This is a genomic window from Pseudoxanthomonas helianthi, assembly GCF_017939625.1.
Taxonomy (GTDB): domain Bacteria; phylum Pseudomonadota; class Gammaproteobacteria; order Xanthomonadales; family Xanthomonadaceae; genus Pseudoxanthomonas_A; species Pseudoxanthomonas_A helianthi.
Window position 1 is genome coordinate 662,293 of sequence record NZ_JAGKTC010000002.1, and the last position, 227,875, is coordinate 890,167.

Sequence of the window (227,875 nt, forward strand, 5' to 3'; positions counted from 1 at the left end):
TGCGCGCGACCAGCGACCTGCGCGGCCTGTTCAAGGGCGTTCTGGCCGGACACTTGCATGTGGCGGAAGCGGCGCTGGAAACCTCGGTGTTCCCGGAAAGCCGCGATGTTCCGGCGATGACCGGCTTGGTGGCCTGAGCCGGCTCAGTGGTCGCGTTCGACCGCCAACCGGCCCAGCGCGGCCAGCGGCTCCGCCCTGTCGCCGAAGCCGTGCAGCGCTTCGCGCATGGCCTCGGCGAGTTCGCCGAGCTTCGCCTTCGCCCCGGGCATGCCTAGCAGGGCGGGATAGGTCGACTTGGCCTGCGCTTCGTCCTTGCCGGCGGTCTTGCCGAGCTTCTCCGAACTGGATTCGACGTCGAGGATGTCGTCGCGTACCTGGAAGGCCAGACCCAGTGCGGTAGCGAACATATCGAGGGAGGCCAGTTCGTTTTCCGAAGCGCCGCCGCCCAGCGCGCCCAGGCGCACCGCGGCGCGGATCAGCGCACCGGTCTTCAGCGCGTGCATGCGTTGCAGTTCGTCCAGCGTCTGCAGCCGGCCGGTGGCATCGATGTCCAGCGCCTGGCCACCGCACATGCCGCCCGCGCCGCTGGCATCGGCCAAGGTGCGCAACCAGTCCACGCGCAATTGCGCTGGCGCGTCGGCGGCGGCGAGGATTTCGAATGCGCGCGTCTGCAATGCGTCGCCCGCAAGGATCGCGGTCGCTTCGTCGAAGGCGATGTGCACGGTCGGGCGGCCACGGCGCAGGTCGTCATCGTCCATCGCCGGCAGGTCGTCGTGGACCAGCGAGTAGGCGTGGATCAGTTCCACCGCGGCGGCGGGCGGATCCAGCAGGGCTTCGTCCGCGTCGAACAGCGTGCCCGAGGCGTACACCAGCAGCGGACGCATGCGCTTGCCGCCGCCGAGCGACGCGTGGCGCATCGCCGCGTGCAGGCGCTGCGGCGCGGTTTCCGCGGAAGGCAATGCGCGTTCGAGCGCGATTTCGACCCGCTGCGCCCAGCGGGCGAACAGGGCGTCAGTCGGCATCGGGCAGCGGCGCGAAGGTTTCGGCGTTATCCGGTTGCTCCGGATCGCTGAGGAGGCGGACGCGCAGCTCGGCCTGTTCCAGCGCGGACTGGCATTGCCGGTACAGGCCGACGCCGCGCTCGTACGCGGCCAGCGAATCCTCCAGGCTCATCTCGCCGTGTTCCATCTTCTCGACCAGTTGCTCGAGTTCTTCCAGCGACTGCTCGAAAAGGGCGACCGGCGAGGCTTCGGGGGCGTTTTTCTTGGCCATGCAGCGAGTTTACTCGAATGGAAACGACACCGTTTTTTGTGGGGGCGGTGCCCAAACCAGGCGGGCCCCGTGTTCGCGCAGCCAAGCGTCGAAGCCGGCCGAATACGCCAGGTCGCCCGCGGCCAGCAGTTCGCCCGCGGGCGTGGACAGCAGCGGCAGGACATCGCGCGTCCATGGCGGCACGCCGAGATCGAGCAGCACGTTCTTCAGCGTGGTCGAATGCCTGCGGCCGGGCAGGACGATGCGCTCGCCGCCCGCACGCGCATGCGCCTGAACGGGCGAAGGCAGGGCATTGGCGCCTTCGAGCGACAAGGTACTGCCTTCGGGCAACACCAACGGCAGGCGGCCGTCCCAGTCCTGCCGCCACGCGGCTGGCAATGCGGGATGCAGGACCGAGGCGTGCAACAGGTCGCGCCAGCGCCGGATCGTGGCGCCATGCCAATCGAAACGCGCTTCGGCGTCCGCGCGCGCCGGCAGCAATTCTGTTTCGATCCGGGCCAGGCCTTCGGCCGGCAACGGCGGCAGGCCGAGCCGGCGGATCCAGCGTCGCAACACGCGCGAGCGACGTGGCGCCGGCAAGGCGAGCAATGCGGAAACAGACAGCGTGCGTGCATCGAGCGTTGCCGCCGTGGCCAACGCGTGCGCGTCTTCTTCAGCCAATAATCCGGAGGCTTCGGCGCTGAGCTCCGCGCTCCGGGCGAAGGCGGCATCGGCGTGCGGCCAGCGTTCGCGCAGCAGCGGCAGCACGCGCTGGCGCAGGAAATTGCGGTCGAAGTCGGCGTCCGCATTGCTCGGGTCTTCGATCCAGTCGAGGTCGTGCCGTTCCGCATAGGCGAGCAGCGCCGAACGCGGCGTTCGCAACAAGGGCCGCCAGTGCCAGCCGTGCGCGAACGCTCGCCAGTCGCGCATCGCCGCGAGCCCGTCAGGGCCGGAAGCGCGCAAGGCACGCAGCAGGAAGGTTTCGGCCTGGTCGTCGCGATGGTGCGCGGTGACCAGGACTTCGCCAGGCGCCAGCATGTCGCGGATCGCGGCGTAGCGCGCCTGCCGCGCGGCGGCTTCGAGGCCCTCGCCGCTGTCGCGGGCCACGTCGACGCGGACCACGTGCAATGTCACGCCCAGCGTGTCGCAGAAACGCTGGCAATGCGTGGCCCATGCATCCGCCTGCGCGTGCAGCCCGTGATGGACGTGCACCGCGTGCAGGTTGTTGCCGTGGAACGAAGGATCGCTCGCCAGCCGATGCAGCAATGCCGTCGAATCCAAGCCCCCGCTGAAGGCGAGCAGCAACGGGGCGTGGTGGTGTTCGGCCGGCAGGGGCAGGAGCATGCGGAAAGTCTAGCCGGTCAGCGAACGACGCCAAAATGGACGAATCCGGCATCCGTCCGGCATGCTATCGGGGATAGAGCGAAGGGGGACGCGATGTCGAATTTCCGGCGATGGATGGTCAGGTCATTGGTCGCGCTGATGGTGGGGATTCCGCTGACGGTGGTCAGTCTCTATGTCGTCAATCCGTTCGGCGCGCAGTCGAAAGATCCGCGACAGCGGATTGTCGGATACGCGCCATACCGTATCGTTTCGGAATCCATGCTACCCACGTTGAGACCAGGGCAGATCGTGATCATGCGTGCGGGCTACTACCGGAAGCATCCGGTGCTACGAGGCGATGTGGTCGTCTATTTGAATCCCGAGAATCGGGACCCATGGATCCATCGCATCGTCGGAATGCCGGGGGAAACGATCGCCATCGTGGATGGCGAGTTGAAGGTGAATGGTCGCCTGTTGCTTGAGCATTATGTGGAGCCGGCATACACGACCAGTGACTATTCATGGGAAATGCCGATGGTGCGCATTCCGGAGGGTCACTACTTCTTGCTGGGCGACAACCGGGACAACAGCATGGATAGCCGCATGCTGGGTGCAATACCCCTTGCGGACCTAAATGGGAAGGTCACGAAAGTACTGAAGTAGGCCCATACGGCCTTCAGGCTACGCCCTGCCCATCAACGCCGGGATCAAAGCCTCGCCAGTTCCTGACGCGCTGTCTCGATCCAGTCGCGTTGCTCGCGCTGGTAGTACTTGGGCGAAGCCGCAGAGCGGGTCAGGATTTCCCGGAAGATCTCCGCTGCCTTGCGCGAATCGCCGGTGCGCTTGAGCAACAGGCCGTAGCGCACGCGCGCTTCCTCGCCGGGATAGCCCTGGACGACGGCTTCGTACTCGTGCAGCGCCGCTGCGGCATCGCCGATGTCCTCGACGGTCCTCGCGTAGAGCAGGTGGCCTTCCTTGGAGCGGAAGTCCGGGTTCGCGGCAATCAACGCATCCAGCGTGTTCCGCGCCTGTTGCGGCTGGCCCATGCCGAACTGGGCCTTGGCCAAACCCAGCATCAGGTTGGGGTCGGTGGCATACAGGCCCTTCAGCGATCCTTGGTACAACTCGGCAGCACGCTGGTAATCGCCGTGGCGCAGGCTTTCGGCAGCCAGCTCGCGGCGGTTCGCCTGCGTGTCCGACAACTGCAGGTTGATCTCGGCGCGGCGTTTGTCGCGGCTCGGGTCGATCACGTCGCGCACCTTGCGCGCGACCTTGCGCGAGCCGGGGCCGTTGCGCAGGTCGGGCAGGACTTCGGCGATGAAATAGATCAGCACCGCGATGTAGGAGAAGAACAGCAGGATGAACAGCCAGTAGATCGGCCGGCCGCTGCGGACGACGTGCACGCCGCAGGCGATCTGCAAGGCGATCGAGAGAAGGATGATCGGGCTCATCGGTCGTCCTTGCCTGAGCGGGGTTTACGCGGTTTCGTAAGCGCCGTAGCCACGCAGGCGCCGATAACGTCCCGCCAGCAGTTCGTCCACGGACAATTTGTCCAGCTCGTCGAGCTGGTTCAGCAGCACCGCCTTCAGGCGCGTGGCCATCTGTTTCGGATTGCGGTGCGCGCCGCCGATGGGTTCGCGCACGACCTTGTCGACCAGGCCCAGGCCCTTCAGGCGCGAAGCGGTCAGTCCCAGCTGTTCGGCCGCGTCCTTGGCCTTGCCGGCGTCCTTCCACAGGATCGACGCGCAGCCTTCCGGCGAGATGACCGAGTAGGTGCTGTATTCCAGCATGACCGTGCGGTCGCCGACCCCGATCGCCAGCGCGCCGCCGCTGCCGCCTTCGCCGATCACCGTGCAGATCACCGGCACCTTCAGCTCGGCCATTTCCATCAGGTTGCGGGCGATGGCCTCCGACTGGCCGCGTTCCTCGGCATCGATGCCCGGCCATGCGCCGGCGGTGTCGATGAAGGTCAGCAGCGGCAGTTTGAAGCGCTCGGCCATCTTCATCAGGCGCAACGCCTTGCGATAGCCTTCGGGGCGCGGCATGCCGAAGTTGCGCTGGATCTTTTCCTTGGTGGAACGGCCCTTCTGGTGCCCGATCACAACGACCGGGCGGCCGTCGATGCGGGCCAGGCCACCGACGATGGCCTGGTCATTGGCGAAGGCACGGTCGCCGGCCAGTTCCTGGAACTCGTCGCAGATCGCCTGCAGGTAGTCCAGCGTGTACGGCCGCATCGGGTGGCGGGCCAGTTGCGACACCTGCCACGGGCTAAGGTCGCGGAAGATGTGCGCGGTGCGCACCCGCAGCTTGTCCTGCAAGGCGTGGATTTCCTTGTCCACGTCCAGCGCCGGACCGGCGCTGGCGCTGCGCAATTCCTGGATCTTGGCTTCCAGGTCGGCGATGGGTTGTTCGAAATCCAGGTAATTCGGGTTCATTCGGCAAGTACTTGGCCGCAAAGCAGGCAGTTTAGCCGATGCAGGCGCTGGAACCCGTACGCGTGGGTAGGGCGAGTGAGGGAGCGGCTTTTTGTGGGAGCGGCCTTGGCCGCGAATGCTTTCTGAAGGCCCAACCGAAGAGCATTCGCGGCCAAGGCCGCTCCCACAGGCGGCTACCGCAAGATCACTTGCGCGCCGTGAAGATCGGGGTCAGGTAGTCCGGCTTGCCCTCGATGCGCTCCAGGTGCGGATAGCGCAGGCCGCCGTGGTAGTCGATCGGGATGCGGCGGTAACGGTCGAATTCCTTGACCATCAGCACGATCGGCTGCTTGCCGGTCTTCGCGGCCTTGACCGCCTCTTCCAGCGCTTCCTTGTCGTACTCCACGTCGTCGACCGCGACGATCTGGGTGCCGCTGCCGATGCCTGCATTGAACGCCGGGCTGTCCCAGCGTACGTCCGAGACCTTGCCGTCCTTGCCGATGCTCAGGCCCAGCGAATAGACGAAATCGGCCGTGCCGGCGCCGCGGCCGCCCTTGGACTGCGCCTTGGCATAGGCGTTGGGTTCGTCCTTGTAGACCAGCTTCCAGCCGCTGGCCTCGACGCCGCCGGTCAAGCCGGTCTTGCCGTCGAGGCGATCGCGCAGGAAGATGGCCCAGTCGTTCGCGACGACGCCGTTGAGGGTGGCGACCACGTCCTCGAAGGTGTAGGTGTTCGGCGATTCCCACTTGCCGTCGTCGACGCCGAAGAAGGCCTTGGCGAAGTCGTCGAGCGATTTCTTGCCGCCGGTCTTCGCGCGGATCAGCGCGTCGGCTTCCAGCCAGATCATCTGGCCGGCGCTGTAGTAGTCCTCGCTCATCTGGTAGTTGCGGTACGCGCGCGGCGCGCGGCTGGCGATGATCGGGTCGTTGGTGGTGTCCTGCACGTTGCGCCAGGTCAGTCCGGGGCGGTTGTCGGCGTAGGTTGCGGCGACCAGCGCCAGCGCGTCGCGCGACGCGTCCAGCGGGCGCATGCCGCTGCGCGCGGCCAGCACGTTGCCCCAGTACTGGGTCTGGCCTTCGTAGACCCACAACAGGCTGTCCTGCATCGGCACGTTGAGGTTCGGCGTCCACAGGTCCTTGCCGCGGCGGTACTTGCCGTTCCACGAGTGGGTGTATTCGTGCGCGAGCAGGTCGGAGAAGCCGGCCTTCTCGTTCCAGCCGGTGAAATAGTCGGTGCCCACGCCGTTTTCGCTGCTGCGCTGGTGCTCCAGGCCGTTGCCGCTCATCTGGTCGGACAGCGAGAACAGGAACTGGTAGTGGTCGTAGTGCTGCGCGCCGTACAGCTTCAGCGCCTGCTCGACCATGGTCTTGTGGATCTTGATCTGTTCGGGCTTGGCTTCGAGGTACTTGGGCGCGTCGGCGACCACGCCCAGCTTCACCGGCACCTTGCTGCCGGCCGGGGTCAGGTCGATCTGCTTGGCGTAGCGGCCGGCGAAGATCGGCGAGTCGACGTAGGTGTCGAAGGACACGTCCTGGTAGTCGACGGTATCGCCGTTGCGGCCCTGTTCGTGCATCGCGGTGAACGCGGTCCAGCCGGCGGGATAGGTGATGCGCGGGTCGAACATGATCCTGCTGCCGTAATGCCCCGCCGGGTACAGCACGGCGGCGATGGTCTTCAGGTTCAGCATGTTCGGAGCCATCGCCACGCCGCCCTGCGAACTGTCGGTGGGCGTCAGGTAATCGAACTCGGCGGTGATTTCGTTCACGCCCTGCGGCACGACGAGGTGGAAGGCGTTGACGTCGAGGGTGTCGCGCTTCCATTCCAGCTTCTGGCCGCCGGCCTTGGACGTTCCTGTGTAAAACCGGATGCCGGCGATCTTGTCGATCGGGTTGCGCGGCGTGTGGCCGCCCGGGACCCACTTGGGATACAGCAGGGTCAGCTCGCCCGGCGCGACCGGGATGGTTTCCTTCACCCGGAAGATGCGCTGCGACAGGTTGGTGGCGTCGATCTCGATCCGGATCGTGCCCGGCGCGTACGGCACGTCCTGCGGCGCCGGTATTTCGGCCTGGGCGGCGAATGGCAGGGACAGGGCGGCGAACAGTGCGCAGGCGAGGCGGGACGGGGTCATCGGCGGCTCCGGGACGGTAATGCGGAATTCAGCAGTTTCGGCCGCAGGGGCATCGGCCTGCCTGTGCCGATGGTCATTGGCCGGTCAGTTGGCCCACGGCCGCGAGATGGCGACCTTGACCGTGCGGATGCCCGGCTGCGCGCGCAGGGCGTCGATCAGGCCGCTGTCGACCCGTACCGACTTGGGGCCGTTGAGGTCGAGCAGGCCGCCGACGCGGCGTTCGCGGCCCTGCAGCAGCAGGTCGAGGCGCAGCGGCGTGGCACCGGGGCGATGCGTCGCCAGCAACGCGTCGAGGCGCTCCATCAGGCCCGGTTCGCGCAGGTCCAGTCGCAGCGACAGCCGCTGCGCGTGCTGTGCGCACAACTGGTCGTAATCCCAGCACTGGCGGATGCGCAGGCTGTAGCCGCCGTTGAATTCGTCCTCGCGCAGGCCGCCGCGCACCACCAGCAGGCGGTCGCGGGTCAGCAGGTGGCCGAACTCGGCCATGGCGTCGGAGAACACGCTGCATTCGACCCGGCCGCGTCCGTCTTCCAGTTGCACGAACACCTGGCTGTCGCCCTTGCGGCGCACGCCGACGACCTGGCCGGCCAGCACCACGTTGACCTCGGCGCGCCAGCCCTTCTTTTCGCCGGACGACTGGCTGGCGCAGAGCCTGTCGAGGTCGCCCAGGTCGTGGCCGACCAGCGCCTTCAGGTCGTCGCGGTAAGGGTCGACCGGATGCCCGCTGAGATAATGGCCGAGGGTTTCGCGTTCGCCGTTGAGTTTCTGCGACAGCGGCCAGTCGTCGGCTTCGGGCAGTTCGACATGGATGTCTTCGCCGCTGGGCGAGCTCGATCCGAACATGTCGACGATGCCGGCATTGCGGTTCTTGTTGATCTGGTCGATGGCCTTCAACACTTCCGGCAACTGCAAGGCCAGCGAAGCGCGATTGCGGCCCAGCGCATCGAGCGCGCCGGCGTTGATCAGCGCTTCCAGCGCGCGCTTGTTGAGCTTGGACGAATCGACGCGCTTGCAGAAATCCAGCAGGTCGCGGAACGTTCCGCCTTCATTGCGCGCTTCGACGATGGCTTCGCAAACGCCCTGGCCGACGCCTTTCACCGCGCCCAGGCCGTAGCGCACCGTATCCGCGTCGGTGGCGACGAACATGTAGTCGGAGTGGTTGACGTCCGGTGGCAGCACCTGCAGGTCCAGCCCGCGCGCTTCGTCGAGGAAACCGACCACCTTGTCGGTCTTGTCCATGTCCGACGACAGCGTCGCGGCCATGAACTCGGCCGGGTAGTGCTTCTTCAGCCACGCGGTCTGGTAGGCGACCAGCGAATACGCGGCGGCATGCGACTTGTTGAAGCCGTAGCCCGCGAACTTCTCCATCAGGTCGAAGATCTCGTCGGCCTTGGCCGTGCCCACGCCGCCGCGCGCCGCGCCCTCGCGGAAGACCTCGCGCTGCTTGGCCATTTCCGCCGGCACTTTCTTGCCCATCGCGCGGCGCAGCAGGTCGGCGCCGCCGAGCGAGTAGCCGCCGACGATCTGCGCCATCTGCATGACCTGCTCCTGGTAGACCATGATGCCGTAGGTCTCCTGCAGCATGGCTTCGGTGCGCGGATCGGGATACTCGAACTGTTCGGTGCCGTGCTTGCGCGCGACGAACGACGGGATCATCTCCATCGGGCCGGGGCGGTACAGCGCGTTCAGCGCGATCAGGTCCTCGAAGCGGTCGGGCTTGGCTTCCTTCAAGGCGCGGCGCATGCCCGAGGATTCGAACTGGAATACCGAGCCGGTGTTGCCGTTGGCGAACACGTCGCGATAGACGCTCGCGTCGTCCAGCGGAATCGCGGTGATGTCGACCGGCTCCTTGCCTTCCTTGGCGCGCCGCGCGTTGATCGCCTTCACCGCCCAGTCGATGATGGTCAGCGTGCGCAGGCCGAGGAAGTCGAACTTGACCAGGCCCACCGCTTCGACGTCGTCCTTGTCGAACTGGGTCACCGGGTTGCGGCCGAGCGTGCCGTGGTCGTGTTCGGCGAACAGCGGGCAGAAGTCGGACAGCGGCGACGGCGAGATCACCACGCCGCCGGCGTGCTTGCCGGCGTTGCGGGTCAGGTCTTCCAGCTGCAGCGCCAGGTCGACCAGGTCGCGAACGTCGTCTTCGCTCTCGTAGCGCTGCTTGAACTCGGCGACGACGCGGTCGGGTTCCTTCTGCGAACGCTTGCTGCGGCCGATGGCGTCTTCCAGCGTCAGCGGGTCGGCCGGCTGCAACGGGATCAGCTTGGTCAGGCTGTCGACGAAGCCGTAGGGGAAGCCGAGCACGCGGCCGGCGTCGCGCAGCACCGCCTTCGCCGCCATCGTGCCGTAGGTGATGATCTGCGACACGCGGTCGCGGCCGTACTTGCGGGCGACATAGTCGATCACCTCGTCGCGCCGGTCCATGCAGAAGTCGATGTCGAAGTCGGGCATCGACACGCGTTCCGGATTGAGGAAGCGTTCGAACAGCAGGTTGTACGGCAGCGGGTCGAGGTCGGTGATCTGCAGCGCCCACGCGACCAGCGAGCCGGCACCAGAACCGCGGCCCGGACCGATCGGAATGCCCTGGTGCTTGCCCCACTGGATGAAGTCGGCCACGATCAGGAAGTAGCCGGGGAAACCCATCTTGATGATGGTGTCCAGCTCGAACTCGAGGCGGGCGAAGTAGTCCTCGCGGGTCTTGCCCGGCGCCAGCGGGTTCTTCTGCAGGCGCGCTTCCAGGCCGCTGCGCGCTTCGCTGCGGATCCAGCTGTCCAGGGTTTCGTCGTCGGGCACCGGATAGGCGGGCAGGAAGTACGTGCCCAGGTTCATCTCGAGGTTGCAGCGCTGGGCCAGCGCGACGGTGTTGTCCAAGGCGTCGGGAACGTCGGCGAACAGCGCGGCCATTTCCTCGGCCGACTTCAGGTATTGCTCGGCGTTGTACTCGCGCGGGCGTTTCGGATCGTCGAGCACGCGGCCCGAGGCGATGCACACGCGCGCCTCGTGCGCCTCGAAGCCATCGCGGTCGAGGAAACGCACGTCGTTGCTGGCGATCACCGGCAGGCCACGCGATACCGATGCGTGCAATGCGAATTGATTGAACGCATCCTCGCCGTCGCGGCCGGTGCGGGTCAGCTCGAGGTGCACGTCTTCGCCGAACGCACGCTGCCAGTCGGCGAGTTGCAGTTCGGCCAGGTCGTGGCGACCGCCGGCGGCGAGACGTCCGGCCAGGCTGTGGCGGCCCAGGATCGCGAACAGGCCCTCATGGTCTTCGCGCAGCCACTCCGGATCGATCGCCACGCCGTCGGCGCGATGGCCCTGCAGCCATGCGCGGGTCAGCAGGCGCGACAACGACAGGTAGCCTGTGCGGTCGCGGCACAACAGGGTGACCATCGAAGGCGCATCGCCGCCATCGGCGATGCTGACGTCGGCGCCGGCGATGGGCTTGATCCCGACGCTCTCGGCGGCCTTGAAGAACTTGACCAGCGCGAACAGGTTGTTGCGGTCGGTCAGCGCCAGCGAAGGCAGCTGCAGCTCCACCGCGCGACTGAGGATGTTCGGCCGCTTGGCCTTGTCCGGGCGCGCTTCATCCGGCTTCTCGGGCACTCGGATGATCGAATCCGCCATCGAGAATTCGGTGTGGACGTGCAGGTGGATGAAGCGCGGGGACATGCGGAAGCCAGCCTACCGGCAGGGGGGTGGGGCGACAAGGCTTGACAGCCGAAAGCTCGGAAAACCCGCGCTTCAGTCCTGCCCCGTGGCACGTACCGGGGCGAAACTGCGCCGGTGCTGCGGGCAGGGGCCGTGTTCGGCCAGCGCGGCCAGGTGCATCGGAGTGGGATAGCCCTTGTGCAGGTCGAAGCCGTATTGCGGCCATTGCGCGTGCAACCCGCACATGTGCCGGTCGCGGGCGACCTTGGCCAGGATCGATGCGGCCATGATCGCCGGCTCGATGGCGTCGCCGCCGATCAGCGCCTCGGCCGGGCACGGCATGTCCTTCGGCACCTTGTTGCCGTCGATGCGCGCGAACACGGCGGCAGGCTGCAGCGCCATCACGGCACGGCGCATGCCGACCAGGGTGGCCTGCAGGATGTTCAGGCGGTCGATCTCGTCGGCTTCGACGAATTCGATGCGCCACGCCAGCGCACATTCGACGATCTGCGGGTACAGGGCTTCGCGCCGCGCTTCGCTCAGCTTCTTCGAATCGTCCAACCCGGCGATCGGACGCGCGGGATCGAGGATGACCGCGGCCACCGCGACCGGACCAGCCAGCGGCCCGCGGCCGGCTTCGTCCACGCCCGCGACCAGGACGGAATCCGCAACAGGAAACAGCGGCAGCGACGTGAGCTTGGTCATGGCCTGGAGGCGTCCAGCAATTCCGCGACGGCGTCCGCCGCACGCGCGGAAGCATCTTGGCGCAGCTGTTCGTGCAGGCGCAGGTATTCCGGCTGCAGCGCGGCGACGGCGGCCGGGTCGCGCAACCAGTGCAGTACGGCTGCGGCGAGTTGCTCCGGCGTGCAGTCATCCTGCATCAATTCGGGTGCGAGGTCGTGGCCGGCGAGAACGTTGGGCAGCGCATAGCGTTCGGTCTTCAGCATGCCGAACGACTTGACGATGCGGTAGGTCAACGGGGCGATGCGGTACCCGACCACCATCGGCTGCTTGGCCAGCATCGCTTCCAATGCCGCGGTGCCGGAGGCGAGCAGGGTCGCATCGGCGGCGTACAGGCATTCGCGCGCCTGCCCATCGAGCAAGCGCACGTTCGGCAGCTGGAACTTCGCGAGTTGCGCTTCCAGCGCCTGCCGACACGCGGCATTGGCGGCGGGAACGACGATGTGCAGTTCCGCGACGGCGTCCGCGACGAGTTTCGCCGCCGCGAGGAACGGTTCGGCCAGTCGCGCGATTTCGCCGAGGCGCGAGCCGGGCAACACGGCCAGCACCGGGGCGTCGGCAGGCAGCCCGAGCCGTTCCCGGGCAGTGGCGCGGTCGGGATGCAGCGGGATTTCGTCGGCCATCGGATGGCCGACGAAACGCGCATCGACGCCGTGCCTGGCGTAGATCGGCGGCTCCATCGGGAACAGGCACAACACGCGATCGGCACTGAGCCCGATCTTCCGCGCGCGTTCCTCGCGCCATGCCCACACCGACGGGCTGACGTAATGCACGGTGCGCACGCCACGCTGCTTCAGCCACCGCTCGACGCCCAGGTTGAAGTCCGGGGCGTCGATGCCGACGAACACGTCCGGTTTCCACGACAGCACGCGTTGGCGGAATTGCCTGCGCAGCTTCAGCAGGCGCGGCAGGTGGCGCAGCACCTCGGCCAGGCCCATCACGGCCAGTTCGCCGCAGTCGTACCAGGTGTCGCAAGCGGCCGCGCGCATCGCATCGCCGCCGATGCCGGCGAACTCCGCATCGGGATAACGCTTGCGCAATTCCGCGATCAGCCCCGCGCCGAGACCGTCGCCGGAAGCCTCGCCGGCCACCAGCGCGATGCGCCTGGTGGGGGCAGTAGGCATCAGCGTTGCAGCGGCCGTTCGCCGCTTTCGATGAAGTCGAGCAGGTCGCGCACGTCGGCGCTGCCGGCGGCCTGTTCGGCGAGCTGTTGCTTGGCTTCGGCCAATGGCAGGCCCGCGACGTACAGCGTGCGGTAGGCGCGCTTGATCGCCGCGATGCGCTCGGCGTCGAAACCGCGGCGCTTCAGGCCTTCGCTGTTGATGCCGCGCGGGCGGCCATTGGCTTCGCCGGCCACCATGGTGAACGGCGGCACGTCGCCGGTCAGCAGCACGCCCATGCCGATGAAGGCGTGGGCGCCGATCCGGCAGAACTGGTGCGCGCCGGCGAAGCCGCTCATGATCACCCAGTCACCGACGCCGACGTGCCCGGCCAAGGTGGCGTTGTTGGAGAACACGCAGTGGTTGCCGACGATGCAGTCGTGGGCGACGTGGGTGTAGGCGAGCAGCAGGTTGTCGTTGCCGATGCGGGTGACGCCGCCGCCGTCGCCGGTGCCGCGGTTCAAGGTGACGAACTCGCGGACGATGTTGCGGTCGCCGATCACCAGCTCGGTGCGTTCGCCGCGGAACTTCTTGTCCTGCGGATCGCCGCCGATGGCGGCATGGCCGACGAAGTGGTTGTCGCGGCCGATGCGGGCCGGCCCGGTGATGCTGCAATGCGCGCCGACGACGCTGCCGTCGCCGATCTCGACCTCGGCGCCGACGTGGACGAACGGGCCGATGCGGACGTTCTCGCCCAGCTTCGCCCCGGGCTCGACCACCGCGCTGGGATGGATGACGACGCCGGCCATCAGGGCCTGCCCATGCCATCTGGACTGGCCACGTTATCGTGTCCGGCTGTCAGGCGGCCGCGCGCGGCGCAGCGGCAGGCTGGCCGCCTGTCCAAGCCGCGCGCGGCCGCCTGACAGCCGGACACGGCAACCCGGAGGGCCGCGCTTGGGTGCGCGCGGTGCAGCGTCATCACTCGGTCACTTATCGACATAAGTTCTCTCGTTCTTCCTTGCCCCGCACGCACCCAAGCGCGGCGTGGCCAGTCCAGATGGCATGGGCAGGCCCTAGCCCTGGGCCTCGGCGCAAAGCACCTCCGCGCTGGCGGCGACTTCGCCGCCAACGCGGGCCTCGCACGAGTACAGCGACATGTTGCGGATGTTGCGCTTCAGTTCGACATGCAGTTCCAGCACGTCGCCCGGCACGACCATGCGCGCGAAGCGCGCGTTGTCGATCTTCACCAGGTAGAACAGCTTGTCGCCGGCGACGCGGCCGTTGGAGAGTTGGCTCAGCAGGCCGCCGGCCTGGGCCAGCGCCTCGATCACCAGCACGCCGGGCATCACCGGATGTCCCGGGAAATGCCCCTGGAAGAAAGGTTCGTTGATGGTGACGTTCTTGTGGGCGACGATGCGCTTGTGCGGTTCCAGCGCGACTACGCGATCCACCAGAAGGAACGGGTAGCGATGCGGGATCAGGGTATGGATGCGGGTCACATCCACCGGCAGGGTCACGGTGTCGTTCATTCGGTTTCCTTGCTGCTTGCGCCTACGCGGCGCGCGAGGGCGTCGAGTTGCTTGAAGCGGGCGGCGTTCTTGCGCCAGGTGCGATTGTCGGTGAGCGGCGTGCCCGAGGAATATTCGCCCGGCTCGCGGATCGAGCTGGTCACCAGCGACATCGCGGTGATGGTGACCTTGTCGCAGATCTCCAGGTGGCCGAGCACGCCCGCCGCGCCGCCGATCAGGCAGTAGCGGCCGATCTTCGCGCTGCCCGCGGCGGCGCTGCATCCGGCCATCGCGGTATGCGCGCCGATGCGCACGTTGTGGCCGATCTGCACCAGGTTGTCGAGGCGCACGTCCTCTTCCAGCACGGTATCGTCGAGCGCGCCGCGGTCGATGCAGGTGTTCGCGCCGATCTCGCAATCGTCGCCGACGACCACGCCGCCGAGTTGCGGCACGTTGAGCCACTTGCCGGCTTCCATCGCCAAGCCGAAGCCGGCCGCGCCCAGCACGGCCCCCGGCAGGATGCGCACGCGCTTGCCCAGGCGCACGCGAGCCACCAGGGTGACCCGCGCCTGCAACTCGCAATCGGCGTCCAGCGAACAGTCTTCGCCGATGCTGCAGTTCGGGCCGATCACGCAACCCGGACCGATCTTCGAACGCGCCCCGATGCTGACGAACGGGCCGATGTGCGCCTCCGGCGAAACTTCGGCGCTGTCGTCGATCGCCGCGCTGGGATGGATGCCGGCCGGGCGCGGCGGCCGTGGCTCGAACAGCGCGGCGATCTTCGCGAACGCGCTGTACGGATCGCGTGCGACCAAGGCCGTGTGCGGCGCCAGTTCCGCGTCTTCGGCGCGCAACACGACGATGCCGGCATGGCTGCCGGGCAACTGGTTGCGATATTTCGAATTGGCGAGGAAGGCGAGCTGGTGCGGCCTTGCGGCGGCCAGGGTCGCCACGCCGCTCACAACGGCCCCGGCGTCGCCGTGCACGGATAGGGCGAAGCGCTCGGCGAGCTCGGCGGCGGTGATCTGGAAGGCGTCCACGTCGCCACAGTTTAACGGGTGGGCCCCTGCCCGCGAAAGGAAAGCCCGGCAGCCGCAGTACCAAAAGAAGGCCCGGACGAGCCGGGCCTTGTCGATACCATGGCGAATGGCGTCAGAAGCCGCCGCCGAAGGTGAACTGCAGGCGCTCGATTTCGTCGCCTTCTTCCTTGCGCAGCGGGAAGGCGTAGCTGATCGAAATCGGGCCCACCGGCGCGCGCCACAGCAGGGCCACGCCAGCCGATGCGCGCAGTTCGTTGGCATCGAAGTTCTTGGTGCCGTCGAATACGTTGCCGAAATCGAGGAACGCGGACACGCGCGCGGCGCGGCTGTCGAACAGCTTGGGGAAGATCAGTTCGATCGAGCCGGTGGTCTTCACCGAGCCGCCGAGCGGCTGGCCGTTCGTGTAGTAGGTGTCGTAAGCGCGTGGGCCGAGGGTGTTGTCGCGGAAGCCACGCACCGAACGAGTACCGCCGGCGTAGAAGTTCTCGAAGAACGGCAAACCGGAGGCGGTGACCGTACGGCGGTTGGCCGTTGGGTTGCTGCCGCAATCCACCGATTTGTTGTAGGCCAAAGTGGTAGATGTGGCGGGAACGGTGATCCAGCACAGGTCGCGCGTGGTGTCGCTGCCATAGCTGTCGCCGTAACCGAGCTCCGCGCCAGTGCGCAACACCAGGGCCGGGCTCAGCGACCAGTACTTGGAAAATTCGTAGTTCAGCTTGTAGTACTCGACGGTTGAGCCGGGCAAGGTGATTTCCGCCGACAGGCGCTGGTAGGTACCGCGGGTCGGCATGAAATAATCGTTGCGGGTGTCGCGCGCCCAGCCCAGTTCGGTGCGCCAGGCATGGAAGGTCCGGTTGCCGATTGCGTCGATGTAGTCGACGATCGACTGCGGAGTTCCTCCTGAAGTCAGGATCTCGTTCGAATCGATGCCAAACATCAGGCTGACGCTGTCGAATTCCGTCAGCGGTATGCCCAGCACCGCCTGGGCGGCCGCATTGGTGGTCGAGTACGACGCCGTGTTGAAGTCGGAATAATCGAACTCGCGCCACGACAGGTTGTAGCCCAGCGACATGCCTTCGTCGGTGAAGTACGGGTTGCGGAACGAGAACGCATAGCGCTGCAGGTAGTTGCTGCGCGAGGCTTCGACCGAAACCTGGTTACCACGGCCGAGGAAGTTGTTCTGCGACAGCTGCACCGAGGTGGTCAGGCCGGACAGCTGCGAATAGCCCAGGCCGAAGGTGAAGCTGCCGGAAGTGGTTTCCTTGACCGTGTAGACCACGTCGACCTGGTCGCTGGTGCCGGGTACGGCCGGGGTTTCGACGTCGACGGTTTCGAAGTAACCCAGCTGCTGCAGGCGCACCTTGGAACGGTCGATCGCGGCCTGCGAGTACCAGGTGCCTTCGAACTGGCGCATTTCACGCCGCAGGACTTCGTCGGAAGTACGGCTGTTGCCCTTGAACACGATCTGGCGCACGTTGACGCGCGGGCCGGGTACGACCTGCAGGTTGATCGCGACGGTACGACCCGTCCGGTCGACGGTGGGGATCGGGTTGACCTTGGCGAAGGCGTAGCCGATGTTCGACAGCGTCATCGTGATGCCGTCCGAAGTGGCTTCGAGCAGGCGGCGGGAGAAGATCTGCCCCTTCTTCACGAAGACCAAGCGTTCGATGTTCTCGCGCGGAAGCACGGTGTCGCCGCTGATGTTGACATCGGAAATCTTGTAGATCTCGCCTTCGGTGATGCCGGCGGTCAGGAACATGTCGCGCTTGTCGGGACTGATCGACACCTGGGTCGAATCGACGCTGAAATCGACGTAGCCGCGGTCGAGGTAGTAGTTATTGAGCTTTTCCAGGTCGCCGGACAGCTTTTCGCGCGAGTACTGGTCGTCGCGGCGGTACCACGACAGCCAGTTGTGCTCCTTCGATTCCCAGCTGTCGGTGATGTCCTTCTCGGTGTAGGTCTCGTTGCCGATCAGGTTGACGTGGCGGATCTTCGCGGCCTTGCCTTCCTTGATCGCGATGGTCACGTCGACGCGGTTGCGGTCGAGCTGGGTCACCGTCGGGTTGATCTCGGCGTTGTACTTGCCGCGGTTGTTGTAGGCGCGCTTCAGTTCCTGGGTGACGCGGTCCAGGCTGAGGCGGTCGAAGGTCTCGCCCTCGGCGATGCCGATGTCCTTCAGGTTCTTGGTCAGGTCTTCGGTCTTCAGGTCCTTGTTGCCGGTCAGGGTCAGCTTGTTGATGGCCGGACGCTCGGACACGGTGACCACGAGGATGTCGCCCTGGCGGTCGAGGCGGACGTCTTCGAAGAAGCCGGTCTTGTACAGGGCACGGATGGCGTCGCCGACCTTGGCCGAATCGACGGTATCGCCGCGCTCGATCGGCAGGTAGGTCAGCACGGTGCCGGCGGAGACGCGCTGCGCGCCGTCGATGCGGATGTCGCTGACCACGAAGCTGCCCGGGCTGGGCGCGGTCGGCGTTCCGAAGGCCGGCACGGCCAGCGGCGGCTCCTGGGCCGTCTGTGCCCAGGCCGGCGCCGCAATGGCCGAGGCCAGGGCGAGGGCGAGCAGGCGGCGGGAGGGGAGGCGCATCGTCGGTGCCGTCATTGGAACTTCCGGTTGGGGATCGCGGGTGGGGGGCAAGGGAGGCTGGAGCAGGGATTGGAGGGCCGTGGCGGCATTAGGTTCCGCAATCATCAGAATGGCAGCCGCAGGATGTCGTTGTACAAGGCCAGGCCCATCAAGCCGGCCAGCGCCGCCAGACCGGCGTATTGCCCGGCAGCCATGGCGCGCTCGCTGAGCGGGCTGCCCTTGACCAACTCGATAAGGTAATACAGCAGGTGGCCGCCATCCAAGACAGGGATCGGCAGCAGGTTGATGATGGCCAGGCTCAGCGATACCGCGCCCAGGAACCACAGGAACCAGCCCAGGCCGCGTTCGGCGCTGGCGTTGGCGGCGCGGGCAATGGTGATGGTGCCCGACAGGTTCTTCACCGAGGCCTGGCCGACCAGCATGCGCCGCATCATGCCCAGCGAGTCGGAAGCGATCTTGCCGGTCTCGCGGAACGCGGCAGGGATGGCGGCCAGCGGATTGAGGCGCTGCAGCGCGTCGTACGGGGGCATCTCGGTGGCTTTCGCTTCGATGCCCAGGCCCCAGTATTCGACGCCATCCGGCGTCTTCATCCGGCGCGGGGCCATCGGGAAGGCCAGGCGCTCGCCTTCGCGGTCGACCTCGACCATTGCTTCGCCACCGCGCTGGCCGAGCACGGCGACCTTGGCCTGGAGGTCGGCGAGGTCGTGGATCGGCGCCCCGTCGATGGCGGTGATCTGGTCGTCGGGCTGCAGGCTGGCCGCGGCCGGCGAACCCGGCGCGATCTTGCCGATCACGGCCGGAGGTAACTGGAACTGCCAAGCCATTCCGGCCAAACCCAGGACGTTTTCCTGGTCGAACCCGGCCGGCAGTTGCGACAGCTTCAGGGTATGCGTGGAAACGTCGCCGTCCGCGCTTTCGGCTTCGATCCTGGCGTCCTGTCCGTCGATCGCGGCGATGGTCAGCGCAGTCGCCGCGTCGCTCCACGTGGCCACCTCGCGGTCGCCGACTTTGACGATGCGCTCGCCGCGCTGCAGGCCGGCCTGCGCGGCCAGCCCCTGCACGTGGCCGACAGTGGCCGAATAGTCCTGCTTGCCGACCACGAACATCGCCCACAGCAAGGCCACGCACAGCACCAGGTTGGCGATCGGGCCGGCCGCCACGATGGCGATGCGCTGGGCCACCGGCTTGCGGTTGAAGGCCTGCGCGCGGTCGCTGGCTGCGACCGGCGCGTCGCCTTCGTCCAGGGTGTTCTCGTCCAGCATCTTCACGTAGCCGCCGAGGGGAATGGCGGCGATGCAGAACTCGGTACCGTGGCGGTCGCGGCGCGACCACAGCGGCTTGCCGAAGCCGACCGAGAAGCGCAGCACCTTGACCCCGCAGCGGCGCGCGACCCAGTAGTGGCCGAATTCGTGGAAGGTCACCAGCACGCCCAGCGCGACCAACATCCACCAGATTGAGCCGACCAATTCACTCATTGTGTTCACTCATGGGGCGAACTGGGCGATCCGTTGGGAAGCGAAAGCGCGGGCCTGCGCATCGGCCGCCAGCAGCGCCTCCAGCGAATCGGCCGGGGTGGCGGGCAGGGCGGCAAGGGTGTCCTCGACCAGCGCAGGAATGGCTAGGAAACCGATTGCGCCCTGAAGAAAGGCTGAAACGGCCACTTCATTCGCCGCGTTGAGAACGGCCGGCGCGGTGCCGCCCGCCACCAGCGATTGCCGGGCGAGACGCAGGCAGGGGAAAGCGTCCAGGTCCGGCGCTTCGAATTCCAGCTTGCCGTGCGCCAGCAGGTCCAGTCCAGCCACGCCGGATTCGATGCGTTCGGGCCAACCCAGGCCGACCGCCAAGGCGGTGCGCATGTCCGGCAGGCCGAGTTGCGCCAGCGTGGACCCGTCGCTGAACTCGACCAGCGCGTGCACCAGGCTCTGCGGATGCACCAGCACGCCGAGTTGTTCGTCGGGCAGGCCGAACAGATGGTGGGCTTCGATGACTTCCAGGCCCTTGTTCATCAACGTGGCCGAATCGACCGAGATCTTCGGCCCCATCGACCATTTCGGGTGGGCCACGGCCTGCGCGGGGGTTACTTCGCCCAGTTCGGCGCGGCGGCGGCCACGGAACGGGCCGCCCGAGGCGGTGAGCACGACCCGCCGCACATCGCCCTGAGCGCGGCATGAACGCAGGCATTGGAAGACCGCGTTGTGTTCGCTGTCGATCGGCACGATTTCAGCGCCGGCGCTGGTCGCTGCGCGCATCAGCAGTTCGCCGGCCAGCACCAGGGATTCCTTGTTCGCCAGCAGCAGGCGCTTGCCCGCCCGCGCCGAGGCGAGGGTGGACGGCAGGCCGGCCGCGCCGACAATCGCCGCGACCACGCTGTCGCATGCGTCGCCGGCGACCAGCGCGTCGAGCGCTTCCATGCCGGCGTGCGCCTCGGTGGGCAGGCCGGCGGCGCGCAGGCCATCGCGCAGCGCGACATGGCCGGCGGGGTCGGCGATCACCGCGTGGTCCGGACGGTGTTTCCGGCACAACTCGAGCAGTGCCTCGACCTTGCTGCCTGCGGCCAGCACGCTGGCGCGGAAACGGTCGGGGTGGCGCGCGATCACGTCCAGCGCGGACGCGCCGATCGAGCCGGTTGCGCCGAGAACCGCGATCCGACGAATGGAGGAATGGCCCGCCGCGCTCATCTCACAATCCCAGCAGGTCCTTGCCCAGTGCGAATACCGGCAACGCGGCGAACACGCCGTCGAGGCGGTCGAGCACGCCGCCGTGGCCCGGGATCAGGTTGCTGGAGTCCTTGGCGCCCACGTGACGCTTGAGCAGGCTTTCGAACAGATCGCCGACGACCGACGCCAACACGGTGACGGCCGCCAATCCGGCCATCGCCGGCACCTGCGCCACGGTCAGCCCGGCGAACGATGCCAGCAACAGGCCGACGCCGACGCCGGCGAACAGGCCGCCCAGCACGCCTTCCCAGGTCTTGTTCGGGCTGATGTTCGGGGCCAGCTTGCGCCGGACCAGCTTGCCGCCGAAATGGCGGCCGGCGAAATACGCGCCGCTGTCGGCGGCCCAGACGATGGCGAGCGCGGCCAGCAGCCAGACATGGCCTTGGCGGATGTCGGCCACACCGGTCGGGTCGGCGTCCTGCACGTGGATCAGGCCCAGCGCGCACCAGGCGGGCACCACCGACAGCGTGCCGGCGGCCAGCTTGAACATCCGCGCCCAGGTCTCGTGGTCGGATGCGAAGCGGGGAAAACGCAGCCACAGCAGGGCGAACAGCCACCACACCGTGCCGACCAGGATCACCAGCTGGAACAGCACCGGCGAAAACCCGCTGCTGTCGCGCGAGGCCCACACCAGCAGCACCATCAGCAGCAGGTTGGCCACCAGCAGCACGGTGCGGGCCAGCGTGTCGTCGACTTCGGCCAGCTTGAACCACTCCCACAGTGCGACCAGGAACACCAGCGCCGCGGCGACCAGCAGCCATTGCGTGGGTAGCAACAGGATGCCGGCGATGGCGAACGGGATCATCACCAGGGCGGCGAGCACGCGGGTCTTGGTCATGCTTCGGCCCCTGGGAACGGTTCGCGATTTTGGTCGAAAGCATTTTCGACACGGATCAACGCGGATGAACGCGGGTACGGCCCGGAACAGTGGCGATTTTTCTGCTTGTGCACGTGGATATGCGCGTCATCCGCGCCCATCCGCGTTGATCCGTGTCGAAAAGTGTTGTTCATGCGGCCCCCCCAGCCTGCGCGACCTGCTCGCCGGTCAGGCCGAAACGGCGCTCGCGCTGGGCGAAATCGTCCAGTGCGCGCTGCAGCAGGGTTTCGTCCAGGTCGGGCCACAGGGTTTCGGTGAACCACAATTCGGTATAGGCCAGCTGCCACAACAGGAAGTTGCTGACCCGATGGTCGCCGCCGGTGCGGATGAACAGGTCCGGCGGCGGCAGGTCGGCCAATGCCACGTGCGCGGCCACGGCGGCTTCGTCGATGTCTTCGGGACGCAGGCGGCCGGCGGCGACTTCAACGGCGAGCGCGCGTGCGGCGCGGGCGATATCCTGGCGGCCGCCATAGCTGGCGGCGATGCTCAGGTCCAGCGCCTGGTTGGCGGCGGTCAGCGCTTCGGCGGCCTGCATCCGGTCGCGGATCGCGGGCGCGAAGCGCTCGCGATCGCCGATGAAGCGCACGCGCACGCCGCGCCGGTGCAGTTCGTCGACCTCGCGTTCCAGCGCGTTGAGGAACAGCTTCATCAGCGCGCCGACTTCCTCTTCCGGCCGGCCCCAGTTCTCGCTGGAGAAGGCGAACAGGGTCAATGCGCCGATGCCGCGGCGCAGGCAGAAGTCGATGCACACGTTGACCGCGCGCGCGCCGGCGCGGTGGCCGATCATGCGCGGCCGGCGGCGGCGCTGCGCCCAGCGGCCGTTGCCGTCCATGATCACGGCAAGGTGGCGGGGAACCGTCGTTTCGCGGCTCACGGGCGGGTTCGTCCAGGCGTCGTCTGCACGCGCGGCAACCCGTCAGACCGCCATCAATTCCTGTTCCTTGGCCTTGACCACCTCGTCGACGTCCTTGATCGCCTGGTCGGTCAGCTTCTGGATTTCCGCTTCGCTGCGGCGCTCATCGTCCTCGGTGATGGCCTTGTCCTTCAGCAGGTCCTTGACCTGCTGGTTGGCGTCGCGGCGGATGTTGCGGATGGCGATCTTGGTTTCCTCGCCGTTGCCGTGCACGACCTTGCTCAGCTCCTTGCGGCGCTCCTCGGTCAGGGCAGGCAGGTTGATGCGGATCGTGGTGCCAGCGGTGTTCGGGGTCAGGCCCAGGTCGGAAGCCAGGATCGCCTTCTCCACCGGCCCGACCATGTTCTTTTCCCACGGAGTGATGGTCAGCGAACGCGCGTCGCTGACCACGACGCTGGCGACCTGGGTCAGCGGCATGTCGGAACCGTAGTAGTTGACCTTCAGGTGGTCGACCAGCGCGGTGGTCGCGCGGCCGGTACGCAGCTTGGTCAGGTCGTGGCGCAGGGCTTCGACGCTCTTGGCCATGCGCGCCTGCGCGTCTTTCTTGATTTCGTTGATCATTGGGTTTCCGCGCCGAAGGTTGGCTTAATCGCCGGATTATAGGCGAAGGCGGGACAACCCGGCTTGCTGCTCTGCGGCGGGCCGAGGCCTCAGTGCGCGTGCGGCGCCGCGTCATGCAGGTCGTGGCCGCAGCGGCCGCGTTCGATCTGCAAGGTGGCGTGGTTGATGCCGAAGCGGTCGTCCAGCGCATGCGCGGTGGCGTCGATGAAGGCGTCGTGCTCGCTGTCGTCGGGGCGCACCAGATGCGCGGTCAGGGCGATTTCGCCCGCCCCCAGCGGCCAGATGTGCAGGTGGTGGACCGCGGCGACGCCGGGCCGGGCGGACAGGAAGGCGGCGACCTCGGCCTGGTCGATGTTCGCCGGCACCGCATCCATCGCGGCGTTGAAACTGTCGCGCAGCAGGCCGAAGGTGCCGATCGCAATGACCACGCCGATCAGCAAGGCGGTCAGCGGGTCCAGCCAGGCCCAGCCGAACGCCAGCATGCCCAGGCCAGCCAACACCGCGGCCAGCGATACCGCCGCATCGGCCACCAGGTGCAGGAACGCGCCGCGCTTGTTCAGGTCGTGGGCATGGCCGTCACGGACGAACCAGGCCGCGCCCAGGTTGATCGCGATGCCGATGGCGGCGACGACCACGACCGGCATGGCCGGGATCTGCGGCGGGGCGGAGAAGCGGCGCACCGCTTCCCACGCCAACGCACCGGAGAACGCCATCAGCAGCAGCGAATTGGCCAGCGGCGAGAGCAGGGTGGCGCGACGCCAGCCGTAGGTATGGCTGGCGGTGGTCGGCCGCTTGGCCAGCGCGGCGGCGGCCCAGGCCAGCCCGAGTCCGAGCACGTCGCCCAGGTTGTGCACGGCGTCGGAGAGCAGGGCCAGCGAGTCGGTGTAGAAACCGTAGCCGGCTTCCAGCGCCGTGTAGGCGAGGTTGATCAGGGTGACCGCGGCGAAGGCGCGGGTGGCGGAGCCGTGGCTGTGGTCGTGGCCGTGATGCGAGTGTCCCATGCGGTCAGGATGCCGGCTCTGAGAGTGCGGACACTATTACAGCGAATCGGGGCGAATGTATCCGGTGTGGGAGTGGTTGCGGCATGCCGTAACCACTTCCACACCGGCTTGAACCGCATTGGTAGAGTCGAGCTTGCTCGACTGCTCTTGCGTATGTCTGATTGGAACGAAAAGCAGTCGAGCAAGCTCGACTCTACATGGAGCACTGGCCGCTCACCCGCGTCCTTTCACCAACGTACCGACGTTCTCCCCGCGCAGGATCCTCATCAGGTTGCCCGGCACCGACAGGTCGTAGATGCGCAGCGGCACGTCGCTGTCGCGGCACAGGGCGAAGGCAGCGGTGTCCATCACCTGCAGGTCGCGGGCGATGACTTCGTCGTAGGTCAGCCGGTCGTACTTGACCGCGTCCTTGTGCTTGTTCGGATCCTTGTCGTACACACCGTCCACCTTGGTCGCCTTCAGCAACAGGTCGGCGTTGATCTCGATCGCGCGCAGCGCGGCGCCCGAGTCGGTGGTGAAGAACGGATTGCCGGTGCCGGCGGCGAAGATCGCGATGCGGCCCTTTTCCAGGTGGCGCACGGCGCGGCGGCGGATGTAGTCCTCGCACACGTCGTTGATCTTCAGCGCGCTCATCACCCGGACCTTGGCGCCGAGTTTCTCCAGCGCATCCTGCATCGCCAGGGCGTTGATCACCGTGGCCAGCATGCCCATCTGGTCGCCGGTCACCCGGTCCATGCCGCCGGCGGCCAGGCCGGCGCCGCGGAAGATGTTGCCGCCGCCGATCACCAGGCCGATCTCGGCGCCGGCGTCGTGCGCTTCGATCACTTCCTTGGCGATGCGGCCGATCACCGCCGGGTCGATGCCGTAATCCTCGCTTCCCATCAGCGCTTCGCCGGACAGCTTGAGCAGGATGCGGCGGTAGGCGAGGGACTGGGACATGGAGATTCTCGGCGGCGGGGGCGCGGGAATTCTAGCCGAGGCGCCGGAATACGTCAGGACGAGGTCGCCGAATGGCCGAATGTCGTCGTGAACCGGCCATGCGGTCCGGCTAAGATCGACCGCTGTACCTATCCATCACATCAAGGAACAGATATGAGCGTGCGCACCCTGCAGGAATTCCTGGCGTCTTCGAAGGAGAAGGACGTCAGTGCCGACGCGTTCGAACTGGAAAGCCCGCACCTGCTCGAGGTGCGCGTAAACGGGCTGGTCTGGGCCAAGGCCGGTTCGATGGTCGCGCGCAAGGGCGGGGTCAAGTTCACCCGGCAGGGCGTGCTGGAGCAAGGTCTCGGCAACTTGCTGAAGAAGACGATCAGCGGCGAGGGCATGCAGCTGATGAAGGTGGAGGGGCAGGGCCGCGTGTACCTGGCCGACGCCGGCAAGAAGATCACCCTGCTGCGCCTAGCCGGCGAGGCGATCTTCGTCAACGGCAACGACGTGCTGGCGCTGGAATCCGGCATCGACAGCAAGATCACCATGATGCGCAAGGTGGCCGGCATGCTGTCGGGCGGGCTGTTCAACGTGCGCCTGAGCGGCCATGGCATCGTCGCGATCACCTCGCATTACGAACCGCTGACCCTGCCGGTGAACGCGCAGACCGGGCCGGTGTTCACCGACCCCAACGCCACCGTGGCGTGGTCGGGCGGGCTGAGCCCGGAAATCATCACCGACATCTCGCTGGGCACGCTGTTCGGTCGCGGCTCGGGCGAAAGCATCCAGCTGCGGTTCGCAGGCGAAGGCTGGGTGGTGGTGCAGCCGTACGAGGAAGTCGCCTTCCAGGCCAAGGGCTGAGGAGCCAACAAAAAAGCCGCGGATTCCGCGGCTTTTCTGCTTGAAGCGATGGCGCTGGAACTCAGACCTGCATCGCCTTCGCCACTTCGGCGGCGTAGTCCTCGACCACCTTCTCGATGCCTTCGCCCACCGCCAGGCGGGTGAAGCGGACCACGTCGGCGCCGGCGGCCTTGGCGGCCTGCTCGACGGTCTGGTCGGTGTTCAGCACGTACGGCTGGCCGTACAGGCTGACTTCGTTGACGATCTTGGCGATCTTGCCGCCGATGATCTTCTCGAGGATCTCGGCCGGCTTCTGCTTGTCCTTCTCGGACATCTTGGCCAGTTCGATTTCCTTTTCCTTCGCCACGAAGTCGGCCGGCACGTCGGCGGCCTTGTTGTACGGCGGGTTCATCGCGGCCACGTGCATGGCCACGCCGCGCGCGAACTCGGCGTCGCCGCCGGCCACTTCCACCAGCACGCCGATCTTGCCGCCGTGCGAATAGGCGGCGACGTTGTTGCTGCTGTCGATCGCGGCGATGCGGCGCACCTGGATGTTCTCGCCGAGCTTGGCGATCGCGGCGGCGCGGGCTTCCTCGACGGTTTCGCCGGAAGCGAGCTTGGCGGCCTTCAGCGCTTCCACGTCGGCGGCGCCGGAGGCCAGCGCGGCCTGGGCGACGGCGTCGGTGAAGGCGACGAAGTTGGCGTCCTTGGCGACGAAGTCGGTTTCGGAATTGACCTCGACCAGCACGGCCTTGCCGCCGGCCTGGGCGACCGCGATGCGGCCTTCGGCGGTGACGCGGCTGGCCTTCTTGTCGGCCTTGGCGGCGCCGGACTTGCGCAGCGCCTCGGCGGCGGCGTCGATGTCGCCGTTGGTTTCGCTGAGTGCCTTCTTGCACTCCATCATGCCGGCGCCGGTGCGCTCGCGCAGTTCCTTGACCAGGGAAGCGGTGATTTCAGCCATGGGTAAACCTCAGCAATAAGAAAAGTTTGGGCGGGCTGTCGCCCGCCGCGGGAATCCGTCCGCGGCCATGCCGCGGAGAAGCAGCCGCGCAGGATGGCGCGGCTGCGTTGCGCGCCGGTTACTCGGCGGCGGCTTCGTCGGCCTTCTTGGCCGGGGCCTTCTTGGCCGGGGCGCGGCGGGCCGGCTTGGCGTCGCCTTCGGCGAAGTCTTCCTCGCGCACCGTCGCCGCGTTCGGCGAAGCGGCCTTGCCTTCCAGCACCGCGTCGGCGGCGGCACGGGCGTACAGCTGCACGGCACGGATGGCGTCGTCGTTGCCCGGGATGGCGTAGTCGACCAGGGCCGGGTCGTAGTTCGAGTCGACCACCGCGACCACCGGGATGCCGAGCTTCTTGGCTTCCTTGATGGCGATGTCTTCATGGCCGATGTCGATGACGAACAGGGCGTCCGGCAGGCGGTTCATTTCCTTGATGCCGCCCAGCGAGGCCAGCAGCTTCTCGCGCTCGCGGCGCAGGCCCAGCACTTCGTGCTTGACCAGCTTCTCGAAGGTGCCGTCGGTTTCGGCGGCTTCCAGCTCCTTCAGGCGGGCGACCGACTTCTTCACGGTGGCGAAGTTGGTCAGCGAGCCGCCCAGCCAGCGCTGGGTCATGTACGGCATGCCGCAACGCTCGGCTTCTTCCTTCACCGCGTCGCGCGCGCTGCGCTTGGTGCCGACGAACAGGATGGTGCCGCGCTTCTGCGCCACGCCCGAGATGAAGTTCATCGCGTCGTTGAACAGCGGAACGGTCTTCTCGAGGTTGATGATGTGGATCTTGCCGCGCGCGCCGAAGATGTACGGGGCCATCTTCGGGTTCCAGTAACGGGTCTGGTGGCCGAAATGCACGCCGGCTTCCAGCATCTGGCGCATGGTGACTTGGGGCATGGTAGAAACTCCGATGTAGTGGAACCGGCCGCGGAAGTGGTGCGGCTTGAGGGTTCCAGGGTTGGGCCTCCCCGACGCTTCCGTGGCCGAACCCGTTGATTCCAAAGGAAATCTTCGGGCACCCCGGCACGGAGGATGGCGGCAGGTGTGGATTTGCCGATGACGCACGGCATGGGCGGCTGGGCGGGAACGCCCCGCAAAGCCGCGGAAGTATAACGGGAACAATGAGTTGCGCGCAAACCGCGGCTCCGGAGGGCGCCGGGCCAAGGGAAATCGGCAATAATTGCCGTCCTATGGGCATCCAACTGAAAACCCCCGCCGAAATCGAGCAGATGCGCGTGGCCGGCCGCCTCGCCGCCGAGGTCCTGCAGGTCGTCGCCCCCTTCGTGAAGCCGGGCGTCACCACCGAGGAACTGGACCGCATCTGCCACGACCATATCGTCAACGTGCAGAAGGCGATCCCCGCCAACGTCGGCTACCGCGGCTTCCCCAAGACCGTCTGCACCTCGGTCAACAACGTCATCTGCCACGGCATCCCCAGCGAAGGCAAGGTGCTGAAGGACGGCGACATCGTCAACATCGACGTCACCGTGATCAAGGACGGCTGGCATGGCGACACCAGCCGCATGTACTACGTCGGCACCCCGTCGGTGATGGCCAAGCGCCTGGTCGAGACCACCCGCGAGGCGATGTTCCGCGGCATCCGCGCGGTGAAGCCGGGCGCGACGCTCGGCGACGTCGGCCATGCGATCCAGCAGTTCGCCGAAGCCGAGCGCTTCAGCGTGGTCCGCGAGTATTGCGGCCACGGCATCGGCAAGGTCTACCACGACGAGCCGCAGGTGCTGCATTACGGGCGGCCGGGCGAAGGCGTGGTGCTGAAGCCGGGCATGACCTTCACCATCGAACCGATGATCAACGAAGGCACCCGCTACACCAAGGTATTGCCGGACGGCTGGACCGTGGTCACCAAGGACCGCAAGCTGTCGGCGCAATGGGAACACACCGTCGCGGTGACCGAGGACGGCGTCGAAATCCTGACCCGGGTGCCGGGCGACGACAACGACCTGTGACCGAGCCCGCCGCCGCGCCTGAAGCCGCCACGCGGCTCCGGATCGGGTCCGGGGCAGGCTCTGCCGGCAACGACGCAGGCAGCGACGACGACGGCGCATGGGCGGCGCAGGCCAGGGCGTCCTTCGGCCAGGTCGAGGCGCGCCTGGCGCGGCGTTTCGAACAGAACGACGCCACCGACCGCATCGTCGCGCTGCGCGCGCGCGCGGCCGACCACGTGTTGAAGGAAGCGTGGGCGCGCTGCATCCCCGCCGATGCGCCGCTGGCCCTGTTCGCGGTCGGCGGCTACGGGCGCGGCGAACTGTTCCCGCAATCCGACGTCGACGTGCTGGTGCTGGGCGAACCGGAAGCGCAGCAAACGCAGCACGAAGCATTGGCGAGGTTCTTCGCGCTGCTCTGGAATGCGGGGCTGGCGATCAGCCACGCGGTGCGTTCGCCGGCCGAATGCACGCAGGCCGCGGCCGACGACCAGACGGTACTGACCGCGCTGATCGAATTCCGCCCGTTGTGCGCGGACGCGTCGGCGGAAGCCGCGCTGGCCGGGGCGATCGGCACGCAGCGGGTGTGGTCGCCGCGCGAATTCTTCGCCGCCAAGCGCGAGGAGCTGCGCGCCCGCCACGCGCGCTTCGGCGACACATCCGACAACCTCGAACCGAACATCAAGGAAGGCCCCGGCGGCCTGCGCGACCTGCATACGCTGGGCTGGATGGCGCTGCGCACCTTCGGCGTGCGCGACCTGGAGCAGCTGGTCGGCCTGGGCCACCTCGGCCACGACGAAGCCAAGGCGCTGATCCGAGAACGCAACGCGCTGGGTCGCCTGCGCTACGGCCTGCACCTGGTCGCAGGGCGGCCGGAAGAACGCCTGCGTTTCGATTACCAGAAGACCCTGGCCGCCCGGCTGGGTTTCGCCGACGACGCCGAAAGCCTGGCCGTCGAGAAGATGATGCAGGGCTTCTATCGCAGTGCGGCCATCGTGCGCCGGATCAGCGACCGCCTGCTGCAGCGTTTCGAGGAACAATTCGACGGCGAAACCGCACCGGTGCCGCTCGACGCGACCTTCGCCTTGCGCAACGGCTACCTGGCCGCGCGCGATCCGGCCTGGCCGCGCGACGACGTCGGCGAAGTGTTCGCGCTGTTCGCGATGTGGGCAGCGCAACCCCAGGCCCGCGGCCTGCATTCACGCACTGCGCGCGCGCTGGCCGAAGCCTTGCCGAAACTGCCGGATTACTTCGCCGCGACGGCCGAGCAGCGCGCCGCGTTCATCGAGCTGCTGCGCGGCCCGCGCGCGGTCGACACCTTGACCCGGATGGCGCGACTGGGCGTGCTCGGGCAGTGGATCCCGGCGTTCGCACGCGTGTCGGGACGGATGCAGTTCGACCTGTTCCACGTCTATACCGTCGACCAGCACACGCTGATGGTGTTGCGCAACCTGGCCGCGTTCGCTTCCGGCCGCGCCGACGAGCGTTTCTCCATCGCCCACGAGGTATGGCCGCGCCTGCGCAAGCCGGAGTTGCTGCTGCTGGCCGGCCTGTTCCACGACATCGCCAAGGGCCGCGGCGGCGACCATTCCGAACTCGGCGCGGTCGACGCGCGCGAGTTCTGCATCGCCCACGGGCTGAGCGAGGCGGATACCGAACTGGTCGCGTGGCTGGTCGAACAGCACCTGCGCATGTCCACCACCGCGCAGAAGCAGGACATCGCCGACGCCGAGGTGATCCATCGCTTCGCCATGCTGATCGGCGAACGCGAGCGCCTCGACTACCTGTACCTGCTGACCTGCGCCGACATCGCCGGCACCAGTCCGAAGCTGTGGAACGCGTGGAAGGATCGCCTGCTCGCCGATTTGTACTTCGCCACGCGCCGGGTATTGCGCGAAGGCCTGGAACAGCCGGTCGAGCTGGCCGCGCGGCTGGCCGAAGCGCGCGCTTCGGTGCGCCGCCTGCTGACGATGTCCGGGGTTTCGGCCACCGCGGCCGACGTCCTGTTCGCGGCGATGCCGCGCGAGAGCTTCCTGCGCTTCCGCCCCGAACAGCTGGCGTGGCAGGCGCAGGCGATCCGCGGCGTCGCGCCCGGCGAAACCCGCGTGCGTGCGCGGCTGATCGCCGACGACGCCGGGGCGATGGAGATCTTCGTGCACTCGCCCGATCGCGACGGCCTGTTCGCTGCGATCCTGGCCACGCTCGACCGCATGGGCTTCGCCATCCACCAGGCACGCGTGCTGATGGGGCCGAACAACGCGGTGTTCGACATCTTCGAAGTGTTGCCGGCCGACAGCTACGCCAGCCGCGATCCGGAGGAGGTCGCGCAGGGCCTGCAGCAGGCATTGAGCGGACCGCTCGACGGCGTGCGCCCGGCGCGCCGCGCGGTGTCGCGCCTGCTCAAGCATTTCCGCTTCGCGCCGAGGGTCGAGTTCAGCGCCACGCCGGATGGCCGGCGCACGCTGCTGAGCCTGGTCGCGCCCGACCGCCCCGGCCTGCTGGCCGACGTGGCGCAGGTGCTGCGCGCGCAACGCCTGCGCGTGCACGACGCGCGCATCGCCACCTTCGGCGAGCGCGCGGAAGACCTGCTGCAGATCACCGACGAATCCGACCATCCATTGGCCACGACGGCGCAGGAAGCGCTGCGCGAGGCCCTTTATGCCGGCCTGAAGACCGAAACCTGAGCAAGACCACCCCCAAAGGAACCCCATGTCCGTTGCCACCCCCGCCGACGAACTCAAGTCCACCATCGAAAGCGCGTTCGAACGCCGCGCCGAACTGACTCCCGCCGAAATCGAAGGTTCGACCCGCGAAGCGGTCGAGCGCGCGATCTCCGGCCTCGAAGCCGGCGCGCTGCGCGTCGCCGAACCGGACGGGCAGGGCGGCTGGAAGGTCAACGAATGGCTGAAGAAGGCGGTGCTGCTGTATTTCCGCGTCAACGAAATGCAACTGGTCGATGCGCAGCCCGCGCCGTTCTGGGACAAGGTCGAGGCGCGTTTCGCCGGTTTCGACGAGGCGAAGTTCCGTGCCGCCGGCGTGCGCGTGGTGCCGGGCGCGGTCGCGCGCCGCGGCAGCTACCTCGGTCGCGACGTGGTGCTGATGCCGAGCTTCGTCAACATCGGCGCACACGTGGGCGAAGGCACGATGGTCGACACCTGGGCCACGGTCGGCAGCTGCGCGCAGATCGGCAAGCATTGCCACCTGTCCGGCGGTGTCGGCATCGGCGGCGTGCTCGAGCCGCTGCAGGCGTCGCCGACGATCATCGAAGACCATTGCTTCATCGGCGCGCGTTCGGAAGTGGTCGAGGGCGTCGTCGTCGGCCATCACAGCGTGATCGGCATGGGCGTGTTCCTCGGCCAGAGCACGCGCATCTACAACCGTGCCACCGGCGAGGTTTCCTATGGCTACGTGCCGCCCGGCAGCGTGGTCGTGTCGGGCCAGTTGCCTTCGGCCGATGGCAAGTATTCGCTGTACTGCGCGGTCATCGTCAAGCAGGTCGACGAGAAGACCCGCAGCAAGACCTCGGTCAACGATCTGTTGCGCGGGCTGGCGGACTGAGGCCGTTCGTTTGTCCCGGAACTTCACGGTGCGATCGCGCGAGTCGATCTTCTGGCTGGCGATGCTGCTGGCGCCGATATCGGTGCAGGCAGGGGAAGGGACGCGCGAGCGTGCAGGAAACCCGGTGCTGCCGGGTTGGTACGCCGACCCCGAGGCGACCATATTCGGCAAGCAGTACTGGATATTCCCGACCACCTCGGCGCGTTACGAAGAGCAGACCGGGTTCGACGCGTTTTCTTCGCCGGACCTGGTGCACTGGACCCGGCACGCGCGGGTCTTGTCGACCGGTTCCGTCGCGTGGGCCCGCAAGGCGATGTGGGCGCCGTCCGTCGTGGAGAAGGGCGGGAAATATTATTTCTTCTTTTCCGCCAACGACATCCAGAACGACGGCGAACTCGGCGGCATCGGCGTGGCGGTGGCGGACCATCCGCAAGGGCCTTACCGCGACCTGCTGGGCAAGCCGCTGGTCGGCAAGTTCCACAACGGCGCGCAACCGATCGACCAGTTCGTGTTCCGGGACGATGACGGCGCCTGGTACCTGATCTACGGAGGCTGGAAGCACGCCAACATCGCAAGGCTCAAGGACGACTTCACCGGCATCGAACCCATGGACGACGGAACCTCGTTCAAGGAAATCACCCCCGCGCCGGAGTACGTGGAAGGTCCGGTGATGTTCAAGCGCGAGGGCCGGTACTACTTCATGTGGTCGGAAGGCGGTTGGGGTGGCCCGGATTACTCGGTGGCCTACGCCATCGGCGACCGGCCGACTGGACCTTTCCGAAGGATTGGCAAGGTATTGCAGCAGGATCCGCGGATCGCAACCGGAGCGGGCCATCATTCGGTCGTCCGCGCGCCCGACGACGGCAGTTGGTACATCGTCTACCATCGGCGCCCGCTGGGCGACTCGGATCGCAACCATCGCGTCACGTCGATCGAGCGCATGTATTTCGATGCGCAGGGCCGTATCCTGCCGGTAAAACTCACCCATGAGGGCGTACCGGCCCATCCGCTGCGCTGACTTCTCCTGGTTTTCATCACGGAATTCGCATGACCGCGACCTTGTACGGACTGAAGAACTGCGACACCTGCAAGAAGGCGATGAAGTGGCTCGACCGGTTCGGCGTGCCGTACGTCTTCGTAGATTACCGCGACGACCGGCAGTCGCCGGAAACGCTGGAAAACTGGGCGGAAAAAGCCGGCGGCTGGGACGCGTTGATCAACAAGTCCTCGACCACCTGGCGGCAGTTGCCGGAAACGCGCAAGTCGCCGGGTTCCGGGGCCGAATGGAAGCTGTTGCTGAAGGAATATCCGCAGCTGATCCGCCGGCCGGTGGTGGTCCTGGACGACAACGGCTTTTCACAAGGCTTCAGTGACAATGGCTTCAAGAAGTTGTTCGGAGTCGGCAAATGAGCGACGTCGTCGAGCTGTCCAGTGAATTGATCCGCCGCCACTCGGTGACGCCGGACGATGCCGGTTGCCAGCAGGTGCTGGCGACGCGACTGGCTTCCGCGGGCTTCCATTGCGAACACCTGCGCTACGGCGAGGTGGACAACCTCTGGGCCACGCACGGCAGCGGCGCACCGGTGCTGGTCCTGCTCGGGCATACCGACGTGGTGCCGCCGGGCCCGCTGGACGCATGGAGCAGCGATCCGTTCATCCCGACCGTGCGCGACGGCGTGCTGTACGGCCGCGGCGCCGCCGACATGAAATGCAGCGTCGCCGCGTGCACGATCGCGCTGGAGCGCTTCGTCGACGCGCACCCCGACCATCCTGGCACCGTGGCCCTGTTGGTCACGTCCGACGAAGAGGGCGACGCGCTCGACGGGGTGAAGCTGGTCGCCGATACCTTCCGCCAGCGCGGCCAGCGCATCGACTGGTGTATCACCGGCGAACCCTCGTCGAAGGAAAAACTCGGCGACCTGTTGCGCGTCGGCCGCCGCGGCACCCTGACCGGCACCCTGCGCGTGCGCGGCGTGCAGGGCCATGTCGCCTATCCGCACAAGGCGCTGAACCCGATCCACAAGTCGTTGCCGGCGCTGACCGAGCTGGCGGCGCGCAAGTGGGACGACGGCTACGAGACTTTCCCGCCGACCAGCCTGCAGATTTCCAACATCCATGCCGGGACCGGCGCCAGCAACGTGATCCCCGGCGAGCTGTCGCTGGTGTTCAACCTGCGTTTCAACCCGAGCTGGACCGCGGAAAAACTGGAACAGGAAATCGAAGGCATCCTCGGCAGGCACGGCCTCGACTACGACCTGCATTGGCACCGCGGCGGCGAGCCGTTCTACACGCCGGAGGGGCACCTGCGCGCCACCGCGCGGCAGGTGCTGGGCGGATTCGCCGGCGCCCCGCCGGAGGAAAGCACCGCCGGCGGGACCTCGGACGCGCGGTTCATCGCGCCGCTGGGCGCGCAGTGCATCGAGATCGGTCCGGTCAACGCCAGCATCCACAAGGTCGACGAGCACATCGCCCTGGCCGAACTGGAAGCGCTGCCGGGCCTGTACCAAACCTTGGTCGAGCGCCTGCTCCTATAGCCGCTCCCACAAGCACGCTTGCGAAGGTTGCCGGCGAAACGGTTGCGCCGGAACCGAGGTCTGGGTTAGCTTTGCCCGCATGAAGTCGTTCCCCGCCATCGCGAACACCAATAACCGCAATAACCTGCGCGCGAACCATCGTGCGCGGCCGATGCGGGGCCGCGACTAGGCGAGAAACACCAGCCGAACACCCAAAACCCGCATCGCGAGATGCGGGTTTTTTGTTTTCCAACCGCGGATCCCTGGCCGGGATTCAACAAAAGCACGAACCCCACAAACCAGGAGCTTCCCCCATGTGTTCCATCTTCGGCATCTTCGGCCTGCAACCCGGCGACGACCTGCAGGCCCTGCGCCAGCAATCGCTGGAACATTCGCAGCGCCAGCGCCACCGCGGCCCCGACTGGAGCGGCGTGCATCTCGACGAGGGCGCAATCCTGGTCCATGAGCGCCTGGCCATCGTCGACCCGGCTGGCGGCTCGCAGCCGCTGTTGTCCGAAGACGGGCAACTGGTGCTCGCGGTCAACGGCGAGATCTACAACCACGTCGCGCTGAAGGCCGAACTGAAGCAGCCGTACGCGTTCCAGACCGGCTCGGACTGCGAAGTGATCAACGCCCTGTATCGCGAAGACGAACCGGCTTCGTTGCTCAACCGGCTCAACGGCATCTTCGCCTTCGCCCTGTGGGACAAGGCGAAGGGCCGCGCGATCATCGCCCGCGATCCGATCGGCGTGTGCCCGCTGTACTGGGGCCACGATCGCGAGGGCCGCCTGCGCGTGGCGTCGGAAATGAAATCGCTGGCCGATACCTGCGCCGACGTGGCCCAGTTCCCGCCGGGCCACTGGTACGACACGGCCACCGGCGAGCTGAACAAGTATTACGAACGCCCCTGGCGCGATTACGACGCGGTAGAAGGCGTCGAAGTGCCGCTGCAGGAACTGCGCGAAGCCTTCGAAGCCGCGGTGCACCGGCAGCTGATGACCGACGTGCCCTATGGCGTGCTGCTGTCGGGCGGCCTGGATTCGTCGCTGGTCGCCGCGGTCGCGGCGCGCTATGCGCGGCATCGCGTCGAGGACAACGACAAGTCCGAAGCCTGGTGGCCACGCCTGCACTCCTTCGCCATCGGCTTGAAAGGTTCGCCCGACCTGGCCGCGGCCAAGGTCGCCGCCGAAATGCTGGGCACGGTGCACCACGGCTTCGAATACACCTTCGAGGAAGGCCTCGACGCGTTGCCGGAAGTGATCCGCCACATCGAGACCTACGACGTCACCACGATCCGTGCCTCCACGCCGATGTTCCTGCTCGCGCGGCGGATCAAGGCGATGGGCGTGAAGATGGTGCTGTCGGGCGAGGGCAGCGACGAGATCTTCGGCGGCTACCTGTACTTCCACAAGGCGCCGAACGCGCGCGAATTCCATGAAGAGCTGATCCGCAAGCTCGACGCGCTGTACAACTACGATTGCCTGCGCGCCAACAAATCGATGATGGCCTGGGGCGTGGAGCCGCGGGTGCCGTTCCTCGATCGCGAATTCCTCGACGTGGCGATGCGCATGGACGCGAAGTTCAAAATGATCGACAAGAGCCGGGTCGGCCAGTCGCGCGGCGACGCGCAACGCATGGAGAAGGGCGTGCTGCGCGCGGCGTTCGACGGCTACCTGCCGGATTCGATCCTGTGGCGGCAGAAGGAGCAGTTCAGCGACGGCGTCGGCTACGGCTGGATCGACGGGCTGAAGGCGCACGCCGAGAAGCAGGTCAGCGACCGCGAACTCGCCGCCGCCGACAAGCGCTTCCCGGTCAACCCGCCGCAGACCAAGGAGGCCTACTACTACCGCAGCCTGTTCGAACGCTTCTACCCGTCGCCGGCGGCGGCGGAAACGGTGCCCGGTGGCAAGTCCATCGCCTGTTCGTCGCCGGCGGCCATCGCCTGGGACGCCAGCTTCGCGAAGATGGCCGATCCATCCGGGCGCGCGGTGGCGGGGGTGCACGCGGCGGCGTTGTAGCAGCGCCATCCCCGGCAGTAGCGCTACCATGGCCGCGACCTCCGACGGCGCGAGCCCATGGTCCAGCGCACCCACATCGCCACCACGGCCGACGGCGTCCAGCTGGCCTGGACACGCAGTGGCCGCGGGCCGACGCTGGTGAAGGCATCGAACTGGATGACCCATCTGCGCGACGACGTGGACAGCCCGGTCTGGGGTCACTGGATCGATTTCCTGTCGTCGCACTTTGACTTCGTGCGTTTCGACGAACGCGGCTGCGGCCTGTCGGACCGGCAGGTGGAAGACGTATCCGCGCGTCATTGGCTGGGCGACCTGGAGACCGTCGTGGATGCCGCGGCCATCGCCGGGCCGATGATCCAGCTCGGCATTTCGCAAGGCTCGGCGGCGACGATCCAGTACGCGATCAAGCATCCCGAGCGCGTATCCCACCTGATCCTGTACGGTGGCTACGCCCGCGGCGGCCTGGTGCGCGGCGGCCGTCATGCCGAGCACTACCGTGCCGTGATGGAAATGGCGCGGTTGGGCTGGGGCAGCGACAACGCCCTGTTCCGCCAGACCTTCACCGCGCGTTTCGTGCCCGGCGGCAGCCACGAGCAACTCGACTGGTTCAACGACCTATGCCGGCGTACGGTCGCGCCCGCGATGGCCTATCGCCTGATCGAAGCGCGCGCCAACACCGACATCGCCCACCTGCTGCCACAGGTGCGTGTGCCGACCCTGGTGCTGCACGCGCGCCAGGACGAGGTGATCCCGGTCGCCGAGGGCCGGCGGTTGGCGGCGGAGATCCCGAACGCCGAGTTCGTCGAACTGGATTCGCGCAACCACGTGCTGCTGGCCCACGAGCCGGCTTGGCGCGACTTCCAGCGTGCGGTACGCGAGTTCACCGGCGTGGCCCGCAACGAGGCCAGGCCGGAAGGCGAGGCGCCCTTGACGGCGCGCGAGCGCCGGCTGCTCGACTTGCTGCGCCAGGGCAAGACCAATGCCCAGATCGCCGCCGAGGCTTTCATCAGCGAGAAGACCGTGCGCAACCACCTGTCCAGCGTCTATCGCAAGCTGGGCGTGGCCAACCGGGCGCAGGCCATCGTCAAGGCGGGTGTGCAGGCAGCAAACGGGATCGCTTCTCTTCCCCCTTCGCAGAAGGTGGATTGAGGGGGATGTGCCTTTTGGCCACGCCGCGGGTAAAAGCAAAAATCCCCCGTGGCCCCCTTTGAAAAGGGGGCGAAGCAAGGGCGGAGCTTTCCGCACACGGGGAGAAATCAACGGCTGAATCGGGACATTTGTCCCGGGTCCCGACGCGGGAAGGTCGCAGATCGGGTCACGCGTCCCATGGGCCGGCAAGAAGCGCGGCGGAAAGATAGGCAAGGCGGCCGCACAATCTGGGCAAGCCTGCCGAGGTCCGGTCGCGATGGGCTTCCTAGCATGTGCTCCGCTTCCATCCCTCCCGGAGTCCTGCCATGAAACGCGTGTCCATCCTGTTGTTCGGCGTGGTCGTCTACGCCGTGTTCTTCGCCACTTTCCTCTACCTGATCGCCTTCGTCGGCAACCTGCAGGTCGCGCTGGGTCCATGGCTGCCGTCATTGCCGGCGCTGGTGCCGCACTCCGTCGACATCGGCGGCGCGCAATCGGCGCCCGTCGTTGCCGCGATCATCGACCTGGCGCTGATCCTTTGCTTCGGCCTGCAGCACAGCGTCATGGCGCGGACCGGTTTCAAGGCATGGCTGAAGCGACACTTGCCGGAATCGGCCGAGCGCAGCGTCTACGTGTTGCTGGCCAGCCTGGTGCTGATGCTGATGTTCTGGCAGTGGCGCCCGATCGCCGGCAATGTCTGGATCGCGGATTCAGTGGCCGGCCAGGCCATCGGTTGGGCGGTGTTCGCCACGGGTTTTGGCTTGGTGCTGCTGTCCACGTTCCTGATCGATCACTTCGACCTGTTCGGACTGAAGCAGGTGTTGCGGCAGTTCCTCGGCCAGCCGGCGGCGAAGGCGAACTTCGTGACGCCCTTCCTGTACAAGCTGGTGCGGCACCCGCTCTACCTGGGCTTCATCCTCGCTTTCTGGGGCGGTCCGGTCATGAGTGCCGGCCACCTGTTGTTCGCTGCATCGATGAGCGCCTACATCCTGATCGCGATCCGTTTCGAGGAACGCGACCTGGTGCGCCAGCTGGGCGAGCGTTACGTCGCCTATCGCGAGCGGGTACCGATGCTGGTGCCGGGGACTTCACCGCGCGGCGGGGCGAAGTCCGATGCGGGTGAATTGACCTGAGCTGAAACCCGCCGAATGGGCGCCACCCATTCGGCTTCCGGCTCAGCCCTTGCGCGTCAACCGATAAACCGTCGTGTGCAGCCGGGTCACGCCTTCGGCGACGAAGCCCGGCTGTTCGTCGAGGATGTCGCGGCGCTCCAGCGCTTCGATGGTCCAGTCGCGAGCGTAGGTCGCGTGCACGTCGTCCTCGCCCGTCGAAAACGGCGGCCCCGACTTTTGCTCCTGCGGGTATTCCAGGGTGATCAGCAAGTCCTGGCATCCAGCGGGAAGCCGGGCGTGCAGGTCGGCGTAGCGCGGGCGCATCTCCGGCGGCAGGGCGATCAGCGCGGCGCGGTCGTAGACGCCATGCACGTCGGCCAGCAGTTCGGCATCCAGGCCGAAGGCGTCGCCGAGGATGATTTCGATGGGGCCGGCGGTGAAATGCTCGCCGTAGCGGCTTTCATGCCGCACGGGTTCCAGTCCGGCTTCGGCGAAGAATTGCTGGACGGCCAGGGGCGACAGCTCGACACCCAATACCCGGTGCCCTTGTGCGGCCAGCCAGTGCATGTCCAGCGACTTGCCGCACAGGGGAACGAACACCCGGCTGCCGGCGGGCAGTTGCAATGCAGGCCAGTGTTTCTGCAGCAACGGCATCACCGTATCGCGATGGAAGCCGATCTGTCCGTCCTGCCAGCGTTGTAGCCAGAACTCGGGCTGCATGCTCCCTCCGGGTCATCCCATCTGTCGTTGATGCGAGATACAGGGGTGTAGGAGCGACGTCAGTCGCGACGCTTTTTGCTTGAAACAAACAAAGAAAAGAGCATCGCGACTAACGTCGCTCCCACATCGAATACCTATTCCACCGACAGGCCGTCGACCTTCTGCCAGCCTCTCGGCAACAGTCCGCCACGCGAAGCGCGTGCGCCGACGTATTCGTCGAGGTCCTTGAACGACAGGCCCATCGTGCGCTGGCCGCTCTTCACCTGAAGCGTCTGTCCCGGCGCGACGCTGGCGATGGCGACGACGCGTTCGGTGCCGAGCTTGGCCTTGGGGATTTCGACGATCTTGTTGCCCTTGCCCTTGTCGAGTTCCGGCAATTCGCTCATCGGGAATGCGAGCAGGTGACCCGCGCTGGTCACCGCGACCACGCGATCGGTTTCGACGCTGCCGACCTGCGCCGGCTGCAGCACTTTCGCCCCGGTGGTCAGGTTGAGCATCGCCTTGCCGGCCTTCTGCCGGCCGGTCAGGTTTTCGAAACGGGTGACGAAGCCATAGCCGTGCGACGAGGCCAACACGAAGCGCGCATCGTTGTCGGCGCTGGCCACGGCCTGGAACGATGCGCCGGGCGCCGGCGAGAAGCGTCCGGTCAGCGGTTCGCCGTTGCCGCGGGCCGAGGGCAGGGTATGCACCGCGGTCGAATAGCTGCGGCCTTCCGAATCCAGGAACGCCGCCTGCTGCGTGCTGCGCGATTTCACCGCTGCGAGCAGGCCGTCGCCCTCCCGGTACGACAGCGTTGCCGCGTCGACATCGTGGCCCTTGGCCGCGCGTACCCAGCCCTTTTCGCTGAGCACCACGGTCATCGGTTCGCTGGCGACCAGTTCGGTTTCGTCCAGCGCCTGCGCGGCTTCGCGCTGCACCAGCGGCGACATGCGCGCGTCGCCGAACTTCTTCGCGTCGGCCGCCAGTTCATCCTTGACCAGCTTCTTCAGCTTGGCTTTCGAATCCAGCGTGGCGATCAGGCGGTCGCGCTCGGCGTCCAGTTCGTCCTGTTCGCCGCGGATCTTCATTTCCTCCAGCCGCGCCAGCTGCTTCAGCTTGGTCTCGAGAATGTAGTCGGCCTGTTCTTCGCTGAGGCCGAACCGGGCGATCAGGGCTGCCTTCGGTTCGTCTTCGGTGCGGATGATGCGGATGACTTCGTCGAGGTTGAGGAAGGCGACCAGCAGGCCTTCCAACAGGTGCAGGCGCCGCTCGACCTTTTCCAGCCGGTGTTTCAGCCGGCGGGTCACGGTGTCGTAGCGGAACGCCAGCCACTCGGTCAGCAGCATCTTCAGGTTCTTGACCTGCGGGCGCCCATCCAGGCCGATCACGTTGAGGTTGACCCGGTAGCTTTTCTCCAGGTCGGTGGTCGCGAACAGATGGCCCATCAGCTGTTCGGCGTCGACGCGGCTGCTGCGCGGGATCAGGGCGATGCGCACCGGGTTGGCGTGATCGGATTCGTCGCGCACGTCTTCCAGCCAGGGCAGCTTCTTCGCGCGCATCTGCGCGGCGATCTGCTCGATCACCTTCGACGGCGAGACCTGGTAGGGCAGCGCGTTGATGATGAAGTTGCCGTTTTCCTTCACGAAGGTGGCGCGGGCGCGCACGCTGCCGTTGCCGGTTTCGTAGATCGCGCGCAGGTCGGCCGGGGCGGTGATGATCTCGGCCGTGGTCGGATAGTCGGGGCCGCGCACGTGCTCGCACAGGTCGGCGACGCTGGCTTCCGGATCGTCGATCAGGCGGATGCAGGCGCTGACCACTTCGTTGAGGTTGTGCGGCGGCACGTCGGTGGCCATGCCGACGGCGATGCCGGTGGTGCCGTTGAGCAACAGGTGCGGCAGGCGCGCCGGCAGCCAGGTCGGTTCTTCCAGGGTGCCGTCGAAGTTCGGATCCCAGTCCACCGTACCCTGGCCGAGTTCGCCGAGCAGCACTTCGGCGATCGGCGTGAGCTTGGATTCGGTGTAGCGCATCGCCGCGAACGACTTCGGATCGTCGCTGGAACCGAAGTTGCCCTGGCCGTCGATCAGCGGATAGCGGTACGAGAACGGCTGCGCCATCAGCACCAAAGCCTCGTAACAGGCGCTGTCGCCATGCGGGTGGTACTTGCCGATCACGTCGCCGACGGTGCGCGCCGACTTCTTCGGCTTGGCCCCGGCGCCGAGGCCCAGTTCGCTCATCGCGTAGACGATGCGTCGCTGCACCGGCTTCAGCCCGTCGCCGATGAAGGGCAGGGCGCGGTCGAGCACCACGTACATCGAATAGTCGAGATAGGCGCGCTCGGCGTACTCGCGCAGCGGGATCTGTTCGAAGCCGTGGAAGGTGGGGCGGATGGTTTCGGTCATCGTTTGCGACGTGCGTGGATCGTGACGTCGATTCTAACCGCGCGCCCGAACATCGCGTTCCGTGGCGATGCGCATCGCCGGAAACGAAAAACCCCCGCTTGCGCGAGGGTCTTCATGCCGAACCTTGGTGCCCAGGAGAGGACTCGAACCTCCACGGTTTTACCCGCTAGTACCTGAAACTAGTGCGTCTACCAATTCCGCCACCTGGGCGTTCGGAGCCGCGCATTTTGGGCAAGTCGGCCGGGCTTGTCAACGCGCCGCAACGCGGGCCGGGTCGGGTCCGGGCGGGGTGTACCATGCGGGCATGAGCAAACGAAGCGGAAAGGACGGCGGCAAATCGGTTTCCACGGGTAAACGTGGCGGCACTTCCGGGGCGAAGAAGGGTGCGGCGAAGCGGCCCGCCCAGCCGGCGATGCCGGGCTGGATGCCCGCATCGACGCGCTCGGCTTCCGCCGGCAAGGCTTCGACCCGCCCGGCGCGAACCGAGCCGGTGAACCGGGCCCGTCCTGCGCCGAAGCTGCCGTTCGAGCCGCAGCGCGTCGATGCGCCCCCATCGGGGTTCCACGACCCCCACGCCGAGCGCGAGGCGCGGCGCTACGCCGATCCCATCGCCAGTCGCGAAGCGATCCTCGGCGTGTTGGCCAGGTCGGAAGGCCCTCTGACCGCCGAGGTATTGGCCGAGCAACTCGGCCTGGCCGGGCCGGAACGCCTCGAAGCGCTGAACAAGCGTCTCGCGGCGATGGTTCGCGATGGCCAGTTGCTGCAGAACCGCCGCGGGGGCTACGTGCCGGCGGCGCGCGCGGACCTGGTTTCGGGCACCGTGATCGCCAATCCGGACGGTTTCGGTTTCCTGCGCCCCGAGCAGGGCGGCGACGACCTGTTCCTGCCGCCCTACGAAATGCGCAAGGTCTCGCACGGCGACCGCGTGCTGGCGTCGATCACCGGCATGGACCGGCGCGGACGCGGCGAAGCGGTCATCGTCGAGGTGCTGGAACGCCGGCTGACCCGGCTGCTCGGGCGCTATACCGAAGAAGCGGGCATCGCCTACGTGGTCCCCGACGACAAGCGCATCCAGCGCAACGTCCTGATCCCGCAGGACGCCCGCAACGGCGCGAAGGCGGGGCAGCTGGTCGTCGCCGAGATCACCACGCCGCAGGATGCGCATCGTCCGCCGATCGGCAAGGTGCTGGCGGTGCTGGGCGACAAGCTGACCGCTTCGCAAGCGGTGGAAGCGGCGATCCACGGCCACGACATCCCCCACGTGTTTTCGCCGGAAGTGCTGGCACAGGCCACGGCGGTGCCGCTGGAGGTGCAGCCGGCCGACATCGCCGGGCGCGTCGACCTGCGCCAGGTGCCGCTGGTGACCATCGACGGCGAGGACGCCAAGGACTTCGACGACGCGGTCTGGTGCGAGCCGAACAAGGACGGTTTCCGCCTGATCGTGGCGATCGCCGACGTCTCGCATTACGTGCGTCCCGGCACGCCGCTGGACGACGAGGCGCAACTGCGCGCGACTTCGGTGTACTTCCCGGGTTTCGTGGTGCCGATGCTGCCGGAGACGCTGAGCAACGGCATCTGCTCGCTGAACCCGAAAGTGGACCGGCTGTGCTTCTGCTGCGACATGCAGGTGGGGCGCGACGGCGTCGTGCGCGACTCGCGCTTCTACGAAGCGGTGATGCATTCGCACGCGCGGCTGACCTACACCGACGTGTGGAACGCGGTCGGCGAAGGCATCCCGGAGGACGAGCACGACGCGGCGCTCGCCAAGATCGGCCCGCTGCTGCCGCAAATCCAGCGCCTGCACCAGCTTTACCGGCTGTTCGACAAGGCGCGCGCCAAGCGCGGCGCGATCGAGTTCGAAAGCGGCGAAGTGCGTTTCGTGCTGGACGCCAAGGGCGAGGTCACCCAGGCCGGCATGCTCCAGCGCAACGACGCGCACAAGCTGATCGAGGAATGCATGATCGCGGCCAACGTGCAGGCCGCGTTGTTCCTGCTGGCCGCGCGCGTGCCAGCGCCGTACCGCGACCACGACAAACCGCCGGAATCCAAGTACGCGGACCTGGAGGAATTCCTCAAGGAATTCGCCCTGCGCCTGCCGCCCTGGGCCAAGGTCAGGCCGAAGGATTTCCGCGTGCTGCTGGAGAAGATCCGCGAACGGCCGGATGCGACCTTGCTGGAATCGGTGATCCTGCGCAGCCAATCGCTGGCGGTGTACGCGCCGGACAACATCGGCCATTTCGGCCTGGCGCTGGAAGCCTACGCGCACTTCACCTCGCCGATCCGCCGTTATCCCGACCTGCTGGTGCATCGCGCGATCAAGCACGCGCTGGCCGGCGGCAAGCCGGAGGCCTACGCCTATTCGCCGCATGCGATGGCCAGCCTGTCGCTGCAATGCTCCGAGCGCTCGCGCCGCGCCGACGAGGCCCAGCGCGAGGTGGACGAACGCTACCGCGCGGCGTGGATGCAAGACCACGTCGGCAAGGAATTCGACGGCACCATCAGCGGCGTGACCAGCTTCGGCCTGTTCATCGAACTGGACGAATCCAAGGTCAACGGGCTGGTGCACGTGACCCAGTTGCCGCGCGATTTCTACCACTTCGACGCGGTGCGCAAGACGCTGACCGGCGAGCGCCGCGGCCACGAATACCGCCTCGGCGACCGCGTGCGCATCGTCGTTCTCAAGGCCAGCGTGGAGGAACGCAAGATCGACTTCCGTCTGGTCGAGGATGCGGGCCGGTTCGAGGCGAACGCGGCGAAGCCCTTGCCGGCGCGCGGCAAGCCGGCGAAGCGGACCAAGCAGAAGTATTGATCCGGCCGGCAGGCGATAATTCCCTCCAACCCGTTTCCCCGATTCCCGAATGAGCAAGCAGAACCAGTGGGTCGTCGGCCTGAATGCCGTCGCGTCGTCCATCGAGCACGATGCCGAGCACGTGCGCGAAGTGCTGGTCGAAGCCGGCGGCAAGAATGCGCGCGTGACCGAAATCGAGGAGAACGCGCGGCGCAAGGGCATCGACGTGCGCCGGGTCAGCACGCAGGCGCTGGACGGCGTCGCCGGCGGCGTGCGCCACCAGGGCGTCGCGGCGCGTTATGCGGCGGCGAAGACCTGGGACGAGAACGAACTGGCCGGCCTGGTCGAAGCGGCCGAAGGCAAGGCGCTGTTGCTGGTGCTGGACGGCGTGCAGGATCCGCACAACCTCGGCGCCTGCCTGCGCAGCGCGGCGGCGGCGGGTGCGACCGCGGTGGTGATCCCGAAGGACAAGTCGGCCACGGTCAATGCCACGGTGCGCAAGACTTCGGCCGGCGCCGCCGACCGCCTGCCGGTGGTCGCGGTGACCAACCTGTCGCGCTGCCTGCGCGACCTGCAGAAACTCGGCGTGTGGATCTACGGGTTGGCCGGCGAGGCCGACACCTCGCTGTATGCGCAGGACCTGCGCGGCAATGTGGCGCTGGTATTGGGCGGCGAAGCCGATGGCCTGCGTCGCCTGACCCGCGAGCATTGTGATGGATTGGTGAAGATCCCGATGCCGGGCGACATCGAAAGCCTCAACGTTTCCGTCGCCGCCGGCGTCACCCTGTTCGAAGCGGTTCGCCAGCGCCAATAATCTGGAGTTTCCATGTCCCCCATGCCGTACGCGAGCTTGTCCCGCCGGGTCGGCGTGCTGTTGCTGGGCCTGTTGCTGCCGGTCGCTTCGATGGCCCAGGACGGGACGCGTGCACGGGCGCGCGAACTCGGCGTCGCCCCGGGCATTTTCGCGCCTGGGAGGTTCAACGCCATCACCGACGTGGCCGGGGTCGAGGTCGGGCAGGTCACGCTGGTCGAAGGCGACAATATCCGTACCGGGGTCACTGCGATCCTGCCGCATGGCGGCAACGTCTATCGCTCGCGGGTGCCTGCCGCCGCGCATGTCGGCAACGGTTTCGGCAAGTTCATCGGCACGACCCAGGTCAACGAACTGGGCGAGCTGGAAACCCCGATCCTGCTGACCTGCACGCTGTGCGTGTGGAAGGCCGCCGATGCGATGGCAGCGTGGTTGCTGGAGCAACCCGACATGCAGTCCGTGCGTTCGCTCAACGTGGTGGTCGGCGAGACCAACGACGGCGGCCTCAACGACATCCGCGCACGCCCGGTGACGGCCGACGCGGTGCGGCGTGCGTTGTCCACCGCGAAAAGCGGGCCGGTGCAGGAAGGCAGCGTCGGCGCGGGCACGGGCACGGTGGCCTTCGGCTGGAAGGGCGGCATCGGCACCTCTTCCCGCGTCTTGCCGCAGAAGCTCGGCGGATGGACGGTGGGCGTCCTGGTGCAGAGCAATTTCGGCGGCGTGCTGCAGGTGTCGGGCGCGCCCGTGGGGCGCGAACTAGATCGCTACGCTTTCCAGCAGGATGTGGCCGCACGCACCGGAGCGGGCAAGCTGGCGGACGACCGGGGCGATGGTTCGATCATCATCGTCATCGCCACGGATGCGCCCCTCGGCGACCGCAACCTGCGGCGATTGGCCTCGCGCGGAATGATGGGGCTGGGCCGTACCGGCAGTTCGGCTTCCAATGGCAGCGGCGACTACGTGCTCGCGTTCTCCACCGCCGAATCGGTGCGCCGCGCCTTCGATGCGCCGCGCCTGGAAACGACCGAACTGGCCAACGACCAGATGGGCGCGGTGTTCCAGGCCGGGGTCGAGGCGGTGGAAGAAGCCATCTACAACTCGTTGTTCATGGCCACGACCGTCAGCGGCAACGGCCAGACCGTCGAAGCGATTCCACTGGATCGCGTGCGCGAAGTGCTGCGCCGGCACGGCATCGCCCCGGCGGTGAAATGACATGAACGCATCGATGGCGGCAAATGCGGCTTGGCACGGCAGTTCGCAGCAAGGGCGAATGGCATGAGCGCGAGTGGAAACGCGCGCGGCGGCATGGCGTGGCCGGTCTTGGCCGTGCTGGTGTCCATCGTTTCGGTACAGGCCGGTGCCAGCCTGGCCAAGCAGTTGTTCCCGGTGATCGGGCCCACCGGCACCACCACGGTGCGCCTGGTGATGGGTACGTTGATCCTGTGGGCGGTGTTGCGCCCGTGGCGGGTGCGCGGCACGTTGCCGTGGAAGTGGTTGCTGGCCTATGGCGTGACCCTGGGCACGATGAACACGGTTTTCTACCTGGCCCTGCAGCGCATTCCGCTGGGCATCGCCGTCGCCGTCGAATTCCTCGGGCCGCTGGCCGTGGCGGTGATCGGTTCGCGGCGCGCGATCGATTTCGTCTGGGTGGCGTTGGCCGCCGCAGGCCTGTTGCTGTTCGTGCCCTGGGATCAGGCGCAGCAATCGCTGGACATCATCGGGCTGTTGCTGGCCTTGCTGGCCGGTGCGTGCTGGGGCATGTACATCGTGTTCGGCCAGCGGTTGGGCGCCGACCACGGAACGAGCATGGTCGCCTACGGTTCGCTGGTGGCGATGGTGGTTGCCGCACCGTGGGGCATCGCCTCCGCGGGCACCGCCTTGCTGGCACCCGCGCTGTTGCCCGCGGCGCTGGGCCTGGGCGTGCTGTCGATGGCCTTGCCCTACGCGCTGGAAATGGCCGCGTTGGCGCGCATTCCGACGCGCACGTTCGGCCTGCTGATGAGCCTGGAACCGGCAGTCGCCGCGCTATGCGGCTTGCTGTTCCTGCACGAACGGCTGGGCGTGCTGCAATGGCTGGCCATCGCCGCGATCATGGCCGCCTCGGCCGGCGCGACGCTGGGCGCGCGAACCAGCGCGCGCGACGCTTGAGCTGCATCGTGGGAGTGGTTGTGGCATGCCACAACCACTCCCACACCAAGCAGCTCGGCAAGTGTGAAAACGGATCTACGGCTTGGGCCAGGCGTTGACGATCTTGCAGAACAGCCGCGCGGTCTGCTCGGCGTCGTACACGGCCGAATGCGCATCGTCGGCGTTCCAGTCCAGTCCCGCGGCCGCCGCCGCACGCGCCAGCACGGTCTGGCCGTAGGCGACGCCGGCCAGGGTCACCGTGTCGAACACGCTGAAGGGATGGAACGGATTGCGCTTGTGTTCGGTGCGCGCGACCGCGGCATTGAGGAAGTTCAGGTCGAAGTGCGCGTTGTGGCCGACCAGGATCGCGCGCTGGCAACCGTGCTTCTTCATCGCCGCGCGCACTTTCGCGAACACATGGTCCAGCGCTTCCTTTTCCGGTTTGGCCAGGCGGAACGGGTGGTCCAGGCGGATGCCGGTGACTTCCAGCGACTTGGGGTCGATCTCGGTGCCGGGCGCGGGAACCAGGTGCGCGGCGGCGGTTTCGCCGAGCACGAAGGCGCCGTTTTCATCGAGGTCGACCGGCACCGCGGCGATTTCCAGCAACGCATGGCGGTTCCAGTCGAAACCGCCGGTTTCCACGTCGACGACCACGGGCAGGAAGCCGCGGAAGCGCTTCGACATCGGGGAAACGGGTGGGTTCGCGTCGCTTTCGGTCATCCCGAAAGGTTAGCAGACGCGCCCCCTAAGGGGATGGGCGCGTGCCGAGGATCGTGCCTTCCTCGCGCATCCGTTGCAGCATTGCCGCGCCTTGCTCGACGAAGCCGGACGGATCGGCAATGCCGGCCTCCGCGGCCAGTGTTTCCAGCGCTTGTCGCCCGGTCGCAGCGCCTGCATCGAGGATCTGCAGCAGCCGGTAAACCAGCGGTGAAATCTCGGCGAAACGCACTTCGCCCAGCGGGTCGCGGCGGACCAGCAGCAGGGTCGGCGCATCCGGCGGCGCATCCGGCCGGTAATCGGGGCCGATGCGCGGCACCGGCCAGCGATACGCCAGCGCCCAGGCCTGCGGTGATGGCACGGGAACGCCGTCGAGCAAGTCGCCGTCGGCATCGCAGTCGGGTCGCGGTTCGTCGGAAATCTGCAGCGCCAGCTCGACCCATTCGTAATGCGCCAGTTCCGACAGCCAGGGCGGATCGCCGGCGTCCTGTTCCGCGCGGGTTTCGAGGAAGCGGATGAATTCGCGGCCGATTTCGGCGAACAGCGGCGTGCGGCTGCGGTGCCTCGCGTAGAACGCGCGCACCAGGGTGCGCCAGGCGTCGTCGTCGAGGGTCTTGCGGATCACCGGGAAGTTGCCGGCCAGCAGGCCTTCGATGTTGTTGAAGAACAGGTCGCGATAGATCGCCAGGCGGCGATCCTCGATGCCGGGGGGCGCGGGATGCGCGGAGGGGTCGCGCAGGTGCGCGGCGAAGGCGAACTGTTGCCGGCGCAGGGTTTCAGGCATGGGCGGAACGCGGAGCTTGGTCGGCCGCGGCGCGCTGCAGGGCGCGGATGCGTTCGACTTCGGCCAGCAGCGCCGGCAGCGGCGGGAAATTGAAATCGCGCTCCAGCAGGGTGGGGCGCACGCCGTGCATGCGGTAGGCGCTTTCCAGCAACTGCCAGACCGCGTCCTTGACCGCGGCACCGTGGGTGTCGACCTTCAAATCGTCGGCTTCGTCGTAATGGCCGGCGACATGGTACGAGGCGATCCGGGCCGAGGGCATGCGGCGCAGGAAATCCCCGGCGTCGTAGCCGTGGTTGATGGCGTTGACGTAGACGTTGTTGACGTCGAGCAGCAGATCGCAGTCGGCTTCCTCAAGCACGGCGGCGACGAAATCGACTTCGTCCATTGCCCGATAAGGCGCGGCGTAGTAGGAGACGTTTTCCACCGCGATGCGCCGGCCCAGCCGATCCTGCACATGGCGGATGCGCGCGGCGACGTGGTGGACGGCTTCGTCGGTGAACGGGATCGGCATCAGGTCGTAAAGATGCCCATCGTCGGTGCAATAGCTCAGGTGCTCGCTGTACAGCGCGACGCGATGCTGGTCGAGGAAGCGGCGGGTGCGGGCAAGGAAGGTTTCGTCCAGCGGTTCGATCCCGCCCAGCGACAGCGACAGGCCGTGGCAGCTGATCGGATGGCGCATGGCCAGTTCGGCGAAGGCATCGCCGAAGCGACCGCCGACGCCGATCCAGTTGTCCGGCGCGCATTCGAGGAAGTCGAACGCATCCGCGGGCGCTTCGCGCAAGGCCGCGAGCAGGGCGCGGCGCAGGCCGAGGCCGGCGGAGGCGGGAGGAAGGGAGGCGTACATGCGCAGCCAAACGGGCCCTCGTTCCGGACCTCTCCCGCGAACGGGAGAGGTGGCATCGGAATCCCGGCCGGGCGGATTACATCATGCCGCCTCCGCACTTGCCTTCGCCGCACTTGCCTTCCATGTCGGCCTTGGCGCCGGTCTTCTTGTCGGCGCCGCACTTGCCTTCGCCACACTTGCCTTCCTTGTGGGCCTTCATTTCAGTGGCGTCGATGAAGCCGTCGCCGTTGGGGTCGTGCGCGGCGAACTTGTCGTCCTTGCCGCCGTGCGCAGCGGCGAACTCGGCCTTGGAGACCTTGCCGTCCTTGTCGGTGTCCATCTTGTCCATGCCGCACTTGCCTTCGCCGCATTTGCCTTCCGCGGTCTTCTTGCCGGCGCCGCAGCTACCCTCGGCCTTCTTCGCGCCGCAACTGCCTTCGGTCTTCTTCGCGTCCGTGGCCTTGGCGTCGGCGGCCTTTTCCGCGGTCTGCGCCTGCTGCGCGCCGAGCATGTAGCCCTGCGACATCGAGGTCATCGAAAACGCCGAACCGGCCAGGGCCACGCCGCCGACCAGGGCGGTGCAAACGGCGACGACGACGGGTTTCTGGGACTTGGACATGGTGATGCTCCGTGTTGGGTGCGGACGGGCCGCACGGTTGGGGTCAGTGTAACGGGGTGGACTCGGGTCGAAGTCAAGACATCAGGTACTCGCGGGCCAGCACGCGGGCGCGGTGTAGCCGCGATTTCGCCGCCTGCGGATTCAGGCCAAGCTGTTCGGCGATTTCCTCGATGGTCAGGCCCTCCAGGTCGCGCAGCAGGATGACTTCGCGGTAGTGCGCCGGCAGCGATTCCAGCGCGGCGGCCACGTCCTGGCGCAGCTCCACCGGTTCGAACGCGCAGATCGGCAGGATGTCCTCGGTGATCATGTCGCCGGTCAGCAGCCGCAGGCCGCGCTTGAGCCGGTTGCACTCGCGCTTGACGATGCGGAACAGCCACGACGCGAAGCATTCGACCACGCGCAGGTCGCCGATGCGGCGGGCCACCTGCAGCAGGCTTTCCTGCACGGCGTCCTCGGCGTCGTTGACCACGCAATGGTATTCGGCGTAGCGGCGCAGGTCTTGGCGCGAACTGGCCAATACGCGTTGCAATGCAGCATGGTCGCCGTCGCGTGCGGCGAGGATGTCGTCGGTGCTGGCCAGCGCGTAACCCATTGCTTCCTCCGGTTCCGAGCATGGCGCATCGCGCCTTGCCCTTGCAGTGACGAAAGAAGGGGGCGGAAGCGGAAAGGATTCGCGGGAGCGGGTTTTGCTTAGCTGGAATTCAGTTTCGGCGGGTGGGAGTGGTTGTGGCAATGCCGCAACCGGTCGAAGGCTCGTCGGGCGGATCGCCGCAACCCGTTCGCGACTTACATCGCTCCCACGTCGAGGATCGTGGCGACCGGGCGGCCGCGCTCAGGCCGCGCCGGTGGTACTGGTTTCGTCGCGCTTGTCGCGCGGCGGCAGGACCTCCTCGCCCTTGACCAGGAACCACACGTTCTCGGCGATGTTGGTGGCGTGGTCGCCGATCCGTTCCAGGTTCTTGGCCATGAACAGCAGGTGCGTGCTCGGGGTGATGTTGCGCGCGTCTTCCATCATGTAGGTCAGCAGCTCGCGGAACAGCGCGGTATAGGTGGCATCGAGTTCGGCGTCGCGCGCGCGGACCTGCAAGGCCTTGTCGGCGTCGTTGTCGCGGTAGGCGGCCATGGCGTCGCGGACCTGGCGCACGGCCAGCTGGCCCAGCGGGCGCAGGCCGGTGGCGTGCGGCACCGGCGGCGCGGTGTTCAGCGCGATCGAGCGCTTGGCCACGTTCGCGGCATAGTCGCCGATGCGTTCCAGGTCGATCGGGATGCGCAGCGAGGACAGGATCACCCGCAGGTCGCGCGCCATCGGTCCGCGCAGGGCCAGGTGCATCACGTCGTGGCTGGTCTGGCTTTCCAGTGCGTCGATCGCTTCGTCGTTGGCGATGATGCGGCGCGCGGCCTGGTCGTCGCGGCGTTCGACCACGTCCAGCGCGGCTTCAAGCTGGGCGACGGCGATCTCCCCCATGCGCAGGATCTCCTCGGAGACGGCGCGCTGTTCTTCGTCGTAGCTCTTGACGATGTGCTCGTGCGGTTGGGTGGTGCTCATGGGTGTGTGTCCTGGGATTCGCTTCGTGGAGGATTGATGCCGCCATCCATGGCGCCAAGTTGTCGGCTTCGGGTCGTCCGGCCCGGCCATCCATGGCCGGGCGTTCGCGATCGCAGCCGATGCCGATAGGGCATCGGCTGCGATCGCTCACCCAAACCGACCGGTGATGTAATCCTCGGTCTGCTGCTTGCTGGGGTTGGAGAAGATCGTCGCGGTGGCGTCGTGTTCGATCAGGTCGCCCAGGTACATGAAGGCGGTGTAGTCGGACACGCGCGCGGCCTGCTGCATGTTGTGAGTGACGATGGCGATGGTGTAGTCGTTCTTCAGCTCTTCCACCAGTTGCTCGATGCGGCTGGTGGAGATCGGGTCCAGCGCCGAGGTCGGTTCGTCGAGCAGCAGGACGTCGGGCTTCAGCGCCACTGCGCGGGCGATGCACAGGCGCTGCTGCTGGCCGCCGGACAGGCCCAGCGCGCTTTGGCCCAGTTTGTCCTTCACTTCGTCCCACAACGCGCCTTGGCGCAGCGCGTGTTCGACGCGGTCGTTCATGTCGGCCTTGGACAGCTTCTCGTGGTGGCGGATGCCATAGGCCACGTTCTCGAAGATGGTCATCGGGAACGGCACCGGCTTCTGGAACACCATGCCGACCTTGCTGCGCAGGCGGTTCATCGGGTATTTCGGCGACAGGATGTTCTCGCCGTCCAGCAGCACCTCGCCGCGCGCCTCCAGCTTCGGGTACAGCGCATAGATGCGGTTGAAGATGCGCAGCAGCGTGGACTTGCCGCAACCCGACGGACCGATCAGCGCGGTCACGCGCTTCTCGGGGATCTGCAGGTTGATGTTCTTCAGCGCGTGGAACTTGTCGTAGTAGAAGTCCAGGCCGCGCGCTTCCAGCTTCACGGGCGTGGGCGGCAACGCGCCGCGGTCGGCGGTGACCGTGCTGATGCGCTGGGCGGGCGCGCTGTACTGGGCGTCGTTCATGGAAGGATCCGGGGAAAGATTGGTCATGGCGGGAATGGGACTTCGCGATCGGCGACGTCAGTCGTGGGCGACCTTGTTGCGCAGGATGATCCAGCGCGCGAACAGGCTGACCAGGAGCACGAACAGGGTCAGCACCAGCGCACCGGCCCAGGCCAGGGTCTGCCAGGTTTCGTAGGGGCTGCCGGCGAACTGGTTCATCACTACCGGCACGCTGGACATCGGCTGGGCCAGGTTGGCGTTCCAGAACTGGTTGCCGAAGGCGGTGAACAGCAACGGCGCGGTTTCGCCGCTGATGCGCGCCAGCGCCAGCAGGATGCCGGTGACGATGCCGGCCGAGGCGCTGCGGTACAGCACCTGCATGATCACCTTCCACTGCGGGATGCCCAGCGACAGCGCGGCTTCGCGCATTTGCGCCGGCACCAGCCGCAGCATTTCGTCGGTGGTGCGCACCACCACCGGCAGCACGATGAAGGCCAGCGACAGCGCGCCGGCCAGCGCGGAGAAGCCGGTCACCGATACCACCATCGCGTAGACGAACAGGCCCAGCACGATCGACGGCGCCGACAGCAGGATGTCGTTGACGAAACGCACCACCGTGCCGGCCTTGCGCGCGTTGCCGTACTCGGCCAGCCAGGTGCCGGCGAGGATGCCCAGCGGCGTGCCGATCAGCACCGCCAGCGCGCACATCACCGCACTGCCGAAGAACGCGTTGGCTAGCCCGCCGGCTTCCATCGGCGCGGGGGTCATCTTGGTGAACAGGTCGAGATTGATGCCGCCAAGGCCCTTCGCCGCCAGCGTCCACAGGATCCAGGCGAGGAAGAACAGGCCGAACAGCGCGGTGGCGCAGGACAGGCCGATGGCGATGACGTTGACGATGCGGCGGCGCGCATACAGGCCGGAGGCGGCGGCGTTCATCAGTTGCCCTCCTTGCGGGCCAGGCGCAGCAGCATGAAGCGGGCGATCGCCAGCACCACGAAGGTCACCACGAACAGCACGAAGCCCAGCAACAGCAGCGCCGAACGATAGGTCTCGGTGGCTTCGCCGAAATCGTTGGCGATCAGCGCGGCGATGGTGGTGCCGGGTTCCAGCAGCGAAGCGGAAAGGTTCACGCTGTTGCCGACCACGAAGGCCACCGCCATGGTTTCGCCCAGCGCGCGGCCCAGGCCGAGGAAGATGCCGCCGATGACCGCGCTGCGCGTGTACGGCAGTACGATGTCCCAGCTGACTTCCCACTTGGTCGAACCCAGCGCGTAGGCCGATTCCTTCAGTCGCGTGGGCACGGTCAGGAACACTTCGCGCATCACCGAGGAAATGAACGGGATGACCATGATCGCCAGCACGAAGCCGGCGGTGAGGATGCCGATGCCCAGCGGCGGGCCCTGGAACAGCGGACCGACCAGCGGCAGGGTGCCGAGATGGTCGTTGAGCCACGGGGTGACGTATTCGGTCATCACCGGCACCAGCACGAACAGGCCCCACATGCCGTAGATGATCGAGGGGATGCCGGCGAGCAGTTCGATCGCAGTACCGATCGGCCCGCGCAACCAGCGCGGCGCGACTTCGGTCAGGAAGAAGGCGATGCCGAAGCTGACCGGCACTGCGATCAGCATGGCGATGATCGCGGTGACCAGGGTGCCGTAGATCGGCGCCAGCGCGCCGTACTTGTTCTCGACCGGGTTCCACTCGCTGGAGATGAAGAAGTGGATGCCCTGGTCGGCGAGCACGTGGCGGCCGCCCCACAGCATCGACAGCGCGGCGCTGGCCAGCGCGACCAGCACGAACGCGACCGTGCCGACCAGCAGCCAGCGGAACCAGCGGTCGTTGCGCGCATCGAGGGCGTCGCGGGAGGGTGTGGCGGCAGCGGGCAGGGCGGTGGCGTTCATTCTTTTGCTCGTCATCCCAGCGAAAGCCGGGATCCATTTTTGCTTCTGGTTTGATTCGCGGAAGGAACTTCAACAGCAAAACCAAGATGGATCCCGGCTTGCGCCGGGATGACGGCTCGGCAAAGGCGTTCGCGCATTTGCGCGAACGCGCCGAGTCGTCACTTCAACTGTTCGTTCCAATAGGCCTCGATCTGCGTCACCAGCTCAGCCGGCAGCGGCACGTAATGCAGGTCTTCGGCCTGCTTGCGTCCGTTCTCGAACGCCCACTTGAAGAACGCGCGCACGTCGGGGTTGTGCTTGCCGTCCTTGCGCACCAGCATGAAGTTGGTCGCGGTGATCGGCCATGCCTGCGCGCCCGGCGCGTTGGTGATGACCAGGTTGAAATCCTTGGCGCTGGCCCAGTCGGCGCTGGACGCCGCGGCGGCGAAACTTTCCGCGCTGGGTTGCACGAAGTTGCCGGCGGCGTTCTGCAGCGACGCGTACGGCATCTTGTTCTGCAACGCGTAGGCCAGTTCGACGTAGCCGATGCCGCCCTTGATCTGCTGCACGTAGGAGGCCACGCCTTCGTTGCCCTTGCCGCCGACGCCGCCCGGCCACTGCACCGAGGTGCCTTCGCCGACCTTGTCCTTCCACTCCGGGCTGACCTTGGACAGGTAGTTGGTGAAGTTGAAACTGGTGCCCGAACCGTCGGAGCGATGCACCAGGCTGATCTTCGCGTCGGGCAAGGCCACGCCCGGGTTCACGGCGGCGATGGCCGCATCGTTCCACTTGCTCACCTTGCCGAGGAAGATATCGGCCAGCAGCGCGCCGGTCAGGCGCAGCTTGCCGGCTTCGATGCCCTCCAGGTTGACCACCGGCACCACGCCGCCGATGGCCGAAGGGAATTGCGCCAGGCCGGCCTGGGCCAGTTCCTCGGACGACAGCGGCTTGTCGGACGAACCGAAATCGACCGTGCCGGCCTTGATCTGGGCGATGCCGCCGCCGGAGCCGATCGACTGGTAATTGATCTGGTTGCCGGTGGCGGCGGCGTAGTCGGCCGACCACTTCGACACCAGCGGATAGATGAAGGAAGCGCCGGCGCCGGAGATCTGCGCGGCGTTGGGATTCTGCGCGGCCGGGGCCGCAGCGCCGCCGGCGTCGGGGCCACCCGCGGTCGGCGCCGAAGGCTTGCACGCGGCGACGGCGAGAGCGGCGGACAGGGACAGCAGGGCGAGGCGTACCGGTTTCAGGTTCATGGCGAACTCCAGGGTTCCGGCTGCGGCCGGTCGGGGTTCGCCTATGAAATGATGTTTTTGTTACAGCCGAATGACACGGGTTTTCCTTCTCCCTCCGGGGAAGGTGCCGCGAAGGGGCGGATGAGGGCGGGAGCCGTCATGAGCTTGGACCCTGCGTGAGCGCTTGAGGGCTTCTTCCTCAGCCGCTAGAAACGGCTTCGATATCCGGCGCTACGCGCCATCTTCTCCCGGTGGGAGAAGGAAAACAAAAAAGCGCGGACCTTTCGGCCCGCGCCCGGTTGAACAGCGAGGGGAGAGAGAAGCCCGCCGTTCAGTACGCCATGTTGCTGGACCAGTAGGCCTCGATCTGCTGCACCAGCGCCGGCGGCAACGGCACGTAGTCCAGCGACTTGGCCTGCTCGTCGCCGTTCGCGTAGACCCAGCGGAAGAATTCCTTGGCGTTCTTGGCGCCCGCGGCGTTCTTCGGCTGCTTGTACATCAGGATGAAGTTGGTCGCGGTGATCGGCCACGACTGCTCGCCCGGCGCATTGGTCATCACCAGGTAGAAATCCTTGGCGTTGGCCCAGTCGGCAGCCGCAGCGGCGGCCGAGAAGCTGTCGTCGCGCGGCTGCACGAAGTTGCCGGCGGCGTTCTTCATGCGCGAGAAGGTCAGCTTGTTCTGCAGCGCGTAGGAGAACTCGACGTAACCGATCGCGCCCTTGATCTGCTTCACGTAGGCGGCGACGCCTTCGTTGCCCTTGCCGCCGATGCCCACCGGCCACTTGACCGAGGTGCCTTCGCCGACCTTGGTCTTCCATTCCGGGCTGACCTTGGACAGGTAGTTGGTGTAGTTGAAGCTGGTGCCCGAGCCGTCCGAACGGTGCACGACGGTGATCTTGGCGTTCGGCAGCTGCACGCCGCCGTTCAGGGCGACGATGGCCGGGTCGTTCCACTGGGTGACCTTGCCGAGGAAGATGTTGGCGAGGGTTTCGCCATCGAGCTTCAGCGCGCCCGACTGCACGCCCGGCACGTTGATCACCGGCACCACGCCGCCGATCACCGACGGGAACTGGGCCAGGCCGAACTTGGCCAGCTCTTCCGGCTTCAGCGGGGCGTCGGACGAACCGAAATCGACCGTGCCGGCCTTGATCTGGGCGATGCCGCCGCCCGAACCGATCGACTGGTAGTTGACCTGCTTGCCGGTCGCGGTCTTGTAGCTGGCCGACCACTTGGTCATGACCGGGAACACGAACGAGGCGCCGGCACCGGTGACGTCGGCGGCCTGCGCGCCGAAGGCGAAGGAGGCGGCCATCACGGCGACGAGGGCGCTGGTTTTGAATTTGCGGATCACGGAAGGCTCCTGAGGGGAAAACCGGGCCAAGCCCGGATGCGCACATTGCATAACGGTTGTGTGACAGGAATATGTCGGCCAGCCGTTTTCCTGACACTTTCGCGACGGGACCTGTGCCGGCGCAAAAAGAAAAGCGCGGCCGGAGCCGCGCTTTTCGTGTCCGTGCGACGGACGGTCCGCTTACCAGTAGAACTGGGCGCGGGCTTCGATGACGTTCGGATTGTCTTCGGGGATGGTGACGTTGGCGAGCTTGAAGCCGCTGGCGCGCTTCTGCTTGACCGCGACGTAGTTCAGCATGAACTTGAAGTTGGAGCGCCAGTACCAGTTCACGCCGGCGGTGATGCTGTCCATCTTGCCGCCGACCACGGCGCCATCGGTCAGGTCGATGGTGTCGTAGCGCAGGCCCAGCTGCCACAGGCCCTTGTCCGGATTGTCCGGCAGGTTGGTGACCGGCACGCCGGCCTTGTAGCCCCAGGTCTCGCCGGTGAGGTTCCACAGGCCGGACACGTAGTAGCCGTCGCCGCTGAAGTCGTCCGCGCCGCCGTAGCGCTTGACGTCGGTCTTCATGTACTCGCCCTGCAGCTTGACCGGGCCATGCACCCACAAGGCTTCCACGCCGACGAAGCTCGCGCGGTCGGTGCGGTTGAGGTTGGCGTCGACGTAGCGGGTCGGCACCATGTCGGCCATCGGGCGGGCGCGCAGGCGCAGGGCGTCCGCGTCGGTGTCCTTGTCCAGGTACGAAGCGCCGATGTGGAAGATGTTGCCGGCTTCGTTGACCGGGGCCCAGTAGCCGCGCAGGGCGTAGCCGCTGCCGTGTTCGCGGTTGCGGGTCAGTTCGCGGCCGAAGTAGCTGGCGGTCAGGCCCCAGTTCACGTCGCCGTAGTTGTACTGCACGCCGACGCGGCGCGGAGTGCCCAGGGTGTTGGTGATCGACGACTTGCTGACGAAGTCGTTGTTCTTGGTCGACGACAGTTCTTCCAGCGTCGCGCCCGGCTGCTTGAACTGGCCGACCTGGATGAAGTGGTTGCCGTTGCCGCCGATCTTGTACTTGACGTTGACGTCGAGGAACTTGTCGTCCTTGGCGTCGTAGCCCAGCACCCATTCGATGTTGCCCGGACCCTTGCCCTTCAGCACCAGCTCGGCGCGGCGCAGTTCCTGCAGGTAATCCTTGCCGTCGCAATCCGTCGAGGTGGAGCAGGCGGAATTGCCGCCGGCGGAATCGGCGCCATAGTCGATGTGGTCGGTGTCGAACTTGTAGAAATCGGCCTGGACCAGGCCTTCGAAGCTGACTTCGGAACCGCCGATCACGTCGATGGCGATTTCGGCGTGGGCCGCGGGTGCGGCGATGGCCGCCAACAGGGCGGCGGCGAGGGTGCAGCGGGTGAGTTTCATGACTAATGGCCCTTGGGCAGGAGGAGAACGCCGCGCAGGCTAGTCCGTGAACTTTGCGTTATTGTGACAGTGCTGTCTTATTTCGCCGGGATGACCGCGCGGTGACAGCGAAACCATCGAAAACCTTTCCAGGCGCGACATGAACCGCCGCGCCAGGCCGGATTTTTGACCAACGGGGGTAATGAATGAAGGCGATGCGAGGAATGGCGGGCGCCCTGGCGCTCTACCTGGCCTGCGGCCAGTTCGGCGTGGCCAGGGCGGCGGAGCAGGTCGACCTGGACGTGGTGGCGAAGATCCGCCAGGAAGCTTTCAGCCGCTCGCAAGCCGCGGCCAGCCTGAAGGAACTGACCGAAACCGTCGGCCCCCGGCTGACCAATTCTCCTTCCTATGTCCGTGCCACCGAATGGGCGCAGGACAAGTTGCGCGGCTGGGGCCTGTCCAACGTGCACGACGAGGTTTACGACCCCGCCTTCGGCCGTGGCTGGGAATTCGGTTCGGCCAAGGTCGAACTGCTTTCGCCGCGCCGCCTGCCGATCCATGCGTTGCCGAAGGCGTGGACGCGCGGCACCAATGGCCCGGTCGAGGGCGAACTGGCCATCGCCACCTTCAAGGAACTGGGCGACATCGACAAGCAGAAGGGCAAGCTGCGCGGCAAGATCGTGCTGGTCGACGACGCGCGCGCGTACAAGGCCGCCGAAAAGGCCGATTTCCGCCGCTACAGCGATACCGAGCTGGGTGAGCTGCAGACCTTTCCCGTCGCCGCCGACGCCGAACCCGGCGCGCAGGACAAGCGCCTGGAGGAATTCCGCAAGCGCCAGGCCTTGAGCAAGGCGCTGAACAAGTTCCTGGCCGAGGAAGGCGTGCTGGCGACCCTGTCGATCAGCAGCTGGGACAACGGCATCGTCCGCGTGATGGGCGGCGGCGCGCGCAAGGCCGCCGATCCGGTCGGCGTCACCGAACTGGTCGTGTCGGCCGAGCACTACAACCAGCTGGTGCGCGCGGTGCAGGCCAAGAAGGACGTGCGCATGCGTATCGACGTGGATTCGCGCTTCACCAGCGACAACGACCTGCCGGCGACCAACGTGTTCGCCGAATTGCCGGGCGGTTCGAAGGCCGGCGAAGTGGTGATGATCGGCGCGCACCTGGATTCGTGGCACGGGGGCACCGGCGCGGCCGACAACGGCGCGGGCGTGATCGTGATGATGGAGGCGATGCGCATCCTCAAGGCGATCGGCGTGAAGCCGAAGCGCACCATCCGCCTGGGCCTGTGGGGCGGCGAGGAGCAGGGCTTGAACGGCTCGGCCGGTTACGTCGCCAAGCACCTGGCCGATTACCCGGAACCGACCGATCCGGAGCAGAAAGCGTTGCCGCGCGCGTTCCAGCGCGGCACCGGACCGCTGCAGCGCCGCGCCGACTACGGCCGCTTCTCGACCTATTTCAACTTCGACAACGGCACCGGCAAGATCCGCGGCATCTATGCGCAGGAGAATTTCGCCGCGGTGCCGATCTTCAAGGCCTGGCTGGAACCGTTCAACGATCTCGGCGCCGACATCGTCACCACCCGCAACACCGGCAGCACCGACCACATCTCGTTCGATCGCGTCGGCCTGCCGGGTTTCCAGTTCGTGCAGGACCCGGCCGATTATTCGACCCACGTCCACCACAGCGAGCTGGACACCTACGACCACGTGCTGCCGGAAGACCTGAAGCAGGCCGCGGCGATCATCGCCTCGTTCGCCTACAACGCGGCGAACCGCGACCAGCCGATGCCGCGCAAGCCGTTCGTCGAGCGCGACCAGCAGTAAAGCGGCACCGTGGGAGCGGCCTTGGCCGCGAATGCTTTTTTGCGGAGTTCCGCAGGGCTAAAGCATTCGCGGCCAAGGTCGCTCCCACGTCGACCTAAGGCGTCTTGTCCTTGAACTTGCAGATGTCGCGGATCACGCAATGCGGGCAGTCCGGCTTGCGCGCCTTGCACACGTAACGGCCATGCAGGATAAGCCAGTGATGGGCGTCCTGCTTGAACTCCTCCGGCACCACTGCAAGCAACTTGTCCTCGACCGTGCGCACGTCCTTGCCCGGCGCCAATCCGGTGCGGTTGGCGACGCGGAAGATGTGCGTGTCCACGGCGATGGTCGGTTCGCCGAACGCGGTGTTCAACACCACGTTGGCGGTCTTGCGGCCGACGCCGGGCAGGGCTTCCAGCGCGGCGCGGTCGCGCGGCACCTCGCCGCCGTACTGCTCCACCAGGATGCGGCAGGCGGCGATGACGTTCTTCGCCTTGGCGTTGAACAGGCCGATGGTGGCGATGTATTTCTTCAGGCCTTCCTCGCCCAACGCGAGGATCGCCTGGGGCGTGTTCGCCACCGGATACAGCCGGCGCGTCGCCTTGTTGACGCCGACGTCGGTGGCCTGCGCCGACAGGATCACCGCGACCAGCAGCTCGAACGGCGTCCTGTACTCCAGCTCGGTGGTCGGTTTCGGGTTCAGCTCGCGCAGGCGGGTGAACATTTCGACGATCTGCGCGTGCGTCAGCAGGCTTGCGCACACCGGCCGTTTCGTGGGCGCTTTCTTCGCCGGTGTCTTCCCCGTGGTCTTTTTCGTCATGGTTCGCGGCGTTGGGCGGCCTTGGCCTTGGCCCGCGCCAGCACGGCGGCGGCGGCGGGCGGCAGGGCCGGTTTCTTCTCGATCACCACCGGCGCGCGCCGCGCTTCGCGTTCGGCGGCGATGCGCGCCAGCCGTGCGTTGCGCGCGCGGTAACGTTCGCGCGCGGCCCAGGCCTGTTCGATGCGCTGTCTTGCGGCATCGATCCGGGCGACGGCCGAGGGCTCGCAACCGGCGCAGGCGACGAAATCCATCAGCCCCGCGTCGAGGGCCGCATCGATGTCGTCGTCGGCCAGCAATGCGGCCAGCCGTGAAGCCCCGGCGCAGTCGTGGGATGCGCTCGTTCGCATCAGCGGCCGGCGAAGGCGGGCTTGCGCCGCTCCAGGAACGCCTGCGTGCCTTCGCGCATGTCGTCGGTGGAGAACATCAGGCCGAATTGCGCGGTTTCGTAGTGCAGGCCTTCCTCGATGGCGCATTCGCCGCCGACGTTGATCGCATCGAGGATGCCGCGCAGCGCCAGCGGCGCCGCGTTCGCCAGTTGCGTCGCCAGCTTGTCCGCTTCGGCGTCGAGTTCGGCCGCCGGCACGACGCGATTGACGATGCCGAGCTGCTGCGCGCGAGTAGCATCGATGGGTGCGCCGAGCAGGCACAGTTCCAGCGTCGCCGCGCGCCCGGCCAGCCGCAGCAAGCGTTGGGTGCCGCCGAAGCCCGGGATGAGGCCGAGGTTGATCTCGGGCTGGCCGACCTTGGCCGTGTCCGCGGCGATGCGCAGGTGGCAGGCCATCGCCAGCTCCAGCCCGCCGCCGAGGGCAAAGCCGTTCATCTTCGCCAGCACCGGCTTGGACAGGGTTTCGATCCGCCGCATCAGCCGCTGCCCGCGCAGGGAGAAATCGCGTGCCTCGGCCGGGCGCAGACCGGCCATTTCGGCGATGTCGGCGCCGGCGACGAAAGCCTTCGGCCCCGCGCCGGTCAGCACCACCGCCCGCACCGCCGGATCGGCCGCGGCAGCGTCGAAGGCCCCCAGCAGGGCATCGAGGGTCGCGGCATTCAGTGCATTGAGCTTGTCCGGGCGGTTGACCGTGATGGTGCGGATGGCGCCTTGATCGGCGGACAGGACGGCGGATTCGCTCATGCGCTTGCTCGTAAAGGAAAGGTAAAGGCGGAACTTTGCCGCCCCGGGATGGTCACAGGGGCCTGCCTACAGTGGCCGTTAAGCCCGCGAATGGCTATCCTAGCGCGTTCGTGCTTTCAGGCTGAACGCTCGGGGCGGGTAACCGCCTTTTTCATTTAGACAACCCGGAGAATCGGTACACCATGAAGTTGCGTCTGCTTTCCGCCAGCCTGCTGGCTCTGACCCTGGCCGCCGGCAGCGCCGCAGCTCAGGACACCGCCTCCGAAAAGGGCAAGCTGAGCTATTACTTCGGCTACGACTTCGGCAACAACCTGCAGGGTTTGACCGAGCGTGGCGAACAGATCGACATCGAATCGCTGGTCAAGGGCCTGCGCGACGCCTACGCCAAGCAGAAGCCGGCGATCACCGCCGAGCAGCTGAAGCCGGCCATCGAAGCCTTCCAGAAGCGCGAGGAAGGCCGCGCTGCCAAGGCCAAGGCCGACTTCGAGAAGATGGCTGCCGACAACAACGCCAAGAGCACCGCGTTCCTGACCCAGAACAAGGCCAAGGCCGGCGTGCAGACGCTGCCCAGCGGCGTGCAGTACCGCGTGCTGGAAGCCGGCACCGGCGCCAAGCCGACCCAGGCCAGCTCGGTGACCCTGCAGTACCGCGGTTCGCTGATCGACGGCCGCACCTTCGTCGACACCTACAGCCCGCCGCCGGGCCAGGCCGCGCCGCCGCCGCTGGCGATCAAGATCAGCGAAGTGCCGCTGGTCGGTCTGCGCGAAGCGCTGCAGCTGATGCCGGCCGGTTCGCGCTGGGAAGTGGTCCTGCCGGCCGACAAGGCCTACGGCAACGGCCCGCAGTCGCCGGTTGGTCCCGGCCAAGCGGTGGTGTTCGACGTCAAGCTGGTCAGCGTGAAGTGACGCATTGGCGCGGGCGCTTTGCGCCCGCCTTTGCCAATGCGTCGTCCCCGCGCAGGCGGGGATCGCTCTTCACCGGATAATGCTCAAGCGTTCCGATTGCGCCGGCTTCGTGCCGGCGCAGTCTTTTAAGGCGTCGCAAATCCGTCGGCGCTATCCTGTGCAGGTGTCTGATCCGATGAATGCCGTGTCCCGCGCCGTGCTCAGTCCGTGCATCGGCGTGTGCACCCTCGGTGTCGGCGGGCTTTGCCTGGGCTGCTGGCGCAGCGCCGACGAAATCGCCCGCTGGTCGCTGCTGAACGACGAGGAACGCCTGCGCCTGATGGACCATGTATTGCCCGAACGCGAGCGCCGGGCCGCGCACGCTGCATTGCCGGAACGGCCGATACTGCAGCGCGCCTTGCATCCGCTGGACCGGATTCCGGACGGGCAGGGCTGGAACCATGACGAACTGGTCGACCTGTTGCCGCCCGGCATGCTGCGCGAAGCCGCGGTGCTGGTCGGGCTGGTGCCGCGCGAAGCAGGCACTGCGGTGTTGCTGACCCGCCGTACCGACGACCTGCGCCACCATGGCGGGCAGGTCAGTTTTCCCGGTGGCAGCGTCGACCGCCTCGACGCCGGCGTGGTCGCCGCTGCGCTGCGCGAAAGCCGCGAGGAAATCGCCCTGCCGGGCTCGCTGGTCGAGCCGCTGGGTTTCCTCGATCCGTTCACCACGATCAGCGGTTTCAGGGTCACGCCCGTCGTGGCCGTGGTCGACAAGGGCTACGTCGCGCAACCGAACCCGGCCGAAGTCGCCGAAGTATTCGAAGTGCCGCTGGCTTACCTGATGGAATCGCGCAACCTGCGCAGGGTCGAACTGGATTACAAGGGCCGCCAGCGCACCGTGCTGGAATACGACTGGCCCGGCCAGCGCATCTGGGGCGCGACCGCGGCGATCCTGTCCAACCTGCGCCAACGGATGGAGCTCATCGCATGAACACCTCCCCGATGCACTGGACCACCCTGGTCGACGCGCCGACGCTCGCCGCCCACCTGGACGATCCGCAGCTGCGCCTGTTCGATGCGCGCGCGACCGCAGCGGTGCAGGGCACGGCGGACATGGTCGCGGCCTATGCGGCTTCGCACCTTCCCGGCGCGCAGTACGCCGACCTCAACCTAGACCTTTCCGACCTGAGCAAGGCCGGGCAGGGCCGGCATCCGTTGCCGGACGACGAAGTCTTCGCACGCAAGCTCGGCCTGTGGGGCGTTTCCCCGGCGCACCAGGTCGTGGTCTACGACGCCGGCGACGGCAGCATGGCCGCGGCGCGTTTCTGGTGGTTGCTGAAGCTGCTGGGCCACGAACGCGTGGCCGTGCTCGATGGCGGCCTGGCGGCGTGGCGTGCGGCGGGATTGCCGGAAACCGCCGAGGTGAAGACGCAACCGGAAGAAGCACCGTATCCGGCGAGCTTCGACCGTTCCCGGATCGTCACTGCCGACGCGGTGCGAGCGCGCATCGAACGCGAAAGCGGCTGGTTGGTCGACGTGCGCGCGGCCGAGCGCTTCCGCGGCGAGGTCGAGCCCATCGACCCGGTCGCCGGCCACGTGCCCGGCGCGGTGAACCGTGCGTTCGCGTCGAACCTGCGTGATGGGCGTTTCAAACCGAAGGAAGAACTGCACGCCGAGCTCGCGGCGTTGCTGGGCGATCGTGCGTCTTCGGAAATGGTCGCGATGTGCGGCTCCGGCGTCACCGCCTGCCACCTGCTGCTTGCGCTGGAACATGCCGGCCTGCATGGCGCGAAGGTGTTCGCCGGTTCGTGGAGCGGGTGGATCAGCGATCCGTCGCGGCCCGTCGCGAAAGGCGCAACGTAGGCGTCGACGGGCCGCTGATGACGCTCCGCGCATGGCGCACGAGCCAGAATCATTTCCCAAGGGTCGGCATTGCGCATACCTTGGCGAGGTTCTCAGATGGAGCATGCGCATGAAACTCCTTCCCGGCCTGCTTGCCGTGGCTGTGCTGGGCGGCTGTTCGCCCGCTCCGCAGGCGGCCAACTCCGCGCGACCCGCGGCGAAAGGGGCCGGTCTTGACGCCGGATATCTTGCCGAAATCGAACGCTGGCGCAGCGAACGCGCCGAGGAATTGCGCGACCCCGACGGCTGGCTGAGCTTCGCCGGCTCGGGACAAGTCGCCACGGGCGCGCACAGCGTCGGCAGCGCGGCAGACAACGCCATCGTGTTGCCGAAAGGCCCCGCGAAATGGGGCACCCTGCATCTGTCCGGCGATGGTCGGCTGCGCTTCGACGCAGCGCCCGGCAGCGGGGTGACCGTGGACGGCAAGGCGTTCGATTCCGTGTCCCTGCTGACCCAGCGGGACAAGGGCGGGCCGACCAGCATCCAGGCCGGCAAGCAGCGCTTCTACGTGGTCAGGACCGGCGAAGTCCATGGCTGGCGCTTCCGCGATCCTGAATCGCCCGCATTGGAGGCATTCGCAGGGGTGCCGCACTTCCCGGTCGATCCCTCGTGGCGGATCGAAGCAGACTGGAAAGCCTATCCGCAACCGAGGAAGATCGACCTGCTCACCAGCAACGGCACGCTGGAGCCGGGCGAGGTGCCCGGCGAGGCGACGTTCCAGCGCGATGGCGAGCGTTACACCTTGCTGCCGATCACCCAGGAAGACGACGAACAGCTGTTCTTCATCATCGCCGATCGCACCAGCGGCAAGGAAACCTACGGCGGCGCCCGTTTCCTCTACACGCCTCCGGCGCGCGACGGCAGGATCGTGCTGGACTTCAACAAGGCGCAGAACCCGCCGTGCGCGTTGAACGGGCACGTGGTCTGCCCGACCGCACCGCCGGAGAATCGCCTGGACCTGCGCATCGCAGCGGGCGAGAAAACCTATCCGCTGGCGCATTGAAACGATGCGGCGCGACGCCGCTTATTTCTTCAATCGCGCGACCATCGCTTGCAACGCGGCCTGCGTATCCGGCGAATGCCAGCTTTCGATGAAGCGCTCCAGCTGGATGTTCTCGGGTTGCAGTGCTTCGACCACGTCGGCGCGCGCCAGCGTGCGGGTCTGCAGCATCGGCTGCTGCGGCAGCTTCAACAGCGATTGCAGCCACGCGATGGCGCGCGGTACGACATCGATCGCGTCGGCGAGTTCGTCGACCATGCCGATTTCGAAGGCGCGCTCGGCCGGCACCAGGGCACCGGAAACCAGCAGCAATTCGGCGCGATGCGGGCCGACCACGCGGCGCATCAATTGCTGGATGCCGTCGGGCGCGACCAGGCCGACCTGGGTTTCGTTGAGGCCGATGGCGAACGGCCTGGCCGGATCGGCGCTGCGCGCCATCACCCGGTAGTCGCAGCACAGCGCCATCACGCAGCCGCCGGCCGGCGCATGTCCGGTGATCGCGGCGGCGACCGGCACGCGCGATTCGGCCAGCGCCCGGGCCACGCCGAAGAACGCGTTCCAGCTGTCGAGCAGGGCGGCGCGGTCGTCGCCGTGCGAGAGCAGGAACGGCACGTCCAGGCCGCCCGAGAACACCCGTTCGCCACCCGACAGCACGATGCCATGCACGTCGTCGCCGATCGCCGTGGCCAACGCATCGATCAGCGCTCGGCACAGGGCGGTGTCCAGCGCATTGACCGGCGGGCGGGCCATGCGGATCTCGCGGATGTCGCCGTGCTGGAAGGTTTCGACCAGTGGGTTCATTCAGTACTCCATCGGTTGCGGCGCTATCATAGGCCAATGAACGCACGCTTCCTTGCCGCTTTTTTCGTCGTGTCCGTTTCCGCGCCGTTCGCCGCCCATGCCAAGCAATGCGCGCCGGTGGTGAAGGACGGTTGGGTGCGTCTGGGTCCGGTGGCGATGCCGATGATGGCCGGCTTCGGCCGCATCGAGAATCCGTGCCCGCAGCCGGTCGCGGTGGTTTCGGCACGCAGCCCGGCTTTCGGCGACGTGTCGATCCACGAAAGCCGCGTGGTCGATGGGGTCAACCGGATGCGCGAGCTGGCCGAACTGCCGGTCGCGGCGAAGTCGGGCGCAACGCTCGCGCCGGGTGGCCTGCACCTGATGCTGATGCGCCCGTCGGCCCCCTTGAAGGAAGGCGACAGGATCGCCGTGACCTTCAAGTTGAAGGACGGACGCGAGGTTTCCGGGAAACTGGTGGCGAAAAAAACCGGGCCTTGAGCCCGGTTTTTTTCATCCCATGCAGGCCGCCCGCACCGACTCCGGCAATGGCCGCGCCTTGCCGGTCCTGCGGTCGATCCACACCGCGACCACGTTGCCGTCGTTGTACAGCGTCTTGCCGTCGGCGCTGACGATGCGGTGGGCGATCGTCGTGCTGCTGGTCCCGATCTTCTCCACGTACAGGTCGATTTCGACGTCCGCCGGATACGGAATCGGCTGGCGATAGTTCAGTTGCACCGAGACCACGACCGGCGCGAATTCGTCGGTCACCCAGGCTTCGCCGATGGAATCGAACCAGCGGATGCGCGCTTCCTCGAGGAAGGTCAGGTAGCGCGCGTTGTTGACGTGGTCGAACGCGTCCAGGTCGCTCCAGCGCAATTGCAGCGGCATGCGGAACAGCGGCTTGGGCAGGGTTTCGGCGGGCTGGCTCATCGTGCGGCCTTCTTCTTGGCGGACTTGCGCGGCGGAAGCACGTCGGGCTTGGCGACCGCGGCGGGCTTGCTCGCCTTGCTGGCGGAAGCCGGCAGCAACGGCTTGAGAAAGCGCCCGGTGTGCGAATCCGGGTTCGCCGCGATCTGCTCCGGCGTGCCGGTGGCGAGGATCTGCCCGCCGCGATGGCCGCCTTCCGGACCCAGGTCGACGACCCAGTCGGCGGTCTTGATCACGTCCAGGTTGTGTTCGATCACCACGATGGTGTTGCCGTCGTCGCGCAGTTTGTGCAGCACGCCGAGCAGCGCCTCGATGTCGTGGAAGTGCAGGCCGGTGGTCGGCTCGTCGAGGATGTACAGGGTGCGCCCGGTGTCGCGGCGCGACAGCTCCTTCGACAGCTTCACGCGCTGCGCCTCGCCGCCGGACAGCGTGGTCGCGCTCTGGCCCAGCTTGATGTAGCTCAGGCCTACGTCGACCAGCGTTTCGAGTTTCCGCGCCAGCGCCGGCACCGGCTCGAACAGCTTCAGCGCATCCTCGACGGTCATTTCCAGCACGTCGTTGATGTTGTAGCCCTTGTACAGGATCTCCAGCGTTTCGCGGTTGTAGCGCTTGCCGTGGCAAACGTCGCAGGGCACGTACACGTCGGGCAGGAAGTGCATCTCGACCTTGATCAGGCCGTCCCCTTGGCAGGCCTCGCAGCGACCGCCGCGCACGTTGAAACTGAAGCGCCCGGGCGAATAGCCGCGCGCGCGCGCTTCGGGCACCTGCGCGAACAGCTCGCGCAACGGCGTGAACAGGCCGGTGTAGGTCGCCGGATTCGAACGCGGGGTGCGGCCGATCGGCGACTGGTCGATGTCGACGACCTTGTCGAACAGATCGAGTCCGACCACATCGCGGTACGGCGCGGGCGTGTGCGAAGCCCCGTTGATTTCGTTCGCGGCCAACGCATACAGCGTGTCATTGATCAGCGTCGACTTGCCCGAACCCGAAACGCCGGTGATGCAGGTGAACAGGCCGGCGGCAATGTCCAGGTCGACATTCTTCAGGTTGTTGCCGGTGGCGCCGCGCAGGTGCAGGGTCATCTGCGGGTTGGCCTTGTGCCGCGCCTTCGGCACTTCGATGCGGCGCTTGCCGGACAGGTATTCGCCGGTCAGCGAACGCGGCGACTTCATGATGTCCTGCAGCGAACCTTCGCCGACGATTTCGCCGCCGTGCACGCCGGCGCCGGGACCGATGTCGAGAATGTGGTCGGCGGCGCGGATCGCGTCTTCGTCGTGTTCGACCACGATCACCGTGTTGCCGAGGTCGCGTAGGCGGGTCAGGGTGCCGAGCAGGCGTTCGTTGTCGCGCTGGTGCAGGCCGATCGACGGCTCGTCGAGCACGTACATCACCCCGACCAGGCCGGCGCCGATCTGCGAGGCCAGGCGGATGCGCTGCGCTTCGCCGCCGGACAGCGTGTCGGCCTTGCGTTCCAGGGTCAGGTAGTCGAGGCCGACATCGACCAGGAAGCCGAGGCGCTCGGCGATTTCCTTGACGATCTTGGTCGCGATCTCGCCGCGCCAGCCCGGCAGCGACAGCTGGCGGAAGAACGACAGCGCTTCGTCGACCGGCATCACCACCAGCTCGGGCAGCGGGCGGTCGGCGACGAACACGTTGCGCGCGGACTTGTTCAAACGCGCGCCGCCGCACTCGGGGCAGGGGCGCTCGCTGATGTACTTGGCCAGTTCCTCGCGTACCGCCGGCGATTCGGTTTCCTTGTAGCGGCGTTCGAGGTTCGGCACGATTCCTTCGAACTTGTGCTTGCGCTGCACGCGTCCGCCGGAATCGGTGATGTAGTTGAAGGTGATCAGTTCGCCGTCGCTGCCGTACAGCACGGCCTGGCGGACGTTTTCCGGCAGCGATTGCCATGGCACGTCGACGTCGAACTTGTAGTGCTTGGCCAGCGACTGGATCAGCTGGAAGTAGTAGGCGTTGCGCCGGTCCCAGCCGCGCACCGCGCCGGCGGCCAGCGACAGTTCCGGATGCACGACCACGCGCGCCGGGTCGAAGAACTGGGCCACGCCCAGGCCGTCGCATTCGGGGCAGGCGCCGACCGGCGAGTTGAACGAGAACAGGCGCGGTTCCAGTTCCGGCAACGAGTAGTCGCAGACCGGGCAGCTGTACTTCGACGAGAACAGCAGCGGCGCGGCGTCGGCATTGTCCAGCGACTGCACGGCGGCCATGCCATCGCCGAGCTTCAGCGCGGTTTCGAAGCTTTCGGACAGGCGCTGCTTGAGGTCGGCGCGCGGCTTGAAGCGGTCGATCACCGCTTCGATGGTGTGCTTCTGCCGCAACGCCAGCGGCGGCACCGCGTCGATTTCGTACAGCGTGCCGTCGACGCGCACGCGCACGAAGCCCTGCGCGCGCAGTTGCTCGAACACCTGCGCATGCTCGCCCTTGCGCTCGCGGATCACCGGCGCCAGCAGCATCCAGCGCTGCTCGGCGGTCTCCGGCTTGTCGGCCAGCGCCAGCACCTGGTCGACCATCTGGCTGACCGTCTGCGCCTCCAGCGGATAGCCATGGTCGGGGCAGCGCGGCAGGCCGACGCGCGCATACAGCAGGCGCAGGTAGTCGTAGATCTCGGTAATGGTGCCGACGGTGGAGCGCGGGTTGTGCGAAGTCGATTTCTGTTCGATCGAAATCGCCGGGGACAGACCCTCGATGTGGTCGACGTCCGGCTTCTCCATCACGCTGAGGAACTGCCGGGCGTACGCCGACAGCGATTCGACGTAGCGGCGCTGGCCTTCCGCGTAGATGGTGTCGAACGCCAGCGACGACTTGCCCGAGCCGGACAGGCCGGTGATGACGATCAGCTTGTCGCGGGGGAGGTCGAGGTCGAGGTTCTTGAGGTTGTGCGTCCGCGCGCCGCGGATGCGGATGAAGTCCATGGCCATCGGGTGGGGTCCGTGAGGCGAACGAGTAAGCGTAGCGGTCGCTTTATTTGGGGGCAAATACGACCAACTCCAAGAATGCAGGGAAGGAGTCCCGGATGCTGAGACAGCCACGAGTTGGGGGCCGACAGCTCGCTTCGATCAGCCCTGGGGGAGGCAGCAAGGCATAGGTTCGGGGGTATGGGACGACAGGATTTAGTATTTATTTTATTTATCAATAACTTAGGTTGTATGACCCGCGCCATGGGCGAGTTAGAACCGCCACCCCGCCTGTGCCAGCGCCGGTGCATGGAGTCCGGGCCGGCACGTTCGGCACCGGCCCGCCGCCCCGCGAGGTTTCGGTTCCCCCACCATTTGACCGCAAGTTCCTGTTATCGCTACAATTCCGCTTCTGTCCGCCCCGCTGGGGATGGCCAGGCCGAAAATAACTACAGAATCAAAGCCTAGAGGTTCCCACCATGTACGCAGTTCTGGTCACCGGCGGTAAGCAATACCGCGTCGCGCAGGGCGAAACGCTCCGCGTCGAAAAGCTCGAAGCCGAAGCCGGCAATTCGATCACCTTCGACAACATCCTGCTGTTGGGCGATGGCGACGGCATCACCGTCGGCGACGCGCTCAAGGGCGCCAGCGTCACCGCCAAGGTCGTCGGCCACGGCCGCGCCGACAAGGTGCGCATCATCAAGTTCCGCCGCCGCAAGCACCACATGAAGCAACAGGGTCACCGGCAGCATTACACCGAAATCGAAATCACCGGCATCAGCAAGTAAGGAGAAACAGTCATGGCACACAAAAAGGGCGTAGGCTCCTCGCGCAACGGCCGCGACTCCAACCCGAAGATGCTCGGCGTGAAGGTGTACGGCGGCCAGTCGATCGACGCCGGCAACATCATCGTCCGCCAGCGCGGCACCCAGTTCCATCCGGGCGCCAACGTCGGCCTGGGCCGCGACCACACGCTGTTCGCGCTGGTCGACGGCAAGGTGGAGTTCGCCACCAAGGGTCCGCAGAAGCGCCGCACGGTGAGCGTGGTCGCCGCCGAGTAATCGCGCCGGCGCATCGCTTCCCCGGAAAGCCCCGCTTCGGCGGGGTTTTTCGTTTGTGAAGCCCCTACCTTTGTTATCTAATTCCCCATCATGAAACTCGTAGACGAAGCCGAAATCCAGGTCATCGCCGGCAATGGCGGCAACGGTTGCGTCGGCTTCCGTCGCGAGAAGTTCATTCCGTTGGGCGGTCCCGACGGCGGCGATGGCGGCAACGGCGGCAGCGTGTGGCTGCGTGCCGACGAAAACCTCAATACCCTGGTCGACTTCCGCCACGAGCGGAACTTCCGCGCCCAGCGCGGCGAGAACGGCATGGGCCGGCAGATGTACGGCAAGGCCGGCGAGGACCTGGTCATCACCGTGCCGGTCGGCACCGTGGTCACCAACGTCGAGACCGACGAGGTGATCGGCGACCTGACCGTGCATGGCGACCGCCTGCTGGTGGCCAAGGGCGGCAAGGGCGGCCTGGGCAACATGCACTTCAAGAGCTCGGTGACCCGCGCGCCGCGCAAGGCCACGCCGGGCGAAGAGGGCGAGCAGCGCCTGCTGAAGCTGGAACTGAAGCTGCTGGCCGACGTGGGTCTGCTCGGTTTCCCGAACGCCGGCAAGAGCACCTTCATCCGCGCCGTGTCCGCGGCGACGCCGAAGGTCGCCGACTACCCGTTCACCACCCTGTACCCGAACCTCGGCGTGGTCAGCGTGGAGCCGCACCGCAGCTTCGTCATCGCCGACATCCCCGGCCTGATCGAAGGCGCGGCCGACGGCGCCGGCCTGGGCGCGCAGTTCCTGCGCCACCTGCAGCGCACGCGCCTGTTGCTGCACCTGGTCGACATCTCGCCGATGGAAGGCGGGGTGGAAGGCGTGGCGCCGGCCGAACAGGTGCGTGCGATCGAACGCGAGCTGGAAAGGCACGACCCGGAGCTGCTGCGGAAGCCGCGCTGGCTGGTGCTGAACAAGGCCGACCTGATGTTCGAGGACGAGGCGGCCGCGGCGGCGCAGGCGATCATCGACGAACTCGGCTGGACCCAGCCGTGGTACCTGGTTTCGGCGATTTCGCGCGAAGGCACCTGGCCGATCATGAAGGACGTGATGGCGTTCTTCGACCGGCTGCGCGAGGAAGCGGAAGAGGCCGCGAACGGTGCTGGCTGAGTCGGCCGTGCTTTCGGCGCGGGAAAAAAAGAAGCCCGGCCAAGGCCGGGCTTCCGTGTCTTCGCGTCCGAGTGCCGCTGTATCAGGCGGCGGTCTGCAGCGCCTTGATGCGCGCGGTCAGGCGGCTCTTGTGGCGGGCGGCCTTGTTCTTGTGGATCAGGCCACGGGCGCTGAAACGGTCGAGGATCGGCTGGGCGACCGCGAAGGCTTCCTGCGCGCCCTTGGCGTCGTTGGCGTCGAGCGCCTTCAGGACTTTCTTGACGGCGGTGCGAAGCTGCGAGCGCTGGGCATTGTTGCGCGCGTTGCGCACGATGGTCTGCTTGGCGCGCTTCTTGGCGGACTTGATGTTGGCCACGGTGGGTTCCTGGGAAATTCGGGTCTGGACGGAAGACGGAAAATCGAGCCGGAAATTATGGGGTATTCAAAGACTTGCGTCAACCTGACCGCCGGGCGGTCCGATTCGGGCCGGAACCGGGTGCCGGAGGGCGCGAAGTGAGCCCGCCGCGCATGCTCAAGGGGCTGCTGTCGTTCGGCAGCATGACCCTGCTCAGCCGGGTGTTCGGGCTGGTCCGGGATCGTCTGATCGGCCATTATTTTGGCGCGAATGCGATGACCGACGCCTTCTTCGTCGCGTTCCGCATTCCCAACTTCATGCGCCGATTGTTTGCGGAAGGATCCTTTTCCACGGCGTTCGTGCCCGTTTTCACGGAAATCAAGGAGAAGCGCAGTCAGGCCGAACTCAAGGAGTTGATGGGGCGCACCGCCGGCACCCTGGGTGGGGTGCTCCTGGTGGTAACGGCCTTGGGTATGCTGGCCTCGCCATGGCTGGCTTCGCTGTTCTCCAACCATGCCGCTCCGGTGCCCGGGCAGCAGGAACTGATCGCGCGCCTGCTGCTGCTGACCTTCCCATTCCTGCTGTTCGTATCGCTGACCGCGCTGGCGGCCGGAGCGCTCAACAGCTATCACCGCTTCGGCCTGCCTGCGTTCACGCCGGTGATCCTGAACCTTTGCATGATCGCCGCCTCGATCTGGGGTTCGAAGGTCGCCGATCCGCCGATAATGGCGCTGGGCTGGGCGGTGCTGGCCGGCGGCATCCTGCAGCTGCTGTTCCAGTTCCCGCAACTGGCCCAGTTCGACTTGCTGGTCCTGCCGCGCTGGGGCTGGAAGCATCCCGACGTCCGGCGGGTGATGCGGCTGATGGTGCCCACGCTGATTGGTTCGTCGGTTGCGCAGATCAACCTGCTTTTCGACACCTTCATCGCCGCCAAGCTCGCTGCCGGCTCGCAAAGCTGGCTGTCCACCGCCGACCGTTTCCTCGAGCTGCCCTTGGGCGTTTTCGCGATCGCGCTCGGCACGGTAGTGCTGCCGACGTTGTCGCGCCACCACGTCAACGAGGATCGCCAAGCCTTCTCCCGGTCGCTGGACTGGGGTTTGCGGACCACTTTCCTGATCATCGTTCCGGCCATGCTGGGACTGATGCTGTTGTCGTTGCCGCTGGTGTCCACCTTGTTCCAGACGGGGCGTTTCGACGCTTTCGCAGCGCGCATGACCGCACTGTCGGTTTTCGGCCTGAGTTTCGGTCTGCCGGCCTTCGCCTTGGTCAAAACCGTGTTGCCGGCGTTCTACGCACGTCAGGACACCCGCACCCCGATGCGGGCCGGTCTTATCGCGCTGGTTGCCAACATGGTGTTCAACATCGCCCTGTTGGCGCTGTTGTACGTATGGAAGGTGCCACCGGAAGAGCAGGCCAAGGGCATCATGGCGGGATTGGCTAGCACGCCGGGCCTGCATTTTGCGTTGGGTATTGCCAGCGCATTGTCCAGTTACCTGAACCTCGGGTTGCTGCTGTATTGGCTGCGCGGGGCACGGGTTTACGACCCTATGCCGGGTTGGGGCGGGTTCCTGACGAAAGTTGGGTTCGCCAATGGCGTGATGGCGGCGGGCCTGTTGGTCGCCCTGTGGCTCGCCCCCGAATTCACGACCATGGGGGCATGGTCTAGGGTCTGGTGGTTGACGGCGTTGGTGGTTGGTGGGGCGTTGACCTACGGGTTGGTAATGTTGGCGCTGGGGTTTCGTCCGAGGGATCTGCGCGATCACTGACAACAAACTGCAGAAGAGGCGGGGCGGTGCTAAGCTCCTTTCGCCTCATACAGAAAGCCAATATTTTTTTGGACTTATGCGTGAGGCAGGAAGCTTGTTCTACAAACAACATATGGAGATGTGTAATGAAAAGCTTGAATGAAAATGAAATTTCGGCTGTCTCAGGTGGGCTGGCGAACCTTGGTCCAAACGTTATGATCATGAATGACGGAGGAGAAGAGTATTACGTTCCCCTAAATCTGAGCGGTGCTTGGGCTATGGCGGTCCATGAGTATTTTGATCGGTTCTAAATTGTCGTCGGTGAATGAAAGTCTCTCGCCGAATTGAGTCGCGCCGATGAAAGTCTGGCCAGTTCCGTGTAGTTGGAGCTGGCCAGTTTTTTCCTCTTGAAGTCAGCGCTGTCCCGTTACTTGAACTTGCCGATGGTGCTGACTGCGCCAAGCGGACAGGACGTGCAGCCGGGCGGGGCTTGCCCGGGGTCTTCCTGATCGATAAGTGGAAGCAGATAGGCGGGCCCGGCGCGTTAAAGATCAGAGCCCGGTGGTCTGCCGGCTGGACGCCGGCATTGGATCCCCTCCCTCAACCCGCCCAACCCCCTTGAGCATTGAGACTCGCCCGGGCCGGCTATACTTCAGGGTTCAATGAGCAGGCTTTTCCGTGACGTCGACGGCGGGACGCTGTACCCGCAAGGTAGCGTGGTCTGCATCGGCGCTTTCGATGGCCTGCACCTGGGGCATCGCACGCTGGTGCGCCACGCCGTTGCGCGCGCCCGCGAACTCGACCTGCCGGCGGTCGCGCTGAGCTTCGAACCGCTGCCGCGCGAGTTCTTCTCGAAGGAATTGCCGCCGCCGCGCCTGACCCTGGCACGGGCCAAGGCGCAAGGCCTGAGCGTGCTCGGCAGCGACGGCGTCGGCCTGTTGCGCTTCGATGCACGGATGGCGGCGATGAGCGCCGAGGACTTCGTGCGTCGCGTGCTGGTCGATCGCCTGCGGGCGCGGGAAGTATGGATCGGCCCTGATTTCCGCTTCGGCAACCGTCGCGGCGGCGACCTGGCGCTATTGCAGCGCATGGGCGCCGAACTCGGTTTCGCCGCCCACGAAATCGCGCCGGTGACGGCGCAGGGCGAGCGCGTCTCCAGCACGCGCATCCGCGAGGCGCTGCGCAACGGCGACTTCACCGATGCCGCGCGCCTGCTGGGCCGGCCCTACGCCATCGGCGGGCGGGTGGTGCGCGGCAAGCAGCTTGGCCGCACCCTCGGTTTCCCCACCGCCAACCTGCGCTTCCCGAAGACGCCCGCGTTGTCCGGCATCTACGCGACCTGGGTGCACGGAGTGGACGCGCGTGCGTGGCCGTCGGTTTCGAGCTTCGGCACCCGGCCCACGGTCGATGGCGTCGAGCCCTTGCTGGAAGCGCACCTGTTCGATTTCTCCGGCGACCTGTACGGGCGCCATATCGAAGTGGAGTTCGTCGCCAAGCTGCGCGAAGAACTGAAATTCCCCGATTTGCCTAGCCTGACCGAGCAGATGCAGCGCGACGCCGAAGACGCGCGCCGCATCCTTTCCGAATCCCGATTCCGAGCCACCGCGTGAGCCACGATTACAAAAGCACCCTGCACCTGCCCGCGACGGATTTCCCGATGCGCGGCGACCTGCCCAAGCGCGAGCCGGAAACGCTGAAGCGCTGGTACGACGCCGATCTGTACGCGCAACTGCGTGCGAACGCGAAGGGCCGGCCGCTGTTCGTGCTGCACGATGGCCCGCCTTACGCCAACGGCGCGATCCACCTGGGCCATGCGGTCAACAAGATCCTCAAGGACGTTATCGTCAAGTCGCGCTACCTGGCCGGCTTCGATGCGCCCTACGTGCCGGGCTGGGACTGCCACGGTCTGCCGATCGAAATCGCCGTGGAGAAGAAGTTCGGCAAGGTCGGCACCAAGCTCGATGCGGCGCAGTTCCGGCAGAAGTGCCGCGAATTCGCCGAGGAGCAGATCGAAGTCCAGCGCAAGGACTTCAAGCGCCTGGGCGTGCTCGGCGACTGGGACAACCCGTACAAGACGCTGAACTTCCGTTTCGAAGCCGACGAGATCCGCGCGCTGGCCAAAGTCGTCGCCAACGGCCATCTGGTTCGCGGCGCCAAGCCGGTGTACTGGTGCTTCGATTGCGGTTCGGCGCTGGCCGAAGCGGAGATCGAATACCAGGACAAGCAATCGCCGGCCATCGACGTGGCCTACGCCGCGCGCGATGCGAAGGCGCTGGCGGCGGCGTTCGACGCCAGCGTGCCGGCCGATGTCGAAGTCGCGGTGCCGATCTGGACGACCACGCCATGGACGCTGCCGGCATCGCTGGCGGTGTCGCTGGGAGCAGACCTCGATTACGTGCTGGTCGAAGGCCCGGCGCGCGACGGCAAGCGCCGCTGGCTGGTGCTGGCCGAGGCGCTGGCCCAGAAGGCACTGCAGCGTTACGGCGTCGCCGAGGTCGTGGTCCACGGCAGCGCCAAGGGCGCTGCGCTGGAAGGCCTGCTGCTGTCGCATCCGTTCTATCCGGAACGCGAAATCCCGGTCATCCTCGGCGAACACGTGTCCGCCGAAGACGGCACCGGCGCCGTGCACACTGCGCCCGGCCACGGCCAGGAGGACTTCGCGGTCGGCCAGCAATACGGCCTGATCGAAAAGTACACCGCCGCGCAGATGAACCCGGTCGACGGTCGCGGCGTATACCTGCCGTCGACGCCGCCCGCGGGCGATCTGGTACTGGCCGGCCAGCACATCTGGAAAGCCAACGACGCCATCGTCGAATTGCTGCGCGGCAACGGTTCGCTGCTGGCGTTCTTCAAGCTCGACCACAGCTATCCGCATTGCTGGCGGCACAAGACGCCGGTGGTGTTTCGTGCCACCCCGCAGTGGTTCATCTCGATGGAACAGGCGCACTTGCGCCGCGACGCGCTGGCCGCGATCAAGCAGGTCGGCTGGTTCCCGCAATGGGGTGAGGCGCGCATCGCCAGCATGGTCGAAGGCCGACCCGACTGGTGCATCAGCCGCCAGCGCACCTGGGGCGTGCCGATCGCACTGTTCGTGCACAAGGAAACCCACGAGCCGCATCCGCGCAGCGTCGAATTGATGAACGCGGTCGCCGAGCGCGTGGAGCAGGGCGGGGTGGACGCGTGGTATGCGTTGGACGCCGCCGAACTGCTCGGCGACGAAGCGAAGGATTACGACAAGGTCACCGACATTCTCGACGTGTGGTTCGACTCCGGCGTCACCCACGAAGGCGTGTTGCTGGAACGCGGTTTCGGCAAGCCGGCCGACCTGTATCTGGAAGGTTCCGACCAGCATCGCGGCTGGTTCCAGAGCTCGCTGCTGACCGGCGTGGCCATCGACCGGCACGCGCCGTACAAGCAATGCCTGACCCACGGCTTCACCGTGGACGAGCACGGCCGCAAGATGTCGAAGTCGCTCGGCAATGGCATCGAGCCGCAGGAAATCATGAAGACGCTGGGCGCGGACATTCTGCGCCTGTGGATCGCTTCGGCCGATTACAGCAACGAGATGGCGCTGTCGCAGGAAATCCTCAAGCGCAATGCCGATGCGTACCGCCGCATCCGCAACACCGCGCGTTTCCTGCTCGGCAACCTGCATGGCTTCGAGCCGGCGCGCGACCTGCTGCCGCTCGACGAAATGGTCGCGCTGGACCGCTGGATCGTGCATCGCGCCTGGGAGGTGCAGCAGAAGATCGTCGCTGCCTACGACCGCTACGACTTCGCCAGCATCGTGCAGGCGTTGCTGAACTTCTGCAGCGTCGACCTCGGTTCGCTGTACCTCGACGTGACCAAGGACCGGCTGTACACGATGCGCGAGGATTCGCGCGGCCGGCGCAGCGCACAGAGCGCGATGTTCCGCATCGCCGAAGCCTTCGTGCGCTGGATCGCGCCGGTGCTGAGTTTCACTGCCGACGAGATGTGGGGTTATCTTCCGGGCGAGCGCAAGGCGAACGTGCTGTTCGAAACCTGGTACGACGGCCTGGCGCCGTTGCCAGAAGACGTCACGTTGTCCGCTGCCGACTTCGACCAGTTGCTGGCGCTGCGCGAGCAGGTCGCCAAGGTGCTGGAACCGATGCGCGCGAACGGCGTGATCGGCGCGGCGCTGGACGCCGAAATCGCGGTGTCGGCCAACGCCGACCTCGCGGCGAAGTGGCAGCCGCTGGCCGAGGAACTGCGCTTCCTGTTCATCAGCGGCGACGTGACGGTGACGCCGGTGCAGGCCGACGAAGTGTTCGTGCTGGCGCAGCCGACCGCCAAGCCCAAGTGTGTGCGTTGCTGGCACCATCGCGCCGACGTCGGCGTCGATCCCGCGCATCCGGAACTGTGCGGGCGTTGCGTGAGCAACGTGGAAGGGCCGGGCGAAGACAGAAAATGGTTTTGATTTTCCTTCTCCCTCCGGGAGAAGGAAGCAAATGCAAAGGCTCAATGATGTCGAAACAACTCAAACACAACGCCCTGGCCTGGCTGCTGCTGTCCGCGGTGGTCATCGTGCTGGACCAGTTGAGCAAGTACTGGGTGTTGGCCACGCTGCCGGAATACAAGGCGGTGCCGGTCATCGACGGTTTCTGGAACTGGTACCGCGCCTACAACACCGGCGCGGCCTTCAGCTTCCTCAGCAACGCGGGCGGCTGGCAGACCTGGTTCTTCACCGTGCTGGCGGTGGCGATCAGCGGCCTGCTGGTCCACTGGCTGTCGCGCACCGCGCGTGGCGACTGGCGCGCCGCACTGCCCTACTCGCTGATCATCGGCGGTGCGCTGGGCAACGTCATCGACCGCCTCGTCCACGGCCACGTGGTCGATTTCATCCAATGGTACTGGCGCGGCCATTACTGGCCGTCGTTCAACATCGCCGATTCGGCCATCGTCTGCGGAGCCGTCGGCATCGCGCTGTTCGGCCTGTTCGACAGCAAGCGCAAGGCCAAAGGCGCATAATCAGGCCATGGATGTATTGCTTGCCAATCCCCGCGGTTTCTGCGCCGGCGTCGACCGCGCCATCGAGATCGTCAAGCGCGCCATCGAAACGCTCGGCGCACCGATCTACGTGCGCCATGAAGTCGTGCACAACCGCTTCGTCGTCGACGACCTGAAGCAGCGCGGTGCGATCTTCGTCGAGGAACTGGACGAAGTGCCGGACGGCGCCACGGTGATCTTCAGCGCGCACGGCGTGTCGAAGGCGGTGCGCACCGAAGCCGAGCGCCGCGGGCTGAAAGTGTTCGATGCGACCTGTCCGCTGGTGACCAAGGTGCATCTGGAAGTCGCGCGGCATTGCCGCGCCGGCCGCGACGTGGTGCTGATCGGCCACGCCGGCCATCCCGAGGTCGAAGGTACGATGGGGCAATGGAACCGCGAAGCGGGTGCGGGGCAGATCCACCTGGTCGAAGACGTCGGCGACGTAGCCAGCCTGCAGGTGGCCCAGCCGGACAACCTGGCCTACACGACCCAGACCACCCTGTCGGTCGACGACACCATCGGCATCATCGAGGCGCTGCGCGCCAAGTTCCCGGCGATCCAGGGGCCGAAGCACGACGACATCTGCTACGCCACGCAGAACCGCCAGGACGCGGTGCGCGAGCTGGTCGCGGAAGGCTGCGACCTGGTGCTGGTGGTCGGTTCCCCGAACAGCTCCAATTCCAATCGCCTGCGTGAATTGGCGGAGCGCGAAGGCGTCGAGGCCTACCTGATCGACGGCGCGCAGGAAATCGATCCGGCCCGGGTCGCCGGCAAGGCCCGCATCGGCGTCACCGCCGGCGCTTCGGCTCCCGACGTGCTGGTCGAAGGTGTCATCGACCGCCTGCGCGGACTGGGCGCATCGAGGGTCGGCGAACTGGCCGGCGAGCCGGAAAACATGGTCTTCGCCCTGCCCAAGGAATTGCGCTTGCGGCTGGTCGACTGAGCCGAGCCGCCGCGTTCCGGGCTGATCGATGGCCGCAGGAAATCATTTGCCGCGTTGACTCCGGCGAATCATGGCGGCGTGCCCCGTTCATGAATGGGGGGCGACGTGATCGTCGATTTCCGGGACCGGTCGTCGACGACCGACATCGAAGTGGACCTGTGCATCATCGGCGCCGGCCCGGCGGGGATAACGATCGCGCGCGGGTTCCTGGGGGGTGCGACCAGCGTGTGTCTGGTCGAAAGTGGCGGCATCGATGCGGAGAATCGCGTACAGGAACTGAATAGCGCAGCATCGATCGGGCCATTGCGGTTCGACGCGAGGAACAGTCGCCTGCGCGCGTTCGGCGGCAGCAGCGAAGTGTGGGGCGGGGGGTGCATCCCCCTGTCCAATATCGATTTCGAAACCCGCGACTGGGTGCCGCATAGCGGCTGGCCACTGTCCTACGAACAGCTGCTGCCCTATTACGAACGGGCGAAGACGCTATTCCATGTGCAGGAATACGGGTTTGTCGAGGGCTCGTTCCTCGGCGACGTGCCGAGGCCTCCACCTGTTTTCGACGAGAGCCTGCTCGTCAACCGGAAATTCGTAAGCAATGCCGTCCGTTTCGGTACCGAATACCTGGACGAATTGCGTCGTGCCGAGAATATCCGGGTCCTGTTGCACGCCAGCCTGGTCGCCTTCGATGCTTCGCCCGATGCGCGTGCCGTCAGCCAGGCGCGCATCGCCTCGCTCGATGGGCGCAAGGGCGTCGTGCGGGCGAAGCAGTACGTGCTCGCCTGCGGCGGCATCGAAAACGCGAGGTTGCTGCTGTTGTCGGATTCGGCCGGGGGCGGAGGACTGGGCAACGCGCACGACGTCGTCGGCCGTTATTTCATGGACCATCCCAGCGGCAGGATCGGCAAGATCCATGCCTCCGATCCGGAGATCGTGACTCGTCCTTACGATCGGAGCGCCGCCAAGGGCACGGGGTGGGTGATTCCGGAGCTGTGCGTTTCCGACGCAGGGCAGCGGTCGATGCGCCTGCTCAATGCGCGCGCGCGCCCCGTTGCGGTGGAAGGAGACGTGCCGAAAGGGCTGCAGGCGCTGCGCCGCCTGCGCCAGGGCCTGCGGCGGCCGACGCGTGGAGAACGGCAGGCTGCCGTGCTGGAGTCTGCGATGGACGATGGCTCCGCGGCTAGGGACGGCATCGTCCAGCGAAGCCGTGCCGCGGACGCCACGTTGCTCGGGTTGGCGGGCCAGGCGACGAAGGTCGCGCTGGGCGCGGGCGATATCGCGCAGGCGTGGGCCCGCAAGCTGGCGGACAAGCCGGCCGTGGCTGCGACCGCCGCGGATATCGATGGCTACTTCGAACAGGCCCCGAACCCGGACAGCCGCATCGTTCTCGGGGACGAGTTGGATGCGCTCGGCCAGCGCAAGGCGCAAGTCGACTGGCGGCTGACGCCGCTGGATTGGCATACCTATCGGGTTTCCGCACGCATATTCGGCGCTGAACTGGCGCGGACCTGTTCGGGCAGGTTCGAACTGGCGCCGTGGCTCCAGGAAGGGGACGATGCGACCCCGCCGTTGCACGGCACCTCCCATCATCTCGGGACCACGCGGATGGACCCCGACCCCCGCAAGGGCGTAGTGGACCTGCACTCGCGCGTGCACGGCGTGGACAATCTTTACGTCGCCGGCAGTTCGGTTTTCCCGACGGGCGGATGGGCCTTCCCCACGTTCACCATCGTCGCGATGAGCCTGCGTCTGGTCGAATACCTGCAAGCCTTGCTCTAAGCCGGAGCGGGGCGTTTCCGGCGCGGTCACGCTGGTGGGGGGCAAGATCGGCGCCTGGAATAGGCAGCGACACCGGGAAATCCACGATTCCGCTGGCCTCAATTGACCGGCCGGCCGGCGCGCCCTAGAATTCGCGTCCCTGCCGGAATAGCTCAGTTGGTAGAGCGGCGCATTCGTAATGCGTAGGTCGTAGGTTCGATTCCTATTTCCGGCACCAGTACGAAGCTGGCGCAGCCAACACCGGCAGGGTCAGATTCAAAAACTTGGGGCCATAGCTCAGCTGGGAGAGCGCGTCGTTCGCAATGACGAGGTCGGGAGTTCGATCCTCCCTGGCTCCACCAAGATCCGGAGGCCCGCGCAAGCGGGCCTTCGCTTTTTCCGACCGCCGCGTCTCGCCTGCGGCGACGATGGACGGCTAGAGTAGGCGCGTCCCCCGACCGACCGCGCCATGGCCAAGCCCGCTTCCAAATCCCGCACCGCCTACGTCTGCGCCGAATGCGGCGCGTCCTTCAGCAAATGGCAGGGCCAGTGCGGCGAGTGCGGGGCGTGGAATTCGCTTTCCGAAATCGTGCTTGAATCTGCGGCCGCCGCGGCCAGCCCGGCCGCGCGCCGCGGTGGCTGGGCCGGCAAGGCCGATGCGCCGAAGATCACCGCGCTGAAGGACGTGCGCCACAGCGAGGAGGCGCGCGTGTCCACCGGCATCGGCGAGCTCGACCGCGTGCTGGGCGGCGGTCTGGTCGAAGGGGCGGTGGTGCTGGTCGGCGGCGATCCGGGCATCGGCAAGTCCACGCTGCTGCTGCAGGCGCTGGCGAAGATGTCGCTCGACTTCCCGTCGTTGTACGTCACCGGCGAGGAATCGCTGGCCCAGGTCGCCGGCCGCGCGGTGCGGCTGGACCTGTCGCTGGACGGCCTGCAGGCGCTGGCCGAAACCGGCATCGAGAAGATCCTCGAGCATGCGGTTGCCGCACGGCCGAAGCTGATCGTCGCCGATTCGGTGCAGACCCTGTGGACCGAAACGCTGACCGCGGCGCCGGGATCGGTGTCGCAGGTGCGCGAGAGCGCGGCGCGACTGGTGCGCTACGCCAAGGAAACCGGCACCGCGGTGTTCCTGGTCGGCCACGTGACCAAGGAGGGCGGCATCGCCGGCCCGCGCGTGCTCGAGCACATGGTCGATGCGGTGCTGTATTTCGAAGGCGAAAGCGGTTCGCGCTTCCGCGTGCTGCGTGCGTTCAAGAACCGCTTTGGGGCGGTCAACGAGTTGGGCGTATTCGCGATGGGCGACAAGGGCCTGAAGGAAGTGCCGAATCCGTCGGCGATCTTCCTGTCGGGCAGCACGCAACAGCCCGGCAGTTGTGTGATGGTCACGCGTGAAGGCACGCGGCCGCTACTGGTCGAGGTGCAGGCGCTGGTCGACTCGTCGCCGCTGTCCAATCCGCGCCGTGTCGCGGTCGGCCTGGAGCAGAACCGGTTGGCGATGTTGCTGGCGGTACTACATCGCCATGGCGGTGTAGTCGTCGGCGACCAGGACGTGTTCGTCAATGTGGTGGGCGGCATCCGCGTGCAGGAAACCGCAGCCGATCTTCCCGTGCTGCTCGCGGTGCTGTCTTCGCTGCGCGACCGGCCCTTGCCGGAAAAGACCGTCGCCTTCGGCGAAGTCGGCCTCAGCGGCGAGATCCGCCCGGTGCCCAACGGCGAGGAGCGTTTGCGCGAAGCGGCGACGCACGGTTTCAAGCGCGCCATCGTGCCGAAAGCGAACGCGCCGAAATCCGGCGCGTTCAAGGGCATGGAAGTTGTAGCGGTGGAGCGGTTGGCCGAAGCGCTGGAAGCCGCGACCGAATAGCGTTCCGGTCTAGTGTCCGCCCGCCGCCGCGGCGCCGCCGGTCTTGGCGGTGAACGGCGGCCTGGCGATCCACACGAACACGATCACCGCCAGAAAGATCAGCCCCAGCAGGTGGAAGATCTCGTTGAAGCCGATCTGCGCCGCCTGGTTGGAGATCATCCGTTCCAACGCCGCGGCGCCGCGCTGCAAGTCGCCGCCGCCCAGCTGCGTGACCGTGGCCAGCGTGTTCGGATCCTGCGCGGAAATCCTTTCGGTCAGGTGCGCGTGGTGCACCGCGCCGCGTTCGGTCCATGCATAGGTGGTCAGCGACGCGGCGAAACTGCCGCCCAGCGTTCGGGTGAAAGTCGCCAGGCCGGAGCCGGCGGCGATTTCATGCGGTTCCAGGTCGGATAGCAGGATCTGCAGCACCGGCATGAAGAACAGCGCCACGCCGATGCCCTGGAACAACTGCACCCAGGCCACGTGGGCGAAGTCGACGTCCAGGTTGAAGTGCGAGCGGGCGAAGCTGGTCAGCGACATCGCGATGAAGGCGAACGTGGCCAGCAGGCGCAGGTCGAAGCGCGGCGCGTACTTACCCACGAATGGCGTCAGCAGCACCGGCAGGATGCCGATCGGCGCGGTGGCGAAGCCGGCCCAGATCGCGGTGTAGCCCAGGTTGCGCTGCAGCCATAGCGGCACCAGGATGCCAACCGCGAAGAACGCCGCATAGGCCACGGTCATCGCGATGGTGCCGGAGCGGAAGTTGCGATGGCGGAACAGGCGCAGGTTGACGATCGGATCCTTGTCGGTCAGTTCCCAGATCACGAACACCGCCAGTGAGATCGCGGCGACGATGGCCAGCGCCACGATGGTGGTGGAAGCGAACCAGTCTTCGTCGTTGCCCAGGTCCAGCAGGATCTGCAGCGCGCCCACCCCCAGCACCAGCGTCGCCAGGCCGATGTAGTCCATCTTCGGCTTGTCGGTGCGTTCCGGACGGCCTTTCAGCTGCGAACCGACCACGAAGCTGGCGAAGATGCCGATCGGCACGTTGATGAAGAAGATCCATTCCCAGCTGTAGTTGTCGGTGATCCAGCCGCCGAGGATCGGTCCTGCGATCGGCGCAACCACGGTGACCATGGCCAGCAATGCGATCGCCTGCCCGCGTTTTTGCGGCGGATAGATCGACAGCAGCAGCGCCTGGGTGACCGGATACATCGGGCCGCAGACGAAGCCCTGCAGGGCGCGCGCGGCGACCAGCAAGCCCATGCTGTGGGCGATGCCGCACAGGAAGGACGCGATGACGAAGGCCAGCGTCGACCACATGAATAGCTTGCGTTCGCCGAAGTGGCGGGTCAGCCAGCCGGTCAGCGGCAGGGCGATCGCGTTGCTGACCGCGAACGAAGTGATCACCCATGTCGCCTGGTTGGCGCTGCCGCCGAGGTTGCCGCTGATCGTCGGCAGCGACACGTTGGCGATGGTGGTGTCGAGCACCTGCATGAACGAGGCCAGCGCCAGGCCCAGCGTGGTCAGGGCCACGTTGGGCGGGCGGAAGCCGGCTTGCGGTGCGGCGGCAGTGGCGGTTGCGGACATGGGGTGATGCCTTTGCTTTCCCTTCTCCCACCGGGAGAAGGTGCCCCGCAGGGGCGGATGAGGGCGGAAGCCCCGCTTGCGCTGCGGCTTCCGCGAATCGGAAGGCTCCCGCTCTCATCCGGAGGGAGAAGGAGAAAGCGGGAGACGCCTTATTTGCCGGCTTTCGCCAAATTCCCTTCGATGATTCCGCTGATCAGTTCGTTGGCGTCGGCCAACTGCTTTTCGTACGCGGCGGTGGCGAACAGCGGCTTGTCGGCGCGGCGCGCGGGTGCCAGCACCGGACCGTTCTGGTCGCGGATGGTCACGTCGGCGCTCATGCTCAGGCCCAGTCGCAGCGGGTGTTCGGCCAACTGCTTCGGATCGATCTCGATGCGCACCGGCACGCGCTGTACGATCTTGATCCAGTTGCCGGACGCGTTCTGCGCCGGCAGCAGCGAGAACGCGCTGCCCGTGCCCATGCCCAGTGCCGCGACCTTGCCGTCGAATTCCACGTCGCCGCCGTACAGGTCGGAATGCAGCTTGACCGGCTGGCCGATGCGCATCTTGCCCAGCTGGGTTTCCTTGAAGTTGGCGTCGACCCAGACCTGGTCCAGCGGCACGATGGTCATCAGCGTCGCGCCCGGCTGCACGCGCTGGCCGAGCTGCACCTGGCGCTTGGCGACGTAGCCGCCGACCGGCGCGACGATCGCGCTGCGTTGCAGGTTGAGGTAGGCCTGGCGCAGTTGCGAAGCCGCGGCTTCGACCTGCGGCTGCTTGGCCACCGTGGTCGCGTCGACGAGCGCGCGGCTGCGCGACAGGTTGCCGCCGGCTTGGCTAAGCGCGGCTTCGGCCGAAGCGAGCAGGTCGCGTGCATGGGCCAGTTCCTCGCGCGAGACCGCGCCGCTGGCGACGAGGCCTTCGCGGCGCTTCACGTCTTCGCGCGCCTGCTGCACGGCGACCTGGCGTGCGCGCAGGTCGGCCTGGCCGGCATCGACGCTGCTGTACAGGCCACGCACCTGGCGCACGGTGTTGGCGAGGTTGGCCACAGCCTGGTCGTAGGCGACCTGGGCATCGTTCGCGTCGAGGTGCACCAATGGCTGGCCGGCTTCGACCTTCATGCCGTCGTCGGCGTCGATGCGGGTCACGGTGCCGGCGGTCTGCGGCACCACCGCGACGACGTTGCCTTGCACGTAGGCGTCGTCGGTTTCCTGGTGCCAGCGCGCGACCAGCAGGTACCAGGCGAGCCAGACGATCGCGGCGACCACCACCACGGTGGCCAGGATCAGCAGCGCACGGCGGCGCTTGCCGTTGCCCTCTGCCGCGGCGGCGGGGGCGGTTTCTGCAGCGGGATTGATCTTGGAAGTCATGGGGTCACCGAAGTATCGGCAAGGGTGGAAGAGGGAGATTCGAGGACCAGGCCGCCGCCGAGCGCGACGTCGAGGTCGACCGCGGTGGCGAGTCGCTGCGACTGCAGCGCGGCGATCTGCTGTTCGAGTTGCAGCAAAGGCCGCTGTGCGTTGAGCACGTCGATCTGGGTGCCCAAACCGGCCTTGTAGCGGGTTTGCGCGAGCTGCAGCGCCGCCTGCGCGGCGTCGCGCGCGCGATTGGCGGCGGCCAGTTGCTGGTCGAGCGAACGCGCGCCTTGCACCGCATCGGTGACCTGGCGCAACGCGCCGACCAGGGATTGGTTGTAATTGGCGACGGCGAGGTCGTATTCCGCGTCGCGGCTGTCGAGCTGGCTGCGCAGGCGGCCACCGTCGAAGATCGGCAGGCTGATCGCCGGCCCGCCGAAGCCGAGCAGGGCGTCGCTGGAGAACAGGTCGGACAGGCCGCTGGACGCCAGGCCGACCAGCGCGGTGAGGTTGACGCTGGGCTTGAACGCCGCCTTCGCCGCCTTGATGCCGTGTGCAGCGGCTTCCACCCGCCAGCGCGCAGCGACCACGTCGGGACGATGGCCCAGCAGTTCGCTCGGCAGCACGCCGGGTACGGCGGGTGCCGCGGCTTTTAGCATCGCCGGGCGCTGGATCTGCAGGGCGCGATCAGGGCCCCGGCCGAGCAGCGCGGCGAGGGCGTTGCCGGCGGCCTCGATCTGCTGCTTGGCGGCTTCGGCCTGCAGGTTCGCGCTGGCGACCATGCTTTCGGCCTGGCGTTGCTGCAACTGGTTGTCGAGGCCGGCGGCGACGCGCTGGCGGCTCAGTTCGAACAGGTGGGTGGAACGCTTCTGCTCGTTCTCCGCGACTTCGCGCGCGGCATACGCCTGCGCGAGGCCGACATAGGCGCGGGCGATACCGGAAGACAGGGTCAGCCGCGCGGCCTGCGCATCGACCTCGGCCGCCTTGGCCTGGCCGACCGCGGCCAGCCACTTGGCCTTGTCGCCGCCCCACAGGTCGAGCTTGTAGCTGAAGTCGAGCATCAGCACCGTGCTGCCCAGATAGCTGCCGCCCAACTCGGGGCCGGCCAGCGTTTCCGGCAACTGCACGCCCGAATACTGCGCGCTGGCGCCGAGCGACGGCTTGCGCGCGGCATCGCTGAGGTTGGCCTGGGCGCGCGCCTGGCGCAGGCGCGCATCGGCGGCGTCGAGCGAAGGATTGCCTTGCAGGGCTTCGGCGATCAGCGCGTCGAGTTGTGCATCGCCCAATCCCTTCCACCAATCGGAGGCAGGGAATTGCGCTGCGCTCAATGACGCGTTGCCGAGGCTCTTCCCGGCGGAAAGCGCGTTGCCGTCGAGCGGCTTGGCGCGGGGTTCAAGGCCGCCGCTGGTGGCGCAGGCCGCCAGCGCGGCCATGCAGGCCAGGCCCAGCAAGCCCGGGCGAAGCGCGCCATGGAAAAGCCTGCCGGCGAAAAGACGGGGGGAGGTGACGTACATGTCAGTTTTCCGGGTTGGAAAGATTGTCGCGGACGCGTTCCAGCATGCCGATGAACTGTTCCGTTTCGGCGTCGCCGAAACCGGTCAGCGCGGCCTTGCGCACCCGCTGGCCGCACTGGTCGATATCGCTCCAGATGCGCCGGCCTTCCTCGGTCAGGTGGATGTGCAGGGCGCGGCGGTCGGCCGGATCCGCGACGCGGACCAGCAGGCCGCGGGCTTCCAGCTTGTCCAGCAGGCGGGTCATCGCGCCGGGGTTGAGCTCGGCAGCGCGGGCCAGATCGGTGACGCTGGCTTGGCCGAGGGCCAGCTTCTTGATGGTGATGAACTGGCTGAAGGTCAGGTCATGCCCGGACTTGGCCAGTTCCTGTTCCATGCGGGCCCAGAGGCCGTCGCGGACCTGGCGGAGCAACAGGCCCAAGGCCGAGCCGCTGCAGGGCTCGACGGGAGAGGTGTTCGTATTCATGGGCCGACATTTTGTCGGCCCGAGCAATATTTGTCAATGCAAATATTGTTGTTGCAATATTACTATTGTTCAGCTAGCCCTGTGCAGGACCAGCTCCAGCACGAACTTGCTGCCGAAGAAGGCCAGCACTAGCAAGGCCATCGCCACCAGGGTCCATCGCACTGCCGTGGCCCCGCGCCAGCCGTAGCGCCAGCGTCCCAGCAGCAACACGCCGAACGCCAGCCAGGACAGCACGCTGAGCACGGTCTTGTGCACCAGGTGCTGGGCCAGCAGGTTTTCCACGAACAGCACCCCGGTCAGCAGGGTTGCGCCCAACAGGACGAAGCCGACGGCGATGGTGCGGAACAGCAGCGTTTCCAGTTCGGTCAGCGGCGGCAATGCCCGCAGCCAGGCGTGGAATTCGCGCCGGCGCAGCGCACGTTCCTGCGCCCACAGCATCAGCGCCAGCAACGCGGCGATGGCCAGGGTGGCGTAGGCCAGCAGCGCCAGCCAGGCGTGCAGTTGCAGGCGCCAACCCAGCACGGGCGCGGGCGCGTGGCCGTACAAGTGGTAGACCAGCAGCAACCCGGCGGCCAGCGGAAACGCGAACACACCCAATGCGGACATGCGTCCGCGCGCGCCGAACAACGTGGTCAGCGCAGCCATGCCCAGCGCGACCAGCGATAGCGCGGCGAAGAAATGCATGTCCGGTCCGCCGGCGGTGCGCAGCGCGACCAGAAGGTGGTAGCTGCCGTGCAGGAAAACCGCGCCCGCCGCCGGCCACAGCCAGCCGCGTGCGGTGTCCAGCGATTCCCGCGCGGCTTCGCGCACCAGCAGGGCGGCGGCGAGCAGGTAGGCGAATCCGGCAATGAGAACGATTGTCATCGCCGCAGTGTCGCACAGGCGATGCCCCGCTACAGCATTTCGACCTTCGCCCGGGCCAGGGCCGGCCGCGACTGCCCGAACCAGTCGCGGTCGTTGGCGACCTGCGCCTGCGCGCGGGAAGCCTCCAATGCGATGAAATCGAGTTCCGCGACCGCCCAATGCTGCGCGCCGTGCGTCTGCGCAAGGACACCGTCGGCGGGCAGGTCGCGGTCCATCGGCGCGTAAATCGCCGCTTCGCCGGTATTGGCGTCCAGCGCGGGACTCCATTCGGCCTTGCCCGTGGTCACCGCCTGGGCGACGAAGCAGCGGTTCTCCAGCGCGCGCGCCAGGCAACCGACGCGCACGCGGGTGGCGCCAGCCTCGGTGTCGGTGCAGCTCGGCACCACGATCAGCCGCGCACCGGCTTCGCATTGCGCACGCACCGGCAACGGGAATTCGCTGTCGTAGCAGACGGCGATGCCGGCACGCACGCCGCCGGCGTCGAACACCTTCAGCGCGTCGCCGCCTTCGATCACTCCGGCCTGTTTCTCGAACCCGGTCAGCTGCAGCTTGTCCTGGAATCCGCGGCCGCCTTCCGGGGTGAACCAATAAGCGCGGTTGCGATAGCGGCCGTTGCCTACGTCGAGCAGGAAGCTGCCCGCCTGCACCTGCAGACGCAGGCGCGAGGACAGATTCGCGAACAGTTCCAGCCAGCGCGCATGCAGCGGCTGCAATGCGGCCAGCGAAGCATGGAAGTCACTGCGCACGTCCTCATGGAAGACTGCGGCCAGTTCCAACGAGAGGTATTCGGGCAGCACCGCGAGCTGTGCCCCCGTGGCCGCGGCTTCCTCCAGCAGGCGCGCCTGCTTCGCCGCGAAGGCTTCGAAATCGGGCGGCGCTTCGACCGGGTATTTCGCGACGGCTATCTTCATGGCGTCTGCTCCAATGGACGCAGCCAGAAGGTCAGCGGCTTTTCGGTTTCGCCGGTTTCGCCGATCTCGCGCCACGACAGGTGCATGGTCATGCCGGGCTGGCGCCGGTAGCCGCGCGCTTGCCAGAACGCGTCGTTGTCGCGGTGGCCCTGCGGGCGGCGCGGATCGTCCGGAGCGCGATCGACCGCGGCGAACGCGGTCCAGCGGAAGCGTCCCAGCGAGCGCGCATGCGCTTCGCGCTCATCGAAGAAGCGATGGCCGACGCCCAGCCCGCGATACTGCGGCAGCAGCACCGATTCGCCGAAATAGAACACCTCGCCCGCGTCGATACCGTGCGCTGAAAGCGGTTGCCGGAACGTCTCGCCCTCATCGGCCAACGGCAGGCCCGTGGAGGCGCCGACGACTTCGTCGCCATCGAAAGCCAACACGAACAGGCTGTCGGGCGAACGCGCGTACGTCGCGAGATAGGTTTCCTCGTAGGCCGGGTCGCCCTCGTACAAGTACGGATAGGTGCGGAACACCGCGATGCGCAGCCGCGCCAGCGAGGGCAGATGCGCGGCCACCTGGGTTCCGCGGAAGCAGGCCACTCGCGGCGCGGCACCGCTCATGGCGCGGAAACCTGCGCGATCCAGTCCTGCAGGTTGTAGTAGTTGGTGACCCGGGCGATGCGGCCGTTGCGCACGTCGAAGAATGCGCCTCCCGGCAGCATGTAGGACTGGCCGCGCGCCGGCGGCATGCCTTCGTCGCCGACCTTGTAGGTACCTTGCACGACGTATTCGGCGGCGGCACGCGTGCCGTCGGCCGAGGCCATCACCACGATGTCGCGCAGTTGTTCGCCGTAGCAATGGTCCATGCGGGCCAGGAACGCACGGAAGGCGTCCGTGCCGACCTGGCGCTCGCCCTGGTTCAGGTCGTGGGCCACGTCGCCGTCGAGGCAGGCCAGCATGCCCTCCCAGTCGGCGCGGTTGAAGGCGTCGTAATAGCGGCGGATGAGTTCTTCGGTGGCGCCCACGGTCTGCTCCTTGGATAGTGGGGGGGAGTATACAGGAAGCCGGTCGGGCGCTTGGCTCCGGCTATACTTCCACGTCTTTTCCCCCACTGCGACTCGCCATGTTCGAATCCCTGACCCAGCGCCTGTCCGGCACCATCGAGCGCCTGCGCGGCCGCGGCCGGCTGACCGACGCCAACATCAGCGAAGCCGTGCGCGAAGTGCGCATCGCCCTGCTCGAGGCCGACGTCGCGCTGCCGGTGGTGCAGGCGTTGATCGAGCGGATCAAGGTGCGCGCGGTCGGCCAGGAAGTGCTGAAGTCGCTGACCCCGGGCCAGGCGCTGATCAAGATCGTCCGCGACGAACTGACCGCGGTGATGGGTTCGCAGGCCAGCGACCTGAACCTCAACGTGCCGGCGCCGGCGGTGGTCCTGATGGCCGGCCTGCAGGGCGCGGGCAAGACCACCACGGTCGGCAAGCTGGCCAAGCACCTGAAGGAAAAGCGCAAGAAGAAGGTCATGGTGGTCAGCGCCGACGTGTACCGCCCGGCCGCGATCGAGCAATTGAAGACGCTGGCCGAGCAGGTCGACGTGCCGTTCTTCCCGTCCGACGCTTCGCAGAAGCCGGAGGCCATCGTCCGCGCTGCCATCGACGACGCGCGCAAGTCGTTCGTCGACGTGCTGATCGTCGATACCGCAGGCCGACTCGCCATCGACGAAGCGATGATGGCGGAGATAAAGGCGCTGCACGGCGCGGTGAATCCGGTCGAGACGCTGTTCGTGGTCGACTCGATGACCGGCCAGGACGCGGCCAACACCGCCAAGGCCTTTGCCCAGGCCCTGCCGCTGACCGGCGTGGTGCTGACCAAGACCGACGGCGATGCGCGCGGCGGCGCGGCGTTGTCGGTGCGCTACATCACTGGCAAACCGATCAAGTTCATCGGCGTCGGCGAAAAGCCCGATGGCTTGGACGTGTTCCACCCCGAGCGCGTCGCCAACCGCATCCTCGACATGGGCGACGTGCTGTCGCTGGTCGAGCAGGTGCAGCAGAACGTCGACCAGGAAAAGGCGGCGAAGCTCGCGGCGAAAGTCGCCAAGGGCCGGAAGTTCGACCTCAACGACATGCGCGACCAGCTGGAGCAGATGCAGAACATGGGCGGCTTGTCCGGCCTGATCGACAAGCTGCCGGGCGTCGGCCAGATTCCCGAGCACGTGAAGGCGCAGGTGGCGCAGAACAAGGAAGTGCCGCGGATGGTCGCGATCATCAATTCGATGACCAAGAAGGAACGCCGCAATCCGACCCTGCTCAACGGCTCGCGCCGCGCACGCATCGCCCGCGGCTCCGGGACCACGCCCGCCGACGTCAACAAGCTGATGAAGCAGTACATGCAGATGGAAAAAATGATGTCCAAGCTGGGCGGCGGCGGCATGAAGGGCATGCTGCGCGGCCTGCAGGGCATGATGGGCGGACGCGGCGGTTTCCCGCCGATGCGCTGACCCGTTCACTCCGTTGTGGGGCGAGGTAAGTCGCGAATGCTTTTGCCGTTGCCGTGGATTTTCGGGTCGGCTTGAACGGCATCGCGACTTACCGGCAGCGACTCGGCGCCGCCACTTCCCCGTCATGCCTCGATAACTGGAGTCACTGTGTTCGCGGATCGAAGCCATCTCCGGCGCGCTAAAGTGACGGCATGACCATTGCCCTGCTGAATACCCAGCCAGCTACGACCGATGACCTTCGCGCGCTGGCCTTGGTCAATTACGGCCATTTCACCGCGATGCAGGTGCGCGACCGCGCGCTGCAGGGGCTGGAATTCCATGTCGAACGCCTCCAGACCGGCACTCGCGAGCTGTTCGGCGTCGAACTCGACCGCGAACGCATCCTCACCCAGTTGCGCGGTGCGCTTGCGGCCGGCGAGGCGGACGCATCGCTGCGCTTCACCGTATTCGCGCGTGGCTTCGACTATCGCAAGCCATTGCAGGCGGTCGAGCCCGACATCCTGATCACGCTGACGCCGCCCGCTTCGGCGGACAAGCCGCCCTTGCGGGTGAAGTCATATCGCTTCGTCCGCCCGCTGCCGCATATCAAGCATGTCGGCACGTTCCCGTTGTTCCACTTCCGCCGGCAGGCGCAGTTGGCCGGTCATGACGATGCGCTGTTCGTGGCCGACGATGGCTGTGTCGTCGAGGGGTCGATCTGGAACATCGGTTGCTGGGACGGCGAGGGCGTGGTCTGGCCGGAAGGCCCGGCGCTGCGCGGCACCGGCGAGCGTCTGTTGCAGGCGGGGCTGGCCGGACTCGGCGTTCCGCAGCGGCATGGCCCGGTGGCGCTGGCCGAGGTGGGCGGGTTCCGCGCCGCCTTCGCCTGCAACGCCAGCGGCCTGCAGGCGGTGATCGGTATCGACGGGGCGGTGTTCCCGGCCGATGCCGCCCTGATGGACCTGCTGGCCCGCGCCCAGGCCAGCCAGCCCTGGGAACGGCCTTAGCCCGGCGGTTTCCTTTCGGCGATCAATGGCTTACAATTGCCGGCTTACCCTGCCATCCCGGCAGCTGGGCAACACGAAGCAACCATGGTCAAGATCCGCCTCACCCGTGGCGGCGCGAAGAAGCGCCCCTTCTACCACATCATCGTCACCGACCAGCGCAGCGCGCGCGACGGCCGCAACATCGAGCGCGTGGGTTACTACAACCCGGTCGCCTCCGGCCAGGACAAGCGCGTCGAGCTGGACGTCGCCCGCATCGACCATTGGGTCAAGAACGGCGCGCAGCTGACCGACAAGGTTCGCGACCTGTACAAGGACGCGGTCAAGGCCCAGGCTTCGGCCTGATCCGCGCAGGCGGCGCCATCGCGGCGCCGCCATTCCCCGCATGAACGACACGCAACGCCGGATCCTGTTGGGCAGGGTGGTCGGCGCCTTCGGCGTGCGCGGCCAGGTGAAGATCGAATCCTGGACCGAGCCGCGCGAGGCGATCTTCCGCTACCAGCCGTGGACGCTGCGCGATCCGCAGGGCGCGGAACGCGAACTGCAGGGCGCGCGCGGCCGCGAAACCGGCAAGCACCTGGTTGCCACTTTCCCCGGCATCGAGGACCGCGACGCGGTCGAGGCGCTGCGCGGAACCGAGATCTTCGTGCCGCGCTCGGCGCTCCCGCCGCCGAAAGCCGGTGAGTTCTACTGGGTCGACCTGGAAGGCCTGCGCGTGCTCAACGTCGATGGCGCCGATTACGGCACCGTCTCGCACCTGTTCTCCACGGGGGCGAACGACGTGCTGGTGGCGCGGGGCGAACGCGAACGGTTGATTCCCTTCGTCGAACCGGATTTCGTCAAATCGGTCGATTTCGATGCCGGCACGATCCTCGTCGATTGGGATGCGGATTTCTGACATGCGCGTCGACATCGTCAGCCTGTTCCCCGAATTCGTCGCCCAGGTCGCCGGACATGGCGTGGTCGGCCGCGCTGGCGAACGCGGACTGCTGTCGATCCACGGCTGGAACCCGCGCGATTACGCGCAGGGCAACTACCGCCGCGTCGACGACAAGACCTTCGGCGGCGGCCCCGGCATGGTGATGATGATCGAGCCGCTGCAGGCCTGCCTTTCTGCAGTGCGGGCGGCCGAGCCGACACCCGCGCCGGTGGTGTACCTGACCCCGCAGGGCAAGCCGCTGACCCAGCCCAAGGTGCGCGAACTGGCTGCGCTGCCGCGCATGATCCTGCTGTGCGGGCGCTACGAAGGCATCGACGAGCGCTTCGTCGAGGCCGAGATCGATGAGGAAATCTCGATCGGCGACTACGTGCTGTCCGGCGGCGAACTGGCCGCGGCCGTGCTGATCGATGCCGTGGCCCGTTTGCAGGAAGGCGCGTTGAACGATGCCGAATCGGCGGCGCAGGACAGTTTCGAGGACGGCCTGCTGGATTGCCCGCACTACACCCATCCGGCCAGCCATGCGCTGGGCGAGGTGCCGGCGGTGCTGCGTTCCGGCGACCATGGCGCCATCGCCCGCTGGCGCCGGCAGCAGGCCCTGTTGCGCACCTGGCAGCGCCGCCCGGAACTGATGGCAGGCCGGGAATGGTCGAAGGAAGACCGCAAGTTGTTGAAAGAATTGGGGATTCCGCTGGAGTAGCTGGAATCGCCGATTCCGGCGCAAGTTCGCTAACTCTTTGCTTTTCCAGCAGTTTCCCGTCTATAATGCACGGCTCCGCAGCCCGGTCGGGCCGGCGGGCCACACAACCATAAACGTGCAGCGCAATTCCGCGACTGCATCCGCCCACGTTGTCGAACGACACACCCACGCGTTTACAAGGTATCGCCATGAGCAAGTTGATCCAGGAATTTGAAGCCGCGCAGATCAAGCGCGAACTGCCGCAGTTCAGCACCGGCGATACCGTCGTCGTCAACGTGAAGGTGAAGGAAGGCAACCGCGAGCGCGTGCAGGCGTACGAAGGCGTGGTCATCGGCAAGAAGAACGCCGGCCTGAACTCCGCTTTCACCGTGCGCAAGATTTCGCACGGCTACGGCGTCGAGCGTGTGTTCCAGACCCACAGCGCGACCATCGACTCGGTGGAAGTGAAGCGCCGCGGCAAGGTCCGCGCCGGCAAGCTGTACTACCTGCGTGGCCTGGAAGGCAAGGCCGCCCGCATCAAGGAAGACCTGGCCGCCGCCGCGCGCGCCAAGGCCGAGCGCCAAGCTGCTGCTGCCGAGTAATCCCGCGCCGCAACGCGAATATCGAAACGGCCGCCTCTGGGCGGCCGTTTTCGTTTGTGCGGTTGTCTGAGGTCGGTAGGGCGGGTCTTGACCCGCCATGGGCGTCGCGGTGGTGCGAAATGGCGGGTCAAGCCCGCTTTACGCGAGACCCATCAGCCGGCAGGTCCCAACGCCGTCAACAGGCCCTTCGCCGCGTTGAAGCGATCCGCGGCTTCCGGTAGCGGCAGCTTGATCCTCAGCTTGTCCGGGCCGTCCATCGAATAGATCTTCGGCTGCTTCTGGATCATCCGGATCACCGTCATCGGGTCGATCGCCGGTTTCGGGCCGAACACGATGCGTCCCCCGTTCTCGCCCAGGTCCAGCTTGCGAAGGCCCAGATCGGTCGCCGCCAGCTTCAGTTCCGCCACCGCGAACAAATGCTTGGCCGCGTCCGGCAACAAGCCGAAGCGGTCGATCATCTCCACCTGCAGGTCGCGCAGTTCGTCGCGGTCGCGCGCGCTGCTGATGCGCTTGTACAGGGTCAGGCGCGTGTGCACGTCGGGCAGGTAGTCGTCGGGAATCAGCGCCGGCACGTGCAACTCCACTTCCGCGCCCTGGTGCTCGATGCCCGCGTCCACGTCGGGCAGCTTGCCCTGCTTGATGCTGCGCACCGCCCGTTCCAGCAGTTCGGTGTACAGCGAGAAGCCGACTTCGGCCATCTGTCCGCTCTGGTCCTCGCCGAGCAGTTCGCCGGCGCCGCGGATTTCCAGGTCGTGCGTGGCCAGGGTGAAGCCGGCGCCGAGTTCGTCCATCGAAGCGATCGCCTCGAGGCGGCGTTCGGCGTCGGCGGTCATGCTGCGCTTGTCCGGTACCAGCAGGTAGGCGTAGGCGCGGTGGTGCGAGCGGCCGACGCGGCCGCGCAACTGATGCAGCTGGGCCAGGCCGAACTTGTCGGCACGTTCGATGATGATGGTGTTGGCATTGGGAATGTCGATGCCGCTTTCCACGATCGTCGTGCACAACAGCACGTTGAAGCGCTGCTTCTGGAACCCGAGCATCACCTGTTCCAGTTCGCGCTCGGGCATCTGCCCGTGGGCGATGCCGATGCGCGCTTCCGGCACCAGTTCCGCCAGTTCGCGCTGGGTGCGGCCGATGCTTTCGACGTCGTTGTGCAGGAAGTAGACCTGGCCGCCGCGCGACAGTTCGCGCTGGAAGGCTTCCTTCAGCAACGCGTTGTCCCACGGGGTGACGAAGGTCTGCACCGCCAGTCGGTTCGGCGGCGGCGTGGCGATGATCGACAGGTCGCGCAATCCGGCCATCGCCATGTTCAGCGTGCGCGGAATAGGCGTCGCGGTCAGGGTCAGCAGGTGCACTTCGGCGCGCAACGCCTTCAGCGCTTCCTTCTGGCGCACGCCGAAGCGTTGCTCCTCGTCGACGATCACCAAACCGAGGTCGTTGAACTTCACGTCGGGCTGCAACAGCCGGTGAGTGCCGACGATGACGTCGAGCTTGCCTTCGGCGGCCTTCTGCAGTTCCGCCTCGATTTCCTTCTTGGTCTTGAAGCGCGACAGCACCTCGACCTTCAGCGGCCAGTCGGCGAAGCGATCGCGGAAATTGCGGTAGTGCTGCTCGGCCAGCAGGGTGGTCGGCACCAGCACCGCGACCTGCTTGCCGGCGCTGGCGGCGGCGAACGCGGCGCGGACCGCGACTTCGGTCTTGCCGAAGCCGACATCGCCGCAGACCACGCGGTCCATCGGCTGGGCCGACTGCAGGTCGCGCAGCACCGCTTCGATCGCGTGGTGCTGGTCGGGGGTTTCCTCGAACGGGAAGGTCGCCGCGAAGGGTTCGTACATCGCGCGGTCCAGCGGCAGGGCCAGGCCGGCGCGGGCCTGGCGGCGGGCCTGGATTTCCAGCAGTTCCGCGGCCACGTCGCGGACCTTCTCCGCGGCCTTGCGCTTGGCCTTGCTCCACGCTTCGCCGCCGAGCGAATGCAGCGGCGCGGTTTCCACCGACGCGCCGGAATAGCGGCTGATCAGGTGCAGTTGCGCGACCGGCACGTACAGGCGGTCGCCCTTGGCGTATTCGATCTCGAGGAATTCGCCGGGCATGCCGCCGATGTCCATCGCGACCAGTCCGCGATAACGGCCGACGCCATGGTCTTCGTGGACGATCGGCGCACCTTCGCTGAGTTCGCCGAGGTCGCGGATGATCGCTTCGGGTTCGCGCCCGCTGCGCTTGCGCCGGTGCGGCTGGGTCGCGCGTTCGGGGAACAGCTGGCGTTCGGTCAGCAGCGCGATGCGAGGTTCGTCGAGGGCGAAGCCGTCCTCGAGCGGAGCGACGGCGATGGCGAACTTGTCCGTCGTTGCGGAGAACGCGGAAAAGCCCTCCAGCGTCACCGGCTTCAACTCAGCCGACTGCATCACTTCCAGCAGGGCTTCGCGGCGGCCGGGCGAATCGGCGGCGACCAGCACCCGGCCCGGATAGCTGGCGAGGAACGACTTCAAGGCTTCGCCGGGCGCATGGTCCTTGGCCGCCAGCGGCAGCGAAGGCGCCGGCTGTTCGCCCAGTGCCTGCGCTTCGGCGCGGCGCGGATGGGCCTCGCCGCAGACTTCGATGCGCGGCGATTCGTTCAGGCGCTGGCGCAACGCATCCGGCGGCAGGTACAGCTCGTCGGGCGGCAGCAGCGGACGCTCGATGTCGTGGCGGCGCTGTTCGTAGCGATTCTGCGTCTGCGTCCAGAACGCATCGACGGCATCGTTCGCGCCATCGGCCAGCAGCGGCAGCGCGTCCCTGGCGAGGTAATCGAACAGCGTGGCCGTCTGATCGAAGAACAGCGGCAGGTAGTACTCGATGCCGGCCGGGGCGAGTCCCGATTTCAGGTCCTGGTACAACGCGCTGCGCCGGGTGTCGACGTCGAAGCGTTCGCGCAGCGTGGCCATCGCGCGTTCCAGCGAAGCCTCGTCCAGCGGCACTTCGCGACCGGGCAGCAGGCGCACCGCATCGGTCCTTTCCAGCGAGCGCTGGCTTTCCGGGTCGAAGGCGCGGATCGAATCGATCGCGTCGTCGAACAGCTCGATGCGCAGCGGTGCGTCGGCACCCATCGGGTACACGTCGAGCAGTCCGCCGCGCACGGCGAAGTCGCCCGGATCGAGCACCTGCGGCACATGGCGGTAGCTGGCCGCGTCGAGGCGGCGTTTCTCCTCGTCCAGGTCGAGCTTCTGGCCGACGCGGTAGTCGAAGCTGCCGCCCACGGTGTGCTTCAGCGGCGGGAGGCGCTGCACCAGCGTTTGCACCGGCACGATGACGATGCCGCGCGCCAGCGATGGCAAGCGGTGCAGCGCGGCGAGGCGCTGCGACACGATGTCCGGGTGCGGGCTGAACTGGTCGTAGGGCAGGGTTTCCCAATCGGGGAAGGCCACCACCGGGACATCCGCGTTGTCGCCGAGCAGCGTATGCAGGTCGCCTTCCAGCTGGTGCGCCTGTTGCTGATCGCGCGCCACCAGCAGCAGCGGGCCATCGTGCGCCGCGGCGGCACGGGCGATGAACCAGGCCAGGGCGCTGGGCGAAGCCGGCGCACGCCAATAGGCGCGCTGCTGGCCGGCGCGCGGCAGGGGCGGAACGGGGAGGGTGGATACGGTGCTGTTCGGGTCGGTCATCGGCAGGCGCAAAACGAATGCAGCGCCGGATGCTTTCGCACCCAGCGCAGGAATCCGCATTCTAGCCCGCCGTTACTCGGCCGTGGTCGGGTCGATGATCGTGGTGATCCGCGAAACTCGGTTGGCCGGGAAGCCACCCTGGCGGGCGTGTTCGCGGACCATGTCCTCGTTGGGCGCGATGTACACGCAATAGACCTTGTCGCCGGTGACATAGCTCTGCTGCCACTGGATCTGCGGACCCAGCGCGCCGAGCACGCCGCAGGACTTCTGCGCGACGGCCTGCAATTCGGCCGGCGACAGGTTGCCGGCGCCGGGGATGTCGCGTTCGATCAGGTATTTCGGCATGGCGCTTCTCCCACATCGCTCCTGGCGGAGTGGATGCGAGAAAAAACGCTCGTAGCCGCGACGCGCGGACAGCGCGCCGATGAACGGTCATTCGTTCAGGTCGAGTACCACGCGCACCAGACCAGGCGTGTCGTCGTCGCGGGTCCGCTTGAAGCCCAACGAGAGGGCCAGCTGCAGCATCGCCTGGTTGCTGTCGAGCACGTCGCCATACAGACGGTCGAGCTTCTTGCCCCGCGACCACTTCACCAGCTTCTGCATCAGCTTGCGGCCGAGGCCCTGGCCGGCGATGAAGTGGCTGACCAGGATCGCGTACTCGGCTTCGCGCGTGCGCGGCACGATCGACGCACGCGCCACCGCACCGACCAGCGCTTCGCCAGGCGGCAGCGGCTCGGCGGCGACCAGGGCGAATTCGGTCTGCGGGTTCGGCTGGCACAGCCGCGCGGCCTGCTCGGGGCTGAGTTCCTTCATCGCGTAGAGGAAGCGCTGGCGCACTTCATCGGGTCCCAGCAAGGCGAAACCACCGACCAGGGGGGCCGCGTCTTCCGGGCGGATCGGGCGGATCAGCAACTCGCGTCCGTCGGGCAGCCGGAACTGCTCATGCCAGGGCGGGAGGCGTTTGCGCTCAGTCATGCCGGCCATTTTCACATGAATGCGGTGAACGGTAGCTGCCGGCCGGGACGCTTACACGCGGGATTTCACCCTGCGCAAACGCGCGACCAGCCGCACCCCCAGCAGCACCAGCGCGCCCGCGGCGATGCCGACCGCCGCGCTGAACAGATTGCTCCACAGCCAGCCCAGCGAGCCGTGGGAGTAGTGCTCGATCCAGTGGTGCAGGGCGGCGATTCCGTGGACCAGGATGCCGCCGCCGACGAGGAACATCGCCACGGTGCCGGCGATGGACAGGAACTTCATCAGCTTCGGCGCGAACGCCAGGATGCCGCGGCCGAGAGCGGCGCTGGCCTTGCCGGCGCCTTCGCGGCTCAGCCGCAGGCCCAGGTCGTCCAGCTTGACGATGCCGCCGACCAGTCCGTACACGCCGACGGTCATGATCAGGGCGATGGCGACCAACACGCCGAGCTGGCTCAGGAACGGCTGGGTGGCCACCGTGCCCAGCGAGATGACGATGATCTCGGCAGAGAGGATGAAGTCGGTGCGGATCGCGCCTTTGATCTTGTCCTTTTCGAAGGCGACCATGTCGACCTTGCCGTCGCTGACCGCCTCGACCAGTTCGGAATGATGCTGGTTGTCCTCGTGCCTGCTGTGCAGGAACTTGTGCGCCAGTTTCTCCACGCCCTCGAAACACAGGTAGGCGCCGCCGAGCATCAGCAGCGGGGTGATCAGCGGGATGCCGATGCCGCGCCCTTTCAGCCAGGTTTCGAGCGCGGCGATGCCCAACGCCGCCGGCACCAGGATCGCCTTGTTGAGCAGCGAGCCCTTGGCCACCGCCCAGACCACCGGCAGTTCGCGATCGGCGCTGACGCCGGTCACCTGCTGGGCGTTCAGCGCAAGGTCGTCGCCGAGCACGCCGGTGGTCTTCTTCGCCGCGACCTTGGTCATCACCGATACGTCGTCGAGCAGGCTGGCGATGTCGTCGAGGAGGGCGAACAGGCTGGAGGGCATGGGCAGAGAGAGGACGTGATGGATTCGAAGGATTTTCGCACAGGCGGATGCGTGATCGGGCGTAGCATTTCCCACGCGAATGCCGTGTTTTTCGTAGGAACGCCCCTGGGCGCGACCGGGAAGCCGGTCCCGTGGAACTCTCATCGGAGTCGTGAGGATTTCGGTCGCGCCCAGGGGCGTTCCTACGAACTGGCCTTCAGCCACTCCAATCGTGTGGAAGCCCCGGTTTCTCCCACTGCATCGCGCAGGACCGGCAGCGCCGGCGCGAGCGCCGCGTCGAACCGCCACGGTGGATTCAACAGCAGCATGCCGCTACCGTTGAGGCGCAACGGCGAATCGTCGGGGCGAACCTGCAGCTCGGCCACCAGCGCCGACTTGGCCGGCAATGCGGCGGCTTTGCGGAAGAATGGCAACAGGCTGCGGCGCTGCTTGATCGGGTACCACACTGCCCAGGTCGCGTTGGGCCAGCGCGCCAGGCCTTCCTCCAGCGCGGCCAGGATGCGCGGGTACTCCGCGTCCTGCGCCTCGTAGGGCGGATCGATCAGCACCAGGCCGCGGGCGAACTTCGTGTCGCGGGCCTTGGGTGGCAGCAACGCCTTGATCGCGGCATAGCCATCGCGCGCATGCACGGCCACGCGCGGGTCGCGGGCGAACAGGGCTTTCAATTCAGCCGCCTCTTCGGGCTGCAGTTCGCAGGCGGCCAGGCGGTCGTGTTCGCGCAACGCCTGCGCGGCAAGCAGGGGGGAACCCGGGTAAGCCACCAGCGCGCCGACCGGATTGTCGGCTTCCACTGCGCGCAGGTAGCGTTTCAGGACATCGGGCAGGCCGGCTTGGCCGAACAACTTGAGCACGCCGGTTTCGGCTTCGGCGGTCTTGCGGCTTTCCTCGCCGCCCAGCAGGTAGCGTCCGCGCCCCGCGTGGGTATCGAGCACGAAGAAGGGCGAGTCCTTGGCCTTCAGTGCATCCAGCAGCGCCAGCAGCGCGACGTGCTTGAGCACGTCCGCATGGTTGCCGGCGTGGAAGGCGTGGCGGTAGTTCATGCGGCAAGGATAGCCGGTATGCTGCGCGCCATGCCGACGGTCCTGGTTGCCGAAGACGAGCCGGCCATCGCCGATGCGGTGCTGTACGCGCTGCGCGGCGGAGGCTCGGAGGCGCAGCGCTGCCTGCCGGGGCGGGAAGTGGCGCAGCCGCTGCTCGTTTCCATCAACGCCGTCGAGCGCGTCCCCAAGCACGAGTTCCCCGAGGTCCGCCCGAGCTTCTTCGAGCGCGAGCAGGCCGCCCTCCCCGATCCCGCCTGAGAACCGCCATGAAGCGATTCCTTTCACTGCTGCTGTTTGCGATTCCCATCCACGCGGCGATTTCCCAGGAGGCGACCGCCCTGGAGACACATGGGGCCTCCGATCGCGAACTGGCTGGCTGGGTGGAACGCTACATGGCGGATGCGCAGAAATTCGACCACTTCAGCGGCGTGGTGCTCATCGCCCGCGGCGACAGACGGATCTTCGGCAGGCCCTATGGCATGGCCAATTACGAGCTGAACGTGCCGAACACGCTGGAGACCAGGTTTCGCATCGGATCCGTCAGCAAGACATTCACCGCTGCCGCCGTGGCAAAGCTGCACCAGCAGGGCAGGATCGACTTGGATCGCACGATTTGCGCGTACCTGAAAGACTGCCCCTCTCAATGGCGGCCTGTCACCGTGCGACAACTGCTATCGCACACTTCCGGTCTGGTGAATTTCACCAGCCTGCCCGAAGCCAAGGGAAGCTTCTTGACCCTGCCGCATACGCACGAGGAAATCATCGGCCTGTTCCGGAACAGGCCGCTGGAATCCGCACCAGGAGAAAAGTACAGCTACAACAACTCTGCTTACTATCTGTTGGGTGTGATCGTTGAAAATGTCTCGGGTCTTCCCCTCGCCAAATACCTGCAGGACACGTTCTTCACGCCGTTGAAAATGGTGGGAACGGGCGACGATGCGGGAGAAGGGCTCGTCGCGGGCCGGGCTTCCGGCTACAGGCAGGCCGGCGATGGCGGGATCGCGAATACCTACTACATCGACATGACGAATTCGTTCGCCATCGGCGGGCTGCATTCGACCGCTGAAGACCTGCTGTTGTGGGGGCAGGCATTCGACTCGACCCTCCTATTCGACCGTCCCGTACTCGACGAGATATTCACTCCCGCCCGCAACAGCGATTATGGGCTGGGCTGGGCTCTGGGTCCCGTCGGCGACTGTTCACATGCATACCACGATGGGGGAATCACCGACTTTTCCGCCTCCCTGCAACGCATCACAAGCCGGGGCATCACGATCGTCGCCATCAGCAACCGGGGTAACGATGGCGGGATCAAGGTGGCCTACGACATCGCGGGAAGGATATGCGGTGCGCCTGCGACGGTGCGTGGCATCCAGGAGCAAATGCAGGTGCTCAGCCGTGACGAGCAATTCAGGCTCGTCGAAAAGGCGCGCGGAAAGTTTCCACGGTTCAGGATCAACGAGGCACTCGTCGACGAGATCGCGAAGGACTTGAGCAGTCGCGGGAAGCTGCAGCAGGCGATCGAAGTCCATGGATTGAATACCCTGCTGTATCCGCAAAGCGCGAACGCATACCGTCGGCTGGGCGAGGCGTACATGAGCGCAGGCGACCGCGCCGGAGCGGAAGCGAGCTTCAGGAAATGCCTGGAATTGGATCCTTCGGATGTCAGGGCCGCGGCGTTCCTGCAAGAGGTCGTGACCGGCGCCGGGAAAAAGCAGTAGGCACCGCGGAACGCGGCGTGGCCGGTCGACGCGCAGTCCACCGTCTCCTTCGCGGCGAGCTTGCCTGCCACGCGCAGCCAGGGCGAGTCGGACATGCTGCGTAGGGCCAGCCAGGGGCCGTGGCAGGTGCATCATCCGACGCCCGCTGCGGGGTCGCTCGGGCCATGTGGGCGACTTGAGCACGCCCTTGCAGCATAGCGGGCCGGGCCGGCGTCCGACTATGCTTGCGCCATGCCGACGATCCTGGTTGCCGAAGACGAGCCGGCCATTGCCGACGCGGTGCTGTACGCACTGCGCAGCGAAGGCCTGGAGGCGCAGCACTGCCTGCTGGGGCGGGAAGTGGCGCCGCGGGTGCGCGCGGGCGGGGTGGACGTGGTCGTGCTCGACGTGGGCCTGCCCGACGTCAGCGGCTTCGACGTCTGTCGCGAGTTGCGCGGCTTCAGCGAGGTGCCGGTGATCTTCCTGACCGCGCGCAACGACGAAGTCGACCGTGTGCTGGGCCTGGAATTGGGCGCCGACGACTACGTGGCCAAGCCGTTCTCGCCGCGCGAGCTGGTCGCCCGGGTGCGCGCGCGCCTGCGCCGGCGCGCGCCGGCCGAAACGTCCGCGGGCTGGACCGCACACGGCGAGTTTGCCGTCGACCGAGAGGGGCATCGCGTCCGCTTTCGCGAACGCATGCTCGACCTGACCCGTTACGAATACGCGTTGCTGGCCGCGCTGCTGCAGCGCCCCGGGGCCATCCTCAGCCGCGCCCAGTTGATGGATCGCGGCTGGGACAGCGATGCGGACAGCGCCGACCGCACCGTCGATACCCATGTGAAGACCCTGCGCGCCAAGCTGCGCGCGGCCGGCGCCGACCCCGACCCGATCCGCACCCATCGCGGCATCGGCTATTCGCTGGACATCTGAGCCCCGTGCGCCTGGGATTGCGCCTGCTGCTCGGTTTCTTCCTGATCGTCGGGCTGGCCGCGTTCTTCGTGATGCGGGTGTTCGTCAATGAAGTGAAGCCGGGCGTGCGCCAGGCGATGGAATCGACCCTGGTCGATACCGCCAACGTGCTGGCGACGATGGCGGCTGATGACCTGAAGCAGGGACGCATCGCCGACGGGGATTTCGCGCGCAACATCGCCGAAGCCAGACAGCGCAAGCTGGGTGCGCATGTCTGGCAGTTCACCAAGCAGCGCATCGACTATCGCATTACCGTCACCGATGCGCGCGGCATCGTCGTCTATGATTCCGGCGGTCGTGACCTGGGTCGCGACAATTCGCGCTGGAACGACGTCTACCTGACCCTGCGCGGCGAATACGGCGCGCGTTCCACGCCCGAGGTGCCCGGCGACGACAGCCGCACGGTGATGTACGTGGCCGCGCCGATCTATGATCCGGACGTGGAAGGCAAGCGTCTGATCGGCGTGCTGACCGTGGCCCAGCCCAACCACGCCTTCGAACCCTTTATTGCCGCCAGCCAGCACAACATCATGCTGCGTGGCGCATGGCTGATCGGATTGTCCGCATTGATCGGCCTGGCGGTGACGGTATGGCTGATGCGTCGGATCAACCGCCTCACGCGGTATGCGCGCGCGGTCAGCGCGGGCCAGCCCGCGCCGCCGCCGCCGCAGGGCAAGGACCAGCTGGGCGTGCTCGGCGCGGCGCTGGAAACGATGCGGACCCAGCTGGAAGGCAAGGCCTACGTCGAGCACTACGTGCAGTCGCTGACCCACGAGATGAAAAGCCCGCTGGCGGCGATCCGCGGCGCGGCCGAGCTGCTGCAGGAGCCGATGCCGGACGCCGAACGCGCGCGTTTCGTCCGCAACATCCAGGCCCAGGAACAGCGCCTGACCGAAACCATCGACAAGCTGCTGGCGCTGGCCGAAGTGGAACGCCATGGCTGGCTGCAGAACCGCGAGCAGGTCGAACTGGCGCCTTTGCTCGCGAAGGTGGTCGAGGACGGATCGGCGCCATCCTCGGCGCGCGGCTTGCGGATCCATGCGCATGCGGACGGGAACCCGGCAGTGCAGGGCGATGCCTTCCTGCTGCGCCAGGCACTTTCCAACCTGCTGGACAATGCCATCGCGTTCTCGCCGCAGGGCGGGGAAATCGACCTGTCGGCGCAGGTCGAAGCCAACAGGGTCCGTATCGTCGTCGCCGACCGCGGCCCGGGCGTTCCCGACTACGCGCAGGAGCGCATCTTCGAGCGTTTCTACTCGTTGGCCCGTCCGGATACCGGCCTGCGCAGTTCCGGCCTGGGCCTGCCGTTCGTACGCGAGGTCGCGCGCCTGCATGGCGGGACGGTGGCATTGCGCAACCGCGAAGGCGGCGGCGCCGAGGCGGTGCTGGAGCTACCGGCGGCCTGATGCTTGCCTTTCTCCCGGAGGGAGAACGAAAAAGGACTTCATCACCACTTCACATTCGCCGCAAACGTTCGCCACGTGCCGGACCCACGCTGGTCGCGCCTCCTCAACGGAACGAGACGAATGAAATCCCTGAAGCTGCTGTTGCGGTTCATGGTCGTCGGCGGTTTGATCCTTCTGCTGCTGGTGCCGCTGCTGATGATCCGCGGCACTGTGCAGGACCGGCAGCGCTATCGCGACGAAGCGGTGCAGCGCGTTTCGCAAAGCATGGCGGGGCCGCAACAACTGGCCGGTCCGCTGCGCGTGGTGCCGTGGAAGGAGACCCGCGAAGTCGCCGTGGAAGGCGATGCGGGCAAGTTCCGCACCGAGACGGTCGAGGGCTACGACCTGCAGACGCCGGCGACGCTGCGCGTGGACGGCGGGATGCGCCCGGACACGCGGCGCATCGGCCTGTACGACGTGCGCGTATTCGAATGGAAGGCGAAACTGAAGGCCGCCTTCGAGCCGATGGATCTCGACGCGACGGCGAAGCGCACTTACGGCACGCCGTACCTGGTCATCGGCCTGGCCGACGTGCGCGGGCTGGTCGGCACGCCGCGGTTGCGGGTCGACGGCAAGCCGCTGGCGCTCGAATCGGGCACCGGCGCGCTGGGCGCGCGCATGACCGGCGTGCATGCCGCGTTGCCCGCTGGCGGCATGCAATTGCCGGCCAGCCAACTGGAACTGGACCTGAGCCTGGCCGGCACCCAGTCGCTGGGCATCGCGCCGGTCGCGGACAGCAACCACATCGCCGTGGATTCGGCGTGGCCGCACCCGCTGTTCGGCGGACGTTTCCTGCCCAACCAGCGCAGGATTGGCGCGGGCGGCTTCGATGCGAGCTGGGAGATCTCCTCGCTGGCCAGTGCCGCGCAGGCGCAATTGGCCGATGGCGAACGCAAGCTGATCGTGCCGGTCGAACCCGACGCCGGCGCAATGTCCGGGCCTGCCGCGAACGGCATCGACAGCGCGCAGATCAGCCTGGTCGATCCGATCGACGTCTATACCCAGGCCGACCGCGCCAGCAAGTACGGGATCCTGTTCGTGGTGCTGACCTTCGTTGGTTTCGGTCTGTTCGAGCTGATCAAGCGCCTGCCGATCCATCCGCTGCAATACCTGCTGGTCGGCCTGGCGCTGGCGATCTTCTTCCTGCTGCTGCTCAGCCTGTCCGAGCACATCGCATTCTGGAAGGCTTACATGCTGTCGGCGGCGGCGTGCATCGGTCTGCAGTTCTTCTACCTGTCTGGCGTGCTGAAGAGCTGGTGGCGCGCTGCGGGATTCGCGGCGATGCTGACTGCGCTGTACGGCGTGCTGTACAGCCTGCTGGTGCTGGAAGACAGCGCGCTGCTGATGGGCTCGCTGCTGCTGTTCGGCATCCTCGCCGCGATCATGTGGATCACCCGCAAGGTCGACTGGTACGACGTGGTCGCCTCGCTGCGCTGAGGTGGCGGAGATGCTCGACATCGAAACCGTGCACCGGCGCGCCAGCCGCGTCCTGCCGGAGGTCGTGAAGACCTCCGGGGTGCGGATTGCGGACCCCAGCGAACGCGGGCTGGCGGCCTTGCTGTTGCCCTTGCGGCGCAAACCGTCCGGCGTGGTCGCCTTCAACTTGTCGGAGGCGACGATGCGCGATCTGCGTGAGGACGCGTTGGGTTTCCTGCACTCGGCGACACGTGCACGCGCAGGCTTGGGCCGCTTCGCCGAGCCATTCGACTATCGGCCATGGCGCGCGCTGGAGCTGGATTGCGGCGTGGCGTACTTTACCTCGCGACGCGATGAGCGGGCGTGGATCGTGCTGCTGCCAGCGGAGCGTCTGGCGGTCTACGGCTGGCGCGACTGAGCGCAGAACCGGCCTTGTAGAGCCGAGCAAGCTCGGCTCTACAAATCAGGGAGCGAGGCGTTTCTCACCCGAACAGCGTCACGCCCGGCACCAGCCACAACGACAACGACGCGAGGCCGGTGCCGATACCCAGCGCGGCCAGCACGTCGCTGGGATAGTGCAGGCCCAGCACTACGCGCGATACGGCGACGCTGGCGGCGAACGGGATCAGCAGGCCGGCGAGCATCGGGTAATGCGCCAGGGCGACGATGGTGAAGGCCACCGCGTGCAGCGTGTGCCCCGACGGGAAGCTGAACTCGTCCAGCGGCGCAACCCAGGCCTGGATGCGCGCATCCGACGCGAACGGACGCGGCCGCCTGGTCCAGCGCTTCAGCAATTTGTACAGGGTCAGCGCGATCACGCCGGTCGCGGCCAAGTGCGCCGATGCGGCTAGGCCGCGCCAGCCGTCGAACGCGATCAGCGCGCCCATCAGCACGTACCAGAACACGCCGTCGCCCAGGCGGCTGACGATGGCGAAGTAGCGGCGCAGGCCGCGCCATTGGCCCCAGCGGTTGGCGCGCAGGCACCAGCCGGTGTCGCGGGCGATCATGGGATTACGCGGGTGCGGCAGACGCATGTTGCCTCCTCGTTCGCGCAAGATGGGCGAGCAGGGCGTCGAAGTCCGACGCGACCTGTTCTGGGTGCAGCAGTTGCATCGCTTCGCGGCCTGCGGCGGACATCGCACGGCGCAGCGCGTCGTCGCCGGCGATACGCACGGCGGCGGCAATGAAGCCCTCGTCGTCCGCGACCGCGGCGCCGTGCACGCCGTCGCGCAGGTGTTCGCGCGCGGCGCCGTAGTCGAAGGCCACGGCCGGCACGCCGCTGGCCATGGCTTCCAGGGTCACGTTGCCGAAGGTCTCGCTGTGGCTGGGGAACAGGAACAGATCGCCGCTGGCGAAATGCCGGGCCAGTTCCTCGCCGCGCTGCACGCCGCAGAACACGAAGTCCGGATTTTCTTCGGCCAGCTTCGCCCGGGCCGGGCCGTCGCCGACCCAGACGAAGCGCGCGTCGGCACGGTTCTTCTGGATTTCCCGGAACGCGCGAACCGCCAGCTCCAGGTTTTTCTCCGGCGCGATGCGGCCCACGTAGATCGCGACCAGCGTGTCTTCTCCCGCCCCCCATGCCGCGCGCAGCGCGGCGTCGCGCTTGCGGGCGTCGAAACGGCTCGGGTCCACCGCGCGCGCCAGGCGCACCACGTTGTCGAAGCGATGGCTGCGCAGGAACTCGGCCAGTTCCTGCGTCGGCACCAGCGTCGCCTGCGCGCTGTTGTGGAAACGGCGCATCCAGCGCAGTGCGGTACCCTGCAGGAAGGGGAAACCGTAGTTGCGCATGTATTCGTCGAAGCGGGTGTGGAAACCGGTCGCTGCCGGCACGCCCAGGCGCCGCGCCGCGCGCAGCGCCGACCAGCCCAGCGGGCCTTCGGTCGCCACGTAGATCGCGTCCGGCGGGTTGTCGCTCCAACGGCTTCGCAATGCGCTGGTGGCAGGCAGGCCGAACTTCAGGCCGGGATAGCGCGGCAGTCCCAGTCCGCGCACGCGCAGTTCGCGATCGTCATTGGCCGCTTCCTCGCCGTCCTGGCGCGGGCGCACCAGCGAAACTTCATGTCCGCGCGCGCGCAGGCCGCGTTCCAGGCCCTGCACGGTCAACGCCACGCCGTTCACTTCCGGCGGGTAGGTCTCGGTGACGATGGCATAGCGCATGCGCGGCTCCGCGTTTGCGCCATGCTGCGGGCCGCGCGTGTCGCGGATATTGCGGCGGTGCTACCGGAATATGACGACGCGGCCTCCGCTGGCGTTACCATGCATCCGTTCATCAATGCCGGAGGTTCGCATGCGTCGTTGGCTGCCCGCGCTGGTCCTGCCCTTGTTGTTCGCCACGGCTTCGGCCGATGCCGCGCTCTCGCCACAGGAAAAATCCATGGCAGCGACCGTCGACGCCGAATACGAGCGCACCGTGTCGCTGCTGCAGAAGCTGGTCGACCAGAACAGCGGCACGATGAACCTGGCGGGCGTGCGCAAGGTGGCCGACATGGTGCGGCCGGAATTCGAACAGCTCGGGTTCCGCGTGGAATGGAAGCCGATGGATCGGGCCCAGCGTGCCGGCCACCTGATCGCGACGCATGCCGGGAAACGCGGCGGCAAGCGCCTGTTGCTGATCGGCCACCTCGACACGGTGTTCGAAGCGGATTCGCCGTTCCAGAAGTTCGAGCGTAACGGCAACCGTGGCCACGGCCCCGGCGCGGGCGACGACAAGGGCGGCGTCGTGGTGATGTTGGCGGCGCTGCGCGCGATGCACGCGGCCGGCACCTTGAAGGACGCCAACATCGAAGTGGTGCTGACCGGCGACGAGGAAGACGCCGGCAGTCCGCACGCGGTTTCCCGCGCCGACCTGATCGCGGCGGGCAAGCGCGCCGACGTGGCGCTGGATTTCGAAGGACTGTCGGTCGAAGGCGGCCAGGACATGGGCTCCATCGCGCGGCGTTCGGTCGGCGACTGGACGCTGACCACGCGCGGCAAGAGCGGGCACAGTTCGCGGATATTCTCCGAATCGTTCGGCGATGGCGCGGTGTTCGAAATGGCCCGGATCATCGCGGCATTCCGCAAGGAATTGCCGGAGCCGAACCTCACCTTCAACGTCGGCCTGATCGGCGGGGGGCAGGCCGCGGACCTGGCCGCGGACGGTTCGCACATCGCGGCCGCCGGCAAGAGCAACATCGTGCCGGCCGTTGCCGTGGCCAAGGGCGATTTCCGCACGTTGAGCCCCGAACAGTCGGAGCGCGTGGTGGGGAAGATGAAGCAGATCGTGGCCGCGCACCTGCCGGGCACCGAAGCCGAACTGGTGTTCGAGGAGGGCTATCCGCCGATGGCGCCGACCGCGGGCAACCGCGCGCTGCTCGCGCGGTTGAACGAAATCAACGCCGACCTGGGCCTGGCGAAAATGCCGGAACTCGATCCGCTGCTGCGCGGCGCCGGCGACATTTCCTTCGTCGCCGCCGACGTGGACGGACTGGTCGGGTTGGGCCCGTCCAGCAGCGGCGACCACACGCCGAACGAAACCGTCGACCTCGACAGCCTGCGCAGGCAGGCCAAGCGGGCGGCGATCTTGATGAGCCGGTTGAGTGTGGCGAAGTAACGCTGTACGAACAGGTCGTCATTCCGGCGAAAGCCGGAATCCATTTTGAATTTTGCCTGGGAGGGTCAACGGCAAAATGGATCCCGGCTTTCACCGGGATGACGGCCCGAAATTTTCCGCAGCGTTGCCCGGTGTCTATACGGCAGGCAGCTTGAAGCGCTTGCGTGCCTGATCGGCCTTGGTGCGGAACGTACAACCATCCGCGTGGTCGTTGACCAGACCCATCGCCTGCATGAAGGCGTAGACCGTGGTTGGGCCGACGAACCGCCAGCCGAGTTTCTTCATCGTCTTCGACATCGCCACCGATTCGGGCGAGGTCGAAACGACCTGCGGCTTCGCCAGCGGTTTCACCGGCTGGAAGCGCCAGACGAACGCGGCCAGCGAGCCTTCGCGTTCGACCAGCTCAAGTGCGCGTTGGGCGTTGTTGATGGTCGCCTCGATCTTGCCGCGATGGCGGACGATGCCGGCGTCCTGCAGCAGGCGTTGCACGTCGCGCTCGCCGAAGCGGGCGATGCGCGTGTAGTCGAAGCCATGGAACGCCGCGCGGAAGTTCTCCCGCTTGGCGAGGATGGTGCGCCAGCTCAGCCCGGACTGGAAACCCTCCAGGCACAGCTTTTCGAACAGGCGGCGGTCGTCGTCGACCGGGAAACCCCATTCGTTGTCGTGGTAATGCACGTATTCCGGCGTGGCCGCGCACCAGCCGCAGCGCGGCTTGCCGTCGGGTCCGGTGTAGAGGTTACTCATGCGTGGCTTCCATGTTTGCGCGTTCCCATGATGCCACCGGCCCGCGCCGGCGGCGGAACAGCGGGTGCTGGTCCGGTGCGGCAAGTCCTTGCCAGCGCGCGAACAACTCGGGGCTGCGGGTGGCGAGCTTGCGCAGCAGGTGCTGCCATTCGCAATCGAGCTGGCCGTCGGTTACCGGGATCTGAGCCACTGCACGGACCGGACCGATCTTGCCGCGGTCGAAGCGATAGCCGCGGGAAGTCGCCTCGTCGTGGATGGCGGCGAGGTAGGCGTTGATCGCGAGCCGCGGGCTGTCGTGTTCGAGGAAGCGTTCGAGTTGCGGATGGTGGCGGTAACCGCGGGTCTCGCCGCGCAAGACCGCGCGGGCGAGCAGCGTTTCCCGCCACAGGGCGACCAGGCCCTGCGGATCGAGGTATTTCGGGTGGATCGACCAGAGGCGCATGCGGGATCGTCTACGGAACGCGGTGGCCGCGCGCGGCGGTGAACAGCACGTACCACTCTTCGCGGCCGAGCTCGATGCCGTCCGCCGCGCAACTCGCGACCAGCCGCTGCGGGTTGGTCGTGCCGACGATCGGCTGGATCCCGGCGGGATGGCGCAGCAGCCAGGCGACCAGGATGGCTTCGGCGCTGCAGCCATGCCGCTTGGCCAGCTCTCCGACGGCTTCCGCAACCGGACGCAACACCGGCTCGATGTTGCTTGCGTCGCCCCCCAGTCGCCCCGTTGCCAATGGCGACCATGCTTGCAGCAGGATGTCGTGCTCGCGGCAGTAGTCGAGGGTGCCGGCGCTGGCGGTATAGCTCGTGCCGTGCTGGTTGAACACGATGCCTTCGTCGATCAGGGCGTGGTGCAGCAGGCTCAGTTCGACCTGGTTGACCACCAGCGGCTGCCGCACGGAATTGCGCAACAGCGAAATCTGCGCCGCGGTGTGGTTGCTGACGCCGAAGTGGCGCACCTTGCCCGCTCTTTGCAGGTCATCGAACGCCGCCGCGACCTCGGCCGGCTCCATCAATGGATCGGGGCGATGCAACAACAGCAGGTCGAGGCGGTCGGTGTGCAGGCGGCGCAGGCTGCCTTCGACCGATTCGACGATGTGCCGCCGGGAGAAGTCGTAGCGCCCGGGGCTGTCCGGATCCGGGCTGCCGGCGAAGCGGATGCCGCATTTGGATTGCAGCACGATGCCGTCGCGCAGACCAGGCGTGCGACGCAGCAGGTCGCCGAACAGCGCTTCCGACTTGCCGCGGGCGTAGATGTCGGCATGGTCGAACAGGTTGATGCCCTGCGCCAGGGCAGTTTCGACCAGCGCCTGGGTATTGCGCTGCTCTTCGGCGGTGGTCGGCGCGTCGTCCCAGATCCGGCTCAGGTGCATGCAGCCCAGGGCGATGCGCGAAACTTCGAGGTCGGTGCCGGCGATGCGATAAGTCTTCATCGCCGGATTCTAGCGCCCGGCTCAGGCCATGTAATCGTCGAGGCGGACGGGAGGAAGCGTATTCGCTTCCGACAGCCATTCGCGAACGGATTCGCGTGCCATCAGCCGCCGGTTCCATTCGGCGACGCGCGGCCATTGCGCCAGTCTTTCGGCGGGGGTGTGCGAGACGAGGCGCAGCAAGGTCGGAACCATCGCGAGGTCCGCCAGGCTCAGTTCGCCAGCAAGGCAGGGGCCGCCGCTGAAGGCGAGTTGCTGTTCGAAGGCGTCGTAGGCTCGCGCCGATTGCGCCTGTTCGTCGACGCTCATCGCGCGCTTGTCCGGGTAGAACGCGCTTTCGAACGACAGGCGCGGGCACAGCCCCGACAGGCCGGCGTGTTGCCAGGCCAGGAACGAACGCGCGCGTGCCCGCGACAGCGGTTCGAGCGGAAGCAATCGGCCGCCGGCGAGGTCGTTGGCGTATTCCATGATCGCCAACGAATCGAACACGACCGTGTCGCCGTCGACGAGCGCGGGGACCGCAGCGGGCGGGGAAAACTCGCCGATCCGTTTCAGGTTGTCGAAACGTTGCGGCTTGCGGATGTCGACGACGCGTTCTTCGAATTCGATGCCGCCCTCGCGCAGCGCCAGCCAGGCGCGGAAGGCCCAACTCGACGCATTGCGGGTGCCCGAATAGAGGATGCGCGCCATTGCGCTCGAAACCCTGTTCGCGGCTTCAGTCCACGAACGGGCGGAACGCGACGCCCAGCCCGGCCATGTCCTCGGGTTCACCGATCAGGTCGGCCTTCAGCAGCGGTCGCGACTCGATCCATTTCTTCGACAGGATCAGGCGCAGCGATTCGCCGCTGGCTTCGAGTTCCAGCTTCGGGATCGGCTCGGGGTCGTGCGCGCGGTGCAGCAGCACGGCCAGGCGCAGCAACGCCGCCTTGCGCTTGGCCGCGAGCAGGAGGCGGTCCGGGAGGGCGTCGAACGCGGTCTTCGGCACACCGCGGCGGTGGGTGCGGACCAGGGCGGCCAGCACCTGCTGTTCCTGCCGCGAGAAGCCGGCGATGTCCGAGTTCTCCACCAGATAGGCGCCGTGCACGTGGTACTGGCTGTGGGCGATGGCCAGGCCGATTTCGTGCAGGCGCGCGGCCCAGCCGAGCTGGCGCGCGTCGTCGTCGTTGAGCGACCACGCTTCCGCCACCTGGTCGAACAGGCGCATCGCCGTGGCTTCCACGCGCGCGGCCTGCGCTTCGTCGATGCCGTAGCGCTGCATCAGCGACGCCGCCGACAGGTCGCGCGGATCGTTGTCGCTGCCGCGGCCGAGCATGTCGTAGAGGATGCCTTCGCGCATGGCCGCCTTGCTCACCATCAGCCGCTGCAGGCCCAGCGCGTTGAACGCGGCCTCCAGCACCAGTACGCCACCGGCGATGATCGGCCGGCGGTCCTTTTCCAGCCCGGGCAGGTCGATGTCCTGGATGTTGTCGGCCATCAGCAGGCGGTCGCGCACCTGCGGCAGCGCCTCGGCGGTGATCGCGCCCTTGGTCAGCTTCATCGCCGCGCAGATTTCGCCGATGGCCTTGTGCGTGCCCGACGAACCCAGCGCTTCCTGCCAGCCCAGTGCGCGGTATTGCACGGCGAACTGCTGGAACTCGGCGCCGATCTCGGTCAGCGCGTCCTTCCAGCGCTTCTTCGACAGCTTGCCGCCGGGGAAGAAGCGCCGCGTGCTGGCGATGCAGCCAGCCTGCAGGCTTTCGCGCTCGATCGGCTCCATGCCGCGGCCGATGATGAATTCGGTGGAACCGCCGCCGATGTCGATGACCAGGCGCAACTGTCCCGGCTTCGGCGGTTGCGCATGGGCGACGCCGAGGTAGATCAGGCGCGCTTCTTCGCGGCCGGACACCACTTCGATCGGTTTGCCCAGCGCGGCTTCGGCAGGAACGATGAACGTCTGCGGCGAGGACAGTTGGCGCACGGTGTTGGTCGCCAGCGCGCGCACGCGGCCGCCGGGAATGTCGCGGATGCGCTGGCCGAAGCGGGCTAGGCATTCCAGCGCGCGTTCGCGCGCCTGCTTCGACAGGCCGCCCTTGCCGTCGAGGCCGTCGGCCATGCGCACGGTCTCGCGCAGGCGATCGACCACGCGCAGCTGCCCGAGCGTGTAGCGGGCGACGATCATGTGGAAGCTGTTGGAACCGAGGTCGATGGCGGCGAGGTGGTCGCCATCCTTCAGCGCGGGGGCGGTGGGGTGCGTCGGCATCAGCGAATCTTAGCGCATGGTGCGGTCATGGCCTTTCCCTTGGTCATGGTCTCTCCCTGGAAGAAGCGGTGCTTCGCCTCCCCTTCGCAGAAGGGGGATCGAGGGGATTTGCTTTTCGCCCTCTTTGCAAAGGGGGCGAAGCAAAGGCGGTCCATGGGCACATTCGGGATGGCGCTGGAGGCCATGCGGCTTCCGGTCACACCCCGGCCAGCAGCGTCGCCTGCGCGGAGTGCGGCTGTTCGCCTTCCGCCGGGACGCGCTTGCGGTATTCGCCGTCGGCGTCGAGTTCCCACGCGTTGAGGTTGTCGTCCAGGTAGTTCTGCAGCGCTTCGCGGTACACGCGTTCGGCCAGCTTGGGATCGAGGATCGGGAACGCGGCTTCCACACGGTGCAGCAGGTTGCGTTCCAGCCAGTCGGCGCTGGCACAGTAGATCTCGGGTTCGTCGTCGTTGGCGAACCAGTACACGCGGCTGTGCTCGAGGAAGCGGCCGACGATGGAGCGCACGCGGATGTTGTCCGAAACGCCGGGCACGCCGGGGCGCAGCGTGCAGGCGCCGCGCACGATCAGGTCGATCTGCACGCCGGCCTGCGATGCCGCGTACAGCGCGCGGATCACCTTGGGTTCGTTCAGCGCGTTGACCTTGGCGACGATGCGCGCGGGCTTGCCGGCGCGTGCGTGTTTCGCTTCGCGCTCGATCCGTTTCAGGATGCCCGCGTGCAGGGTGAACGGCGATTGCAGCAGGCGCTTGAGCTTGGTGCCCGCGGCGAGGCCCGACAGCTGCTGGAACAGCAGGTGCACGTCGTTGCCGATGTCCGGGTCGGCGGTGATCAGGCCCAGGTCGGTGTAGGCGCGCGCGGTGCCGGTGTGATAGTTGCCGGTGCCCAGGTGCACGTAGCGGCGCAGCTTGCGGCCTTCGCGGCGCACGATCAGCAGCATCTTGCCGTGGGTCTTGTAGCCGACCACGCCGTACACGACCTGCACGCCGGCGTCCTGCAGGCGGTCGGCGAAGGCGAGGTTGGCTTCCTCGTCGAAGCGCGCGCGCAGTTCGACCACAGCGGTCACGTCCTTGCCGTTGCGCGCGGCCTGGACCAGCGAATCGACGATCACCGAATCCTTGGCGGTGCGGTACAGGGTCTGCTTGATCGCCAGCACGTCGGGGTCGCTGGCCGCCTGGCGGACCAGGTCGGTGACCGCGGTGAAGGCGTCGAACGGATGGTGCAGCAGCACGTCGCCTTCGCCCACGGTTTCGAACATCTCGTCGGCGTTGCGCAGCGTGCGCGGGGTGAACGCCGGGTACTTCAGTTCCGGGCGCTGGACCAGGTCGTAGACCTGGGTCACGCGGTTGAGGTTGACCGGCCCGTCGATGTAGTACACCGCGTTCTCGGACAGCTCGAAGTTCTGCAGCAGGGTGCGGATGATCGGCTTCGGGCAATCCTGGGCGATCTCCAGGCGCACCGCGGGGCGGTAGCCGCGCCCGGCCAGTTCGTCGCGCAGGGCCAGGGCGAGGTTCTCGACTTCCTCCTCGTCCACCACCAGTTCGGAGTCGCGGGTCACGCGGAACTGGTAGGCGCCTTTCACTTCCATGCCGGGGAAGAGCTCGTCGACGAAGGCCGACAGCACCGACGACAGCAGCACGAAGTCGTGTTCGCCGCCGGACACGTTCTGCGGCAGGTGGATGATCCGCGACAGCGAGCGCGGTGCGCGCACGATGGCCATGTGCCCGGCGCGGCCGAACGCGTCCTTGCCCTTCAGCACGACGACGATGTTCAGCGACTTGTTGAGGATCTTCGGGAACGGGTGCGACGGATCCAGGCCCAGCGGCGACAGCACCGGCATGATTTCCTTGCGGAAATAGGCGCGCAGCCAGCGCGCCTGGCGCGCGTTCCAGGTGCGCTGGCCCAGCACCCGCACGCCCGCTTCGGTCAATGCCGGGCGCAACACCTGGTTCCAGCAGCGGTACTGTTGTTCGACCAGTTGCGCGGCGCGGTCGTGGATGCGGTTGAGGATCGCGGCCGGGGACAGGCCGTCCGGGCCCGGCGGCAAACCGAAGTCCTGCGCATGGCGTACGGTGGCGGCGCGGATCTCGAAGAATTCGTCGAGGTTGGTACAGCTGATGCACAGGAAGCGCAACCGTTCCAGCAGCGGTACCTGTGGGTCCTGCGCCTGCGCCAGGACGCGGAAGTTGAAGTCGAGCTGCGACAGTTCGCGGTTCAGGTACAGCGCCGGATCGCGCAGCGGATCGCCTTCGTTGGGCGGCGCGATGTCGGGCAGGGCAGGGTGGGCGATGTTCATGCGGAAAGGCTCTGCGTCGTCGTCGCGGCGGGTTGGGCTATGCGAACGCCAGCGGGATGGGTCACGTTACCGTGCCCAGCCGTCAGGTGGTCGTGCGTGGCGCAGTGGCAGGCTGGTGGCCTGTTCAAGCCGCGCGCGGCCGCATGGCGGCTGGGCACGGCAACCCGGAGGGCCGAGCTTGAGTGCGTACGGGACTGCGTCATTATTCGGTCAAGCATCGACATGCATTCCCTCATTTTTCCTTGTCCCGTACGCACTCAAGCTCGGCGTGACCCATCCCGCTGGCGTTCGCATAGCCCATGGCGCGCGGATGCACGCGTTCGGCGGTGAAGTGGATCGAGAAGGTGCTGCCCAGGCCGACCTGGCTTTCGATCTCCAGTCGCGCCTGGTGCAGGTTCAGCACGTGCTTGACGATCGACAGGCCCAGGCCGGTGCCGCCGCTTTCGCGCGAACGGCTGGTGGATACGCGGTAGAAGCGTTCGGTGATGCGCGGCAGGTGGCTTTCCGGGATGCCGTAGCCGGTGTCGCGCACGCTGAGCACGGCGCCGGCGCCTTCCGGCGCGAAGCGGATGGTGATGCTGCCGCCGGCCGGGGTGTAGCGCACCGCGTTGCTGACCAGGTTGGAGAACGCGCTGTGCAGTTCCTTGTTGGAACCGTGCAGGTCCAACCCGCCTTCGTCCTGCACGACGATGGCGTGGCGGCCCTGGCTCAGCGCCTCGGCTTCGCGCCGCAGCGTGGCCAGCATCGGCGCCATCGCCACGTCGTCGTCGGCCAGCTTGTCCTGCACTTCCAGCCGCGACAGCGTGAGCAGGTCTTCGACCAGTTGGGTCATGCGTTGCGACTGCTTCTGCATTTCGGCCAGCATCGGCGTCCATTCGGGGAAATCGGCCGGGTCGAGCATGTCCAGGTAGCCGTGGACCACGGTCAGCGGCGTGCGCAGTTCGTGCGAGACGTTGGCGACGAAGTCGCGGCGCACCTGTTCCAGGTGCAGCAGCTTGCTGACGTCGCGCGCCACCAGCAGCCAGTATTCGTCCGAATACGGGATCAGGCGCAGGTTCAGGCGCAGGTTCGGGTCGACCGGCGACGCGGCGTCGAGCATCGGCTCGGCATTGCGTCCGGCCGCGAACCAGTGCGACAGCGACAGCGGTTGCAGGCGTTCGCCCAGCGGCGACTGCAGGTCGTCCGGATAGCGCAGGCCGAGCAGTTGGGTCGCGGCCTTGTTGAACCACAGCGCGCGCTGGCTGTTGCGTTCGACCACGACCACCGCGTCCGGCAGCGCGGCGGCGGCGGCACGATAGGCGCGCAGGATGCCGAGCAGGCGCCGCTTGCGCGCGCGCATCTCGTCCTGGCCGCGGTACATCAGCCGGTCGAGCTCGTTCCACACGCCGTCGCCCTTGCCCGGGCGCAGGCGCTCGCGCGCGGTCAGGCGCAACAGCACCTTGCGCAGGCGCCAGTAGTGCCATGCGACCACGCCCAGCGCGGCGACGGTCAGCACCGGCCACGGCTGGCCGATGGCCAGGCCGAGCAATGCCGCCAGCACCAGCACCGCGGCCAGTTGGCCGAGGGTTCTGAACCAGGCGGATCGGATGTGGCTGGGCATGGAGCGATTGTCGCAGGGGTTTGTTGCAGCGGGTGGCGTGCGCGGATCCGCTCAGGCCACTTGCCGTTCGATCACATCGACGCCGAGAAGCGGTAACCCGAGCCGCGCACGGTCTGCACCATGTTCTCCACGCCATGCGGTTCGAGGGTCTTGCGCAGGCGGCGGATGTGCACGTCCACCGTGCGTTCCTCCACGTACACGCTGCCGCCCCAGACGTGGTCGAGCAGCTGGGTGCGCGAATACACGCGCTCGGGATGGGTCATGAAGAAGTGCAGCAGGCGGTATTCGGTGGGGCCGATCGGCACCGGGGTGTCCTTGGCGAACACGCGGTGCGCAGCGCCGTCGATGCGCAGGTCGCCGACCGCGATGCTGCCATCCTCGTCGTCCTCGCGGGCGCGGCGCATCACCGCGCGGATGCGCGCCAGCAGCTCGCGCGCCGAGAACGGCTTGACCACGTAGTCGTCGACGCCCGCCTCGAGGCCGCCGACGCGATCGTTCTCCTCGCCGCGTGCAGTCAGCATGATGATCGGCACGTCGCGGGTCAGGGCGTCCTTGCGCCAGCGCCGGGCCAGTTCCAGGCCGCTGGTGCCGGGCAGCATCCAGTCGAGCAGGATCAGGTCAGGCACGCGGTCGGCGATGGCGGTTTGCGCTTCGCGGGCGTCGCCGGCGTGGATCGGCTCGAATTCGCCCTTGCGCAGGGCGAAGGCGACCATGTCGCGGATCGCGGGTTCGTCGTCGACTATCAGGATGTGCTTCTGCACGGGAAAACCGTCCTGTTGGGGGTACCTCGCCAGTAGACGACAATTTTGTGACTGAAACATGACATGCCGCAGCACGGTCATGTTCCGGCCGGTCAGCGCCGTTCCACGTCCGGATCCTTGATGCCCTGGCGGCGCAGTTCCAGCACCTGCGGGGTGATCGTGGCGATGCGGGCGTCGATGCGGGAGCGGGCGTAATAGTCCAGATCGCTGCGCTGCTTCAGGTTCTGCAACTGGATCAGGGCCTGCTCGGGGCGTCCGTTCAGGAAGGCGGTTTCGGCATAGGCCTCGCCGGCACGGACCTCGTCGCCGGCCAGTTCGTTGGCGCGGGCATAGGCCTGCTGGAACACGGGGTCGTCGCCGGTACCGGCCAGCAGCGGACGCAGCACCGCCAGCGCGCGCTGACCAGCCTCGCGGCCGCCCTGTTCGTTCAGGATCTGCGCATAGGTGACCGCGATGGCGCGGTTGCCGGGCTGGGCATGCAGCAGCGCGTCGAGGCGCTGGTTGGCGGCGGCGGTACGGCCGGCGCGGGCCTCGGCCTGGGCCAGGGCCAGGCCGATCCACAGGTTGGCGGGATGGGCGGCCTGCAATTCGCCCAGTTCGCCGGTGGCTTCCGCCAGCTGGTTGTTGCGGAACTTGGCCAGGGCCAGGCCGTAGCGCTGGGCGTCGGTCAGGCCCTTGGAACTGCCGCGGCGGATCTGTTCGTATTCACGCACCGCCGCGGCCGGGGTATTGGCGCTGAACACGCGCAGGCGTTCCTTGGCCCATGGGAACTGGCCGCCGTCGGCCTGCACGGTGGTGGAAATCGCCGGGCGCAGGGCGCCGGGCAGCAGCGGATTGGCGCCGAGCCGGCTGCCGGCGACGTAATCCGGCCCCTGGCGCACGCGTTCGGTGACGCTGCCGGTGGGCGTGGTGACCGTGCTGCTGACCGTGGCGATGCCGTCACGGCGCAGTTGCTCGGCACGTTGGCGGGCTTCGCTGATGCGGGTCAGGGTGACCGGGTGGGTCTGCAGGTAGTCGGGGTAGGCTTCGCGGCCGCTGCCGCGGGCGCTGCGGGTCAGCGATTGCAGACGCTCGAAGAAATCGCCCATCGCGTCGACGTCGTAGCCGGCGCGGGCCAGGGTGCGGATGCCGACGCGGTCGGCTTCCGATTCGTTGCTGCGCGTGTAGTCGATCTGGCGCTGCGCGATCAGGCCCTGCGCGGAAGCCAGCGCGGCCATCGTCGCATCACCGGTGGAATTGCCGCCGGCCGCCTGCGCGGCGACGATCGCCGCCAACATGCCCAGTAGGATCGGCACGCTGTCCTTCTGCGCGCGCTCGGCGCCGCGCAACACATGCTGCTGGGTGACGTGGGCGATTTCGTGCGACAGCACGCCGGCCACTTCGTCCTCGCGCTCGGCCGCCAGCACCAGCCCGGCGTTGACGCCGATGTAGCCGCCCAGCGTGGCGAAGGCGTTGATCTGGCGGTCGCCCATCATGAAGAAGGTGAACTTCTGTCCCGGCAGGTCGCTGTCCGCGCCGAGCTTGCGGCCCATGCCGGTCAGCCAATTGTCGATCAGCGGGTCTTCCAGCAGGTAGCCGTAGTTGCGCAGCTCGCGCAGCATCATTCCGCCGTATTCGGACTGCTTGGCCGGGGTCAGCAGTTCGCCGGCCGAAGAGCCGATGTCGGGGAGCTTTTCCTGGGCGAAGGCAAGCGGCGAGGCGACGGCCACGGTCAGCAGGGCGGTGGCGAACAGGGTGGGGCGCAAGCGGAACTCCGCGTCCGGGGAAGCGCGCAGGATGAGGCCGGCACGGGCCGGACGGGTGAATAGCCTGTTAATCCGCACTGTCTGTTCCACCTGACTGACTGTTGCACGGCCCGCGTGCCACCATACTGCGGTCAGACCATTGGAAACGCCGAGAATTCCCGTGAGCAACACCGAAGCCTCCCCCCGCATCGTCATGTACACCACCGCCGTCTGCCCGTACTGCGTGGCGGCCAAGAACTTCCTCAAGAGCAAGGGGCAAACCTGGGAAGAGGTGCGGGTCGACACCGATCCGGCCGAGCGCGAGAAGATGATCGCGCGCGCCAAGCGCACCAGCGTCCCGCAGATCTTCATCGGCGAAACCCACGTCGGCGGCTACGACGACCTGATCGCGCTGCATCGCGAAGGCAAGCTCGAGCCCTTGCTGGCCGGGGCCTAAGCGCGGCGCGGGGCGATGGATCCCCTGTTCGAACGATCCTGGCAGCGGGCCTGGGCGGCATTGGGCGCAGGCGCTCCACAGGGCTTGGGCGAACGCCTGCTGGCCAGCTATGCCGAGCCGCAGCGCAAGTACCACACGCTCCAGCACCTGGGCGAGTGCATCCGGCATTTCGAACCGGCGCTCGGCCTGGCCCGGCATCCCGGCGAAGTCGAGATCGCCTTGTGGTTCCATGACGCCATCTACGAACCGAGGCAGTCGGACAACGAACTGCGAAGCGCCTCCTGGGCCGTGAAGGAACTGGAAGCCACGGGTTTGCCGGCAGAGGTCGTCGAGCGCGTGCATGCGCTGGTCATGGCGACGCGCCACGCGGCCCTGCCTGAAAGCGACGACGAACGCATCCTGGTCGACGTGGACCTGTCCATCCTCGGCGCGGAAGCGGATCGGTATGCGCAGTACGCGGCACAGGTGCGCGAGGAATACGCCTGGGTGCCGGGCTGGATCTTCCGGCGCAAGCGCAAGGCGCTGTTGCGCGAATTCCTCGTCCGCGAACCCATTTACGGCACGCAACATTTCCGCGACCGCTTCGAAGCGCGTGCGCGGGAAAACCTGGAAAACGAAATCAGACGACTGTGAGGACTGCATGAGCGATTCCGGCAACGACCGCATCAAGGAATTCACCGAATTCCGCCAGCGCATGAATGAACGCATCCTCGCCGAACCCAACCAGGTGGTGCGACGCTTCTTCGCCCTGGACACGCAGACCTACCAGGCCGGCGCGCTGGACGTGAAGACCAAGGAACTGCTGGGCCTGGTCGCCTCGCTGGTCCTGCGCTGCGACGATTGCATCAGCTACCACGTCGCGCAGTGCAAGGAAGCCGGCGTCAATCGCGACGAGATGTTCGAAGCGTTCTCGGTCGGGCTGGTGGTCGGCGGCAGCATCGTCATCCCGCACCTGCGCCGCGCGGTGGATTTCCTCGACCAGTTGGAATCCGGCGCGGCAGCTTCGCCGGGCGAGCACGCGCACGGTTGACGCTTTTCCTTCTCCCACCGGGATCGAATCCGCCTCAAGCGGCTGAGGGTGGCCGAAGAGCCCGCCCGTACCCGATACGGGGGTGGATGAGGGCAGAAGACTCGCTTGCGCTACCACCGGTCTCGCACTTGCAGATTCCTTCCTTCATCCGACGCTCCGCGTCACGCCCGGCCCAAGCGTTCGGAAGCTGCTCTTCTCCCGTGGGGACAAGGAAAACAAGCACTTGCCGGCCGGTTATACGGGCGCGCTGCGGCGCGTTGCAGCAATAAAGGCTGGGATGTTGTCTCGCGGCGCGGCATAATTGCGTCTGAAACCTTCCCCCTGCGCGCCGGTTTCCCAGCGCGCCTTTCGTACGGAACCCCACGCAATGACCCAGACGATCACCGTCATCCGCGGCGATGGCATCGGCCCGGAAATCATGGACGCCACCTTGCACGTGCTCGAAGCGCTGAAGGTCGGCCTGAGCTACGAAGAGGCAGACGCCGGCCTGGTCGCGCTGGAGAAGCACGGCGACTTGCTACCGCAGGCCACGCTGGATTCGATCCGCAAGAACCGCATCGCGCTGAAGAGCCCGCTGACCACGCCGGTGGGCGAGGGCTTCAGCTCGATCAACGTGGCCCTGCGCCGCACCTTCGACCTGTACGCCAACGTGCGTCCGGCCAAGTCGTTCCCCAACACCAAGTCGCGCTTCCCGATGGGCGTGGACCTGATCACGGTCCGCGAGAACACCGAAGGCGCGTACATCGGCGAAGGCCAGTCGATCTCGGAAGACGGCGAGACCGCGCTGCTGACTCAGAAGATCACCCGCAAGGGTTCCGAACGCATCGTCCGCTACGCCTTCGACCTGGCCCGCGCCACCGGCCGCAAGAAGGTCACCCTGGTGCACAAGGCCAACATCCTGAAGACCACCTCGGGCCTGTTCCTGAAGGTCGGCCGCGAAGTTGCCGCGCAATACCCCGATATCGAATGCAACGAGATGATCGTGGACAACACCTGCATGCAGCTGGTGATGCGTCCCGAGCAGTTCGACGTCATCTGCACCACCAACCTGTTCGGCGACATCATCTCCGACCTGTGCGCCGGCCTGGTCGGCGGCCTGGGCCTCGCGCCCGGCGCCAACATCGGCAAGGACGCGGCGATCTTCGAAGCCGTGCACGGCTCCGCGCCGGACATCGCCGGCAAGGGCATCGCCAATCCCTGCGCGCTGCTGCTGGGCGCGGCGCAGATGCTCGACCACATCGGCCAGCCGCAGAACGCCGAGCGTCTGCGCAAGGCCATCGTCGCCACGTTGGAAGCCAAGGATTCGCTGACCCCGGACCTCGGCGGCACCGGCACCACGATGACGTTCGCGCAAGCCATCGCCAGCCGCGTGTAACTCCGCGGCATGAGCCGACAAGCATCCGGAATGACGGAACGGGGCGGAAACGCCCCGTTTTCCGTTGTCAGGCCGGAAAATAGGCGGTTCGGTTTCCGCCAATGGAAAAACCCATGACCTCCCGACCCAGCGCGCTCGCGCTGACCCCGTTGCTGCTGTTCCTGGCGATCTTCTTCGGTGCCGGCCTGTACTTCACCCTGCACGGCGAACCGATGGGCTTCTACCAACTGCGTGCGCCGGTGGCGATATTGCCGGCGCTGGCCTGGGCGGCCTGGCTGGCGAAACGGCGCGGCCTGCCGGCAGGCGAAATCCTGCTGCGCGGCATGGGCGACGCCAACATCGTGCTGATGTGCCTGATCTTCCTGCTTGCCGGCGCCTTCGCCACCGTGTCCAAAGCCATCGGCGCGGTCGATGCGGTGGTGCAGCTCGGCGTCGGCGCGTTGCCGCCGGCATTGATCCTGCCGGGACTGTTCGTGCTGGCTTCGCTGATTTCGCTGGCCATCGGTACTTCGATGGGTACCATCGCCGCGGTCGTGCCGATCGCCCTGGGCGTGGCCGAAGCGGCGGGGCTGGATACCGCGCTGGTGGTCGGTACGGTGATCGGCGGGGCGATGTTCGGCGACAACCTGTCGGTGATTTCCGACACCACCATCGCCGCCACGCGCACCCAGGGCGCGGAAATGCGCGACAAGTTCCGCGAGAACTTCAAGATCGCCTTGCCTGCGGCGCTGGCCACCGCGCTGCTGTTGGGCTGGCTGGGGGATTCGGCGCCGGTACCCACCGAAACCGATGCCTCGCCATGGCTGTTGCTGCCCTACGTGCTGGTGCTGGTCCTGGCTTTGACCGGGCTCGATGTGCTGGTGGTGCTGGGCATCGGCCTGGCGCTGGCGGGTCTGTTCGGTTTCGTGTTCGCCGCCGACTACGGTCCGGTCGAATTCGCCGGCGACGCCTGGACCGGCTTCGAGGGCATGACCGAAATCCTGCTGCTGTCGCTGCTGATCGGCGGCCTCGGCGCGCTGATGAAGGCGGCCGGCGGACTGGACTGGCTGGCGCTGGCGATCGGCCGCATCGCGCGCGGACACAAGGGGCGCCGCACCGGGGAATTCAGCATCGCCGCACTGTCGGCCACCGCCGACGTGTTCACCGCCAACAACACCGTCGCGATCCTGGTCGGCGGCGGTGTCGCCCGCGATATCGCCGCGCAGCACGGCATCCCGCCGCGTCGTGCCGCCAGCGTGCTGGACATCTTCGCGTGCATTCCGCAGGGCCTGCTGCCGTACGGCGCGCAGATCCTGCTGGCGGCATCGCTGGCCTCGGTGTCGCCGCTGGCGTTGAGCGGCAAGGTGTATTACTGCTGGATCCTGGCCGTGGTGACCGTTGTGTTCATGCTGTGGCCCGCGCGAAAGGCGCTCGCCGAACCGGCCGCATGAAAAAGGGCGCCATCGGCGCCCTTTCTTCGCACGCGGATCGGATCAGTTGCGCGACTGCAGCTTGCCCAGCAGGCGCAGGAACTCGACGTACAGCCACACCAGCGTGACCATCAGGCCGAACGCACCGTACCACTCCATGTACTTGGGCGCGCCCGCATCCACGCCGGATTCGATGAAGTCGAAGTCCAGCACCAGGTTCAGTGCGGCGATCACCACCACGAACAGGCTGAAGCCGATGCCGATCAGCCCCGACTCGTGGATGTAGGGGATATTGATGTTGAAGAAGCCCAGCACGATGGTCGCCAGGTAGATCAGCGCGATGCCGCCGGTGGCCGCGACCACGCCCAGCTTGAAGTTCTCGGTCGCCTTGATCAGGCCGCTGCTGTAGGCCAGCAGCAGCGCGCCGAGGGTGCCGAAGGTCAGCACCACCGCCTGGAACACGATGCCGTTGAAGCGCACTTCGTACATTGCCGACACCGCGCCGAGGAAGAAGCCTTCGACCAGCGCGTACAGCGGTGCGGTGACCGGCGACCATTCCTTCTTGAACGTGGTGACCAGGGCCAGGATCAGTCCGCCGATCGCGCCGCCCAGCAGGTAGCCGACGATGCCCGGCGTGACGACGGTCTCGCCGCCGACCGTGGACACCGACTGGCTCCAGGCGAAGGCGGCGGTGACCACGCTGAGCAGCAGCAGGAAACCGGTCTTGTTGACCGTGCCGTTCAAGGTCATCGCGCCGGCGCCGCGCGACACCACCGCGCCGCTGCCCAGGTCGAGAAACGTGGATTCCTTCAAAGCCGGATTGCCGCTGCGGATCATGCTCGTTGTCTCGTCGGTGTTCGGGCCTTGAGCATAGCCGATGCGCCGTTCCGGATAATTGCGTTTGACAGGGCAGGCCCGGATTCCGACAATACGCGGCCGCGTCGGCGCCTGCGCCGGGTCCGGAACCCAAGTCGGGGTGTAGCTCAGCCTGGTAGAGCGCCTGCTTTGGGAGCAGGAAGTCGCAGGTTCGAATCCTGTCTCCCCGACCAACGTCCAGCGGCGGATGCGACAATCCTGTTCGGGCGCCCGTAGCTCAACCGGATAGAGCACCGGCCTTCTAAGCCGGCGGTTACAGGTTCGAGTCCTGTCGGGCGCGCCACTTCGGCGGTGTGCGGGGCAGGCAAGGTTTCAATGGTGGCTGTAGTTCAGCTGGTTAGAGCACCGGATTGTGATTCCGGATGTCGTGGGTTCGAGTCCCATCAGCCACCCCATTTTTGTTTTTGCGCTTTTGTTTGCTACAATTTGCAGTCTTCGGGGCCGTTAGCTCAGTTGGTAGAGCAGTTGACTCTTAATCAATAGGTCCAAGGTTCGAATCCTTGACGGCCCACCAAACCCGAAACGCCCGGCATTGCCGGGCGTTTTTCTTTGTCTCGATCGGTGCAAGGACGCGGGTATCGCGGCGCGCTGCGGCGCGTTCGGGCCAATCGCGACGGGGAGCGGTCGCGGCGCGGTCCAAGGTTTGAATCCTTGACGGCCCGCCAAACCCGACGCGCCCGGCATTTCCGGGCGTTTTTCTTTTTGTTGAACCGCAGCGCCCGGCCGTAGAATGGCGCGCTAGCGAAAGTGGCGGAATTGGTAGACGCCCTGGATTTAGGTTCCAGTGCCGCAAGGCGTGGGGGTTCGAGTCCCCCCTTTCGCACCACGCCCCGCCGGAAGCGCGGCGGCGTCGCCCGTCTCGAAAATCCACCCAGCCCACCGAAGATGCCCAAGGCCAAACCCCGGCAAGCCAGCGACGCGCTGCTGCGCGAATTGAGGGCTTTCGGCCTGGCCTATCCCGGCGCGCACGGCAAGAGTCCGTGGCCGGGCCATGACGACCTGGCGGTCAACGACAAGACCTTCGCCTATCTCGGCGTCGAGGGCGAGCCGTTCAGCATTTCCTGCAAGCTGCCGAAGTCGGGCGAAGCGGTGCTCCTGTTGCCCTTCGCCAAGCCCACCGCCTACGGGCTGGGCAAGAGCGGCTGGGTCACGGTGACGCCGCCGCCGGGCGAGCTGCTGGCGCTGGACGTGCTGAAGGCCTGGATCGACGAGAGCTATCGCGCGCAGGCGCCGAAGAAGCTGGTGCGGGAACTGGATGCGCGCGGCGGCGCGTCGGCCGGTTGAACCTGCCGGCGCAGGCTGGCAGCCGCGCCCGTCTTCGGCCAAAATACCCCGTTCACCCCCGCGCCGGCAGGCCGGTCGCGCCCGGTGGGACCATTTTCTATCAATGCCATGGCGCGGCCATGACAGCAGGAGTCAGCAAGATGCAAGTTTCCGTGGAATCGGTGGGCAATCTCGAACGCCGCATGAGTTTCACCCTGCCGGCCGAGCGCCTGGACAGCCACATCGGCGGCCGCCTGCGCGAAATCGCGCGCACCGCCCGCATCAAGGGCTTCCGCCCGGGCAAGGTGCCGGCCAAGGTCATCGAACAGCGTTTCGGCCAGCAGGTGCGCGCCGAGGCCCTCGACGGCCTGCTGCGCGAGACCTTCGATTCGGCCGTGCGCGAGAACTCGCTGCTGCTGGCCGGCAACCCGCGCCTGGAACCGGCCGGCGAGGGCCAGCTGGAGTGGGTGGCCACCTTCGAAGTGGTGCCCGACTTCGGCGAGGTCGACGTCGCCAAGCTGAACGTGATCCGCCACGTCGCCGAGGTGACCGAGGCCGACATCGACCAGATGATCGAGAACCTGCGCATGCAGCGCCGCGAATTCCGCGCGGTGGATCGTCCGGCCGAGGCTGGCGACCGGGTCAACCTGGAAACCTGGTCGCAGGCCGGCGACGAGCGCCTGCCCGCCGAAGGCGAGGAGAAGGGCGCGACCCTGATCGGCTCCGGCGTGATGTTCCCGGCGATCGAGAACGCCCTGGTCGGCATGTCCAAGGGTGAGGAAAAGGCCATCGACGTGGATTTCCCCGCCGACTGGCGCGTGCCGCAGCTGGCCGGCCGCAAGGTCCAGGTCCACGTGAAGGTGGTCGAGATCGCCGAATCGTACGTGCCGGAGGTCGACAAGGCCTTCATCAAGAGCTTCGGCGTGAAGAGCGGCGACCCGGCCCAGTTCCGTGCCGACATCCGCAGCAACCTGGAGCGCGAACTGAAGGGCGCGCTGGCCAACCGCCTGCGCCGCGAAGTGGGCGAACAGCTGATCGCCGCCTATTCGCACGTGGAAATGCCGCCGAAGCTGGTCGAGGCCGAGGCCCGCAACATGCTGGCCATCCAGCTGGACCAGGCCCAGCGCAACGGCCAGAACCCGCAGGTGCCGGACAATGCCTGGCAGGATTTCCTCGACCCGGCCCGCAAGCGCGTGCTGGTCGGCCTGCTGGTCGGCGAGGTCGCCCGCCGCAACCAGCTGCGCCTGGACCCGAAGCGCCTGAACGAAACCATGCGCCTGATCGCCTCCACCTACGAGGAACCGGAGCAGGTCATTGAGTTGTACCGCAACGATCCCCAACTGATGGGTGGATTGCAGAACCGGGTGATGGAAGAGCAGGTGATCGACTGGATCGCCGAGCGCGCCCAGCACACCGAGCAGCCGCTTTCGTTCCAGGAAGCCATCCGCGGTTAACTCAGGCGTCGGCGCGTGCCGGGGCCACAACGGGAATCCTAATGAGCATCGAGACCAAAGCCCTGAACCTCGTGCCGATGGTGGTCGAACAGACCAGCCGCGGCGAGCGCGCCTACGACATCTATTCGCGCCTGTTGAAGGAGCGGGTGATCTTCCTGGTCGGCGGCGTCGACGACCACGTCGCCAACGTGATCGTCGCCCAGATGCTGTTCCTGGAAGCGGAGAACCCGGAAAAGGACATCAGCTTCTACATCAACTCGCCCGGCGGCATCGTCACCGCCGGCATGGCGATCTACGACACCATGCAGTACATCAAGCCGGATGTCAGCACCATCTGCGTCGGCCAGGCGGCCAGCATGGGCGCGGTGTTGTTGGCCGCGGGCGCCAAGGGCAAGCGCTATGCGCTGCCGAATTCGCGGGTGATGATCCACCAGCCGCTGGGCGGCTTCCAGGGCCAGGCCACGGACATCGACATCCACGCCCGTGAAATCCTGACCATGCGCCAGCGCCTGAACGAGATCCTGGCCAAGCACACCGGCCAGTCGCTGGAAACCATCGCCCGCGACACCGAACGCGACAACTTCAAGAGCGCCGCCGAAGCCCAGGCCTATGGCCTGGTCGACCAGGTGCTGGAGCGGCGTCCGGACGATTCCATCCAGGCGGCATAAGCCTGGACGAAGCGGCGAAACCATTGTTTTCGCACGGGTTCCCGGGCGGACTGGCGTCCCCCGGGCCCTGTGCTATTCTCGAATCGAATCCCCCGCCGGAAGGGCGGGTCAAGCGGGTAAGCAAGGCATGAGCGAAGAACGCACGGGCCGTTCCGGCGACAGCAACAAGATCCTGTACTGCTCGTTCTGCGGCAAGAGCCAGCACGAGGTCCGCAAGCTAATCGCGGGCCCCAGCGTGTTCATCTGCGATGAATGCGTCGAACTGTGCAACGACATCATCCGCGAGGAGCTGGAGGAGAAGGCCCAGTCCGCGCGCAGCCACCTGCCCAAGCCGCGGGAAATCCTCGAGGTGCTGGACCAGTACGTGATCGGCCAGCAGCGCGCCAAGCGCACGCTGGCGGTGGCCGTGTACAACCACTACAAGCGCATCGAAAGCCGGCAGAAGAACGACGACGTCGAACTGGCCAAGTCGAACATCCTGCTCGCCGGTCCGACCGGTTCGGGCAAGACCCTGCTGGCCGAGACGCTGGCGCGCCTGCTCAATGTGCCGTTCACCATCGCCGACGCGACCACGCTGACCGAGGCCGGCTACGTCGGCGAGGACGTGGAGAACATCATCCAGAAGCTGCTGCAGAAGTGCGACTACGACGTCGAGAAGGCGCAGCAGGGCATCGTCTACATCGACGAGATCGACAAGATCAGCCGCAAGAGCGAGAACCCGTCGATCACCCGCGATGTGTCCGGCGAAGGCGTGCAGCAGGCGCTGCTGAAGCTGATCGAAGGCACCATCGCCAGCGTGCCGCCGCAGGGCGGACGCAAGCACCCGCAACAGGAATTCCTGCAGGTCGACACCAAGAACATCCTGTTCATCTGCGGCGGCGCGTTCGCCGGCCTGGACAAGATCATCCAGCAGCGCAGCACCGAGGCCAGCGGCATCGGCTTCGGCGCCAAGGTCAAGAGCTCCGAGAAGAAGACCGAGATGGGCAAGGTCCTGTCCGAGGTCGAGCCGGAGGACCTGATCAAGTTCGGCCTGATCCCCGAATTCGTCGGCCGCCTGCCGGTGGTCGCGACGCTGGAGGAACTGGACGAGGCGGCGCTGGTGAAGATCCTCACCGAGCCGAAGAACGCCATCACCAAGCAGTTCAAGAAACTGTTCGACATGGAAGGCGTGGAACTGGAGTTCCGCCCCGACGCGCTGTCGGCCATCGCGCGCAAGGCGCTGAAGCGCAAGACCGGCGCGCGCGGCTTGCGCACCATCGTCGAGTCGGTGCTGCTGGACACGATGTACGACCTGCCGTCGATGGAAAACGTCGGCAAGGTGGTGGTGGACGAGTCGGTGATCGAACACAAATCCGAACCGTACCTGATCTACCAAAACCCGCCGCCGCCGAAGGTGGCCGTGGCCGAATGAGCCCGGCGGGGCCTTGCGATTCAAGGCCTTCCGCCATTTCACTTCGCGCTCACTTGCATCCCGGACGCAATGGCCCCATAACGGGGCCATTGGCGTTTCGGCGCCCCGAAAATCCGTAGTCCAGGAGCCCCCATGCCCCGTCGTCCCGCTTCCGAAATCCTAGACCTGCCGGTGCTGCCGCTGCGCGACGTGGTGGTGTTCCCGCACATGGTCATCCCGCTGTTCGTCGGCCGCGACAAGTCGATGCGCGCGCTGGAACAAGCCATGGAATCCGACAAGCGCATCCTGCTGCTGGCGCAGAAGTCGGCCGAGACCGACGACCCCGGCGCCGGCGACCTTTACCAGATCGGTACCCTGGCCCAGGTGCTGCAACTGCTGAAACTGCCCGACGGCACCATCAAGGTGCTGGTCGAGGGCGTCGCCCGCATGCGCGTCTCGCGCGTAGGCGAGCGCGACGGTTCCCTGTACGGGCAGGGCGAGGAGATCGAGTCCGAGGTCGCGCGCGAACCGCGCGAACTGGAGGCCGTCGCGCGCTCGCTGATGGGCCTGTTCGAGCAGTACGTGAAGACCAACCGCAAGCTGCCGCCGGAACTGCTGCAGACGCTCAGCGGCATCGACGAGCCCAGCCGCCTGGCCGACACCATCGCCGCGCACCTGGGCGTGCGCCTGAGCGACAAGCAGCGCCTGCTGGAAACCGTCGAAGTCGGCGAACGCCTGGAACTGCTGGTCGGTTTCGTCGACGGCGAGATCGACGTGCAGCAGATGGAGAAGCGCATCCGCGGCCGGGTCAAGTCGCAGATGGAAAAGTCGCAGCGCGAGTACTACCTCAACGAACAGATGAAGGCGATCCAGAAGGAACTGGGCGACCTGGACGACGCGCCGGGCGAACTGGACGAACTGGCGCGCAAGATCGCCGAAGCCGGCATGCCGAAGGTAGTGGAAACCAAGGCCAAGGCCGAGTTGAACAAGCTCAAGCAGATGTCGCCGATGTCGGCCGAGGCCGCGGTGGTGCGCAACTACCTCGACTGGTTGCTGGGCGTGCCGTGGAAGAAGCGCAGCAAGGTGCGCAAGGACCTGAAGGTCGCGCAGGAAACCCTCGATGCCGACCACTACGGCCTGGAGAAGGTCAAGGAACGCATCCTCGAGTACCTTGCGGTGCAGTCGAGGGTCAAGCAGATGAAGGGTCCGATCCTGTGCCTGGTCGGCCCGCCCGGCGTCGGCAAGACCTCGCTGGGGCAGAGCATCGCCAAGGCGACCAACCGCAAGTTCGTGCGCATGGCGCTCGGCGGCGTGCGCGACGAGGCCGAGATCCGCGGCCACCGCCGTACCTACGTCGGTTCGATGCCCGGCCGCATCGTGCAGAACCTCAACAAGACGGGGACCCGGAACCCGCTGTTCGTGCTGGACGAGATCGACAAGATGTCGATGGACTTCCGCGGCGATCCGTCCTCGGCGCTGCTGGAAGTGCTCGACCCCGAGCAGAACCACACCTTCAACGACCATTACCTCGAGGTCGACCTGGACCTGAGCGAGGTGATGTTCATCGCGACCTCGAATTCGCTGAACATCCCCGGCCCGCTGCTCGACCGCATGGAAGTGATCCGCATCCCCGGCTACACCGAGGACGAGAAGCTCAACATCGCCCAGCGTTACCTCGTTCCGAAGCAGCTGAAGGCCAACGGCCTGAAGCCCGAGGAGCTGAAGATCGACGAAAGCGCGGTGCGCGACATCGTGCGCTACTACACGCGCGAATCGGGCGTGCGCAACCTCGAGCGCGAACTGGCCAAGATCTGCCGCAAGGTGGTCAAGGAGATCGCGCTGAAGGGGCCGGCCCCGGCCAAGTCGAAGAAGAAGCCGAAGGCCGTGCATGTCACTTCGGAAAACCTCGACAAGTACCTGGGCGTGCGCCGCTTCGATTTCGGCCGTGCCGAAGAGCAGAACGAAGTCGGCCTGGTCACCGGCCTGGCCTGGACCGAGGTCGGCGGCGACCTGCTGCAGATCGAAGTCGCGCTGGTGCCGGGCAAGGGCGCCCTGACCCTGACCGGCCAGCTCGGCGACGTGATGAAGGAATCCGCGTCCGCGGCGATGTCGGTGGTCCGCGCCCGCGCGCAGGCGCTGGGCATCGACACCGAATTCCTGCAGAAGCACGACATCCACCTGCACGTCCCCGACGGCGCCACGCCGAAGGACGGGCCCAGCGCCGGCATCGCCATGGTCACCGCGCTGGTGTCGGCGCTGTCCAAGGTGCCGGTGAAGGCCGACGTGGCGATGACCGGCGAGATCACCCTGCGCGGGCGCGTTTCGGCGATCGGCGGACTGAAGGAAAAACTGCTCGCCGCGCTGCGCGGCGGCATCACCACGGTGATCATCCCGGAAGAGAACCGCAAGGACCTGGCCGACATTCCCGCCAACGTCACCGCGGGCATGAAGATCGTTCCGGTGAAGTGGATCGACGAAGTGCTCGACCTCGCGCTGGAACGTCCGCTGGCGCCGACGCCGGCCGCGGGCGGCGAAGCGATCGCGCCGCGTGAGCCTTCGCCTGCATCATCGCAGGCGGATGTCAAGCATTGAACGATAAATCTGCGTTCGTCGCTGAATATGCAAAACCGCCTGTTTTCAGGCGGTTTTTGCTTGCGCCGGCAACGCCGCGGCTGGTATAAATCCGTCGCTCGAATCGCCTGCCGGGAAGCAAGGCCAGGCCTGTCCGCCGGATTCCGTTGCGCCGCAGCGCGCCCGACAATCCGATCCACGATCCGCGGCAAAGAAGCCGCACAGGGAGCCAAATAGATGAACAAATCCGAATTGATCGATTACGTCGCCGATGCCGCAGGCCTCAGCAAGGCCGATGCCGGCCGCGCCGTCGAAGCCGTCGTCGCGGGCGTCACCGGTGCGCTGAAGCAGGGCGATACCGTCGCCGTCGTCGGTTTCGGTACCTTCCAGGTCCGCGCACGCGCTGCCCGTACCGGCCGCAACCCGAAGACCAAGGAAACCATCCAGATCCCGGCTTCGAAGAATCCGGTGTTCAAGGCTGGCAAAGCGCTGAAGGATGCCGTAAACTAGTCAACTCGCCGCCGGGCATCGGCCTGTCGGCAAAAGCACCCGGGTGCTTAGCTCAGCGGTAGAGCGTCTCCCTTACAAGGAGAGGGTCGGGGGTTCGAAACCCTCAGCACCCACCAAGTTCGGGCAATCCGGAAGCTTCCAGTTTCAAGCGCGGAGTGGTAGTTCAGTCGGTTAGAATGCTGGCCTGTCACGCCGGAGGTCGCGGGTTCGAGTCCCGTCCACTCCGCCACTTGTCAAAAAGCCCCGCTTCGGCGGGGCTTTTTCTTTGCCCGCTTTCCGGGCGTAGCATGCTGCGGACCAAAACCGCCGGGGAAGCGCATGCGCAGCATCTTCTTGATCGTCGTTGTGGTTTGCCAGTTCTGGCTGGGCTGCGCCTGGGCGCAGGAACCGGCCGCGGCTGCGAAGAAGGAGTACGACGCTGCGCTGGCGAAATCGGTCGGCGCCGACGAGCACGGCATGCGCAGCTACGTGCTGGTGATATTGAAGACCGGGCCGACGCCGGTGCCGAAGGGCGAAAAGCGCGACGCGATGTTCAAGGGCCACTTCGCCAACATGGAGCGCCTGGCGGGCGAGGGCAGGCTGGCCTATGCCGGTCCGCTGGACGGAGTCGACGGCTGGCGCGGACTCTTCATCCTGTCCGTTGGCGATATCGAAGAGGCGAAGAAACTGGTGGCTACCGACCCGGTGGTCGTCAACGGCGAAATGGTCGCCGAGTACCACAAGCATTACGGTTCCGCCGCGTTGATGCGAGTCAACGATCTGCACAAGCAGATCACGAAATCTGATTTCTGACAGGCGGCCGCCGCTCTTGCTTTGTAGAGCCGAGCACGCTCGGCTGCTGTTGTTTTTTTAGGCGCCGGGCTTGTCCCGGCACGCTTTTGATCTTCATTGCGAACGACAAAAAGTAAGCCGGGACAAGCCCGGCTTCTACAACGACAAAGGCAAGAACAAAAGCAGCCGAGCGTGCTCGGCTCTACAAAGCGAGGGCAGCGGCCGGGTCGGCCGCGGGGCTGGGCGGCCGCTTACACCCAGCCGGTCAGATAGAACATCGCGATCACGAAGAACACCGCCAGGGTCTTGATCGCGGTGATCGCGAACACGTCCTTGTACGACTGCCGATGGGTCAGGCCGGTCACCGCCAGCAAGGTGATCACCGCGCCGTTGTGCGGCAGGGTGTCCATGCCGCCGGAGGCCATCGCCGCCACGCGATGCAGCACGTCCATCGGGATGCCCGCTGCATGGGCATTGGCGATGAAGCTGTCGGCCATCGCCGCCAGCGCGATGCTCATGCCGCCGCTGGCCGAGCCGGTGATGCCGGCCAAGGCGGTGACCGACACGGCTTCGTTGACCAGCGGATTCGGGATGGCCTGCAGCGCATTGGCGACGACCAGGAAGCCGGGCAGGGCGGCGATCACCGCGCCGAAACCGTATTCCGATGCGGTGTTCATCGAAGCGAGCAGCGCGCCGCCGATGGCGCTCTTGGTGCCTTCGGCGAAACTCGCCAGCACCGGCTTCCAGGCGAAGGCGACCACACTGGCGATGCCGACTAGCAGCGCGCCCTGCACGGCCCAGATCGCGGCGACTTTCTTCACCTCCTGCACCACCGGATCGGGGTTGCCGATCACCGCCGGCACGAACGATTGCGATTCGCCGTACCAGCCGGGAATCCAGCGGGTGAACAGGAAATTCGCCACCCCGACCAGCACCAGCGGCAGCACCGCGAGCAAAGGATGGGCCAGTCTGTCGCCGCGGAAGACTTCCGGCTCGTTGCGCAGTTCGCCGCCGCTGGCGTAGCCCTCGCCGTTGCGCGCTGCGACGCGGCGGCGCCATTCCAGGTAGGCGAGGCCCACGGCCAGGACGAATGCGCCGCCCAGTGTGCCCAGCACCGGCGCGGCCCAAGCGGTGGTGCCGAAGAACGAGGTCGGGATGATGTTCTGGATCTGCGGCGTGCCCGGCAGCGCATCCATGGTGAAAGTGAAGGCGCCCAACGCGATGGTGCCGGGCACCAGCCGCTTGGGTATGTCGCTCTGGCGGAACAGTTCGGCGGCGAACGGATACACCGCGAATACCACTACGAACAGCGACACCCCGCCATAGGTCAGCAAGGCGCAGACCAGCACGATCGACAGCATCGCCCGCTTCGCGCCGACCAGCCTGATCGTCGCCGTCACGATCGATTTGGAGAAGCCGGAGATCTCGATCAGCTTGCCGAACACCGCGCCGAGCAGGAACACCGGGAAATACAGCTTCAGGAAGCCGACCATCTTTTCCATGAACAGGCCAGTGAACATCGGCGCGACCAGCGCCGGATCGGTCAGCAGCACCGCGCCCAGGGCGGCCACGGGCGCGAACAGGATCACGCTGTAGCCCCGGTAGGCCACGAACATCAGGAAGCACAGCGCGGCCACCACGATCAGAAACGACATGCACGACTCCTCCGGCCATGGCGCCGGTTGCAGTGCGGCGAGTATCGGCAGCGTGCCGCCGGCCGTCCCCTGTACGAAGGTACAAGTGAAGCTTTCGTTAGTCCTGCCTAGTCTCTGTACCGAATGGGCGGCAGCGGTCGTCCGCAGGTCATCCCTTGAGGAGGGGAACGATGAAGCGCAAGTATTTGAGCCTGGCCATCGCCGGCATGCTGGTCTCGCCGGCGGCCTGGGCGCAGGACGCGGCGGCGACCGACGGCGGGGACAAGGCCAGCGAAGCCAAGACCCTCGATTCGGTCAAGGTCACCGCGCGCAAGCGCGAGGAAACCCTGCAGGAAGTCCCGGTCGCGGTCACCGCGTTCACGCCCGAGTCGCTGGAGAAGCTCAACGTGCGCGACCTCGGCGACCTCGACGCGCAGGTGCCGAACCTGACCGTGTACGCCGCGCGCGGTTCCACCAGCACGGTCACCGCCTACATCCGCGGCGTCGGCCAGGCCGATCCGCTGTGGGGCGTCGACCCCGGCGTGGGCATCTACCTGGACGACGTGTACATCGCCCGCCCACAGGGCGCGCTGCTCGACGTGTTCGACGTGGAGCGCATCGAAGTGCTGCGCGGCCCGCAGGGCACGCTGTACGGCAAGAACACCATCGGCGGCGCGATCAAGTACATCTCGCGCGGGCTACCGAAGGAGACCACCGGTTTCGCCTCGGTCACCGTCGGCAACTACAACCAGCTCGACGCCAAGGCGGCGATCGGCGGTTCCATCGGCGGTCCCGACAGCGGCCTGCGCGCGCGCGTGGCCGTGGCCAGCATGAATCGCGACGGCTTCGGCGAGAACCTCCATACGAAGCAGGACGTCAGCGACAAGGAAATCAATGCGGCCCGCGTGCAATTGGGCGCCTATGCCGGCGACGACTTCGACGTGCAGTTCGCCCTGGACTGGATGGACGACCAGTCCGGCGTGCGCGGGGCGAAGATGCTGAAGGCCAATCCGCTGGCCCCGGCCTACCCGCCGCTGGACGACCGCTACGACATCCGCAGCGGCATGAAGAACATCAACGACACCACCATGAAGGGCGGGTCGATGACGGTGAACTGGCGCCCGAACGAGGACTGGGCGTTCAAGTACGTCATCGCCAAGCGCGAGTCGGACACCGAGACCAACATCGATTTCGACACTACGCCGCTGACTCTGGTCGACGTGCGCGCCTTCTACCACGACAGCCAGGTCAGCAACGAAATCCAGGCCAACTACGACGGCGGCGGCCGCGCCCGCGGCGTGATCGGCGTGTACGCATTCAACGGCGATGCCGGCGGCCAGGTGCTAAACCACTTCTACAACCCGCTGCTGGCCACGGGCCTGACCAACCCGCTGTTCGGCGATACCCAGGGCGTGGTCAATACCAAGAGCGTGGCGGTCTACGCCGACTGGACCTTCGACCTGACCGAAAGGCTGAAGCTGGACGTGGGCGCGCGCTACACCGATGAGGACAAGCACGCCATCGCGCTGAATCGCTTCTACACCGGCCTCGACTACACGACTTCGTGGGGCACGGCGGCGAACTTCGACAAGACCGTCAACTTCAAGAACGTTTCACCGAAGGTGTCGCTGGATTACCAGATCACTCCCGACATCATGGCCTACGGACTGGCCTCGCGCGGCTTCAAGTCCGGCGGCTACAACATCCGCGCCAACACCACCGCGGTGCCGCGTTCGGGCGAACCCTTCGACGACGAAAGCGTCGACAGCTACGAAATCGGCACCAAGATGGGCCTGTTCGACCAGAAGCTGTTCCTGAACCTGGCCGCGTTCCACAACGTGTACAAGGACATCCAGCTGTCGGTGTTCACTTCGTACACGCTGCCGAACGGTTCGCAGAGCTTCTTCGGTGACTTCACCAACGCCGGCAAGGGTACGGTCGATGGCCTAGAGGCGGAATACCAGTGGCTGCCGAGCGAGCACTGGGCGATCAGCGGCAACCTGGCCTGGCTGGACGCGAAATACGACGAGTTCATGGACCGTGGCGTCAACGTCGCCAAGTCGCAGAAGTTCACCAACGCACCGGAGTTCTCGGGCGCGTTGAACGTGGAATGGCGCACCGCGCTGGCCACCGGCGGCAACCTGTCGGCGCGGGTCGGCTACAGCTACCAGAGCGAGGTGTGGCCGACCACCGACCTGAGCCCGTTGATCAAGCAGGACGGCTATGGCCTGCTCAACGCCGGCGTGATCTGGAAGTTGGACGACGCATGGTCGTTCTCCTTGCAGGGCAGCAACCTGACCGACGAGGAATACCGCACCACCGGCTACAACATCGGGGCTTATGGTGTGCTGACCGGTTTCTACGGCTCGCCGCGCCAGTTCAGCCTGACCGCGCGCTACGACTTCTGACGCGGGCACGCACGGGGAACGACGAGGCGGCGGGCGCAGGCCTGCCGCCTCGTTCGTTTATGCTTCGCGGATGGGAAGGGGCCTGCCATTGCTTCGTCGGTGCCGTTGCGGGAGCGGTAATGACAAGTCACTACCACTCCCACGGGCGGGTTTCCTGGAGGGGATGAGGCCATGCTGAGCGTCGGCGCGGTCGCGCTGGCCGGACTGCTGTGGCTGGCGCTGATGTTCGCCACGGCGCTGTACGGCGAACGCCATCCGACGCTGTTCGCCCGGCACTGGCGCCATGTCTACGCATTGTCGCTGGCAGTGCATTGCACGTCGTGGACGTTCTACGGCACGGTCACCCAGGCCGCGCGCTACGGCTGGCCGCTGCCGCCGACCTTCCTCGGCGCGATCCTGTTCTATGCGCTGGCGGTGGCCTTCATGGTCCGGCTGGTGCGGCTGGCGCGCGAAACCAACGCCACGTCCATTGCCGACCTGATCGCGACGCGGCTGGGCAAGGATGCGTGGCTGGCCGCGACCGTGACCGCGATTGCCGTGCTGGGCTTGATCCCTTACATCGCGCTGCAGCTGAAGGCGGTGACGATGAGCTTCGCCACGCTGACCTCCGGCGCCGGCAGCGCGCCGGCTGCGTCGCCGTGGCGCGACAGCGCGCTGTACGTGGCGCTGGCGATGGCGCTGTTCGCGATGCTGTTCGGCACGCGCCGCGCCAGCGCCGCCGAGCACAACCGCGGCCTGGTGCTGGCGATGGCGTTCGAATCGCTGTTCAAGCTGGCGGCGATGCTGGCGCTGGGCGTTTTCGTCTGGTTCGGGCTGGAAGCGCTGCCCGAAGCCGACAAGCTCGCAGCGCCGCAATCGGTCGGCGGCTTCGCGCCGCTGGTGCTGCTGGGTGCACTGGCGATGTTCATCCTGCCGCACCAGTTCCACGTAGGCGTGGTCGAATGCCGCGACGACCGCGACGTGGGCACGGCGCGCTGGCTGTTTCCGTTGTACTTGGTGCTGATCGCCTTGCCGGCGTTGCCGCTGGCGCGCGCGGGTACTGCGTTGCTCGGCGACGGCGTGCCGTCGGACATGTATGCGCTGGCGCTGCCGTATTCGCAGGGGCGCGACGGCGTGGCCCTGTTCGCCTTTCTCGGCGGGCTCAGCGCGGCGACCGGCATGGTCGTGGTCAGCACGCTGGCGTTGAGCCTGATGATCGGCAACCACTGGTTCGCGCCGGGCTTGCTGCGCAGTGCGTGGTCGAAGGCGCACGGCGGGGACCGTCGCGGCGACGTGTTGCTGCTGCGCCGTGCTTGCATCGTCGCGATCATGCTGTCGGCGTGGGCCTACAGCCGCTGGATCGGCGGCAACGATGCGCTGGCCGATGTCGGCGCGGTCAGCTTCTCGGCACTGGCCACGCTGGCGCCGGCGCTGGGTTTCGCGGTGTGGCGACCGCAGACGCCGCCGCGCGCGGCCATCGTCGGCGTGGTCGGCGGCTTCGCGGTATGGGCCTGGGTGATGCTGGTGCCGATGCTGGCCGGGCAGGGCGACGCTGCGCCGGCCTGGTTGCGCGAAGGGCCGCTGGGACAGGCCTGGCTTTCGCCGACGGGCCTGTTCGGCCTGACCGGCTGGAGTCCGCTGGGCCGTGCGGTCGGCGCCAGTCTGTTCGTCGGCATCGTGCTGACCGTGCTGTCCGCCGGCTGGCGTCGCGAAGCGCCGCGCTTCGCCGGACGTCGCCTCGGCCGCGAAGCGTTGCGTGCCGCCGGCTTGCGCTTCCTTGCCCGCGAGCGCGTCGAACAACTGCTCGCCGATGCGCCTGCTGTCGGCCCGGTGCCGGACGCGATGGAAGCGCGGGTCGAACGCGAACTGTCGGCGGTGCTCGGCGCCGCATCGGCGCGCCTGCTGCTGAACGCGGCGCGCAGCGAGGCCGGCGAACTCGAAACCGTCGCCGCCATCGTCGGCGAGGCTTCGCAGGACCTGCGCTTCAACCAGCAGTTGCTCGAAGCTGCGTTGCAGAACATGAGCCAGGGCATCAGCGTGGTCGACCGCGAGCAGCGTCTGGTCGCTTGGAATCGTCGCTACGCCGAGTTGTTCGGTTTTCCGGAGGAACTGCTGCAGGTCGGTCGTCCCATCGCCGACCTGACCCGCTGGTCATTGCAGCGCATGCCGCATCGCGGCTCCGACGAGGCCGCGCTGCAGCGCAGGCTGGCCTTCATGCGCGCGGGCACGCCGCACCTGACCGAGCGCGTGTTCCCCGATGGCAGCGTCATCGAGATCCGCGGCAACCCGATGCCCGGTGGCGGATTCGTGGCCACCTACACCGACGTCAGCGATTCGCGTCGCGCGGAAGCCGAACTGAAGCGCGCCAACGAAACCCTGGAGCAGCGCGTGGCCGAGCGCACCGCCTTGCTGGAAACGGCCAAGCGCGAGGCCGAGCACGCCAACGACGCGAAGAGCCGCTTCCTCGCCGCGATCGGCCACGACCTGCTGCAGCCGCTGCATGCCGCGCACCTGTTCACCGACGCGCTGGCCCAGCAATTGCCCGAGAAGCGCGAACCGGTGGAACAATTGCGCGGCGCCCTGCATTCCACCACCGATTTGCTGACCGGCCTGCTCGACATGTCGCGGCTGGAAGCCGGCGGGCTGGTGCCGGAGCCGCGCGAATTCCCGCTGGCCGAAGTGCTGGAACCCCTGGCGTCGGAATTCCGCGCGCTGGCGGCCGAACGCGGCCTGCGCTTCGTGCACGTACCGACGCGCGCGTGGACCCGCAGCGACCCGCAACTGCTGCGGCGGATACTGCAGAACTTCCTCGCCAACGCGGTGCGCTATACGCCGCGCGGCGGCATTCTGCTAGGCGTGCGCCATGCCGCAGGCAAATTGCGCGTGGAAGTGCACGACACCGGGCCTGGCATCGCCGAACACGAATCGCAAGCGATCTTCGAGGAATTCCGCCGTGGCGAGGACGCCGCGGGGCAGGGGCTGGGCCTCGGCCTGTCGATCGCGGACCGCATTTCGCGCCTGCTCGATGCGCCGCTGTCGCTGCGCAGCCGGCTCGGCGCCGGTACTGTATTCGCGGTCGAGCTGCCGCGCGTGGTTTCGCGCAAGCCAGCATCCCCGGCCCCGATACGCAGCGGTTCGGCCGGGCGCACTTTGTTGCTAGTCGACAACGATCTCGTCGCGCTGGAGGCATTGCGGCAGATGCTGGAAGGGTGGGGTTGCCGCGTATTGGTGGCGACAGACGGCGAGGGCGCGGAGATGGCTTTGGACAATGGGCCGGCCGACGCGTGGTTGTTCGATTTCCACCTCGATCACGGTGATACCGGCGTTGCCTTGTACGAACGTCTTTCGGCGCGCCTTGGCGCGCAACCTTGCCTGATCCTCAGCGCCGACCAGACGGGTGCCGTGCGCCACGCCGTGCAACAGGCCGATTTGCCGCTGCTGTCGAAGCCGTTGCGTCCGCTGGCGTTGAAATCGGTATTGGACAGATTGCTGGCCGCGCGCGTTGTGGCGGCCGTGGGAGCGACGTAAGTCGCGATGCTCTTGCATAAAAGCATCGCGACTTACGTCGCTCCCACGACATGCGGTCGCGGCGCGTGCGACGCGGTTGCACTACGATCCGATTCCGTTCCCGGCAGGCCGTTCGCTTCGTGAGCAAGAAATCCCCCGACATCAACCAGCTGCGCCGTTACGCGATCGCGCGCAGCTTGTTCAAGCCGACCGCCCTGGGTACTGCGATCAAACGGTTGGGATTCGTCCAGGCCGACCCGATGCGCGCTCCGGCGCGGGCCCAGGACCTGATCCTGCGCCACCGGGTCCGCGATTACCGCGCCGGTGAACTCGAACGGCGTTATCCGCGACTGGGCATCGAGGAAGACTGCTTCGTCAACTACGGTTTCCTGCCGCGCGAGGCGCTGCCGCTGCTGCATCCGCGCACCGCCCGGCGCGAATGGGATGCGAAAACGCGCCGGCACGCCGCCGAGCTGCTCGAATTCGTGCGCCAGCACGGGCCGACCCACCCGACGGACGTGCTGGAAGCCTTCAGCCATCATGGCCGCCAACCCGGCTACTGGGGCGGGGAACTCAACGTCAGTACCCAGTTGCTGGATGGCCTGCATTACCGCGGCCTGTTGCGGGTCAAGCGGCGCGATGGCGGTACCCGCGTCTACGAGGCCGTCGAACACCCACCCGCGGACGACAGCCCGGCCGCCCGCCAGGCCCGCGCCGAGGCATTGCTGGACATCGTCGTCGCCCTGTATGCGCCGTTGCCAGCGGCCAGCCTGGGTTACCTGACGTCGTTGCTGGGTTATGGCGCGCCGCATCTGCGGATGGAGGCACGGCAGGCCTTCAGGCAGGCGAAGGCGCGTTACGCGCATGCATCGGTCGACGGCCAGACCTGGTTCTGGCCGGCCGACGAAAACCCGGCTTCGCGACGGCATGCGCCGGACGCAACGCTGCGCCTGCTCGCGCCGTTCGATCCCATCGTCTGGGATCGGCGCCGGTTCGTGCGGTTCTGGGGCTGGACCTACAAGTTCGAGGCCTATACGCCGGCGGCGAAGCGCACGATGGGCCATTACGCATTGCCGCTGTTGTGGGGCGAGCACATGCATGGCTGGGCCAACCTGCGCGTGGAAAAGGGTGTGCTGAAGCACGAGCTCGGCTTCGCGGGCGCTTCGCCGCGCGGCGCGGCGTTCAAGGCGGCGCTGGAGGAGGAACTGCAGCGGATGCGGGTATTCCTCGGCCTCGAGCGGTAGGAACGCACCTGGGCGCGACCGGGAATTGTCCGGCTGAGAAATTTTCCGCGTGGTGCCATGTGGCTCGGTCGCGCCCAGGTGCGTTCCTACAATAAAATTCGTGATCGCCGCTTCGGAAATTCCCGCATGCCTTACACCCCCATCGTCGCCACCCTCGGCTACGTGTTTTCGCCGGATCGGAAACAGGTGCTGATGATCCATCGCAACACGCGTCCGGGCGACCTGCACCTGGGCAAGTACAACGGCTTGGGCGGCAAGATTGAAGCCGATGAGGACGTGGTGGCCTGCATGCGCCGCGAGATCCGCGAGGAAGCGGGCATCGAATGCGACGAACTGTCGTTGCGCGGCACGATCAGCTGGCCCGGCTTCGGCAAGCACGGCGAAGACTGGTTGGGCTTCGTCTTCGTGGTGACGCAGTTCTCCGGCGAGCCCTATGCGAGCAATCCGGAAGGCACCCTGGAATGGGTCGACGTGGACCGGATCATGGACCTGCCGCTGTGGGACGGCGACCGCCAGTTCCTGCCGCTGGTGTTCGACGACGATCCGCGTGCATTCCATGGGGTCATGCCGTATCGCGACGGCAAGATGGTGTCCTGGGCCTACTCGCGGATTTGAGCGCCAGAATATTCGGCGTGGGAGCGACGTAAGTCGCGATGCTTTTGCCCTTTATCCGGCAACAGAGCTGAAAAGCATCGCGACTAACGTCGCTCCCACACCAGATATCAGGAGTGGACGGGCTACAGCGGCTTCGAATACACGTGTTGGGTCTTCTTGCGCACGTAGCCATGCTTCTCGTAGAACGGATGCGATTCGACGCGCACCGCGTTGGAGCGGACGACAAGGCGGTCGTAGCCGAGTTCGCGCGCCCAATCCTCGGCCGCGCCTGTCAGCGCCGCACCCAAGCCAGTGCGTCGGGCCCGTGAATCCACCACCAGCCCGACGATCTCGGCCTGCTCGCCGCCTTCCAGGCTGAGGCGGCGTTCCACGCCGATCCAGCCGAGCAGGCCGTTTTCGGCGGAGGCGACGATCACATGGCGGTTCGGATCGTCGAGCACGATCCGCAACCGCGGCGCCATGGCGTCGGCGTCCACGGGATAGCCCAGCTCGGTCGACAAGCGGGCGATTTCGGCCGCATCTTCCGGGCGCGCGGGGCGCAGGGGCGAAATCCATCAGCCTTCCACCAGCCGCGCGGGATCGGAGAGTTCCAGTTCGCGCAGCACCACGCCGGCCTGGGTGCGGTTGCGCACGCCGAGGCGGTCGAAGATCGCGGACAGGTGCGCCTTGACCGTGCGTTCCTGCACGTCGAGCTTGTCGGCGATCTGCTTGTTCAGCAGGCCCTGGGCGACGAAGTTCAGCACGCGGAATTGCTGCGGCGACAGGCTGGCCAGGCGCGAGGCGAGTTCGGCGTCGTGCGCGGACGAAGGCGCGCGAGCGACCGCTGCGCGCAACGTGGCCGGCAGCCATTGTTCGCAGGCCAGCACGCTGCGGATGGCGTCGCGCAATTCCTCCAGCCCCGAACTCTTCGGCAGGTAGCCGGCCGCGCCGTGGTCCAGGGCGCGGCGCACCACGCGCGGATCGTCGTTGGCCGAGACCACCACCACCGCCACGGCAGGGAACTGTGCGCGGATCGCAGCCAGCCCGGCCAGGCCGTGGTTGCCGGGCATGTGCAGGTCCAGCAGCACCAGGTCGATGTCGGGGTGGGCTTCCAGCGCCTGCAGCACGCCGTCCAGCGATTCGGCTTCCAGCACCGAAAGCTGGGCCACTGCGTCCGCGGCGGCCCCGCGCAGTGCGGCGCGGAACAGCGGGTGGTCGTCGGCGATCAGCAGTCTGGGCATGGTCGGAATTGTCGCAGGACCCGCCGAAGCTAGCAGCAAAGCCGCTTCGCGTCGTGGTACCAAAGTACGATGACGCCACCGCCGGCCCGCGCTAGCTTGCACGCATGAACAAGAATCCGTCATTGCGCGCCGCCACCGTGGCGTTGGCCTGCCTGCTGTCCGCCTGCGCGGGCAATCCCGTCCAATCGCCGGAGAAGATCGCGATGGTGCAACCGCAGCGCGTCACCGAGCACCGCGGCAGCGATGACCTGCTCACCGCCGGCCTCGGCCTGGACGGCCTGCGCGCGATAGCGCCGCCCACCTTTGCCGATCCCGCGCATCCGACTGCCGCCGAAACGCGCCGCCGCGCGATCTGGAGCAACTGGCGTGGCATCGCCGACCTGTCGCCGAACGGCGGCTACGGCCAGGTCTACGGCAGCGTGGCGGCGGTGCCGGGTCGCGAATTCAGCGCCTTCGCCCGCGTGCCGGGCGCGAAGCAACCGCATCGCGTGCTGGTGCAGGTGCCGGATGCCTTCGACACGGGCAAGCGTTGCGTGCTGGTTGCGCCGGCCTCGGGTTCGCGCGGCGTGTACGGCGCCATCGCGGTGGCCGGCGCCTGGGGCCTGCCGAAAGGCTGTGCCGTCGCCTATACCGACAAGGGCGCGGGCACCGACTACTTCGATCTGGAAGCGAAGCAGGGCACGAAGCTCGACGGCACGCCAGGCAAGGCCGGCGTGGATGAACTCGCCTTCGTCCCGGACATGCTTGAGGGCAGGCCGGCCGATGCGAAGGGCGTCGCGTTCAAGCACGCGCATTCGCAGGACAACCCGGAAGCGGATTGGGGCAAGCATGTGAAGCAGGCGGCGGAATTTGCCCTCGTTTCGCTGGACCAGGCATTCCCGAACGCCGCGCCGTTCACCTTCGAAAACACGCGGGTGATCGCGGTCGGCATTTCCAACGGCGGCGGCGCCGTGCTGCGTGCGGCCGAGGGCGACAGTGATTGGCTGGATGCGGTCGTCGCCGGAGAACCGAACGTGTACGTCGATAGCCTTGGCGGACGCCCGCTTTACGACGTCGCCACCGAAGCCGCGCTGCTGATGCCGTGCGCGCTGCTGCACCTGCCGGCCGACTCGCTGCCGCAGCCACCGGTGCATGCGCAGGTCGAGCCGTTGTGGAAAGCGCGTTGCGCGACCTTGAAGGCGGCGGGGCTGGTCGAGGGCGACAGCGCCGAGACGCAGGCCAGGTCGGCCTACGACAAGCTGCGTGCGAACGGCTGGACCGACGAATCGCTGCATGCTGGCGCATTGAGCGTCGGCTTCGACCTGTGGCGTTCGGTCGCGGTGACCTATGCCTCGGCCTATGGCCGTTATGCCGTCGGCGCGCATCCGTGCGGTTATGCGTTCTCCGCGCAGAACCCGGACTTCAGCGCACGCGTCGCGACGGACATCGAGCGCGCGGCCTGGTGGAGCGACAGCGCCGGCATTCCGCCGGGCAACGGCGTCGGCATCGTCGACATGAAGCTCGCGCCGCCGGACTTCACTCTGCCGGGCCTGCAATGCCTGCGCGCGCTGTGGGACGGACAAGGCGACGACGCCAAGCGCGTACGCGAAGGCATCTTGGCGACACGCGCGGGCCTGCCGCGCAAGGGCCTGCCGGTACTGGTCGTGCACGGCACCGACGACGGCCTGGTGCCGCCCGCCTTCACCAGCGCGCCCTACGTGGCCGCGGCGCAGGCGGCGGGGCGCGACGTGCGTTACTGGCGGGTGCGCAATGGCGAGCATTTCGACGCGTTCCTCGCGTTCCCGGCCTACGGCGCGCGCTACACGCCGATGCTGCCGCAGTTCTACGCCGCACTGGACCGCATCCAGGCGTACCTGGACGGGAAGGGCGGGCTTCCGGCCGACGCGACGATCGCGGCCGAAGGCCGCGGCGCGGGTGCGGTGCGAACGGAACAGTTCGCCATTCCCAGGCCGTAGTTGCATACGTAACCACATGTTCGGCGGTGTTGCGCCGCATGGACCCGAAGCTCAGGGAAAATTCCATTCCGATTGCTATGATCGGAACGGTAGCTGGGAGGGTGGAAGATGTTCGGCAACGGATTCGGAAATTTCGGCAACGGTGGCCTCGGCGGCAGCGATTTCGAATCGCTGGCGCGTCAGTACTGGAACGCCTGGGGCGAGGCTATGCGCCAGGGCGCGGCAGGGGCGGGCCTGTCGGGCGCGAACCCGTCGGGCTGGCAACAAGCCACCCAATGGTGGGCGCAATTGCTGCCGGGCATGCAACCCGACGCGATGGGCGCGGTGCATCGCTTCAACCAGTTGGCCAGCGGCTGGTTCGGACAGATGCAGCAGGTCGCGGCGCAGTTCGCCGGACAGGACGGCAGCGCCGCCGACATCGCCAGGGCTTGGCGTGAAGCGCTGGGCGCCGACGCCGCGGACGCCAATCCCTTCGCCGACCTGTTCCGCACCATGCAGTCCGGTGGGCAGGAAAGCCTGAACAACTGGCTGGAACAGGCCGCGCCCTACCTCCAGGCGCTGCAGGCCGTCGCCCAGGGCGACCAGTCGCGCTGGCTGCACGTGCCGACGTTCGGCCTGGCCCGCGAACACCAGGAGCGCTGGCAGGCGCTGCTGCAGGCGCAGCAGGACTACCAGCAACGCAACAACGACTACAACGCGCTGATGCTGAAGACGCTGCAGCATGCGTTGTCGCTGTTCGAGGACAAGTTGGCCGAGCACGAGGAACCCGGTCGCCAGTTGACCAGCGCACGCGCGCTGTTCGACCTGTGGATCGACGCGGCCGAGGAAGCCTACGCGCAGGCTGCCCTGTCGGAGTCGTTCCGCGAGGTCTACGGCGCGCTGACCAACGCGCAGATGCGCCTGCGTTCGTCGGTGCAGGTGGAAATCGAGAAGATCTGCGGCCTGTTCGGCATGCCGACGCGCACCGAGGTCGATTCGGCGCACCGCAAGATCGTGCAGCTCGAGCGTGCGATGCGCCAGCAGGCACGCGAACCGAAAGCGAAGACGGCTGCGGCCCGCAGGCAACCCACGACGGCCGCCGAGCCGGTCCCGGCGCCAGCGCCGGCTGCCAAGACGGAGAAAACCAAGGCCCCGGCGAAAAAGCCTGCGAAGAAGGCCGCGAAAGCGGCAGCGCCGAAGGCGACGAAGAAAAAGACCGTGCGGCGCCGCGCGGCCGCGAAGCGGGACAGCAAGCCTACTGCGAGCGCGAAGCCGCGCAGCAAGGCCGCGCCGCGTCGCGCGGTCGCGAGCCGTGCGGTCTCGCCGAGCAAGCGCGCCGCGGCGAAACCTGCGGTCGCGGCAGCGCCGAAGAAGCCGCCGTCCAAGGGCAACATTGTGTCGATGAAGGACTGGGTCGCGCGTTACGCGCCACCGGCGCCGCTCGGCCCGGAACCATCCGCCAGGCGCAATGGCAAGAAGGGTGAACGCCAATGAACGGCCCGCTCAATTTCACCGCCGAGGCCCTGGCCAAGGAAGCATTGGGCCTGCAGCAGAAGCTCGCCGCCGGGTTGAAGATCCTGCCCGAAGTCGACGATGTGCACTACGGTGCGACGCGCAAGGAAGAAGTCTGGCGCGACGGCAAGGTGGCGCTGTACCGTTTCGTCGGCGAGAACAAGCCGACCGCGAAGCTGCCGCTGCTGATTTCCTATGCGCTGGTCAACCGTCCGTACATGGTCGACCTGCAGGACGACCGTTCGCTGGTCAGGGGCCTGCTGGCGCAGGGCCAGGACGTCTACATCATCGACTGGGGCTATCCCGACCGCTCCGACCGCTTCCTCGAGCTGGGCGACTACATCAACCGCTTCATCGATGGTGCGGTCGACCACCTGCGCGAAGCCCACGGCGTCGATGCGATCAACCTGCTCGGCATCTGCCAGGGCGGCGCGTTTTCGCTGTGCTATTCGGCGCTGCACGCGGACAAGGTCAAGAACCTGATCACCATGGTCACGCCGGTGGATTTCCACACGCCGGACAACATGCTGTCGAACTGGACCCGGCAGATGGACGTGGACCTGTTCGTCGACACGCTGGGCAACGTGCCGGCGGACCTGATGAACGCCAGCTACCTGATGTTGAAGCCGTTCCGGCTGAACCTGCAGAAGTACCTGGGCCTGGTCGACATCCTCGACGACAAGCGCGCGATCGAGGATTTCCTGCGCATGGAGAAATGGATCTTCGACTCGCCCGACCTGGCCGGCGAAGCCTTCCGCCAGTTCATCAAGCAGTTCTACCAGGGCAACGGCTTCGTCAACGGCGGCATCGTCATCGACGGCGAAGAAGTGGACCTGGGCTTCGTCGACATGCCGGTGCTGAACATCTACGCCGAGCAGGACCACCTGGTGCCGCCGGACGCTTCGCGCGCGCTGGCGAAACTCGCCGGCAGCACCGATTACAGCGAATTGAGCTTCAAGGGCGGGCACATCGGCATCTATGTTTCCAGCCGCGCCCAGCGCGAAGTGCCGGCGTCGATCCACGACTGGCTGACCCGGCGTTCGCGCTGAGCGGGCCGGACGGCTTTGTAGGTGCCGGGCTTGCCCGGCACGCTTTTGACCTTCGCGGCGAATGGCAAAGGCAAACCGGGACGAGCCCGGCTTCTACACAGGCAAAGGCAACGACGGGAAGCAGCCGAGCGCGCTCGGCTCCACAAGGCGGAAAGACCGAGACGACACGATGAGGCTGCGTTTTTCCACTGCTGCGATCGCGCTTTTGCTGGCATCCGCGCCGGCTTTCGCAGCGCCCTCCGCGAAGGCGCGGCAGGAAATCGCCGGCCTGATGCAGGCGCTGGGCGCCTCGCATTGCGAATTCAACCGCAACGGCAGTTGGTACGACGCCACGCAGGCTCGAGCGCACCTGCAGCGCAAGTGCGACTACCTGTTGAAGAAGGACCTGGTCGATTCCGCCGAGCAATTCATCGACCGCGCGGCCAGCCGCAGCAGCTTCAGCGGCAAGGCGTACCGGGTGCGTTGCCCGGGCCGGCCCGAGCAGGATGCGGCAGGCTGGTTCCGAGACCAGTTGCAGCGCCTGCGCGGTTCAGCCAAGCCCGCGCCGTGACGCGCTAGACTCGGCGCAGCCACAGGGGGCCGCCATGACCGAGACCAAGCCGTTCGCCCGTTCGCTTAACGACCGCATGATCGCGGGGGTGATGGGCGGCATCGCCCACCGCTTCGGCTGGAACGCGACGCTGCTGCGCGCGATCTTCGTGATCGTGTCGATCGCGTCGGCGGCGTTCCCGGGCATCCTGGTTTACCTGATCCTGTGGCTGTTGATGCCGAACGAGGCCGATTGAGCGAAGCTACGGACGCCACGGCGATGCGGAAGTCCGCGCTGGTCGCGATGCGCGCGCTCGGTTTCGTGTGGGCCTCGCCGAACAGCTTGCTGGGCCTGCTGCTGGGCGGCGTCGGCATGCTGTTCGGCTCCAAGCCGCGATTCAATCGCCGCGAGTTTGCCCTGGTCTTCCACTTCTGGCCGTGGGGCCCGGGCGGCGCGATCACCTTCGGCAACGTGATCCTGCACAGCGGCGACACGCTCGACTCGCCGTGCATCACCTACGAACACCGCGCCGGGCGCCGCGTGCATCCCTACATCGTGCTCGGCGACCACGAGCGCGCGCATGTTTTCCAGTACATGGTGCTGGGGCCGCTGTTCCTGCCCGCCTACCTGTTGTGCGGCGGCATCAGCGTGCGCAATCCGTTCGAACGCGCCGCCGATCGCTACGCGCTGACCGGCAAGGGCTGGTGGCCGTGGCCTGCCGACGAACGGTGAGCGTTTCTTGACGATGGAGTAACGCGCGTGGCGCTAGCCTGCATGCGTCGTAGGAAAGCAAGAAGGCACATGCCCTGAAAGCTCGACGACGACTAGAAGGCCCAGCCGATCCGGGGAGACCCGGAAAGACTGGGCCTTTGATGTTTGGGGAAAAGAATCCGGTTCGCCTGTGTTCGGTGCAGGAGCGGGCCGCGGGTCAGCGCGGCAGCGCGCCGTGCAGGAACAGGTCCACCGCCTGCATCGCATAGGCATGCAGGGCGGGCTGGTCGGTCTCGTGCAGGTTGCCGCAGGAGATGCGCAGGGCCCAGTCGCCGAACAGCATCATGAAGAACTGGCTGGAGGCGTGCTCGGCCGAGTCGATGCGCAGGCGCCCGGCTGCGGCTTCCTGTTCGAAATAGGTAGCCAGTTTTTCGCGGACCGTGGCGACGGCATGGTCGAAGAACCAGTCGCGCAGTTGCGGGAACGACTGGCCTTCGCCGACCACGATGCGGTGCAGCACGCGCGAATCGGCCCGGGCCAGGCTTTCGACGAGGCGCTCCGCGGCCAGGCGCAGCGCCTGTTCCGGCGACTGGCCGGACAGGTCCAGCGCCTGCATGCGCTGGTTCAGGTCGTCGAGGCGGCGCTCGATGATCGCGTGGGCCAGGCCTTCCTTGTCGCCGAACACGCGGTACAGCGTGGCCATGGAGCCGCCGGCGCGGGCCACGATCTCGCTGAGCTTGGCGTGCTGGTAGCCCTTTTCGGCGAACACTTCGGTGGCCGCGTCGAGGAACTTCTCGACCCGCACTTCCGCACGTCGGCCCAGCTCCACCTCCGGGCGCGGGCGCAACGAATGCAGGCTGGCGGACGGGTTCGGTGGATTCATGCAGGCCTCGGCGGCGGCGGCTGGGCGGGTCAGCCAGATATTACCTTCGGCAGCGGTATTTGTGCGTGAGAGGGAGTGGCCGCCTGCCGCTCAGAATATGCCGTCCGGTACCCGCACCGCGCCTTCCATCAAAACCCGCGCGCTGCGGCTCATGACCGCGCGGGTCACCGTCCACTCGCCGTCCACCTGCCTGACCTCCGCGCCGACGCGCAGGGTGCCGGAAGGATGGCCGAAGCGCACCGCGTCGCGGCTGCCGCCACCGGCCGCCGCATTGACCAGGGTGCCCGGCACCGCCGCGGCGGTGGCGATGGCGACCGAGGCGGTGCCCATCATCGCGTGGTGCAGCTTGCCCATCGAAATGGCGCGCGCCAGCAAGGCGATCTCGTCGGCCTTTACCGGCTTGCCGCTGGACGAAACATAGTCCTTGGGTGGCGCGACGAACGCGACCTTCGGCGTAAGCGGCCGCCGTGCCGCGTCCTCGATCCGTTCGACCAGGCCCATGCGCACTGCGCCCGCCGCGCGGATCGCTTCCAGCTTCGCCAGCGCGGCCGGGTCCTCGTTGATCGCGGGTTGCAGCTCGGTGCCGTCGTAACCCAGCGCCGCCGCTTCGACGAACACCATCGGCACGCCGGCGTTGATCAGCGTGGCCTTGAACGTGCCGACACCCGGCACCTCGAGCTCGTCGACCGGGTTTCCGGTCGGGAACATCGCGCCGCCGCCGTCGTCGTCCTCGGCCGCCGGGTCGAGGAATTCCAGCTGGATCTCGGCGGCGGGGAAGGTCACGCCGTCCAGTTCGAAGTCGCCGGTCTCCTGCACTTCGCCGTTGGCGACCGGAACGTGGGCGACGATGGTCTTGTTGATGTTGGCCTGCCAGATGCGCACGGTGCAGATCCCGTCGCGCGGCACCTTGGCCGGGTCGACCAGTCCGTTGGCGATGGCGAACGGACCGACCGCGGAGGACAGGTTGCCGCAGTTGCCGCTCCAGTCGATGAACGCATCATTGATCGGCACCTGCCCGTACAGGTAATCGACGTCGTGGTCCGGCACCGACGACCTGGCGATGATCACCACCTTGCTGGTGCTCGACGTCGCTCCGCCCATGCCGTCGGTGTGCTTGCCGTACGGATCGGGCGAACCGATTACCCGCATCAGCAGCGCATCGCGCGCCGGCCCCGGCACGCGCGCGGCTTCGGGCAGGTCTTCCAGCCTGAAGAACACGCCCTTCGAGGTGCCGCCGCGCATGTAGGTGGCGGGCACACGCATTTGAGGAGCGGGGATCTGCGGAAGGTGGTTCATCGTCGTTCTTGTCGGGGAATGCGTGGACGGAATCAGAACAGGCTGCTCTGCACCAGGCGGGGCGGCTCCGGGGCCAGCCGCCAGCTGCCCAGCGTTTCGTAGCGATACGGATCGCCGCCGCCGACCACCAGTTCGATTGTATCGATGGACCATTCGATCGGAGCGATGGGCTCATCGGCAGGCAGGGCCAGTGCGGCGGAGTAACTCAACGTGACATGGGGCAAGTGACCGCCGCCGGGCGGCAATCCTTGCGCGACCAGCGCTGCATTGATCGCGCGGACCACGGTTTCCAGTGCTTTAGACGATCTCTGTACGGGACGTACCAGCCAGAGATGGCTTCCCGGCTTGCGCGGCCCGCTGCAAAGACGCTCGAAGGCCAGGGTCAGCCCCTGCGCCCGGACGCCGGCGCCCGCGCGCGCCATCAGTTCGCGGATTTCAGGCGTGTCCACGTAGCGGTCCGACAATGACTGGTGCCGGTTCGCCCGCGGGACCGCGGCGCGGCCGAGCCGGCTGGCGACGGGATGCGGGGCCAGCAACCCGTCGAGGCCGTCGTTCACGGCCGCGCCCGGACGCGCGAGGAACAGCAATCGCGGCTCGTTCCTGTTCCGCACCGGATCCCACAGGGCATCGAGCCGGACCGACTCAGCCGCCATCGGGGATCTCGGGCTCGACCAACTGCGCCAGCAGGGTCAGCGATTCCTGCCAGCCGAGGTAGCAGAACTCGACCGGGATCGCGGCGGGGATGCCCGCCTGCACGATGCTCAGCTCGGTGCCGCACATCACTTGGCGCAGCACTATTTCGACTTGCATCTCGCCCGGCAGGTTGGGGTCGTCGAAGGTGTCGGTGTGGCGGATGCGTTCGTTCTCGACCAGCTCGACGTAGCGGACGGTGAAGGAATGGCCGTTGCCGGTGCCGAAATTGGTGAACGACATCCGGTAACCGCCGCCGACGCGCGCGTCCATCGAATGCATCTTGCCGGTGAAACCGTGCGGCGGCAGCCATTTGCACAGTGCGTCGGCGTCGAGGAAGGCGCGATAGACGCGCGCCGGCGGTGCTTTCAGCACGCGATGCAGGCGGACGGTACCGGTGGAGTTGGCGTCGGACATGGTCGATCTCCTTTCAGGTGGGTGTAACCCTACGACGAACGAGTCAGGCCGCTTTCGACGACTCCAGGAAATCCTGGGCGAAGCGCTGCAGCACGCCGCCGGCCTCGTAGATCGACACTTCCTCGTCCGAATCCAGCCGGCAGGTCACCGGCACCTCGACGCTCCCGCCGTTGCGGCGGTGGATGACCAGGGTCAGGTCCGCGCGCGGCCTGCGCTCGCCGACCACGTCGAAGGTCTCGGTGCCGTCGATGCCCAGGCTCAGGCGGTTGGTGCCCGGCTTGAACTCCAGCGGCAGCACGCCCATGCCGATCAGGTTGGTGCGGTGGATGCGCTCGAAACCCTCGGCGACAATCGCTTCGACGCCGGCCAGGCGCACGCCCTTGGCCGCCCAGTCGCGCGAGCTGCCCTGGCCGTAGTCGGCGCCGGCGATGATGATCAGCGGCTGCTTGCGTTCCATGTAGGTCTCGATCGCTTCCCACATCCGGGTGACCTTGCCTTCCGGCTCGATCCGCGCCAGCGAACCCTGCTTCACGCTGCCGTCGGGGTTGCGCACCATCTCGTTGAACAGCTTCGGATTGGCGAACGTCGCGCGCTGCGCGGTCAGGTGGTCGCCGCGATGGGTCGCGTAGGAATTGAAGTCCTCTTCCGGCAGGCCCATCTTCGCCAGGTATTCGCCGGCGGCGCTGTCCGGCAGGATCGCGTTGGACGGCGACAGGTGGTCGGTGGTGATGTTGTCGCCGAGCACCGCCAGCGGACGCAGGCCGCGCAGCGTGCGTTCGCCGGCCAGCGCGCCTTCCCAGTACGGCGGGCGGCGGATGTAGGTGCTCTGCGGGCGCCACGCATACAGCGGATCGGCGCCGCTGCGCGCGCGCGGTGCGAACATCGGTTCGTAGACCTGGCGGAAATGCTCCGGCTTCACCGAAGCACGGATCGTCGCGTCGATTTCCTCGTCGCTCGGCCAGATGTCCTTCAGGCGCACCTCGTTGCCGGCGGCATCGACGCCCAGCACGTCCTTCTCGATATCGAAGCGCACCGTACCGGCGATGGCATAGGCCACGACCAGCGGCGGCGAGGCGAGGAAGGCCTGTTTCGCGTACGGATGGATGCGGCCGTCGAAGTTGCGGTTGCCCGACAGCACGGCGGTCGCGTACAGGTCGCGCTCGACGATTTCCTGCTGGATCTTCGGATCCAGCGCGCCGCTCATGCCGTTGCAGGTGGTGCAGGCGAAGGCGACCACGCCGAAGCCGAGCTTCTCCAGCTCCGGCAACAGCTTCGCTTCTTCCAGGTACAGCTGCACCGCCTTCGAGCCCGGCGCCAGCGAGGTCTTCACCCACGGCTTGCGCAGCAGGCCACGCGCGTTGGCGTTGCGCGCCAGCAGGCCGGCGGCGATCACGTTGCGCGGGTTCGACGTGTTGGTGCACGAGGTGATCGCCGCGATGATCACCGCGCCGTCGGGCATCAGGCCCGCGGTCTCCTCGGCCTTGCCCGCGGCCAGCTTGGCCTCGTCGGCGACGCCGCGTTCGGCCAGGTCGCTGACCGGCAGGCGCTTGTGCGGGTTGGACGGGCCGGCGAGGTTGCGCACCACCGTGGACAGGTCGAAGCGCAGCGTGCGCTCGTATTCGGCGCCGGCCAGGTCGTCGGCCCACAGGCCCGCGGCTTTCGCGTAGGTTTCGACCAGCTTGACCTGCTGTTCGTCGCGACCGGTCAGGCGCAGGTAGTCCAGCGTGTTGCCGTCGATGAAGAACATCGCCGCAGTCGCGCCGTATTCCGGCGCCATGTTGCTGATCGTCGCGCGGTCGCCCACGGTCAGCGCCGCCGCGCCTTCGCCGCGGAACTCGAGGTAGGCGCCGACGACCTTTTCCTTGCGCAAGAACTCGGTCAGCGCCAGCACCACGTCGGTCGCAGTGATGCCTGGCTGCGGCCTGCCCGAAAGCTCGACGCCGACGATGTCGGGCGTGCGCATCCACGAGGCGCGGCCGAGCATCACGTTCTCCGCCTCCAGCCCGCCGACGCCCACCGCGATCACGCCCAGCGCATCGACGTGCGGGGTGTGCGAGTCGGTGCCGACGCAGGTGTCCGGGAAGGCGACGCCGTCCTGCACGTAGATCACCGGCGACATCTTTTCCAGGTTGATCTGGTGCATGATGCCGTTGCCCGGCGGGATCACCTGCATGTTGCCGAAGGCGTTGCGGGTCCACTCGATGAAGTGGAAGCGGTCTTCGTTGCGACGGTCCTCGATGGCGCGGTTCCTGGCGAACGCGTCCTTGTCGAAACCGGGCGCCTCGACCGCCAGCGAGTGGTCGACGATCAGCTGCACCGGCACCACCGGGTTGACCTTGGCCGGGTCGCCGCCCTGTTCGGCGATGGCGTCGCGCAGGCCGGCCAGGTCGACCAGCGCGGTCTGGCCGAGGATGTCGTGGCAGACCACGCGCGCGGGGAACCACGGGAAATCGAGGTCGCGCCTGCGGTCGATCAACTGGGCCAGGTAGGCGTCGCGCATCGCCGGATCGGCGCGGCGCACGATGTTCTCGGCATGCACGCGCGCGGTGTAGGGCAGGCCGGCCCAGGCGCCGGGCCTGATCGCGTCGACCGCGGCGCGCGCGTCGAACCAATCGAGCGAAGTGCCCGGAAGCGGTTTGCGGAACTCGGAATTCATGCTCGGCACCCTTGGCTGGCGCATCGGCGCCGTTCGCAGGTCCGGAGGTTAGCCGGCCGCGCGGCACTGCCGAATACGACAAAGGGCTTAGCCTCGCGACTAAACCCCCTGTGATGTTGGTGCCGAAGGTGGGACTCGAACCCACACGCTTTTAAGGGCGGCGGATTTTGAGTCCGCTGCGTCTACCATTCCGCCACTTCGGCGCGGACGAAAATTATAGCCTATCGCCGGGGCTGGCCGCTCAGTGGGTCACCACCTGGTCGGTGCCGAGCAGGCGTTCGCCGCGGCGCTGCCAGTCGGCCTGGCCTTCCTCCGGCGAAAACACCCCGCAGCGGACCATGGTGCGCTGGTACACGTGCAGCGACACCGCCACCGAACGATCGCTGGGATTGCGGATGGTGTGGTACTCGTGCGGCGGGATCAGGCTGCCGGCGGAACCGGTGCCGGCCTCGATGGTGCCGACCGGGGTGAAGCGGTACAGCTGGTCGTTGCGCTCGGCCAGTTCGTACTGGGTGATTTCCAGCCGGCCGTGCCACACGCCTTCGACGCACCACATGCCGGAATGGTCGTGGATCTTGGTGCCCTGGCCCGGGCCCCAGGTCATCGCGATGACGCTGTAGCCGTGTTCCGGGCTGGTGTACAGCTCGCGCCGCGCGTAGTGGTCGGCGATGGGCTCGAACACGCATTCGGGCAGTTGCACTTCCTTCTCGCCGATCATCGCGCACAGGCGCTTGCGCAGGGCATCGGTGACCGAACGGTCGTCGCCGAGGGCGACGGCGTCGTCGAGCGCGGCGATCAGGGCGTCGCGGCCGGGGAAATCGAGCGTGTTCATGCGGCTGCCTGCTACGGGATGCGGGCATTTTATCGCTTTTCCTTCTCCCACCGGGAGAAGGTGCCGAAGGCGGATGAGGGCGGGAGAATGACGGCGATAGGAAGGTTCCGCAGGTTCCGAAGGTTTCCGCCCTCATCCGGCGCTACGCGCCACCTTCTCCCGGTGGGAGAAGGAGATCACAGTCCGGCCAGGAAATCCCCGATCGCCGGGCCGAAACGGGCGAAATCGACCAGGAAGGCGTCGTGGCCCTGCGGCGAATCCAGCGGCAGGAAGCGCGCGTCGGCGCCGCCGGCGCGCAGGCCGTCGGCGATCTGTTGCTGCTGCTGCAGCGGGAACAGGATGTCGGTGGAAACGCCGATGGCCAACGCCTTGTCCACGCGCACCTTCGCCAGTCCGGCCATCACGTCACCATTGCCGTATTCAGCCAGGTCGAACCAGTCCATCGACCGGCTCAGGTACAGGTAGCAGTTCGGATCGAAGCGGCGCACGAAACGGCGCGCATGGCCTTCGAGATAGCTTTCGACCTGGAATTCCAAGCCGAACGGATCCTCGTCGGGGCGATCGGATTCCAGCCGCACGCGACCGAAGCGGCCATCCCATTCCAGCGCCGAGCGGTAGGTGATGACGCCGAGCTTGCGCGCCATGCGCATGCCCGATTCGGGGTAGGTGTCGTCGTTGTAGCGGCCGCCGTTCCAGTTCGGGTCGAGGCGGATCGCCTCGCGCTGCAGCGAGCGGATCGCGATGGAGAACGGCAGGGCCTGCGCACTGCCGGAGATGTTGATGTGCGCGCGGGCCGCGCCGGGATGGCGCAACAGCAGCGCCAGCGCGGTCATGCCGCCCATCGAATTGCCGATCACGCAGGCGAGTCTTTCGATGCCGAGCCCGCGGACCACACCGAATGCGGCTTCGGCGACGTCTTCGATCGAGAGTTCGGGGAAATCGAGCCGGTACAGGTCGCCGGTGGCCGGATCGATCGACGCCGGCCCACTGGAGCCCTTGCAACTGCCCAGCGAATTGACGCAGACCACGAACCAGCGATTGGTGTCGATCGGCTTGCCGGGTCCGAGCATCGCTTCCCACCAGCCCGGCTCGGTATCGCCTTCGTTGGCCGCGGCATGCGCGTCGGGCGACAGGCCGGTGACGATCAGGATGGCGTTGTCGCGCGCGGCGTCGAGTTCGCCCCAGGTCTCGTAGGCGACACGCGCGCCGTGCAGCGCGCCGCCGCGCTTCATCGGGAACGGCAAGGGCAGGACGTGGAAACGCGTGCCGGGCGGGATGAATTCGGTCATGCGTGGATTCTAGCGGTTGCAGGAGCGGGCTTTGTGGGAGCGGCTATAGCCGCGAGGGGGCATCGCGAAAGCATCGCGGCTATAGCCGCTCCCACGAAGCGGCCGCGAGCAGGAACTGCTGCTACGGGCCGCCGATTTCCAGTTCGATTGGCTTGTTCGCCGGAACGGAGACCCGGACCGGCGCCGATTCGACGTCGCCTTCCTGGCGCATCGCATTGCCGCTGGCGGAGATGCGCGCGACCAGTTCGACTTCCTTCAGCGCCGACAGCTTCTGCGTCGGCATCGGACTGTCGGCGTCGTCCAGCGTCACGGTCAGCGGCAATTCGGACAGCGCATGCTTTTCCACCGCGACCGGCATCGGCGGGCCGCCGGGGACGCGCGCGATGACGAACACGCTGGCATCGCCGCGCAGGCGTACGCGCGAGGCGAAATCGGGATCAAGCGCAACTTTCACGGTCAGCGCATTGCCGGCGGCAGGCGTCGCCACTTCGGGCAACGGCGGCAACCCGGCTTCGGCGCGCGCGGCGTCGATCTGCTGGCGCAGACTGGCGGCGGTACCGGCATCGACCTGGGCCAGCAGCGGCTCCCAGGTCTTCGCCGCTTCGGCGGCCTGGCCGCGCTGGCGCTGGGCGATGCCGAGGAACCAGGTCGCGCGCTGGTGCTGCGGCTGCGCCTGCAGCGCGCGCCTGAGCAGGTCGAGCGCTTCATCGTCGAAGCGGCGTTGCGGATCGGCCAGGCTGCGCGACTGCGCCGCATCGACCATCAGGTCGGCGTTGTCCGGCTGTAGCGACAGCGCCTTGGCGAATGCTTCGCGCGAGCCGGCGAAATCGCCCTGCGTGGCCAGCGAACGGCCGAGCAGTTGCCAGCCTTCCGGTTCGTTCGGGTTGCGCTTCAATTCCGCGCGCAGCGCGGCGATGGCCTCGTCCAGGGTTTGCGGCATGGCGGCGGCGGCCGCCGGCTGCGCCAGCACGCCGGCGGGCGTGCCGACGATGCGGTACAGCGCCGATGCGGCCAGGCACAGCAGCAGCACCAGGCCGATCATCAGCCCGCGCGAGCCGCGCCACAGCGGCCATAGCGCGGCGCCGAGCACGACGAGGGTCAACGCGACCGCAATGGCGACGAAAACGGCCATCACCACTCCTGTCCGTCGTCGTCGGGCAGCGCCGTGCCGCCGCGGCGCTTCAGTATGCGCGCCAACACCACGGCGCCAACGAGCAGCAGCAATGCCGGACCGAACCACAGCAACCAGGTGCGGCCTTCGACCTGCGGGCGGTACAGCACGAACTCGCCGTAACGTTCGACCAGGTAGCGCTTGATCTCGGCGTCGCTGCGGCCTTCGTGCATCAGTTCCAGCACTTCGCGGCGCAGGTCGTGGGCGATCTGCGCGTTGGAGTCGGCCAGCGACTGGTTCTGGCATTTGACGCAACGCAGTTCGCTGGTCAGGTCGTGGAAGCGGGTTTCTTCGGCCGCGTCCCGGAATTGCAGCGGGGTGGGGTCGCTGACCTGGGCGAAGGCAAGGGTCGGCAGGGACAGCAGGGCAAGCAATACAAGTTGCAGAAAACCAGTAAAAACGAAATCGTCATTCCCGCGAAGGCGGGAATCCAGGGACTTTCGCTTTTCTGCCTTTCGCAAAAAAGAAAAAGCAAAGACCAAGACACTGGATTCCCGCCTTCGCGGGAATGACGATTGGAGTGGGATGGCGAGGCCGTATTTCATCGGCGATCGAGCTTGTCGAGGAGCGGGATCAATTCGTCCCGGATGATTGCGTCATCCACCGGACCGACATGTTTCCAGCGCACGATGCCCGCGGCATCGACCAGGAAGGTTTCCGGCGCGCCGTAGATGCCCCAGTCCAGCGCTGCGCGACCGTCGACGTCGACGATCACGTCGGTGTACGGATTGCCGTAGCGTTCCAGCCACGCCTTCGCGTCGGTCGGCTCGTCCTTGAGGTTGTAGCCGATGAAGCGCACGCGCTTGGTGTAGGCGAAGCGCGAGATCACCGGGTGCTCGCCCCGGCACTCGGGACACCAACTGCCCCAGACGTTCAACACGAAAGGCTTGCCATGCAGGTCGGCGAGGGCCAGGCGTTGATCGGGCGTATGCAGCAGCGGCAAATCGAAAGCCGGCGCCGGCTTGCCGATCAGCGCCGACGGCAATGCGTCGCGGTCGGCGTCGCCGGAGCGGCGCACGCCGTAGAACAGCAGCCCGACCAGGCCGATGAAGAACAGGCCGATGATGACCGCTGCGAACACGAATGCGCCGTGGCCTTTCTTCTGCGGGGCGGGGGAATTGGAGGTGTTCATGGCTTGCTCGGTTCGGGGGCGCGACGGAAGCGCCGGTCGGTGGCGGCGATGAAGCCGCCCAGGGCCATCAGCAGCGCGCCGATCCAGATCCAGCGCACGAACGGCTTCACGTGCAGGCGCACCGCCCAGGCGTCGCCGCCCAGGGGCTCGCCCAGCGCCACGTACAGGTCGCGCAGCACGCCGCCGCGGATGCCCGCTTCGGTCATCACCTGGCCGCCCGCGGCGTAGGCGCGTTTTTCCGGATGCAAGGTCGTCACGCGGTCGGAGCAGGCGCGGTCGAGCACGACGACAGTGCCGTGGTCGGCCAGGTAGTTCGGACCTTGGCGACGTTCCACACCGTCGAACTGGGCACAGTACGCGCCCAGCGGCACGCTGTCGCCGGGCTTCATCGCGATTTCTCGCTGCACGCTCTGCGCCTCGGTCAGCAACGCGCCGACCAGGAACACCGCGATGCCGAAATGGGCGAAGCACATGCCGAGCATTTCCGCGGTGAACTTTCCGTTTGCCTTCACCCGCGTCCACACGAAGCGTAACGTGCCGAAGCCGACCCACGCGGCGGCGGCAATGCCGACTGCGGTCTTCCACTTGCCTTGCGGCGCCATGAAATACGCAATGCCCGCCAGCACCACGGCGAAGGCCAGCCAGGGCAGCAACATCGCCGTCGGCTTCGAAACCTGTTCCTTCTGCCAGCGGGTCAGCGGTCCGAACGGCAACAACGCGATCAGCGGCGCCATCAGCACGAAGAACAGCAGGCCGAAGTAGGGCGGCCCGACCGAGATCTTGCCCAGGTCCAGCGCGTCGGCCAGCAGCGGGTACAAGGTGCCCAGCAGCACCATCGCGCAGGCCGCGGCCAGCAGCAGGTTGTTGGCCAGCAGCAGGGTCTCGCGGGAACTGGCGGCGAAGCGCGAACGCGCGTCTTCGACGTCATCCCCCAGCGTGGACGCGCGCAGGCCGTACAGCAGCAACGAACCGCCGATGACGATGGCGAGGAACACCAGCACGAACAAGCCGCGTGTCGGGTCTGCCGCGAACGCATGCACGCTGGTCAGCACGCCGGAGCGCACCAGGAAGGTGCCCAGCAGCGACAGCGAGAACGCAGCGATGGCCAGCAGCAGGGTCCAGCCGCGGAAGCTGCCGCGCTTTTCGGTCACCGCCTGCGAATGCAGCAGCGCCGCGCCGACCAGCCAGGGCATGAAGCTGGCGTTCTCGACCGGGTCCCAGAACCACCAGCCGCCCCAGCCCAGTTCGTAGTACGCCCACCAGCTGCCCAGTGCGATGCCGAGGGTCAGAAAGCCCCAGGCCACGTTGGTCCACGGCCGGGTCCAGCGCAACCAGCGCGCATCGACGTTGCCGTCGAGCAGGGCGGCGATGGCGAAGGCGAACGGCACCACGAAACCCACGTAGCCGACGTACAGCATCGGCGGATGGATGATCATGCCGGGGTCCTGCAGCAGCGGGTTGAGGTCGCGGCCTTCGGCGACGGCCGGCAGCAGGCGTTCGAACGGGTTGCTGGTGAAGATCAGGAACGACAGGAAGCCGACGGCCACCACGCCCATCGTGCCCAGCACGCGTGCGATCACCGGGCCGGGCAGCGCGCGCGAGAAACGCGCTACCGCCGCCGTCCACAGCGCCAGCACCAGCGCCCACAACAGCAGCGAGCCTTCGTGCGAACCCCACACCGCCGTGTAGCGGTAGACCATCGGCAGCAGCGAGTTGGAATTGTCCGCGACGTACTTCACCGAGAAATCGCCGGTGACGAAGGCGACGGTCAACGCGACGAACGCGCCGAGTACACACACCAGTTGCGCGTAAGCCGCCGGTCGCGCGATTGCCATCCATGCGACCTTGCCGCGATGTGCGCCGGCCAGCGGGAGCACGGCCTGCAGGCTGGCGACCAGCAGCGCGAGGATCAGGGCAATCTGGCCAAGTTCAGGCAGCATGGCTGAAGCAAATCCCCCTCAATCCCCCTTTTTCAAAGGGGGAGGAAAAGCGAAGGGCCACGACGGCGGTGGTTCTTTCCCCCTTTGCAAAAGGGGGGTAGGGGGGATTTGCGGCAGGCAAAGACATCAATTCCCCGATCCTGCGGTATCTGAAGCCACATCGTGTTTCTTGTGCGCGGCCCCCATCTTGTCCGCCACTTCCTTCGGCATGTAGTTCTCGTCGTGTTTGGCCAGCACCTCGGTGGCGACGAATGTGCCGTCGCGTAGGCTGCCGGTGGCGACCACGGCCTGGTTCTCGCGGAACAGGTCCGGCAGGATTCCGGAATAGACCACCGGTAATTGCGCGTCGCCGTCGGTCACGCGGAAATGCGCTTCCAGCGAACCGGCCGCGCGCTGGAACGAACCTTTTTCGACCATGCCGCCGAGGCGGAAACGGGCGTGTTCGCCGGCCTCGCCGCGCAGCACTTCGGCCGGCGTGTACAGATAGGTGGCGTTGCGTTGCAAGGCCAGCGCGACCAGGGTCGCGGCGATGCCGGCCGCGGCCAGCAGCAACAGCACCCACAGCAGGCGACGGCGGCGAACGGGGTTCATCGGTTCAACTCCATGGGAACGTCGCGCTTGGCGGTACGCGCGGCGCGCTGGCGCGCGGCCCGCAGTTGCCGGCGCAGCTGCAGGCGCGGGGCGACGAAGTCCCACAGCAGCACGATGGCGAACACGACGTAGGAAGCCACGACGTAGGACAGGTAACTCATGATTGCTGCTCCGGTCCGGCGTGTCCCGCGAGTTTCGCCACCCAGTCCTTGCCGGCTTCGCGGCGCAGGTTGTCGGCGCGCGCGCGCGCCAGCAGCGAACCGGCGAACCAGAACTGCACGCCGGCGAACATCACCCAGAACGGCAGCACCATGCTCGGGTCGATCTTCGACTGGCCGAGCAGGCTGATGGTCTGGCCCTGGTGCAGCGAATTCCACCACACCACCGAATATTTGATCACCGGCAACAGCACCACCCCGACGATGGCGAGGAACCCGGCCGCGCGCGCGGCGGCGCGGCGGTCGTCGATGGCGCCGTACAGGCCCATCACGCCCAGGTACAGGAACAGCAGGATCAGCTCGGTGGTCAGGCGCGGATCCCAGTCCCACCACGTGCCCCACATCGGCTTGCCCCAGATCGAGCCGGTGACCAGGGTGATCAGGGTGAACGCCGCGCCGATCGGCGCGCAGGCCATGGCCAGGATCTCGCACAGCTTGATCCGCCAGACCAGGGCGATGGCCGCGTACACGGCCATCAACGCGAACACCGCCAGGCTCATCATCGCCGCCGGCACGTGGATGAAGAAGATGCGGAAGCTGTCGCCCTGCTGGTAGTCGGCCGGCACCACGAACAATCCCTGCCACGCGCCGAAGCCGAACAGCAGCAGCGCTACGAGGTGGCACCACGGAGCCCAGCGCGCGGCGAAACGGTCGAAGTACGGGGGCGATCCGAGTTGGTGGAACCAGCGGACGACGGGATTCATGCGGCGGCTTTCTAATTCAGGGCAATGCGGATCGCCGCCGCGGCGGCCAACGGGGCCAGCACCAGCGCCAGCACCAGGCCGGCGCCGAGCAGCAGCAGCGCGCCGGTCACTTCCAACCCCTGCGCGCTGGCGGCGACGCTGCCGGCGCCGAACACCAGCACCGGCACGTACAGCGGCAGCGCCAGCAAGGCCACAAGGATACCAGAGCGGCGCATGCCGACCGTCAGCGCGGCGACCACCGCGCCGAGCAGGCTGAGCAGCGGCGTGCCCAGCGCCAGCGAGGCCATCAGCACCGGCAATTGCGCGTGCGGCAGGCGCAACAGTTCGGCCAGCAGCGGGGTGGCGACGAGCAACGGCAACGCGGTGGTCAGCCAATGGCTGAAGACCCGCACCGCGACCAGCCAGGCCAGCGACACCGGCGCCAGCAGCCATTGCTCCAGCGAGCCGTCTTCGGCATCGCCGCGGAACAACGTGTCCAGCGCCAGCAATCCGGCCAGCAGCACCGCCAGCCACAGCACGCCGGCGGCGACTTTCGACAGCGTCTGCGGTTCGCTGCCCAGCGCCAGCGCGAACAGCACCACCACCAGCAACGCGAACAGCGCCGGTTGGAAGGCATCACCGCGCCGGCGCCACAACAGGCGCAGGTCGCGGCCGAGCAGGGCGCGGGCGCTGGAGAACAGGGAAGGCGCGCTCATGCCGAGCCTCCCAGTTCCAGCATTCGCGTGCGCACCGGCGGCGCGGCGTAGGCGCCGTGGGTGGTGACCAGCGCCGCGCCGCCATCGCGCAGGTGCGCCGAGATCATCCGGTTGACCAGGTTGATGCCTTCCAGGTCGAGGTTCGCGTAGGGCTCGTCGAGCAGCCACAGCGGCGCCGGCGACAGCCACATCCGCGCCAGCGACAGGCGCTTCTTCTGTCCGGCCGACAGCTGCCGCGCCAGCGCGTCCTCGTAACCGGCCAGGCCGACGATCGCCATCGCCGTGTCGGGCAATTGCCGCGGCCGGCGACCGTGCAGGCCGCACAGGAAGCGCAGGTTCTCCAGCGCGGTCAGGTCGGCCTTCAACGCCGGCAGATGGCCGAGATAGGCCATGGCATGGGCGCGGCCGCCGGCATCGGCGGGCCGGCCGTCGATTTCCAGCGTGCCCGCATCGGCGCGCAACAGCCCGGCCAGCACGCGCAGCAGGGTGGTCTTGCCCACGCCGTTGCCGCCCTGCACCAGCAGCGCCTCGCCGCCGTCGACGGCGAAATCCAGCGGCCCGAACACCGGGTCGTCGTTGCGGGTGAAGGTCAGTCCGCGGACGGCCAGCAGCGGAGCGCGGAGGGGCGAATCGGTCATCGGCCGCATTGTATCGGCAGACCGCCCGCTGGAACGCTGTCTTCCCGCCGCCATGTCGGCCTGTGCCATCGCGTTTGCGTACACTTCGGCCTCCCGCCACGCTGGAAACCCGGATGTCCCCACAGACCAAGCTGCCCAAGGTAGGCACCACCATCTTCACCGTGATGTCGCAACTGGCGGCCGAGCACGGTGCGGTCAACCTGGGCCAGGGCTTCCCCGATTTCGCCGTGCCGCAGCGCCTGGTCGACGAACTCGACGCAGCGATGCGCGCCGGCCACAACCAGTACGCGCCGATGACCGGCGTGCCGGCGCTGCGCCAGGCCATCGCGGAGAAGGCGAAGCGCTGCTACGGCGCGGAGGTGGACGCCGACGCCGAGATCACCGTGACTAGCGGCGCCACCGAGGCGATCTTCAACGCCATCCACGCGGTGGTGCGCCCCGGCGAGGAAGTGATCGTGCTCGACCCGGCCTACGACTGCTACGAGCCGGCGATCGAACTGGCCGGCGCGCGTGCGGTGCACGTGCCGCTGGATCCGCAAAGCTTCGCGCCCGATTGGGCCAAGGTGCTGGCGGCGATCACGCCGAAGACCCGGCTGCTGATGATCAACAGCCCGCACAACCCGTCAGGCGCGATGTTCGGCGAAGACGACATGCGCACGCTGGCCGACCTGCTGCGCGGCACCGAGATCTTCCTGGTTTCCGACGAGGTGTACGAACACATCGTGTTCGACGGTCGCCGCCACGAGTCGGTGTTGCGCTACCCCGAACTGCGCGAACGCGCCTTCGTCGTGTCCAGCTTCGGCAAGACCTACCACTGCACTGGCTGGAAGATCGGCTACGCCATCGCCCCGCCGGCGCTGAGCACGGAATTCCGCAAGGTGCACCAGTACAACGTGTTCTGCACCTTCGCCCCGGCCCAGCACGCCTTCGCCGCGATGATCCGCGCCGAGCCCGAACACTACGACCAGCTCGGCGCGTTCTACCAGGCCAAGCGCGACCGTTTCCGCGCGCAGCTGCTGGAGACGAAGCTGAAACCGCTGCCGGTGCCGGGCGGGTATTTCCAGCTGGTCGACTATTCGGCGGTCAGCGACCTGCCGGACGCCGAATTCGTGAAATGGCTGACCGTGGAGAAGGGCGTCGCCGCGATCCCGCTGTCGCCGTTCTACGAAAACCCGCCGGCCGGCCAGCGCCTGGCGCGGCTGTGCTTCGCCAAGAACGAAGCGACGCTGGATGCGGCGATCGAGCGGTTGAAGAAATTGTAGTTTCCGCAGTTTTTAGCCGTCATTCCAGCGCAAGCTGGAATCCATTTTGATCTTGCCTTTCCGTGACTCGTGGAGAATGCGACAGCAAAATGGATCCCGGCTTTTGCCGGGGTGACGGCAGTGGGTTTCATCGGAGTCGGACCATGCAAGACCTTCGCGTTTCCATCATCCAAGGCGAAACCCGCTGGCACGACCCGGCCGGCAATCGCGCTTATTACGGCGACCTGATCGCGCCTCTGGCCGGCGCCACCGACCTGGTGGTGCTGCCGGAAACCTTCACCAGCGGCTTCAGCAACGATGCCATCGGCCAAGCCGAGGGCATGGACGGACCGACGGTGGCGTGGGTGCGCGAGCAGGCGAAGGCGCTGGACGCCGTGGTCACCGGCAGCGTGCAGTTGCGCGTCGGCGAAGGCGTGTTCAACCGCCTGCTGTGGGCCACGCCGGATGGCGAACTCAAGCACTACGACAAGCGCCACCTGTTCCGCTACGCGGGCGAGCATAAGCGCTACGCCGCCGGCAAGGACCGGTTGGTCGTCGAGTTGAAAGGCTGGCGGGTCAACCCGCTGGTCTGCTACGACCTGCGTTTCCCGGTGTTCGCGCGCAACCGCTACAACGTCGAACGCAAGGACCAGCTCGACTTCGACCTGCAGATCTACGTGGCCAACTGGCCGTCGGCGCGCGCCTATCCGTGGAAGACCCTGCTGCGGGCCCGCGCCATCGAGAACCTGTGCTACGTGGTCGGCGTCAACCGCGTCGGTACCGACGGCAACAACCTGCATTATTCCGGCGACAGCGCGGTGATCGATTTCCTCGGCCATCCGGTCAGCGAGTGCACCGACCAGGAAGTCGTCGTCACCACCACGCTGCAGGCCGCCGAGCTGGCGGCGCATCGCGAACGCTTCCCGGCGATGCTGGATGCGGACGCGTTCTCCATCGACTGATGCGTCGCAGGTCGGGTAGTCCCCGACCCGTGGTGGAACTGGTCGGGGACGTTACCCCGACCTACGGAATCCCGGCCAGGTTCGCCGCCGGTGGAAATAGACCTGTTCCGCCGCCCAGCGCAGCGGCGCCGAATGCAGGAGCAGGTCGAACGGCCAGTCGGCCTGGAAACGGTCGTAGGCCCAGCGCAAGGCGCGTTTGGCGCGGAAGCGCGGCGCGGCCTGTTCCGCGATGGATTCCGGTGCGGGTCCGTCGCCGCGGACATGCAAGGCGATCGCTTCACCGACGGTCCAGCCATGCTGCCAGGCCGAATGGATGCCGCCCGCGGTGACCGGCGACACGATGCCCGCGGCATCGCCGGTGAGGATTGCGCCTGGCGCGCTCATCGCCGCGACCGGGCCGCCGCATGGGATCAGTCCGGCCCGTGTTGCGGTCGGCGTGAGGCGGGCCGGCAGGCCCACGAGTTCGCCGATTCGCTGCCGGAAGCCGTCGATGTCGGGGCGCCGCGGTTTCGCATCCCGGTGCCGCAGCGCGAGGCCCAACTGCACGCCGGTCGGGTTCTGCGCCACCCAGCCGATGTAACCGGGGGCGTAACGCCGGCTGATGAAGCAGTGCAGGGCATCGGGCTCTGGCAGTCGCAGGCCGGCGAATTCGTGTTCGATGCCGTAGAGGAAATCGGCGACACGTCCGAGGCCGATGCATTCGGCCACGCGCGACTTCGCACCGTCGGCCCCGACCAGGCAACGCGTACTGCCGAGGCTGTCGACCTGCCAGCCGTCGCCGATGCGCGAAGCCCGGGTGAAGGACTGGTGCAGCCGGAGTTCGACGCCATGTGCGCGCAGTTCTTCGGCGAGCCAGCGCATCAGGTTCGGCGTGTCGGTGGTCAGGAAGTAATAGCCGGGCGCGGCGAGCGACAGGCTGCGCAGGTTCGGCGCATACAGGCGCACGCGTTCGACACGCTGCACCAGCGAGGGCGGAACGCGATTGAGCCAGGTCCGCTCCGCGGCTTCCTTGACCAGGATGCCGGTGGTATGGAGCTTTACGCCGGGATCGCGCTTTCGTTCGAGCACGCAGACGCGCAATCCGTAATGCACCGCGGCCAGCGCGCATGCCGCGCCGGCGAAGCTGGCGCCGGCCACCACCAGGTCCCAGTCCCATCCATTCGAACGTTCCGCCATCGACACCTTCCATCGCCAGGCATGCGGGGCAGGGTGGCCGACCCCTGCGTGGCGGGCATGAGGCGTAGGTGAAGTCGAAAACACGAAGGGCGCCCGCAGGCGCCCTTGTGTCGAAAGCGAGGCCGATCGTCAGCCGCCGCTGTGCCGGCCACCGCCGGGACGTCCACCGCCGCGCGGGCCGCCGGGACGCGGTCCATGGCCAGGGCGCGGACCATTGCCATGCGGACGGTTGCCGCCGCCGGGACGGCCGCCCTGCGGACGATTGCCGCGCGGCTGCTGGCCGTACGGCGAATAGCCGGGGGTAGCGTGGTCGGACGGGAAGCTCGGCGCGTTGCCGGGGTGGCCATAGGGCTTGGCGGCACGCTGCGGCTTGCCGGCTCCCTGGCCGCCTCCGGCGCCACGCGGACCGCGATTGGCGTTGAAACCGCCCGGGCCACGCTCGGCACCGAATCCGCCTTCGTTGCCGAAACGGTTGCCACCGCCGCCACCGGCTTCGTTGAAGCGCGAACCGCCGCGACGGCCCTGTGCGTTGCCGCCGGCCGGCTTGCCACCGGGCCTGCCGCCGAACGGCTTCTTCGGTCCGGCGTTGCGATGGCCGGCCGGGCCGGTGTCGACGCCTTCGGGCACGTACCAAGTGCGGAACGCGGCCGGGTTGCCATCCGGCAACGGCTTCGGGCCCTTCATCTTGCGCTGCTTGAACGGCTTCTGCGATTGCTTCGCGGCCGCTTCGCCACTGACGGTCAGGCCGCCATGCGGCTTGCGGTTGCCGCGGCGATCTTCGCGCACGTGGTCGAAACGACGCAGTTCGCGGCCTTCGTCGGCGGTGTTGTGGCCGTTGACGTAGGCGTTGCCGTTGCGGCCGCCACCGACATGCACGGCGGTCTTGCTCGCCTTGCGCTGGCCGATCACCGGCTGCAGGGTCAGCGCCGCCGGCGTGCCGTCTTCCAGGCCCAGCTTCTTGCGCAGCGCTTCGACCTGCACGTCGGGCAGTTCCTGCGACTGGCCGCGCAGCAGCGGCTGTGGCAGGGTCACGTCGCCGTAGCGCACGCGCTTCAGCCGGCTGACCTGGCAGCCCTGCGACTCCCACAGGCGGCGCACTTCGCGGTTGCGGCCTTCGCTGACCACGACGCGGAACCAGTCGTGCGAATCGGTGCCGCCGATGCGTTCGATCTCGTCGAACTTGGCGGGGCCGTCGTCCAGCGCGACGCCGCGGGCGAGGCGGTCGACGATGTTGTCCGGCACGCTGTCCTGGCCCTCGGGCGCGCGCACGCGGACGACGTACTCGCGTTCGACTTCGAACGATGGATGCATCATCGCGTTGGCCAGTTCGCCGTCGGTGGTCAGCAGCAGCAGGCCGGTGGTGTTGATGTCGAGGCGGCCGATGGCGATCCAGCGCGCGCCCTTCAGCACGGGCAGCGAATCGAAGATGGTCGGGCGGCCTTCGGGGTCTTCGCGGGTAGTGACTTCGCCTTCGGGCTTGTTGTAGATCAGCACGCGCGAAGGTTCGGTCAGCGCGCTGGCGACGAAGGTCTTGCCGTCGAGTTCGATCTTGTCGCCGGCCTTGACCGACATGCCGGTCTGCGCGGTTTCGCCGTTGACCTTGACCAGGCCGTCGGCGATGCGCTGTTCCAGCGCGCGGCGCGAGCCGAGGCCGGCCTGGGCCAGCACCTTGTGCAGGCGTTCTTCCAGCTTGCCGGCGTCGGCGCCGGTGGCGGTCGTGTCGCGCTTCAGCGACAGCTTGGATTTGTTGTTGGGGGTGGGGGCGTTGCTCATGCGTTCTGCTCCGACGAGACCTTGGCGGCGTCGTCATCTTCGTTTTCGTCGTGGGTTTCGTCCGCGGCATCGGCGATGCTTTCAACGGACGTTTCGTGGTCCTGCGCGTCGGCAGGGGTTTCGGGGAAGGTTTCGGAATCGTTCTGCACCGCCGGCTCTTCCGGCAGCCCGTCTTCGGCCGACTCGTCCTGCGCCACCGCCGCCGTCGCCATCGGGGCGGCGTCGAACGGCAGCTGCGGTTCCAGTTCGCCGATGTCCTTCAGTTCGGACAGCGGCGGCAGTTCGTCGAGGCGCTTCAGGCCGAAGTAGTCGAGGAAGGCCTTGGTGGTGCCGAACAGGGCCGGACGGCCGGGCACGTCGCGGTGGCCGACCACGCGGATCCACTCGCGTTCTTCCAGCGCCTGGATGGTGTTGCTGCTGACCGCGACGCCGCGCACCTGTTCGATCTCGCCGCGGGTGATCGGCTGGCGGTAGGCGATCAGCGCCAGCGTTTCCAGGGTGGCGCGGGTGTACTTGGTCTTGCGCTCGGTCCACAGCCGCGCGACCCATTCGTGCACGTCCGCCTGCACCTGGTAGCGGAAGCCGGAGGCGACTTCGACCAGTTCGACGCCGCGGTCGGCGCAGGCCTCGCGCAGTTGTTCCAGCGCCAGTTCGACGCTGCCGGCGGGCGCGGGCTGTTCCTCGGGGAACAGGCCGTGCAGCTGGGCCAGGGTCAGCGGCTGCGGGGAAGCCAGCAGCGCGGCTTCGACGATGCGGGTGATGAGGGTTTGGTCCATCAGGGTTTCAATGTCGTGGTTCGTATTGTTCGGGTTATCGCGATATTTCAGCCGTCATTCCCGCGGAGGCGGGAATCGCTCTTGCCCTTGTCCACGCTCGACAGCAAAAGCAACGGCAAAGAGCGATTCCCGCCTTCGCGGGAATGACGAGCGAAAACTAGGCGCTGGCGTCGTTTGCGGCATCCGTGTCGTCGAACTCGCTTGAGAACGCCAGCGGCTCGTTGGTGTTGTTCAGGGCCAGCGACTTCAGGTAGATCGGCGCCAGCGGCGCTTCCTGCACGAAGTCCAGCAACTGCTCCTTGGCCAGTTCCAGCATGGCCAGGAAGGTGACCAGCACGCCCTGGCGGCCTTCTTCCACGGTAAACAGCGATTCGAAGCGGTGGAACTTGCCGTCGTCCAGCCGGCCGAGCAGGTCGCCCATGCGCTGGCGCACGCTGAGCGCGTCGCGCTTGATCGCGTGCTGGGTGTACAGCTCGGCGCGCTTGAGCACGTCGTGCAGGGCCAGCAGCATCTCGCGCAGGTCGACCGGCGGGGGCAGGCGCACGGCGGCACGGTCGGGGACGAAGGCCGCGACCGTGGTGGTGTCGCGTTCCTGCCGGGGCAGGGCGTCCAGGTCCTCGGCGGCTTGCTTGAAGCGTTCGTATTCCTGCAGGCGGCGCACCAGCTCGGCGCGCGGGTCGCCTTCGTCCTCCGGCGCGCCCTCGGGCCGCGGCAGCAGCATCCGCGACTTGATCTCGGCCAGGATCGCGGCCATCACCAGGTACTCGGCCGCCAGTTCGAAGCGCAGCTCCTGCATCACGTTGATGTAGTCGACGTACTGGCGGGTGATCTCGGCGACCGGGATGTCGAGGATCTCCAGGTTCTGCCGGCGGATCAGGTACAGCAGCAGGTCCAGCGGGCCCTCGAACGCGTCGAGGATGACTTCCAGCGCGTCCGGCGGGATGTACAGGTCCTGCGGCATCTGCAACAGGGGCTGGCCATGCACCAGCGCCAGCGGCATCTCGTGCTGCTGCGGCGCGTTCGATTGGGTTGGCGGATTCGCGTCTGGCGCGAGTTCGGAAGTCATCGGGTCGAAAGCCGTGTTGCAGACCTAATTGCAGATACGGGGCCGGACGCCGGGCGGCATCGGGCGAAGCTGCGCCATGCCGGCGCATTCCACACAATCAAAACAAGCAACGCACGCCACGGGCCGTGGCGCGGACAACGCAAGGTAATCGTCGGGCTCCGGGCGGGAAAGGGCAGCGAATCGCTCGTCGGGGGCGGCCTGCGCGGGCCGGCGGGGCGACGGGCCGCTGCTTCCGGCCGTGCTGGAGCCAAGATTAAGGGCTGGCGGGGCCGGTGTCCAGCGGGCCGCGGCTTACAATTCAGGCTTCGAAACCGTGGAGCAGGGCATGTGGTACGCGATTGAAGGCTATGACGTGGACGGGACGCTGCCGAAGCGGCTGGAAGCACGGGCGGCCCATCTGGCGCGGCTGACCGCGTTGCGCGACGAGGGGCGGTTGCTGATCGCGGGTCCATGCCCGGCCATCGACGCGGAAGATCCGGGCCCGGCTGGCTTCAGCGGCAGCATCGTCATCGCCGAATTCGAGTCGCTGGAGGCCGCGCAGGCCTGGGCGAAGGCCGATCCGTACGTGGACGCCGGCGTCTACGGCCGGGTCGAGGTGCGTCCGTTCCGCAAGGTCCTGCCGTGAGCGAAGCGGCGGCCGCTGGCGATCGCGTGGCACGCATCCGCGCCGCGTTGCAGGCGGCGTTCCAGCCGCAGGCGCTGGAAGTGGTGGACGACAGCCACAAGCATGCCGGCCATGCCGGTGCGCGCGATGGGCGGGGGCATTTTGCGGTGAAGATCGTCAGTCCCGCGTTCGCCGGCATGGCGCCGTTGGCGCGCCATCGGGCAGTGTACGCAACGTTGGGCGAGATGATGCAGACCGATATCCACGCGTTGCAGATCGTGGCGAAGACGCCGGAAGAAGTCGGTTGAGATCTACAGCCAAAAATTCGGTGTAGCCCGGATGAAGGCCGCCAGGCCGAAATCCGGGAGCGCGTAGAGCCCCGGATTCCGCTGCGCTGCATCCGGGCGACGCTTGATGTCAGGGTTTCATTTGTCGTGACTGCGCGGCGAAGACAGCTTCCCCACGATCCGATCGAACATCGACTGCCGAGCCAGCGCTTCGTCCAGCCGGTCGAGGGCGGCGACGACGTCGCCGGCCTCGGCATCGACCTCCATCGCCGCATCGTCCATCGCCTGCCATAACGATTTCAGGCGACGAATTAGCTTCGATCCCGCGTCGGTCAGCACCAGGTGGCGCTGCCGCGCATCCGAAGGATGGTCTTCGGTATCGACGATGCCGGCGTCTTCGAGCGATTGCCGCGTCTGGCTAACCGAAGCGCGCGTGATGCGCAGCGCCGCCGCGAGCTCGCTGACCGTCATCGGTCCGTTGCGCGCGAGCTGATTGAGCACACCGAACCAGCGCTGCTCGAAGCGGACGCCCATTTGCGCGTACGCGCGCGTGGCGTCGCGATCGACCGCTTCCGACAGTCGACGCAAGCGCGCGCCGAGCGCGGCCTTGTTCATTTTCTTGGAGCGCGAAGACGTCATTGACATAATGGTAGGCGCCTAACTAATATCTGGCAAGCCAATGGAGAATCCGATGCGAATCACTCGACGCAATTTTGTCGGCGGGACGCTAGTGCTGGCCAGTCTCCCTTTCTGGGCGCGCGCCGTCGATAGCGCGCCGGCGACCGCCAAACAATGGCTCGATCTATGGCTCGAGGCGTTCAACAGCCCCCGCGCTTCGGCCTACGCCGAATTCGTGCGCGCGTATCTCCCGGCGCTCCTCCGGTACGTCGACGACGATCTTGCCGTACGCGAAGCGAGCGGTGGCTTCGTGCTTTTGAGAAGCGAGGAGACCGGGCCGCACGAGATCACGGCCTGGGTCCGCGATCGCAACTGGGATCGGTTCTCGAAAGTCCTGCTGACGACCAGAGACGGGCATATCGACGATCTGTCGTTTTCCGGCGCGCCGACACCGGCCGATTTCAAGGTACGGCGGCTCGGCGAGCGGGACGCGCTCGGCGAGCTTCGCAGCAAGCTTCGCGCCGAAGCGGCGGGCGGCCGCTTTTCCGGTGCCGTGCTCGTCGCGAAGAACGGAACCGTTCTCTTTCGCGAAGCCTATGGTGCGCGCACCGCGACGTCAGCGCTCGCGACGAAACCGGATACCCGCTTTTGCCTCGGCTCGATGGGCAAGATGTTCACGGCCGTCGCAGTGCTTCAGCTGATCCAGAAAGGCGAGTTGCATCTGACGGATACGATCAAGGCGTTGCTGCCGAAATATCCCGATACGCCGCTCGCCCGGCAAGTGACCGTGGAGCATCTCCTGACGCACAGCGGCGGCACCGGCGATTTCTTCGGACCCGAGTACGACGCGCATCAGGCCGAGCTGCGCACGCCGTCCGACTTCATTCGTCGGTTCGGAAACCGCGAGCCCGCGTTCGCGCCGGGATCGCGATGGGGCTACAGCAATTTCGGTTTCATCGTGCTCGGCGCAATCGTCGAGCAGGTTTCCGGAACGACGTGGGACGATTATCAGAAGACGCACGTCTTCCGTATCGCGGGCATGACGTCGACGTCGCCGCTCGCGTCCGACGGCGAAACCGCCGAGCCTTGCACGGGCGCAGCCGGCACCGGCCTCAAGGCGCTGCCATATTACGTCGGCCTCCCGGCGGGCGGCGGTTACTCGACACTGGACGATCTCCACCGTTTCGGCACGGCGCTGCGCGAGATGAGATTGCTCGACGCGGCGCATCTTGATCTTTTGACGCGCGCGCGCATTGCAGCGGGCAATGCGCAGTGGTCGCTCGGCCTTCGCGTTGCGATGCGCAACGGCGCATCGTGGTACGGCCATGGCGGAAGCGCGCCGGGGGTCAATGCCGACTACGCGATCTTTCGATCAGGCTACGAGACGATCGTGCTGTCCAATCGCGGCCATCCGCATGCAGTCAACGTCGCGGACTTCATCGGCGCGCGGTTGCCGCTTCCTGGGTCGTAGGGCGGAACCCGCGAAGCGGATCCCGCCGGATTGATCCAATCCGGCGGGGACCAGCCGGGGTTTCGTTCCAGCTCCAATTTCTGCCCCGGCGGCGGCACGCCGACCGGCCCGGTAACCAACGGCGCGGGCTAGCAGGAATAGCGGTGCAGCTACGACGGCGAGAACCGGGTGCGGGTGGTGCACGAAAGCGGACCGATGGCCAGATCCAGGTGGCCAACAACGGCGTCAGCTCCGATATTTGTCCGGCATTTCCACTGTCATAACGGAGATTGGCGGGCAAATACGACTTGGCCCGCCAGCGAGCCGTATCGTCCGCCCTTCCCACGGCGCCATGAAAACGTTTACATTCCCGCCCTGAAGCCAAAACTGCGGAGGGGCAGTGAACAACCAGAACCATCCCGCGCACGCGCGGCGCCTGCGTGCGCTTGCCGTCGCGCTTTCCGCCAGCCTGCTGACTGCCACGGCCGGGCTGGCCGTCGCCGACACGCCCAAGGCCGCATCCAAGGCCGGGGCCCGCGACGAAGCCGCCTTCATCGAAGCCCTGCTGGGCAAGATGACCCTCGAAGAAAAGCTCGGCCAGCTCAACCAGCCCCCCGGTCCCGACAACCGCACCGGCCCGCAGGCCGAAGCCGGCGGCCTCGACCAGGTGCGCCGCAGCGAAGTCGGCTCGTTCCTCGGCCTGCACGGCGCCGCGCGTACTTGCCAATACCAGAAGGTCGCGGTCGAGGAATCGCGGCTCGGCATCCCGCTGCTGTTCGCCGGCGATGTGATCCACGGCTTCCGCACCATCTTCCCGCAATCGATTGGTGAGGCGGCCACCTTCAACCCGGCGGCCGTGGAGAAGTCCGCGCGCATCGCAGCGATCGAAGCCACTGCGCACGGTTTCCATTGGACCTTCGCGCCGATGGTCGACATCGCCCGCGATCCGCGCTGGGGCCGCATGTCGGAAGGCTCCGGCGAAGATGTTTATCTCGGCAACGTGCTGGCGCGCGCACGGGTGCGGGGCTTCCAGGGCGACCTGAAGCGCGACGACGAAATGCTGGCCACAGCCAAACACTTCGTCGCCTACGGCGCCGCCGAGGCCGGCCGCGACTACAACGTCGCCGACATGTCCGAACGCACCTTGCGCGAAGTGTATCTGCCGCCGTTCCAGGCCGCGGTCGATGCCGGCGTGCAGACGGTGATGGCCTCGTTCAACGAAGTCGGCGGCGTGCCGATGCATGCCAACGGGCCGTTGATCAACGGCGTGTTGCGCAAGGAATGGGGCTTCGACGGCCTGGTGGTCAGCGATTACACCGGCGTATGGGAACTGGAAAAGCACGGCATCGCCGCGGACGACACCGCCGCCGGCATCCTCGCGCTGGACGCGGGCGTCGACATCGACATGGTCAGCGACATCTATCGCAAGTCGCTGCCGGCGGCGGTGCGTGCCGGCAAACTGTCGCAGAAGACCGTGGACGAAGCCGTGCGCCGGGTGCTGCGGTTGAAGTACAAGCTGGGCCTGTTCGACGATCCGTATCGCTTCTGCAACGTCGAACGCGAGCAGGCGCGCACGCTGACCCCCGAATTCCGCCAGGCCGCGCGCGAGGTCGCGCGCGAGTCGCTGGTGCTGCTGAAGAACGAAGGCAATGCGCTGCCGCTGGCCAAGGGCAAGCTGCGCAAGCTGGCGGTGATCGGCCCGCTGGCCGATTCGCATCCCGACATGCTCGGCAACTGGGCCGGCGATGGCCGCCCGGAAGACACGGTGACGCCGCTGCAGGGCCTGCGCACGGCGCTGGGCTCGGCCACGCAGGTGAGTTATGCGAAGGGCGCCAGCATCGACGGCAAGGACACGTCCGGCTTCGCGGATGCCGTGGCCGCAGCGCGCAACGCCGATGCGGTCGTGATGTTCATCGGCGAATCCGCGGCGATGAGCGGCGAGGCCAGCAGTCGTACCGACATCGGTTTGCCCGGCGTGCAGCAGCAATTGGTCGAAGCGGTTAAAGCCGCCGGCAAGCCGGTCGTCGCGGTGGTGTTCAGCGGTCGCGCGCTGACCATCGAACCGCTGTCGAAGACCGTGCCGGCGATAGTCGCTGCGTGGTTCCCCGGCGTGGAAGCGGGCAACGCCATCGCCGATGTGTTGCTGGGCGACTACAACCCGGCTGGCCGCCTGCCGGTGACCTTCCCGCGCAGCGTCGGGCAGATACCGCTCTACTACGATCACAAGAACACCGGTCGCCCGATCCGGATCAATCCGGATGGCAAGGAAGAGAAGTACACCTCGCGCTACCTCGATTCGCCGAACACGCCGCTGTATCCGTTCGGCTGGGGCCTCAGCTACACCACGTTCCGCTACGACGCGCCGAAGCCGAAGCTGGCGAAGATCGGCGCCGGCGACACCCAGCAGGTGGCCGTCACCGTGACCAACACGGGTACGCGCGCCGGCGACGAAGTGGTGCAGTTGTACGTGCGCGACGACGTGTCCAGCGTGACCCGCCCGCTGCGCCAACTGCGCGGCTTCCAGCGCGTGCACCTGAAGCCAGGCGAATCGAAGACGCTGGATTTCACGCTCAAGCCGGATGACCTGGCGTTCCTCGGACTGGACATGCGCAAGCGTGTCGAGCCGGGCACGTTCATTGTGTTCGCCGGCGGCAGTTCCGATGCGAGCCAGCAGGCGCAGTTCGAGGTAGTGGCCCAGGGGCGCTGATCCTCGGCCTTGGGCCGAGGTGTGCGCCGCGAATCGCAAGATGCTGCGGCGCAACAGTTTTTCATCTTGATTTCATCGCCTAAGTAACTGAAATAACTTATGTTGCTGGTGCACATAACGAGGGCTTTACATCTGGATTTGTAAACGATTACAGTCCAGTCGGCGAATACGTATGCATCCCGCGGAGGGGCGGTCGATGACACGAAGCAGGACCATCACCATCAAGGATGTCGCACGCGAGGCCGACGTATCGGTGGCCACCGTGTCGCGCGCGCTGAACGGCCACGACAACGTGGCCGAGCCGGTGCGCAAGCTGGTGCTGGAAACCGCTTCGCGCCTGCGCTACCAGCCTCACGCCGCCGCGCGCAGCCTCAGCAGCCGGCGCACCCAGACCGTCGGCGTAGTCCTGCCGGACCTGTACGGCGAATTCTTCTCCGAACTGATCCGCGGCATCGACCAGGTGGCGCGTGCGCACCGGCAGCACCTGCTGGTGTCCAGTTACCACGGCCATCCGGAAGAGCAGGGCGCCGCGTTGCGCGCGATGCGCGGTCGCGTCGACGGCTTGCTGGTGTTGTCGCCGTACGCCGATCGCCCCGGGTTCCTGACCGACAACCTGCCCGATTCATTGCCTGCCGTGCTGATCAACACGCAGTTGCCGGAGTCCGGCTACCCCACGCTGAGCATCGACAACTATCGCGGCGCCACCGCGATGGTCGAGCACCTGGTCGAATCCGGGCACAAGCGCATCGCCTTCATCGGCGGTCCTGCCGACAACTTCGATGCGCGCGAGCGCGCCCGCGGTTACCGCGACGCGCTGGCGCGCCTGCTGCCGAAGCAGTCCCCGTGGGAACTGCCCGGCGATTTCGACGAGGCTTCGGGTTACGAAGCGGGACGCAAGGTGCTCGAAGCGGAAGTCCGGCCCGATGCCGTGTTCGCCGCCAACGACATGATGGCGCTCGGTTGCCTGTACGCCTTCAACCAGGCCGGCGTACGCGTACCGGAAGACATCGCGCTGGCCGGTTTCGACGACATCCCGCTGGCGCGTTTCGTACACCCGCCGTTGACGACCATGCGGGTCAACATCGCCGAACTCGGCGGCATGGCGATGGGTCGCCTGCTGCAGGCCATCGAATCCGGCCCCGATGCCGCCGCTCCGCAGTTGCTCACCCCTGAATTGATTGCACGCGATTCCAGCCTGGGAATTTCCTGACCCCGCAGGATGCGCCGATTGAAGCCTTTCCACGCGTTCCGATGTAAACGATTTCAAACCAAAAACCAGAACGTTTTACCCATTGATCGAAACCCTCGGGAGGGGGAGACCATGAAGCACAAGACATCGCACCGCCGCCCCACGCGCAAGCTGCTCACCTGCGCGCTGGCCAGTTGCCTGATGCTGAGCGCGCCGGCGTTCGCGCAGTCGTCGAACGCGACGCTGCGTGGCGTAGTCTCCGGAGCGGGTGCCGGAACCGAGGTGACGGCGACCAACGTGCAGACTGGCTCTACGCGCACCACCCAAACCGCCGCCAACGGTAGTTATTCGCTGGTCGGCTTGCCGCCCGGCACCTACACCGTCCGGTCCGGCGGCAGCGAACAGACCGTTACCTTGTCGGTAGCCTCGACGTCCACCTTGAATCTGAGTGCCGGTGGGGCCGCGCCGACGCCAAGAGGCGAGGCGACCAATCTCGACACAGTGGTCGTTACCGCGCCGGTACTGAAGGACGTGAAGACCTCCGAAGTCGGCACCACGGTGTCCCTGCGCCAGATCGAGCAGCTTCCGCAGGCGACGCGCAACTTCCTCGAATTCGCCGATACCGTGCCCGGCATGGCCTTCGAGATGGATGCGCAGGGCCACACCAGCCTGCGCGGCGGCGCCACCAACAGCTCGTCCGGCAACCTTTACATCGATGGCGTCGGGCAGAAGAGCTACGTCAAGAGCGGCGGCATCGCCGGCCAGAGCGACACTCAAGGCAACCCCTTTTCGCAGCTGGCGATCGGCGAATACAAGGTCATTACTTCCAACTACAAGGCCGAGTACGGCCAGATCAGCGGTGCCGCCGTCACCGCCGTGACCCGTTCGGGCACGAACAACTTCGAAGGCGAAGCCTTCTATCGTTTCACCAATCAGAGCATGCGCGAGAAGACCGCCAGCGAGTCGGCGCCGGGGCGCGACAAGTCCGACTCGCAGACCAAGGAATATGGCGCGGCGTTTGGCGGTCCGATCATCAAGGACAAGATGCACTTCTTCGTGGCCTACGAGGCCAAGGAAAATGTCGTGCCACGCACGGTGACGCCGGGTTCCGCGGCCGCCAACTGGGTGCAATACCTTCCGAGCAATGTGCAATCGGTATTCGGTCCCGTCAGTCAGCCGTTCGATGAAGATCTGTACTTCGCCAAGATCGACTGGGATATCGGTGAGAACGATCGAGTCGAACTGAGTGCCCAGGTGCGCGACGAGACCCAGGTTGATGACATCGGAAATCAGAGAGCGGCCGACCATGGGCGCGACTTCATCAACAAGGACACCCGCTCGACCTTGCGTTGGATGCACTACGCCAACGCATGGACCAACGAGCTGATCGCCACGACGGAGAATTCAAAATACAACCCGAACCCGATGAGCATTGGCAACGGTATCAAATACATCGTTGTCGACCAGGTCAGGCCGGACAGTGAAGAAACCATTGTGGAAACCGGTCCTTCCAGCGGTTTCGATGCGCAGGACAAGAAACAGAAGGGCTGGTCGATCTCCGATAATCTGACTTTCAACAGCTTCCGCTGGCATGGCGACCACACGATCAAGGTGGGCGCAAGTTACAAGGCGATCAAGCTGTCGTCGGTGGACGCTCTGGCCGTCAATCCGCAATTCAGCTACAACGTCACGCCGGATGGCGTCGCCGATGTGCCCTTCAAGGTCAACTTCACTTCTCCGTTCAACGTGCCGGGGCAAACCGCCAGCGTGGTGTCGCATGCGAAGCAGTACGGATTCTTCATCCAGGACGATTGGGCGGTCAACGACAAGTTGATACTCAATATCGGCGTTCGGTGGGATTACGAAAAGAACCCCGCCTATACCAATTTCGTCACGTCCCAGGACTTCGTCGCTGCGCTGTACGGCGATGATCCGGATATCGCCGGCGTGCAGCCTTGGGCAAACAGGTTGGCCGCCAGCGGCATCGATCCGGCCGACTACATCAGCACCGGTCACAACCGCAAGGACTTCAAGGACGCCTGGGCGCCACGGCTCGGCTTCTCGTACGACCTGAACGCGGACGAGCAGCACGTGATCCATGGTGGCGCGGGGCGCTCGTACGATCGCAACCTGTTCGAGCAGATGTCGCTTGAGGTAAGCAAGGCTGCGTTGTCGCCGGTCGAGGTGGATTTCATCAATCCTGATACCGGGCAGTGCTATCGCCCCAACAATGGACGCCCCTGCGTCGCTTGGGATCCGATCTACTTGAACGGACCGGACGCTTTGGCCGGGATTCCCGTTACCACGGGCAGCAAGGAGCTCTTCATGCTCCGCAACGACTTCAAGACGCCGTATAGCGACCAATTCAGCGTTGGTATGTCGAATCAATTGGGTGATTGGCTTACCGACGTCACCGTGCAACACGTCATGAGTCACGACGGCTTGGTGTACACCCTGATTAATCGGTTTCCGGACGGTTCTTTCTTCCAGAACGGTGGACAACCCTGGGGCGAGCCGGTCCCCGGTTATGCAAATACCATTCTGGGTAGCAATGGCATCGAAACCCGCAATACGTCGCTGCTCGTTTCAGCTGAGAAGCCCTATACCAAAGCCTCCGGCTGGGGTTTGAGCATCGCCTATACCCAGACCCATGCGCGCCACAACCGCAGTCTCAACGAGATCTACGCTTTCGACAAGGCCACCATCGAGCAATATCCCTTCATCAAGTCCGATGCCGCCCCTCGGCATCGTCTGGTTGCCGCGGGCTCGATCGATGGTTTCTGGGGCATTACCTTTGGCGCCAAGATCGTGCTGGAGACTCCGGAGGCGAGAAACAATATCTCCTGCTGGGGCCAGCAGAATCCCGATGGTTCCACCTGCACGCCGGTTGGCTTCTGGGTGCCCGGAACGGGCAAGTTCCTCATCGGTGGCGACATCTGGGGCTATCGGACGGTCGACTTCCAGGCGACGAAGGAGTTCAAGTTCGGCGATCGCTTCGCGCTGACCGCTCGCCTCAACCTGCTAAATGCCTTCGATTTCAAGAACTACAGTTCCTTCAATTACGACAGTTTCGGCTCGAACGGGGTTTACGATCCGCAAATCTCAGTCAACAAATACGGTGATATCCGATATGTGCCGCGGACCCTGACCTTCGAGCTTGGCTTGAAGTTCTAACCCGCCCGAGGCTCGGCCCTGTCCCTAGCGCCAGCCGTAAACGAACGGGGCCCTCAGGCCCCGTTCGTATTTGTCGGAGAATCCTGGATCCGTTGAGCGTTTTACTCGGGCATCGAAGTCATGAATCCATCGCCAATTAAAGACATCGTCATCGTCGGTGGTGGCACCGCCGGGTGGATGGCCGCGGCAGCGCTCGCGCGTACGCTGGGCAGTCGATACGCGATTCAGCTCATCGAGTCCGATGAAATCGGCATTGTCGGCGTTGGCGAGGCCACTGTTCCCCACATCAAGGCGTTCAACCAGCTGCTCCGGATAGACGAGGCGGACTTCGTACGCAGCACTCAGGGAACCTTCAAGCTCGGCATCGAGTTCGTGGACTGGGTGCGCAAGGGCGAGACCTATATCCATGGTTTCGGTACCGAGATCGGGCATCCGCTCGGGCTGCTGCCGTTCCACCAATACTGGATAAAGGCGATGCTTGCGGGGCACGCCCAGCCCTTGGGCGCCTATACACTGAATACCGTGGCTGCGAAACGCGGGAAGTTCATGGTTTCCGCGACCGACGTCCCGCCAACCTCGCCGCTCGCGAATATCGCCTATGCCTACCATTTCGATGCTTCGCTGTATGCGCGATACCTGCGGGCCTACTCCGAACGCCTGGGCGTCCGGCGAATCGAAGGGATTGTCGAGCAGGTAAACCTGCACCCGGAAAGCGGTTACGTCGAATCCGTTCGCCTTCGGCCGGGTGATGTCGTGTCGGGCGACCTGTTCATAGATTGCTCCGGGTTCAGAGGGCTGTTGATCGAGCAGACGCTGCATACGGGGTACGACGACTTCACCCATTGGCTGCCTTGCGATCGCGCGCTTGCGGTGCCTTGCGAGAAGGTCGCCGATCCGACCCCGTATACGCGGTCGACGGCACGCGAAGCTGGTTGGCAGTGGCGGATCCCGCTGCAGCATCGCACCGGCAACGGGTATGTCTATTCCAGCCGCCACATCAGCGACGACGAAGCGGCAGCCACTCTGCTAGCAAATCTGGACGGCAAGGCGCTCGCCGATCCACGGCCCTTGCGCTTCACCACGGGGCGGCGCAAGAAGTGCTGGAACAGGAACGTGGTGGCGTTGGGTTTGTCCAGCGGATTCATGGAGCCGCTGGAATCGACCAGCATCCACTTGATCCAGTCGGGAATCTCCAAGCTGCTCGAGCTGTTTCCGGATCGGGGTTTCAGCGATGTGCTGGCGCAACGCTACAACGACCAGCTCGCTTTCGAGTTCGATCGCATCCGCGACTTCCTGGTTCTGCACTACAACGCCGTGGAACGCGAAGACACCCCTTTCTGGAGGGAATGCAGGCGCATGTCCATACCCGATGAACTTAAAGCGAACATCGATCTGTTCCGCGATAGCGGGCGCTTCTTCCGCAACGGCAACGAGATGTTCGCGGAAATCAGCTGGATTCAGGTCATGGTAGGACAGGGAATCATGCCGCAGCGTTATCACCCCATGGTAGATCGCCTGGCCGAGGAAGAACTACAACGCTTCCTCGCCAGCGTAAACAATACGGTGGTCTCGTGCGTCGATGTCATGCCGACCCATCAGCAGTTCATCGATCGTCACTGCAAGGCTGCCGCTGCCGCGACAGCCATAGTCGAATGATCCGGAGTTCCGTCGCTGACCCGGTGTCAGCGACGGGAAACAAGAGTTCGCCGCCCGCAATATGTAAGCGATTACATGATATCCAGACCAATGACTCGAAGGCTCTGCAAAAATATCTGCGTTATGACGTTGGGTTTCACCATGGTGCTGTTGAGCGCCTGCAAGAAACCTGCTGAGCCACAAGCCGCGCCCGTGGCTCCGGCAGCCGGCAAGCCCCCGGTGACCGCAGCGAAGGCCGAGAAGCCCGCGCTTCCTCCGCTGTTCCGCGACATCGAACGGCGCACGTTCCAGTTCTTCTGGGACACGAGCAACGAGTTGAACGGGCTGACGCCGGACCGCTATCCGTCTCGGCCGTTCGCCAGCATCGCATCGGTCGGTTTCGCCCTGACGGCGTACCCGATCGGTATCGAGAACGGCTGGGTCAGCCGTACCCAGGCGGTGGAGCGCACGCTGTTGACGCTGCAGTTCTTCCGCGATCTGCCGCAGGGGCCGCAGCGCGAAGGCAACGCGGGTTACAAGGGTTTCTATTACCACTTCCTCGACATGCAGACCGGCTTGCGTTATGGCACCTGGGTCGAGCTGTCGTCGGTCGACACCTCGCTGCTGATGATGGGCGTGTTGTTCGCGCAGAGCTACTACGACCGCGACGATCCGCGCGAGAAGGAGATCCGGGAGATCGCCGAGCAGCTCTACCGTCGCGTCGACTGGAACTGGATGGCCAAGCGCAAGCCGCTGGTGTCGATGGGCTGGCATCCCGAACAGGGCTTCATCGAGGCGGACTGGAAGGGCTACAACGAGGCGATGTTCCTGTACGTACTCGGTCTGGGTTCGCCGACCCATCCGCTGAGCGACGACGCCTGGACGGTGTGGACGCGCACCTACGACGAAAGCTGGGGCGTGTACGAAGGGCAGGAATACCTAGCCACGGGACCGGCGTTCTGGAACCAGTACAGCGCCGCCTGGATCGACTTCCGCGGTATCCAGGACGAGTACATGCGCAACCGCGGCATCGATTATTTCGAGAACAACCGCCGCGCCGCCTACGCGCAGCGCGCCTACGCCATCGAGAACCCGATGAAGTGGAAGGACTACGGCGAGAACGTCTGGGGCCTGACCGCCAGCGACGGCCCGCAGAACACCACCCAGGAATACCGCGGCGAGCAGCGCAAGTTCCGCGGCTATTCCGAGCGCGGCGCCGGACTGCATTCCAACTTCGACGACGGCACCATCGCGCCGACTGCAGCCATCGCCTCGTTGCCGTTTGCGCCGGAGATCGTCATCCCCGCGACCGAGGAAATGCACGAGCGCTACGGCGAGTATCTGTACTCCAGCTATGGCTTCCTGGATGCCTTCAACCGCAGCTTCGAGTACGACATCCCGCTGAAGCGCGGCCGCATCGTGCCGGGCGAAGGCTGGGTGTCCACCGATTACATCGGCATCGACCAGGGCCCGATCCTGGCGATGATCGCCAACTACCGCAACGGCTTCGTCTGGAACGTGATGAAGAAGAACGCGCACATCCGCAAGGGCCTGTTGCGCGCAGGCTTCACCGGCGGCTGGCTGGCGGCGAAGGAACCGGAGGCCAGGCCAACGCCTGACGAGGCCGCCGATCCGAAGGAGGCCGAGGCCCGCGCCATCGGCACCGCCGAGTCGCGCGCAAACAGCGCGACCGTTCCGGAAGCCGTCGATCCGGCTCCGGACACGAAGCCGGAGTAAGCTGTCGGCGAGATGGACAGCCGACAAGCCCGCAGGTCGTTTACGTCGTCATCCCGGCGAAAGCCGGGACCCAGCTCTTGCCGTCATTCCAGCGCAAGCCGGAATCCATTTTGCTTTTGCTGTTGTTCTTCAACGAAGAGAGCAACGGCAAAGTGGATCCCGGCTTTACCAGCCATTCGGCTGTCGAGAGCCACCAGGATGACGAGCAAAAACGGGTTTTTCATTGCACTCGCACTGTTGGCTTTTTTGCTGGCGGCTTGCACTCCAAAAAACGATCAGCGCGAAACCATCACCTTCTGGGCGATGGGCCGCGAAGCCGAGGTGATCTCCGGCTTCATGCCCGAATTCGAACGCGAGCACCCCGGCATCCGCGTCGATCTTCAGACCGTTCCTTGGACAGCAGCGCACGAGAAGTTGCTGACTGCGTTCGCCGCCGATGCCTTGCCGGACATCTGCCAGCTGGGCAATACCTGGTTGCCGGAGTTCGCCACGCTCGGCACCTTGCAGCCGTTGCAGCCATTCATCGATCGCTCGCGCGTGGTCGAACAGGCCGATTATTTTCCGGGAATCTGGGACACCAATGTCGTCGATGGCCAGGTGCTCGGGGTGCCGTGGTACGTCGATACGCGGCTGCTGTTCTACCGCAAGGACCTGTTGCACGAAGCCGGCGTGGACCGGCCACCGCGTACCTGGGACGAATGGAACGCAGCGATGGCCGCGATCAAGCGCCACGTCGGTCCGCAGCGCTATGCGATCCTGCTGCCGGTCAACGAATTCGAACAGCAATTGTCGCTGGGCTTGCAGACCGGCGACCCGCTGCTGCGCGACGGCGGGCGCTACGGCAATTTCCGCAGCCCCGGTTTCCGCAAGGCGCTGGCGTTCTATGCCAACGCCTTCGCACGCGGCTGGGCGCCGCCGATGTCGGAGACGCAGATTTCCAATGTCTGGGACGAATTCTTCAACGGCAATTATGCGTTCTACCTGTCGGGCCCCTGGAACATCCGGGAATTCAGGCGCCGCGAACCCGCGGCCTTGAAAGGGCAGTGGGGCACGATGCCGTTGCCGGGACCGGACGGACCGGGCGCGGGCATCGCCGGCGGCACCAGCCTGGTGATCTTCAAGTCATCGAAACGCCAGCAGGCGGCGTGGCAACTGGTCGAATTCCTTTCGCGGCCCGACGTGCAGCAACGTTTCCACGCGGCCATCGGCGACCTGCCGCCGCGACGCAGCGCCTGGGAATCGCCGCAGCTGAAGAACGACGAACTGGCGCGCGCATTCCGCGACCAGCTGGAACGCGTCAAACCAACGCCGAAGGTGCTGGAGTGGGAACGCGTGGTCCAGGAAATGCGCCTGGCCACCGAACGCGTGGTCCGCGGCGGGCAGAGCCAGGACCAGGCGGTGACCGAACTCGACGCGCGCATCGACGGCATCCTGGCCAAGCGGCGCTGGGTACTGGACCAGCAGGCGCAGGGAGGCCCGCAATGAACAAACATCTGGATGCATTGGGCGCGAACGCTTTTCGCCCCCTCCCTTGCGAAGCAGGGGAGGGATGGGGAGGGGTTGCGAGCGCAGCGAGCACGCTTCTGGCATCCCTTGCCGGAACGGAAAAATCAAAAGCACCCCTCCTCAATCCTTCCCTTTGCCTTCGGCAGAAGGGAGGAGGCCATTTGTCACGCTCGAGGAGGAGTCGGCGATGACGCGTGTGCCGCTGGCCGGCTGGATGTTTGCGGGTCCCGCGCTGGCGGTGATCGGCGTGTTCTTCGTGTTGCCGGTGCTGGCGGCGCTGGCGTTGAGCCTGACCGACTTCGACCTGTACGCGCTGGCCGATCCGCACAACCTCCGCTTCGTCGCCTTCGACAACTACGTCGACCTGCTGCGCACGCCGATGTTCTGGAAGTCGTTGTGGAACACGACGTACTTCGTGCTGGTCGGCGTGCCCTTGTCGATCGTCGCGTCGCTGGGCGCGGCCTTGCTGCTGAACGCGCCGGTGGCGCGGTTCAAGGCGTTGTTCCGCACGGCGCTGTTCGCGCCGGTAGTGACCACGCTGGTCGCGGTGGCGGTGATCTGGCGTTACCTGTTCCACAGCAGCTATGGCCTGGTGAACTGGGCGCTGGGCCATCTCGGCGTCGCGCCGGTCGACTGGCTTGGCGATCCGCGCTGGGCGATGCCGACGATCATGCTGTTCGCGGTGTGGAAGAACTTCGGCTACAACATGGTGATCTTCCTGGCCGGTTTGCAGGCTATCCCGCAGGACCTGTACGAAGCCGCGCGCATCGACGGCGCATCGAAGTGGCGGCAGTTCCTGCATATCACCCTGCCGATGCTGGGGCCGGTGCTGCTGGTGGTCGGGGTGATCACCGTGTCTGGCTATTTCCAGTTGTTCGCCGAACCCTACGTGATGACCCGCGGCGACCCGCTGCAGAGCACGGTCAGCGTGCTGTACTTCATGTTCGAGGAAGGCTTCAAGTGGTGGAACCTGGGCCGCGCCTCTGCGGTTGCGTTCCTGCTGTTCCTGATCATCCTGGCCGCGACCACGCTGATGTTGCGCCTCGGGCGCCGGAAGGAACTGGTATGAGCCGGGAGATCGGTCAATCGCGCTGGCATGCGTGGTGGGTCAACGGTGCGCTGGTCGCGCTGGCCGTCTTCGCGCTGCTGCCGTTGCTGTGGATGGTCTCGGTCTCGTTCATGCCGCGCGGCGAGGCCAGCCACTTCCCTCCGCCGTTCCTGCCGTCGATGGCGACGCTGGCGAACTACCGCGAGTTGTTCGCGACCACCGGCATGGGTCGGAACTTCGTCAACAGCTTGCTGTTCTCCGGCGCGATCACGCTGGGTTCGCTGCTGGTCAACGCGATGGCCGGTTACGCCTTCGCCAAGCTGCGTTTCCGCGGACGCGAACGGATATTCCAGGCCTTGCTGGCCGCGCTGGTGGTGCCGGCACAGGTGGCGATGCTGCCTCTGTTCCTGCTGATGAAGCAACTGGGCCTGGTCAATACCGGCTGGGGCGTGATCGTGCCGGCGCTGGCCACCGTGTTCGGCATCTTCCTGGTGCGGCAGTACGCGCGCAGCATTCCCGACGAGTTGCTGGAAGCCGCGCGCATCGACGGTGCCGGCGAGTTGCGCATCTTCTTCCGCATCGTGCTGCCGATGCTGAAGCCGGTGCTGGTGACGCTGGCCATCTTCACCTTCCTCGGGGCATGGAATGATTTCATGTGGCCCCTGATCGTGCTGACCGACCAGAAGCAGTACACCCTGCCGGTAGCGCTGGCCTCGCTGTCGCGCGAGCACATCATGGACGTCGAATTGATGATGGCCGGTGCGGTGGTGACCGTGCTGCCGGTGCTGCTGCTGTTCCTGCTGTTGCAGCGCTACTACATCCAGGGTTTGTTGCTGGGGAGCGTGAAGGGATGATCCTGGAATGCACGATCGGCGCTTTTCGTAGAGTCGAGCTTGCTCGACTGCTTTTTGCCGGAAGCAAAGGGAAACGCCAGAAGCAGTCGAGCAAGCTCGACGCTACGAGAGCTTTAGCCATTTCCGTTTCCCTGCTGCTGGCTACGTCGGCGGGCGCACAGGAAACCCGCGCGCTCGACGGATTCGAAGATCCCTCCGCATGGCGTGTCGTCACCTCCAACCAGGTCAGCGGTAGTCTGCGCCAGGTCGATGGCACGCGAGGCAAGGCGCTGTGCCTGGACTACGACTTCAACAGCGTATCCGGCTATGCCGGCATCCAGCGCGACCTGCCGCTCGAGTATCCGGCGAACTATCGTTTCGATTTCCAGCTGCGCGGGGAATCGCCGAAGAACGATCTGCAATTCAAGCTGGTCGATGCCAGCGGCGACAACGTGTGGTGGGTCAACAAGCCGAAGTACGATTTCCCGCGCGAATGGACCCCGGTGCGCTACAAGCGCCGGCACATCGACAAGGCGTGGGGCCCGGGCGCCGATCCGGTGCTGCGCAACAGCGCGAAGCTGGAATTCACCATCTACAACAACGCCGGCGGCAAGGGCTCGGTCTGCTTCGACGAGCTGGCTTTCACGCCGTTGCCGCAGGACAGCGATGCGCCACTGGCCGGCACCGCGACCGCGACGACCAGCGCTGCCGGCAGCCAGCCGTCGTTCGCGACCGACGGCAATCCTGCGACGGCATGGCGTGCCGGCTTCTCAGCCGAAACACCGCCGAGCCTGACCCTGGATTTGGGCCGCCTGCGCGAATTCGGCGCGCTGGCGTTGCAATGGGCGGAAGACGGCCCTGCCAGCGACTACCGCATCGAGTTGTCCCACGACGGCGCAAAATGGCGCTTCGCGCGCGAAGTCGTCGGCGGCAATGGCGGCAGCGATTTCATCGCCTTGCCCGAATCGGAGGCGCGCTACCTGCGGCTGACGCCGCTGCGCGGACCCGGCACGGGATTCGGCCTGGTCGAGACGACCGTGCAGCCGCTGGGGTTCGCGGCCACGCCCAATGCCTTCGTCGCCTCGGTCGCGGCCAACTCGCCGCGGGGCGACTTTCCGCGCGGGTTCAGCGGCGAGCAATCGTACTGGACCCTGATCGGCCTCGACGGCGGCCGGGACCAGGCGTTGATCGGCGAAGACGGCGCGGTCGAAGTGGGCAAGGGCGGTTTCAGCATCGAGCCGTTCGTCGTCGTCGATGGCGAACTGGTGAGCTGGGCCGATGTCGAGAGCAAACAGTCGCTGCAGGACGATTACCTGCCGTTGCCCAGCGTCGAATGGACGCATCCGGCGTTGCGGCTGGACACGACGGCGTTCGTCGACGGCACGCCGGACAATTCGCAACTGTTCGTGCGCTATCGGCTGAGCAATCCGGGCCAGCAGGCACGCGAATACCGCCTTGCGCTGGCGGTACGGCCGTTCCAGGTCAATCCGCCCAGCCAGTTCCTCAACACCGTCGGCGGAATCAGCCGGATCGAGACGCTGGCGTTCGCGGGCGGCGTGGCCAGGGTCGACGGCAAACCGCGCGTGTTCGCTGCGCAGAAGCCGGACGCGGCATTCGCCAGTACTTTCGATGGTGGTATGGCGGTGTCGAAGCTGCGCGACAAGGCGTTGCCGGCGAGGCGCCAGGCCATCGATCCGACCGGGCTGGCTTCGGGTGCGTTCGTCTATCGCGTTCGCTTGCAGTCGGGCGAGACCCGCGAGTTCGCGTTGCGCGTGCCGATGACCGGCAAGATCGCCTGCCAGGGCGACGCCTGCGATGCCGCCGCCGCGCAACGGCGCGTGGCGGCGATGTGGCGAAGCAAACTGGACAAGGTGACGCTGCGCGTGCCGGCCCAAGGCAAGGCGCTGGCCGACACCGTGCGTACCGCGACCGCGCACATGCTCATTTCGCGCATCGGTCCGCGCCTGCAGCCGGGGACGCGCTCGTACGGGCGCAGCTGGATCCGCGACGGCGCGATGATTTCCGAAGGCCTGCTGCGCATGGGGCGCGCGCCGGTGGTACGCGAGTACGTCGAGTTCTACGCGCCCTACCAGTTCAAGGACGGCAAGGTGCCGTGTTGCGTCGACGATCGCGGCAGCGACCCGGTGCCGGAGAACGACAGCCATGGCGAGCTGATCTACAACATCGCCGAGTACTACCGTTACACCGGCGACCGCGCGTTCCTGCGCCGGATGTGGCCGCATGTGCAGGGTGCGTTCGACTACATGGAGAAGCTGCGGCTGAGCGAGCGCACCGAGGAGAACCGGGCGAAGGATCCTGCGTTCTACGGAATGATGCCGGTGTCGATCAGCCACGAGGGCTATTCGGCCAAGCCGATGCATTCGTACTGGGACAATTTCTGGGCGCTGCGCGGTTACAAGGACGCGGCCGACATCGCGCAATGGCTGGGCGAAGTCGCGGAAGCGAAGCGGATGGCGGCTTCGCGCGACCAGTTCCATGCCGACCTGTACGCCTCGCTGCAGGCCGCGACGCAGAAGCATCGCATCGACTACCTGCCGGGTGCGGCGGAGCTGGGCGACTTCGATCCGACTTCGACGACCATCGCGCTGGCGCCGGGCGGCGAGCAGGACAGCCTGCCGCGCAGCGTGCTGGACAACACCTTCGGGCGCTACTGGAATGAATTCGTGCAGCGCCGCGACGGCAAGCGCGAGTGGAAGGACTACACGCCGTACGAATGGCGCAACGTTTCCGCCTTCGTGCGCCTGGGTTGGCGCGGACGCGCATGGGAAGCGGTGAAGTTCTTCTTCAAGGACCGCGCGCCGCAGCCCTGGAACCAGTGGGCCGAAGTGGTCTCGCGCACGCCGCGCAAGCCGTTCTTCGTCGGCGACCTGCCGCATGCATGGGTCGCATCGGATTTCGTGCGCTCGGCGCTGGACATGTTCGCGTATTCGCGCGAGTCGGACGATAGCATCGTGCTGGCTGCAGGCGTGCCGGCCGACTGGCTGCAGGGCGAAGGCGTGGCGATTTCCGGCCTGCGCACGCCGAACGGGCCGCTGGCGTACTCGCTGCACCGCGAAGGCGCGATGCTCAAGCTCGACGTGCCGCGCGGTTTGTCGTTGCCGGAAGGCGGGCTGGTGCTGCCGTGGCCTTATGCCGGCGAACCGGGCGCGGCGAGGGTCAACGGCAAGGCGGCCGACTGGCGCAACCGCGAGTTGCGGATCGATGCGTTGCCGGCGACGGTAGAAATCGCGGTTCCGTAGAAATCCAGTGCCGAGGAAGGTCGGGGTGGGAGTGGTGGCATAGCCACCGGTAAGTCGCGAATAGATTCCCGCGACGTGAGGGAAAGCTTCGCGACTTACCGGTGGCTATGCCACCACTCCCACGGTGTGGATCACGGGTTACTGGCCGCGTACCTTGCGCACGATCGCCGCGGCCTTGGCCGAGCTCTCCGTGACCTTGTCCCACTGGCCCGCTTCGATCCAGTTCTTCGGCACCATCCACGAACCGCCGATGCAGACCACGTTCGGTTGCGACAGGTAGTCGGCAGCGGTGTCTTCGCCTATACCGCCGGTCGGGCAGATCTTCAGTTCGGACAACGGCCCGGCCAGGCCCTTCAGCATCGCGAGACCGCCGACCGCGGTGGCCGGGAACAGCTTGCATACGCGGAAACCGCGCGCCATCAGCGACAACAGTTCGGTCGGCGTAGCCGCACCCGGCACCACCGGTACGTCGGCCTTGGCCAGCGCATCGGCCAGCTCCGGCGGCGTACCCGGGGTGACCAGGAAGTCCGCGCCGGCGGCGATGGACTGCGTCATCTGTTCCGTGGTCAGCACGGTGCCCGCGCCGATCACGATGTCCGGCAGCTCCTTTTTCAGCATCGCCAGCGCTTCCATCGCGACCGGCGTGCGCAGGGTCAGTTCGATCGCCGGCAGGCCGCCCTTGAGCAACGCTTCGGAGACCTTGCGCGCTTCGTCCAGCGAGTTGACGGTGACCACCGGCAGGATGCCGGCGGCGCGGAGGAGTTGTTCGGCTTTCTGCTGGCGTTCGGCGATGGTCATGGCAAGGGTTCCGATTTGCGTTTCCTTCTCCCTTCGGGAGAAGGTGCCCGAAGGGCGGATGAGGGCGTAGGTCTTCAGGTCGATGGATAGTGTCCGAGGATCGGAATTCTCCCGCCCTCATCCGGCGCTGCGCCACCTTCTCCCGGTGGGAGAAGGACAAAAGGCGTCACGCATCCACGGCTTCGTGCGGCGCAGCGGCCGCGGCGGCGTCGTGGCCGAGTTCGTATTCGGCGTCGTAATCCCAGTCGCCGCCCTCGGGCGAAGGCGGGCCGCAGGAGATCGACAGGGCGCCCTGGTCGGCCGGAGACACCTTGGCGCGGCTGAAACCGAACAGGTTGCGGCCCAAATCGTATCCGGCGGGCGCGGTGTTCGGCGCCGCCGTCCGCGACTTCCACTCCGCGGGATCGACCAGCGCTTCCAGCGTGCCCGCCTCGGCATCGAGGCGGACGATGTCGCCTTCGCGCAGCTTGGCGATGGCGCCACCCGCGGAGGCTTCCGGAGTCACATGGATCGCCGCGGGAATCTTGCCCGAGGCGCCGGACAGGCGGCCGTCGGTGACCAGTGCGACGCGCCGGCCCTGGTTCTGCAACAGGCCCAGCAGCGGCGCCAGCGAATGCAGTTCCGGCATGCCGTTGGCCTTCGGACCCTGGTAGCGGACCACGGCGACGAAGTCCTGCGGCAACGCACCGGCCGCATGCAGCTTGTTCAACGTCTTCGGATCGTCGACGACCACGGCGGGCGCTTCGATGGTGCGGTACTCCGGCTTCACCGCCGAAGTCTTGATCAGCGCACGACCCAGGTTGCCGCGCAAGAGGCGCAGGCCGCCTTGCGCTTCGAACGCCTCAGCGACGCCGCGCGTCACCTCGCGGTCGGCGCTTTGCGCCACGCCGGGCGAGTAGGTCAGCTTGCCGGCCTCGATCCGCGGCTCGTCGCAGAACGCGCGCATGCCGCCGGGCACGATGGTCGGCAGGTCGTGCATCAGGCCGGCATCGAGCAGTTCGCGGAACACGAAGGCGGTGCCGCCGGCCGCGGCGAAGCGGTTCACGTCGGCTTCGCCGTTCGGATACACGCGGGCCAGCAGCGGCACGGTCTGCGAAATCTGGTCGATGTCGTCCCAGGTCAGGCCGAGTCCCGCCGCGCGTGCGACCGCGACCCAGTGGATGGTGTGGTTGGTGGAACCGCCGGTGGCCATCAAAGCGGCCATCGCGTTGACGATGGCGCGTTCGTCGATCAGCTGGCCGATCGGCCGGTAATCGCTGCCGAGCGCGGTGATGCGCAGCGCGCGTTCCACCGATGCGTCGGTCAGCGCATCGCGCAGCGGGGTGTCGGGATTGACGAACGAAGTGCCCGGTAATTGCAGGCCCATCGCTTCCAGCAACACCTGGTTGGAATTGGCGGTGCCGTAGAAGGTGCAGGTACCCGGTGCGTGGTAGCTGTCGGATTCGGCCTGCAACAGTTCTTCGCGCGTGGCTTCGCCGGCGGCATAGCGTTCGCGCACCGCGGCCTTTTCCTTGTTGGGGATGCCCGGCGTCATCGGTCCGGCTGGCACGAATACCGCGGGCAGGTGGCCGAAGGCGAGGGCGCCGATCAGCAGGCCCGGCACGATCTTGTCGCACACGCCCAGGTACAGCGCGGCGTCGAACATGTCGTGGCTCAGCGATACCGCCGTCGCCTGCGCGATCACGTCGCGCGAGAACAGCGAAAGCTCCATGCCGGGACGCCCCTGGGTCACGCCGTCGCACATCGCCGGTACGCCGCCGGCGACTTGCGCGGTGCCGCCGAGCTCGCGTGCGAGCCTGCGGACGCGTTCGGGGTAATGCTCGAACGGCTGGTGCGCCGAGAGCATGTCGTTGTACGCGGTGACGATGCCGAGGTTGGGCGCGACATCGGCGCGCAGGCGACCCTTGTCGGTCGGACCGCACGCGGCGAAGGCGTGGGCGAGGTTGCCGCAACTCAGGCGCGCGCGGTGCGGGCCTTGCCGGTTTGCCGCATCGATGCCGTCGAGATAGGCGCGGCGCGATTTCTCGCTGCGCTTGCGGATGCGTTCGGTGACTTGTTCGATGCGCGGATGCAGGCTCATGGCGGAAGCGGCGTGGCTGCTGGAAACAGGGCAATTATGCGCCGCTTTTCCGCCGATGTTTTTCGTGCACGATTGGTCTGCTTTTGGCTTGGTGGAATCGTGCTTGCTCGACGGCTTTTCGCTCGATGAAAAGCTTTTGGCAGGTAGGCATGCTTCTTGTGCCCGCTGCTCGCGTAGCGTCCCTGATGGTGGGCACGAAAAGCGTGCCCACCCTACGGTTTGTTACGCCTTGCCGCCGAACGCCTCGACCGCGAACGCCGCCGCGCCGAGCAGCCCCGGTCGCGGATGCACGATGGCCAGCGTGGGCGTGCGCGCCATCGCCGCGGAGAAACGGCCCTTGTGTTCGAAGCGCTGGCGGAAACCGGAATGCTGCAGGTTGGTCAGCAGCTTCGGCACCAGGCCGCCGGTCAGGAACACGCCGTCCCATGCGCCGGTGGTCAGCACCAGGTCGCCGGCGATGGCGCCGAACACCGCGCAGAACACGTCCAGCGTGCGCATGCTGCGCGGATCGCCGGCGGCCGCGCGCGCGGTGATGTCGGCGGGCTGCATCGGGCCGGGATCCTCGCCGGCGATTTCGCTCAACGCGCGATGGATGTTGACCAGCCCGGGGCCGCAGATCAGGCGTTCGTTCGACACACGGCCGAACTGCGCCGACAGGCGCTCGAGGATTTCGATTTCCTCCGGCGTGCCCGGCGGAAAGCTGACATGCCCGCCTTCGGTTTCCAGCGGATAACGCCGGCCGTCGCGGATCACCAGGCCGCCGACGCCCAGGCCGGTGCCGGGGCCGATCACCGCATAGGTACGCGGCTCGGACAGGGGCGCAGGCGACCATTGCGCGCCGCCGATGGCGACGACATCGGCCGGCGTCAGCAACGACGTGGCCATCGCCTGCGCGGCGAAGTCGTTGACCAGCTTGAGGTCCCTGAAGCCGAGCGCATCGCGGGTGCGCGCGCGCGAGATCACCCACGGATGGTTGGTGATGCGCGCTTCGTCGCCATCGACGCGGCCGGCGACGGCGAACACGCCGTGCTCGGCCTTCGCCCCGGTTTCGTCGAGGTAGTGCCGGGCGGCGTCGGCCAGCGAGGGAAAATCCGCCACCACGTATTCGCGCACGCTGTCTTCCAGCAGCGGCGCGGTGGTGTTGCAGTCGGCCAACGCGAAGCGCGCGTTGGTGCCGCCGATGTCGGCCAGCAGCGAATGGCCGGGGTTATCGGCGCCGAAACTCATGCGTGGCACAGCCGGGCTGCGCCGCCGGCGAACACTTGCATCGACATCCCTTCCCTCTGTCGTGTGTGTGCAGGTTGGCTAATCGTCTTCGTTCGACAAGGCCGCGCCATGGCTGGCGACGACCTTCGCATAATAGCGTGCGCTGTCCTTGGGAGTGCGCGTCTGGGTTTCGAAGTCGACATGGATCACCCCGAAGCGCTTGGAGTAGCCCAGCGACCATTCGAGGTTGTCCAGCAGCGACCACACGAAGTAGCCACCGATGTTGCAACCCGCTTCGATGGCGGCATGCACGGCACGGATGTGCTGGCGCAAATAACTGATCCGCAAGGGATCGCGGACACGTCCGTTCTCCGCTTTCGGCGGATCGAAGAACGCCGCGCCGTTCTCGGTGATGAAGACCTTGGGGTTGCCGTAGCGTTCCTTGACCCAGGTCAGGGTGTCGGTCAGTCCCTGCGGGAATACCTCCCAGCCGGTTTCCGTATACGTATGCTGCGGCTGCCGCACCGGCGAAACCTTCAGCGGCCAGTTCGTTTCGTCGTGCTTCGACACGTTGCGGGTGTAGTAGTTGACGCCGATGAAGTCGAGCGGCTGCTTGATCAGGTCCATGTCGGCCTGCGGCCAGTCCGGCCAGGCTTCGCCGAAGATCTCGCGCATCTCCTCCGGATAGCTGCCGAGGATCGCCGGGTCGAGGTACTGGCGGTTCATGTAGGCCTCGGCGCGGCGCGTCGCGGCGAGGTCTTCGGCCGACTGGCTGGCCGCGTACTTCGGTTCGATGTTCACCACCAGGCCGATCTCGTGCTTGCCCAGCGCGCGGTAGGCCTGCACCGATTTGCCGTGCGAACGCATCAGGTGATGGCTGGCGATCGGCGCCTCGAAGCGGTTGCGATGGCCCGGTGCCAGCGCGCCGTGCAGATAGCCGCCGTCGGTGACCACCCAGGGTTCGTTGAGCGTGGCCCAGCGGCGCACGCGGCCATCGAGGCGCTTGAACATCACTTCGCTGTATTCGGCGAACCAGTCGGCGATATCGGGGTTCAGCCAGCCGCCGCGGTCGTCGAGCGCCGCCGGCAGGTCCCAGTGGAACAGGGTGGCCACCGGCTGGATGTCGTTTTCCAGCAGCGTGTCGACCAGGCGTTCGTAGAAGTCGAGTCCCTTCGGATTGACCTTGCCGCGGCCCTCGGGCAGCACGCGGCTCCACGAGATGCTGAAGCGGTAGGCCTGCATGCCCAGTTCCTTCATCAGCGCGATGTCCTCGCGCCAACGGTGGTAATGGTCGCAGGCGACGTCGCCGGTGTCGTTGTTGAGCATGCGCCCGGGCGTGTGCGCGAAACGCTGCCAGATGCTGGGGCCGGCGCCATCGGCCAGCGGCGAGCCTTCGATCTGGTAGGCGGCAGTGGCACTGCCCCAGATGAAATCCTTGGGGAAGGCGTACGACTTCGACATGGCCCCTCCGGCGCGTCGTGAGGTGGTTGCGTTGTGAAAACGGTTACATGGCAGAATAGCGCGAACGCGGCCGGCTTGTCATGGCCGCGCGCACAATCCGGAAGGCTCGGCCTCGCCGGAGTCCGCGGGAAGAACCCGTCGGCTGTGCGTCCACGCAGACCACGGGAGCGGTATGGCGACAGTCGAACTCGATCAGCTGCGCAAGGTCTACGCCAACGGCCAAGTCGCCGTGCATGGCGCCAGCTTCGACATCCGCGATGGCGAACTGATGGTGCTGGTCGGCCCATCGGGCTGCGGCAAGTCCACGCTGCTGCGGATGATCGCCGGGCTGGAGGAAATCAGCGATGGCACCCTGAAGATCGGCGGGCGCGCGGTCAACGACGTCGCGCCGAAGGACCGCGACATCGCCATGGTGTTCCAGTCCTATGCGCTGTACCCGCACATGAGCGTGGCCGAGAACCTCGGCTTCGCGTTGAAGCTGCAGGGGCTCGATCGCGCGCAGCGCGAGGCGCGCGTGCGCGAAGCGGCGAAGATGCTGGAACTCGAAACCCTGCTGGAACGCAAGCCTGCGCAACTGTCGGGCGGCCAGCGCCAGCGCGTCGCGCTGGGACGTGCGCTGGTGCGGCAGCCGCAGGTATTCCTGCTCGACGAGCCGTTGTCGAACCTCGACGCCAAGCTGCGCGGCAGCATGCGCGTGGAAATCGCCCGCCTGCACCGCAAGCTGGGCACGACGATGATCTACGTCACCCACGACCAGGTCGAGGCGATGACCCTGGGACAGCGCATCGTGGTGCTGAAGGACGGGCAGGTGCAGCAGATCGACACGCCGATGGCCTTGTACGAGAAGCCGGCCAACCTGTTCGTCGCCGGTTTCCTCGGCAGCCCGAAGATGAACCTGTTGCGCGGCGAACTGGGTGGCGAAGAAGGCAGCCTGGTCCTGCGCATCGCCGACGGGGTAGGGCTGTCCCTGCAGCCGGACCCGGCCACGACCCAGGCGCTGCGGAGCTACCGGGGCAAGGCGCTGGTCGTCGGCCTGCGCCCGGAGGACATGCAGCTGGCGCCGAACGGAACGGGAAAGCTGCCGGCCATCGTCGAGGCGGTGGAGCCGGTGGGCAACGAGGCCTTCCTCAACCTGGGCTGCGGCGGCTGCGAACTGGTCGTCCGGGTACCGCCGCGCGGACTGCCGGAAGCGGGCGAGCGGGTCGGCCTGGACTATGCGCCGGAGCGCATGCATTTCTTCGATCCCGACAGCGAGGCGCGCATCGGGCCGTGAGGGCTTTCCGGAACGGAAAGCCTTACTTCATGCGGTAGGTGATACGGCCCTTGCTCAGGTCGTACGGGGTCATTTCGACCTTGACCTTGTCGCCGGTGAGGATGCGGATGTAGTTCTTGCGCATGCGCCCGGAGATGTGGGCGATGATTTCATGGCCATTTTCCAGTTTGACCCGGAACATGGTGTTGGGCAGCGTTTCGGTAACGGTGCCTTCGAACTCGATGGAATCGTCTTTCGACATTTGGACCTGTGGGCTGGGTCCGGCCGGCGGGCCGGAAAGCCCGGCATTCTACGCCCCCGCCGGGGGGGCGTGCAAAAAGCGTTAATGCCCGCCGTTCACGTCCATTGCCGGTCTACTCCAGGTAGGCCTGGACCAGCGTGTTCAGGTGCACGCGCTCGCCGTCGCGCAGGAACGGCGCCAGCAGCATCATCACCTGGACGATGCCGTGGCGGATCGCCACCTGTTCGTCCTTGTCGCCGCGGGCCGCGGCGTAGTTCAGCCAGAACGTGGCGATGACCAGGACATTGGTCGCGGTGCCGGCCAGTTCGGCGGCGCTGGCGCGCATCACCCCGGCCTGGCCCATCCCTCGCATCACCTCCAGCGCGCTGTCGTCGGCGCGCTTCAGGATGCGGGCGAAGCGCAGGCGCAGGCGCCGGTTGCGGCTGAGGATCTCGACCAGGTCGCGGTACAGGAAGCGGTAGTCCCAGATGCATTCGAACACCAGGTGCAGCTGCAGCCAGATGTCCTCGAGTCCCGGCAGGCGTCCGCTGGGCGGCGTCAGCGCCGCGTCCATGCGCTCCTCGTAGCGCACGAACAGCTGCTCGATGATGTCGTCCTTGTTGCGGAAGTGGTAGTACAGGTTGCCGGGGCTGATCTCCAGCTCGTCGGCGATGTGGTTGGTGGTGACGTGCGGCTCGCCCTGCGCGTTGAACATCGCCAGCGAGGCGTCGAGGATGCGCTGGCGGGTATCGCGGGCCATGCGTGCGGATCGCGGCGGGATCAGGCGGTCAGCTTCTTCACCAGGTCGACGTACTTCTTCTGCGCGTCCTCGGGCTTGGTGCCCTTGAGCTTGGCCCAGGCCTCGTACTTGGCGGTGCCGACGAAATCGAAGAAGCCCGGCTTGTCGCCGCTGACGTCGCCTTCGGAACCTTGCTTGTACAGCGCGTAGAGGCGCAGCAGGGTGTCGTTGTCGGGGCGCTCGGACAGGCCCTGGACGTCCTTGGATGCCTTTTCGAAAGCGGCTTGCAGATCGGCCATGGATGATCCCTCCCAGTGATCGTGCGCATCACACCATGCAGGCCGGAACCGGTCAATACGCAGGCGGATTGTGTCGTCCTGGCTTCTCTGGCATGTTGGCCGCGGGGCCGGTCGGAGGGGCCGCGCCCACCAGACATCGGGATGGGAACATGAGCTATTTCGTCACCGGCGCCACCGGTTTCATCGGCCGCTACCTGATCGGCAACCTGCTCAAGCGCGACGGCACCATCCACGTACTGGTGCGCAAGGATTCGCAGAAGAAATTCGACGCGCTGGCCAAGCGCGAAGGCTGGGATCCGAAGCGGGTGGTCGCGGTGGCCGGCGACATGACCCAGCCCAAATGCGGGCTGACCGCGGCGCAGGTACGCAAGCTGTCGGGCACGGTGAAGCATTTCTTCCACCTGGCCGCGATCTACGACCTGACCGCCGACGCGGAAAGCCAGCGTGCGGCGAACATCGACGGCACCCGGCACGCGCTGGACCTGGCCGCGGCGATCAAGGCGGGTACCTTCCACCACACCAGTTCCATCGCCGCCGCCGGCCTGTATCCGGGCGTGTTCCGCGAGGACATGTTCGAGGAAGCCGAGGGCCTGGACGACCCGTACCTGCGCACCAAGCACGATTCCGAAGGACTGGTGCGCAACGAGAAGCGCATCAAGTGGCGCATCTACCGGCCCGGCATGGTGGTCGGCCATTCGAAGACCGGCATGATCGACAAGATCGACGGCCCGTACTACTTCTTCACCCTGATCAAGAAGCTGCGCGAAGTGCTGCCGCAGTGGATGCCGGTGCTGGGCATCGAAGGCGGGCGCATCAACATCGTGCCGGTCGACTTCGTCGCCGACGCGATGGACCACATCGCGCACAAGCCGAAGCTGGACGGCCACACCTTCCACCTGACCGACCCCGAGCCGATGCGCGTGGGCGAGGTGTTGAACACGTTCTGCCGCGCCGGCCACGCGCCGGAGATGACCATGCGCATCGACGCGCGCATGTTCGCCTTCGTGCCCGGCGGCATCCGCGCCGCGGTGGGCAACCTGCCGCCGGTGAAGCGCTTCGTCGGCATGCTGCTGCGCGATTTCAAGATCCCGAAGGAAGTGCTGAAGTTCATCACCTACCCGACGCGCTTCGACAGCCGCGAGACCGAGCGCGCGCTGAAGGGCAGCGGCATCGCCGTGCCGCGCCTGGAGGACTACGCGTGGCGGCTGTGGGACTACTGGGAGCGCCACCTCGACCCGGACCTGTTCGTCGACCGCAGCCTGAAGGGCAAGGTGCGCAACAAGGTGGTGGTGATCACCGGCGGCTCCTCGGGCATCGGCCTGTCTACCGCGCAGCGCGTCGCCGAGGCCGGTGCGGTCACGATCATCGTCGCCCGCGGCGAGGAGGAGCTGTTCAAGGCGCGCGACGAGATGAAGGCCAAGGGCGGCAAGGTCTTCGCCTACACCGCCGACCTGGCCGACATGGCCAGTTGCGACAAGCTGGTGGAAACCGTGCTGAAGGAGCACGGCCACGTCGACGTGCTGATCAACAACGCCGGCCGTTCGATCCGCCGCTCGATCGAACTGAGCTACGACCGTTTCCACGACTTCGAGCGCACGATGCAGCTGAACTACTTCGGCAGCCTGCGCCTGATCATGGGCTTCCTGCCGACCATGACCCACCGGCGCAAGGGCCACATCATCAACATCAGTTCGATCGGCGTGCTGGCCAATTCGCCGCGCTTCTCCGCCTACGTGGCGTCGAAGGCGGCGCTGGATGCGTTCAGCCGCTGTGCGCAGGGCGAGCTTTCCAGCCGCGGCATCTCCTTCACCACGATCAACATGCCGCTGGTGAAGACCCCGATGATCGCGCCGACCAAGATGTACGACAGCGTGCCGACGCTGACCCCGGAGGAAGCCGCGGACATGGTGGTCAAGGGCATCATCGAGAAGCCCAGTCGCATCGCCACGCGCCTGGGCATCTTCGCCGCGCTGATCAACGCCGTCGCGCCGAAGGCCTACGAGGTGGTGATGAGCACCGCGTTCGACCTGTTCCCCGATTCGGCGGCGGCCAAGGGCGACCGCAAGGCGCTCAAGGAAAGCGCGCCGAGCCAGGAGCAGATCGCATTCGCCGCGCTGATGCGCGGGGTGCACTGGTAGGCGAGGAGTCGCCTAGAACGTCTTGCACTGGCGCCAGCGCACCGTATCGGTGCTGCCGGCGCGCGGGTTCATCTGCACGCGCGAGGTGCGCAGGGCCGGGTAGCGTTCCAGTTCGCGGCATACCTGCGGCCAGACGATCGCGTCCTCGCCGCTGCGATCGACCACCAGGGTCAGCTTGCTGATCCAGAAGCCGCGAATCACGCCGGGCGCGGTCATCAGCGCCTTGCTGACGGCTTCGCGCTGGCTCTGCAGTACGGCCTCGTCGGTTTCGACCACATCGTCGACCGGCGAGGGCTGGAAGGCATGGCGCCGGGACTCCGCAGCAGGAGGTGCCGGAGCCCGCGTTGCGTCGCTCGCTTGGGGCGGAGCGCCATCGGTGCCACGAAGGCCGAAGGCCGCCAATACGGCGAGCAGCACGCTTGCCGCGACGGCGACGCCCGAAAGGCGGCGCACCCGGCTGCGCGCGCCGTCTTCGACGCGCTCGCGCAGTGCGGGCGGCAGATGCGGCTTCAGCGCCTGCCACAGCGGGGCGCCGGCGAGCAGTTCGATCCTGAACTGATGCGCCGCGCTCCTGCCTTCGGGGGCGATCTGGCCTTCGGTGGCGAGGATCGCGCCGCTGGCGCCGCGCATGCGCGCGGCTTCGACCAGTTCGGCCATCGTGTCGGCCCCGATGCGATACGCGGTGCCGTGTTTGCAGGCCAGCAACCAGCGTTCATCGCCCTGGGTCAGCAGCAGGCCGAGTTGCCGTTCGGGGCCCGACAGCACGTCGGTATCTTGCGGCGGGGGCTGGAATCCGCGGTGCTGCAAGGAAGCGAGCACCGCGCCGGAAAAGTCGCGCCAGCTCATCGCGCCCAGCGCCTTCAGCCCTTCGCGGGTTTCGCTGTGCGGACGGTGCAGCAGCCAGAGCCAGGCCAACGCGAGCAGCAGTACCACCGTGCCGATCACGAACGCCATGGGCCAGTTCGGCATCGAATTCCCCTGAAAGCAATGGTCGGAAGAACGAACCCGCCTGGCGATTCGTCCGGTGGTCCTGCTTCTAACGTGGCGTATTGGAAATTTCGGCCAGTGCCGGCGCGGTCAGGAAGCCGGGCACGAAAAAGCCCGCCAGTCCGAAGTCGTAAGGGGAGGGGAGCATACGTACTTCGAGCGGACTGGCGGGCTGGAATCTTTTTTACGCTTCTCGATGCTGCTTTGCAACAGATTTTGTAAACGATTTCGCAACGCACTTTTGCGGTGCGAAACCGGTATCGAATTGGCTTACGCCGCGGTCTTGCGCGGGGTCTTCTTCGCGGTCTTCGCGGCCTTCTTGACGGCGCGCTTGGCGGGCGCGGTTTTCGCGCCGCCGCGGGCAGGAGACGCGCCGCCGAGCTTGCGCAGTTCTGCGTTCAAGGCATCGACGCGTTCGATCAGCCCGGCCAGGTCTTCGCGGCTGGGCACCTCGAGACGACGCAGGGCGCGCTGCACGCGGTCTTCGAACACCTTCTCGAGGCGGTCCCAGGTATCGGCAGCGCGCTCGCGGGCCTGGCCGACGGTGGTTTCGACGGCATCGCGCACCGCATCGACGCGACCGGTAGCGACCTTGCGGGTCAGCTGTTCCAGCGACAGCCCTTCCTTGACCAGCGACTCGAACAACTTGCCGCCCTCGGCCTGGGCGCGACCGAAGGCGCCGACGCCGGCCAGCCACACTTGCTGCGCGGATTCGCTCAGGCGCTTGGACAACTGCTCGGCCTGGGCCTGCAGGTTGGCCGAATTGGCGGAGGCGGTCTTCTTGGCGGTTTTCTTCAGCTTGGCCATGGGTGGTCGCAAGGGAGAGTTTGAGGAGGCGCCAGATTCGCGGCGTTGTCTAGAGTTTTCACACCAGTGCGGGCCGGGCCGCGCTCCTGGAACGGCATCGGCTCATTCGGCCGCCTGCGGGAATGCGGGCAGCTTCCCGACATCCTGTTCCTCGTGCTGGATGATCAGGGTGGCGCGCAGGTTCTTCGCGAGTTTCGCGAAGCGGTCGATCGAGGCCAGCGACTGCGCGCGATCGGTGTTGAACGACGGCACGCCCATCGTTTCCAGGTTCTCGTGCAGGTGCACCACGTCGCCCGACAACAACACCGCGCCGCGTTTCGGCAATCGCACCAGCAAACCGTGGTGTCCGGGCGTGTGCCCGGGCAGGTCGAGCATCACCACGCTGCCATCGCCGAACACGTCGTGGTCGCCGGAGATCTTCTCGACCTCGGCGTCCTTGCCCAGCCACGGGGCGAGCAGCCGGGTGCGCGCCTCGTGCCCCGGCTTGCCCAGCACTTCGAAGTCGTTCTTGCCGATCAACAGCGTCGCCTGCGGGAAATCGGCGGCCTGGCCGATGTGGTCCAGATGATAGTGGCTGATGCCCAGGCGGGTGATCTGCGCGGGTTCGACGCCGATCCGCGCGAGCTGCGCGACAACGGTCGTGGCCAGCGACATGGAATCGGCCTTGCCCTCGACGTAAGGCTTGCCGAGATATTCCTTCGACAGCCCGGCATCCCACAGCAGATAGCTGCTGCCGTGCTGGACCAGATAGCAACTGCCGGCGAACTTCTTGCTCATGCCGGCATAGGCATGCGTGTCGGACAGTTCGTCTAGGTTGTAGGTCCATAGCGAGCCGCAATCGAGCCGCCAAAGGCGGATATTTTCCGCGGCTGCGGCGGAAAGCGGGAAAAACAACGCCAGCAGCAGGATGAGGCGATGGTGAAGCCTCGTTTTCATCGCGTTGCTCCTGGTTGGTCCGGCAGGTGGCCGGTGCGGGGGAGGAGGCTGGATCGGGTCAGGCGGCTACCGCACCCGTCCCGCACGGTGTCGCCCGGCGACGATCCGATCGACGTCGTCCAGCGCACGGCGCAGGCGGGCGGTGGTTTCGGTCATGCGCGGCTGCGCGTCGAGGCCATCGAGGATCGAGCGGTGCGGGTCGTCGAGGATGTCGTCGCGCAGGCCGATGCCGTGCGCTTCCAGCATCGGCCGCAGCACGTCGGCGCGCCGGCGCAGGTCGGCCAGGGTGTTGCGATAGGCCAGTTGGCAGACCCGGTGGCGCGAGGCGAAGCTGAAAAGGTTGGTGAAGAACAGTTCGCTGTCGTCCGAATTCGGTTCGAATACCAACTGGTCGATGTTCGGATACTGGCGCGGATATTTCTCCATGCCGATCTGCATGCGCGACTGCAGCAGGGTGCGCAGGGTCTGCGACAGCACCGCGGGCAGGCCGCCGTCGGCCAGGCCGAGCGAATCGCCTTCTCCCTGCGCCGGCGCGCGGGTGGCATCGAACGGCACCAGCGGGTTGATGCCCAGCAGCAGGTCGATGTCGCGTTCCAGCACCACCGAGGCGTGCATCGTGCGGCGCAGCGCGCCGTCGAGGAAATGGCGGCCATTGATTTCCACCGGTGGGTACAGGCCGGGCAGGGCGGCGCTGGCCTGCACCGCCTGCGAGATCGGCACTCCGTCCCAGCCCTTTTCGCCGAAACGCACCGCCTCGCCGCTGTCCAGGTCGACGGCGACGACGAACAGGTCCGCGTCGAGGGTGCGGAAATCGTTGCTGCGCCCGCGCCGGGTGAAGATGTCGCGCAGGAAGCGCTCCATGCCGCGGTTGTCGAACATCGCGGTCGGCACCAGGCCGCCGAAGCGACGCATCAGGTTGGACCAGCTGAGCGCCTTGTGCGGCTGGGTGGCCAGGCTTTGCAGCCATTCGAAATACAGGCGCGGCAGCGCGGTGGCGCGGCGCATCGCCTCGCCGAAGTTCGGGCGCAGGAAGGTTTCCGGCTGGAACACGATGTCGTCGCTGGTGCCGGTGATGAAGGTGCGGCACATCTCGGCGGTGCCGATCCGGTTGGCCAGCCCGGCGGCGAGGAAGGCGCCGGAACTGACCCCGACGTAGCAATCCATCCGGGTCAGGTCGAGGCCGTCGAGGGCTTCGTCCAGCGCGCGCAGCGCACCCAGTTCGTACATGCCGCCGATCGGGCCGCCGCCGGCGATGGCCAGGCCGATGCGGCCGCGTGGATTGCGTTTTACCGCGCTGTGCAACGAAAGCATGCGACGTCCGGCGATGGAATGGCCCGAGTGTAGCCGATGCGATTTGAGCCGGAGTTCGATAGTGGGAGCGAGCTTGCTCGCGAACGCTTTTGGCCGGACATCGGAAGAGCATTCGCGAGCAAGCTCGCTCGCACAGGGAGGGTGGCGCTTGCGGCTCGCCGCGGCGCCAGCCAAGATTCGCGGCCATGGCGCGCAGCAATCCATTGCACGACCGGCTCGCACGCCGGCTGGCCTGCCACCAGGCCCTGCACGATCCGGCGCGGGAGCCGCGCAACCGGCTGCGCTGGCTGCCCGAGCTGCGGCGCTGGCAGACCCGGCGGTTGGAAGCCAGCTTCGCCCATTTCCTAGCCGATCCGAAGCGCGAGCCGGCGGCCAGCTTCTTCCTGTCCGATGTCTACGGCGACCGTGACTTCAGCCAGCGCGACGCCAACGTGGCGCGGATCGTGCCAATGCTGCAGCGCCTGCTGCCGGCGGCGGTGCTGGCCACCGTGGCCGATGCCATCGAACTCGGTGCGCTGACCCATGCCTTCGACCTGCGCATGGCCGAAACCCTGCAACGGTTGGCGCCGACGCGGAAGAAACTGGATGCCGATCTGTACGCCAGGGCCTACCGCGAGGTGGGCCGTGCGCGGCTGCGCGGGCGCCAGATCGGCCTGATCGCCGATGTCGGCACCGGCCTGGCCCATGCGGTGAAGCTGCCCGGCGTGCTGCTGTTGCTGAAGCTGTCGCGGGGCCCGGCCAAGGCCAGCGGGCTGGGCGAGTTGCAGGGCTTCCTGGAACGCGGTTTCGCGGCGTTCTCGGCGCTGGGAGACGGCAAGGCCTTCGTCCGCGACATCGAGCAGGCCGAACGCGAGGTTTCGCGCCGGCTGTTCGCCGGCCATCCTGATCCGTTCGGGATCGAGGAGTGAGGCGGAAGCGTTTTTTGACGCGGATTAACGCGGATGGTCGCGGATAGAACAGATTGAATATGCCTGCTTTGCCTCTTGTCGCGGAGAACCGAAATCCGCGCTGCGAGCCGGATGGCAAGGGGCTGAAAGCATTAGTCCGCGTTAATCCGCGTCAAAAAGTGTTTTTAATCGAACTTCTCGGCTAAAACGCGGCGGATCTCGGCTTCGATCGGGCCCTTCAGCATCGACAGCATGAAGCCGAGGTCGGCGGTGACCCGCAGCGACTTGGGCAGCAACTGGATCTTGCCGTCGACGCCGGCGCGGTTGAAGTTCAGCGTGTCCGCGTCCCAGGCGTAGGCCATCTCGAAGCGCTCGGCCAGCTTCTTCGCCACTTGTTCGATGGCCTTGCGCGCCTGCGCCGGGGTCTTGCCGTGGCTGTGGGTGATGTCGATGCTGGGCATGTCGGGCTCCGTGTATGCGGCGTATTGTGCGCAACAGATGTGCGTTGCGCCACAAACTGCTAGGCTCCCGCGCCGTGGAGAACCTTCGATTGCATCTGAACGGACGCGACAGCGGCGATTGGCCGCTGCACGATGGCGTGCACCGCATCGTGCGCGAAGCCAACGGCACGGTCGGCGTCGGCGACGATGCCCGGGGCGCGCTGCTGGCGCAGTTGTGCGTGGACAAGCGCGGCCTGTGGCTGCAGGTCGCCAACGGCGTGCGCGGCATCCACGTCAATGGCCGTTCGGTGAGGCGCGTGGCGATGCTGCGCGCGGGCGATGCGCTGTACCTGGATGGCGTCGAACTGCTGGTGCAGGGCCAGGCCGGCAACGCCGTGCCCTTGCTCGAAGTCGGCGTGGATACCACGGCGGATACCCGCATGCTGCTGCGCGGCGTCGGCGGGCCCTACCACGGCCGCAGCATTCCGCTGGATCGTCCGCGCCTGGTCGGCCGCGGGCGCGAGGCCGACGTCCAGGTCGACGAAGCTTCGGTTTCCGAACGCCACGCGCGGCTGGAGCGCCACGGCGACCGCGTGTTGCTGCGCGACCTGGATTCGGCCGAAGGCAGCCTGGTCAACGGGCGGCGCGTGCGCAGCGCGGCGCTGTCGCCCGGCGACCAGGTCGTGTTCGGCACCCAACACCGCTTCGTCGTCGAAGCGCCGTTCGCGCCGTCGCCACCGCCGGAAACCGCCGCTGCGGCCGCCAGCCCCACGCCGGCTCCGGTGCGTGCGCCGAAGGCTTCGGCCAAGCGCTGGCCATGGCTGTTGCTGGCCGCGCTGTTGCTGGCCGCGGCGCTCAGCGCGCTGTTGCTGTTCGGCGCGGGCTGAGCCGCCCGCGACAAGGCGTACGCCGGTTCCGCCTGCGGAAGTCGAACGCCGCGGCGGAGTCGTACGAAGAAAGTTTCGTTCGTACCCATTGGTCCGGGAGCTGTTGCGCTGCGGCATACTACGCGTTCAGTTTTCAGGCCTTCTCATGACCCGCGTCTACAACTTCAGCGCCGGCCCGGCGACCTTGCCCGAATCCGTCCTGCGCCAGGCCCAGGCCGAAATGCTGGACTGGAACGGCATCGGCGCGTCCATCGTCGAGATCAGCCATCGCAGCGCCGAGTTCATCGCGGTCGCCGCGCGTGCCGAGGCCGACCTGCGCAAGTTGATCGGCATTCCCGAAGACTACGCGGTGCTGTTCCTGTCCGGCGGCGCGACCACCCAGCAGGCGCTGCTGGCGCTGAACTTCGCCTCGCCCGGCGGCACCGTCGATTACGTGGTCACCGGCCACTGGGGCAAGACCGCGATCAAGCAGGTCCGACCCTACGTGAAGGTCAACATCGCCGCGGACGGCGAGCCCGATGGTTTCACCGACATCCCGCCGCGCGAGTCGTGGCAGCTGACGCCCGGCGCGGACTACGTGCACATCACCGCCAACGAGACCATCCACGGCGTGGAATTCCGTGGCGATGCCCCGGACGTCGGCGAGGCCCCGTTGTTCGCGGATTTCAGCTCCAGCATCGCATCGGAACCGATCGACGTATCGAAATACGGCGTGATCTACGCCGGTGCGCAGAAGAACCTCGGCCCGGTCGGCGTGGCCGTGGTGATCGTGCGCCGCGACCTGTTGAAGCGCGAAGGCCTGCCGCGCGCCGACATCTTCGACTATCGCTCGCACGAAGCGCGCGACTCGATGCTCAACACGCCGCCGACCTGGAACTGGTACCTGGCCGGCCTGGTGTTCCGCTGGATGCTGGAAGAAGGCGGGGTCGAGGAGTTCGCCCGCCGCAACGCCGAGAAGTCGCGCATCGTCTACGACGCCATCGACGGTTCGGGCGGGTTCTACCGCAACCAGGTCCTGCCCGAATTCCGTTCGCGGATGAACATCCCGTTCTTCCTGCCGGACGAAGCCCTGACCGCGCGCTTCGTCGCCGAGTCGAAGGAAGCGGGCCTGCTGGCGCTGAAAGGCCACAAGGCGGTCGGCGGCCTGCGCGCGTCGCTGTACAACGCGATGCCGGTGAACGGCGCGCGGGCGCTGGCGGATTTCATGCGCGATTTCCAGAAACGCCATGGATAAGCAAGCAATTCCCGCTATGGAGCTAATGTGTGGTGTGAGAGCGACGTCAGTCGCGAATGCGTTATCGCGAAAGCATCGCGACTGACGTCGCTCCCACACCGAGGGAACAGGAAACGGAAAGATGGCAAGCAAACCGAAGAAAACCGCGAAGAAATCCGTCGCCGAGCCCGCCGCCAAGCCGGTGCTGGCCGACGTGCGTGCCAAGATCGACGGCATCGACCGGCAGATCCAGTCGCTGATCGCCGAGCGCGCGCAGTTCGCGCTGCAGGTCGGCAAGGCCAAGGGCAAGCTGGCGCAGGCGGTGGATTACTACCGGCCCGAGCGCGAAGCGCAGGTGCTGCGCATGGTCGTCGATCGCAACGAGGGTCCGCTCAGCGACGAAGTGCTGGTGCACGTGTTCCGGGAGATCATGTCGGCCTGCCTGGCCCAGCAGGAGCCGCTGAAGATCGGCTACCTCGGGCCGGAGGGCACCTTCTCGCAGCAGGCGGTGCTGAAGCATTTCGGCCGTTCCGCGCATGGCCTGCCGCTGGCCAGCATCGAGGAAGTGTTCCAGGAAGTGGAAAGCGGCAACGCCGATTTCGGCGTAGTGCCCGTGGAGAACTCCGGCCAGGGCACGATCCAGATCACCCTGGACATGTTCCTGACCTCGAACCTGAAGATCTGCGGCGAAGTCGAGCTGCGCGTGCACCAGTTCCTGCTGTCGCGCACCGGCCACATCGAGGACATCGAGCGCATCTACGCGCACCCGCAGTCGTTCGCGCAGACTTCGTCGTGGTTGCGCCACCACCTGCCGAAGGTCGAGAAGATCCCGGTCTCGAGTAACGCAGAGGGCGCGCGCCGGGCGCGCAACGCCGACGATGCGGCTGCGATCGCGGGCGAGAGCGCGGGCCACGTGTACGGCCTGAAGAAGGTGGTGATGAAGTCGATCGAGGACGACGCGGACAACACCACGCGCTTCCTGGTGATCGGCCGGCAGATCTTCCCGTCCTCGGGCCACGACCGCACTTCGGTGCTGGTGTCGATCCACGACAAGCCGGGTGCGCTGTTCGACGTGCTCAGTCCGTTCGCGAAGCACGGCATCAGCATGAACCGGATCGAGTCGCGGCCGTCGCACCATGCGAAGTGGGAGTACGCGTTCTTCATCGACCTGGCCGGGCATGTGGACGATCCGGCGATGAAGCAGGCGATGGCGGAGCTGAAGGAGCACGCGGCGCAGATCAAGGTGTTGGGTTCGTACCCGGTGGCGGTGCCCTGATTTTTCCTTCTCTCCGCTTGCGGGGAGAAGGTGACGAAGGCGGATGAAGGGCGCGTTTGTCCTCGCTCGTCATCCCCGCGAAGGCGGGGATCGCTCTTAAAGCATTTCGCCTCGCGGCGACCTACTTTTCTTTGCTTGTGCAAAGAAAAGTAGGCAAAAGAAAGCACACCCTTCCTCGCGCCCTTCGCTTCGCTACGGGTCCGTGGAGCCAGCGGGAATTTTCGGTGCGGCACATCCATGTGCCTTCCGAAAACGGCGCGCATCGTGCGCGCCGCCCCTGCGGGGTTTACCCGCCGTCTCCACCGCTGCGGACGGGACGGAAATTCAAAAGCAACGTCAAGTGCGCCTTACTGGAAATTGATCGATGAGCGACAAGCAGAACTGGACGGCATCCCGCGGCAGACCGCTGAGCGGCACCCTCGACATCCCCGGCGACAAGTCCGTCTCGCACCGCGCGGTGATGTTCGCCGCGCTGGCCGACGGCGTGTCGAAGATCGACGGCTTCCTCGAAGGCGAGGACACCCGTGCCACGGCGAAGGTGTTTTCGCAGCTGGGCGTGAAGATCGAAACGCCGTCGCCTTCGCGGCGCATCGTGCATGGCGTGGGCGTCGACGGATTGAAGGCGCCCTCCGCCCCGCTCGATTGCGGCAATGCCGGTACCGGCATGCGCTTGCTGGCCGGGCTGCTGGCCGCGCAGCCGTTCGACAGCGTGCTCGTCGGCGACGAATCGTTGTCGAAACGACCGATGCGCCGCGTGTCCGCGCCGTTGGCCGAAATGGGCGCGCGGATCGACACGGAGGAGGGTGGCTTGCCGCCACTGCGCATCCACGGTGGCCACGCGCTGCGCGGCATCGATTTCGTTTCGCCGGTCGCCAGCGCCCAGGTCAAGTCGGCGGTGCTGCTTGCGGGCCTGTATGCCGAAGGCGAAACCTCGGTGCGCGAGCCGCATCCGACCCGCGATTACACCGAGCGCATGCTGTCCGCGTTCGGTGTCGACATCGAATTCTCGCCGGGGTACGCGAAGCTGCGCGGTGGCCAGCGCCTGCGCGCGACCGACATCGCGGTGCCGGCGGATTTCTCCTCGGCGGCGTTCTTCCTGGTCGCCGCCAGCATCGTGCCGGGCAGCGAATTGCGCCTGCGTGCGGTCGGATTGAATCCGCGCCGTACCGGCCTGCTCGCGGCGTTGCGGTTGATGGGCGCGGATATCCGCGAAGAGAACCCGAGTTCGCATGGCGGGGAGCCGGTCGCGGACCTGGTGGTGCGCCATGCGCCGTTGCGCGGCATCGAAGTGCCGGAGGCGCTGGTGCCGGACATGATCGACGAATTCCCCGCATTGTTCGTCGCCGCGGCCTGCGCCGAAGGCCCGACCGTGGTGCGCGGCGCGGCAGAGCTGCGGGTCAAGGAATCCGATCGCCTCGCGGTGATGTCGGCAGCGTTGCGTGCGCTGGGTTTGCGCGTCGATGAAACCGAGGACGGCGCGACCATCCACCCGGGGTCATTGCAGGGCGGTCGCGTCGACAGCCATGGCGACCATCGCATCGCAATGGCGACCGTGGTGGCCGCGCAGATGGCCGCGGGGGAAGTCGTGGTCGAAGACGTGGCTAACGTGGCGACGTCCTTCCCGGGTTTCGACGCGCTGGCCGGTGGCGCCGGCTTTGGGCTGCGCAACGCGTAAGGCACGCTCCGTATTCGATACGGGTCAGCCGATATTTCCGGTGTGGGAGCGACGCAAGTCGCGAATGCCTTGTCGTGATGGCGGGCAATCGATCGAAAGCTTCGCGACTTACGTCGCTCCCCACACCGAGCATCAGGAATCCTGCCGTACCTGATGCGGGTCGGGACCATGCCCTGCACGACTCATTACATCGCGCGTTCGTCCAGCACGAAATCCACTGGCACCTGGACTACCGAAGCGACCGCCTTGCCGTTGCGCAGGGCAGGCTGGAAGCGCCAGTTGCGCACGGCGCTCAGTGCGGCGCGATCCAGGTCGCGGTCGCCGCTGCGGCGGGCGTAGCCGACCTCGATAGGCCGGCCGTCGGCGCCGACCTCCGCGCGCACCAGCACCATTCCCTCGACGCCGGCTCGCAAGGCGGCCACCGGATATTTCGGCGGCGCATTGTCGGCCAACGGGCGCGCGTTGCGGGTCAGGTGCGCCACGCTGCGCGCGTTGCGCCGGCTTTCTGCAGTGGACTTCTTCGCCGCGGCGGACTTGCCCGCACTGCTGGCGGCCAGGTGCTTGTTCGCCGGTGCGGCGGCAGCCGGGGTGGGGCTGGGAATGACTGGCGTGGGCGTGGTGGCCGTGGGCGCCGGTGCGAACACGACGACGCGATCCGTGGCGCCGGAGGAGCCGCCGGCCCACGGCTGGTTCAACAACCACCAGATGCTCGCGGTCAGCAGGCCGAGCATCAGCACCACCCACAACAGCAGGTGGTCATTGCGTCGCGGCGCGGCGGATTCGGTTTGCGGTGGGACGTGGAATTCGTTGCCGGGCGACGACATGGGGCGAAACCTCCGGGGAGCTGTCCGGAGTTTCGCCCGAGCTTTGGTTCAATTTGCGTGATTGCGCGATGAACCTCGCCGCGCCTTCGGTCGGCATTCGGCTTTGTGCAGGAAGCGTAAAGCGCGCGCTCAGCGTTCGAGCTTGAAGTCGATGGGAATGTCGACGCTCGCGGCCACCGCCTGGCCATCGCGCTGCGCCGGCTTGAAGCGCCAGTTGCGCACCGCTTCGACCGCGGCGCGGTCCAGGTCGCGCGAACCGCTGCGCTGGCCGACGCCGACGTCGGTCGGCACGCCATCGGGGCCGACCATCACGCGCACCACCACCGTGCCGGTATCGCCCGCACGCATGGCGCGGGCCGGGTATTCGGGCGGCGGATTCTGTCCGGGAATCGGCGTCGGCACGTCGCCGGCCGCAAGCGCCCGGTCGGGTGCGGGCCGTGCTTCGGGCGGCGGGGTTTCTTCCACCGGATTCGGCATCGGCGGCGGTGGGGTTTCGACCACCTGCGGCTTTTCCGCCTGCGGTGGCGGCGCCTGCATGCCGCTGGCATCGCCGCCGGCGGCCATCGGTTCGGGCAGGGTCGGGATGTCGTTGCCGCTGGCGGCCGGCGCCACGGGCGGCACCGTGTAGAAGCCTTTGTCGCGACCCAGCCACATCGCCAGCAAGGCCAGCAACACGCCCACGCCCAGGGCGATGCCGGCGATGCGCAGGCTGCGCCGGGGCAGGCGGAACACGAGATGGTGGTCGGAAGGGGAATTGCTGGCGGGCATGGCGGATTCCAGGAAGACGCGCCGATTCTGGCACAGCCGCAGGGGACGCGAACGGGACAGCGGCCGGGCGGAAAGGCGATAATCGCCAACCCGTTCGCACAAACCTTCGCCATGCTCGACCCCACGCTGCTCCGCAATCAGCCCGCCGAACTCGCCGAACGCCTGCGCGCCAGCCGCGGCTTCGCGCTGGACGTGGAAGGGCTGTCGTCGCTGGAAGCGCGGCGCAAGGCGATCCAGGTGCGCACGCAGGAGCTGCAGAACCTGCGCAATACCCGCTCCAAGGCCATCGGCCAGATGAAGGCGAAGGGCGAGGACACCTCGGTGGTGATGGCCGAAGTCGCCGGTTTCGGCGACGAGCTGAAGGCCTCGGAAGTCGAACTCGATGCGATCCGCACGCAGATCGAGGCAATCGCGCTGGGCATCCCCAACCTGCCGGACGAATCGGTGCCGCAGGGCCAGGACGAAGCCCACAACGTCGAAGTGCGTCGCTGGGGCACGCCGCGGGCGTTCGACTTCGAGATCAAGGACCACGTCGACCTGGGCGCACGGCACGGCTGGCTGGACGGCGACACCGCGGCCAAGCTCAGCGGCGCGCGCTTCACCGTGCTGCGCGGGCAGCTGGCGCGGCTGCATCGCGCGCTGGCGCAGTTCATGCTGGATCTGCACGCCGGCGAGCATGGATACGAAGAGACCAACGTGCCGGTGATCGTCAACGCCGACAGCCTGTCCGGCACCGGGCAACTGCCGAAGTTCGAGGAAGACCTGTTCTCCACCCAACTGGGCGAGCACAAGCGCTACCTGATCCCGACCAGCGAAGTTCCGCTGACCAACATCGTCCGCGACGAGATCGTCGAAGCCGAACGCCTGCCGCTGCGCATGACCGCGCACTCGATGTGCTTCCGCTCCGAGGCGGGCAGCGGCGGTCGCGACACCCGCGGCATGATCCGCCAGCACCAGTTCGAGAAGGTCGAGCTGGTCAGCGTCGCCAGGCCGGAGGAATCCGACGCCGAGCACGAGCGCATGACTCGCTGCGCCGAAGTGGTGCTGGAAAAGCTCGGCCTGCCGTACCGCAAGGTGCTGCTGTGCACCGGCGACATGGGCTTCTCGGCGCGCAAGACCTACGACCTGGAAGTCTGGCTGCCTTCGCAGGACGCCTATCGGGAGATTTCGTCTTGTTCCAACTGCGGCGATTTCCAGGCCCGCCGCATGCAGGCGCGCTGGCGCAACCCGGCCACCGGCAAGCCGGAGCTGGTGCATACGCTCAACGGTTCCGGCGTCGCGGTTGGCCGCGCGCTGGTGGCGGTGATGGAGAATTACCAGAATGCCGACGGCAGCATCACGGTGCCGGAAGTGCTGCGTCCGTACATGGGCGGCGTCGATCGGATCGCCTGATTTTCCCTGCTCCCTGCGGGAGAAGAGCCTGCCCCCGAATGCTTGAGTCGGGGGTGGCGCGCAGCGCCGGGTATCAAAGCCGCATCGAGCGGCTGAGGTACGGCGGAGTAGATGAGGGCGAACTGCCGGAATGTCAGAGGGTTCGCGAACGGTCGTAGTCGATCCCTTCGCCGTACCCTCACCCCAACCCCTCTCCCAATGGGAGAGGGGCTCCGTGCGATTCCGCTTTCGTGAATCAGGCGGCTTCGGCTAGTTCGCCGTCGTTCGCGGCGATCCTGGCCAGCGCGGCATTGATCGCCTGTTCGCGATGTTCCGGACCATAGGCGATGCCGTCGGCGCGGACGAATTCGATGTCGGTGATGCCGAGGAAGCCGAACACCTGGCGCAGGTAGGGCTCGACGAAGTCGGTCGGCGAACCGGCATGGATACCGCCGAACGCGCCGGCCACGATCAGCTTCTTGCCGCCGGCCAGGCCTTCCGGCCCCTTCTCGGTGTAGCGGAAGGTGCGGCCGGCCACGGCGACGCGGTCGATCCAGGCCTTCAGCGTCGAGGGAATCGAGAAGTTGTACATCGGGGCGCCGATGACGATGACGTCCGCGTCGAGGAACTGCTGCATCGTGCGCTCGGCGGCCTCGGCTTCGGCCGGGTCAGCCTTAGCCAGCGACGCGCCGCTCAGGTGGGGCAGGGGCTCGGCGGCCAGGTCGCGGTACTCCACCTCGATGTGCGGAGCGCGCTGGCGCCAGTTGGCCACGGCGGCCGCCGAAAGCTGCCGGCTGACCGAGTTCTCGCCGAGGATGCTGGAATCGATATGCAACAGTTTCATAGTAATATTCCGTTGAAATGCAGGATTGCTGCGGTTGGTGAAACAATAATTCGCTGCATTTTCGGAATAAAGATGGTTGTATATTACTTATTGTTCCAATAATGGAATAAAAGCCATGCAAGATCTCAATGACCTGTATTACTTCGCCATGGTGGTCGACCACGGCGGCTTCGCCGCGGCCGAACGCGCGCTGGGCATTCCGAAGTCGCGGCTGAGCCGGCGCATCAGCCAGCTGGAAACCGACATGGGCGTGCGCCTGCTGCAGCGCTCGACCCGCCGCTTCGCCGTCACCGACGTGGGCATGAGCGTGCATCGCCATGCGCAGACCATGCTGGCCGAGGCACAGGCCGCGCGCGAAGTGGTGGACCGGCTCAGCGCCGAACCGCGCGGCGTGGTCCGGGTCAGCGTGCCGGTGGCGGTGGCGCAGATGCAGTTGCCGAAGATCCTGCCGATGTTCCTCGACAAGTACCCGAAGGTGCGCCTGCAACTGCACGTCAACAATCGCCGCGTCGACATCATCAACGAGGGTTACGACGTCGCCCTGCGCGTGCGCGCCAAGCTCGACGACGACGGCAGCCTGGTGATGCGCAGCTTCGGCCAGATCCAGGAACTGCTGGTCGCCAGCCCCAAGTACCTGAAGCGCGCAGGCCGCCCGCAGCGGCCCGAGGACCTGGCCGAACACGTCACCCTGAGCATCAGCGAAGACGAAGCGCGGCAACGCTGGGAGCTGCATGGCCCCGAGGGCGAAGTGCGCCGGGTCGACCTGCAGCCGCGCCTGATGGGCTTCGACTTCCCGTTGCTGCAGGCGCTGGCAAAGGACGGCTACGGCATCACCCTGTTGCCGGAAACGGTCTGCGCCGAAGCCGTGCGCAAGGGCGAACTGGAAGTGGTGTTGCCGGAATGGTCGCTGCCGCAGGGCATCTGCCACGCCGTGTTCGCCTCGCGCCGCGGCCTGTTGCCCGCTGTGCGGGTGTTTATCGATTTCCTCGCCGAACACCTGCCGCAGCTGATCGAGTCCTCGCGGCTGGATTGCGGCGGCAAGTGCGAGGAAGCCAAGGCCGAAATGGCGGCGAAGCTGAAAAAGGCGTCGTAGGCGTCCCGCGCATGCCAAAATGCCCGCGGCGCAACGTCCGCGAGCATTTCATAAACGGAAGGATGGCCGAGCGGTTTAAGGCACCGGTCTTGAAAACCGGCGATGGGTCAAACCATCCGTGGGTTCGAATCCCACTCCTTCCGCCAACTTCGCTTGCCGATGCATGACGGCAGCGCAAGGCAGGAACCATGATCGGAAACGTTCGCCGACTCCAGTGTTGTTGGTTGTGTTGCGCGTTGCTGGTGCTCATCCTGGCCGCGTGCGCACGCACGCCGCCCGAGCAGGCTTTGCGCCAGCAGGTCGGCGCGCTCCAGCACGCCGTCGAAGCGCGCGATGCGGCGGCGATCGACGGGATGCTCGCCGCGGATTTCATCGGCAACGACGGGATGGACAAAAGCCAGGCCCGGCGCATGGCGGCTGCCTTGTTCATCCGTTACCGCAACGTCGGGGTGAGCATCGGGCCGCTGCAGTTGCGCATGCAGGGGGAAAGCCAGGCAGCCGTGGATTTCACCGCCGCCGCCACGGGCGGCGACGGCGCGTTGCCGGACAGCGGTCAGCTCTGGGATGTGAAGACTGGCTGGCGGCTGGACGGCAGCGACTGGAAGCTGGTCAGTGCGGAGTGGAAATCGAAGCTGTAGCGGTTCGCAGGCGTGGGCTTGAGCCCCACCATCCCTCGCTTCGAATGGGCCGCGCCGGTGGGCCAAGGCTCGCCCTACGGAGGGGATGCGCCCGCATCCCAGGTGCGAAGCGCGTCCTCGATGGTCTTCAGGGCGCGCGGCACGTTGGCCGGGTCGAGTTCGGCGACGGTGTCGCGATCGCTGTGGATCACCTGCATGATTTTCGGCGGGTTCGTGGGTTTCTGCTTCGCGTACAACTGCTGGTACATCCTGAGGACGCCCTTGATCTCGTCGGCGTCGGTCAGCGAGAACGAAACAGCCGGCAACTTCGCCTCGAGGAACGCCTGGTGATCGGTCGGGGGATACTTGTCGCCAGCGCTCAGCGGCATGCCGTTGGACTTGGCCGCTGCGGCGGTTTCCGCGGCGAGCGGCGCGTCGGGTCGCGGTGCCATCATCCATAGTGTGTCGCCCCAGCCGAATACGTCGAAATTGACGTACAGCGCGGGCTTCTCGCGGTCTTTGTCGGCAACGTAGGCCTTCGAGCCGAGCAGGCCCTTTTCTTCAAGGTCCCAGAACGCCACTGCGACGCGATGCTTGGCCAGCGGCCTGGCCTTCAGCGCAGAGGCCAGTTCCAGCACGGCCGCCGAGCCGGAGGCGTTGTCGGTGGCGCCACGGCCCTGCGCCACCCGGTCGTAGTGCGCGCCGATCAGCAGCAATGACGCACCTTCGGGCCCGCCGAGGTCGGCGATGATGTTGCGGCCTTGTTGCTTGTCCTGGGTGAAGGCTTCCTCGCGCCACTTCAGGCCCAGCGCATCCAGCCGTTGCTGGATGGCCTTGCCGCGCGCCGCGGTGTCGTCGCCGGCGCTGATGCTGGCGACCTGGTCGGTCCACTGCCGGGCGACGTCTGGGATCGCGTTGTCGCGCGCGTGGGCCAAGCAGGGGAAGGCAAGGGCGGTGGCGAGTATCGCGAGGCGCAGCTGACGCATGGCCGGTTTCCCGTGGTTGGTGAAGCCGGGGATTATGCCGAAGCGAACCGCGGGAAGCGTTTCAGACAGGCACAAAAAAGCCCGGAAACGCGGGTTTCCAGGCTGCTTGTACCAATGCGATTGGTCGGGGAGACAGGATTCGAACCTGCGACCTCTACGTCCCGAACGTAGCGCTCTACCAGACTGAGCTACACCCCGAAGGGCGCGTATTGTATTCAGACCGACCCGTTCGGGGCAAGGGCCAAGCCGGTTTCCGCCGTGAACGGGCGTCGAACCGCTAAAATGATCGCCTGCCGCGGCCACGCCGCACCCTTGCCTTCCTTCAGGAGTTTCCGCTTGATCAAGCCGCGCACGCCGCCCGGGGTGATGGAACTGTTGCCCCGCGAACAGATCGCCTTCCAGCGCATGCTGGACACGATCCGCCGCAATTACGAGCGGTTCGGCTTCCTGCCGGTGGAAACGCCGGTATTCGAGTTGTCCGAAGTGCTGCTGACCAAGTCCGGCGGCGAGACCGAGCGGCAAGTGTATTTCGCCCAGTCGACCGGCGCCCTTGAGAAGGAAGGCGAAGGCCTGCCCGAGCTGGCCCTGCGCTTCGACCTGACCGTGCCGCTGGCCCGCTACGTGGCCGAGCACGAGCACGAACTCGCTTTCCCGTTCCGCCGCTACCAGATCCAGCGGGTGTATCGCGGCGAACGTGCCCAGCGCGGCCGCTTCCGCGAGTTCTACCAGTGCGACATCGACGTGATCGGCAAGGACGCGCTGAGTATCCGCTACGACGCGGAAGTGCTGGCGGTGATCCATGCGGTGTTCTCCGAACTGGGCATCGGCGATTTCACCGTGCAGTTGAACAACCGCAAGCTGATGCGCGGCTATTTCGAAGGGCTGGGCATCGCCGATGGCGAACAGCAGGCGCTGGTGTTGCGCGAGGTGGACAAGCTGGACAAGCGCGGCGCCGACTACGTGCGCGAGACGCTGACCGGCGAGGGCTTCGGCCTTTCGGACGAAGTGGTGGGCAAGATCCTCGACTTCGTCGCCGTTCGCTCCTCCGGTTATGAAGACGCACTGGCCAAGCTCGACGCGCTGGGGCAGGGCAGCGATACGCTGAACCAGGGCATCACCGAGCTGCGCGAGGTGCTGCAACTGGTCCATGCGCTGGGCGTGCCCGACAGCGACTGGTGCCTCAACTTCTCCATCGCCCGCGGCCTCGATTACTACACCGGCACGGTCTACGAAACCCAGCTCGACGGTTATCCGCAGATCGGTTCGATCTGCTCGGGCGGCCGCTACGAAGACCTGGCCAGCCACTACACCAAGTCGAAGCTGCCGGGCGTCGGCATTTCGATCGGCGTGACCCGCCTGTTCTGGCAATTGCGCGAAGCGGGCCTGATTTCCGGCATCGAGGAAAGTTCGGTGCAGGCGCTGGTGGCGCTGATGGACGAATCGCGCATGGCCGATTCGCTCGACATCGCCCGTCGCCTGCGCGCGGGCGGCATCAACACCGAAGTGCAGATGGAGCCGAAGAAGATCGGCAAGCAATTCCAGTACGCCTCCCGCGCGGGCATCCGCTTCGTCGTGCTGTGTGGCGACGATGAGGCCGCGCGCGGCGTGGTCGCGGTCAAGGACCTGCAGCGCGAGCAGCAGTTCGAGGTGCGGCGCGACGAACTGGCCTCGGCGCTGAAGGTGGAGTTGGAACAGGCGCGCGCGCTGGCGGGGCGTCGATGAAACCGATCCTTCTCGACGGGCAGTCGCTGACCCGCGAACAACTGGTCGAAATCGCCTACGGGGCCAGCGTCGGCCTCGACGCCGATGCGTTGAAGCGCGTTGCCCGTGCCGCCGACTTCCTCGCCGAGCAGGTCCGCCGCGAGGAGCCGATCTACGGTGTTTCCACCGGCTTCGGCAGCAACGCGGACAAATTGCTCGGTGCGCATCCGCTGCGCGACGAATTGCCGGGCAACGTGCCTTCGGGCCGTTCGTTGCACGAAGAGCTGCAGCGCAACCTGATCGTCACCCACGCGGTTTGCGTCGGCGAACCGATGGCGCCGGAAATCGTCCGCGCCATGCTCGGCATCCGCATCAATACGCTGCTGCGCGGGCATTCCGGCATCCGCGTGCAGACGCTGCAGGCGCTGGCGTCGCTGCTCAACGCCGGGGTGGTGCCGGTAGTGCCGGAACTGGGTTCGGTCGGCGCGTCCGGCGACCTCGCGCCGCTGTCGCACCTGGCCATCGTCCTGCTCGGCGGCGGCGAAGCGTTCTTCGATGGCGAACGCCTGCCGGGCGCGGAAGCGCTGCAGCGCGCAGGTCTGGTGCCGGTCGAACTGTCGTACAAGGAAGGCCTGGCGCTGAACAACGGCACCGCGCAGATGCTGGCGATGGGCGTGCTGGCCGTGCACCGGCTGGAAAAGCTGCTCGACACCGCCGACCTCGCCGCGGCGATGACCATAGACGCCTTCGCCGGTCGCCTCGGCGCATTCGCCGAGGAGGTGCATGCGTTGCGCCCGCATCCGGGACAGGTCCGCGCGGCGTCGCAGCTGCGCAGACTGCTGTCCGGCTCGACCCTGGCCGACATTCCGTATCACCTGGTGCCGAAATTCCGTCCGTGGCTGCCGCACAGCTGGGACACCGATGCGGCCCGCGAATTGCGTTTCGACATCGGCTGGGACTGGGTGCCCAGCGACCAGCGCCACGGCCGCGAGAAGTTCTATCTGCGCTTCAAGCCGTTCCGTGGCGGCAAGAAGCACCAGCCGCAGGACAGCTATTCGCTGCGCTGCATCCCGCAGGTGCATGGCGCGGTGCGCGACGCGGTCGAACAGGCCAAGCGCGTGCTGGAGATCGAACTCAACTCGGTCACCGACAACCCGCTGGTGTTCCCCGACAAGCAGGCCGAACACGTCGAGGAGCAGGTGATCTCCGCCGGCCACTTCCACGGCATGCCGCTGGCGCTGGCGATGAGCTACGTGAAGGCGGCGATCCCGACGCTGGCGTCGATTTCCGAGCGCCGCCTCAACAAGCTGGTCGACCCGGCGACCAACGACGGCTTGCCGGCGTTCCTGATCGGCAATGAAGACGGCACCGAATCGGGCCACATGATCGTGCAGTACACCGCCGCGGCCATCGTCAACGACCTGGCCAGCCGTGCGCATCCGGCTTCGGTGTTCTCGGTGCCGACCAGCGCGAACGCGGAAGACCACGTGTCGATGGGCGCGAACGAGGCGCGGCACGTGCTGGCGATGGTCCGCGACCTGTCCCGGGTGCTGGCGCTGGAGCTGTACACCGCTGCGCAGGCGCTGGACCTGCGCCGCGACATGATCAACGCGGCGCGCGACCTGTCCGATCGCGCCGACGCCGAGCAATTGGCGGCGAAGGTGCAGGGCGGTCCATTGCCCGGCACGCCGGGCCGTGAAGGCTTCCTCGCCGAAGTCGAAGCGCTGCGCGCCGAGCTGGCGGCCAGCGACGAATTCCATCCCGGCGCCGCGGTTGCGGCCGCGCACGCGGCGATCCGCGCGCATATTCCGTTCCTCGCCCGCGATCGGGCGCTGGATGGAGAGGTGGCCGCGATCTGCCGGTTGGTCGAGAGTGGCGAAGTGCTCGCGGCGGCGCGAGGCGCGCTTTCGTAGAGGCGGAGCATCGGGCGTAGAGTGGGCTTCAGCCCAGCGTTGCCTTTTCAGCGTCGAATGGAAGGCGGGCCAGGGCCCGCCCTACGGTTTCCCTGTCGGCAATAGACCAGCGCGCTTCAGCGCGGAGATCAGCGGTTCGCGGTTTTCCGCCGGATTGCGCGGCCAGCCGACCACGCTTTCGACGACCTTGCCGTCGCGAACGATGTGGAATACCGGCATTCGCCAAGCCGGGAAAATCGACCATTCCGCCCGGTCGTGGATCGGCGTCATCCTCGCCTTCGGAAATTTCCGGTTCCACTCCAGGAGCGCGCCGAGGTCTTCGCGGCCGGGCGCGAGCGATAGCCAGTGCGCGTGTTGTTGGAATGCCGGGCCAAGCACAGGGTCGGCGGAAATGTCTTCGGCTGCGTCCGCCGAGAAGTGGCAGCCTGCGGTGACGATGATTTGTACCGGCGCCAGATCAATGGCGCGCCGTTTGAGTTTCCTTCCGTCAGCACTGAATTCCCATAGTGTCGGGGAGGCGGCCGGCAGCGCGGCATCTTCGAACGAAGGCAATTCGGGCAGGCCGGAACGAGGATGTGCTGCCGCGAACCTTTTCGCTTTTTCGAAATCGCGTGCCGCCAGCAACAGGTTGAAGACCTGGCTGGTCTCAGCGCTCCCCGCAAGGCCGCGCTTCTCGTATTCGCCATAGGCGACAAGCGCGGCACTGGCGATGGAAGCGTCGTCGCTCATCGTTCCTGCATCGAGCGATGCGCGCAGCAGCAGTTGCAGGTCTTCGTCGTGCAGCTCGCCGACCTGCACGGCATCCATGCCGGAAAACTCCGCCAGGTAAGCCTGCGTGAAAGCCGCGGCATGCGCGTTGTCGTCCGCCGGCCGCAGTCGCGCGGTGTCGAGGAAGAAACGGTTGTAACGGCGTTCGAATGGACCGATGCCGAGCCGTCGCCTGGCTGCGGTTTCCCGGTTCTTCTGATCGGAGAGCGGGATCATGCGC

Annotated in this window: 203 protein-coding genes, 13 tRNA genes and 1 pseudogene (2 of these 217 running past the window's edge); 104 read left to right on the plus strand and 113 right to left on the minus strand. The window is 66.7% G+C overall.

The genetic code is table 11. The features are described from left to right. A protein-coding gene (locus tag J5837_RS10810; protein WP_210536749.1) for a DUF1501 domain-containing protein crosses the window boundary here: on the plus strand, positions 1-137 show its end. Its footprint begins 994 nt before the window's first position; only the last 137 of its 1,131 coding nucleotides appear in the window; its start codon lies beyond the left edge, outside the window; its stop codon occupies positions 135-137. Positions 138-143: 6 nt separating this feature from the next. Here the strand turns inward: J5837_RS10810 and J5837_RS10815 are convergent, their stop codons facing one another. Genes J5837_RS10815 through tilS form a run of 3 tightly spaced genes read right to left on the minus strand, consistent with a single transcriptional unit; the run spans position 144 to position 2,595 of the window. Further along, complete coding sequence (locus tag J5837_RS10815) at positions 144-1,022, minus strand: polyprenyl synthetase family protein (RefSeq protein ID WP_210536750.1); 879 nt, start codon at positions 1,020-1,022, stop codon at positions 144-146. Continuing rightward, the gene (locus tag J5837_RS10820; RefSeq protein ID WP_210536751.1) at positions 1,012-1,272 is read right to left on the minus strand and encodes an exodeoxyribonuclease VII small subunit; all 261 of its coding nucleotides are present in this window, start codon (positions 1,270-1,272) and stop codon (positions 1,012-1,014) included. The genes J5837_RS10815 and J5837_RS10820 overlap by 11 nt, the downstream gene beginning before the upstream one ends. A 9-nt stretch (positions 1,273-1,281) precedes the next feature. Beyond that, on the minus strand, positions 1,282-2,595 hold the full coding sequence (gene tilS, locus J5837_RS10825) for a tRNA lysidine(34) synthetase TilS (RefSeq protein ID WP_210536752.1): 1,314 nt from the start codon (positions 2,593-2,595) through the stop codon (positions 1,282-1,284). A gap of 93 nt (positions 2,596-2,688) precedes the next feature. On the opposite strand from tilS, the gene lepB reads away from it, so the two are divergent. Continuing rightward, a complete protein-coding gene (gene lepB, locus J5837_RS10830; RefSeq protein WP_210536753.1) occupies positions 2,689-3,237 on the plus strand; it encodes a signal peptidase I in 549 nt (182 codons plus the stop codon). 44 nt (positions 3,238-3,281) lie between these two features. On the opposite strand, the gene J5837_RS10835 is transcribed toward lepB, so the two are convergent. The 17 genes from J5837_RS10835 to pyrH all read right to left on the minus strand — a co-directional run bounded on the left by J5837_RS10835 (position 3,282) and on the right by pyrH (position 24,745). Further along, positions 3,282-4,025, minus strand: a complete 744-nt coding sequence (locus J5837_RS10835) for a tetratricopeptide repeat protein (RefSeq protein WP_210536754.1) — start codon at positions 4,023-4,025, stop codon at positions 3,282-3,284. A 24-nt stretch (positions 4,026-4,049) separates the two neighbouring features. After that, positions 4,050-5,030, minus strand: a complete 981-nt coding sequence (locus J5837_RS10840) for an acetyl-CoA carboxylase carboxyltransferase subunit alpha (protein ID WP_342345530.1) — start codon at positions 5,028-5,030, stop codon at positions 4,050-4,052. Positions 5,031-5,193: 163 nt separating this feature from the next. Continuing rightward, positions 5,194-7,116: a M61 family metallopeptidase gene (locus tag J5837_RS10845; RefSeq protein ID WP_210536756.1), complete on the minus strand. Its 1,923-nt coding sequence runs from the start codon at positions 7,114-7,116 to the stop codon at positions 5,194-5,196. 84 nt (positions 7,117-7,200) lie between these two features. Beyond that, entirely contained in the window at positions 7,201-10,782 is a 3,582-nt protein-coding gene (gene dnaE / locus J5837_RS10850) for a DNA polymerase III subunit alpha (RefSeq protein WP_210536757.1), read from the minus strand. Positions 10,783-10,854: 72 nt separating this feature from the next. Further along, positions 10,855-11,466, minus strand: coding sequence for a ribonuclease HII (gene rnhB / locus J5837_RS10855; protein WP_210536758.1), 612 nt, complete (start codon positions 11,464-11,466; stop codon positions 10,855-10,857). Next, positions 11,463-12,626, minus strand: a complete 1,164-nt coding sequence (gene lpxB / locus J5837_RS10860; protein WP_210536759.1) for a lipid-A-disaccharide synthase — start codon at positions 12,624-12,626, stop codon at positions 11,463-11,465. Before lpxB ends, rnhB begins: the two co-directional genes overlap by 4 nt. Further along, positions 12,626-13,411: an acyl-ACP--UDP-N-acetylglucosamine O-acyltransferase gene (gene lpxA / locus J5837_RS10865; RefSeq protein WP_210536760.1), complete on the minus strand. Its 786-nt coding sequence runs from the start codon at positions 13,409-13,411 to the stop codon at positions 12,626-12,628. Before lpxA ends, lpxB begins: the two co-directional genes overlap by 1 nt. Positions 13,412-13,675: 264 nt before the next feature. Further along, positions 13,676-14,131, minus strand: coding sequence for a 3-hydroxyacyl-ACP dehydratase FabZ (fabZ, locus tag J5837_RS10870; RefSeq protein ID WP_210536761.1), 456 nt, complete (start codon positions 14,129-14,131; stop codon positions 13,676-13,678). Then, entirely contained in the window at positions 14,128-15,150 is a 1,023-nt protein-coding gene (gene lpxD / locus J5837_RS10875; RefSeq protein ID WP_342345531.1) for a UDP-3-O-(3-hydroxymyristoyl)glucosamine N-acyltransferase, read from the minus strand. Before lpxD ends, fabZ begins: the two co-directional genes overlap by 4 nt. Before the next feature lie 112 nt (positions 15,151-15,262). Further along, positions 15,263-17,737, minus strand: a complete 2,475-nt coding sequence (gene bamA / locus J5837_RS10880) for an outer membrane protein assembly factor BamA (protein ID WP_210536762.1) — start codon at positions 17,735-17,737, stop codon at positions 15,263-15,265. Between the two features lie 104 nt (positions 17,738-17,841). Further along, positions 17,842-19,212, minus strand: coding sequence for an RIP metalloprotease RseP (gene rseP / locus J5837_RS10885; RefSeq protein ID WP_210536763.1), 1,371 nt, complete (start codon positions 19,210-19,212; stop codon positions 17,842-17,844). 9 nt (positions 19,213-19,221) lie between these two features. Further along, positions 19,222-20,415: a 1-deoxy-D-xylulose-5-phosphate reductoisomerase gene (gene dxr / locus J5837_RS10890; protein ID WP_210536764.1), complete on the minus strand. Its 1,194-nt coding sequence runs from the start codon at positions 20,413-20,415 to the stop codon at positions 19,222-19,224. Between the two features lies 1 nt (position 20,416). Beyond that, positions 20,417-21,292, minus strand: a complete 876-nt coding sequence (locus J5837_RS10895) for a phosphatidate cytidylyltransferase (RefSeq protein WP_210536765.1) — start codon at positions 21,290-21,292, stop codon at positions 20,417-20,419. A 169-nt stretch (positions 21,293-21,461) separates the two neighbouring features. Further along, a complete protein-coding gene (uppS, locus tag J5837_RS10900; RefSeq protein ID WP_342345532.1) occupies positions 21,462-22,205 on the minus strand; it encodes a polyprenyl diphosphate synthase in 744 nt (247 codons plus the stop codon). Positions 22,206-22,247: 42 nt separating this feature from the next. Then, positions 22,248-22,805: a ribosome recycling factor gene (frr, locus tag J5837_RS10905; RefSeq protein ID WP_210536766.1), complete on the minus strand. Its 558-nt coding sequence runs from the start codon at positions 22,803-22,805 to the stop codon at positions 22,248-22,250. 89 nt (positions 22,806-22,894) lie between these two features. Next, on the minus strand, positions 22,895-23,806 hold the full coding sequence (locus tag J5837_RS10910) for a cation diffusion facilitator family transporter (protein WP_210536767.1): 912 nt from the start codon (positions 23,804-23,806) through the stop codon (positions 22,895-22,897). Positions 23,807-24,019: 213 nt separating this feature from the next. Continuing rightward, positions 24,020-24,745: a UMP kinase gene (gene pyrH, locus J5837_RS10915; protein WP_210536768.1), complete on the minus strand. Its 726-nt coding sequence runs from the start codon at positions 24,743-24,745 to the stop codon at positions 24,020-24,022. A 153-nt stretch (positions 24,746-24,898) separates the two neighbouring features. Here pyrH and J5837_RS10920 point away from each other — a divergent pair, with 153 nt between their 5' ends. Further along, complete coding sequence (locus tag J5837_RS10920; RefSeq protein WP_210536769.1) at positions 24,899-25,594, plus strand: AIM24 family protein; 696 nt, start codon at positions 24,899-24,901, stop codon at positions 25,592-25,594. Positions 25,595-25,655: 61 nt separating this feature from the next. Here the strand turns inward: J5837_RS10920 and tsf are convergent, their stop codons facing one another. Continuing rightward, positions 25,656-26,534, minus strand: coding sequence for a translation elongation factor Ts (tsf, locus tag J5837_RS10925; RefSeq protein ID WP_210536770.1), 879 nt, complete (start codon positions 26,532-26,534; stop codon positions 25,656-25,658). Between the two features lie 118 nt (positions 26,535-26,652). Beyond that, the gene (rpsB, locus tag J5837_RS10930; RefSeq protein ID WP_210536771.1) at positions 26,653-27,453 is read right to left on the minus strand and encodes a 30S ribosomal protein S2; all 801 of its coding nucleotides are present in this window, start codon (positions 27,451-27,453) and stop codon (positions 26,653-26,655) included. A gap of 293 nt (positions 27,454-27,746) precedes the next feature. Between rpsB and map the strand changes: the two genes are divergently transcribed. From map to mddA, 9 genes are all read left to right on the plus strand, one after another. Further along, positions 27,747-28,523 carry a type I methionyl aminopeptidase gene (gene map / locus J5837_RS10935; RefSeq protein WP_210536772.1) on the plus strand — a complete coding sequence of 259 codons (777 nt, stop codon included), beginning with the start codon at positions 27,747-27,749 and terminating at the stop codon, positions 28,521-28,523. 41 nt (positions 28,524-28,564) lie between these two features. Then, on the plus strand, positions 28,565-31,183 hold the full coding sequence (glnD, locus tag J5837_RS10940; RefSeq protein WP_484573294.1) for a [protein-PII] uridylyltransferase: 2,619 nt from the start codon (positions 28,565-28,567) through the stop codon (positions 31,181-31,183). A 25-nt stretch (positions 31,184-31,208) separates the two neighbouring features. Continuing rightward, on the plus strand, positions 31,209-32,057 hold the full coding sequence (dapD, locus tag J5837_RS10945; protein ID WP_210536774.1) for a 2,3,4,5-tetrahydropyridine-2,6-dicarboxylate N-succinyltransferase: 849 nt from the start codon (positions 31,209-31,211) through the stop codon (positions 32,055-32,057). A 28-nt stretch (positions 32,058-32,085) separates the two neighbouring features. After that, entirely contained in the window at positions 32,086-33,075 is a 990-nt protein-coding gene (locus J5837_RS10950) for a glycoside hydrolase family 43 protein (RefSeq protein WP_342345533.1), read from the plus strand. Positions 33,076-33,104: 29 nt separating this feature from the next. Beyond that, the gene (locus tag J5837_RS10955; RefSeq protein WP_210536775.1) at positions 33,105-33,467 is read left to right on the plus strand and encodes an arsenate reductase; all 363 of its coding nucleotides are present in this window, start codon (positions 33,105-33,107) and stop codon (positions 33,465-33,467) included. After that, positions 33,464-34,591 (plus strand): succinyl-diaminopimelate desuccinylase, encoded by a 1,128-nt coding sequence (gene dapE / locus J5837_RS10960; RefSeq protein WP_210536776.1) that lies wholly within the window; start codon positions 33,464-33,466, stop codon positions 34,589-34,591. The genes J5837_RS10955 and dapE overlap by 4 nt, the downstream gene beginning before the upstream one ends. A gap of 293 nt (positions 34,592-34,884) precedes the next feature. Then, positions 34,885-36,588 carry an asparagine synthase B gene (gene asnB, locus J5837_RS10965; protein ID WP_210536777.1) on the plus strand — a complete coding sequence of 568 codons (1,704 nt, stop codon included), beginning with the start codon at positions 34,885-34,887 and terminating at the stop codon, positions 36,586-36,588. 57 nt (positions 36,589-36,645) lie between these two features. Further along, positions 36,646-37,737 (plus strand): alpha/beta fold hydrolase, encoded by a 1,092-nt coding sequence (locus tag J5837_RS16520; protein ID WP_210536778.1) that lies wholly within the window; start codon positions 36,646-36,648, stop codon positions 37,735-37,737. 305 nt (positions 37,738-38,042) lie between these two features. Next, positions 38,043-38,849 (plus strand): methanethiol S-methyltransferase, encoded by an 807-nt coding sequence (gene mddA, locus J5837_RS10975; RefSeq protein WP_210536779.1) that lies wholly within the window; start codon positions 38,043-38,045, stop codon positions 38,847-38,849. Positions 38,850-38,891: 42 nt separating this feature from the next. On the opposite strand, the gene J5837_RS10980 is transcribed toward mddA, so the two are convergent. From J5837_RS10980 to J5837_RS10990, 3 genes are all read right to left on the minus strand, one after another. Further along, positions 38,892-39,548: a thiopurine S-methyltransferase gene (locus tag J5837_RS10980; protein WP_210536780.1), complete on the minus strand. Its 657-nt coding sequence runs from the start codon at positions 39,546-39,548 to the stop codon at positions 38,892-38,894. A gap of 134 nt (positions 39,549-39,682) precedes the next feature. After that, a complete protein-coding gene (gene parC / locus J5837_RS10985) occupies positions 39,683-41,926 on the minus strand; it encodes a DNA topoisomerase IV subunit A (protein ID WP_210536781.1) in 2,244 nt (747 codons plus the stop codon). A gap of 125 nt (positions 41,927-42,051) precedes the next feature. Continuing rightward, positions 42,052-42,136: transfer RNA gene (locus tag J5837_RS10990), tRNA-Leu, on the minus strand. 94 nt (positions 42,137-42,230) lie between these two features. Between J5837_RS10990 and rnr the strand changes: the two genes are divergently transcribed. The 4 genes from rnr to J5837_RS11010 all read left to right on the plus strand — a co-directional run bounded on the left by rnr (position 42,231) and on the right by J5837_RS11010 (position 47,673). Continuing rightward, complete coding sequence (gene rnr, locus J5837_RS10995) at positions 42,231-44,735, plus strand: ribonuclease R (protein ID WP_210536782.1); 2,505 nt, start codon at positions 42,231-42,233, stop codon at positions 44,733-44,735. Between the two features lie 49 nt (positions 44,736-44,784). Further along, complete coding sequence (rlmB, locus tag J5837_RS11000) at positions 44,785-45,528, plus strand: 23S rRNA (guanosine(2251)-2'-O)-methyltransferase RlmB (protein WP_210536783.1); 744 nt, start codon at positions 44,785-44,787, stop codon at positions 45,526-45,528. Between the two features lie 12 nt (positions 45,529-45,540). After that, a complete protein-coding gene (locus tag J5837_RS11005) occupies positions 45,541-46,737 on the plus strand; it encodes a DmpA family aminopeptidase (protein ID WP_210536784.1) in 1,197 nt (398 codons plus the stop codon). A gap of 63 nt (positions 46,738-46,800) precedes the next feature. Next, entirely contained in the window at positions 46,801-47,673 is an 873-nt protein-coding gene (locus J5837_RS11010; protein ID WP_244755865.1) for an EamA family transporter, read from the plus strand. Positions 47,674-47,748: 75 nt separating this feature from the next. Here the strand turns inward: J5837_RS11010 and rnt are convergent, their stop codons facing one another. The 12 genes from rnt to J5837_RS11070 all read right to left on the minus strand — a co-directional run bounded on the left by rnt (position 47,749) and on the right by J5837_RS11070 (position 58,959). After that, a complete protein-coding gene (gene rnt, locus J5837_RS11015) occupies positions 47,749-48,372 on the minus strand; it encodes a ribonuclease T (protein WP_210536785.1) in 624 nt (207 codons plus the stop codon). Between the two features lie 25 nt (positions 48,373-48,397). Further along, positions 48,398-49,153 carry an HvfC family RiPP maturation protein gene (locus J5837_RS11020; protein WP_210536786.1) on the minus strand — a complete coding sequence of 252 codons (756 nt, stop codon included), beginning with the start codon at positions 49,151-49,153 and terminating at the stop codon, positions 48,398-48,400. Beyond that, positions 49,146-49,997, minus strand: coding sequence for an HvfB family MNIO-type RiPP peptide maturase (locus tag J5837_RS11025; RefSeq protein WP_210536787.1), 852 nt, complete (start codon positions 49,995-49,997; stop codon positions 49,146-49,148). The genes J5837_RS11020 and J5837_RS11025 overlap by 8 nt, the downstream gene beginning before the upstream one ends. Before the next feature lie 76 nt (positions 49,998-50,073). Further along, positions 50,074-50,595: an HvfA family oxazolone/thioamide-modified RiPP metallophore gene (locus J5837_RS11030; RefSeq protein WP_210536788.1), complete on the minus strand. Its 522-nt coding sequence runs from the start codon at positions 50,593-50,595 to the stop codon at positions 50,074-50,076. Positions 50,596-50,668: 73 nt separating this feature from the next. Further along, complete coding sequence (locus J5837_RS11035) at positions 50,669-51,187, minus strand: RNA polymerase sigma factor (RefSeq protein WP_210536789.1); 519 nt, start codon at positions 51,185-51,187, stop codon at positions 50,669-50,671. Between the two features lie 240 nt (positions 51,188-51,427). Further along, complete coding sequence (phoU, locus tag J5837_RS11040) at positions 51,428-52,141, minus strand: phosphate signaling complex protein PhoU (protein WP_210536790.1); 714 nt, start codon at positions 52,139-52,141, stop codon at positions 51,428-51,430. 147 nt (positions 52,142-52,288) lie between these two features. After that, positions 52,289-53,119, minus strand: a complete 831-nt coding sequence (gene pstB, locus J5837_RS11045) for a phosphate ABC transporter ATP-binding protein PstB (RefSeq protein WP_210536791.1) — start codon at positions 53,117-53,119, stop codon at positions 52,289-52,291. A gap of 57 nt (positions 53,120-53,176) precedes the next feature. Further along, on the minus strand, positions 53,177-54,034 hold the full coding sequence (gene pstA, locus J5837_RS11050; protein WP_210536792.1) for a phosphate ABC transporter permease PstA: 858 nt from the start codon (positions 54,032-54,034) through the stop codon (positions 53,177-53,179). Then, the gene (gene pstC / locus J5837_RS11055) at positions 54,034-55,002 is read right to left on the minus strand and encodes a phosphate ABC transporter permease subunit PstC (RefSeq protein WP_210536793.1); all 969 of its coding nucleotides are present in this window, start codon (positions 55,000-55,002) and stop codon (positions 54,034-54,036) included. The genes pstA and pstC overlap by 1 nt, the downstream gene beginning before the upstream one ends. Before the next feature lie 158 nt (positions 55,003-55,160). Beyond that, complete coding sequence (gene pstS / locus J5837_RS11060) at positions 55,161-56,237, minus strand: phosphate ABC transporter substrate-binding protein PstS (protein ID WP_210536794.1); 1,077 nt, start codon at positions 56,235-56,237, stop codon at positions 55,161-55,163. A gap of 310 nt (positions 56,238-56,547) precedes the next feature. Further along, positions 56,548-57,567 (minus strand): phosphate ABC transporter substrate-binding protein PstS, encoded by a 1,020-nt coding sequence (pstS, locus tag J5837_RS11065; RefSeq protein ID WP_210536795.1) that lies wholly within the window; start codon positions 57,565-57,567, stop codon positions 56,548-56,550. Between the two features lie 180 nt (positions 57,568-57,747). Further along, positions 57,748-58,959, minus strand: coding sequence for an OprO/OprP family phosphate-selective porin (locus tag J5837_RS11070; protein WP_210536796.1), 1,212 nt, complete (start codon positions 58,957-58,959; stop codon positions 57,748-57,750). Between the two features lie 203 nt (positions 58,960-59,162). Here J5837_RS11070 and J5837_RS11075 point away from each other — a divergent pair, with 203 nt between their 5' ends. Further along, positions 59,163-60,764: a M28 family metallopeptidase gene (locus tag J5837_RS11075; RefSeq protein WP_210536797.1), complete on the plus strand. Its 1,602-nt coding sequence runs from the start codon at positions 59,163-59,165 to the stop codon at positions 60,762-60,764. Positions 60,765-60,858: 94 nt separating this feature from the next. Here the strand turns inward: J5837_RS11075 and nth are convergent, their stop codons facing one another. From nth to J5837_RS11090, 3 genes are read right to left on the minus strand one after another with little or no spacing between them, the layout of a single operon-like run. Next, on the minus strand, positions 60,859-61,563 hold the full coding sequence (nth, locus tag J5837_RS11080; RefSeq protein ID WP_210536798.1) for an endonuclease III: 705 nt from the start codon (positions 61,561-61,563) through the stop codon (positions 60,859-60,861). Beyond that, positions 61,560-61,910: a hypothetical protein gene (locus tag J5837_RS11085; RefSeq protein WP_210536799.1), complete on the minus strand. Its 351-nt coding sequence runs from the start codon at positions 61,908-61,910 to the stop codon at positions 61,560-61,562. Before J5837_RS11085 ends, nth begins: the two co-directional genes overlap by 4 nt. Continuing rightward, positions 61,910-62,692: an enoyl-CoA hydratase-related protein gene (locus tag J5837_RS11090; protein ID WP_210536800.1), complete on the minus strand. Its 783-nt coding sequence runs from the start codon at positions 62,690-62,692 to the stop codon at positions 61,910-61,912. Before J5837_RS11090 ends, J5837_RS11085 begins: the two co-directional genes overlap by 1 nt. A 182-nt stretch (positions 62,693-62,874) precedes the next feature. Here J5837_RS11090 and J5837_RS11095 point away from each other — a divergent pair, with 182 nt between their 5' ends. From J5837_RS11095 to J5837_RS11110, 4 genes are all read left to right on the plus strand, one after another. Next, positions 62,875-63,597: an FKBP-type peptidyl-prolyl cis-trans isomerase N-terminal domain-containing protein gene (locus tag J5837_RS11095; protein WP_210536801.1), complete on the plus strand. Its 723-nt coding sequence runs from the start codon at positions 62,875-62,877 to the stop codon at positions 63,595-63,597. Positions 63,598-63,772: 175 nt separating this feature from the next. Next, positions 63,773-64,570: a CoA pyrophosphatase gene (locus J5837_RS11100; RefSeq protein WP_210536802.1), complete on the plus strand. Its 798-nt coding sequence runs from the start codon at positions 63,773-63,775 to the stop codon at positions 64,568-64,570. Next, positions 64,567-65,442: a sulfurtransferase gene (locus J5837_RS11105; RefSeq protein WP_210536803.1), complete on the plus strand. Its 876-nt coding sequence runs from the start codon at positions 64,567-64,569 to the stop codon at positions 65,440-65,442. The genes J5837_RS11100 and J5837_RS11105 overlap by 4 nt, the downstream gene beginning before the upstream one ends. 103 nt (positions 65,443-65,545) lie before the next feature. Further along, entirely contained in the window at positions 65,546-66,484 is a 939-nt protein-coding gene (locus J5837_RS11110) for a DUF1684 domain-containing protein (protein ID WP_210536804.1), read from the plus strand. A gap of 21 nt (positions 66,485-66,505) precedes the next feature. Here the strand turns inward: J5837_RS11110 and J5837_RS11115 are convergent, their stop codons facing one another. Next, positions 66,506-67,282 carry an enoyl-CoA hydratase/isomerase family protein gene (locus J5837_RS11115; RefSeq protein WP_210536805.1) on the minus strand — a complete coding sequence of 259 codons (777 nt, stop codon included), beginning with the start codon at positions 67,280-67,282 and terminating at the stop codon, positions 66,506-66,508. 36 nt (positions 67,283-67,318) lie between these two features. Between J5837_RS11115 and J5837_RS11120 the strand changes: the two genes are divergently transcribed. Continuing rightward, on the plus strand, positions 67,319-67,759 hold the full coding sequence (locus J5837_RS11120) for a copper chaperone PCu(A)C (protein WP_210536806.1): 441 nt from the start codon (positions 67,319-67,321) through the stop codon (positions 67,757-67,759). 12 nt (positions 67,760-67,771) lie between these two features. Here the strand turns inward: J5837_RS11120 and J5837_RS11125 are convergent, their stop codons facing one another. After that, a complete protein-coding gene (locus tag J5837_RS11125; RefSeq protein ID WP_210536807.1) occupies positions 67,772-68,191 on the minus strand; it encodes an acyl-CoA thioesterase in 420 nt (139 codons plus the stop codon). Further along, positions 68,188-71,121, minus strand: coding sequence for an excinuclease ABC subunit UvrA (gene uvrA / locus J5837_RS11130; RefSeq protein WP_210536808.1), 2,934 nt, complete (start codon positions 71,119-71,121; stop codon positions 68,188-68,190). The genes J5837_RS11125 and uvrA overlap by 4 nt, the downstream gene beginning before the upstream one ends. Before the next feature lie 455 nt (positions 71,122-71,576). Here uvrA and rplU point away from each other — a divergent pair, with 455 nt between their 5' ends. From rplU to cgtA, 3 genes are all read left to right on the plus strand, one after another. Then, positions 71,577-71,885, plus strand: coding sequence for a 50S ribosomal protein L21 (gene rplU / locus J5837_RS11135; RefSeq protein WP_210536809.1), 309 nt, complete (start codon positions 71,577-71,579; stop codon positions 71,883-71,885). 12 nt (positions 71,886-71,897) lie between these two features. Further along, positions 71,898-72,158: a 50S ribosomal protein L27 gene (gene rpmA / locus J5837_RS11140; RefSeq protein WP_210536810.1), complete on the plus strand. Its 261-nt coding sequence runs from the start codon at positions 71,898-71,900 to the stop codon at positions 72,156-72,158. Positions 72,159-72,248: 90 nt separating this feature from the next. After that, positions 72,249-73,304, plus strand: coding sequence for an Obg family GTPase CgtA (gene cgtA / locus J5837_RS11145; RefSeq protein ID WP_210536811.1), 1,056 nt, complete (start codon positions 72,249-72,251; stop codon positions 73,302-73,304). Positions 73,305-73,386: 82 nt separating this feature from the next. Here the strand turns inward: cgtA and rpsT are convergent, their stop codons facing one another. Next, a complete protein-coding gene (rpsT, locus tag J5837_RS11150) occupies positions 73,387-73,659 on the minus strand; it encodes a 30S ribosomal protein S20 (RefSeq protein ID WP_210536812.1) in 273 nt (90 codons plus the stop codon). Positions 73,660-73,811: 152 nt separating this feature from the next. Here rpsT and murJ point away from each other — a divergent pair, with 152 nt between their 5' ends. The 10 genes from murJ to radA all read left to right on the plus strand — a co-directional run bounded on the left by murJ (position 73,812) and on the right by radA (position 84,946). Further along, positions 73,812-75,404, plus strand: a complete 1,593-nt coding sequence (murJ, locus tag J5837_RS11155; RefSeq protein ID WP_210537020.1) for a murein biosynthesis integral membrane protein MurJ — start codon at positions 73,812-73,814, stop codon at positions 75,402-75,404. Between the two features lie 125 nt (positions 75,405-75,529). Then, a complete protein-coding gene (locus J5837_RS11160; RefSeq protein WP_210536813.1) occupies positions 75,530-75,694 on the plus strand; it encodes a hypothetical protein in 165 nt (54 codons plus the stop codon). Positions 75,695-76,045: 351 nt separating this feature from the next. Further along, complete coding sequence (locus J5837_RS11165) at positions 76,046-76,993, plus strand: bifunctional riboflavin kinase/FAD synthetase (RefSeq protein WP_210536814.1); 948 nt, start codon at positions 76,046-76,048, stop codon at positions 76,991-76,993. Next, complete coding sequence (ileS, locus tag J5837_RS11170) at positions 76,990-79,821, plus strand: isoleucine--tRNA ligase (protein ID WP_210536815.1); 2,832 nt, start codon at positions 76,990-76,992, stop codon at positions 79,819-79,821. Before J5837_RS11165 ends, ileS begins: the two co-directional genes overlap by 4 nt. A 47-nt stretch (positions 79,822-79,868) precedes the next feature. After that, entirely contained in the window at positions 79,869-80,372 is a 504-nt protein-coding gene (lspA, locus tag J5837_RS11175; protein WP_210536816.1) for a signal peptidase II, read from the plus strand. A gap of 7 nt (positions 80,373-80,379) precedes the next feature. Continuing rightward, complete coding sequence (ispH, locus tag J5837_RS11180; RefSeq protein WP_210536817.1) at positions 80,380-81,333, plus strand: 4-hydroxy-3-methylbut-2-enyl diphosphate reductase; 954 nt, start codon at positions 80,380-80,382, stop codon at positions 81,331-81,333. A 93-nt stretch (positions 81,334-81,426) separates the two neighbouring features. Then, positions 81,427-83,106 (plus strand): GMC oxidoreductase, encoded by a 1,680-nt coding sequence (locus tag J5837_RS11185; protein WP_244755866.1) that lies wholly within the window; start codon positions 81,427-81,429, stop codon positions 83,104-83,106. A gap of 141 nt (positions 83,107-83,247) precedes the next feature. Further along, a tRNA-Thr gene (locus J5837_RS11190) sits at positions 83,248-83,323 on the plus strand. 48 nt (positions 83,324-83,371) lie between these two features. Beyond that, positions 83,372-83,447 (plus strand) — tRNA-Ala (locus J5837_RS11195). A gap of 107 nt (positions 83,448-83,554) precedes the next feature. Further along, positions 83,555-84,946, plus strand: a complete 1,392-nt coding sequence (gene radA, locus J5837_RS11200; RefSeq protein WP_210536818.1) for a DNA repair protein RadA — start codon at positions 83,555-83,557, stop codon at positions 84,944-84,946. Positions 84,947-84,955: 9 nt separating this feature from the next. Here radA and J5837_RS11205 read toward each other — a convergent pair whose 3' ends face one another. The 8 genes from J5837_RS11205 to J5837_RS11240 form a co-directional block, all read right to left on the minus strand. Beyond that, on the minus strand, positions 84,956-86,515 hold the full coding sequence (locus J5837_RS11205) for a DHA2 family efflux MFS transporter permease subunit (protein ID WP_210536819.1): 1,560 nt from the start codon (positions 86,513-86,515) through the stop codon (positions 84,956-84,958). 149 nt (positions 86,516-86,664) lie between these two features. Further along, a complete protein-coding gene (locus J5837_RS11210) occupies positions 86,665-87,849 on the minus strand; it encodes an HlyD family secretion protein (RefSeq protein WP_425504843.1) in 1,185 nt (394 codons plus the stop codon). 8 nt (positions 87,850-87,857) lie between these two features. Then, positions 87,858-89,360, minus strand: a complete 1,503-nt coding sequence (locus J5837_RS11215; RefSeq protein ID WP_210536821.1) for an efflux transporter outer membrane subunit — start codon at positions 89,358-89,360, stop codon at positions 87,858-87,860. 1 nt (position 89,361) lies between these two features. After that, positions 89,362-89,823 carry a MarR family winged helix-turn-helix transcriptional regulator gene (locus J5837_RS11220; RefSeq protein ID WP_210536822.1) on the minus strand — a complete coding sequence of 154 codons (462 nt, stop codon included), beginning with the start codon at positions 89,821-89,823 and terminating at the stop codon, positions 89,362-89,364. A 69-nt stretch (positions 89,824-89,892) separates the two neighbouring features. Further along, positions 89,893-90,687 (minus strand): cytochrome C assembly family protein, encoded by a 795-nt coding sequence (locus J5837_RS11225; protein WP_210536823.1) that lies wholly within the window; start codon positions 90,685-90,687, stop codon positions 89,893-89,895. Positions 90,688-90,716: 29 nt separating this feature from the next. Beyond that, the gene (locus J5837_RS11230; protein WP_210536824.1) at positions 90,717-91,598 is read right to left on the minus strand and encodes a carbon-nitrogen hydrolase family protein; all 882 of its coding nucleotides are present in this window, start codon (positions 91,596-91,598) and stop codon (positions 90,717-90,719) included. Next, positions 91,595-92,206: a GNAT family N-acetyltransferase gene (locus J5837_RS11235; RefSeq protein WP_210536825.1), complete on the minus strand. Its 612-nt coding sequence runs from the start codon at positions 92,204-92,206 to the stop codon at positions 91,595-91,597. The genes J5837_RS11230 and J5837_RS11235 overlap by 4 nt, the downstream gene beginning before the upstream one ends. After that, the gene (locus J5837_RS11240) at positions 92,203-92,610 is read right to left on the minus strand and encodes a ketosteroid isomerase-related protein (protein ID WP_210536826.1); all 408 of its coding nucleotides are present in this window, start codon (positions 92,608-92,610) and stop codon (positions 92,203-92,205) included. The genes J5837_RS11235 and J5837_RS11240 overlap by 4 nt, the downstream gene beginning before the upstream one ends. A 98-nt stretch (positions 92,611-92,708) precedes the next feature. On the opposite strand from J5837_RS11240, the gene ffh reads away from it, so the two are divergent. The 6 genes from ffh to rplS all read left to right on the plus strand — a co-directional run bounded on the left by ffh (position 92,709) and on the right by rplS (position 97,283). After that, positions 92,709-94,082, plus strand: coding sequence for a signal recognition particle protein (gene ffh / locus J5837_RS11245; protein WP_210536827.1), 1,374 nt, complete (start codon positions 92,709-92,711; stop codon positions 94,080-94,082). Positions 94,083-94,273: 191 nt separating this feature from the next. Next, a complete protein-coding gene (locus tag J5837_RS11250) occupies positions 94,274-95,068 on the plus strand; it encodes an aminotransferase class IV family protein (RefSeq protein ID WP_210536828.1) in 795 nt (264 codons plus the stop codon). Positions 95,069-95,152: 84 nt separating this feature from the next. Beyond that, positions 95,153-95,410 carry a 30S ribosomal protein S16 gene (gene rpsP, locus J5837_RS11255; protein ID WP_210536829.1) on the plus strand — a complete coding sequence of 86 codons (258 nt, stop codon included), beginning with the start codon at positions 95,153-95,155 and terminating at the stop codon, positions 95,408-95,410. A 40-nt stretch (positions 95,411-95,450) separates the two neighbouring features. Then, the gene (rimM, locus tag J5837_RS11260; protein WP_210536830.1) at positions 95,451-95,963 is read left to right on the plus strand and encodes a ribosome maturation factor RimM; all 513 of its coding nucleotides are present in this window, start codon (positions 95,451-95,453) and stop codon (positions 95,961-95,963) included. A gap of 1 nt (position 95,964) precedes the next feature. Then, the gene (trmD, locus tag J5837_RS11265; RefSeq protein ID WP_210536831.1) at positions 95,965-96,702 is read left to right on the plus strand and encodes a tRNA (guanosine(37)-N1)-methyltransferase TrmD; all 738 of its coding nucleotides are present in this window, start codon (positions 95,965-95,967) and stop codon (positions 96,700-96,702) included. 188 nt (positions 96,703-96,890) lie between these two features. After that, positions 96,891-97,283 (plus strand): 50S ribosomal protein L19, encoded by a 393-nt coding sequence (gene rplS / locus J5837_RS11270; protein WP_210536832.1) that lies wholly within the window; start codon positions 96,891-96,893, stop codon positions 97,281-97,283. Between the two features lie 152 nt (positions 97,284-97,435). On the opposite strand, the gene mfd is transcribed toward rplS, so the two are convergent. From mfd to J5837_RS11295, 5 genes are all read right to left on the minus strand, one after another. After that, the gene (gene mfd, locus J5837_RS11275; protein WP_210536833.1) at positions 97,436-100,918 is read right to left on the minus strand and encodes a transcription-repair coupling factor; all 3,483 of its coding nucleotides are present in this window, start codon (positions 100,916-100,918) and stop codon (positions 97,436-97,438) included. A gap of 72 nt (positions 100,919-100,990) precedes the next feature. Then, a complete protein-coding gene (locus J5837_RS11280; protein WP_210536834.1) occupies positions 100,991-101,263 on the minus strand; it encodes a DUF4242 domain-containing protein in 273 nt (90 codons plus the stop codon). Between the two features lie 87 nt (positions 101,264-101,350). Further along, on the minus strand, positions 101,351-101,893 hold the full coding sequence (locus J5837_RS11285; RefSeq protein ID WP_210536835.1) for a GNAT family N-acetyltransferase: 543 nt from the start codon (positions 101,891-101,893) through the stop codon (positions 101,351-101,353). A 51-nt stretch (positions 101,894-101,944) separates the two neighbouring features. Further along, the gene (locus tag J5837_RS11290) at positions 101,945-102,883 is read right to left on the minus strand and encodes a DUF808 domain-containing protein (protein ID WP_210536836.1); all 939 of its coding nucleotides are present in this window, start codon (positions 102,881-102,883) and stop codon (positions 101,945-101,947) included. A 182-nt stretch (positions 102,884-103,065) separates the two neighbouring features. After that, positions 103,066-103,923, minus strand: coding sequence for a 23S rRNA (adenine(2030)-N(6))-methyltransferase RlmJ (locus J5837_RS11295; protein ID WP_210536837.1), 858 nt, complete (start codon positions 103,921-103,923; stop codon positions 103,066-103,068). A gap of 18 nt (positions 103,924-103,941) precedes the next feature. Between J5837_RS11295 and J5837_RS11300 the strand changes: the two genes are divergently transcribed. The 6 genes from J5837_RS11300 (at position 103,942) to J5837_RS11325 (ending at position 109,871) form a co-directional block, all read left to right on the plus strand. Beyond that, positions 103,942-104,181, plus strand: a complete 240-nt coding sequence (locus tag J5837_RS11300) for a hypothetical protein (protein ID WP_210536838.1) — start codon at positions 103,942-103,944, stop codon at positions 104,179-104,181. An 8-nt stretch (positions 104,182-104,189) separates the two neighbouring features. Then, positions 104,190-105,644, plus strand: a complete 1,455-nt coding sequence (locus J5837_RS11305) for a serine hydrolase domain-containing protein (RefSeq protein ID WP_210536839.1) — start codon at positions 104,190-104,192, stop codon at positions 105,642-105,644. A 231-nt stretch (positions 105,645-105,875) separates the two neighbouring features. Further along, positions 105,876-106,553 carry a two-component system response regulator CreB gene (creB, locus tag J5837_RS11310; protein WP_210536840.1) on the plus strand — a complete coding sequence of 226 codons (678 nt, stop codon included), beginning with the start codon at positions 105,876-105,878 and terminating at the stop codon, positions 106,551-106,553. Positions 106,554-106,558: 5 nt separating this feature from the next. Continuing rightward, positions 106,559-107,998, plus strand: coding sequence for a two-component system sensor histidine kinase CreC (gene creC / locus J5837_RS11315; protein WP_210536841.1), 1,440 nt, complete (start codon positions 106,559-106,561; stop codon positions 107,996-107,998). Positions 107,999-108,118: 120 nt separating this feature from the next. Continuing rightward, positions 108,119-109,474, plus strand: coding sequence for a cell envelope integrity protein CreD (creD, locus tag J5837_RS11320; protein WP_210536842.1), 1,356 nt, complete (start codon positions 108,119-108,121; stop codon positions 109,472-109,474). 10 nt (positions 109,475-109,484) lie between these two features. Beyond that, positions 109,485-109,871: a hypothetical protein gene (locus tag J5837_RS11325; protein WP_210536843.1), complete on the plus strand. Its 387-nt coding sequence runs from the start codon at positions 109,485-109,487 to the stop codon at positions 109,869-109,871. A gap of 64 nt (positions 109,872-109,935) precedes the next feature. Here J5837_RS11325 and J5837_RS11330 read toward each other — a convergent pair whose 3' ends face one another. Further along, positions 109,936-110,460, minus strand: a complete 525-nt coding sequence (locus J5837_RS11330; protein WP_210537022.1) for a phosphatase PAP2 family protein — start codon at positions 110,458-110,460, stop codon at positions 109,936-109,938. A 4-nt stretch (positions 110,461-110,464) separates the two neighbouring features. Beyond that, positions 110,465-111,610 carry a glycosyltransferase family 4 protein gene (locus tag J5837_RS11335; RefSeq protein ID WP_210536844.1) on the minus strand — a complete coding sequence of 382 codons (1,146 nt, stop codon included), beginning with the start codon at positions 111,608-111,610 and terminating at the stop codon, positions 110,465-110,467. Positions 111,611-111,740: 130 nt separating this feature from the next. Between J5837_RS11335 and J5837_RS11340 the strand changes: the two genes are divergently transcribed. Continuing rightward, complete coding sequence (locus J5837_RS11340; protein ID WP_210536845.1) at positions 111,741-113,042, plus strand: M20/M25/M40 family metallo-hydrolase; 1,302 nt, start codon at positions 111,741-111,743, stop codon at positions 113,040-113,042. A gap of 135 nt (positions 113,043-113,177) precedes the next feature. Here the strand turns inward: J5837_RS11340 and J5837_RS11345 are convergent, their stop codons facing one another. The 9 genes from J5837_RS11345 to J5837_RS11385 all read right to left on the minus strand — a co-directional run bounded on the left by J5837_RS11345 (position 113,178) and on the right by J5837_RS11385 (position 123,848). Further along, complete coding sequence (locus tag J5837_RS11345; RefSeq protein ID WP_210536846.1) at positions 113,178-113,786, minus strand: DNA-3-methyladenine glycosylase I; 609 nt, start codon at positions 113,784-113,786, stop codon at positions 113,178-113,180. After that, positions 113,779-114,228: a pyrimidine dimer DNA glycosylase/endonuclease V gene (locus J5837_RS11350; protein ID WP_244755867.1), complete on the minus strand. Its 450-nt coding sequence runs from the start codon at positions 114,226-114,228 to the stop codon at positions 113,779-113,781. Before J5837_RS11350 ends, J5837_RS11345 begins: the two co-directional genes overlap by 8 nt. Positions 114,229-114,238: 10 nt before the next feature. Beyond that, positions 114,239-115,213 (minus strand): aldo/keto reductase, encoded by a 975-nt coding sequence (locus tag J5837_RS11355; protein ID WP_210536847.1) that lies wholly within the window; start codon positions 115,211-115,213, stop codon positions 114,239-114,241. 21 nt (positions 115,214-115,234) lie between these two features. After that, positions 115,235-115,900 carry a glutathione S-transferase family protein gene (locus J5837_RS11360; protein WP_210536848.1) on the minus strand — a complete coding sequence of 222 codons (666 nt, stop codon included), beginning with the start codon at positions 115,898-115,900 and terminating at the stop codon, positions 115,235-115,237. A gap of 25 nt (positions 115,901-115,925) precedes the next feature. Then, positions 115,926-117,449, minus strand: coding sequence for an exopolyphosphatase (ppx, locus tag J5837_RS11365; protein ID WP_210536849.1), 1,524 nt, complete (start codon positions 117,447-117,449; stop codon positions 115,926-115,928). Between the two features lie 196 nt (positions 117,450-117,645). After that, entirely contained in the window at positions 117,646-119,742 is a 2,097-nt protein-coding gene (gene ppk1, locus J5837_RS11370; RefSeq protein ID WP_210536850.1) for a polyphosphate kinase 1, read from the minus strand. A gap of 232 nt (positions 119,743-119,974) precedes the next feature. Next, positions 119,975-121,342 (minus strand): phosphate regulon sensor histidine kinase PhoR, encoded by a 1,368-nt coding sequence (gene phoR, locus J5837_RS11375; protein WP_210536851.1) that lies wholly within the window; start codon positions 121,340-121,342, stop codon positions 119,975-119,977. A gap of 71 nt (positions 121,343-121,413) precedes the next feature. Further along, positions 121,414-122,103, minus strand: a complete 690-nt coding sequence (phoB, locus tag J5837_RS11380) for a phosphate regulon transcriptional regulator PhoB (protein ID WP_210536852.1) — start codon at positions 122,101-122,103, stop codon at positions 121,414-121,416. 92 nt (positions 122,104-122,195) lie between these two features. Then, a complete protein-coding gene (locus tag J5837_RS11385; RefSeq protein ID WP_210536853.1) occupies positions 122,196-123,848 on the minus strand; it encodes a M48 family metalloprotease in 1,653 nt (550 codons plus the stop codon). Between the two features lie 193 nt (positions 123,849-124,041). Between J5837_RS11385 and grxC the strand changes: the two genes are divergently transcribed. The 5 genes from grxC to J5837_RS11410 all read left to right on the plus strand — a co-directional run bounded on the left by grxC (position 124,042) and on the right by J5837_RS11410 (position 128,119). Next, positions 124,042-124,284, plus strand: a complete 243-nt coding sequence (gene grxC, locus J5837_RS11390) for a glutaredoxin 3 (protein WP_210537024.1) — start codon at positions 124,042-124,044, stop codon at positions 124,282-124,284. Between the two features lie 15 nt (positions 124,285-124,299). Then, the gene (locus J5837_RS11395) at positions 124,300-124,917 is read left to right on the plus strand and encodes an HD domain-containing protein (protein WP_210536854.1); all 618 of its coding nucleotides are present in this window, start codon (positions 124,300-124,302) and stop codon (positions 124,915-124,917) included. A 7-nt stretch (positions 124,918-124,924) separates the two neighbouring features. Next, complete coding sequence (locus tag J5837_RS11400; protein ID WP_210536855.1) at positions 124,925-125,314, plus strand: carboxymuconolactone decarboxylase family protein; 390 nt, start codon at positions 124,925-124,927, stop codon at positions 125,312-125,314. A 367-nt stretch (positions 125,315-125,681) separates the two neighbouring features. Next, a complete protein-coding gene (locus tag J5837_RS11405; RefSeq protein WP_210536856.1) occupies positions 125,682-126,689 on the plus strand; it encodes an isocitrate dehydrogenase in 1,008 nt (335 codons plus the stop codon). 113 nt (positions 126,690-126,802) lie between these two features. Then, positions 126,803-128,119: a Na+/H+ antiporter NhaC family protein gene (locus tag J5837_RS11410; protein WP_210536857.1), complete on the plus strand. Its 1,317-nt coding sequence runs from the start codon at positions 126,803-126,805 to the stop codon at positions 128,117-128,119. Between the two features lie 42 nt (positions 128,120-128,161). On the opposite strand, the gene J5837_RS11415 is transcribed toward J5837_RS11410, so the two are convergent. Next, on the minus strand, positions 128,162-128,935 hold the full coding sequence (locus J5837_RS11415) for a Bax inhibitor-1/YccA family protein (RefSeq protein WP_210536858.1): 774 nt from the start codon (positions 128,933-128,935) through the stop codon (positions 128,162-128,164). Positions 128,936-129,070: 135 nt separating this feature from the next. Here J5837_RS11415 and J5837_RS11420 point away from each other — a divergent pair. The 14 genes from J5837_RS11420 (at position 129,071) to J5837_RS11485 (ending at position 137,622) form a co-directional block, all read left to right on the plus strand. Further along, positions 129,071-129,147, plus strand: a tRNA-Pro gene (locus tag J5837_RS11420). A gap of 33 nt (positions 129,148-129,180) precedes the next feature. Beyond that, a tRNA-Arg gene (locus J5837_RS11425) sits at positions 129,181-129,257 on the plus strand. Positions 129,258-129,292: 35 nt separating this feature from the next. Next, a tRNA-His gene (locus J5837_RS11430) sits at positions 129,293-129,369 on the plus strand. 43 nt (positions 129,370-129,412) lie between these two features. Then, a tRNA-Lys gene (locus J5837_RS11435) sits at positions 129,413-129,488 on the plus strand. Positions 129,489-129,715: 227 nt separating this feature from the next. After that, positions 129,716-129,800: transfer RNA gene (locus J5837_RS11440), tRNA-Leu, on the plus strand. Between the two features lie 59 nt (positions 129,801-129,859). Beyond that, positions 129,860-130,258 carry an MmcQ/YjbR family DNA-binding protein gene (locus J5837_RS11445; protein ID WP_210536859.1) on the plus strand — a complete coding sequence of 133 codons (399 nt, stop codon included), beginning with the start codon at positions 129,860-129,862 and terminating at the stop codon, positions 130,256-130,258. Between the two features lie 140 nt (positions 130,259-130,398). Beyond that, positions 130,399-131,691, plus strand: a complete 1,293-nt coding sequence (tig, locus tag J5837_RS11450) for a trigger factor (protein WP_210536860.1) — start codon at positions 130,399-130,401, stop codon at positions 131,689-131,691. Between the two features lie 41 nt (positions 131,692-131,732). Then, positions 131,733-132,359, plus strand: a complete 627-nt coding sequence (gene clpP / locus J5837_RS11455; protein ID WP_210536861.1) for an ATP-dependent Clp endopeptidase proteolytic subunit ClpP — start codon at positions 131,733-131,735, stop codon at positions 132,357-132,359. A 127-nt stretch (positions 132,360-132,486) separates the two neighbouring features. Further along, positions 132,487-133,770, plus strand: a complete 1,284-nt coding sequence (gene clpX / locus J5837_RS11460) for an ATP-dependent Clp protease ATP-binding subunit ClpX (protein ID WP_210536862.1) — start codon at positions 132,487-132,489, stop codon at positions 133,768-133,770. A gap of 132 nt (positions 133,771-133,902) precedes the next feature. Further along, on the plus strand, positions 133,903-136,341 hold the full coding sequence (lon, locus tag J5837_RS11465) for an endopeptidase La (RefSeq protein ID WP_210536863.1): 2,439 nt from the start codon (positions 133,903-133,905) through the stop codon (positions 136,339-136,341). 216 nt (positions 136,342-136,557) lie between these two features. Next, positions 136,558-136,830: an HU family DNA-binding protein gene (locus J5837_RS11470; protein ID WP_210536864.1), complete on the plus strand. Its 273-nt coding sequence runs from the start codon at positions 136,558-136,560 to the stop codon at positions 136,828-136,830. Positions 136,831-136,871: 41 nt separating this feature from the next. Then, a tRNA-Val gene (locus tag J5837_RS11475) sits at positions 136,872-136,946 on the plus strand. A gap of 36 nt (positions 136,947-136,982) precedes the next feature. Further along, positions 136,983-137,059 (plus strand) — tRNA-Asp (locus J5837_RS11480). Positions 137,060-137,148: 89 nt separating this feature from the next. Then, positions 137,149-137,622 carry a YciI family protein gene (locus J5837_RS11485; protein WP_210536865.1) on the plus strand — a complete coding sequence of 158 codons (474 nt, stop codon included), beginning with the start codon at positions 137,149-137,151 and terminating at the stop codon, positions 137,620-137,622. A gap of 230 nt (positions 137,623-137,852) precedes the next feature. On the opposite strand, the gene J5837_RS11490 is transcribed toward J5837_RS11485, so the two are convergent. Beyond that, a complete protein-coding gene (locus J5837_RS11490; RefSeq protein WP_210536866.1) occupies positions 137,853-139,256 on the minus strand; it encodes a GntP family permease in 1,404 nt (467 codons plus the stop codon). A 170-nt stretch (positions 139,257-139,426) separates the two neighbouring features. On the opposite strand from J5837_RS11490, the gene J5837_RS11495 reads away from it, so the two are divergent. The 4 genes from J5837_RS11495 (at position 139,427) to J5837_RS11510 (ending at position 146,988) form a co-directional block, all read left to right on the plus strand. Beyond that, positions 139,427-141,643 (plus strand): TonB-dependent receptor, encoded by a 2,217-nt coding sequence (locus J5837_RS11495; RefSeq protein WP_210536867.1) that lies wholly within the window; start codon positions 139,427-139,429, stop codon positions 141,641-141,643. A 171-nt stretch (positions 141,644-141,814) separates the two neighbouring features. Then, positions 141,815-145,150 carry a hybrid sensor histidine kinase/response regulator gene (locus J5837_RS11500; protein ID WP_210536868.1) on the plus strand — a complete coding sequence of 1,112 codons (3,336 nt, stop codon included), beginning with the start codon at positions 141,815-141,817 and terminating at the stop codon, positions 145,148-145,150. 119 nt (positions 145,151-145,269) lie between these two features. Next, the gene (locus J5837_RS11505) at positions 145,270-146,373 is read left to right on the plus strand and encodes a DNA glycosylase AlkZ-like family protein (protein WP_342345534.1); all 1,104 of its coding nucleotides are present in this window, start codon (positions 145,270-145,272) and stop codon (positions 146,371-146,373) included. A 126-nt stretch (positions 146,374-146,499) separates the two neighbouring features. Continuing rightward, positions 146,500-146,988 carry an NUDIX hydrolase gene (locus J5837_RS11510; protein ID WP_210536870.1) on the plus strand — a complete coding sequence of 163 codons (489 nt, stop codon included), beginning with the start codon at positions 146,500-146,502 and terminating at the stop codon, positions 146,986-146,988. A 122-nt stretch (positions 146,989-147,110) separates the two neighbouring features. On the opposite strand, the gene J5837_RS11515 is transcribed toward J5837_RS11510, so the two are convergent. Both J5837_RS11515 and J5837_RS11520 read right to left on the minus strand, forming a co-directional pair. Beyond that, positions 147,111-147,488 (minus strand): GNAT family N-acetyltransferase, encoded by a 378-nt coding sequence (locus J5837_RS11515; protein WP_210536871.1) that lies wholly within the window; start codon positions 147,486-147,488, stop codon positions 147,111-147,113. A gap of 54 nt (positions 147,489-147,542) precedes the next feature. Beyond that, positions 147,543-148,208, minus strand: a complete 666-nt coding sequence (locus tag J5837_RS11520) for a response regulator (protein WP_210536872.1) — start codon at positions 148,206-148,208, stop codon at positions 147,543-147,545. Between the two features lie 104 nt (positions 148,209-148,312). Between J5837_RS11520 and J5837_RS11525 the strand changes: the two genes are divergently transcribed. The 6 genes from J5837_RS11525 to J5837_RS11550 all read left to right on the plus strand — a co-directional run bounded on the left by J5837_RS11525 (position 148,313) and on the right by J5837_RS11550 (position 153,964). Next, entirely contained in the window at positions 148,313-150,163 is a 1,851-nt protein-coding gene (locus J5837_RS11525; protein ID WP_210536873.1) for a 3-hydroxybutyrate oligomer hydrolase family protein, read from the plus strand. 108 nt (positions 150,164-150,271) lie between these two features. Continuing rightward, a complete protein-coding gene (phaE, locus tag J5837_RS11530) occupies positions 150,272-151,636 on the plus strand; it encodes a class III poly(R)-hydroxyalkanoic acid synthase subunit PhaE (RefSeq protein WP_210536874.1) in 1,365 nt (454 codons plus the stop codon). Further along, positions 151,633-152,703, plus strand: a complete 1,071-nt coding sequence (locus tag J5837_RS11535) for a class III poly(R)-hydroxyalkanoic acid synthase subunit PhaC (RefSeq protein WP_210536875.1) — start codon at positions 151,633-151,635, stop codon at positions 152,701-152,703. The genes phaE and J5837_RS11535 overlap by 4 nt, the downstream gene beginning before the upstream one ends. 169 nt (positions 152,704-152,872) lie before the next feature. After that, positions 152,873-153,253, plus strand: coding sequence for a YfeK family protein (locus J5837_RS11540; RefSeq protein ID WP_210536876.1), 381 nt, complete (start codon positions 152,873-152,875; stop codon positions 153,251-153,253). A gap of 34 nt (positions 153,254-153,287) precedes the next feature. Then, positions 153,288-153,488 (plus strand): PspC domain-containing protein, encoded by a 201-nt coding sequence (locus J5837_RS11545; RefSeq protein ID WP_210536877.1) that lies wholly within the window; start codon positions 153,288-153,290, stop codon positions 153,486-153,488. A 23-nt stretch (positions 153,489-153,511) separates the two neighbouring features. Beyond that, positions 153,512-153,964 (plus strand): hypothetical protein, encoded by a 453-nt coding sequence (locus J5837_RS11550; RefSeq protein WP_210537025.1) that lies wholly within the window; start codon positions 153,512-153,514, stop codon positions 153,962-153,964. Positions 153,965-154,160: 196 nt separating this feature from the next. Here J5837_RS11550 and J5837_RS11555 read toward each other — a convergent pair whose 3' ends face one another. The 17 genes from J5837_RS11555 to ccmA all read right to left on the minus strand — a co-directional run bounded on the left by J5837_RS11555 (position 154,161) and on the right by ccmA (position 169,095). Further along, entirely contained in the window at positions 154,161-154,826 is a 666-nt protein-coding gene (locus J5837_RS11555) for a TetR/AcrR family transcriptional regulator (protein ID WP_210536878.1), read from the minus strand. 90 nt (positions 154,827-154,916) lie between these two features. Beyond that, positions 154,917-156,089, minus strand: coding sequence for a 2-methylaconitate cis-trans isomerase PrpF (prpF, locus tag J5837_RS11560; RefSeq protein ID WP_425504838.1), 1,173 nt, complete (start codon positions 156,087-156,089; stop codon positions 154,917-154,919). Between the two features lie 65 nt (positions 156,090-156,154). Next, the gene (locus tag J5837_RS11565) at positions 156,155-156,775 is read right to left on the minus strand and encodes a 2'-5' RNA ligase family protein (RefSeq protein ID WP_210536880.1); all 621 of its coding nucleotides are present in this window, start codon (positions 156,773-156,775) and stop codon (positions 156,155-156,157) included. After that, positions 156,765-157,229, minus strand: a complete 465-nt coding sequence (locus J5837_RS11570) for an SRPBCC family protein (RefSeq protein ID WP_210536881.1) — start codon at positions 157,227-157,229, stop codon at positions 156,765-156,767. The genes J5837_RS11565 and J5837_RS11570 overlap by 11 nt, the downstream gene beginning before the upstream one ends. A 43-nt stretch (positions 157,230-157,272) precedes the next feature. Then, entirely contained in the window at positions 157,273-159,885 is a 2,613-nt protein-coding gene (acnD, locus tag J5837_RS11575; protein ID WP_210536882.1) for a Fe/S-dependent 2-methylisocitrate dehydratase AcnD, read from the minus strand. Between the two features lie 117 nt (positions 159,886-160,002). Beyond that, positions 160,003-160,088: transfer RNA gene (locus J5837_RS11580), tRNA-Leu, on the minus strand. Between the two features lie 38 nt (positions 160,089-160,126). Further along, the gene (locus J5837_RS11585) at positions 160,127-160,717 is read right to left on the minus strand and encodes a cysteine dioxygenase family protein (RefSeq protein ID WP_210536883.1); all 591 of its coding nucleotides are present in this window, start codon (positions 160,715-160,717) and stop codon (positions 160,127-160,129) included. A gap of 176 nt (positions 160,718-160,893) precedes the next feature. Further along, complete coding sequence (gene metX, locus J5837_RS11590; RefSeq protein ID WP_210536884.1) at positions 160,894-162,006, minus strand: homoserine O-acetyltransferase MetX; 1,113 nt, start codon at positions 162,004-162,006, stop codon at positions 160,894-160,896. Positions 162,007-162,127: 121 nt separating this feature from the next. After that, positions 162,128-163,138: a tetratricopeptide repeat protein gene (locus J5837_RS11595; protein WP_210536885.1), complete on the minus strand. Its 1,011-nt coding sequence runs from the start codon at positions 163,136-163,138 to the stop codon at positions 162,128-162,130. Continuing rightward, positions 163,138-163,563, minus strand: coding sequence for a cytochrome c-type biogenesis protein (locus J5837_RS11600; RefSeq protein WP_244755934.1), 426 nt, complete (start codon positions 163,561-163,563; stop codon positions 163,138-163,140). Before J5837_RS11600 ends, J5837_RS11595 begins: the two co-directional genes overlap by 1 nt. 155 nt (positions 163,564-163,718) lie before the next feature. Then, a complete protein-coding gene (locus J5837_RS11605) occupies positions 163,719-164,309 on the minus strand; it encodes a DsbE family thiol:disulfide interchange protein (protein WP_210536887.1) in 591 nt (196 codons plus the stop codon). Beyond that, positions 164,306-166,249 (minus strand): heme lyase CcmF/NrfE family subunit, encoded by a 1,944-nt coding sequence (locus J5837_RS11610; protein WP_210536888.1) that lies wholly within the window; start codon positions 166,247-166,249, stop codon positions 164,306-164,308. Before J5837_RS11610 ends, J5837_RS11605 begins: the two co-directional genes overlap by 4 nt. Positions 166,250-166,375: 126 nt before the next feature. Then, the gene (gene ccmE, locus J5837_RS11615) at positions 166,376-166,840 is read right to left on the minus strand and encodes a cytochrome c maturation protein CcmE (protein ID WP_210536889.1); all 465 of its coding nucleotides are present in this window, start codon (positions 166,838-166,840) and stop codon (positions 166,376-166,378) included. Then, entirely contained in the window at positions 166,837-167,001 is a 165-nt protein-coding gene (gene ccmD, locus J5837_RS11620; RefSeq protein ID WP_210536890.1) for a heme exporter protein CcmD, read from the minus strand. The genes ccmE and ccmD overlap by 4 nt, the downstream gene beginning before the upstream one ends. Then, the gene (locus tag J5837_RS11625; RefSeq protein WP_210536891.1) at positions 166,998-167,762 is read right to left on the minus strand and encodes a heme ABC transporter permease; all 765 of its coding nucleotides are present in this window, start codon (positions 167,760-167,762) and stop codon (positions 166,998-167,000) included. The genes ccmD and J5837_RS11625 overlap by 4 nt, the downstream gene beginning before the upstream one ends. Positions 167,763-167,773: 11 nt before the next feature. Beyond that, the gene (gene ccmB / locus J5837_RS11630) at positions 167,774-168,457 is read right to left on the minus strand and encodes a heme exporter protein CcmB (protein ID WP_210536892.1); all 684 of its coding nucleotides are present in this window, start codon (positions 168,455-168,457) and stop codon (positions 167,774-167,776) included. Beyond that, positions 168,454-169,095, minus strand: coding sequence for a heme ABC exporter ATP-binding protein CcmA (gene ccmA / locus J5837_RS11635; protein WP_210536893.1), 642 nt, complete (start codon positions 169,093-169,095; stop codon positions 168,454-168,456). Before ccmA ends, ccmB begins: the two co-directional genes overlap by 4 nt. Before the next feature lie 113 nt (positions 169,096-169,208). Here ccmA and J5837_RS11640 point away from each other — a divergent pair, with 113 nt between their 5' ends. After that, a complete protein-coding gene (locus J5837_RS11640; protein WP_210536894.1) occupies positions 169,209-170,357 on the plus strand; it encodes a pyridoxal phosphate-dependent aminotransferase in 1,149 nt (382 codons plus the stop codon). 143 nt (positions 170,358-170,500) lie between these two features. Then, positions 170,501-171,298 (plus strand): amidohydrolase, encoded by a 798-nt coding sequence (locus J5837_RS11645; protein ID WP_210536895.1) that lies wholly within the window; start codon positions 170,501-170,503, stop codon positions 171,296-171,298. 51 nt (positions 171,299-171,349) lie between these two features. Here the strand turns inward: J5837_RS11645 and J5837_RS11650 are convergent, their stop codons facing one another. The 4 genes and pseudogenes from J5837_RS11650 to J5837_RS11665 form a co-directional block, all read right to left on the minus strand. Then, on the minus strand, positions 171,350-172,474 hold the full coding sequence (locus J5837_RS11650; RefSeq protein ID WP_210536896.1) for an NAD(P)/FAD-dependent oxidoreductase: 1,125 nt from the start codon (positions 172,472-172,474) through the stop codon (positions 171,350-171,352). Positions 172,475-172,603: 129 nt separating this feature from the next. Next, positions 172,604-174,247, minus strand: a complete 1,644-nt coding sequence (gene rluB / locus J5837_RS11655; protein WP_210536897.1) for a 23S rRNA pseudouridine(2605) synthase RluB — start codon at positions 174,245-174,247, stop codon at positions 172,604-172,606. A gap of 11 nt (positions 174,248-174,258) precedes the next feature. Beyond that, positions 174,259-175,023, minus strand: a pseudogene (gene scpB / locus J5837_RS11660) (SMC-Scp complex subunit ScpB); the annotation flags it as partial. Between the two features lie 157 nt (positions 175,024-175,180). Further along, positions 175,181-176,089 (minus strand): segregation and condensation protein A, encoded by a 909-nt coding sequence (locus J5837_RS11665; RefSeq protein WP_210536899.1) that lies wholly within the window; start codon positions 176,087-176,089, stop codon positions 175,181-175,183. A 325-nt stretch (positions 176,090-176,414) separates the two neighbouring features. Here J5837_RS11665 and J5837_RS11670 point away from each other — a divergent pair, with 325 nt between their 5' ends. Both J5837_RS11670 and J5837_RS11675 read left to right on the plus strand, forming a co-directional pair. Next, positions 176,415-176,714, plus strand: coding sequence for a YciI family protein (locus tag J5837_RS11670; RefSeq protein ID WP_210536900.1), 300 nt, complete (start codon positions 176,415-176,417; stop codon positions 176,712-176,714). Beyond that, complete coding sequence (locus J5837_RS11675) at positions 176,711-177,001, plus strand: BolA family protein (RefSeq protein WP_210536901.1); 291 nt, start codon at positions 176,711-176,713, stop codon at positions 176,999-177,001. The genes J5837_RS11670 and J5837_RS11675 overlap by 4 nt, the downstream gene beginning before the upstream one ends. A gap of 117 nt (positions 177,002-177,118) precedes the next feature. Here J5837_RS11675 and J5837_RS11680 read toward each other — a convergent pair whose 3' ends face one another. Further along, positions 177,119-177,619 (minus strand): MarR family winged helix-turn-helix transcriptional regulator, encoded by a 501-nt coding sequence (locus J5837_RS11680; protein WP_244755869.1) that lies wholly within the window; start codon positions 177,617-177,619, stop codon positions 177,119-177,121. Between the two features lie 52 nt (positions 177,620-177,671). Between J5837_RS11680 and J5837_RS11685 the strand changes: the two genes are divergently transcribed. The 6 genes from J5837_RS11685 to J5837_RS11710 all read left to right on the plus strand — a co-directional run bounded on the left by J5837_RS11685 (position 177,672) and on the right by J5837_RS11710 (position 189,490). Further along, positions 177,672-179,069: a serine hydrolase domain-containing protein gene (locus J5837_RS11685; RefSeq protein WP_210536902.1), complete on the plus strand. Its 1,398-nt coding sequence runs from the start codon at positions 177,672-177,674 to the stop codon at positions 179,067-179,069. Between the two features lie 379 nt (positions 179,070-179,448). Next, a complete protein-coding gene (bglX, locus tag J5837_RS11690; protein ID WP_342345535.1) occupies positions 179,449-181,755 on the plus strand; it encodes a beta-glucosidase BglX in 2,307 nt (768 codons plus the stop codon). A 196-nt stretch (positions 181,756-181,951) separates the two neighbouring features. Beyond that, positions 181,952-182,965: a LacI family DNA-binding transcriptional regulator gene (locus J5837_RS11695; protein WP_210536903.1), complete on the plus strand. Its 1,014-nt coding sequence runs from the start codon at positions 181,952-181,954 to the stop codon at positions 182,963-182,965. 111 nt (positions 182,966-183,076) lie between these two features. Continuing rightward, positions 183,077-186,118 carry a TonB-dependent receptor gene (locus J5837_RS11700; RefSeq protein ID WP_210536904.1) on the plus strand — a complete coding sequence of 1,014 codons (3,042 nt, stop codon included), beginning with the start codon at positions 183,077-183,079 and terminating at the stop codon, positions 186,116-186,118. A 120-nt stretch (positions 186,119-186,238) separates the two neighbouring features. Beyond that, positions 186,239-187,774 (plus strand): tryptophan halogenase family protein, encoded by a 1,536-nt coding sequence (locus J5837_RS11705; protein ID WP_210536905.1) that lies wholly within the window; start codon positions 186,239-186,241, stop codon positions 187,772-187,774. Between the two features lie 123 nt (positions 187,775-187,897). Beyond that, entirely contained in the window at positions 187,898-189,490 is a 1,593-nt protein-coding gene (locus J5837_RS11710) for a glucoamylase family protein (protein ID WP_425504839.1), read from the plus strand. Between the two features lie 83 nt (positions 189,491-189,573). Here J5837_RS11710 and J5837_RS11715 read toward each other — a convergent pair whose 3' ends face one another. Continuing rightward, on the minus strand, positions 189,574-189,753 hold the full coding sequence (locus J5837_RS11715; protein ID WP_210537029.1) for a hypothetical protein: 180 nt from the start codon (positions 189,751-189,753) through the stop codon (positions 189,574-189,576). Here J5837_RS11715 and J5837_RS11720 point away from each other — a divergent pair. The 4 genes from J5837_RS11720 to J5837_RS11735 all read left to right on the plus strand — a co-directional run bounded on the left by J5837_RS11720 (position 189,689) and on the right by J5837_RS11735 (position 196,137). Then, on the plus strand, positions 189,689-190,975 hold the full coding sequence (locus tag J5837_RS11720; RefSeq protein ID WP_210536907.1) for a sugar ABC transporter substrate-binding protein: 1,287 nt from the start codon (positions 189,689-189,691) through the stop codon (positions 190,973-190,975). The two genes, J5837_RS11715 and J5837_RS11720, sit on opposite strands and share 65 nt — an antisense overlap. A gap of 208 nt (positions 190,976-191,183) precedes the next feature. Continuing rightward, positions 191,184-192,065: a carbohydrate ABC transporter permease gene (locus tag J5837_RS11725; RefSeq protein WP_210536908.1), complete on the plus strand. Its 882-nt coding sequence runs from the start codon at positions 191,184-191,186 to the stop codon at positions 192,063-192,065. Then, positions 192,062-192,898, plus strand: coding sequence for a carbohydrate ABC transporter permease (locus J5837_RS11730; protein WP_210536909.1), 837 nt, complete (start codon positions 192,062-192,064; stop codon positions 192,896-192,898). The genes J5837_RS11725 and J5837_RS11730 overlap by 4 nt, the downstream gene beginning before the upstream one ends. Beyond that, the gene (locus tag J5837_RS11735; protein WP_210536910.1) at positions 192,895-196,137 is read left to right on the plus strand and encodes a discoidin domain-containing protein; all 3,243 of its coding nucleotides are present in this window, start codon (positions 192,895-192,897) and stop codon (positions 196,135-196,137) included. Before J5837_RS11730 ends, J5837_RS11735 begins: the two co-directional genes overlap by 4 nt. 138 nt (positions 196,138-196,275) lie before the next feature. On the opposite strand, the gene J5837_RS11740 is transcribed toward J5837_RS11735, so the two are convergent. From J5837_RS11740 to J5837_RS11755, 4 genes are all read right to left on the minus strand, one after another. Further along, positions 196,276-196,935, minus strand: a complete 660-nt coding sequence (locus tag J5837_RS11740; protein WP_210536911.1) for a bifunctional 4-hydroxy-2-oxoglutarate aldolase/2-dehydro-3-deoxy-phosphogluconate aldolase — start codon at positions 196,933-196,935, stop codon at positions 196,276-196,278. Positions 196,936-197,101: 166 nt separating this feature from the next. After that, entirely contained in the window at positions 197,102-199,015 is a 1,914-nt protein-coding gene (edd, locus tag J5837_RS11745; protein WP_210536912.1) for a phosphogluconate dehydratase, read from the minus strand. Positions 199,016-199,237: 222 nt separating this feature from the next. Beyond that, on the minus strand, positions 199,238-200,242 hold the full coding sequence (glk, locus tag J5837_RS11750) for a glucokinase (protein WP_210536913.1): 1,005 nt from the start codon (positions 200,240-200,242) through the stop codon (positions 199,238-199,240). 78 nt (positions 200,243-200,320) lie between these two features. Beyond that, positions 200,321-201,682 (minus strand): GH1 family beta-glucosidase, encoded by a 1,362-nt coding sequence (locus tag J5837_RS11755; protein ID WP_210536914.1) that lies wholly within the window; start codon positions 201,680-201,682, stop codon positions 200,321-200,323. 172 nt (positions 201,683-201,854) lie between these two features. Between J5837_RS11755 and J5837_RS11760 the strand changes: the two genes are divergently transcribed. Next, on the plus strand, positions 201,855-202,955 hold the full coding sequence (locus tag J5837_RS11760) for an ABC transporter ATP-binding protein (protein WP_210536915.1): 1,101 nt from the start codon (positions 201,855-201,857) through the stop codon (positions 202,953-202,955). A gap of 22 nt (positions 202,956-202,977) precedes the next feature. Here the strand turns inward: J5837_RS11760 and infA are convergent, their stop codons facing one another. The 3 genes from infA to J5837_RS11775 form a co-directional block, all read right to left on the minus strand. Then, positions 202,978-203,196, minus strand: coding sequence for a translation initiation factor IF-1 (gene infA, locus J5837_RS11765; protein ID WP_210536916.1), 219 nt, complete (start codon positions 203,194-203,196; stop codon positions 202,978-202,980). A 112-nt stretch (positions 203,197-203,308) separates the two neighbouring features. After that, positions 203,309-203,935 (minus strand): TetR/AcrR family transcriptional regulator, encoded by a 627-nt coding sequence (locus J5837_RS11770; protein WP_210536917.1) that lies wholly within the window; start codon positions 203,933-203,935, stop codon positions 203,309-203,311. A 20-nt stretch (positions 203,936-203,955) separates the two neighbouring features. Beyond that, positions 203,956-204,213 (minus strand): acyl-CoA-binding protein, encoded by a 258-nt coding sequence (locus J5837_RS11775; RefSeq protein ID WP_210536918.1) that lies wholly within the window; start codon positions 204,211-204,213, stop codon positions 203,956-203,958. A gap of 149 nt (positions 204,214-204,362) precedes the next feature. Here J5837_RS11775 and J5837_RS11780 point away from each other — a divergent pair, with 149 nt between their 5' ends. Further along, the gene (locus J5837_RS11780) at positions 204,363-206,351 is read left to right on the plus strand and encodes an SDR family oxidoreductase (protein WP_210536919.1); all 1,989 of its coding nucleotides are present in this window, start codon (positions 204,363-204,365) and stop codon (positions 206,349-206,351) included. A gap of 12 nt (positions 206,352-206,363) precedes the next feature. Here J5837_RS11780 and J5837_RS11785 read toward each other — a convergent pair whose 3' ends face one another. The 4 genes from J5837_RS11785 to J5837_RS11800 form a co-directional block, all read right to left on the minus strand. Further along, positions 206,364-207,320 carry a restriction endonuclease gene (locus J5837_RS11785; protein WP_210536920.1) on the minus strand — a complete coding sequence of 319 codons (957 nt, stop codon included), beginning with the start codon at positions 207,318-207,320 and terminating at the stop codon, positions 206,364-206,366. Positions 207,321-207,608: 288 nt separating this feature from the next. Then, positions 207,609-208,145 (minus strand): phasin family protein, encoded by a 537-nt coding sequence (locus tag J5837_RS11790; RefSeq protein WP_210536921.1) that lies wholly within the window; start codon positions 208,143-208,145, stop codon positions 207,609-207,611. Positions 208,146-208,247: 102 nt separating this feature from the next. Further along, entirely contained in the window at positions 208,248-209,081 is an 834-nt protein-coding gene (locus tag J5837_RS11795) for an N-acyl homoserine lactonase family protein (RefSeq protein ID WP_210536922.1), read from the minus strand. 66 nt (positions 209,082-209,147) lie between these two features. Beyond that, a complete protein-coding gene (locus J5837_RS11800; RefSeq protein WP_210536923.1) occupies positions 209,148-210,392 on the minus strand; it encodes a patatin-like phospholipase family protein in 1,245 nt (414 codons plus the stop codon). 185 nt (positions 210,393-210,577) lie between these two features. Between J5837_RS11800 and J5837_RS11805 the strand changes: the two genes are divergently transcribed. After that, positions 210,578-211,300, plus strand: a complete 723-nt coding sequence (locus J5837_RS11805) for a DUF8198 family protein (RefSeq protein ID WP_210536924.1) — start codon at positions 210,578-210,580, stop codon at positions 211,298-211,300. Between the two features lie 164 nt (positions 211,301-211,464). Here the strand turns inward: J5837_RS11805 and J5837_RS11810 are convergent, their stop codons facing one another. Continuing rightward, on the minus strand, positions 211,465-211,740 hold the full coding sequence (locus J5837_RS11810) for a polyhydroxyalkanoic acid system family protein (protein WP_210536925.1): 276 nt from the start codon (positions 211,738-211,740) through the stop codon (positions 211,465-211,467). A 74-nt stretch (positions 211,741-211,814) separates the two neighbouring features. Here J5837_RS11810 and J5837_RS11815 point away from each other — a divergent pair, with 74 nt between their 5' ends. The 4 genes from J5837_RS11815 to aroA all read left to right on the plus strand — a co-directional run bounded on the left by J5837_RS11815 (position 211,815) and on the right by aroA (position 216,770). Next, positions 211,815-212,606, plus strand: coding sequence for an FHA domain-containing protein (locus J5837_RS11815; protein ID WP_210536926.1), 792 nt, complete (start codon positions 211,815-211,817; stop codon positions 212,604-212,606). Between the two features lie 145 nt (positions 212,607-212,751). Continuing rightward, complete coding sequence (gene serC / locus J5837_RS11820; protein WP_210536927.1) at positions 212,752-213,840, plus strand: phosphoserine transaminase; 1,089 nt, start codon at positions 212,752-212,754, stop codon at positions 213,838-213,840. 121 nt (positions 213,841-213,961) lie between these two features. Continuing rightward, entirely contained in the window at positions 213,962-215,095 is a 1,134-nt protein-coding gene (gene pheA, locus J5837_RS11825) for a prephenate dehydratase (RefSeq protein ID WP_210536928.1), read from the plus strand. A 364-nt stretch (positions 215,096-215,459) separates the two neighbouring features. Continuing rightward, positions 215,460-216,770, plus strand: a complete 1,311-nt coding sequence (aroA, locus tag J5837_RS11830; protein ID WP_210536929.1) for a 3-phosphoshikimate 1-carboxyvinyltransferase — start codon at positions 215,460-215,462, stop codon at positions 216,768-216,770. Between the two features lie 185 nt (positions 216,771-216,955). On the opposite strand, the gene J5837_RS11835 is transcribed toward aroA, so the two are convergent. Together J5837_RS11835 and J5837_RS11840 are read right to left on the minus strand one after the other, a co-directional pair. Then, on the minus strand, positions 216,956-217,594 hold the full coding sequence (locus tag J5837_RS11835) for an energy transducer TonB (protein ID WP_210536930.1): 639 nt from the start codon (positions 217,592-217,594) through the stop codon (positions 216,956-216,958). 129 nt (positions 217,595-217,723) lie between these two features. Then, positions 217,724-218,362, minus strand: coding sequence for an energy transducer TonB (locus J5837_RS11840; RefSeq protein WP_210536931.1), 639 nt, complete (start codon positions 218,360-218,362; stop codon positions 217,724-217,726). A 111-nt stretch (positions 218,363-218,473) separates the two neighbouring features. Here J5837_RS11840 and serS point away from each other — a divergent pair, with 111 nt between their 5' ends. After that, positions 218,474-219,754, plus strand: coding sequence for a serine--tRNA ligase (gene serS, locus J5837_RS11845; protein WP_210536932.1), 1,281 nt, complete (start codon positions 218,474-218,476; stop codon positions 219,752-219,754). Between the two features lie 235 nt (positions 219,755-219,989). Here serS and J5837_RS11850 read toward each other — a convergent pair whose 3' ends face one another. Continuing rightward, positions 219,990-220,577 (minus strand): FMN-dependent NADH-azoreductase, encoded by a 588-nt coding sequence (locus J5837_RS11850; RefSeq protein ID WP_210536933.1) that lies wholly within the window; start codon positions 220,575-220,577, stop codon positions 219,990-219,992. 115 nt (positions 220,578-220,692) lie between these two features. Between J5837_RS11850 and J5837_RS11855 the strand changes: the two genes are divergently transcribed. The 3 genes from J5837_RS11855 to J5837_RS11865 all read left to right on the plus strand — a co-directional run bounded on the left by J5837_RS11855 (position 220,693) and on the right by J5837_RS11865 (position 222,308). Further along, positions 220,693-221,670, plus strand: coding sequence for a LysR family transcriptional regulator (locus tag J5837_RS11855; RefSeq protein ID WP_210536934.1), 978 nt, complete (start codon positions 220,693-220,695; stop codon positions 221,668-221,670). 56 nt (positions 221,671-221,726) lie between these two features. Beyond that, a tRNA-Ser gene (locus tag J5837_RS11860) sits at positions 221,727-221,816 on the plus strand. Between the two features lie 90 nt (positions 221,817-221,906). After that, positions 221,907-222,308, plus strand: a complete 402-nt coding sequence (locus J5837_RS11865) for a nuclear transport factor 2 family protein (RefSeq protein WP_210536935.1) — start codon at positions 221,907-221,909, stop codon at positions 222,306-222,308. 74 nt (positions 222,309-222,382) lie between these two features. Here J5837_RS11865 and J5837_RS11870 read toward each other — a convergent pair whose 3' ends face one another. Together J5837_RS11870 and J5837_RS11875 are read right to left on the minus strand one after the other, a co-directional pair. Next, positions 222,383-223,273 carry a M28 family metallopeptidase gene (locus J5837_RS11870; protein ID WP_210536936.1) on the minus strand — a complete coding sequence of 297 codons (891 nt, stop codon included), beginning with the start codon at positions 223,271-223,273 and terminating at the stop codon, positions 222,383-222,385. A 121-nt stretch (positions 223,274-223,394) separates the two neighbouring features. Next, positions 223,395-223,471, minus strand: a tRNA-Pro gene (locus J5837_RS11875). 138 nt (positions 223,472-223,609) lie between these two features. Here J5837_RS11875 and hisS point away from each other — a divergent pair. Beyond that, positions 223,610-224,995 carry a histidine--tRNA ligase gene (hisS, locus tag J5837_RS11880; RefSeq protein ID WP_210536937.1) on the plus strand — a complete coding sequence of 462 codons (1,386 nt, stop codon included), beginning with the start codon at positions 223,610-223,612 and terminating at the stop codon, positions 224,993-224,995. Further along, positions 224,992-226,887, plus strand: coding sequence for an HAL/PAL/TAL family ammonia-lyase (locus J5837_RS11885; RefSeq protein ID WP_210536938.1), 1,896 nt, complete (start codon positions 224,992-224,994; stop codon positions 226,885-226,887). The genes hisS and J5837_RS11885 overlap by 4 nt, the downstream gene beginning before the upstream one ends. Positions 226,888-226,968: 81 nt before the next feature. Here the strand turns inward: J5837_RS11885 and J5837_RS11890 are convergent, their stop codons facing one another. Further along, positions 226,969-227,875: the 3' portion of a hypothetical protein gene (locus tag J5837_RS11890; protein ID WP_210536939.1), read on the minus strand. The gene runs 302 nt beyond the window's last position; only the last 907 of its 1,209 coding nucleotides appear in the window; its start codon lies beyond the right edge, outside the window — the gene reads right to left on this strand; the stop codon is at positions 226,969-226,971.

Bases quoted from the DNA above. Each gene is read 5' to 3' on its own strand.
- ffh (WP_210536827.1), top strand. From the start codon at position 92,709: ATGTTCGAATCCCTGACCCAGCGCCTGTCCGGCACCATCGAGCGCCTG.
- J5837_RS10835 (WP_210536754.1), bottom strand. From the start codon at position 4,025: ATGAGCCCGATCATCCTTCTCTCGATCGCCTTGCAGATCGCCTGCGGC.
- murJ (WP_210537020.1), top strand. From the start codon at position 73,812: ATGCTCAAGGGGCTGCTGTCGTTCGGCAGCATGACCCTGCTCAGCCGG.
- J5837_RS11290 (WP_210536836.1), bottom strand. From the start codon at position 102,883: ATGCCCTCCAGCCTGTTCGCCCTCCTCGACGACATCGCCAGCCTGCTC.
- grxC (WP_210537024.1), top strand. From the start codon at position 124,042: ATGTACACCACCGCCGTCTGCCCGTACTGCGTGGCGGCCAAGAACTTC.
- mfd (WP_210536833.1), bottom strand. From the start codon at position 100,918: ATGACCGACCCGAACAGCACCGTATCCACCCTCCCCGTTCCGCCCCTG.
- trmD (WP_210536831.1), top strand. From the start codon at position 95,965: ATGCGCGTCGACATCGTCAGCCTGTTCCCCGAATTCGTCGCCCAGGTC.
- ppx (WP_210536849.1), bottom strand. From the start codon at position 117,449: ATGCCGACGCACCCCACCGCCCCCGCGCTGAAGGATGGCGACCACCTC.
- J5837_RS11095 (WP_210536801.1), top strand. From the start codon at position 62,875: ATGAAGTTGCGTCTGCTTTCCGCCAGCCTGCTGGCTCTGACCCTGGCC.
- pstC (WP_210536793.1), bottom strand. From the start codon at position 55,002: ATGAACGCCACCGCCCTGCCCGCTGCCGCCACACCCTCCCGCGACGCC.
- J5837_RS11780 (WP_210536919.1), top strand. From the start codon at position 204,363: ATGAGCTATTTCGTCACCGGCGCCACCGGTTTCATCGGCCGCTACCTG.
- bamA (WP_210536762.1), bottom strand. From the start codon at position 17,737: ATGCGCCTCCCCTCCCGCCGCCTGCTCGCCCTCGCCCTGGCCTCGGCC.
- rnt (WP_210536785.1), bottom strand. From the start codon at position 48,372: ATGACCGAAAGCGACGCGAACCCACCCGTTTCCCCGATGTCGAAGCGC.
- J5837_RS11490 (WP_210536866.1), bottom strand. From the start codon at position 139,256: ATGTCGTTTCTGATCGTGGTGGCCGCGCTGTGCTTCCTGATGTTCGTG.
- J5837_RS11215 (WP_210536821.1), bottom strand. From the start codon at position 89,360: ATGTACGTCACCTCCCCCCGTCTTTTCGCCGGCAGGCTTTTCCATGGC.
- aroA (WP_210536929.1), top strand. From the start codon at position 215,460: ATGAGCGACAAGCAGAACTGGACGGCATCCCGCGGCAGACCGCTGAGC.
- mddA (WP_210536779.1), top strand. From the start codon at position 38,043: ATGAAACGCGTGTCCATCCTGTTGTTCGGCGTGGTCGTCTACGCCGTG.
- nth (WP_210536798.1), bottom strand. From the start codon at position 61,563: ATGACGAAAAAGACCACGGGGAAGACACCGGCGAAGAAAGCGCCCACG.
- pstA (WP_210536792.1), bottom strand. From the start codon at position 54,034: ATGAACGCCGCCGCCTCCGGCCTGTATGCGCGCCGCCGCATCGTCAAC.
- map (WP_210536772.1), top strand. From the start codon at position 27,747: ATGGGCATCCAACTGAAAACCCCCGCCGAAATCGAGCAGATGCGCGTG.
- J5837_RS11445 (WP_210536859.1), top strand. From the start codon at position 129,860: ATGCCCAAGGCCAAACCCCGGCAAGCCAGCGACGCGCTGCTGCGCGAA.
- uvrA (WP_210536808.1), bottom strand. From the start codon at position 71,121: ATGGCCATGGACTTCATCCGCATCCGCGGCGCGCGGACGCACAACCTC.
- J5837_RS11710 (WP_425504839.1), top strand. From the start codon at position 187,898: ATGACGTTGGGTTTCACCATGGTGCTGTTGAGCGCCTGCAAGAAACCT.
- J5837_RS11665 (WP_210536899.1), bottom strand. From the start codon at position 176,089: ATGACTTCCGAACTCGCGCCAGACGCGAATCCGCCAACCCAATCGAAC.
- metX (WP_210536884.1), bottom strand. From the start codon at position 162,006: ATGACCGAATTCATCCCGCCCGGCACGCGTTTCCACGTCCTGCCCTTG.
- J5837_RS11520 (WP_210536872.1), bottom strand. From the start codon at position 148,208: ATGCCCAGACTGCTGATCGCCGACGACCACCCGCTGTTCCGCGCCGCA.
- J5837_RS11805 (WP_210536924.1), top strand. From the start codon at position 210,578: ATGGCGCGCAGCAATCCATTGCACGACCGGCTCGCACGCCGGCTGGCC.
- ccmB (WP_210536892.1), bottom strand. From the start codon at position 168,457: ATGAGCGCGCCTTCCCTGTTCTCCAGCGCCCGCGCCCTGCTCGGCCGC.
- lspA (WP_210536816.1), top strand. From the start codon at position 79,869: ATGTCGAAACAACTCAAACACAACGCCCTGGCCTGGCTGCTGCTGTCC.
- J5837_RS11540 (WP_210536876.1), top strand. From the start codon at position 152,873: ATGAGGCTGCGTTTTTCCACTGCTGCGATCGCGCTTTTGCTGGCATCC.
- ppk1 (WP_210536850.1), bottom strand. From the start codon at position 119,742: ATGAACATCGCCCACCCTGCCCTGCCCGACATCGCGCCGCCCAACGAA.
- rimM (WP_210536830.1), top strand. From the start codon at position 95,451: ATGAACGACACGCAACGCCGGATCCTGTTGGGCAGGGTGGTCGGCGCC.
- pstB (WP_210536791.1), bottom strand. From the start codon at position 53,119: ATGAACGACGCCCAGTACAGCGCGCCCGCCCAGCGCATCAGCACGGTC.
- J5837_RS11395 (WP_210536854.1), top strand. From the start codon at position 124,300: ATGGATCCCCTGTTCGAACGATCCTGGCAGCGGGCCTGGGCGGCATTG.
- edd (WP_210536912.1), bottom strand. From the start codon at position 199,015: ATGAGCCTGCATCCGCGCATCGAACAAGTCACCGAACGCATCCGCAAG.
- asnB (WP_210536777.1), top strand. From the start codon at position 34,885: ATGTGTTCCATCTTCGGCATCTTCGGCCTGCAACCCGGCGACGACCTG.
- J5837_RS11075 (WP_210536797.1), top strand. From the start codon at position 59,163: ATGGCGGGCGCCCTGGCGCTCTACCTGGCCTGCGGCCAGTTCGGCGTG.
- rpsP (WP_210536829.1), top strand. From the start codon at position 95,153: ATGGTCAAGATCCGCCTCACCCGTGGCGGCGCGAAGAAGCGCCCCTTC.
- J5837_RS11415 (WP_210536858.1), bottom strand. From the start codon at position 128,935: ATGATCCGCAGCGGCAATCCGGCTTTGAAGGAATCCACGTTTCTCGAC.
- dapD (WP_210536774.1), top strand. From the start codon at position 31,209: ATGTCCGTTGCCACCCCCGCCGACGAACTCAAGTCCACCATCGAAAGC.
- creD (WP_210536842.1), top strand. From the start codon at position 108,119: ATGAAATCCCTGAAGCTGCTGTTGCGGTTCATGGTCGTCGGCGGTTTG.
- J5837_RS11870 (WP_210536936.1), bottom strand. From the start codon at position 223,273: ATGCGTCAGCTGCGCCTCGCGATACTCGCCACCGCCCTTGCCTTCCCC.
- J5837_RS11400 (WP_210536855.1), top strand. From the start codon at position 124,925: ATGAGCGATTCCGGCAACGACCGCATCAAGGAATTCACCGAATTCCGC.
- J5837_RS11645 (WP_210536895.1), top strand. From the start codon at position 170,501: ATGCAAGACCTTCGCGTTTCCATCATCCAAGGCGAAACCCGCTGGCAC.
- J5837_RS11695 (WP_210536903.1), top strand. From the start codon at position 181,952: ATGACACGAAGCAGGACCATCACCATCAAGGATGTCGCACGCGAGGCC.
- J5837_RS11730 (WP_210536909.1), top strand. From the start codon at position 192,062: ATGAGCCGGGAGATCGGTCAATCGCGCTGGCATGCGTGGTGGGTCAAC.
- J5837_RS16520 (WP_210536778.1), top strand. From the start codon at position 36,646: ATGGTCCAGCGCACCCACATCGCCACCACGGCCGACGGCGTCCAGCTG.
- J5837_RS11495 (WP_210536867.1), top strand. From the start codon at position 139,427: ATGAAGCGCAAGTATTTGAGCCTGGCCATCGCCGGCATGCTGGTCTCG.
- J5837_RS11125 (WP_210536807.1), bottom strand. From the start codon at position 68,191: ATGAGCCAGCCCGCCGAAACCCTGCCCAAGCCGCTGTTCCGCATGCCG.
- J5837_RS11700 (WP_210536904.1), top strand. From the start codon at position 183,077: ATGAAGCACAAGACATCGCACCGCCGCCCCACGCGCAAGCTGCTCACC.
- ccmA (WP_210536893.1), bottom strand. From the start codon at position 169,095: ATGACCGATTCGCCCCTCCGCGCTCCGCTGCTGGCCGTCCGCGGACTG.
- creB (WP_210536840.1), top strand. From the start codon at position 105,876: ATGCCGACGATCCTGGTTGCCGAAGACGAGCCGGCCATTGCCGACGCG.
- J5837_RS11005 (WP_210536784.1), top strand. From the start codon at position 45,541: ATGTCCCCCATGCCGTACGCGAGCTTGTCCCGCCGGGTCGGCGTGCTG.
- clpX (WP_210536862.1), top strand. From the start codon at position 132,487: ATGAGCGAAGAACGCACGGGCCGTTCCGGCGACAGCAACAAGATCCTG.
- J5837_RS11295 (WP_210536837.1), bottom strand. From the start codon at position 103,923: ATGAACTACCGCCACGCCTTCCACGCCGGCAACCATGCGGACGTGCTC.
- rnr (WP_210536782.1), top strand. From the start codon at position 42,231: ATGAGCAAACGAAGCGGAAAGGACGGCGGCAAATCGGTTTCCACGGGT.
- J5837_RS10845 (WP_210536756.1), bottom strand. From the start codon at position 7,116: ATGACCCCGTCCCGCCTCGCCTGCGCACTGTTCGCCGCCCTGTCCCTG.
- J5837_RS11625 (WP_210536891.1), bottom strand. From the start codon at position 167,762: ATGAATCCCGTCGTCCGCTGGTTCCACCAACTCGGATCGCCCCCGTAC.
- J5837_RS11235 (WP_210536825.1), bottom strand. From the start codon at position 92,206: ATGAGCGGTGCCGCGCCGCGAGTGGCCTGCTTCCGCGGAACCCAGGTG.
- J5837_RS11755 (WP_210536914.1), bottom strand. From the start codon at position 201,682: ATGTCGAAGTCGTACGCCTTCCCCAAGGATTTCATCTGGGGCAGTGCC.
- lepB (WP_210536753.1), top strand. From the start codon at position 2,689: ATGTCGAATTTCCGGCGATGGATGGTCAGGTCATTGGTCGCGCTGATG.
- J5837_RS11500 (WP_210536868.1), top strand. From the start codon at position 141,815: ATGCTGAGCGTCGGCGCGGTCGCGCTGGCCGGACTGCTGTGGCTGGCG.
- rpmA (WP_210536810.1), top strand. From the start codon at position 71,898: ATGGCACACAAAAAGGGCGTAGGCTCCTCGCGCAACGGCCGCGACTCC.
- J5837_RS11105 (WP_210536803.1), top strand. From the start codon at position 64,567: ATGAACACCTCCCCGATGCACTGGACCACCCTGGTCGACGCGCCGACG.
- J5837_RS11285 (WP_210536835.1), bottom strand. From the start codon at position 101,893: ATGACTGAGCGCAAACGCCTCCCGCCCTGGCATGAGCAGTTCCGGCTG.
- J5837_RS11035 (WP_210536789.1), bottom strand. From the start codon at position 51,187: ATGGGTTACGCGCTGGCCAGCACCGACGACATCCTCGCCGCACGCGAC.
- J5837_RS11185 (WP_244755866.1), top strand. From the start codon at position 81,427: ATGGGGGGCGACGTGATCGTCGATTTCCGGGACCGGTCGTCGACGACC.
- J5837_RS11640 (WP_210536894.1), top strand. From the start codon at position 169,209: ATGTCCCCACAGACCAAGCTGCCCAAGGTAGGCACCACCATCTTCACC.
- J5837_RS11795 (WP_210536922.1), bottom strand. From the start codon at position 209,081: ATGAAAACGAGGCTTCACCATCGCCTCATCCTGCTGCTGGCGTTGTTT.
- fabZ (WP_210536761.1), bottom strand. From the start codon at position 14,131: ATGAACGACACCGTGACCCTGCCGGTGGATGTGACCCGCATCCATACC.
- J5837_RS11070 (WP_210536796.1), bottom strand. From the start codon at position 58,959: ATGAAACTCACCCGCTGCACCCTCGCCGCCGCCCTGTTGGCGGCCATC.
- J5837_RS11800 (WP_210536923.1), bottom strand. From the start codon at position 210,392: ATGCTTTCGTTGCACAGCGCGGTAAAACGCAATCCACGCGGCCGCATC.
- J5837_RS11230 (WP_210536824.1), bottom strand. From the start codon at position 91,598: ATGAAGATAGCCGTCGCGAAATACCCGGTCGAAGCGCCGCCCGATTTC.
- J5837_RS11535 (WP_210536875.1), top strand. From the start codon at position 151,633: ATGAACGGCCCGCTCAATTTCACCGCCGAGGCCCTGGCCAAGGAAGCA.
- J5837_RS11670 (WP_210536900.1), top strand. From the start codon at position 176,415: ATGTGGTACGCGATTGAAGGCTATGACGTGGACGGGACGCTGCCGAAG.
- acnD (WP_210536882.1), bottom strand. From the start codon at position 159,885: ATGAATTCCGAGTTCCGCAAACCGCTTCCGGGCACTTCGCTCGATTGG.
- J5837_RS11555 (WP_210536878.1), bottom strand. From the start codon at position 154,826: ATGAATCCACCGAACCCGTCCGCCAGCCTGCATTCGTTGCGCCCGCGC.
- J5837_RS11565 (WP_210536880.1), bottom strand. From the start codon at position 156,775: ATGGCGGCTGAGTCGGTCCGGCTCGATGCCCTGTGGGATCCGGTGCGG.
- lpxB (WP_210536759.1), bottom strand. From the start codon at position 12,626: ATGCCTACTGCCCCCACCAGGCGCATCGCGCTGGTGGCCGGCGAGGCT.
- J5837_RS11840 (WP_210536931.1), bottom strand. From the start codon at position 218,362: ATGCCCGCCAGCAATTCCCCTTCCGACCACCATCTCGTGTTCCGCCTG.
- lpxA (WP_210536760.1), bottom strand. From the start codon at position 13,411: ATGGCCGGCGTCGTCATCCATCCCAGCGCGGTGGTCGAGCCCGGGGCG.
- J5837_RS11610 (WP_210536888.1), bottom strand. From the start codon at position 166,249: ATGCTGCCTGAACTTGGCCAGATTGCCCTGATCCTCGCGCTGCTGGTC.
- dnaE (WP_210536757.1), bottom strand. From the start codon at position 10,782: ATGTCCCCGCGCTTCATCCACCTGCACGTCCACACCGAATTCTCGATG.
- radA (WP_210536818.1), top strand. From the start codon at position 83,555: ATGGCCAAGCCCGCTTCCAAATCCCGCACCGCCTACGTCTGCGCCGAA.
- J5837_RS11345 (WP_210536846.1), bottom strand. From the start codon at position 113,786: ATGAGTAACCTCTACACCGGACCCGACGGCAAGCCGCGCTGCGGCTGG.
- prpF (WP_425504838.1), bottom strand. From the start codon at position 156,089: ATGCGTGTGCCCGCCACCTACATGCGCGGCGGCACCTCGAAGGGCGTG.
- J5837_RS11225 (WP_210536823.1), bottom strand. From the start codon at position 90,687: ATGACAATCGTTCTCATTGCCGGATTCGCCTACCTGCTCGCCGCCGCC.
- parC (WP_210536781.1), bottom strand. From the start codon at position 41,926: ATGACCGAAACCATCCGCCCCACCTTCCACGGCTTCGAACAGATCCCG.
- J5837_RS11510 (WP_210536870.1), top strand. From the start codon at position 146,500: ATGCCTTACACCCCCATCGTCGCCACCCTCGGCTACGTGTTTTCGCCG.
- J5837_RS11705 (WP_210536905.1), top strand. From the start codon at position 186,239: ATGAATCCATCGCCAATTAAAGACATCGTCATCGTCGGTGGTGGCACC.
- J5837_RS11160 (WP_210536813.1), top strand. From the start codon at position 75,530: ATGAAAAGCTTGAATGAAAATGAAATTTCGGCTGTCTCAGGTGGGCTG.
- serS (WP_210536932.1), top strand. From the start codon at position 218,474: ATGCTCGACCCCACGCTGCTCCGCAATCAGCCCGCCGAACTCGCCGAA.
- J5837_RS11010 (WP_244755865.1), top strand. From the start codon at position 46,801: ATGAGCGCGAGTGGAAACGCGCGCGGCGGCATGGCGTGGCCGGTCTTG.
- frr (WP_210536766.1), bottom strand. From the start codon at position 22,805: ATGATCAACGAAATCAAGAAAGACGCGCAGGCGCGCATGGCCAAGAGC.
- tilS (WP_210536752.1), bottom strand. From the start codon at position 2,595: ATGCTCCTGCCCCTGCCGGCCGAACACCACCACGCCCCGTTGCTGCTC.
- dxr (WP_210536764.1), bottom strand. From the start codon at position 20,415: ATGAGCGCGGCGGGCCATTCCTCCATTCGTCGGATCGCGGTTCTCGGC.
- J5837_RS11405 (WP_210536856.1), top strand. From the start codon at position 125,682: ATGACCCAGACGATCACCGTCATCCGCGGCGATGGCATCGGCCCGGAA.
- J5837_RS11335 (WP_210536844.1), bottom strand. From the start codon at position 111,610: ATGCGCTATGCCATCGTCACCGAGACCTACCCGCCGGAAGTGAACGGC.
- J5837_RS11770 (WP_210536917.1), bottom strand. From the start codon at position 203,935: ATGGCCCGCGATACCCGCCAGCGCATCCTCGACGCCTCGCTGGCGATG.
- J5837_RS11205 (WP_210536819.1), bottom strand. From the start codon at position 86,515: ATGTCCGCAACCGCCACTGCCGCCGCACCGCAAGCCGGCTTCCGCCCG.
- J5837_RS11220 (WP_210536822.1), bottom strand. From the start codon at position 89,823: ATGAATACGAACACCTCTCCCGTCGAGCCCTGCAGCGGCTCGGCCTTG.
- J5837_RS11680 (WP_244755869.1), bottom strand. From the start codon at position 177,619: ATGACGTCTTCGCGCTCCAAGAAAATGAACAAGGCCGCGCTCGGCGCG.
- J5837_RS11810 (WP_210536925.1), bottom strand. From the start codon at position 211,740: ATGCCCAGCATCGACATCACCCACAGCCACGGCAAGACCCCGGCGCAG.
- J5837_RS11740 (WP_210536911.1), bottom strand. From the start codon at position 196,935: ATGACCATCGCCGAACGCCAGCAGAAAGCCGAACAACTCCTCCGCGCC.
- phaE (WP_210536874.1), top strand. From the start codon at position 150,272: ATGTTCGGCAACGGATTCGGAAATTTCGGCAACGGTGGCCTCGGCGGC.
- J5837_RS11485 (WP_210536865.1), top strand. From the start codon at position 137,149: ATGCGCAGCATCTTCTTGATCGTCGTTGTGGTTTGCCAGTTCTGGCTG.
- J5837_RS11605 (WP_210536887.1), bottom strand. From the start codon at position 164,309: ATGAACACCTCCAATTCCCCCGCCCCGCAGAAGAAAGGCCACGGCGCA.
- J5837_RS11025 (WP_210536787.1), bottom strand. From the start codon at position 49,997: ATGTACGCCTCCCTTCCTCCCGCCTCCGCCGGCCTCGGCCTGCGCCGC.
- tsf (WP_210536770.1), bottom strand. From the start codon at position 26,534: ATGGCTGAAATCACCGCTTCCCTGGTCAAGGAACTGCGCGAGCGCACC.
- clpP (WP_210536861.1), top strand. From the start codon at position 131,733: ATGAGCATCGAGACCAAAGCCCTGAACCTCGTGCCGATGGTGGTCGAA.
- ispH (WP_210536817.1), top strand. From the start codon at position 80,380: ATGGATGTATTGCTTGCCAATCCCCGCGGTTTCTGCGCCGGCGTCGAC.
- pyrH (WP_210536768.1), bottom strand. From the start codon at position 24,745: ATGTCCCAGTCCCTCGCCTACCGCCGCATCCTGCTCAAGCTGTCCGGC.
- J5837_RS10895 (WP_210536765.1), bottom strand. From the start codon at position 21,292: ATGACCAAGACCCGCGTGCTCGCCGCCCTGGTGATGATCCCGTTCGCC.
- J5837_RS11110 (WP_210536804.1), top strand. From the start codon at position 65,546: ATGCGCATGAAACTCCTTCCCGGCCTGCTTGCCGTGGCTGTGCTGGGC.
- J5837_RS11685 (WP_210536902.1), top strand. From the start codon at position 177,672: ATGCGAATCACTCGACGCAATTTTGTCGGCGGGACGCTAGTGCTGGCC.
- J5837_RS11470 (WP_210536864.1), top strand. From the start codon at position 136,558: ATGAACAAATCCGAATTGATCGATTACGTCGCCGATGCCGCAGGCCTC.
- J5837_RS11595 (WP_210536885.1), bottom strand. From the start codon at position 163,138: ATGGCCGTTTTCGTCGCCATTGCGGTCGCGTTGACCCTCGTCGTGCTC.
- infA (WP_210536916.1), bottom strand. From the start codon at position 203,196: ATGTCGAAAGACGATTCCATCGAGTTCGAAGGCACCGTTACCGAAACG.
- J5837_RS11855 (WP_210536934.1), top strand. From the start codon at position 220,693: ATGCAAGATCTCAATGACCTGTATTACTTCGCCATGGTGGTCGACCAC.
- J5837_RS11355 (WP_210536847.1), bottom strand. From the start codon at position 115,213: ATGAAGACTTATCGCATCGCCGGCACCGACCTCGAAGTTTCGCGCATC.
- J5837_RS11410 (WP_210536857.1), top strand. From the start codon at position 126,803: ATGACCTCCCGACCCAGCGCGCTCGCGCTGACCCCGTTGCTGCTGTTC.
- J5837_RS11850 (WP_210536933.1), bottom strand. From the start codon at position 220,577: ATGAAACTGTTGCATATCGATTCCAGCATCCTCGGCGAGAACTCGGTC.
- phoU (WP_210536790.1), bottom strand. From the start codon at position 52,141: ATGAGCACCACCCAACCGCACGAGCACATCGTCAAGAGCTACGACGAA.
- J5837_RS11545 (WP_210536877.1), top strand. From the start codon at position 153,288: ATGACCGAGACCAAGCCGTTCGCCCGTTCGCTTAACGACCGCATGATC.
- J5837_RS10920 (WP_210536769.1), top strand. From the start codon at position 24,899: ATGAGCGTGCGCACCCTGCAGGAATTCCTGGCGTCTTCGAAGGAGAAG.
- J5837_RS11525 (WP_210536873.1), top strand. From the start codon at position 148,313: ATGAACAAGAATCCGTCATTGCGCGCCGCCACCGTGGCGTTGGCCTGC.
- J5837_RS11350 (WP_244755867.1), bottom strand. From the start codon at position 114,228: ATGCGCCTCTGGTCGATCCACCCGAAATACCTCGATCCGCAGGGCCTG.
- phoR (WP_210536851.1), bottom strand. From the start codon at position 121,342: ATGCCCAGCCACATCCGATCCGCCTGGTTCAGAACCCTCGGCCAACTG.
- J5837_RS11585 (WP_210536883.1), bottom strand. From the start codon at position 160,717: ATGAACACGCTCGATTTCCCCGGCCGCGACGCCCTGATCGCCGCGCTC.
- J5837_RS11725 (WP_210536908.1), top strand. From the start codon at position 191,184: ATGACGCGTGTGCCGCTGGCCGGCTGGATGTTTGCGGGTCCCGCGCTG.
- rluB (WP_210536897.1), bottom strand. From the start codon at position 174,247: ATGAGCAACGCCCCCACCCCCAACAACAAATCCAAGCTGTCGCTGAAG.
- J5837_RS11100 (WP_210536802.1), top strand. From the start codon at position 63,773: ATGAATGCCGTGTCCCGCGCCGTGCTCAGTCCGTGCATCGGCGTGTGC.
- J5837_RS10815 (WP_210536750.1), bottom strand. From the start codon at position 1,022: ATGCCGACTGACGCCCTGTTCGCCCGCTGGGCGCAGCGGGTCGAAATC.
- J5837_RS11835 (WP_210536930.1), bottom strand. From the start codon at position 217,594: ATGTCGTCGCCCGGCAACGAATTCCACGTCCCACCGCAAACCGAATCC.
- pheA (WP_210536928.1), top strand. From the start codon at position 213,962: ATGGCAAGCAAACCGAAGAAAACCGCGAAGAAATCCGTCGCCGAGCCC.
- glk (WP_210536913.1), bottom strand. From the start codon at position 200,242: ATGAGTTTCGGCGCCGATAACCCCGGCCATTCGCTGCTGGCCGACATC.
- cgtA (WP_210536811.1), top strand. From the start codon at position 72,249: ATGAAACTCGTAGACGAAGCCGAAATCCAGGTCATCGCCGGCAATGGC.
- ccmD (WP_210536890.1), bottom strand. From the start codon at position 167,001: ATGAGTTACCTGTCCTACGTCGTGGCTTCCTACGTCGTGTTCGCCATC.
- serC (WP_210536927.1), top strand. From the start codon at position 212,752: ATGACCCGCGTCTACAACTTCAGCGCCGGCCCGGCGACCTTGCCCGAA.
- J5837_RS11550 (WP_210537025.1), top strand. From the start codon at position 153,512: ATGCGGAAGTCCGCGCTGGTCGCGATGCGCGCGCTCGGTTTCGTGTGG.
- lon (WP_210536863.1), top strand. From the start codon at position 133,903: ATGCCCCGTCGTCCCGCTTCCGAAATCCTAGACCTGCCGGTGCTGCCG.
- J5837_RS11340 (WP_210536845.1), top strand. From the start codon at position 111,741: ATGCGTCGTTGGCTGCCCGCGCTGGTCCTGCCCTTGTTGTTCGCCACG.
- rlmB (WP_210536783.1), top strand. From the start codon at position 44,785: ATGAGCAAGCAGAACCAGTGGGTCGTCGGCCTGAATGCCGTCGCGTCG.
- tig (WP_210536860.1), top strand. From the start codon at position 130,399: ATGCAAGTTTCCGTGGAATCGGTGGGCAATCTCGAACGCCGCATGAGT.
- ccmE (WP_210536889.1), bottom strand. From the start codon at position 166,840: ATGAACCCCGTTCGCCGCCGTCGCCTGCTGTGGGTGCTGTTGCTGCTG.
- rseP (WP_210536763.1), bottom strand. From the start codon at position 19,212: ATGAGTGAATTGGTCGGCTCAATCTGGTGGATGTTGGTCGCGCTGGGC.
- J5837_RS11300 (WP_210536838.1), top strand. From the start codon at position 103,942: ATGCTGCGCGCCATGCCGACGGTCCTGGTTGCCGAAGACGAGCCGGCC.
- J5837_RS11325 (WP_210536843.1), top strand. From the start codon at position 109,485: ATGCTCGACATCGAAACCGTGCACCGGCGCGCCAGCCGCGTCCTGCCG.
- J5837_RS11020 (WP_210536786.1), bottom strand. From the start codon at position 49,153: ATGCCTGAAACCCTGCGCCGGCAACAGTTCGCCTTCGCCGCGCACCTG.
- J5837_RS11090 (WP_210536800.1), bottom strand. From the start codon at position 62,692: ATGAGCGAATCCGCCGTCCTGTCCGCCGATCAAGGCGCCATCCGCACC.
- J5837_RS11650 (WP_210536896.1), bottom strand. From the start codon at position 172,474: ATGGCGGAACGTTCGAATGGATGGGACTGGGACCTGGTGGTGGCCGGC.
- J5837_RS11280 (WP_210536834.1), bottom strand. From the start codon at position 101,263: ATGCCGAAATACCTGATCGAACGCGACATCCCCGGCGCCGGCAACCTG.
- J5837_RS11790 (WP_210536921.1), bottom strand. From the start codon at position 208,145: ATGGCCAAGCTGAAGAAAACCGCCAAGAAGACCGCCTCCGCCAATTCG.
- J5837_RS11760 (WP_210536915.1), top strand. From the start codon at position 201,855: ATGGCGACAGTCGAACTCGATCAGCTGCGCAAGGTCTACGCCAACGGC.
- J5837_RS11885 (WP_210536938.1), top strand. From the start codon at position 224,992: ATGAAACCGATCCTTCTCGACGGGCAGTCGCTGACCCGCGAACAACTG.
- J5837_RS11720 (WP_210536907.1), top strand. From the start codon at position 189,689: ATGACGAGCAAAAACGGGTTTTTCATTGCACTCGCACTGTTGGCTTTT.
- J5837_RS11165 (WP_210536814.1), top strand. From the start codon at position 76,046: ATGAGCAGGCTTTTCCGTGACGTCGACGGCGGGACGCTGTACCCGCAA.
- J5837_RS10955 (WP_210536775.1), top strand. From the start codon at position 33,105: ATGACCGCGACCTTGTACGGACTGAAGAACTGCGACACCTGCAAGAAG.
- J5837_RS11305 (WP_210536839.1), top strand. From the start codon at position 104,190: ATGAAGCGATTCCTTTCACTGCTGCTGTTTGCGATTCCCATCCACGCG.
- J5837_RS11120 (WP_210536806.1), top strand. From the start codon at position 67,319: ATGAACGCACGCTTCCTTGCCGCTTTTTTCGTCGTGTCCGTTTCCGCG.
- J5837_RS11360 (WP_210536848.1), bottom strand. From the start codon at position 115,900: ATGGCGCGCATCCTCTATTCGGGCACCCGCAATGCGTCGAGTTGGGCC.
- rnhB (WP_210536758.1), bottom strand. From the start codon at position 11,466: ATGACCAAGCTCACGTCGCTGCCGCTGTTTCCTGTTGCGGATTCCGTC.
- pstS (WP_210536794.1), bottom strand. From the start codon at position 56,237: ATGAACCTGAAACCGGTACGCCTCGCCCTGCTGTCCCTGTCCGCCGCT.
- J5837_RS11085 (WP_210536799.1), bottom strand. From the start codon at position 61,910: ATGCGAACGAGCGCATCCCACGACTGCGCCGGGGCTTCACGGCTGGCC.
- J5837_RS11785 (WP_210536920.1), bottom strand. From the start codon at position 207,320: ATGCCGAACTGGCCCATGGCGTTCGTGATCGGCACGGTGGTACTGCTG.
- J5837_RS11735 (WP_210536910.1), top strand. From the start codon at position 192,895: ATGATCCTGGAATGCACGATCGGCGCTTTTCGTAGAGTCGAGCTTGCT.
- J5837_RS10910 (WP_210536767.1), bottom strand. From the start codon at position 23,806: ATGGGACACTCGCATCACGGCCACGACCACAGCCACGGCTCCGCCACC.
- J5837_RS11030 (WP_210536788.1), bottom strand. From the start codon at position 50,595: ATGTCCAAGTCCCAGAAACCCGTCGTCGTCGCCGTTTGCACCGCCCTG.
- dapE (WP_210536776.1), top strand. From the start codon at position 33,464: ATGAGCGACGTCGTCGAGCTGTCCAGTGAATTGATCCGCCGCCACTCG.
- J5837_RS11250 (WP_210536828.1), top strand. From the start codon at position 94,274: ATGACCATTGCCCTGCTGAATACCCAGCCAGCTACGACCGATGACCTT.
- rpsB (WP_210536771.1), bottom strand. From the start codon at position 27,453: ATGCCCCAAGTCACCATGCGCCAGATGCTGGAAGCCGGCGTGCATTTC.
- J5837_RS11330 (WP_210537022.1), bottom strand. From the start codon at position 110,460: ATGATCGCCCGCGACACCGGCTGGTGCCTGCGCGCCAACCGCTGGGGC.
- J5837_RS11570 (WP_210536881.1), bottom strand. From the start codon at position 157,229: ATGTCCGACGCCAACTCCACCGGTACCGTCCGCCTGCATCGCGTGCTG.
- J5837_RS11775 (WP_210536918.1), bottom strand. From the start codon at position 204,213: ATGGCCGATCTGCAAGCCGCTTTCGAAAAGGCATCCAAGGACGTCCAG.
- rplU (WP_210536809.1), top strand. From the start codon at position 71,577: ATGTACGCAGTTCTGGTCACCGGCGGTAAGCAATACCGCGTCGCGCAG.
- J5837_RS10820 (WP_210536751.1), bottom strand. From the start codon at position 1,272: ATGGCCAAGAAAAACGCCCCCGAAGCCTCGCCGGTCGCCCTTTTCGAG.
- J5837_RS11115 (WP_210536805.1), bottom strand. From the start codon at position 67,282: ATGAACCCACTGGTCGAAACCTTCCAGCACGGCGACATCCGCGAGATC.
- rplS (WP_210536832.1), top strand. From the start codon at position 96,891: ATGAGCAAGTTGATCCAGGAATTTGAAGCCGCGCAGATCAAGCGCGAA.
- J5837_RS10980 (WP_210536780.1), bottom strand. From the start codon at position 39,548: ATGCAGCCCGAGTTCTGGCTACAACGCTGGCAGGACGGACAGATCGGC.